We start from the raw sequence: 222,853 nt of genomic DNA, 5'->3' as shown, positions 1-222,853 counted from the left end.
CCGGCTTCCGCACCTTGACCACCGGGCTGCTTTTGGCGGCGGCGCTTTGGGCGCTCTATGCCCTCGACAGCCAGATACAGGTCTTCTCCTTCGGCGATGCCGGGCCGGACGCGCGCAGCTTTCCCCGCTTGGTGCTCTGGCTGCTGGCTGCGGTCGTTGCCCTGCGTCTGGTGCTGAGCTTGCGCCGCGAGGATGACGCCTTTCGCCTGCGGCCCCTGGGCCGGGTGCTGGCGGTGGTCGCGGTCACCATCCTGGCGCTGTGGTTGATGCCGTCGGTCGGGTTTTTCGCAGGCGCGGCGGGGGCGGGGATCGTCGTCTCCCTCGTACTGGGGGAGCGCAACCCCCTGATGCTCGGCCTGCCGCTGGTGGTGGCGGCCATCGTCGCCTTCGGCGGCCAGCATGGGCTGAACATCCCGCTGCCCTGACCTTCCTCTTCAAGACCTGAAGGAGCGCAAGCCGTGCTTGTCGATGCCTTTCTCGAACTTCTGAACCTCTGGGTGCTGGTCGCGGCCGTGGTCGGGATCGCCTCCGGTGTCATCATCGGCGCGATCCCCGGCCTCGGGCCCACCATGGCGATTGCCCTGCTGATCCCGGTCACCTTCTCGATGGACTCGATCCCGGCCATCATCCTGCTCCTGGGCGTCTACCAGGGCGCGATCTTCGGCGGCTCCATCTCCGCCGTGCTGCTGAACGTGCCGGGCACCCCTTCCTCGGCGGCGACGGCCATCGACGGTTTTGCCATGGCCCGGCGGGGCGAGGGGGGACGTGCGCTGCGCTTTGCCCTTTATGCCAGTGTCGCCGGAAATATCTTCAGCTGCCTCGTTCTGATGGCGCTGGCCGAGCCGCTGGCCCGCTTCGCACTGGACTTCGGCCCGGCGGAAATGGCGCTGCTTATGCTCTTCGCGCTGCTGGTGATCGTGCTTTTCGGCGGCGGTTCGAAACTCGATGCGCTGATCATGGTGCTGGTCGGCGCCTGCGCGGGCGTCGTGGGCCTCGACCCCATCAGCGGCACGCCGCGCTTCACCTTCGGCTCCTTCGCCTTCGACAACGGGTTCCAGCTGATCCCGGTGCTGATCGGCCTCTTCGCCATGTCCGAGGTCCTGTTGCAGGCCTTCGACCGTGACCATGACGTCAGCGATGCCGAGGTGCCGCCCCTGAAGGCCTCCGTCGTCCGCTTCGTCGAACTGTGGCGGATGCGGATCACGCTTCTGCTGTCCTCGGTCATCGGCACCTTCGTCGGCATCCTCCCGGGCATCGGCTCCACCGTGCCCGCTTTCATGAGCTACAACCTCGCCCGCTCGCGCTCTGCTGCGCCGGAGAGCTTCGGCAAGGGGGCGCCCGAGGGCGTGGCCGCGCCCGAGGCGGCCAACAATGCGGTCACCGGCGGGGCCCTGGTGCCGACGCTGGCGCTCGGGATTCCGGGCGATGCGGTGACTGCGGTGATCCTGGGTGCCTTCATGCTGCATGGGCTGGCCCCGGGGCCGTTCCTGTTCCGCGATCACGGGCTGGAGGTCTACGCCATCTTCGAGGCGCTGCTGCTCTCGTCGATCCCGACGGTGATCCTGGGGCTGTTGTTCTTCCGCGTGGCGATCCATGTGACCCGGATCCAGCCGCGCCACCTGTTGCCGGCGATCACCATCCTGGCGGTCTTCGGCGCCTTCTCGGTCAACAACAGCCTTTTTGACGTCTGGGTGATGCTGGGCGCGGGTGTGCTGGGCTTTCTCTTCCGGCGCAGCAGTTTCCCGCTGCCGCCGCTGCTGATCGGCCTGATCCTGGGCGCGCCCTTCGAGCAGAGCCTGCGGCAGGCGCTGCTGACCTCGGGCGGCGGCTACGACATCTTCTTCGGATCGCCCATCACCATCGGGCTGGCCGGCCTGATTGCCCTGTCGCTGGCGATCAGCCTGGCCCTCAACCTCAGAAAGGCGCGCGCATGATTACCGATTGCCATATCCATTCCTTTGCCCGGACCACGGGGGGCGACGCGCCGCAAACCGGCGCCTATGTCCCCCCGGCGCGGGATGTGCGCGATTTCATGGAAGAGGCGGCGCCTCATGGTGTGGCCCGCGCGGTGGTGGTGCAGGCTTCGGTCGACGGCACCGACAACAGCCGGCTGGTGGAGACGCTGGCCACCGAGGGGCCCGTCGCCTTGCGCGGGGTTGCCGTGATCGGCGACGGCGCCGATCTGCCGGCCCTGCAGGCCGCCGGTGTCCGCGCCACCCGTATCCAGGACCGTGCCCGGCTGGGCGCCAGCGCGCTGGAGCAGCTGCCAGATCTGGCGGCGCGGGTGGCCGAGGTCGGCTGGCACATCGAGCTGAACTCCGAGCCGCGCAGCTTCGACCGCATCGCAGCCATGGTCCCGCGGATGCCCGAGGGGATGCGCCTGATCCTCGATCACGTGGGTCACGTGGACCCCGCCGCGCCCGACCCGGTCCTGCGGTTGCTGGAGCATGAGCGTGTCTGGGTGAAACTGTCACCCACGCGGATCAGCGCGGATATCGGGCGGTATGCGGATCTGGCGGGCATGGTTGAACGGATCGGCGCGGCCTTCCCCGAGCAGATCATCTGGGGCAGCGACTGGCCGCATGTGATGACGCCCGAGCCGGTGCCCGAGATCCCGCCGATGCTGGATCTGTGTCGTGAGGCCCTGGGCCCTGACGCCTTCCGGCGCTGCATGTGGGACAACCCTGAACGCCTTTACGGTTTCTGATGCTGCTGACCTTGGATGATTTCGAGCCCGCCGCGCACCGCCGCCTGCCGCGCCCTCTGTTCGGATACGTCTCCGGCGCGGCCGAGACCGGGGCGGCGCGTCAGGATAACCGCGATGCGCTGGATGCCTGGCGGCTGGTGCCGCAGGTCCTGCGCGGGGTCGAGGGACGCAGCACGGTTTGCACTCTGTTGGGCAAAGACTATGCCGCGCCTTTCGGCATCGCCCCCATGGGCCTGTCGGCCCTGATGGCGCGAGATGGCGACCGGGTGCTGGCCCGGGCGGCAGCGGCGGCGGGCATTCCCTTCGTGCTGTCGGGCTCTTCCCTGACGCCGATGGAAGATGTCTGGCGGGCCAATCCCGATGCCTGGTTCCAGGCCTATCTGCCCGGCGAGGAGGACCGCATCCGCGCCCTGATCGACCGGGTGCAGGCCGCGGGTTTCGGCACGCTGGTCCTGACCGCCGACACCGCCGTTCTGGCGAACAGGGAAAACAACCTCCGTGCCGGGTTCTCCACGCCCCTGCGGATCCGGCCCCGGCTGATCTGGGATTTCGCCGTGAAGCCCCGCTGGCTGCTAGGGACCTTCCTGCCCACGCTGCGGCGGGGAATGCCGCATTTCGAGAACTCCTTCGCCACGCGGGGCGCCCCGATCATCTCGAAACAGGCAGCGCGGGATTTTGGGCGCAAGGATCACCTGAACTGGGATCATTTGGCGCTGATGCGCGACCTCTGGCCCGGCAAGCTGGTGCTGAAAGGGGTGATTCACCCCGGGGACGTGGCTCGGGCGCGGGCGCTTGGCTGCGACGCGGTGATCCTGTCGAACCATGGCGGGCGACAGCTTGACCATGCGATCTCGCCCCTGCGGTTGTTGCCCGAGGCCCGAGCGCAGGCGGGGGACATGGCGTTGTTGATCGACGGCGGCATCCGGCGCGGGACCGATGTGATCAAGGCCCTGGCCCTTGGCGCCGACATGGTGCTGATCGGGCGGCCCTTCCTCTACGCCGCGACACTGGGCGGGCAGGGGAGGGCGGAAGACGCCGCCGCGATCCTGAAGGCGGAGGTGCATCGCAACCTCGGCCTTCTGGGATTGCGGGACCTGTCAGAGGTCGGCCCCGCAATCCTGCACCCCGTTGCGGGCGTCAGCCCGGGCTGAGCGCGCCGGAGAACATCGGCGCCCCGGCAATGCCCAGCTCCTCGGGGAATTCCACCCGCAGAATGCTGCCGCTGTCGCTTTCGGTGATGTAGAGGGTCCGGCCCCCCGGGCCGCCGAAGGCGCAGTTGGTGGTCCCCAGCCCGCGCGGGGAACGGACCACGGCCACCGGGCGCCCCAGCACGTCATGCACCCAGACCAGGCCCATGCCGGTCTGACAGACCACGACACCGCCCGCGTCGGTCAGCGCCAGCCCGTCCGGCCCCGCGCGCCCGCCCGAGAACTGGATGAAGAGCCCGGCCTTGTTGACCCGCCCCGAGGGCGACATGGGCAGGCGCCAGACCGCATTGGCGCGGGTCACGGCCAGGAACAGCACGTGTTCGGCCAGATCCAGCACCAGACCGTTGGGGCTGGGCACCTTGTCGATCAGGCAGGTCAGTGCGCCGGTCTCCATCTGCCATTTCCACACCCGGCCCGAGGGATCCTGCAGGCCGGTCTGGCCCTGGTCTGTGAAGTAGAGCGCGCCGTCGCGGGCGAAGTGCAGATCGTTGCATCCCTTGAAGCTTTCGGTGTCGGCATCGGCCAACGCCTTGGTCACGCTGCCGGTTGCCGGGTCCAGCTGCATGATGCCGTTCTGGTAATCGGCCAGGAAGATCCGCCCGTCACGGTGGATCTTCAGCCCGTTGGGCTGGCCGTCATATTCGGCGATCTGGCTGATCTCGCCCTGGGGCGTGGCGCGGAACACCCGCCCGAAGGGGATGTCGACGAACCACAGGTTGCCCTCGCGGTCGAAGGACGGCCCTTCGAGGAAGCTGTCGGCGGGCGACCCGCGCCGGTTCTTCTCGGCCCAGTAGGACGGCTGCCCGGTGCGGCGCAACGCGCCGGGTAGTTCGGTGAAGACCTCGGCGTCGAGGACGACCGGGTCGGGGAAGGGGTAGGTGGGTGTCATCCGAATGTGACCTCCGGCAGGAAGAGCGCGATCTGCGGCGAGGCAATCAGCAGCAGCATGAAGGCGACGATGATCAGGAAGAAGGGCAGGGTGCCCAGGATCACGTCCTCGACCTTCACCTCCTTCGAGGAACTGGCGACAACGAAGAGGATCACGCCGAGCGGCGGCGTCAGCTGGCCCAGTTCCACCAGGATCACCACGAAGACCCCGAACCAGATCGGATCGACCCCAAGCGCCAGCAGCGCGGGGAAGATCACCGGCACGATGATCGCGATCATCCCCAGCCCTTCCATGAAGCAGCCCAGGATGGCGAAAACCACCATGATGACCAGCAGGAAGGTCAGCCTCGAGACATTGGCATCCTCCAGCATCCCCACCAGGTCCTCGCCGATCCCTGACAGGGCCGTGGCATAGGCGAAGATCATCGAGGTGAAGACGATGAAGAGGATGTTGCCGCTCATGGATGCGGTACGTGCAAGCGCGTTTTTCAGCAGGCTTAGCGACAGCTTGCGATAGAGCGCGGCAATGAGGATGGCGCCGACGGTGCCGACGGCACCGGCCTCGGTCGGGGTGGCGAAGCCACCGTAGATGCTGCCCAGAACGATGACGATCAGCATCAGGAAGGGCAGGATGTCCAGCAGGGCGCGGCCCAGGTCACCGGCGGTGGCCTTTGTCTCCGCCTTCGGAGCCAGCTTCGGGTTCAGCAGGACCCGGGCGATGATGAAACCCATGTAGCACAGCGCCAGCAGAATCCCCGGCAGCAGCCCGGCGGCGAAGAGCCGCGCGATCGAGGTTTCGGTGAAGGTGGCGTAGATGATCATGGTGATCGACGGCGGGATCAGGATGCCCAGCGTTCCCCCTGCCGCGAGGGAGCCGGCCACCAGCCGCTTGTTGTAACCGCGTGCCGACAGTTCCGGCAGGGCCACGGTGGACATGGCCGCCGCCGTGGGGGCCGAGCCGCCGGAGATCGCGGCGAAGATGCCGCTGCCGGCGATATTCGTGTGGAGAAGGCCCCCGGGCAGACGCCGCATGAAGGGCGCGACCCCGTTGTAGAGCCGCGTCGACAGGCCCGAGCCAAGCAGGATTTCGGCCATTAGAACGAAGAGCGGGATGGCGGCGAGGGTGAAGCTGTTGGCGGCGCCCCAGCTGACCAGGCCAAGGGCCTTCCAACCGCCGAAGCCCTTCAACAGCCAGATATAGGTCAGCCCGGCGCCGGCCACGGCGAATTGCACCCACATGCCACCGATGATCAGGCCGATCAGCAGGCCGAAGGCAAGGATCGCTTCCATTTACTCGTCCTCGGTTTTGCGGAAGGTCAGCAGCAGCTGCTCGACCAGGAAGAAGGCCAGCACGGCGAAACCGGCGGGCAGGATGATCTGCGGGATCCACAGGGGCGTCCGCAAGACGGTGGGTGCGAACTTGCCGCGGGCGAAGGACGACAGTGTCAGGTCCTTCGTCTTCCACGCCAGGATCGCGCAGAGGATCAGTGCGATGACGACGAAACCGCGCACCAGCCAGCGGCGCGTGGCGTCGGGCCAGGCGTCCAGCAGGAAGTGCACCTGGAACATGGTGCCGCCGCGCAACGACAGGGCGGCGCCGAAGAAGGTCATGAAGACCACGCCGTAGCCGGTCAGCTCTTCGGCGAAGCCCAGGGAATAGTTGAAGGCGCCGCGCAGGAGCGCTTCCAGGCAGACCAGCGAGACCAGCCCGGTCAGCACGGTGCCGGTGGCCACGGCCGTGGCACGAGCCGCCAGATCGAAGAGGGGGCCGGCGCTGGCCGGCCCCGTGTTGCTTTCGGACTGCATGTTACTTGCCGATGGCAGCGCGCACGGTCGCCAGGGCGGCCTCGTATTCCGGGCCGTTCTCTGCCGCCCAGCTTTCCCAGAAGGGTGCCAGCTTCTCGTTGGCCATGGCGGCATCACCCTCTGCGGCATCCACAAGGGTCATCCCGGCTTCGGACTGGGACGCCTTCTGGTCCTCTTCGTCCACGAGGAAGTCCGCGGTGGTCTTCGGCCCCTCTTCGGCGACGATCTCGCGCAGGCGGGCCTGGGTGTCTTCGGACAGGGCGTCGAAGCTATCGGCGTTGGCGATGATCATCGAGTTCCCGTAGTTCACGGAGAACCGGTAGTTGTAGGGCAGGAATTCATGCCAGTTCTTCGCGCCACCGGCGGAGGCGGTGAGAACGCCCTCAATCACGCCGCGTTCCAGAGAGGTCGGCACCTCGGAACCCGACAGGGTGATCGGCGCGCCGCCGAATTCCTCGATGAACCGCCCCTGTTCGGGCGAGGTCACGCGGATCTTGTGCCCCTCCAGGTCTGCCAGGCTGTTGATCTCGAAGGTGGTGAAGATCGTCTGCTCGGGGTAGCGGTAGCCGCCCAGAAGGACGACGCCCTGCTCGGCGAAGGCCTCGACCAGCGTGGGTTCCATCGCGTCATAGGCGGCGGCCCATTCCTCGTCGTTCTCGATGAGCATCGGCAGGTTCAGCACCCGCGCCAGCGGCACGCTGCCCGAGAAGAAGAAATCGGCGGCCATGTCGATGATGCCGTCACCCACGGCCTGGGTGATGTCGGCCGAGGCGATCTGCAGGGTCTTGCCCAGGTGCAGGTCGATGGACAGGTCCGTATCGGCGGCGACGCGCTCGACGATGCGGTTCATGCCTTTCACGGCCGAGGTCGTGGAGACGGACGAATAGGTGTAGGCGGTCCAGTCGTCGGCATGGGAAACCGTCGCGGTGGCGGCTATGAGCGCAGCTGCGCCAAGTGTCTTGAGTGTCATGATCTTCCTCCAGTGATTGGTTGCGCGAAATGCCTGAGCGTTGCGCCAGGCGAAAAAGGAGCGCTCCGCTCGGTGCCGTCTTCGGCCCCAAGCGGTGCGGATAGGGTCATTCAACCGGCGGCGTCGCCTCCGGCGCGAAGCTTGCAAGCTGGGCTGCCACGCAGTGACGCATGGCGCCCATTGCCCGCGCGACACCATCAACGCCGATGACGAAGGGATGCGCCTGACCTGCGTCACGCGCCTTCAAGTCGCCCATGTGGGCCAGCGTGTTGTCGAGACGCGGGTGGTTCGAGAGGAAGACGTCGATGTTCTCTTCCTCTGCCAGCGCGGCGATGCGCGCCTGGGAGTCCATCATGGCGTTGAAGCGCTCCGGATTCTTGCCGAAATTCAGGCCATTGCCACCCCAGAAGACGGCTCGGTGGATGTCATCGCCGTCCCTCACGTCCACGACCGGGGAAATCGTGCCCGGTGTATGGCCCGGGGTCACGAGGATCTTCACCGTCGTGTCGCCCAAGGTCACCGTATCGCCATCGGTCACGGTCACATCCCGTTCGGGTGCTGGCCCCCACAGTTCGTTGTCGAACTGCAGTGTGGGCTTCTCGAGCTCCTTCCAGTCGGTGTCCGACATGATGATCTCGGCATCGTACTTCTCGGACAGGTAGACCGCTGCGCCGTAATGGTCGCCATGCGCGTGGGTCACGAGGATCTTCCTGATCTCGGCCGGGTCAAGACCCAGCTCGACCATGCTGTCCTCGATGTAGGTCTTGGCCTCGTCGGAGTTGTTCAGCGCGTCGAAGAGGATGATCCCGTCCGAAGTCTGCAGCGCCCAGGCCGACACCCATTCGGTGCCGAGGAAATACAGGTTATCGAAAATGCCATAAGGGCGGGGCGGGCCTTTCGCAATTAGCGCGGCCAGCATGTTCTCGCCCGGCTTCTCTACGATGGTGAAGGATTTGCCGATGCGGGCGCAGTGGCCCAGCACGTTTTGCAGGTCTTCGCCCGCGAGGGCCTCTGCCGCGGCAACATGGGCTGCCGACAGCTCTGCGTCGCTGCTCTCGGCCAGCGCCGGCAGCGCGGTGCTCATCGCCCCGAGCGCAACTGCGCCCAGCACTGTTTGCATGAAACCAGAAGTGGTCATGGTGTTCTCCTCCGAACGTGTCGTCTCATCATCCGCCGCCCTCCTGTTCGCGGCGGATGACCCTATTGGGGCGCGGCCAGTGTCAGCCCGCCGCGTCGTCGTCCACCTTCTTCTTGTCGATGAAGCGTTTTTTCAGCGACGGGCCGACGATCACCGCGACGGTCAGGGCCACCAGGATCAGGCTTGTGGTGTTCTGGAACAGCACCATCGGGTCGCCGCGACCGATCCGCAATGCGAGGCGCAGGTTCTCCTCGGCGAAACCGCCCAGGATCAGGCCCAGGACAACCGGGGGCAGGGGGAACTTCAGCCGGTCCATGACCCAGCCGACGGCGCCGAAGCCCAGCATCAGGTAAACGTCGAACATGCGACCATGGATCGAGTAGACCCCGATCAGCATCAGCACGATGATCACCGATCCCAGCAGCGGGCGCGGCAGGTTCAGCAGGCGGGCGAAGCTGTTGGTCGCCAGCGAGCCGCCCAGGATGATCAGCAGGATCGCCCCGAAGAGGAACTGCCACATGAAGCCGAAGACGATATCGGGGTTGTCGCGGAACAGCATGGGCCCCGGTTGCAGGCCGTGCACCAGCAACCCGCCCAGCATGACCGCCGCCACGGCGGTGCCCGGAATGCCCAGCGTCAGGGCCGGGATCAGGGCCGAGGCGGTATCGGCATTGTTGGCGACCTCGGCGGCGGCGACACCCTCGGGCTCGCCCTCGCCCCAGGTCTCGGGGGTCTTCGAGGTGCGGCGCGCCTCATTGTAGGACATGAAGGCCGCCATGGAGCCACCAGCGCCCGGCAGGATGCCGATCCAGATGCCGATGAAGGAGCCGCGCAGCCAGGTCGTCCAGTAGGTTTTCATCCGCGGCAGGGCCTTCCAGATCGGCTCGGTCCCCAGTTTCGAGCTCTGCACGCCGCTGGTCTTCAGCGGTGTTTCCAGCAGGTCGATCACCGGCGGCAGCGCGTAGAGGCCGACCAGAAGGATCACGATGTTGATGCCGTCCAGCATCTCCAGCTGGCCGAAGGTGAAACGGTCGTTGCCGTAGATCGGGTCGGAGCCGACGACCGAGACGAAGACGCCGAAGCAGGCCGAGATCAGGCCCTTCACCGGGTTGCCGCCCAGCAGGAAGATGATCGAGGCGAGGCCGAAGATGGCGACCCAGAAGACCTCGGACGGGCCGAAGAGCAGGGTGACCTTCGACAGCGGCGGGGCCAGCAGCATCAGGGCGAAGGCCGAGGCGATGCCACCGAAGGCCGAGGAGACCACCGCGACCTGCAGCGCGAAGCCGCCTTCGCCCTTCTGCGCCATCGGGTAGCCGTCGAAGGTGGTGGCGACGGCGGCCGGCGTGCCGGGGATGCGCAGCAGCACCGCCGGGATCGCGCCGCCGTACATGGCGCCGTTGTAGATGCCCGCCATCAGGCCGAGGGCCACCAGCGGCTCCAGCCCGAAGGTGAAGGGCACGAGGACGGAGATGGCCATGGTGGCCGACAGGCCCGGCATGGCGCCGACCACGATGCCCGAGATCACACCGATCACCACGGCGGCAAAATTGGCCAGGGAAAAGACGTCCGGCAGGGCGTGCAGAAGATCGCTATACATGGCTCAGCGCTCCCATAGGCGGCCGGCAGGGAAGTCCTGCGACATGCCGAAATCGAAGATGGCCCAGATCGTGCCGGTGACGATCAGGGTGGCGATCAGCAGGCCCAGTGGGTTGCGGTAGCCGAAGATCCAGGCGACCAGCGGAATGGTCACGGCGGTGCTGACGTAGAAACCGATGAAGTCGGTGGCCAGCGCGTAGGCGACGATCAGACCGAAGGCGCCGATCACCCGTTTGGGTGACTTGGTCATCGGCTGGGCATCCTCGCCCGCGGCGGCCTTGCGCTGATCCGAGACCAGCAGCAACACCGACAGGACGATCAGCCCGATCAGCATGGTGGCCGGCAGCAGCGCGGAGATGGCGCGCTGCTCGAAGGTCGGGATCAGGAACCCGGCGGCGACCAGGATGATGCCGAGCGCGGTCAGGGTCTCTGGCCGTGCCAAGCGGGGTGTCTTGCTTGCGGGCATGGGTCTGCTCTTGATGTCAGGGGTGGGGGTGGCGTGAGGGGGATTGCCCCCTCACGCACGAGGTCTTGGAGCCTGGGTCCCCGGGTCCGGGGACACAGCTCGCGCTGGACCTCAGTTCCAGGGAGTGGTGTCCCAGACGTCCTTGGCGAGGTCGTAGAGGTCCGAGGTCAGCGCCTTGAACTCCTCGCCCGTCACCACTTCGACCGGGTTGGCGGTCGCGGCCATGGCGTCGAGGAACTCCTGGTCATTGGCCATCTGGGTGAAGGCGTCGATCAGCTTGCCCTGCACGTCTTCGGGCAGGCCGGCAGGCGCGATGAAGCCGCGCATCGAGCCGTTCACGAGGTCGAGCCCCTGTTCCTTGAAGGTCGGCAGATCAGGGGCGAACTCGGAACGCTCGTTGGTGGCGACGCCCAGCACGTTCAGCTGGTCCTGGAACTCGGCCACTTCCGAGATGTTCAGGATGCCCATGGCGACATGGCCGCCCAGAAGCGCGGTCCGGGCCGGGGCGGAGCCCTTGAAGGGAACGATCGTGAACTCGGTCTCGGTGGCGTTCTGCAGCTTGATCAGGGCGAAGTGGTCATCGCCGCCAAGGCTCGACATGCCGACGGTGATCGCCAGCGGGTTCTCGGTGGCCTCGGCGATCAGCTTGTCCAGCGTATCCAACCCGCTTTTCTTGGAGGTGACGATCACGTTGGGATCGTTCACCACGTTGGCCAGATAGGTGAAGCTGTCGCGATCGTAGTCCGCCTCGCGGTCGATGGTGCGGGCCATCATGCCCGGCAGGTTGAAGGTGCCCAGGGTGTAGCCATCGGGATCGGCATTCGCCGCCTCCGTCACCCCGATCTGACCGGAGGCCCCGGGCATGTTCTTGACGACGAGGCTGGCCCCTTCGCCCAGGTACTTCTCGATGAAGGGCGCAGCGGTGCGCGCCATGACATCCGTGCCGCCGCCGGCGGAATAGCCCACGATCACCTCGATGGGCTTTTCGGGGTACTGGGCCAGGGCCGCCCCGGCGGACAGGATGAGAGCGCCTGCGAGGGCGGTCTTCTTGACGATATTGAGCATGTTTCTCCTCCTATACATGCGTGTGTTTCAGTCTTCCGGCAGGGTACAGCCTCGCTCCTTCAGAGCGCGGTCGACCCAGCTGCGGTCGTTGGTGCCTGCCTCGATATCGGCCATCTGCTTGATCTCGGCGGCGGATTTCGCCTGCGTGGCCTTCAGGATCGTCTCCGCCCCGTCGATCGGCACGCAAAGGACGCCGTCGCTGTCGCCGATCATGATGTCGCCGGGATGGATCACCATGCCGTCGATGGCGATCGGCACGTTCAACTCGCCGGGGCCGTCCTTGTAGGGACCCCGGTGGGTGACGCCGGCGGCCCAGGTCGGCAGGTTGGTTTCGCGGAAGTTGTCCAGGTCGCGGATCGCGCCGTTGATGACGAAGCCGACAACCCCTTTCTTGATGGCATAGGCCAGCATCAGCTCGCCCATCAGGGCATTGTCCAATGCGCCACCGGCATCCACGACGATCACGTCGCCGGGCACGGCACGGTCGATGGCGGCGTGCAGCAGCAGGTTGTCTCCGGGGCGTGCCTTCACGGTCAGCGCGACGCCGGCCATGCCGCCGGAGCTGTGCATCGGGCGCAGGGTCGGGCCGGCGGCGGTCATGCGTGACATGCTGTCGGAGACATTGGCGACGGGCAGCTTGGCGAATTCGGCCACAAGCTCTGCGGGGGCGACGCGGTCACGGTTCAGGATGCGGAAGCCGAGGGTCATGGTCACTTCTCCATGTTGGCCGGCTCCGCCTGTGCGGCGGCCAGCAGTTTGCGATTGATGATGCGTTCGGGGGCGACGGGTTCGCCGTCGAGGATCTGAAAGATGCCGCGCACGGCATCGACGCCGACGCGGGCGCCGGCCTGGGCGGTCACGCCGCCGATATGCGGGGTCAGCACGATTTCGGGCACGGCGAAGAACGGATGGTCGGCGGCCGGCGGTTCGACGGCGAAGGTGTCGAGACCCGCGCCTGCCAGGTGTCCCGCGCGGATCGCGGCAACCAGGGCCGGCTCGTCGATCAGCCCGCCGCGCGCGGTGTTGACGACATAGGCCCCCTTGGGCATCAGCGCGATGGTTTCGGCGTTCAGAAGGCCCCGGGTCTGATCGTTCAGGGGACAGTGCAGCGACAGGATGTTCGCGCGGCCGAGCATGTCTTCCAGGGTGTCGCACCGGGTCGCGCCAAGGCTGTCGAAGGCGCTGTCCGGGGCGTAGGGATCAAAGCCCACCAAGGTCAGGCCCAGGCCCTTGGCGATGCGCCCTGTTGCCTGGGCGATCGAGCCCATGCCCATCAGGCCCATGGTTGACCCGGCGATCTCCTGCCCTGCAAAGCCGGGTTTCTCCCAGCGTCCGGCGCGCAGCCCGGCATCGAGCGGCAGGACCCGCTTTACCGTGGCCAGCAGCAGCGCGATGGCGTGTTCGGCCACGGAAACCGCGTTTGCCCCCGTCGCGACCAGCACCGGAATGCCCCGCTCGGCAGCGGCCTGGATGTCGATGTTGTCGACCCCCACACCGTGCTTCGAGATCACTTTGAGCTGCGGTGCCGCATCCATCACGGCCGCGTCCACGCGGCCCATGCGGGAGACGATGCCCACGGCGCCGGTCCGCTGGAGATACTCCGAGATCACCGCGCTGTCGGCATAGGCCGGGGTGTGGACCGTCTGATAGCCGTGGTCGGCCACAAGGCGGCTGGCCGCCGGATCGAGGTCGGGCCCCGTTACGAGGATAGTCTTGCTCATCGCGCGTGTCTCCGTGGCGTCCCGAACCGTCGGGGCGCGCCGTTTCGCTTCTTTGTCTGTCGATTGGCCCGCATCGGTCTCCCGAACCGTCTGCAGGGCTCCTCCTTGGTCGGAAACGGTAACGCCAAGAATGTCTTCACAAAAGCGCGTAATTCTGGTTATTAAGTTTAGAAAAACTGGATTAGACGATGGAAACGCGGCAGCTGAAGACCCTCCTGGCCATTCAATCTCATGGGACTTTCGCCCAGGCAGCGGAGGTCGTGGGGCTGACACCGTCGGCCGTCAGCCAACAGGTTCATGCGCTGGAAGAGGAACTGCGGGTGACCATCTTCGACCGAAGCACACGTCCGCCGCGCATCACACCCGAAGGGTTGCAGGTCATTGATATGGCGAGAGATATCCTGCGCCGTGCCGAAGATACAAAGGCCAGCCTGCGGGGGGATCAGATCGCCGGAACGTTGATGCTTGGCTCCGTCCGCTCCAGCGCGCTCAACCTGCTGCCGCGTGCTCTGGTACAGATGCGGCACCGTTATCCGGCACTGAAACCGAGCCTGCGGGTCTCGCTCTCGTCGACGCTGATCGCGGACGTGGCCGCCGGCCGTCTCGACGCCGCGATCGTCGCGGAACACCTGGGGTTCCCCAGTGCGCTACGCTGGAGTCCCTTCCTGCGGGAGCCGCTTTGGCTGATCGCCCCACGCGAGATGGAATCGAGTGACCCGATACAGTTGCTCAACACCCGTCCGTACATCCGTTTCCGCAGTGCGGTGCCGTTGGCCAATCTGATCGACACCGAATTGTCCCGCCTGGGCGTGGTGACCAACGACGTGGCCGAGATAGATACCATCGGTTCCATCGTCACCGGCGTGCGGCAGGGACTGGGCATCTCGGTGGTGCCGCATGTGGCCTTGCAGGAACCCGAGGACCTTGGCCTGATGCGTCTTCCGTTCGGCACGCCGCAGGTGAACCGTCAGATCGGGATTGTCGAAAGAACGACATCCCCCCGTGCCGAAATAATTGCCCTGCTGCACGGGGCGCTGTCGGAGCTCTGCGGTGACTACGGCGTGGACCGCGCGTCGCCCTCCTGAGGGCCGTCGGATCGCAGTGGCGCCAGCCTGTCCGGTGCCCGGGCGGACCTGTTAATCTTCCCAAGGTAAGGGTGGGGCCAGCAGCAGATGCCGCTGATCCCGGAAGTGGCTAGAACTTTGCGCGTTCGGAAAGTTGCCGGCACACCGGCATATTGCGTCCGGTCCTGGCTGCGTGGTGCGGCCGAGGGAGGCTTCTGCCGCGAAGATGTCTGTCCGCGAAATGGCTCATCAGCTTGTCCATTGATTCAACGCTTGGGCGCCGGTCGCGCTTAGCAGATTTCGCGATCAAGCCAATGCGACGCGCGACGATCGTCGCGTCCTGCATGGCTTGGCGGTCGAGCGGCAAGCCCCAGGCAGGCCGAGCAATGGCGAAGATTGCCGACAGGTGAGAGAGGTAGTTCCCAACTGTTGGAGGCTTGCGGCCGTCCGAGAGCTCCTGTGCGAACTGAACGAGGGTGTCGCTTGTGATCTCAGCACAAGGCCGGGAAGCAAGATCGACCCCTTTTATCGTCTCCAGAACCTGCGCCTTGGTCTTGTCGACTGCAGCAAGGATTTCGCTCAGGTATCGGTCAACTGCATCGCCAAGCGTCACTGTGGGTGTGACCGCGCGTTCGACACCGCCGGGCGCGGAGAGCTCTCTCTTTCTTTGCGATCCACTGCTTTGCCGCCTGCGCGCGATCGAAAGTAAACGTGTGGCGCTTGCCATCTCGATGGATGACGACCGCGGCGCGATATGCTATCGAGCCGTTTCCTCGGCGCCTATCGGTGATGCTTCCCATGTGGTGTACACCATGAGCTGATCCTGCACACCAAGCGGAAAATGGCGCCGAACAGGGATTAATGATGCTCGATCGTGCGTTGGTGAAGGTGCCGTAAGTGGCTGAAGAAGAAAAGAATATAGACCTTTCAGTGGCTTCGCGCCTCTCCGTCGCCCCGATGATGGATGGTGCCGAGGAGTCCTGAGCGGCCTTATTTTATTGGCCAAATCGCTGCCGGGCGAAATCTGTTGCACTCGTTGTTGCACCTTGCTTAGCGTATTAGGCCGTGACTGCAGGTTCACCGTAGCATGGGTCGTATTGTCGATGCGCTTGCTGCGGCGTGACAGGGTGACCTTCGCCGCAGATCCGTTTCGCGCTTGAACCGGTAGAAGTCTTGGGCTTCGCATCACCCGGCCCGAGGGGCGGCGAGAATGACCGTCGCACCGATCAGGCACAGGCCCGCGCCCGCGAGGTCCCACAGGTCCGGCCGCTGCCCCTCCGCGCCCCACATCCAGAGGAGAGAGGCGGCGATGTAGACGCCTCCATATGCGGCGAAGGCCCGGCCGGCGAACCCGGCCTCGACCTGCGCGAGCAGCCAGCCGAAAAGCGCAAGGCTTGCCAAGCCCGGCAGTAGCCAGAGGCCCGACGCGCCGCGCCACCAGGCCCAGATGGCGAAGCAGCCGGCGATCTCAGCCAGTGCAGCGAGCGGATAGACGATCGCCGCCGGCATCAGGCGCCGGGGCCCCCGTGGTCGGCCAGGCATTCCTCGTGGTCACGCAGCACCTCGAGGATCCGGCAGTCGGCTACTCGGTCCGCGCTGCACTCGCTGATCATTCGCTGCAACTCGATCCGGAGCACCTCGAGCCGGGCGATCCGGGCCTCGACCTCCTTCAGTTGCCTCTGCGCCACCGCGTCGACTTGCGCGCAGGAGCGTTCCGGGCTGTCCGACAGGTCCAGCAGCTCCCTTATCGCCTCCAGGGAGAACCCGAGTTCGCGGGAGTGGCGGATGAAGGCGAGCCGGTCGAGCTCGGCATCCCCGTAGCGGCGTTGGCCGCCTTCGGTCCGGCCGGGCTCGGGCATCAGGCCGATCTGCTCGTAGTAGCGGATCGTCTGCACCTTGGTGCCGGTCCGCTTTCCCAGGGCACCGATGGAGAGCATGCGTTTTCCTTCCAATCTCTACAGTCGATGTAGATTCATGCCCCCGGTCGGGCAAGGGGTGACTGACTGCAGCACGACCCGCCCGGCCTCTGGCCAATTCAGCAGAAAATGCGAAAAAGCGCTTGAACCTACAGTTGCTGTAGCTCGTATATCGAAACCCGATCGAGAATTACGACGGAGAACCACCGTGGCGGACGGAAGCGTAGCACAACGGGAATGGCGCGTGACGGGCATGGATTGCGGGTCATGCGCCGCGAAGGTGCGCGGCGCGGTCGAGCGACTGCCCGGCGTCGCGGATGTCGATGTCGCGCTCATGGCCGAGCGGCTGCGGTTGACGCTCGACGAGACACAGACACCGCCCGAGCGCATCGAGACGGCGGTGCGCGGCGTCGGATTCGGCATCGCACCAAAGGGTGCGCGGCCGGAGAAGCCCAAGGGCGGCTTCGTCCTGCCAGACGGAGCGTTTCCAGATGCTGCGGAGGGCGCGGAGACCGGCAGCGAGCCAGAAGACAACAACGAGCCGGCCGAACATGCGCCCACCTCGTGGATGAAAACGTCCAAGGGCCGACTGGTGATCGGCACCGGCGCGCTGCTCGCCGCGGCCTGGGCGTGCCGCCTCGTCCTTTCGGCAGAGGTCGCCCACTGGGCGTTCGTCCTGGCAACGCTCGTCGGGATTGCCCCCGTGGCGCAGCGCGCCTTCGCCATGGTGCGGGCGAGGATGCCCTTCACCATCGAGATGCTGATGACGATCGCCGCCGGCGGTGCGTTGGTGATCGGCGAACTGGAAGAGGCCGCGCTGGTCGTTTTCCTCTTCGCCGTGGGCGAGCTTCTGGAAGGTGTCTCGGCCGGCAAGGCACGCGACAGCATCCGGGCGCTCTCGAAGCTGGTGCCGAAGACGGCGCGGCTGGAAGTGGGCAGCAGGACACGGGAGATTGCGGCCGAGAGGCTCCAGGTGGGCCAGGTCGTGCAGGTCCGCCCCGGTGACCGCGTGCCCTGCGACGGCGAGGTGATCGAGGGAACCTCGGGCGTCGACGAGAGTCCGGTGACCGGCGAAAGCGTCCCGAGCCTCAAGGAGCCGGGCGCGGAGGTCTTCGCCGGCTCGATCAACGCCGAGGCGCTCCTGCGCGTGCGGGTCACCAAGGCGGCCGAGGATAACACCATCGCCCGCATCGTGCGGCTGGTTGAGGAGGCCGAGAGCGCCCGCGCACCGACCGAACGCTTCATCGACCGGTTCAGCCGGGTCTACATGCCCGCAGTGGTCGCGGCCGCTGTTCTCGTCGCCGTTGTCCCGCCGCTAACCTTCGGGCTGGCTTGGGGCGAATGGATCTACCGCGCGCTGGCGCTTCTGCTGATCGGCTGCCCCTGTGCGCTGGTGATCTCGGTGCCGGCGTCGATCACCTCGGCGCTCTCCACGGGGGCCCGCAACGGCCTCTTGATGAAGGGCGGAGCCGTGATCGAGGCGGCGGCGCGGACGACCCACGTCGCCTTCGACAAGACCGGAACGCTGACACACGGCAAGCCGCGGGTGACGGACGTGACCGTGCTGAGCGGCACCGAGGGCGACCTCCTGGCCCTCGCCGCCGGCGTCGAGAGCGGCGCGAGCCACCCTCTCGGACAGGCGATCTCCGCCGAGGCCGAAAGGCGGGGCGTGGACGCGGCGGCGGCGACCGGCGGCCGCGCGCTTCCCGGCAAGGGGGCGGAAGCATCCATCGACGGCGTGACCGTCAGCGTGGGCTCACCGCGGCTGGCAAACGAGCGCGGCGCACTCACGGACGACCTGCGGACCCGCGTGGCGGCGCTGGAAGCCGAAGGCAAGACGGTGGTCATCGTGCTCTGCAATGACGTGCCTCAGGGCCTCATCGCGCTCAGGGACGAGCCGCGCGCCGATGCGGCGGATGCTGTCACAGAGCTGCGCGACCTTGGCATCTCTTCGATCATGCTGACCGGGGACAACCCGCGCACGGCACAGGCCATCGCCGATGGGCTCGGGATCGCGCATCGCTCCGAACTCATGCCGGAGGACAAGGTCGCGGCCATTCACGAACTGACGACGGACGCCCGCGTGATGATGATCGGCGACGGAATCAACGATGCGCCCGCGCTCGCTGCCGCGCATGTCGGCGTCGCCATGGGATCGGGCACCGACGTGGCGCTGGAGACGGCCGACGCCGCGATCCTGCGCAACCGCGTGACCGATGTGGCGGGCAAGATCCGCCTTGCCCGGGCCACCATGTCGAACATCCGTCAGAACATCGCCATCGCGCTCGGGCTCAAGGCGGTCTTCCTCGTGACCACCGTGCTCGGGATCACTGGCCTCTGGATCGCGATCCTGGCCGACACAGGCGCCACGGTGCTGGTCACGATGAACGCCCTCCGTCTGCTGTTCTTCCGCCCGTCTGGCGCGCGACCCGTGGCAGAAATCGCCTCAAGACATACATCGGATGCAACGCCAGAGAGCGCATCCGCGACCACCTGAAAGGAAACACCGATGACCATGACCCGCCGCGCCATGATGGCAGTCATCGCAGGCTTCGCCGCGACCGTTCCGCTCGCGGGAGCAGCGCAGGGCGGCCCAGCGATCCATGTCCTGAAGGATCCCAATTGCGGATGCTGCACCGCCTGGATTGAGATCCTGCGCAAAGATGGCTTCTCCGTCACGACCGAGCGCAGTTTCGGCACGCTGCTGATCCAGCACAAGCTCGAGAACGGCATCCCGCACAACATGACGTCGTGCCATACCGGTGAAATCGAGGGCTACATGATCGAAGGACATGTTCCTGTGGCCGACATCCGAAGGCTGCTTTCCGAGCGCCCAGATGCCGTCGGCCTTGCCGTGCCAGGCATGCCCTACGGCTCGCCAGGCATGGGTCCTGAAGTCGAGCGTGAAGCGTATGACGTCTTTCTCATCCGGCAAGATGGCAGCGCGGAGGTGTTTTCCAGCTACCAGTCCGCATAATGCGTCCCGACGCGACGGGCGATGCAAGCTGTCGGAACATGAAGCTCCCCGCGAAGTCGGAGTGAATCATCCACCGGAGGGAGGGAGATTCGAACCTTGAGTACGGTGATGGATGGTGCCGAGGAGTCCTGAGCGGCCTTATTTTATTGGCCAAATCGCTGCCGGGCGAAATCTGTTGCACCGATTGTTGCACTTGAAACTCGTATCTGACCTCACTTTCACACCGAACGTAGCACCGAGTTCACTTGGAAGCACTCTCCTCGGACCCGTTCCGGTCGTCAGAAAGGGCGGGAAGCAGTCTTTCGCTGCGTGATCCGCAAAAGGCGGCTACATGCAGAAAGCCGAAAGTGCGCATTACGCTGGAGACGCATGGAAGGCCGCCTCCGACGCAAATGCAGCACAGGTTTCGGCAGGATGTTGATGAAGTGTAAGGGTTGCGATTAACTGCCGTCGGATGATTTGTGAGGTGCCTACGTGCCAAGTAAGACGATACAAAAAACCTTGCTTTCAAAAGGATATTTCCCGAAGGAACTGCCTCCCGTTTTCACAACAGAAGATTTCGGAAGCCTGTCGCAAGATGTATTGATTAGATGGAAGTCCGGCGGCGTCTTCAAAATTGATACAAAATCACTTGGCAAGACGCCATGCAAAAAGAAGCGTCGAGACGCATACACCTATTTCCTCGAAAGCGCTGAGGCTGAAATTCTCTCAAAGCCCAAAAGGGGATACGAGCGAAGGAACCTGCATATCACGCATCCTATACCTCAAGCTTTGTTGGTAAAGGAGATTTCTGATAATTGGAAAGCAATTCAAAAATGGCTATCCAAACAGGCATTCTCTTTGGATGAAATAAAGGCCTCCAAAGAATACGAGCGCGGAATAAAAGAGATAAACTTTGGCGCCCACCGGGAGAAATCGTTCTACCTCGAGGCGACAGCGGACTGGCTTGTAAAGACTGACATCACCAGGTTTTACCCTTCCATATACACTCATTCCATCCCTTGGGCTGCCTACGGCAAGGAAAGAGTAAAAGGTCAACTGAGCTACTACAAGGGATCATTCGCCGATCGCATCGATGTGTTGGTTCGTGCATGCAACCGAAATCAAACTGTAGGCATACCGATTGGACCTGAAACTTCCAGAATTATTGCGGAAGTAATCTCCTCTCGCATTGATGCAGATTTTCAGGGTCACGAACTCGATCTGGCCCCTCATAGCGTCGATCGGCTGCAAGACGACTGGAGTGTTGGGGCGAAGACCCTTGAACAAGCCGAAGACGTCATCACATGCATAAGCTCAATATACCGAAGCTACGGCCTTGAAATAAATGGCAGCAAGACCTCTGTTGATCATATAGTTGGATCGAGACGCAAGACATGGGTTTCTGAGATGGGAGCTTTCCTCTCTCATCGAAGCGGCTCTCTCCGCGGCGCAAGGCTGAGAGAATTCATTGTTCTATCGCTCAGGCTACAGTCTGAGTTCCAATCCGAGCCAGTCATAAGTTACGCACTTTCGGTGATTGAGCGGACTGGTCTTTTGAATCCAGATATTCGTGAGATCGAAAGCTTTCTCTTGAAAGCGGCGGTCGTTGCACCGAGCTCTATGGACAAAGTCTGCAGAATTATCCTCAATCTTGATCACAGTTCAGGTGTGTCAGCGAAAAGGATCGGGCAACGTTTTGTGCTGCTGGCCGAGCGAAATCTTGAAAAGGGTCATCACTTTGAGGCTATATGGCTTCTCTATACCCTGCGGGGTCTGAAAAGGCCGTTCAAGTCGGAAAAGCTCTGTGAACTTTCAGAGACAGCATGTTCCAGCGCCTTGTCTTTGATTTTGCTTGATATGAAGCGAATGCGAATGGGGATCGGTACGCTGCCCACAAATGAATGGGAATCACAAATCTCTTCCGATAGCGTCCTTCGAGATTGGTCGTGGCTTCTTGCCTACGAGGCTTTCCGTAAAGGCTGGCTGAACGACAAACATGGACTTCTGAAAGAGCCCTTCTTTGCCGCCATGGATGTCAATAATATCGTATTCTACGATCCAAAGCGGAATGTTCCTACATCTCGCAGCGCTGTTCGCAAGGCTATCAACTTGAGGAAGAGGCAGTCCTACGAAATGAGGGCTTTCTTCGCGGCAGTCAGAGGCGACAACTTCGAAGAATACTGATTGAGATGTCGCGATTGACAGCGGCCATGCAGCTCTGCCACTGCGCTGTGTGTGGGGGGGATTTGCGGGCCGGACTTGAGTGGTTCATCCTGACGAACCATAGGGTAATTGTCTGGGAGAACCTTGAGATGGCCGGGCCAGAGGGAAGGCAACGCCGCGAACCTAAACGGGGCCGCTACGTAGTGCGGCCCCGTGGCTGGAAGGTTGGAGAACGCAATAGAGCCTCAGCAGGTTGTCAAGAGGCGCGAGCCTGTGCTGCCAATGACCGCCGCATCTCGATGAAATCCGTCAGCCAGGTCATTGGAATGCCACCGCGCGAAATCTGGCTGATGTCGAGGTCGCCGCGGGGGATCGCCCCAGATTTCAGGGCCTTCAGAAAGTCTTTCTGAGACATCTTGAAGTAGTCGTGGGCCACGATACCGGTCGGAATCGATGAGGCGTCACCGAACCTCGCGATGAGCATCATCATAGTCGTAGTCATGCTGACCTCATTTGCCGCGGGCCGCACCGCGGCGCTTTTCAGTGTATTCCGCGAGATCCAGAATGTGGACGCCGCGAGGACTCTTCTGACTATCGCACATGCTCATGACGGGCAGGTCGATTTCCCCGAGGGCGACCTTCTCATGGAATTTGCTTTTGCCGAGGTTGAAAAAGTCTCGTGCGACGATCTCCGACGGGATCATGATCTCGTGTCCATACTTTCCCAGCAGGATGTAGAAGGCGTTCATTTGCTTTCCTCTCTTGGTTAGCGACGACCGATCGGCCGCCTGCACGGGAAATGCGGACGATCTGGAGAGGTCGGCCGGAACTTTGACCAGGGTTCGATATCTCCATGGGACCGCGGCCTGCATCGGGAAAAGAGCCCGCGCCGGAGTATGCCGACGCAGGATTTAGAACGGTCACATGTACCGGGCTGCCTGCGCGAGATCGCGAAGACGCGCGGCATACCAGCGGAGACCGGCGTCGATGTTGAGACGCTTACCGACGTCCACAGGCAGCGGGTGGAATTCCTCGGCCTGCAGCGACAGGAGCGTGTCGCAAGCCTCCTCCAGAGCGATCTGGAGCTCCGGAGTGGTCTCGCGCGGCTCGAGGCAGCGCTCGATTGCGTGCCGAAACGCCGGCCCCGGGACCTGCGGAAAACGTCGGAGGAGGTCGTCGAGGCCCGACCCGTGACGGGCGAGGAATCTGCGCGTCAGGCGATGAGCCGTGGCGCGCGGCACGCCGGTCTTGGGATCGATGGTGATGAGTTCTTGTCTACCCATTCGGGTCTCCCCGGCATCCGATGGGCTGCCCAATGCAGCCCGGAACCTGTCGGTGCCGTTCTTCAAGACCCCGCCGTCAGGAGGTTCGGCGGGGTTGATCACCCGCGATGAATTCGCAAGTGATCCGGAGCGACATGCGCGGATGTTCCGGTCCGCATTTCGCATGCCGTCGTTCTGTATTTTCTCTGTCAAGCCGCGGCTTGCGAAGCCGGTCTCGCCCCCCGAGGCCGGCTACGGAAACCGCGGCGCTGCGTCTGGACGTCATTCCATGAGACCGATGTCGAGAAAGTATCGGACTGCGGCGAGCCGTTCATGGGCCGTCATGTCGGCGGCAAAAACGACGATACCGGGCGATGTCCATTTCGCGCCGGCTGTGCTCGTGAAATAACCAAGGGCGCCGAGTCCACGTTCGGCGGTCTTAACGACCGAGGTGTCATCGAAGGGATGCTCGATCTCCGCTACACTGACTTCCATCGCGATGCCAAGCGCCTCGAAGAATTTCACGGCTGCCACGAGCGTGTAGCCCGGTAGGTCGCGATGTTTGTGCTCGCACCACGCCATCACCCGACCGAGATCGCGCGATAGCTCCGCGCGCATCAGTGTCAGTCGCGGATCCCATGTCATTCGGGTCTCCCTTGTCGTCGCGTCTCACCGAGAGGGCGCGGCGACAAGGAGATACCCGGCGACCCTTTCGCCAGCATCACCGATAATCCAGTCCTCACGCTCATGTCTGCGAAACGGGAGAGGTCCAGGAGAGGGTCCCCCTCTCCTCGGCTGGCGCGGGGAGCGCGAGCAGGAAGGGGTGTCGGGGAAGGAGTGCGGAACGACCTTCCCCGACCCGTCGGAGACGCCAGGGGTGCCGGGGAGTGGCGAACGACGCCCGGCCGCTCTCCGCGCAGGAGGCCCCGCGGCGAGCGGCCCTCGGAGAGCCGATGATGTGTATGGAGCAAGCGCAGCGCGGCGCAATACACATAGTCGGTCCCTATGTGTACAGATTGCCTGGTTTTTTTTCCTCTTTCGACCGTTTCAGGGAACCGGTCTCGCGTCCCTATTTCCGCTTCGATCAATCGCCAGAACAAGGAGAAGACGCGATGTTCGAAGGTTATCAATTTGGTCACATCGAGCTGTGGTCGAACAAGGGCAGGAGCGGCGATGGGCCCGAGCCGCATGCGGTTCGAAGGAACGGTCAGCGCAAGTGGACGGCACAGGAGATCCTCGACGAGGCGGAGAGGCTGGCCAGCGCGTCCGCACATGTCATTCCGGGGCGGCCGGGCCCGCAGATCCTGCCCCGCGCTGTCGCGTCCTTCCGTGACATCCGGAAGGCGCAGGAGGAGGCGTCTCAGGTCCAGGAGTCCTACATCCAGCGGGGGAAGGGCAAGAAGACGGTCCCGGTGAGGCGGAAGCTCCGGAGGGACGCGGCCACGCTCTACGCGAGCGTCTTTTCCTTGCCAGTCATGACTGAGGACGCCCTGGCCGATGCCGAGCTCAAGCGGGAGGCCCTGGACGTTCTGGAGCAGGCCTTGGAGTGGGAGTGCGAGAGAATTTCCAAGGCAGGCGGTGTGGTCTTGGCAGGTGTCGTTCACTGGGACGAAGAGCATCTGCACCTCCACGTCTTCGCCGTCGATCCCGTTCGCGGCCGTGTCGATCACCTTCATCCCGGCCGTGTGGCCAAAGAGGCGGTGAACCAGTCCGGTGAGAAGAAGTCGAAGGACCGCGGAAAGCGGGCGAATGTCGCATACTGCGACGCCATGAGGGCATGGCAAGACGAGCTGCACCGGGAGGTCTTCGCATCGGCCGGGCTGCTGCGCTTCGGTCCCGGCCGGGGCCGGTGGACTCGCAAGGAGTATGGCCGGGCCAAAGCTCTCCAGAAGGACATCGCATCACGGGAAGCGCGGCTCGCCGATCTTGAAGCGTGGGAGGGCGCGCAGGAGGATCGGCAGGCCGAGCTCGACGCCCGCGAGAAGGCTCTTGACGGACGCGATGCGAAAATCGCTCAGCGAGAGGCCGAGGTTGCCGAGAAAGCGCGCGCGGCCGAGGCTGTCAGGGCCGATGCGGTTGCACTGCGCACGGCGCTGGACCTTGGAAGTCGGGCCGTGGCCTATCGTGAGCTCGACTACCGGCAGGCCTCGGAGGAGCGCGAGGAAGGGTTGGAGTTCGGACCTGGGGCACCCAGGTCGAAGACGAAGCGAGAGCGGCTCATAAAGGCCGTCCGACCGGCCTATGATTTCGTGGTCGACCTCGCGAAGAAGGCGTTCAATCTTCGGCGGAGAGAAGCGCAGGCCGCGAAGGCCGAGGCTCAGAACCGAAAGGCCGCGATGTCGATAGCCGATGAGCGTGAACGGACTGGGCAGGTTGTCCCGTCGATTCTGACGCAGATCGTGAACGGCGAGGCGTTGCCGCTCGATCGCGATGCATTTCCGGGTGCCTTGTTCCTCGCACGCGGATCCGATCCGGTGGCACTCCAGAATGAGCTGGACGAGATGCCCAACGTCTCTGTCCGCCGAACTTGGGTCGCGACATGGCAATCGATGAAGATATGCGACGAGAGGCCGGATCTGGCCGAAGACCTCGCTCGCGGCGCTGCGGCCTTGGAAGAGGTCGCACGTCAGCGCGGCTACGATCTCGAGAGCGGCAAGCACCATCCGGAGAAGGCGACGGATACGAAGCGGGCGCGGCTTCATGTCGATGCCGAGCCTGCTCCGATCCGGATCATCAGGAGAAACACACAACGCGTGCTGACGCGGGGTTGATCGGCGGTGCATCCGGCAGGCAATCATGCCAGTCCGGATGCGCCGGAATTTCTTCGGGGACGGGCTCACTCCGCGGCGATGGGCTCGAAGTCGTCGGGCTTCTTTTTGCTGAGCTTGCCTTTGGAAAACATGTCCAATTGCATGTCGTCCTCGGTTGCGGGCGGATTCTCGTCGTCCTCGATCTTCGGCTCCGCGGAAACTTCATCGTCAGACACTGCCTCGGAGGCATCGGCTACGCGGGCCTCCGCGAGCCTGCTTTCGATGTACGTCTCGCGTTCGTCGAGTTGCCCGTTCAGGCGGGCAATCTCGAACTTCGCGTCGAGCAGAGCCGTCTCCGCTTCAGCCAGCAGCTTCGCCGTGGAATCCGCGCGTTTTTCTGCCTCGTCGCGTTCGTCCTCCACGAGGCCGCAGTTTGACAGGGCTTCGTCGGCCTCGGCTCGCAAGCGTTCGAGTTCGGCTGCGTGCGCATGCCGTTCCGACGCGGCAATCTCGTCGGCCAGCTGCCACGCGGTCTGCCACATCGCGGCTGCCGCATCATGGAAGTCCTCCGGCATCTCGGGCGCTGCCCGCTCAGCCTGCTCTTTGGCGGCCATTTCGGCCTTGATCTGTTTCACGACGGGGCCAATGTCGCGAAACGATCCGCCGCCGATGGCATCCCGCACCGTCTGATTGGTGACCTGCTCGCCCTTATCAGTCAGCTTGCGGATCGCGTCCCTGACCTGCTTTTCCAGCGACGTGCTGCTCTTCTTCTGGGCCATATCCGGCTCCTCCTGGTAATGGTAAGCGCCGGTAATACCGTTACCTCACGCTACCACCCCGACGGGGTGGTGCAGAGAAAATGGTTCTTTCGACGTAGGCAAAAAAATCTGGAACGGAAAAAGGCGGCCCGGAGACCACCTTTTCTCGTGCTGGCACCTCGAGGGGAGATGATGGCAACGAAGCTTGTTTCAGGACCCACCCGAAGCAACGAGGTTCTTCCGCAGGTTCGCCTCCACCAGCGCCGGGTCCTCACCCGTGATGGCGTAGTTCTCGAAGTTCTCCCCATCGATCTCGATAATCTCGGTCGGCGAGACCCGGAAGACCCGGGCGTTGAATGCCCAGAATCGGATCTTGGCGGGATACCAAGTCGTGCCTTCGTGGCGAAGGCGCACGAGGAGACGTTGAGAACCTTCGCCGCGTCGGACCAATTCGAGCCCGACGAAGGCTGTGGTGTTCTCCAGGGTCACGACTTGCTGCATGGCGCAAAGGAAGTTCACCCGATGATCGCACCATCGCCCTTCGAGCGGCATTTCGAACTCTGGGATACGGCTCTTCCTGAGGTTCCGCACCCTGCAGTAGAGGTCAAGCGTGGTTGGTGACCTGCATGCCCGGACTTTCTCGATATCGAGGAGCGCGAAATTCTCGCCCGACCACCGAAGCGCCATCATCTCGTGGACGGTTTTGCTGAAGCGCCAGGAAAGCCGGCTGTTTCTGTCGGTCAGGGTGATCTCGTCGAAGAGGCCGCGACCAGCGACCTCATCGACCAGCTTCTTTAGCGATCGTGCGTTGTTTGAACCGGCTGGTCCGACCAGGGCTCGGAGCTCAGTGCCGAAGGCCCAAGTCGCGGCCTCTTCCGGATTCTGGATGTAGAGGTCGTCCGAGCGCCACAGGTCGGCGCGATCCTGCATGTAGATCATGGCGATAAGGAGCCGCGTTGTCGTGATGCTGAGCTTGGCGGCGAGGATCTGCTCCAGGAGATTGAAGGTGATGCTGATGTGCGTGTTCTGGGTGGTCATGGTGCCTCTCTGATCAGGTGTGATCAGGAGGTGGGATCGATAGGTGGGTTCGCGGAAAATCGTTCCCAGCGCTTTTCCTGGCGGACCTACACTACTGGCGCATCACCCAGCATTTATTCCAGTCGGCCTGCTTTGTCCCGGACGGCCCCTGCCTGTAGCGATCGCCAACCTGCAAAAACAGTGCACGAATTCCCGCAAGCAATAGAAACGGAAAGGAATTTTCGAAGCAGGCAATTAGGCACATAGGCAGATATTCACTTCACCCATTTTGACCCATTGCTTTGGCAGGCCCCAGCACAGCCCGGCTTGACGGCCGACAGCCAGTGAATTTTCCGATCACGCTGCAGGCGTCGGTCGGCGCTTCCCTCATGGACGATCTGCGTTATCCCAGTCAGAATAGGCGAAAACGGCGAGGGCAGAGATGATTACCGGTGAACTGAGGTCGAAGGTCGACGCGATCTGGAACGCGATGTGGACGGGCGGGCTGTCGAACCCGCAGACGGTCATGGAGCAGTTGACCCTCCTGCTTTTCCTCAAGGGTCTCGATGACGCGCAGACACTCGCGGAACGGCAGGCCCGGGCACGCGGCACGGAGATCGAGAGGGATCTGTTCCCGGACGAATCGGACGGCATCCCCGTCGTCGACGACGCCGGCAACAAGATCGCCGACGGCCGTTCCATGGCCGACCTGCGTTGGCCGAGGTTCACCAACCTGCCGCCCGCGGAGATGCAGGAGGCGGCCGAGAACCACCTGATCCCCTTCCTCCGTCGTCTGGGGTCCGACGGCGCGCCTCTGCGCAAGCACATGGCCAGCGCCCGCTACGAGATCCCCACGGGCCGTCTCCTGGCCAAGGTCGTCGATCTCGTCTCGGACCTGCCGATGAAGAGCCGGGACACCAAGGGCGACCTCTACGAATACATGCTGTCGAAGGTGGCCGCGGCGGGCCAGAACGGCCAGTTCCGGACGCCCCGCCATATCATCGAGCTCATGGTCGCCATGACCGAACCTCGGCGGGATGACGTGATCTGCGATCCGGCCTGCGGTACGGCCGGGTTCCTGGTCGGCGCTGCGGAACACCTGCGTCGCCACGACCCCGATGCCTGGACTGATCCCGACTCCCGCCTCCACATCGAGACCGGCATGTTCCACGGTCACGACTTCGACGGCACCATGCTCCGCCTCGGCGCGATGAACATGGCCCTGCACGGGTTCGAAGACGCCTCCATCGTCTACCGCGACAGCCTCACGCAGGAGCACGGCGACGAAGCCGAAGCCTATTCCCTGATCTTGGCCAACCCGCCCTTCGCCGGCTCTCTGGACGCTGAGGCGGTGGCCAAGGACCTCACCCGCATCGTCAACACCCGGAAGACCGAGCTGCTTTTCCTGGCCCTCTTCCTGCGCCTCCTGAAGCGTGGCGGCCGAGCGGCGGTGGTCGTCCCCGACGGCGTCCTCTTCGGCTCGAACAAGGCCCACAAGGAGGTGCGGCGCATGCTGGTCGAGGATCAGCAGCTCCAGGGCGTCGTCAAGCTCCCGGCCGGCGTCTTCCGTCCCTATGCCGGGGTCTCGACCGCCATCCTGCTCTTCCAGCGCACCGATTCCGGCGGCACGGACGGCGTGTGGTTCTACGACATGCACGCCGACGGCCTCAGCCTCGACGACAAGCGCAACCTGCTCGTGCCTGAGGACAAGATCGGCCCCTGGGCTGAGTTGACCGAGGACGAGGCGAAGCTCAACGACCTTCCTGATGCGCTCGCCCGATGGCAGGAGCGCGAGGGGGCGGAGAAGGACAATCCCCGCACGGCCCGCAGTTTCGTCGTGCCGAAGGCCGAGATCGCCGCCGCAGGCTACGACCTCAGCCTCAACCGATACCGCGAGATCGAGCACGACGCGGTCGAGCACGAGCCGCCCGCCGAGATCCTGTCGCGCCTGCGCGAGATGGAGCGTGACATCTTCGACGGCCTCGAAGAGCTCGAGAAGATGCTCGGAGACGGCACCGTGAAAGAGGCCGCCGAATGACCAATGGCGAGACCTACGGTCGCACGATCCAGCTCTTCCTGGTCGACGGCAAACCCACCGGCCTGCGCAAGGCGACCATCCACGGCTGGACGGGGCTCCTCTTCGTCTCCGGCGCCTCCGCCTTCGGTGACCTCACGGCGCGGGACGAGGTGGACCGCACGGGCGTCTACATCCTCGCCGGTCCCGATCCCGTCGCGGCCGGGACGACCCGGGTCTACATCGGATCGGGCAATTCCGTTGCCGAGCGGATCAAGCAGAGCTCAGTGAAGCGCGATTTCTGGGAGACGGCGATCACCGTCACGACCAGCGACGACGACATGTCGAAGGGCCATGCCGAATACCTCGAGGCACGGCTGATCGAGCAGACGGCCAAGGCCGGGCGCGTGACGCTCGACAACGGCACGAACCCGGATATCGGCCGCCGGCGCCTGCCGGAGGCCGACATCGCCAACATGGAGCAGTTCCTGGCGAACCTCCGGATCATCCTGCCGGTAATCGGGCTCGACATGTTGAAGCCGCAGCCAAAGGCCGTCAGCGCCAAGGCCAACCCGACCTCGCCCTCCGTGTCGGACGAGGTGCAATTCGAGATCCGGCACAAGAGCGGGGTCTCGGCCACGGCGGTGGAGGAGGATGGCGAGTTCGTCGTGCTGGAAGGCTCCGAGGCCCTGAAGGACACAGGCTATGTCCAGCAGAGCTATGGCGGTCTGAAGGAGAAGCTCATCGCCGACGGCGTGCTGGTGCCGCAGGAGGTGCCCCCGGGCACCGGCAAGCTACGCTTCGCCAAGCCCTGGTCCTTCTCCAGCCCCTCGGCGGCGGCCGCGGTCGTGCTGGACCGCAACAGCAACGGGCGGCTGGAATGGAAGGTCAAGGGCGCGAGCCAGACCTACCACGACTGGCAGCAGGCGCAGGCGGCGAAGCAGGAGGCGGCGGAATGAGCTGGCAATCTGTTCCTCTTGGGGAGGTGTTCGAGATCGCTCGCGGAGGATCGCCTCGGCCAATCGACAAATTCATCACCGACGATCCGGACGGATTGAACTGGGTGAAAATTGGTGACGCGACAGCGAGCGGAAAATACATTCTCTCGACCAAGGAAAAGATCAGGAAGGAAGGCTTGTCGAAAACCAGGGCCGTCGAGCCAGGAGATTTCCTCCTGACAAATTCAATGAGCTTCGGTCGCCCATATATCATGGGAACGCATGGGTGCATCCACGACGGTTGGCTTGTCCTGAAACCGCGCCGGGATGACACGGTTTCTCAGGACTACATGTATCACGTCCTTGGAAGCGACGAGATCAAGGCGAGGTTCGCATCGAGAGCGCCAGGTTCTACGGTGAAGAACCTGAATTCTGCGATGGTTGCCGAAACGAGCATCCCCCTCCCGCCCCTCGAGGAGCAGCGGCGGATTGCGGGGATACTGGATGCGGCCGACGCCCTGCGCCGCCGCCGCCGCGAGGCCCTCGCCCTGCTCGACACCCTCCCGGGCGCGATCTTCGCGGAGATGTTCCTGTCCTCCAGACCTGGAGATCCGGAACGCCCCACTCAGCCCCTCGGAGATCTTGTCAACGCTGTCAGCGGATCAACTCCTTCGAAAAGCAACAAGGCTTTCTGGAACGGCGATATTCCGTGGATCAGCCCGAAGGACATGAAAACAGACGATCTTGATCGAGCAATTCTCAATATTACCCAAGAAGCCACGAAAACCGGGAAAGCCAAACTTGTCGGCCCTGATGTCACTCTGATTGTAATCCGGGGAATGATCTTGGCCCATTCGGTTCCGGTTTGCGACTTGCGCGTTCCAGCCTCATTCAATCAGGATGTGAAAGCGCTGGTCCCCAGAAAGGGCATCAGCAACATATTCATATCTGCTGCACTTCGTGCATCGAAAAACCGCCTTCTCAGCATGGTGTCCAACGCCGCCCATGGAACAAAGAGGATCGAAATGGGGGACTTGATGAAATTCCCGATCCCCTTTGCGACCGAGGCAGAACAAGAAATATTCGTGGACGCTATCGCGGCTGTTGCAGCACAGAGAGCGCGCTTCGAAGGTGCATCTCACGATGGCGAAACTCTCTTCGCCTCCCTCCAATCCCGCGCCTTCGCCGGAGAGCTCTGACCTCGGGACATCGCCATGACCGCCAGCAACTTTGCCCATCTCGAACCCGACTTCCCTGCCGTCCACGCCGCGGCGAGTTCGGCCGAGCGGCTGGCGATGTCGGAGCCCGAGGCGGCGGCGATCCTGGCGGGCAAGGCGGTGGAGCTGGCGCTCGGATGGGCCTTCGCCCATGACGCGGGACTGACGCCCCCGGCCCAGACCGGCGCGAGCCGGATGATCAACGACCCGGACCTGCGCACAATCATGGGTCAGAAGGTCCACGCCAAGGCGCGCTTCATCAACCTCGTCCGCAACAAGTCCGCCCACGAGGGCGCAAACCTGAAGTCCGAGGGTGCGCGCCAGGTGGTCGAGGAGCTGCACCACGTCCTGCACTGGTTCGGCCGCACCTACGCCTGCCGCCAGAAGCCCCCCGAGCCGAATTATTTCGACCCAGCCCCGCTGACCGCCCGGCTCGACCTGATCCGCGAGGCCCGGGGGCGCATCCAGAGCACCGAGAAGGCCCTGGAGGCGCGCACCGAGGAACTCGAGGACCTCCGCGCCCGCTACGCCAGCCTCGACGACGAGTTGAAGGCAAAGCGCGCTGAGGTGGCCAAGGCCCGGGCCGATCAATCCGCCGACCCGCACGACTACAACGAGGCCACCACTCGCCTGCGCCTGATCGACCTGCTGCTGGCCGAGTCCGGATGGACCGACCTCAAGGAAGGCCGGGATCTGGAATACCGGGTGGAGCCTATGCCCAACGAGCAGAGCCATGGCTTTGCCGACTACGTCCTCTGGGGCGCGGACGGCCTGCCTCTGGCCGTGGTCGAGGCCAAGCGCACCCGCCGCTCGCCCTCAGAGGGGCAGCAGCAGGCGAAGCTCTACGCCGACGCGCTGGAGCAGATGCACGGCCGCCGGCCGGTGATCTTCTACACCAACGGTTACGAGCACTGGATCTGGGACGACGCCCGGGGCATCCCGCCCCGACGCCTGGGCGGCTTCAAGACCGCGCAGGAGCTGGGCGAGATGATCGCCCGCCGGAGCGAGGCGAAAGCCTTGGTCGACCAGAAGCCCAAGGCCGCCATCGCGGGCCGCCCCTACCAGACCCGCGCCCTGACGCGGATCGCCGAGCATTTCGATGCCGGTTCCCGGAAGGCCCTGCTGGTCATGGCGACGGGCACAGGCAAGACGCGGACGGTGATCGCCCTTGTGGACATGATGGTGCGCGCAGGGCTGGTGAAGCGGGCCCTGTTCCTCTGCGATCGTATCAGCCTTGTCCGGCAGGCGCGCAACGCCTTCGCCCAGCAGATGCCCGACAGCTCTCCGGTGAACCTGGTGACCGATCCATCGGGCACGGGCCGGGTCTACGTCTCCACCTATCCAACGATGATGAACCTAATCGACCGTGGCGATCATTCCGGCCGACGCTTCGGACCCGGGCATTTCGACCTGGTGATCATCGACGAGGCGCACCGGTCCATCTACAAGCGCTATCGGGCGATCTTCGAGTGGTTCGACAGCTACCTCGTGGGCCTCACGGCCACGCCCCGCGACGAGGTGGACCGGGATACCTACCGGCTGTTCGACCTCGACCCCGGGCATCCCACGGATTTTTACGGCCTTGAGGAGGCGATCGAGGACGGGTTCCTGGTGCCCTTTGAGCCGATCTCGTTGCCGACCAGGTTCATGCGCGAGGGCATCCGCTACGACGACCTGTCGGACGAGGAGAAAGACCAGTGGGATGAGCTCGACTGGGGCGAGACCGGGCGGCGCGAGGAGGTCACGGCTGGGGAACTCAACAGGTATCTGTTCAACGCCGATACGGTCGACAAGGTGCTGGCGCATGTCATGGAGCACGGCATCCGCGTCGCCGGCGGCGACAAGATCGGCAAGACGATCATCTTCGCCGCGAACAAGCCCCATGCGAAGTTCATCGAAGAGCGCTTCAACGCCGGGTGGCCGAACTACGGCGGGACCTTCGCTCGGCGGATCGTTCACGGCGAGAGCTATGCCCAGAGCCTGATCGAGGCCTTCGAGATCCCCGGTAGGGAGCCGCAGATCGCTATCTCTGTCGACATGATGGACACGGGCGTGGACGTGCCTGAGGTAGTGAACCTGGTTTTCTTCAAGCTCGTTCGCTCGAAGACGAAATTCTGGCAGATGGTCGGCCGGGGGACACGCCTGCGGCCGAACCTGTTCGGCCCTGGCGCGGACAAGACCGCATTCCGGATCTTCGATGTCTGCGGCAACCTCGAATTCTTCGGATCGAACCCGGAACTCAAGGATCCGTCAGTCCCGAAGTCGCTGACTGAGCGGCTGATCGAGGCAAGGTTGAAGGTGGCGCAGGGCATCGACGACACGCTGGCTTCACCATTCCACGAGCAGCAGGATGACGACGCGGAAGACCTCAAGGGTGTCCGCGCGGAGATCGTATCAGACGTGCGCCGGTTCGTGATGGGCCTCGATATCTCGTCCTTCGTCGTCCGCGGCCACCTGCGCTCTGTCGAGACGTGGCAGGCAGACGATGCGCCATGGTCCGCGTTGTCCGAGGAGGCCACCGAGGAGCTGACAGGCCTGGCAGCCTTGCCGAGCAATGCCGATCTGGGCGGGGAAGAGGCGAAGCGCTTCGACCTCGTGATGTTCGAGCTCCAAATCAGCCTGATGGGTCGGTCGACGAAGATGGAGTCCTGCCGCCGGAAGGTAATGGAGATTGCGACGGCACTCTCCGCGAAGCTGGAGATTCCCGCAGTTGCCCGGCAAGCGGAGCTCATCGAGGAAATCCTGACCGAATCTTGGTGGGAGGGCCTGACGGTGCCTATCGCCGAGCGGGCGCGCCTGAGACTGCGCGATATCGTGCATCTCATCGATCAGGCGTCCCGAAGCATCCTCTACACCGATTTCGAAGATGACCTCGGGGCTGCAACTCCCGTCCCCCTCAACCCGGCTGCAGATTTTGCCGCATTCAAGAAGAAGGCCCGCGAGTTCCTCTCCAAGCACGGAGAACATGTCGCTCTCCGCCGCCTGCGATCCGGACGACCGCTTACACGCGTAGACATTGAAGAACTCGAGCGGATGTTGCTGGAGGCGGGTGTGGGATCGGATGCCGACATCGAGATCGCCAGGAAAACCGAAGCCGCACAGGTTGGCGGGTTCGGGGTTTTTCTGAGGTCGATCGTCGGCCTCGATCGCTCGGCGGCCCAGGGGTTTTTCGCCGAATTCATCGCTGATGGTGCCTCGGCAGATCAGATCGAGTTCGTCGGGATGGTCATCGAGCACCTGACCCGGAACGGCGTGATCGACCCGGGCCTGCTCTACGATAGCCCCTTTTCTGATCTCACGCCCGATGGCCCCGATAGTGTGTTCGACGAGCAGGACGTGGACCGCTTCTTGGGGCGACTCCGAAGTCTCAATCAGACTGCCGTCGTGTCTGATGCATCTGCCGACGTCGGCTAAACGCCATCATCCACGCCGGGGAGCCGCCGCAGTCGGCGTGGGACAGGGACAAGAGGAGGTGGGACCCGTCTGACGTCAGCCTTTCGCGGCGAAGCGGACGACACTACCTACTCTGTTGGCAGCCAAATCCCTGCGGCCCAGGTGCAGGTCAAACTGGTGCCGAAGGTCTCGCCCTGGTCTCCGGGAAAGCTCTTTCCCCGTGACGGGCAGGAGTCGCCGTGGTGATCTACGGCAACAGCGAAACGCTCTCTCGGCCTGAACTGCGAACCTGGCGAGACTGGCGCCGGGCGGATCGGCCGTAAGGCTGCTCGGCAAGGAGGCTGACCATTATCGGTTATTGAGCAGGGGGCGTCCAGGAACTCTGGAGGCACCCTTCGCGATCTCTACAACGGGGCAAACAAGATCGGCCACCATTCCCAGTCGGCATATTTGTCGCCGATCTGTTCCACATGAATATAGCGGGACAGGCTGCCATCCGGAGAGTGCCCTGTATACTTCATGACGACATCGCGACTTCCACCGCCGAGTCCGGTCTCGAAGAACCTGGAAATCGCCTCGTGGCGTAAATCGTGGAAGTGGAGGTCCTCGATGCCGAGGATCTGGCATGCTTCCGTGAAGAGGCGACTGATGGTGTCCGGGCTATAGGGAAAGACCCGGTCCTTCTTGCGAGGCATCGACAAAACGAGTTTCATGCCCTCTGCCGTGACCCACGTTTCGATGTCGTTGCCCTGGGTCTGGCGCGGGTGTTTCATGTTCCGGATCATAAGGCGGGCCTTCTCTTCATCAAGGTCCCTCCAGGGAATGGAGCACAACGCCTCCTGACGATGGCCGAGGGTGATCGCGCCGCCGATCACCTTGTGCATCGGCACGCTTCGGCGATTGGCCAGGTAGCGGTTGTGGAAATGGGTCAAAAGCCTGTCGAGCTCATCCAGCGTAGGCCGGCGATTCCGAACCGCCGACCGAGCGACCATTCGCTGGTGCTTCAGCGTGCGCATGGCGCTTTCGAAGTCGCCGATCGGCATCTGGACCTTGCTGATCGGACCTCCGTAGGACACGACAGTGCGAAGGGTCGCCATGTAGCTGTTGACTGTCTGGGGCATGCGAGGCTTCAGGGCGTAATGCTCTGGACAGTCCGCGGCAGGGTTCGCCGGCGGGGCTTGCACGCCCCGCAGAAGATCCTGAGCCAGGCGGAAGAAGTCGTGTTCCCCGGTCTCCTCGACAATCATCTTACCGAAATCGAGTCGCTGGAGATACGCGAGATTCGCGGTCTTTGTCTTGCCGAACGCATCCGGCGAGGCGTCGCTGTATTCCTGGATGACGCCTGACCAAGTCTTTCGGTGCCGAGCCGCGACGGCCCGGTCGAGAGCGCCTTTGCCCTTCAGATCACGCTCGGTCTTCTTCATCCATCGTTCCGCCGCCTGGCGGCTCGGGAACGTGTCGCTGAGAGTGAGGACGACCTTGCCGCCTTTCTTCTTGCGGATCACTGCGGTGAAGCTCTTCGCGCCGTCTTTCTTCTGGCGCGCCATGATGGTACCCATCCGGGTCTCCTTTCGGGAAATCGTTGCCGATGGTCGGGAGATCGAACCGGGCGGCGCGCGCCGGTCGGAACTTTGTCCAGGGTTCGATATCTCGCCGGCGCACCCGGCGGAGACCTCGCCTTCGCAGCGACGAGGCGAGGCTCCGAAGGAGCTGGAGGGTGGTGTAACAATTCGGGTTTCGGTGCAACATTTGTTGCACCACCCCCGAAAACGGGGGCAAAAGGCCCACAAATCGAGGAAGACCGGTCAGGTGAACATGAGCGCAGAGCCAGTAAAACAAGGGGTTTCGGACATCCGACGGGCCGCGCGGCTGAGCGTGGCCCCGATGATGGATTGGAGCAACGCTTCGTAGGTCATTGATCTTAATTGAATAATACGCCTCGCAGAGTCAAGTAGCAGAAAAATAGCAACAACATTTGGCCGTCGTCGGCGATTGTCGTTGATCGAGAAATGCCGACACATCATGTCGCGCGCGGGACCTGACCGAGGGAAAAGGTTCTCGGTTTCGTCGATGCCCGATTTGGCCAAGCTCCATTGCATGGAGCAAGAGGAGCGACATGCGCTCGCATACAGGATACCCGCCTGATCGCTTGGGCTGGTCCCAGAATGCCTTGCGGGCTGCCAACCGCGACCTGCCGCACCTGCGCATTTACGCGCAGGCGCATGTCGGCCCGCCGAACCGCATCGCGTTCGTCGTGGTTCACGGGGTCGGCGAGGACCGCGACCGGCGCCGCCGGGTCCGCGCCGAGGCAAGGCTCCGCCAGTCGGCGGGTGCCTCGATCCGTCGGGACTTTTGCGTGACGATGGCGTGGGTCGGCGGCGGGGCGGTTTGCAGCGACACCGCCGGCTCGATGAGAGCGGCGGTCTCGGGAAGGTCCGGCAACGTTGCGCAGTCGGCCAGAACAAGCGGCACCGTGGCCGCAATTCGGAATATCATGGAATGCTTCCTGGGATGAGTGTCGCGCGTGCCGGCGGAGCCGGCATGGGACACTCAGCCCTTGGGCGATTTCCTCGGGCCTTTGGGATCGACGAGGTTCGCGCCGATCTCACTCATCCCGTGATGCCGTGCGATGATGAGGGTGGACTCAGTCCGGTCCACATGCGGCAAAAGGTTCATGGCAAGACCGCACATGCCGATGCAACATATGCCGGGCGCCGATTGCGTGTCAGACGTGTCTGTCTGCTCTGCCGCCGCGTGATCGGCGTGGAGCCGGTGCGTCTCATGCACATCCTGCATGACGGTGACGGTGGGGGCGGTCCTCGATACGCAGTCCAGCGCCGCGGCCCGCGCCATCACGGTTTCCCCCCCGAGCACCAGAAGGGCCAGGACGAGCACGTATCTTGTCATGAGCGCGCGGAGCTTTTTCATCGTGCGGCGAAGAATGCCGCGTCCAAAGGAACAGGCAAGAGGTATCTTCACGCAGCTTTCACTGCCAGTCACACGCGCGTGATGAGGGGGGGCGTCAAAGCTTCACCCGGCGCAGGCGCAGCGCGTTGGTGATGACCGAGACGGAGGACAGGCTCATCGCCGCCGCCGCGATCATGGGCGACAAAAGCAATCCGATGAAGGGATAGAGGATCCCGGCCGCGACGGGCACGCCGGCGGCGTTGTAGGCAAAGGCGAAGAAGAGGTTCTCCTTGATGTTGCGCAGCGTCGCGGTGGCCAGCTTGCGGGCGCGGACGATGCCGACGAGATCACCGCCCAGCAGGGTGATCCCGGCGCTCTCGACCGCGACGTCCGCGCCGGTGCCCATGGCGATGCCGACGTCCGCCGCGGCGAGGGCAGGGGCGTCGTTCACGCCGTCGCCCGCCATGGCGATATAGGCGCCCTGCGCGCGCAGCTCCTCGACCAGCGCCTTCTTGTCCTGGGGCAGGACGCCGGCGCGCACATCGTCGATGCCGAGATGGCGCGCGACGGCCTCGGCGGTGCGCTGGTTGTCGCCGGTCGCCATGATGACCCGCAGCCCGAGCGCGTGCAGGTCGCGGATCGCGCCCTCGGTCGTCTCCTTGATCGGGTCGGCCACGGCCACGAGGCCGACGAGGGTGCCGTCCACCGCCACATACATCGCCGTCTTGCCGTCCGCGCGCAGGGCGTCGGCGCTGTCCTCGGCGGAGGCGGCGTCGATCTTCAGCGCCTCCATCAGCGCGCGGTTGCCGAGGGCCACGTCCCGGCCGGAAACGCGGCCCGTGACGCCCTTGCCGGTGACCGCGTCGAAGTCGGTGACGTCGCGCCGTTCCGCGTTGCGCTCCCGCGCGCCCTGCACGATCGCTTCGGCCAAGGGATGTTCCGAGCCGCGCTCGAGGGCCGCGGCAAGGGCGAGCACTTCGGCCTCGTCGGTCTGCCCGAGCGCGACCACGTCGGTCAGACTGGGCTTGCCCATGGTCAGCGTGCCGGTCTTGTCGACGATCACGGTGTCGACCCGCGCCATGCGCTCGAGCGCCTCGGCGTCCTTGATGAGCACGCCCGCCTGCGCGCCGCGCCCGGCGGCGGTGGTGATCGAAATCGGCGTCGCGAGCCCGAGCGCGCAGGGACAGGCGATGATGAGAACCGAGACCGCCGAGGCGATGGCGAAGGCGAGGGCCGGCTCCGGACCGAAAGCCAACCAGGTGAAGAAGGCGAGCACCGCGATGCCGACCACCGTGGGCACGAAGATCGCGGACACGCGGTCGGCGAGGCCCTGGATCGGCGCGCGCGACCGGCGGGCGCCCGCGACCATGTCGACGATCTGGGCCAGCACGGTGTCGGCGCCCACCTGCGTCGCGCGGATCGCCAGCGTGCCGTTCCTGTTGATCGTGCCGCCGGTGACGCGGTCGCCTTCGGTCTTCTCGACCGGGACCGGCTCGCCGGTGATCATACTTTCGTCGACCGAAGAGCGGCCCTCGACCACCTCGGCATCCACGGGGATGCTGTCGCCGGGGCGGACGCGCAGCATGTCGCCTGCGACCACGTTCTCGAGCGGGGCATCGTATTCGGTCCCGTCCGGCAGGATGCGCCGCGCGGTCTTGGGGGCGAGGTCCAGCAGCGCGCGGATCGCGTCGCCGGTGCGCTCGCGGGCGCGCAGCTCGAGCACCTGGCCCACGAAGATCAGCGCGACGATCACGACCGCCGCCTCGAAATAGGTCCCGACGCCTTCGCCCATCCGGTATTCCATCGGGAAGACCCCCGGCAGGAAGGTCGCGAAGAGCGAGTAGACATAGGCCGCGCCGACACCGAGCGAGATCAGCGTCCACATGTTGGGCGACATGTTACGGAAGGAATCGAGGCCGCGTTTGAAGAACGGCAGTGCAGCCCAGAGCACGATTGGCGTTGCGAGGAGGAATTCGACGTAGGTGGCGACGCGGTGGCCGATCCAGTCGCGCACCGGCAGGCCCACCAGCTCGCCCATGGTCAGGATGATGAGAGGCACGGCGGCAGCCGCGCTGATCCACATGCGGCGGGTGAAATCGGTGAGTTCCTCGGAGGGCTCGTCGCTGGGCACCATGGGCTCCAGTGCCATGCCGCAGATCGGGCATGCGCCGGGTTCGTCGCGCACGATCTCGGGGTGCATCGGGCAGGTCCATTGCGTGCCGGGCTGTGCCTGCTGATCGGCCTTGTCGGCGTTTCCCGAGGCATAGAACCACGGGTCCGCCCTGAACTTCTCCTCGCAGCCCTCCGAGCAGAAATGATAGGTCTCGCCGCCGAAATCCTGATTGCGGGTATCGCCCTTGACCTCGACGGTCATGCCGCAGACCGGGTCTTTCGCGGTTTCGGCCCCGTCGGGGGCAGGGGCGCCGTGATCGTGGTGGTGCTGGTGTTTCGCGTGTTCGGACATGACCGACTCCCTTTCACATCGTCTTGATGGGGCATCCGGTAACTGGAAGGTCAAGCGCCATGTCGATGGTGATGCCGCGGCGGTGGGCGCAGTCGCAGGAAAACGTGCTCGAAGAGGAAGACCACCGCCATCGCGGTGACGGCGATCAGCACGATCGACGGGTCTGCCTGCCATTTCATCGCCGCGAAAGCAGCAAGCACCACGGCGTCGAGCCCGATGGCCGTCAGCAGGATCCAGCCGCGGGCGCCGACTTCGTCGCGCAGGTTCCGGAAGACGCCCCAGTGGATGAGGATGTCCATGACCAGGTAGAAGAACGCCCCGAGCGAGGCGATGCGGCTGAGGTCGAAGAAGACGGTCAGCAGGGAGGCGATCACCACCGTGTAGACCAGCGTGTGGTCGCGGATCACGCCGGGCATCCCGAAATGGCTGTGCGGGATCATCTTCATGTCGGTGAGCATCGCCAGCATCCGCGACACGGCAAAGACGCTCGCAATCAGGCCCGAAGCCGTGGCAACCAGTGCAAGCGCGACTGTGAGGTAGAAGCCGGTGCGCCCGAGCGCGGGTTCGGCGGCCTCGGCCAAGGCATAGTCCTTGGCAGCCACGATCCGGTCGAGCGGCAGACTGCTGCCGACGGCAAAGGCGACCAGCAGGTAGACCAGCGTGCAGACCGCGATGGAGATGACGATGGCGCGGCCGACGTTGCGGTGCGGCTTGGTGATCTCGGCGCCGCTGTTGGTGATGGTGGTGAAGCCCTTGAAGGCGAGGATGGCCAGCGCCATCGAGGCGACGAAGCCGGCTGCACCCGTCGTTTCGCCGCCGCGGCCCGTGGCCTCGAAGCTGAACCCGCCGGCCCAGAGCGCCGCCGCGCCGAAGAGCGTGATGCCCCCGACCTTGAGGGCAGCCATGAGGACCGACAGCCACCCGACCGAACGGTTCCCCGAGATGTTGACCAGCCACGCGAAAAAGATCACGCCGACACTGATCGCGGGCACCAGCCAGGTGTCGCGGGGCATGTCGAGACCGCGCAGCAGGTAGTTGGCGAAGGTCCGCGCCACGAGGCTTTCATTGATCACCATCGAAAGCGCCATCAGCAGCGCGGCGCCGGCGGCGACGGTGGTGGGCCCATAAGCCTTCTGCAGGATCATCCCGATCCCGCCCGCCGAGGGGTAGGCGTTCGACATCTTGATGTAGGTATAGGCGCTGAAGGCGGTCACGACCGCGCCGGCGATGAAGGCGAAGGGAAAGAGCGGGCCGGCCAGGTCGGCGATCTGCCCTGTCAGCGCGAGGATGCCGGCGCCGATCATCACGCCGGTGCCCATTGCGATGGCGTCGAGAAGCGTGATGCTGTCTTTCCGATAGTCGGAGCTCATCCGATGTGTTCCTTGTGTTGTGTCTGTTCGGTCTGCCGTTGGCTCGCTCCCGTTCCGCCGCGCAGGGCCATCAGCACGAGCGGCACCGCGGTCAGCAGCCCGAGGCCGAGGATGATCCATTCCGCCGTGCCGAAATCGCCCTCCACGGCCACGCTGCCGAAGTGCGCGAGCACGAAGCTTGCCGGCAGGATCCCGGCCAGGGTGGCCAGCGCGAAGCGCCAGAAGTGCAGGCGGCTCAGCCCGGCGGCGTAGCTCATCGCGTCGAAGGACACGAAGGGCAGCAGGCGGCTGACGAAGACGGTCAGCGTCAGCGCGTTCTGCGAGCCGAGCAGGCCGTAGTCGCGCTTGTCCCCGAGCATGCGCTCGACCACGCCGCGGCCGGCCCCGCGCGCGATGAGAAAGGCCGAGACCGCGCCGAGCTCGGAGCCGAGCGCGACATAGGCCGCACCCGCGTAATGTCCGTAGGCCGCCCCGGCGGCGAGCGCGATCGGCGCACTGGGCAGCGGGCTGGCCACGACCGCCGCCGTCATCAGGCCGATCACGGCAAGTGGCCCCCACGGTCCGGCGCCCGCGACCCAGCGGGCGACGGTCTCACGGTCGAGGCCATCGGGCGGCCAGCCGGTCAGCCAGGCCACGACCAACGCGGCCAGCAGCAGGACCCCGGCGCCCGCCGCGACGATCCTGAGTGTCCGCTTCCCCGTGGCTTTTGTCATTCGTTCTCGGCGCGTCGCCAGTTCCTCTGGCACACGGTGAAGAGGTAGGTGGCCGACCATGTCAGGATCATGAAGCCGCCCAAGGATTGAAGCATGGTCACGATCCTGATGTCACCGGCCAGCTCGATCTGCGTGTAGCCCAGCGTGGTGAAGTTCACCCCGGTCAGGTAGATGAGGTCGGCCCAGGACAGCGGGGCGGAGGCGGGTCCGCCCAAGCCGTCCCAGCCCAGCAGCCACCGGTTCGCCGCGGCGAGGCCCAGGATCTCGGCGACGTGGAGAAGCAGCAGACCAATGAAGGTCGACTGTATCGCCAGCGTCGAGCTGGAATCCGGCCGCGGCGCCGCGCGTCCCAGGGAGTAGAGGGCGTAGTGGTGGACAAGGCCCACGAGGGCGACGAGGCCCACTCCTATGGCAATCGCGGCAAGTGTCATGACCGGACGGGATCAGGCGGCATCGACGGCACCGACCAGCATGTCGCGGACCTGGCCGGCGACGGTGTGCAGGTCGTCGTTGTCGATGGCCGTCATCGAGGCGACGGGGTCGATCGCGCTGATCTCGGTCCCGCCATCGGTCTCGCGCAGGATCACGTTGCAGGGCAGCATGGCGCCGACGCGGGGCTCGATCCCGATCGCCTCGTAGGCCATCTTCGGGTTGCAGGCGCCGAGGATGCGGTAGCCGTCCATTTCGGCGCCGATCTTCTTCTTCATCGTCTCCCGGACGTCGATCTGGGTCAGCACGCCGAAGCCGGCATCCGAGAGTGACGCGCGGAGGCGCGCCTCGGCATCGTCGATGGAGACGCCTTTCAGCAGGCGGTCGTGCGTGTAGCTCATGGAACTGCTCCTTTCCGAAGGGTCGGGCCCGGTCGGGCGGACCGGGCCATGGGTCAACGCAGTGCAGCCGATTCAGTTCTGGTCCGGCATGCCCTGCATCATCGGGCGGTCGCCCGTGTCATCGCCCTGCATCATCGGCCGCCTGTCCGGGTCGCCGCCGCGCATCCGGGCCACGCGGCCGGCAAGGGCCTTCATTTCCCCCGAGGTGATCGTGCTGTCACCGTCCGCGTCAAGATGCTGGAAGCGGTCGACCATGGTCTCGCGCAGCATCGCGGCGTGCCACTCGGCGAACTCGTCGAGGTCCAGCGCGCCGTCGCCATCCGCGTCGTAGTCCTCGAGGCGCGACTGCATCATCCGGCCGGGCATGCTCCCGGGCATGTCGTTCATCATGTCCGGGAGCATCATCATCTGCATCATGTCGCGGTCCATCATGGACATTCCGCCCATGCCGGGGCCGCCCATGAAGCCCATGCCCGGGCCCATCGCATCCGAGCCGTGCATCTGCATCATCATGCGCATCATGTGCTCCATCATCTCTTGCCCGTCGCCGCCCATCGGCATGGCGCCGCGGCCCATGCGCGGCTCGTCGGCGCCCATGCGAGGCCCCGAGCCATCGCGATCGTGGTGGCCGCTGTCGGCCAGGGCCGCTCCGGCGATCAGCACGGTGATCGCGGCAATGCTTGCTGTTCTTGCGAGTGTCGGCATGGAATCCTCCTGTTCTCTGGGTCGATGCCCATGACGTGGGAATGATTGCGCAAAATTGAATGTGAGTGCATCAGCGGAATTGTAACGGTCTGTCGCAGAGCGGGTGCCTGATACAATCCGCTACAAATCCATTGATGAAACCCGGTCCTCCATTCCGGTAAAATCAAGGGCATGGGCCAGCCTCCGCATATTCTTGTCGTGGACGATCACGCGCAGATCCGCGAGAGCGTGACGCGCTATCTCGCGAAGAACGGGATGCGCGCGACCGCGGCGAAGGACGCCGCCGACATGGATGCGAAGCTCGCGGCCGGTCATTTCGATCTCGTCGTTTTGGACGTGATGATGCCCGGCGAAGACGGGCTCTCGGCTTGCCGCAGGCTGGCCGCCGAGGGCGCGGTGCCGGTCATCATGCTGACCGCTCTCGGAGAAGAGCCGGACCGTATCGCAGGGCTCGAGATTGGGGCCGACGACTACCTCGCCAAGCCGTTCAACCCGCGCGAACTGCTGGCTCGGATCAGGTCTGTCCTGCGGCGGAGCAGCCGGGGTGAGCCCCTCGCCGGCAAGCTGGCCGGGCGGAAGGTGCGGTTCGAGCATCTCGTGCTCGACACCGACCGGCAGATCCTCATCGACGACGATCAGGGCGAGATCCCTCTCACCGACTCCGAGTTCCGGCTGCTGGTCGTCATGCTCGAGCGCGCGCGGATGGTGCTGAGCCGCGACCAGCTGCTCGACCTGACGGCGGGCCGCACGGCGGGACCGCTCGACCGGACGATCGACAACCAGATCAGCCGCCTGCGCCGCAAGATCGAGCCGGATGTCCTGCGTCCGAGGATCATCAGGACGGTGCGCAACGGCGGCTATTGCCTGGCCACGGACGTGGAGGAGCAGGCGTGATCTCGCGACATATCAGTTCACTGCGGGTCCAGTTGATTCTGCTCGTCGTCGCGGCACTTGTCGCGGGCCAACTGGTCAGCCTGTTTCTCTTTGCCGATGAGCGAAGCCTTGCGATCCGCGCCGCCCTGGGGTTCGAGGCGGCAGGCCGGGCGGCGAACGTGGCGCGGCTGATCGAGGAGGCGCCGTCCGACCTTCACCCTTCGATCGTCAGGGCCGCGAATTCGCCGCTCGTGCGCTTCGATCTGTCCGGAATCGCATCGGTTCAGCATTCGGATCATTCCGACGGCGGTCTTGTCGAAACCCGGATCCGGACCCTGCTCGACGACAGCTACAGCCGCGATATCCGTGTCGAACTGCACGAGGTCGAAGGCCAACTGATGCCGTTGCCGAACCTGTCGCGTGAAATGACCGACATGCACATGGCGATGATGCGGGGCGAATTGACGGCGGTCGAGATGAACCTCTCCATCGCGATCCGGGGCGGACAGTGGCTGAACGTCGGAACCCGGTTCGAGCGTCCGCCGATCCAGTGGCCGCTTTACTCGATGCTGACCTTCGCCATGTCGGCGGGGCTTCTGCTCGTCGTGGTGATCTGGTTCGTCATGACGCGCCTGACCGGCCCGTTGCGGCGGCTGGCCCGCGCGGCCGACAGCCTTGGTCGCGGCGAGGACGTGGCCGAGCTTCCCGTGGCGGGACCGACCGAAGTGCGCGACCTGACCGGGGCCTTCAACCGCATGCAGGACCGCCTGACCCGCTTCGTGGGCGACCGGACGCGGATGCTGGCCGCGCTGGGGCATGACCTGCGCTCGCCGCTGACCGCGATGCGCGTGCAGGCCGAGATGGTCGACGACACCGAAACGCGCGACAGCCTCGTCGCCTCGGTCGAGGAAATGCAGGGCATGGTCGATGCGACGCTGACCTTCGCGCGCGGGCTGACCGGGTCCGAGCAGCCCGAGACCGTCGATCTGCACGATTTCCTCGAGGCTCTGTGCGCGGACATGCCCGGCGGGTTCGTCATCGACGCGGGCCCCCGGATCGAAGCGCGCCTGCGGCCGAACGCCATGCGGCGGGCGCTGCGCAACGTGATCGAAAACGCCGACCGCTACGGGGGCGGCGCCACGGTCGGTTGGAAACGCCAGGGCGATACCCTCGTGGTGACGGTCGAGGACGATGGCCCCGGCATTCCCCGGGACAAGATCGAGAAGGTCTTCGACCCCTTCTACCGGATCGAGGAGTCGCGTTCGCGCGAAACCGGGGGACACGGCCTGGGTCTGTCGATCGCGCGGACAATCGTCCAGGCGCATGGCGGTGACATCACCCTTGGAAACCGGGAAACCGGCGGGCTGCGCGCGGCGGTCTCGATCCCGCTCGCCCCGAAACCACCTGAAGAAAGGAGAGAACGATGACCTTCAAACTCTGGAGCATGACCGCCCTTGCGAGCCTTGCCGCCTCGACGGCCCTGGCCGATCCCGACGGCTCATGGGACGGGCACATGATGTGGGGCGGCGGCTACGGCGTCTTCGGCGGCCTGATGATGCTGGTCTTCTGGGGCGTGATCATCGCCCTGATCGTGCTGGCTGTTCACTGGCTGCGTGACAACAGCGGCACCGGCGGCAAGTCCTCGGACGCGCTCGAAATCCTGCGTCAGCGTCTGGCGAAAGGCGAGATCGACGAAGAGGAGTTCCGGCGGCGGAAGGCCGCGCTCGAGGAGTGAGGCGCGAGGCGTGACGCATCAGGACCAGTGAAAGACAGACAGAGGGACAGACATCATGATACCTGAAATCGGGCATTTCGCCCTCGCGTTGGCCTTGTCTCTCGCTGTGGTCCAGAGCGTCCTGCCAATCCTCGGGGCCTCACGCGGCAACGTGCGGTGGATGCAGTCTGCCCGGTCTTCCGCGATCGGGCAGGTGTTTTTCGTTGGAGTGGCCTTCGCGGCGCTGATGCGGTCATTCGTGGTCAGCGACTTCACCGTCAGGAACGTGGCGGAGAACTCGCATTCCCTGAAGCCACTGCTGTTCAAGATCGCGGGGACCTGGGGCAGTCACGAAGGCTCGTTGCTTCTTTGGGTGCTGATCCTGACGGTATTCGGTGCCGGCGTGGCCGTGCTGGGATCGAACATCCCGGCAGCCACGAAGGCGCGCACGCTGTCCGTGCAGGCCTGGATCAGCGTCGGGTTCCTGTCTTTCCTGCTGTTCACCTCCAATCCGTTCGACCGCGTATTCCCGCCTCCCGCGGACGGCAGCGACCTCAATCCCCTGCTGCAGGACGTGGGGCTCGCGATGCATCCGCCCTTGCTCTATTTCGGCTATGTCGGGTTCTCGATCGTGTTTTCCTTCGCCGTCGCGGCCCTGATCGAGGGACGCATCGATGCCGCCTGGGCGCGATGGGTCCGGCCCTGGACCCTGGCCGCATGGATGAGCCTGACCGCGGGGATCGCCCTTGGGTCGTGGTGGGCCTATTACGAGCTGGGCTGGGGCGGCTGGTGGTTCTGGGATCCGGTCGAGAACGTCAGCTTTATGCCCTGGTTGCTCGGCACGGCACTCCTGCATTCGGCCATCGTGACCGAGAAACGCGATGCATTCAAAAGCTGGACCATTCTCCTGGCCATCCTGACGTTCTCGCTGTCGCTTCTGGGCACCTTCATCGTGCGCTCGGGGCTGCTAACCTCGGTCCATGCCTTCGCCGTGGATCCGGAGCGGGGAATCTACATCCTCGGACTCCTGGCTCTTTCCATCGGCGGCTCGCTGACGCTCTACGCCTGGCGCGCGCCGGTCATGGAGGGCGGCGGATTGTTCCGTCCAATCAGCCGCGAGGCCGGGCTTTTGGTCAATAATCTGATCCTGGCGGCCGCAACCGGAACCGTCCTGTTCGGAACCTTGTATCCCTTGCTCCTCGAGGCCCTCACGGGCGACAAGATCTCCGTCGGACCGCCCTTCTTCAACGCGGCGTTCGTGCCCATGATGCTCGTGCTCGGCCTTTTCATGGGTGCCGGCCCCTTCCTGTCATGGAAGCGCGCGGATCTTGCCGGCGTTCTTCAACGGGTCCGGTTCGTCGCCGGGCTGGCGGTTCTTGTCACTCTCGCCGTCTGGTACCTGATCAGCGGCGGTCCTTTCCTGGCCTATGTTTCCATTCTGATCGCGGTATGGCTGCTTCTGGCGACTCTCCGGGAATGGGCGTTGCGGATCAAATTCATGGAAGCTCCTCTGAGCGAGACGCTGCGCCGGGCGCGCAATCTGCCGCGTGCATCGCAGGGCATGACGCTGGCGCACGTCGGCCTCGCCGTGGCAATGATCGGCATGATCGGATCAAGCGCTTGGAAGAGCGAAGAGATCGTCTTCGTCACGCCGGGGACCGACGTAACGATCGCCGGATTCGACGTGACCTTTACCGGTGCCGAGCGTCTGCGCGGCCCGAATTACATCGCGGATCGCGGCAGGCTCGAGGTCCGGCGAGACGGCGAGCCGGTGACAACGCTCTACCCGGAGCGGCGGAGCTATCCCGTGGCGCAAAGCACGACCACGGAATCTGCGATCCGGTCGACACTTGCGGGCGATCTTTATGCTTCGATCAGTGAGCCCGCCTCGGAAGATGCGGCCAGCGGCGAAGCCTGGACGCTGCGTATTCTCTACGAACCGCTGGTCAATTTCATCTGGCTCGGTGCCTTGATGCTGGTGGCAGGCGGCGCGCTCTCGCTATCGGATCGGAGGCTGCGCGTGGGGGTGCCGCGCCGAACCCGCCCCCATGGCGACCTGCGCCTGCCTGCAGAATAGGAGACCCCATGAAACGCCTGTTTGCAGTGGTGCCGTTGGCTGTCGCCGTAGTGCTCGGAGGATTTTTCCTCTGGGGGCTGAATCCCGAACGCGACCCGAGCGAAATTCCGTCGGTCCTGATTTCGCAGCCCGCACCGGAATTCGATCTGCCTTCCGTTCCCGGTGTCGATGTGCCGGGCCTGGGGCGCGCAGACCTGACGGACACCCCGGGCCCCGTGGTCATCAACGTCTTCGCCTCGTGGTGCGTCCCGTGCAAGGCCGAGCATGCCGTGCTGACGCGGTTCGTCGAGCGTTACGGCCTGCGTCTCTTCGGGATCAATTACAAGGACGAACCCAAGGACGCCGCGACCTGGCTCTCGGATCTGGGCAACCCCTACGCGCGGATCGGCTCGGATCGTTCAGGACGCGCGGGCATCGAATGGGGCATATCCGGCGTCCCCGAAACCTTCATCGTCGGCCGCGATGGGACGGTGCTCTACCGCTATGTCGGCCCCATCGTGGGGGAGGAGGCTGTCGCGAAGTTCACCACCGCACTGACCCAGGCCGGGGCCCTTGATCGGGAGTTGGGCTCATGATCCGGGCCCTGTTTCTGATCATCATGCTGGGGTTGCCTGGGCTGGCGAATGCCGTGGAGCCGGACGAGATGCTGGCTGACCCGAACCTCGAAGCGCGGGCCCGCGAGATATCGAGGGAGCTGCGCTGCGTCGTCTGTCAGAACCAGGATATAGACAGTTCGAATGCAGGCGTGGCGCGCGACCTTCGCCTTCTGGTGCGAGAGCGGTTGACGGCGGGCGACAGCGACACGGAGGTCATCGACTTCGTCCGCGCCCGCTATGGCGATTTCGTCCTGTTCAAACCTCCGTTCAAACCGCAGACCTACGCGCTCTGGATCGCGCCGTTCGCTCTGCCCGCTGCCGCATTCGTGATTGGCGGAATACTCCTCTGGAGAGCACGGCGACGCGCTTCGGTCGAGGCCCTCAGCGATGAGGAAGAGGCGCTCGTCGCCGAGGTCCTCGCACGACATGGTAGGAGAGACGAAAAATGATCTGGGTTGCTTTCCTTGTGATGGCTCTTGTCGCGTCAGCTTTCGCGCTCTTGCCGATCTTCAGGCCGGATACGGCGGCCGTCATTCGCTCCGACGCGGTCCCGGCGGTGCTCGCCGATCAGCTGGAAGAAGTCCGGCGTGATCTGGACCGTGGTCTTATTTCCGCCGCCGAAGCCAAGGCTGCGGAGCTGGAGATCAAGAAACGCATTCTGTCTGTCGTTCGCAGAACAACGAGTGAAGAACATGGTCCCGGCGCAGGCGGCGGACGGGCCGGCGCGATCCTTGCCGCGCTTTTCGTCCCGCTCATGGCCTTTGGATACTACACCGTGAACGGGGCTCCTGACGTCCCGGCCCTGGCGTTCGGGGAGAGGGCCCCCGAGCGCGCGGAGGAGGCCCGGATCGTGGACTTGGCGCAGCAACTCCATGATCGCTTGCAGAACGATCCGAATGGCGGCGCGAGCGAAGGCTGGATGCTTCTCGGTCAGACCTACATGCGGATGCAGCGCTTCGAGGACGCCGTGAGGGCCTTCGAGACGGTCGCGGATCGCTCGGATGCAACCTCGGCGACCTGGTCGATGCTGGCAGAAGCCTTGATCGGGGCCAACGCCGGGACGGTGGTTCCGCGCGCCGAGGCGGCAATCGAACGTGCCCTGGAGATCGACGCAATGAACCCGGCGGCCACATTCTACGCCGCGCTGGCCGAAAGTCAGGGAGGCGACGATGCCAAGGCCTACGATCTGCTCACGACCCGCCTGACGGAAGCAAACGGATATGCGGCCTGGATGGATAGCTACGTGGCCCGGATCAATCGGCTCGCACAGGCGACAGGCAAGCCGCGCGTCGCGGTTTCGGACTACGCGTCCGAAGCTCCGCGCGGTCCCAGTGCCGCAGACGTTGCGGCGGCGCGCGACATGTCCGAGGGCGACAGAGCCGACTTTATCAGGTCTATGGTCGATCGTCTTGCATCCCGGCTGGAAGCGGAACCGGACGACCTGGACGGGTGGATGAGGCTTGGCAATGCCTACAAGGTCCTGAACGAGCGCAAGAACGCCATCGAGGCCTACAGCCGTGCGCAGGAACTGCTGGAAGCCGCGGCTCAAGACGACCCTCGAAGACAGATCGTCGAGAAAGCTCTCCGGGATCTCCAGGGGTGACGTAGTGCCGAAGGGGCCTGAGATGGCCTTTTCAAGGATCTGCCGCGGTCATCTGCCGGACAAGGCGGCCGCCCGCTGGATCGATGGTGAAGGACACGGCAAGGAGGAGAGAGCGATGAGTTCGCATGGCAACCCGCACGCCGGCCACATGCCTTCGGGCGGTCGGGGCATGGCAATTTCGGCCTGGCTGACGGGCGTGTATTTCGTGATCGAGATGGGCATCGGCTTATGGACCGGGTCGATCGCGGTGACCTCGGACGCGTTCCATACCTTTTCGGCTGTCGGCGGCGTGCTGGTCGCAATTGCCGCGGCTCGGCTTGCCAAGCGCCCGGCAGACGAATCCTTCAGTTTCGGCTGGTATCGCTCGGAGATCATCGGTGCGCTGGTCAACGGTGGCTTTCTGCTCGGCATGGCACTGGTCGTCATCTACATGGCTGCGATGCGCCTCGGGTCGCCGATAGACCTGCCGACCGGGCCGATGCTGATCGCGGCTGCGGGCGGGCTCTTCACCGAGGTGATCTCGCTCTGGCTGATCTGGCAGCAGAGCAAGACCGACCTCAACGTGCGTGGCGCTCTCTGGCACATCATCCAGACCTTCGTCGGGAGCCTTCTGATCATCGTAACGGCACTGGTCATCAAGTTTACTGGATTCTTACTGATCGACCCGATCCTCGGCATGGCATTCGGGGTCGTGCTGCTATGGGCGAGCTGGGGCATCCTGCGCGACGCGGCGCGGCTGCTGATGGAGGGCACGCCCGACGAGGTGGATTTGCGAGGGGTGATCGAGGCGCTGGAGGAAATGGACGGAGTGCAGGATGCCCATCATGTCCACGCCTGGACTCTGACCAGCGGGCGCAACGTGTTTTCCGGACATCTGAGGGTTTCTCAAGACGCCGATACGCCGGCACTGCTGAAAGATGCGAATACGATGTTGAAATCGGATTTCGGTTTCTTCTTCGTCACTCTTCAGATCGAAACCAGGTGCCTGGATGAGAGCGGCGCCGAGAAGATCGACGTGACCAGTGGCCCTGCCGAGACAGTAGACGAACCATGACGGCAAGAGTCCGAGGATCGCAGCCGTCACTTCGGCTTCGTGTCACGCGACAAGTCATCCGGCAGACTGTCAGACGTGCAGTGCGCAGCGGCATTGCCAACCGGCAGATGACGGACACGCAAGGCCACCCGATTCGCTGGCTCGGTCCTGAGATCCAGTCCTACCTGGCCGCAATGGATGCGGAAGCGGTTGCTCTTCGCCGGCACGCGCGGTTGGACGAACTTGACCGCTTCGGGAACCGCCTGATGGTCGAAATGGCGATCTGGACCGTCGCCGCCGACCGCGCATTGAGGAAATCCGGCATTTCGCCCGAGACCGCGCGACAGGTGGTGGCCGACCTCGGCTGGGAAATCTACAGCAGGATGCTGAGCCTCAGCTCTCTGCCCGTGCGGCTCGTGGCGAGGGATCCCGGACAGCGCCTGAGGTGGACCATCCGAATGCTGCTGGTCTTTCCCTTCAGCGCCCCCGCAGCGCCCGGATACGAGGTGAAAGCGTGGCGTGAGGGCGATGACATCCTGACCCATTTCACCTGCTGTCCGCCCCAGAGTTTCGTTCGCCGGGTGGCCGAGACGGAGGGCGATCCCGACGCGCTGGAGACCTTCCGCCGGAGCTGGTGCACCTACGATTGGCCGGGCGCCGACCTGATTGCAAGCGATGCTTCGCGGGGCCATTACCGTCGTCCGCACACGCTGTCGCACGGCGACTCCGTCTGCGACATGTGCTGGGCAGCGCGGGCACGGTCTGCTTAGGCTGGAGGTTTCATGCGCACGCTACTGCTGCTGGCCCTGATCACCGTCTCCGAGGCGACGATCGGCATATTCGTCAAGCTCACCGGCGGACTGATTCCCATCCACACCTTGAACTTCTACGCGTTGCTGACGGCGACATTGTTCCTCATGCTGACGATGCCCGTCCTGAATGGTGAGCCTTTGCGGCTGCCTTGGGGAAACATGACCGACACCGTGATCATCGGCGTGCTCATTGCGACGCAGATCAGCGTCTTCAACCTGGCGATGACGCTTGTTCCCATCGCGAACGCCGTGATTTTCTGGAGCGTTGCACCGTTCTTTACCTTCATCTTGTCGGCCATTTTCCTGAAAGAAAGAGCGACCCTCGGGAACGTCCTGACCTTCGGGATCGCGATCGTCGGCATCGTTCTTGCCAAGCCGCTGTCCGGCGGACACATGCTCGGCAATCTCGTGGCGCTGGCTGATGGAGCCGTCCATGCCGCGATGGTCACCTACATGCGGCACGAGGGAAAATCCGAGACCGGAAACGACATTGCCTGGTCGATGCTGGTGGCCGCGCTGATCCTTGCCCCTTCGGTGCTGATCTTTGGGCCCGGACAGGTCTTTTCACCAACGCCAGGCATGGGGGAGGGCGGGGTCCCGGTCGGCATCTGGGCTCTGGCGCTGGGACTCGTCTCAACGGGCTTCGCCTATTTCGGGATCTCCCTGGTCCTCAAGACGCTGAACGCCAATGTCTATTCGCTGATCGACATTATCGTCTCGCCGGTCGTGGCGACCCTGCTTGGTTTCCTGATCCTGGCGGAAATCCCGGCGGCGAGCACCGTTTATGGTGGTGCGCTCCTGCTGTTCGCCGGGTTCCTGCTCACCTGGCAGACCACGCGGGACACCCCGAATATCGCGGTTCACCCGTGCCAATGCCAGGCAGCGTCCGCGTAGCGTCGGTGGTCACCAGTCCTGATCAAAAAGGCCAGACGTGGTCGCCCGGCCGCCCGAGGCGGAGCGCAGCGCGTTGATCACCGCCTCACCCGACAGGATTTCCGACAGCACGATACCGTCAGGGGCGCCCGGGCCGTAGACGGCGTTGAACGGGATGCCGTAGCGATCGAATCTTTCGAGATAGCGAGAAATGGTCTCGTCCGGTCGCGTCCAGTCGGCCTGCATCGGAATTGTGCCCTCGGCGCGCAGCGCGGTCAGCACGGGATCGCGCTCGATGACCAGTGCCTTGTTGGCCTTGCAGGTGAGGCACCAGTCGGCCGTGACATCGACGAAGACGACCTCTCCGCGCGACACGCGCCGCGCGATTTCCGCCCGGTCGAAGGGCATCCAGCTGAGCGAAGAGACCGCGACTTCGGTCGCTTCCGTTTTGGTCAACTGGGGAACTGCGATCAGGGGCAGCCCGGCGCATGCGGCGACGATCGGCCAGCGGGCGGCCGAGGGCAGACGTGGGACGGAGAGAGTGACCGCCAGCGCCAGCGCCAGCCCGCCTACGGCAGCTGCCGCGGCTGTCCCGGCCACACCTGCCATCACCCAGAGAAGCCACGCCACCGTGGCCATGAGCAGGCCCCCGAGGAGAAACCTCAACGCCACCATCCAGCGCCCGGGCTTCGGCAGGAGCGAAATGGCGCCCGGCACGGCTGCGACCAGGAGGTACGGCACGGCCAGCCCGATCCCGAGGCTGGTGAAGACGATGAAGATATCGATACCTCGCCCGGCCAGTGCGAAGGCGATGGCCGTCCCGAGGAACGGGGCCGAACATGGCGTCGCCATGACAGCGCCGAACATGCCGGTCAGGAAATCCGCGGCATGCACGTGTCCGCGTCCGGAATTCGCCAGCCGCGTCTGCAGGCCGGAGGGCAGGCTGAACTCGAAACCGCCCAGCATGTTGGCAGAGAAAACCGACAGCAGCAGCACCATCGCCGCAAGGAACAGCGGGTTCTGGAATTGCAGCCCCCAGCCGACCACGACACCGGCCCGCTGCAACAGGAAGAGGATCAGCGCCAGCCCCCACATGAATGTCAGGGCGCCCCCGGCGGCGGCGAGGAAGCCCGCGCGCACCGTGCGCCTATCCTGCTCGCCGTGTTTCATGACCGTCGAGAGCTTTATCGAGAGGACCGGCAGCACGCAGGGCATGACGTTCAGGATCAGTCCCCCGAGGAAAGCGACCAGTGCGATCCAGATCAGGGTTTCGATGCCGGGGGCGGCGGTCGCGATGCTGAAAGGTGGGGCAGGGGCTTCGGCAGCACGGTCCGGCGTGACGGTGAAGGCTCGGTCCGGGCCGTCTGTCACCGTGAGGACCGGATCGTGAAGCGTCGCGTCGTCGGTCGAAAGGACCGGCAGCGTGGCCCACATTCTGCGCCCGCCGTCGCCAAGCCGGACATCGGGTTTGCCGAGAGCGTTGTCTGCGCCGAGTTCCGGGAAGACGTCCGGGTCCTTGAACGGTGTGGCGCTGCGAAGCGAGATGGTGAGCGCGGTCGTCTGGTTGTCGAGATGGAAAAGCGCCTGATCGACGCCGATGCCGTCCCCCTCAGCTGGAACGCGCGCCAGAAAGCCGGCGATACGGTCGGCGACCGGCTGATCGATTCCGTTACTGGCCGGCAGATCGAGGCTCAGGTGGAAATCCCGCGGCACGCAGACGTCTGAACAGACGAGCAGCGAGACTTGCGCCTCAAGCTTTGCCGGCTCTCCCGGTCGTGCGAGTTCGATCCGGAGCGGGAAGACGACTTCGCCGTGGTAGCCGAAGTTCTCGATACCGAAGGCCGTGAAGCGCTCAGGGGCGGGCCAGAGGAATTCCACCTCCGCGATGTTCTCCGATCCCGCCCAATCCACCGATGGTGAGATGCCGACTTCACCTGGTGACCGCCAGTAGGTCTTCCAACCGTCGCCAAGGTCCAGGTCCAGCCCCCCTGATAGGGTTCGGCCGCTGTCGGGCACTCCGTCCTGGGCAGAGATCAACCGCGCCGTGACGGCGGGGGACTCATATGGCTGCGAGGACGCGGCATGGACGGCTGGGGCAGTGCCGAGCGCCGCGGCCGCAATGACCATGACGAAACGAAATGTCGTCAGCATGTTATGGAGCATCTTTCGGGATTTCGTAAGTGGCGGGAAAGGATCGGCGATCTCCCGGACAAGCGGACATGCCGTGAAGCTCGTTGCAACGCCACCGGCAGAACAGGACCCGTAGTCGCGTGATCGCTGTCGTCTTCGACAGGGGGGATCATGACCCAAACACGAAGCCCTGGCGGCCGTCATCGCATTCGAGCCTTCGCAAGTCCGTGCCCGTTCTGTCCGTCACGCGACACCCCCGGGGAAGAGCGACACCCTCTTCCCGGGTCGACAGCGCGCCGGTATCGCGAAAGCACTCGGCAAGAGAGGCCGAGCATCCGCCGAGCGCAAGCAGCAATGCGCTAACCTTCAAGACTTGTGGCGTGGACACCCGGGCTCCCCGTCCGACTTTCGTTCCCTGGCCGATCGTCGGCAACCGGTATGGGCTCAGCGATGAGCTTGGGAGCTGTTTCACCGTCCCCATGGCAGGACTTGCCCATCATCCTGTGCATGACAACATGGCCCCCGGCGCACAGGATCAACGGGGCGAAAATCCCGGCATTGGCCCAGAGACCTGAAACGCTACCTCCCGTAACGAAGAATGCGCCGACGGGGATCAGCATGACCGCGCAGCAGGCCATCATGCCGTATCGCATGAGCTTGTTGCCTTGGGGGTTGCCAGGTCGATTTGCGTGTATCATGGTCGCCTCATCCTTCAGAAATTGTCGCTTCATTTGCCGCCCTCCCGGAGTGGAAGGTCAAGGATACAAACCGATACATTTCTCGCAGGCTTGTCAGGTTGTCGCACGCACCTTCTCGGGTATTCATCTTCTTGGAACAGGCAAGGAAGAAGGACACAGGCAGATGAAGGCAGATCGTTCGATCAACTTGAACCGGCGCGGACTGATCGGCGGTGCTCTCGCCCTGATAGCCACGCCGGGTATCGTTCACGCCGCCGCCGATAAGGCGCGGCGCAACATTTCGTCGTTCCGCACGCACGACTGGCGCGATCACTTCGACCGGATCGGAAACGGCATCATCATCGCCGACACCACGTCGAGGATGCTCCAGCACTGGACGGTAGACGGCGAGATGCGCATCTACCCGACCTCCGTCCCGCTGACCGAGGACCTCACCCGCCGCGGCTACACCGAGGTTGTCGAAAAACGCGAGAACCCGGGCTGGGGCCCCACGGCGTCGATGCGGGAGCGCGATCCGACCTTGCCCGCTTACGTCGAAGGCGGCGACCCGCGCAATCCGCTCGGCACGCGCGCGCTTTATCTCTCGTGGCAGTACTACCGGATCCACGGCACGCAGGACACGCGCAAGATCGGGCGCCGCTCCTCGAGCGGTTGTATCGGCCTCTACAACCGGCAGATCGAGGAGGTCTATGAAAGGGCGCCCGTAGGAACCCAGGTCAAGCTCATCTGAGTTTCGGAAAGAGAAAGAAAGACAGGTACATGGACAAGCTGACCGTGATGGTGGCCGTCGTTCTGGCCGGGGGGTTCGGAATTGCGGGCTGGCAGTTCCTGCAGCCCGCGGCCGCGCCGACGGGGCATTCGATGACACCGCCTGACATCAGTGAGGTTGCCGAAGGCGCTCCGATTGCGGAGGTCAGCCTGCCGGAAGAGCTTTCCGGCAACGCCCAACTGGGGAAGAAGATCTTCGAGGCCAAGTGTTCCAGTTGCCACGGTCAGAGCGCAGCCGGACAGAATGGAGTCGCGCCGCCACTGGTTCATAAGATCTACGAGCCGAGCCATCATTCCGACATGGCGTTTGTCGCGGCGGCTCAGAACGGGGTGCGGTCGCATCATTGGGATTTCGGCAACATGCCCCCGGTCGAAGGCGTGACGCCGGGCGACGTCAAGATGGTCGTGGCCTATGTCCGCGAACTGCAGCGGGCAAACGGGATCGAGTGATGATCCTGCGGCGTGCGAACGGATTGCTGAACGCCCTGGTTCTGCTTGCCGTGATGTTCGTGGCGGGCGTGCCCGATACCGCGTCGGCTCACGCGGACGATCACGCGCCGTCCCGCTCGGCGGCCCTGCATGAGGCACATGACTCACCGGTCCACCAGTCGGACGAGGAGGGCGCGGGGCATTGCCATCCCGGGCTCGACTGCTTCACGGCCGCCGTTTTCATCCTGGCGGTGGACATCACGCCGCCTGAATTCGTCACCACGACGGCATACCTCACGCCGTTCCACATGGTTGACGACGTTCGCCCCGACATGGACCTCCCGCCGCCGCGCCGGCATTCCTGAACAACCCATGAACCGGAATTCAGGACGACGGAGTAACGATACGATGAAGAGAACGACCATTCTGGCAGCAATCGCCGTGACTGGAACGGCGGCGGCCGCCCTCGCACACAGCGGCGCGACGGGCATCGTCAAGGAACGCATGGAAGCAATGAAGGCCATGGGCAACGCCGTGAAGACGGTCACCCCGATGATGCAGGGCGAGGCCGAGTATGACGCCGATGTCATGCGCGACGCCGCGCGCACCTTCCAGGAGCATTCGGGCGAGGCCCTGACCGAGCTGTTCCCGGAAGGCTCCGACGGGGCACCCTCCGAAGCCAAGGACGTGATCTGGTCGGACTGGGAGCGGTTCGAGGAGCTTGCGAGGTTGCTCGACGTCTACGGCGAGGGCCTGGAAGGCGCCGCCGGCAACGGCATGGCGGGTGGCGGCAACATGGGCGCAGGATCCATGATGGGAGGCAGCTCCGGCATGGGGTCCGGCTCCATGATGGGAAGCGGGTCCATGATGGGCTCTGGCTCGGGCATGATGGGCGATGACGCGTCCGACATGATGAGCGCGGAGGACATCGCCGAAATGCCGGCCGATGCGGCGTTCAACATGACGACGCAGGTCTGCTCGGCCTGCCATTCGCGGTTCCGGGCGGAAGACGACTGACCATGCGTCGGATAATCTATTGGTCGGTCGGGGCGGCGGCGCTTGGCGGCGCCGCCCTGGCCGCGGTGATCGCATGGCCGGTCGGCAGCGCACCCGCGCCGATCGAGCTGGAGGGTAACGTCGACAGGGGTGCCTACCTGGCGCGCGCCAGCGGCTGCATCGCCTGTCATTCGAATTTCGAGGCAGGAGGCGCTCCCCTGGCGGGCGGCGCTCCGCTCGAGACGGATTTCGGCACCTTCTACCCGTCGAACCTGACCCCGGACCCGGAGCACGGGATCGGAGACTGGACGGCAGAGAGCTTTGCCAAGGCGGTTCGCCAGGGCATAGGCCCGGACGGCGAACCTTATTTCCCGGCCTTCCCCTATCCGTTCTACGCGGAGTTCTCGGACCAGGACATCGCCGATCTCTGGGCAGCGTTCCAGACCGTGGCGCCGGTGGCCGAGCCCGCGCCCTATCATGACGTGAGCTTTCCCTTCGACCAGCGGTGGGGGTTGAAACTCTGGCGCGCCGCGTTTTTCTACGAGCCTAAGTCAGAGCCTGTGCCGGATCGCAGCGACGCGTGGAACCGGGGCCGCGAACTCGTGCGCGGCGCGGCGCATTGCGGGGCCTGCCACACGCCGCGGAACCTGGCGGGCGGCCGCGACCTTGGCGCCGTCTTCGCCGGCAATGCCGAGCTTCCGGGCGGCAGCAAGGCGCCGTCCATCCGGGCCGAAGACCTCGAACAGAACGGATGGACGGTCTCGTCGCTGGCCTATGCGCTGCAATCGGGCCTCACGCCCTCGGGCGACGCCTTTGGCGGCAGCATGGCCGAGGTCGTCCGCGAAGGCACGCGGTTCCTGTCTCCACAGGATCGCGAGGCGATGGCGATCTACCTGTTCGACGCGGAGGTAGGCGGGGCAGACGACATCGTGAAGGAAGAAGGGGGGTCCGCAGAGCGGAAGACCCGGATCGACTGAGAAAACGGCGGGGCCATCGGCCCCGCTCTGAAAGGAATGAACCGATGACACCCACAAGGCGTGATGCCCTGAAACTGGCCGGACTTGCTGGGCTTGGCGCGGGCCTCCCGCGGGGGCTCTTCGCCGCCGAGGAGATCCCCGAACTCGCGGCTCAGGTCGCTCGGCTTCAATTGCTGCCCGACAGTTACCCGCAGACCGAGGTCTGGGGCTATGGCGGCACCATCCCGGGACGCGAGATCCGGGTGGGGCAGGGCCAGCGCCTGCGCCGGCGCTTTGTCAACGACCTGCCGCAGGCCAGTTCGATCCACTGGCACGGGATCCGCATCGACAATGCGATGGACGGGGTATCAGGCCTGACGCAGGACGCCGTCGCGCCAGGCGGCACCTTCGACTACGATTTCGTGACGCCGGATGCCGGGACCTACTGGTATCACGCGCACAACAGGTCCTGGGAACAGGTGGCACGCGGGCTGCATGGCCCGCTGATCGTCGAGGAGGCCGGGGCGCCGGATGTCGATCGTGAAGAGGTGCTCGTTCTCGACGACTGGTTGCTGAACCCCGAGACAGGCCAGATCGACGACAGTTTCGACCATCCCATGATGATGAGCCACGGCGGACGCACCGGGAATTACGTCACCACCAACGGGCGTTACAACCTGTCGCTGCCCGTGCGACGGCACGAGCGGCTGCGCCTGCGACTGATCAACGCATCGAACGCCCGGATTTTCCCGCTGAAGCTGTCGGGGCTGGAGGGCTGGATCGTGGCCCTGGACGGGATGCCGCTCGCCACGCCAGCCCCGGTGGAGCATGTCCTTGTCCTTGGCCCGGCACAGCGGACGGACCTGATCGTCGACGTTTTGGCAGAAGAAGGGGAAACGGCAGACCTGGTCCATGTCGGCGATGCCGAGAATTTTTCGCAGGTCGTTTTCACTGTGTCGGGCACGGCCAGCCAGACGCGGCGCGCGGCGCCCGTGGCCCTGCCGCCGAACCCGAAGATGGATCTGCCGGACCTGGCCGGGGCGACTCCGCTGCGGCTCGTCATGTCGGGCGGCGCGATGGGGCGCATGGACTCCGCCATCCTGAACGGCGAACGCATGGCTTTCCGCGAATTGGCGGCCGCGGGTCGGTTCTGGGCATTCAACGGCGTGGCAGAGATGACAGATACGCCGCTGGCCGACTTGGGGCTGGGCGAGACCGTGCTGCTGGAGATCGTCAACGACACCGTTTTTCCCCACGCCATGCACCTGCACGGCATGCATTTCCGAGAGGTGTCCGAGGACGGCGCGTTGGGACCGCTTCGGGACACGATCCTTGTTGGCGGCAGGGAGACGCGCGAGATCGCCTTCACCGTCGACAATCCCGGCGACTGGCTGTTCCACTGCCACATGCTCGGTCACGCGGCCTCGGGCATGACGACATGGGTGCGGGTCACATGAGGGGCGTTGTCATCGGGACAGTCTTCGCGGTTCTTGCGGCTGCGGGCTTCTGGTTCGTCCTCGGGCAGGGGACGACCGAGAATGCCTCTGCGGCGCCGGTGGACATCGCCGAAGGCAAGGCGCTCTACGCCGAGAACTGCGCCTCCTGCCACGGAGCCGAGCTTGAGGGCCAGCCCGACTGGCGCTCACCCGGCCCCGATGGGCGTCTGCCGGCGCCGCCGCATGACGAGACGGGTCATACCTGGCATCACCCGGACAGCGTCCTGTTCGACTATACCAAGCTGGGCGGAGAGGCCCTGATGGCGCAACGTGGCATGGAATTCGGCAGTGGCATGCCGGGTTTCGGTGACAGCCTGACGGATCAACAGATCCGAAACATTCTGGGTTACATCCGCTCGACCTGGCCCGAAGACGTGAAACAAGCCCAGGCAGAACGAACGAAAGCGGACAATGGAGCGAACTGAAATGACGCTGAAGAAACCGATCCTTGCGCTGGCGATGGCAGCCCTGCTGCCGATGCCTGCGCTCTCCCAGGAGCTTGACGAGGCGCGGGTCAAGGAACTGGTCCTCGAGGCGATACGCGAGAACCCCGAGATCATCATGGAGGCGGTCGCGCTGCTCGAACAGCGGCAGGCGGATGCCCAGGCCCAGAACCAGTCGGACGTGCTGCGCAACCAGCGTGACCTGATCGAGCATGATCCGAACGCGCCCGTGCTCGGCAACCCGGACGGCGATGTGACCGTGGTGGAGTTCTTCGACTACAACTGCCGCTATTGCCGCCGCGCAAAACCGGAGATCCGGGCCCTGATCGAGGAAGACCCGAACGTCCGGCTCGTCTACCGCGAATGGCCCATCCTCGGCGAAGGATCCGTCTTTGCCGCCAAGGCGGCGCTCGCGGCCCGTGCGCAAGGCAAGTACGAAGACTTTCACTGGGCGATGATGGCGATTGATGGCCGCGCGAACGAAGCCTCAGTCATGCGTGTCGCCGAAGACGTCGGGCTGGACCTGGATCAACTGAGACAGGACATGGAGGCCCAGGAAGTTGCCGAGCACATTGAAACCTCGATGCGCCTGACGCAGGCGCTCGGGTTCAATGGGACGCCGTCCTTCGTCATCGGCGACGCGCTCGTGCCCGGCTTCGTCGAGAAAGAGCGTCTCTCCGATCTGGTGAGCGAGGCACGCGATTCTTCGCAGTGACGGTAAGCTCTGCGCCAGCGATGACCGGCGCGGGCCATGGTCAGGCGCTGACCTGCTGTGCGTCGTAGCCCGCGTCCTTGATCGCCGCGCTCACCTGCTCCGGCGCGAGGACGCTGTTGATGCTGACCCGGTGCGTGTCCAGGTCGCAGGCGACATCGGCGCCGGGGTCGGCGGCCTTGACCGATTTCTCGATGGCAGCCGTGCAGTGGCCGCAGCGCATGTCGGGCACATTGAATTGCATTGCGACGTCTCCTTGCGTTTGCTTCGCCGCAGATATGAGGATTCCAGCGGGTGGAAGGTCAAGAGGGCCGGTCACCGCGAAGAAAATTCATCCGCACGCTTGACCTTCCAGTGACTGGAGGCCCCACATGAGGGGCAGCCAAGAGGAATGAAGGAGGCCGTCATGCCCGAACCAACGCCCGTCACTCTCTCCGTCGAGGGTATGTCCTGCGCCTCCTGCGTGGGGCGCGTGGATCGTGGCCTGGCGGCGCTGGAGGGGGTCCATGACGTCTCGGTCAACCTCGCCTCGGAAACCGCCCGCATGACCGTCGACGATCCCGCGCGTGTAGGCGCAGCGGTCGAGGCGCTCGACGACCTGGGCTACCCGGCGCGCCGGGCGAAGGTGACGCTGAACGTCGAGTCGATGTCCTGCGCCTCCTGCGTGGGTCGCGTCGACAAGGCGCTCGAGGCCGTGCCGGGCGTGCTCGAAGTGAACGTGAACCTCGCCTCGGAAACCGCGACGGTGACCTACGCCGAGGGCGCGGTCACGCCCTCTGACCTGACCGCCGCCAGCGCCGAGATGGGCTACCCCGCCACGGTGGCCGAGGCCTCCGGCGGCGAGGACCGCGGCGCCCGCAAGGAAGAGGAGGCGCGCGGCCTCCTGCGCCAGACGGCGCTCGCCGCCGCGCTCGCCCTGCCGGTCTTCCTGGTCGAGATGGGCGGGCACGTCCTTCCCGCCGTGCACCACTGGATCGACGCGACCATCGGCCAGCAGACCAGCTGGGTGCTGCAGTTCGTGCTGACCACGCTGGTCCTCGCGGGCCCCGGGCGCATGTTCTACCGCAAGGGCATCCCGGCGCTGCTCAAGGGCGCGCCCGACATGAACAGCCTCGTCGCCGTGGGCACCGGGGCGGCCTACCTCTACTCGGTCGTGGCGACCTTCCTTCCGGCGCTGCTCCCCGAGGCGGTGCGCGCCGTCTACTTCGAGGCCGCCGCCGTCATCGTCGTGCTGATCCTGCTCGGGCGCTTCCTCGAGGCGCGCGCCAAGGGCCGCACCGGCGCGGCGATCCGCAAGCTGCTGGGCCTGCAGGTCCGCACCGCCCGCGTCCTGCGCGACGGCGAAAGCGTCGAGGTCTCGGTCGATGACCTCGCGACCGGCGACATGGTCCTCGTGCGGCCGGGCGAGCGCATCGCCGTGGACGGCGAGGTCACCGAGGGCTCCAGCCACGTCGACGAAAGCATGCTCACCGGCGAGCCGGTCCCGGCCGAGAAGGGCCCGGGCGATGCCATCACCGGCGGCACCGTGAACGGCGCGGGCAGCCTGACCTTCCGCGCCACCCGCGTCGGCGCCGACACCACGCTGTCGCAGATCATCCGCATGGTCGAGGAGGCGCAGGGCGCCAAGCTGCCGATCCAGGGGCTGGTCGACCGCATCACCCTGTGGTTCGTGCCCGCCGTCATGTCGGCGGCGCTGCTGACCGTGCTGGTCTGGCTGGTCTTCGGCCCGTCGCCCGCGGTGACGCTGGCGCTGGTGGCCGGGGTCTCGGTTCTCATCATCGCATGCCCCTGCGCCATGGGCCTCGCGACGCCGACCTCGATCATGGTCGGCACCGGCCGCGCCGCCGAGATGGGCGTCCTCTTCCGCAAGGGTAACGCGCTGCAGCAGCTCGCCTCCGTGGGCGTCGTGGCGCTCGACAAGACCGGCACCGTGACCGAGGGACGGCCCGAGATGACCGACCTCGTGCTGGCCGAGGGGGTCGACCGGGCCGACGTGCTGTCGAAGGTCGCGGCGGTCGAGTCGCGCTCCGAGCACCCCATCGCCGAGGCCGTCGTCCGCGCCGCCCGGGCAGAGGGCGCCCCGCGCGCCGAGGCCACGGATTTCACCTCCGTCACCGGCCACGGCGTCCGCGCCACGGTGGACGGCGCCGAGGTGCTGGTCGGCGCCGACCGCCTGATGGCCCGCGAGGGCATCGAGACCGGCGCGCTCGCGGCGCGCGAGACCGAGCTTGCCAGCCGCGGCCGCACCGCGCTCTTTGCCGCCATCGACGGCCGCATCGCCGCGGTCATCGGCGTGGCCGACCCCGTGAAGCCCGCCAGCCGCGCCGCCATCGCCGCGCTGCATGACAAGGGCCTGACCGTCGCGATGATCACCGGCGACAAACGCGAGACGGCAGAGGCCATCGCGCGCGAGACTGGCATCGACCATGTCATCGCGGGCGTCCTGCCCGACGGCAAGGTCGCCGCGCTCGATGAGCTGCGCGAGGGGCACCGCCAGGTCGCCTTCGTCGGCGACGGCATCAACGACGCGCCCGCGCTGGCGCATGCCGACGTCGGCATCGCCATCGGCACCGGCACGGACGTGGCGATCGAGTCCGCCGACGTGGTGCTCATGTCCGGCGACCTGCGCGGCGTGGTCAACGCCTTCGAGGTCTCGACCCGCACCATGCGCAACATCCGCGAGAACCTGTTCTGGGCCTTCGGCTACAACACCGCGCTGATCCCGGTCGCGGCAGGCGTGCTCTACCCGGCCTTCGGCCTGCTGCTCTCGCCGATGCTGGCCGCCGGGGCCATGGCGCTTTCGTCGGTCTTCGTGCTGACCAACGCGCTGCGCCTGCGCCGCATCGCGCCCGCCATGGACGAGCGCGCCATAGCACGCCCGGCCGCCCACGCGGCGCACGCGCCCGCAGAGTGAAAGGAGGACTGCCATGAACATCGGAGACGTCGCCCAACGCTCGGGCCTGCCCGCCAAGACGATCCGCTACTACGAGGAGATCGGCCTGATCCGCCCGCAGCGCGGCGAGAACGGCTATCGCCGGTTCCGCGAACAGGACCTGCACAAGCTGGCCTTCCTCGGCCGCGCCCGCGCGCTGGGCTTCACCATCGAGGACTGCCGCACCCTGATCGCCCTCTACGAGGACGAGAGCCGCGAGAGCGGGCAGGTCAAGCGCGTCGCGGAAGAGCACCTGCACCAGATCGACGACAAGATCGCGCAACTCCAGTCGATGCGCACGACGCTTGGTCACCTGATCCATGCCTGCGCGGGCGACCACCGCCCGGATTGCCCGATTCTGGAGGACCTGGCGAAGGATGTTCCGGAAGAGGCGGCCAGTGCATCAGAGGGAGTCCGCTGACGGGAACCGGGGACAGAGCGCACTGGGATGCGGTCTACGAGTCGCGCGAAGAAGAGGCCGTGTCCTGGTTCCAGGCGGTGCCGCAGCCAAGCCTTGATCTGATAGAGCGCCACGGCGGCGGCAACGCGGCATCGGTCATCGACATCGGCGGCGGGGCTTCGCGCCTTGCGGATGCGCTCTTGGCGTCAGGCTATCGCGACCTGTCGATCCTGGATATCTCCGAATCGGCGCTCGCGCGGACGAGAAAGCGCCTCGCCTCCTTGGCGGATCGGGTCGGTTTCATCGTGGCCGACGTCACTACTTGGAAGCCGGCCCGTCACTGGGATGTCTGGCATGATCGGGCGGTGATGCACTTCCTCGTGTCGGAGTCCGGCCAGGAGGCCTATCGCCGGGCGATGCTGGCGGCCACCGTGCCCGGATCCGTGGCGATCATAGGCACCTTCGCGCCAGACGGCCCCGAGCGGTGCAGCGGCCTGCCGGTGAGGCGCTGGTCCGCGGACGATCTGTCGGACTTCTTCGCACCTGAGTTCTCGCTCCTGGACACGCGAAGGCACCGGCACGAGACGCCGGGAGGGGTAACCCAAAACTTCGAGTTCGCTGTGCTCCGACGGGTTTGAGCCGTCGGTCCCAGACCCGGCCCGAGGTTCGACAAGGGGAACCCTCCAGCGCGGGAGTGTTGTTTCACACTCAATTAAAGGCAATTGAGGAGGCGACATGTCCTATATTCGGTTTGGTCTGATGATCGCGACTTCGACGATCATCATGTTCGTCCTGATGTATCTGAACACCTACGCGTGGGAGCATCTCTTCTTTTCCGAGACGCGCGCCTACATGGCCATCCTGATGGGGACAACGATGGCCATCGTGATGCTGTCCTTCATGCTGGCAATGTATTCGAGCAAAGCGCTGAACATCGCCATCTTTCTTGGCGCGGCGGTCGTCTTTGCCGGATCTCTCTGGCTGGTGCGCAGCCAGGTCACCGTCAGCGGGCCCAGCTACATGCGTGCGATGATCCCGCACCATTCCATCGCGGTCATGACGTCGGAGCGGGCCGGGATCGAGGACGCGCGCGTGCGCAAGCTCGCCGACGAGATCATCGCCGCGCAGCGCAAGGAGATCGCACAGATGCGCCATCTGATCGCGGATGTCTCCGGCGGCAACCTGGTCAACGACATCTACGAAGACCCCGCCGCCGAACCGGGCAGCGTCGAGGACGCCCTGAACAACACCCTGATTTCCAAACTTGACCTTTCGCCGCTCCCCGAGGAGGAGGCGAGCCGGGTCATCGACGCGCCGGGCGCATGCCGCTTCAACCGCAGTCCCGAGGCCGACCCCATCCTGTGGTCCGGACCGGACGGCGAAGCCGTGACCAAGCTCAATGGTGTCCTTGTCGGTCTGCAATCGTCCGATGGCAAGGCCGGCTTTGCCTCCGATGGCATGGAGATTGAGGTTCGGCCGCTCGGAGACGACGCGGACTGGCGGGGGAACGCGGAACTGACCTTCGCCCTCGATGCGGGGCTGACTGCAGGCTACCGGGGTTTCTGGTCGTGCGGCTGACGGCGAGCGTGACGGCACCCGGACTGTCTCGTCTACAATCTGCGTTGCGGTATCGCGCGGAGTCTCCACGTCATCCATTGTAGGCATCGAAGATGTCGTCGATCTCCTTTCCGGCGGCTGCGAGGGAGGCCTGTTTGGCGCGGTCGCCGGTGTATTTCTTCCGCGCCTGCTGCGAGGTGTGGTCATTCATCAACATGCCGGCCAGCGTCGCGTCCTCGCTGATGGCGAACACCACGTCGTAGACGATGGACCTGCAAATGTGAGCGCCGGTTCCGAACTCCGAGGACCAGACCTGCGACACGTAATTCTCGGCAACGGGCGTGCCGTCGGGATGGACGAATAGCGGCCATTCGTGCTGCTCGGCGATCTCGCGAAAGGTATCGAGATATTTCGGGTCATCATCCTGAAGCAGGCGGGCGTCGACGAAATGACATACGCTCGGATGCACCGAACCGGGGTATTCCTCTCGGCCGGGACGATGCCGGGTCTTGCGGAGCTTGTAGTCCCGGAGGCGGTAACGGCCCTCGGTCCAGACCAGGTCCCGGCCGAACCTGAGATCATGCCATTCGCGGCGGAGCGGGGTCAGCGGCGGCACCGCGATTGCCATGGCTCTATTGCGCTTGATGGCTCGCCTTGCCGGGTTGGTTTGCTTTACGATCTCTGCGAGGACTGCTTCGGCGCGCGGATGAATCGTCGTGATATCGATCGCGGCGAGGGCTGCGAACTTCTGCGCCGTCTCGACGCTGGCCCGGTCCCGCAGCTTCTGGAGAAGCTTGTCGATTTGCTTGATCAGGGGCTTCGGGTAGGCCTTCGAGAGCCGGAGGAAGTCCCTGAGATCGGCGAATGTCGCGATGATGGTTGAGGTGCTCAGTGGCGCGCCCCGGGCGGAAATTCTCGTCGTCTCATAGGTATAGAATTTTCGGAGCGAGGCTATTTCGAAGTCCTGCGCCAGCCCGCTTTCCCGCAGATACCAGCCGTATTGGCAGAGCTTCCGGGTCATGCGGTCGTAGAGATCCGGCACCAGCTTGATTTCGCCATCTTCTCTGCGGTCCCGGATCCGGGCGAGGTGCTGTTGCCATTCCGCCGGAAGGTCTTCTGGATAGAGTGAGATGGTCCGTTCATAGTCGCGACGCGGCTCACGCGAGATTCCGGCGAAGCGCGTGCAAGCGGTCAGGGACTGTTCTGCCGCACGCAGGGACGCAAGCGGCAGGGCTTCGGGACCGTCGGTCTTGATCATTGCCGCGACGGCATTGCCGATGGCGGCGGCGCCGTCATTGAGGCGAGCCCAGACCCGGCAGTCGGACGGCGTGAGTTCCGCGCAGCCATGTTCGATCATGAACTCGACCAGGCTGTCGAGCGCCTGCAGCTCGGCGAGCGGCATGCCGAGAAGAATCGGCGACGCGGCGTTGGGCTGCCAGTGTGGTTTGGCCAGGATCACATGGCGGCTCATTTTCCGGCCAGAGCCTCTGCCAGGAGATCCTGCACCTCCTCGAGTTTCTGCCGCTTGTCGATCCAGCCGTAATAGGTGTCGAGCACGCCGACCGAGCAGCCGAGATAGGCGGCTGCCCGCCCCCGGTTGCTCCAGGACCGCGCCAACAGGAGCGTCGCGAACCCGTGCCGGAAATTGTGCGGGAACATCGGCAGGCCAATCTCCGCACTGCTGCGTGTGAGCCACTTGTAGAGCATTGACCCGGACAGAGGTCGGGCGGATCGCTCCGAAAGGAAGAGATGCGTGGCCCTCGCGCATTTATTCTCCTCGCAGAACTCCGGGTTTGCAAAGTCGAAGAGCGGTCGACCTGTGGTCAGATACCAGTCAATCACCTCGTAGCCGCAATACTTGTCATCCCGGATGTGGATCGGCGGCAGCTCGACATACTCGCCCTTCATGTCCTTCTTGGCGACCCGGAGCTCGAAAAACTTCTTTTCGCCCATCGTCTTCCGGAAGAGGTTCTGGCTCACGCCACCACATTCCGCGGCCAGGGCACTGCCTTTCCGCAGGCCTGCGCCGCGTATTTCCAGCGCGGCAAAGGCGGCGCAGGTCGAAAGGCGCCGGGCAGCGCGCAGTTGCGATGCGGTGAGGGGTTTGTCGGTGGCGAGGATATCTTTCGCCCGGTCCTGGTAGAGCACGTGCTGCCGGAGGAATGTCCGGACATCGCCGGGATTGTGAATGAGACCTTCGCAGAAGGTCCGGTTCTTGGGGGACATTTTCTGCCCTGTCGCATGTCCCTCCTGCAGGTGGGGATTGTTCTTCAGGTTCTTCCGCCACTTCTTGGTCTTGAGGCCGTTGGCCTTGCCGACCTGTGCGACGATGCGGACGTAATCCGCGGCGGTCCTGAGACTGAACCCCACATCCGTTTCGGACTGGTCGATCCAGTGGCGGATGGTGGCAATGCGAACCGGGGTCTCGAACAGCGAGTCGAGACAGTTCAACGACGCCAGGTCTGCTTTGCCGGTTTCCTGCGCGGCCCGGGCCACTGCGACCAAGGCGGCGCAATAAGTCTTGGCCGTCTCCTGATTGAAATTCTCGCTGCAACTCTGCGAGACATCATCGTAGGTTTTTTTGTTGTAGCGTGCCGCCTCGACCATCTCGGCGATCATCTTGCGCACGGTCTCGGGCACGGGCGTGCGGGCCGTCGGAACAAGATAGGTTGGGTCGAAGTCGGGTGGCAGATGTGCTGCGATCTGCGGAAAGACGCGATGGCGCGCAAGCGCCCTGAGGGCTGTCGCGGATGCATCGCTCTCGTGGGTGGACATCGCGTCGAGGAATGGCGGAACAGTGTCAGGGGTCAGATCCATCGGGTCGAGGCCGGCCGACCGTGCCCGGTCTGAGAAGGTCCGAACCGCGCCGAGAGTCCCCGGATGCACGGGACCATGGTCTTTTGAGAGCTCTTCCAGGAGGGCCAGGAACGGGGTCCAGCCGTCAATGCGCTCCCGCAATGCTTTCTTCGCAGCGACGAGACCAAGGGTGGTCCGGATCCTGCGGCGGACGACCTCGCGCCACTTTGCATAGCTGCTCTTCGACTGCCAGAAACTCCGACCTGAGCCGGGCAGCGGTCCAGCCCCGATCTGTTTGAGTGCCGGGAAGTTCGCGTCGAACCAGGTCAGGAGGTCGACCTCACCCCCATCGAGGGTTGAGAGCGGGGCGTCAAAATACTCGGCGACCCGGGAAATGCGGGTGCGTTCGGTTTCGTTGACGGTCTCGTCGAACACCGTCTGCATGGTTTTTGAGGCTGGCACTGCAACGCCCGTGGCGACCTGCGCGGCACTGGAGAAAAAACCCATTCGGTATTCCTTGTCGGGTTGTCAGGAGGCGGCTGCCGTTCCGGACGGCCGCGCGATTTCGGGGCTCAGTCGGACTTAGGTGCGGCTGCGGTTTTGCGGAAATTCGCGTAATGGGCCCTGGTGCGCTTGACGCCAGTGGGCCCGAGAAGCTGGCCTGCCGGGATCGGGGAGTGGGGGTGCGCATTCGTCCGGGAGAGAAGGCTCGCCTGGACGTGACGGATCCGCATGACGGACGTGCCTAACGCGAGGACGTGCCGCCGGATGGCGCGGCGGACGGCGTTGCGCCAAGCTTGGTAGGCTTGGGCACGGGTCCAGGGCGCCTTGGCACCGTCGAAGCCGCCGCGCGGAAAGTGCGCATCGAACCAGGCGATGTCCGCGGGAATCTTCTCGAGGGGCCTGTCGAGGAGGGTCTCGAGCCGGCGCAGGGCGGACTGTAGGCGCCGATCGGGTTCGTGCTCGAACACTTCCCGAAGCGTGAATGGCGCCTGGGCGAGCGGGTTCGCAACGATGCGGCTTTGGTGTTTGGTCTTGGGAACCATTGGATTTCCTTTCATCTGGTTCAATGAGAAGATTGGTCGCTTGGCGTGCACACGAAGCGAAAATGTGCAGTCGAGTCGAAATATCCGGGAACTAAGCTACCCCTTATGTTCCCGACAGTTTCGCCTCGACCGGCGCACCGTGCAGGCCATCGCCTCGGCGTGCATTTGCGCCGGATCCTGTGCAGGAGAGCTGCGTTTCGGCTTGGGCGGCAGCGCGGGCCGTGGTCTCCGCGAACAGGCCGTCAGGCGCGCCGACGGTGGCGCCAGGCGCGACTTCCGAGCCGTCTTCGATTGTCTCCTCGGCCCGGGGGTCTTCCTCCGTGACGCGGTCCTCACCTGAGGACGCGAGCCTGTGCGCCACGTCCGAGAGGATGTAGCGGACGCGTCCCCGGCTGATGATGCGCGCGGGCAGAACGTCCTTGTCCGCGAGCATCGCGTCGATCCGGGCTTGCGGAACCCCGAGGGTCCGCGCCAGGCGCGAGGCGGGCAGAGCATGTCCAGGGATCGGGTCCAGGCCATGAAATGCGTTTCTGGGGCTCGCCAGAAGCTGCTCGACCTGCGCCCTCAGCATCAGATTTCGCTTCGGCCCCAACGCGTAGAGCGGGGGGTATGAATTGCCGGGCGCGCGGAGCTGGTCCAGGAGAACGTCGCCGGAGACACCGAACCACTCCGCTGCCTTCGTTGCTCGCACCAGGCCCCGGCCGAGCATGTCGTCTTCGAGGGGATCCGATGGGGTTACGCCGAGCAGTTGCTCATAAACTCTCAGCATCGGGAATTTTCGACCGAGCGGTTCAATGGCGAACCGGGCAAGGAAGGGGCGCACCTCGTTGCGCGAAAGCGTCGACCAAGTGTGCAGGTCGAGGAGCGTCGCGGCGTGAAATCGCGTGAAGGGAAGCATGGGCATCTCCTGTTTTGCAGGAGATGGTTCCGATCGCAGAGTGACAAAAAGAACCGGGGGTATCCGCAGATCGTGTCGATCGGCTCTGCGGACCTTCCTGTAGTTGGCTGCGCATGCTTCGCAGCCGCCGCGACAGCGCATGCCATCGCAAGAGTGGGCGGGGAGCGGTCATTCGCTGCGGACAGGTCGAACGGTAAATCTGCGGGACAAAGGGTGCATTCGCTGCGGATGCGCAGATGGCTGCTTCAGGTTTGGCGCACCGATAGGACATTGCAGCAGGTCGCGCCGGTTAGTCCGTATAGCTTTGGCAGGCATCAACTCCGTTGGCTGTCGAGGCAAGTAGCTGATCTGCATCACGGATGAGATCGGCGACCCGCCTGTCCGCCAGACGATACCGAACGAAGCGGCCTTTGCTGCGGCGACTGACCAGCCCGCATTCCAGCAGACAGCGCAGATGGTTCGAGACGTTGGGCTGACCCAAACCCGTATGCCCGACGATTTCCTGCACGTTGCGTTCGTCCGACACCAGCGCATCGAGGATCGTCAGACGGCTGGGATCGCTTAGGCCCCGGAAGAGCTTTGCCCGCAGTTCCAGTGTATCGGGTGCCGAAAGATCGTCTTGAATGTTTTGCGCTGTCATATCATTATCCACTGATACGTTAGCAGCGTACCTTTTCGCCCGCCACCACAAAAAGGATCGCACATGAGCCAGCCCGATAACAGCAAGTTGGCGACAGCCTCCTCCCCGATCCGAATGCGGGTGCAAGGCATGGACTGCGCGAAAGATGCCGCCGAGATCGAGCGCGCGGCCCGGTCTGCGGGCGTGGCCGAAGGCGACGTGAAAGTGTCCGCCGCCACCCACATCATGACATTGCGGATCGCGGACGGCGATCTGCCGAAAGTGCGGCCCGCGCTCGACGCGACCGGCTACGGTTTCGAGAAGATCGAGGACGGCGATACATCGTCCGATCCGGCCTACAAGGACCCGAGCTATCGCCGCGCGCTCTGGATCGTGGTCGCGCTCAATCTCGGATACGGCGTGGTCGAAATGTTCGGCGGGTTCTTGTCCGGTTCGCAGGCGCTGAAGGCAGACGCGCTCGATTTTCTGGGCGATGGTGCGATCACGTTTCTGGGCCTGCTCGCCATCGGCTGGAGCCTGACATGGCGGGCGCGGTCGGCGATGATCCAAGGCGTGTTTCTGGGCCTTCTGGGCCTTGGCGTTGTCGGCAGCACGCTCTGGCGTGTCCTCAACCAGACCACGCCAGAAGCCGGGTTGATGGGAGCCTTCGCGGTAGGTGCGCTGATCGTAAACATCCTCGCGGTGCTGCCGCTGCTAAAGCACCGCAAGGGTGATGCCAATATGCGAGCCGTCTGGCTGTTCTCTCGCAACGACGCCATCGGCAACCTCGCCGTGGTCATCGCCGCCGGGCTGGTCGCGTGGCTTGGCAGTGCATGGCCCGACCTGATCGTCGCGTTCGCGATCGCGGGGCTTTTCCTGCATTCGTCGTGGATGATCATCCGCGATGCCCGGAGTGACTTGGTGGAAGCTGACTAACTCCATCATGGTGCGACGCGCCGGACGAAAGCCGACATTCGCGCGCCCCGCAGCATCGGTGAGTCGGGCTCGAAGCCGACCTTCGCCGCACCCTGGTCAAATGCCCGCTCTGGGCCGGAAGTAACATCGTGCCTGAGGGCGACCCTGTGTGTGTGCGGCTGCCGCGCCGCATGACCGGTTCGAGCTCTTGGCCGACATTCGCATGACCTCAATACCAGGCATGGAGCGCAGTTCGCTTTGAAGGCGAAACGACTTCACGGCACGTAGGAACTTCGCATGCTGCGACCAACGCCATCTTTGGATCGCCTTCCAACCAGTCATTGAATTGGCCGGGGCACGCCGTCAGAAGGGCTTTCTACGACCCGGCGCTCGCGAATCTCCACGGATCGGATTCCATGAGCTACTGACGGTAGGAAAGGTGCGGGTGTCAGAATGGTCATGTCGGCACGCTCAGTTTGTCACTTTCTTGCGTCGTGGCGTGTGGCTTGTGGCTTGTGGCTTGCGCCAAACAAATTGCCTCAATATTTGCGGGTCAAGTATACTGCGATGACGATGACACAGAGTGTATTCTCAGAACTCGAAGCGCCAGAAAGCCTTCAGCAACACCTCGCCGCGATCGTCGAGGGGTCAGATGACGCCATCATCACGAAGGGGCTCGACAGTGTCATTCGGAGCTGGAACCCGGGGGCGGAACGACTTTTCGGCTACTCGGCCCAGGAGGCCATCGGGCGGCCGATAACATTGATCTTTCCTGATGATCGTATGGACGAAGAAGCCGGCTTCATCGCGCGGCTGAGCCGAGGCGAGCGGATCTCCAACTTGGAGACCATCCGGAAGCGCAAGGACGGAAGCCTCGTGCCAATCTCGCTCACTGTTTCGCCGGTGCGCAATGCCGACGGGAAAATCATCGGGGCATCGAAGATCGCACGGGATATCACGCTGCAACGCCAAGCTGCAGAGAGGCAGCAGCTCCTTCTCTCCGAAATGCGCCATCGGGTCGGAAACTCCTTCGCGGTGGCCAGTGGTCTCCTATCCATTGCCGCGCGGCAGGCGGACAGTGTCCAGGAGCTTGTCACGGTAATGCGCCAGCGCCTCCTCGCGTTGGCCTCGGTCCATGCGCGCGCCGTTGATGATCCCGCTGGAGCACGGCCGGAGGGCACAGCTCTGGCCCAACTCATCAACTCGATCCTGGAACCCTTCAGCGGGGGCGCTTCCGTAACACTGGATGTGCCGGAGCTCAAAGTCTGCCCGGCCGCCATCACGCCCCTATCACTGGTCATTTTTGAGCTGGCGACCAATGCCGTCAAATACGGAGGCCTCTCCGAAGCAGGACACGGCATCGCGATATATGCGCATGAGCATGACGATCGGCTGATTGTTCAGTGGACGGAAGACTGCGCCACCAAGCCCGCGTCTGGCGAACCAGGTCACGAGGGTTTCGGAACGCGCATGTGCCAGAGCACGGTTGGCTCTTCGCTCGCAGGGAGATTCTCCAGGGACTTCAGCCCGGACGGCATGTCAGCGACGCTGGACCTCGACCTGAGAGCCGTGACGGGCTTGCAGACATAGGAGCCCCATCTGGCCCCGATGGAGAAGTGCGCCGAAGTATCTTGAGGCTGTCAGGGCTTGGTGACGCGCGTCACAACTCGAGAGGCCTCGTTCGAATGTGCGCAACGGGCCGGTCGCGTCATCGTGTCATGCCTTAGAGGTCGCGCCTTCTGCCGCAGCGCCGCTTCAGGCCTTTTGGAAACATTCAAGAACGATGCCGCAAGCCGCTTCTGATTGCGGATGCCGCATAGGATCCCCGTTTCCGTAATTGTTGACACGACCGATTCACGACAATCCCTGATGACATCACTCCCATCCTGAGCGAGATCGTCCAGTCTAAAACGCTCCTGGGCGGCTTTCGCGCCAGTCGCGGATCCGCGCGACGTGAAGGCGGGCCGACGCGGGCGTCATAAAGGGCTGCTCGCGTATGATCCGCTCAAGGACTTCGTCTGACACAAGCATACCTGTCGAAGGATCGTCCCCGCACGAATGGTCCCCGAACTCTCGCAAGCAGCGCCAGACGAAATGCGCGGCTTCCAGAACCTGCTTGGTCTCGCCTTGGAGCGCGGCCTCGAACCTGCGCGGCAGCGGAAAATGAGCATTTTTCAGCCTGTTTCCGGTCTTGGGCATCGGCCCGAGTTTTTCAGACGGCAGAAGATTGTCTGCGGCAATGTTCGACACGGTCCGCAAGGCGTCGAAGTTGTCTACAGCCCGGACCCACTTCCGGCGTAGGTCAGGCCGCAGCGACCGTTCGTGGATCCATGCCCATTCGCGGTCGAGCTGCCAAGGCTCGAGCCCCGATTTCCCTGCCACCTCCATTATTGTGTCGACGGGGTTCTCGGCGCGCGGGATGCCGGCTTCCACGAGTCTGGCTTGCAGGTTTTGCCATCCGGGCATCCATACGCGGCTGACCCGATCGGCCAGACGCTGCAATGGTGCGCGGTAATGGAGCATTTCCCGTGGATGACTCCCGGCAGCCGCCGCGATCAGGTTACGCCATGGAATGATGTCGATCTGGGCTTCGAAGACCGTTTTGTCGGACGTCAGATCAACCAGGGTCCGCGCCGCGGTGATCAGCTCCTTCACACCAAATGCGCCGTATCCCGCCGCTTCGGCGATCGACCGCAAGGAGTTCTCCAGGGCTGTGGGCATGTCACCGGGGCGATGGCGGAGCCAGTCGTGCTGGTCGCCGATCGCCGGCCCCGGCAAGAGCTCGGGATACTCCTTGCGCAAGACATCGAGCGCCGCGAGCCCGGCGAGGCATTTCGGGACATCTCGGACCGCTTGAGCCTTCAAGAGGAAATCCCGCGCGACATCCACGTCGATCTTGTCGGGCGGTATTGGTGGCTTGGCACATTCGGCATATTTCCTGACCAACAGCAGGCCCTGCATGTCGTTGCCACTCGCAATCGTGCCCTTGGCGCGGGAGATTATACCCTCCCAAAAAGAAAGCCGGTGCGTATGCGCCAAGAAGGTGCGAAGGACGGTCCTGTAGTGGCGGAGCGTGAGGTCCGCGCGTTCCTCCACCCTGGTCTCGAAAAAGGCCACGGAGTCCTGCAGACAGGTGGGGCTGTCGATGTCGATGCCGGCGTCCAGAAGGTCGCGCAGGACCCGGCGCAAGTCCTTCACGCGCCGGGAGCTTGCGGAGCGGTCTTTCGCAAAGGCTTCAACTTCTGCTTCGAGCGCGGATGGCAACACGACCGGTTTTCTGTCTGTCTTTCGTTTCCGGGGCTCAGCGGGCGCGTTATGGCGTTCGGGTCGACGCACCCGGTCCGGAGTAATATCTTCGGACACAGCCGCGGGCTCGGCGCATCGAAGCAAAGAGAGCAGCGTCCGGAGATAGAGAGCCGCGGTGTTCGCAGAGATCTGCTGGCTTACCGCGACATGGTATCTCGTCGCATCCTCGAGGCTCAGCGACCAGCCGGGCTTCGGCCCGTCTTCCGTAAGTAATCCGAAATCCACGGCAAGTTCGAATGCGCGCCGGGCGTGAAGGGCATGACCGACGGGAAGGCGTCTTCGAACCGCCGCGAGCACGGCCGGCAATTCGATGCGGTGTTTGTCGCCATCGCGATAGGCCGGGAAGGGGCCAGCTTTTTCAGGGCGAAGGATCCCGGCCGCGACCACGCGCGGGTCATTTCTCAGCTTGTCGATTGTCGAAAACGAATTCCGGAAGGCATTCCTCTTCCTATCACGAAGATCGCGGTCGGCTGCGATGGCCAGTTCACGCGTCACATCTCGCAAGGTCGTTCCCGGGAATATCTCTTCCATCAGTTTCCGGTTCACGCTGGGCAGGCGGCGTTCCCGCGCGAGCTGGTTCAGGAGCGTGTAGGGGTCTTCGTGGGGCCATACCCCGGCCAGCCGGGCGTGCCGCAGGAGGCTTTCCCGGCAGCGACCGTATAGGGCGGCGTCGCCGAAGGCCGTTGCAAGATCGTCGTCGGGAAAGGGAGGAAAGGAGACCGAAAATGACGCGTGCGAAGCGAGCACCCCGGGGTCATGAAATGTCTCTGGTCCCATCGCGCTGCGCGCGAGGTCGAGAAACGCCAGGATGGAGGCACTGCCGGTCGAGGGTAGGGTGCCGTTTTCGATGCGCATCCGCAGGTCGGCAAGGCTCAGAGTGGGTTGAGAATGTGTCATGCTGAGCAGATGGGATCATCCTGGAGATCGAAAAAATGCTCTTGGCGACCAATCCGGCCGCCAAGGAGAAACAGGTCATTCGGCCAGAGCGCTCTCGAATGCTCGGATCGCCTCGGAGAGCAGGTCGGCAATCACGTGCAGGACGGCGCCACGCCCTGTGATCCTCCACTCCGCACGGTAGGGATCGGCCGGCCGCTCCACTGCGAATTTCGCTTGCGCTGCCAGTTCCTCGACAGCCCTTTGACGATCGACGCAGAGGAGCATCGTCCGGCAGCTCGACAGACGCTCGGCGTCCGACGAAGCCGCGCCGAGAAGGACATGGTAGTGTGACGTACTCGTCGAAAACGACGGAGCGGCTGCATGCGCGCGGAAACGGATCAGGACGAGCCATTGTGCCGCACGGCGCGAAAACTCCTGTGCGCGCATAAGGCGACCCGACTTGTCCTCCTTGTTCTTGGTGTTGGCCGCCCCGCTGGCTTGGCCGATGCTGATGTCCTCCGTGAGATCGCTGGCGATGACGGACATGCGAGAAGTCTGGTGATGCATGATTTTTCCCTTGAGTTGGTTAGATTGCGGCGATCTGCCGCTTCAAGGTCTCGGTCCGTCCTTCTGACCGGGTCGTGGTGGTCTTCGCATCGGTGACTGTGAGATTGGCCAGAGCCCGATCAGACGAAGAACGTTTCCAAGATTTTTTGAGCAGAGGAAGAAAACGCAGCCATCATCACCCAACCATGACAGCAGGGAGGACCCGTTATGTCCGGGATTTTCAGAACCCGGACATGAAGTCTCGGTGGTCATGACATCCCTCGCTACGGGTGCGATGTCATGCGCCCGCGAACACGCATAGCCGCCACCGCGTCCTGTCCGAGACAAAATTTTGCTCGGAGCATCGAGGGGATCGGGCTCCTGGGTCAAACTTTGGTGCTGGCATGAATTTCTCCTCCCGGAGAAAACTCGTCATCTCGCGGGGATTCTGCGACAAGACGCGGGGAAATCTCGTCATCCCGCGGGTTTTCTGCGTCAGGACGCAGGGAAATTGCGACAGAAGGGTTTCTAAGTTCTTGAAACGCCGCTGAGAATTGGCCCCTGAATCAAGAGAAAGAGGGAATCCCCCTTGAAAGAGCCGCGGAGCGGCTGATTTGGTGGTGTGTTGCGGGCACCGGACGGCCACTTGAAGAAAAATCAACCGGATCCTTTTTCCTCGCTGGCGAACGATCCATTTCTTCTTCGTGTCGGGTGCACCTCGACAGGGACTGGAACAGACGAGGCTCTGCGGCGCGCAGCAGGGTCTGCGGCTGGAACAGGACCTGGCAAGATCGGTCCGGCACTGGCTCGCAGACGTGCGAGCGAACACTCCCGCTATCCTTGGGCGGGAGTTGAGATGGTTGCTGTCTCGGGGGTGTCGAGATGTGAGGTCTGCTGCGGCGCGCAGCCGTAGGCTGATCAGATCGGCATCTTCCGGGGCAGCGGCTGCCAATTTTGGTGCTACGGCTCGTATTACGATAGCATTCTGCAACTCGGACGACCCGAAGGGGATGGGATGGTGGGCCATATCTTGTCTGAGAGGGGCTCTCAGAGGCACATATGGCGGGTTTCGCGCGTCCCGAAATTTCATGGGGGCGGAAAACTGGTCCCAAGGGACTATCAGGGCGTGTGGCGAAGATGCGCGTCAGGCCCGTCCGAGGGAAGCTCTGAGAGACGTTTTTTCCGTGTGGGGAAAGTTGCTTACGAGGAGGCGGCAAGGCGTCTCGAAGGTACTCCCAAGGGTAAGTGAAGACCGTTGGGGGCCGAATCAGCCCTTCCGAGGGGGTTCACAGAGGCTCCGATTCGTCCGTTGTGGAGAGCCGAGGGGGCTCGGAAGGCGAGGAGCCGGGCCTTGGGATTATCCCCTGCGGCCGAACATCATCCTCAGCAGCAGGCCGGCGTCATGTTCGGGGCCGGCGGCCTACGGCACATCGGGCGCTGACTCTGTCACCGCAGGAGTGGAGCGGGATCCGGACTGCTATGGTCTCGCAGCTCCGAAAGAGCCTGTCGTGTTACAGTTGCTGCCCCCTGGATCGCCAGCACGGCCATGATGGTAGCCACGATGAGGTCTGGCCAGCCGGTACCGGTGCCGAAGACACCGAGCGCCGCGGCCAGCACCGCGAGATTGGCGATGACGTCGTTGCGGGAGCAGATCCAGACGGACCGCATGTTCGCATCGCCGTCGCGCCAGGCATAGAGCAAGCCGAGGCAGGCAGCGTTGGCAGCCAGAGCCACGGCCCCGACGACGCCCATCGTGCCCCATCCCGGCACCGTGCCATGCACCGCGTGCCAGATGACGCTTCCGATCACCCACAGCCCGAAGAGTCCCATCGAGGCGCCCTTGACGAGAGCGGCGCTGGCGCGCCAGCGGATACCCAGACCAAGAACGAAAAGGCTGATGCCGTAGTTCGCGGCGTCAGCGAAGAAGTCGAGGGCGTCGGCCTGCAGGGCGGCCGATCCCGCCGCGAGACCGGCGATGATCTCGACCAGGAACATCACCGCGTTGATCGCCAGCACAATCCAGAGAACCGCGCGGTAGCCGCCGCTTGCGGCAGCGCTGGAGGAACAGGTGTCGTCGGAACAGCAGGGCATCAGGTGGTCTCGCATTCATCGGCGTTGTCACCTACCTACGGTCTATAGCAACTATAGGGTCAAGTCATGCCGCGCGATGATCTGAAGATTGGCGACCTCGGGCGGGCAACGGGGACGAAGGTCGTGACAATCCGTTACTACGAGAAGATCGGATTGCTGCCGGCGCCGGACAGGAGTGTCGGCAACTATCGGACCTACGATGCTGCGGCACTCGAGCGCCTCCGATTCATCCGTCGTTGCCGAGACCTGGGCTTCTCACTGGATCAGGTTCGCGAGCTTCTGAGCCTTGCGTCGGATGTGGCTCGCCCGTGCGCGGAGGTGGACAAGATCACCGCCACCCATCTGGCTGATGTCGAGCGCAAGATCACCGACCTGCAATCCTTGGCACAGGAGCTCCGCCGGATCTCCGCGACCTGTAATGGCGGTGGCACGATATCGAACTGCCGCATCCTCGACGCGATCGCACCGGACTAAGCTGTCATTGCGGTTCTACCGCAGCCGACGTTGCAGCAGACCAATTTGCAGACCAAGCCTGTGGCGGAGCATGTACGCGATCGTTTGGTTCGAGGATGCGCGGATGCTCTCCATCATCATACTGGTCGCCGCAGGCTTGCTCGCCGGCATGATCAATGCCATTGCCGGTGGTGGCACGCTGCTCAGCTTCCCGGCGCTGGTCTGGCTGGGCGTGCCGCCGATCATGGCCAATGCCACGGCGACGCTGACCGCCCTGCCGGGCTATTTCGGCAGCGCCTGGGCCTACCGGCACGACATCCGCGCCGAGGGGAGCCTTGGCCTGGGCAGCATCATTGCGATCGCGGCGCTTGGCGGGCTGGCGGGGGCGGGCCTTCTGTTGGTCACGCCGGGCGAGGCCTTCGTCGGCATCGTTCCCTGGCTTCTGCTCACCGCCACGCTGCTCTTTGCCATCGGGCCGCGTCTGGTGGCAATGGTGCGCGCGAGGGGAGTGAGGATCGGACCCGTTCTCTCGGCCTGCGCGATCTTCCTGGTGGCCGGATATGGCGGCTACTTCAACGGCGGACTGGGAATCATGCTGCTGGCGGTGTTCAGCCTGATCGGCTTCCAGAATCTGCACGGCATGAATGGCCTGAAGAATCTCCTCTCCGCCGTGCTCTCGCTGGTCTCGGTCACCACCTATGCGACTGCCGGCTTGATAGCCTGGGAATCCGCCGCCGTTCTGGCGGTCGCGACGACGGTAGGGGGCTACATTGGAGCCCGGCAGGCACGCCGGATTCAGCACACCGAATACTTGCGGGCCCTGATCGTCGGCATCGGTGCCGCGCTGACGCTGGTGTTCTTTCTGTTGTAAGGCGCGGGGGTGCCGAGGGCCTATCGCTCCAGATGCGTCCCGTCGGACAGGAGAGCTTCGCTCATCGGCACGTCCCAGGGCATCGGGTAGATGGTCGGCAGGCGGCAAGCGGAGAACCCCACGCCGACGATCCGCGGTTGCGGGTCAAGCCGTGCCAGCGTCCGGTCATAATAGCCCCCGCCATTGCCGAGACGATAGAGCTCTTCGTCGACGCCGACGAGCGGCGCGATGACGATGTCGGGCACGCGCACCTCGCCATCGGCGGGCACCAGGATGTTCCAGAAGCCCCGTGTCATGCGGCATCCCGGTGACCAGGTCTGAAACTCGAGCGGCGTGTGCTCTTCGACCACGACCGGAAGCAGGACCTGCGCACCGGCCGCATGGGCCGCGCCCATCCACGGCCGCAGATCCGGCTCGCCCCGGATCGGCCAGTAGACAGCAATGGTCATTCCGGCTCTGGGCGCGACGACCCGGTCGAGAGCATCGATCAGGTTGGCCGTCGCCCTCTGGCGCTCTTCCGAAGGGAGCGCACGCGCGGCGACCAGCCGTGCCCGTTCCGCGCGCCTGAACCGCGCGACGTCCCGCGCCGTTTCGGGGTCGACCGGATGCCCGTCCACAAGGTGGTGTGCAAAGCAGGGGGCAGTGCCTGCGTCGGTTTCGTCTTCCATCATGCGGTCGTCCGTCCGGTGCGTTGCGGCGGGAACAGGGTATCGTAGCCCCAGGTGAAGACGAAGGCATAGACCATGTAGAATGCCGCGAAGGAGATTTCCATCAGCAGCACCGTGACCAGCGAGGCATCCAGCCACCACGCGAAGATGGGCAGGAGCAGCAGCAGCAGCGTTGCCTCGAAGAGCGCGGCATGGACGATCCGGAGCGGCAGCGTCTTGCGGACATCGCCCCGGCGCCAGTTCAGCACATGATCGAAGATCAGGTTGAAGAGGTAGTTCCAGGCCGTCGCGGCCGTGGCACCCAGCACGACCAGAACGCCCATGTCGCCCATGGGGTGATCAAAAACCCAGGCGAAGAGCGGGGTGACGATCAGGATGCCGATGAGTTCGAAACTGACGGCCTGGCGAATACGATCTGCGGTGCTGCGCATGGAAATGGCTCCGATTGTTCCTCGGGCCGTCCCGCGTGCTGACCGTCTGGCCGGGCGAGGTCGTCCTCGCTTGCCCGGAGGATGTGTTCCGGATGCCGGCAGTTCAAGCGGCTCTTACGCCGCAGGACGCTCCTCCGCCCCATGAAGAAGCAGCCGCACGATGTCGGAGCGGGTCAGGATTCCGACGAGTCGTCCCTCCCTGGCAACCGGAACGACTTCACTGCCTTGGGCTGCCAGACGGTTGAGAAGTGCGCCGACGGGCAGGTCGTGCGACACCGCGCGGTCGGCGTTTCGCATCACGTCTGATACGGTGCGACGCGGGGACCGCTGCCGCCAGGCTACTCGGCGGTCCTGCGCCGCCACCGTCTCGAGGAGATCCGCCTGGAGCACCAGGCCGCGCAGCTTCATGTCACCGTCGACGACGGGAAGGCTCTTGATGGCATGGCTGCGGAACAGGCGCGCCGCCTCCGGGAGTGTGGTGCCGGGCCGCACCGTGATGAGACCGGTGGTCATGATGTCGGCGCAGGTCGTGCCGTCGAAACGGTGCTGAGCCGCCTCGGCTTCGGCAGCCGCCAGCAAGCGGCCGAGGTCCGCCACACCAAGGTTGGTCGCCTGGTTGAACCGGTCGAGCAGCTGGCCCAGTTGCTCGGTCGATAATCCCAGCCGCAGCGCGGGATCTCCGATGTCATCCGTCTCGGGCTGGCGGAACGGATAAACCCGCCCCGTAACCCTGTTGTAGGCGATGGCGGCAAGAACCAGCACGGCAGTGGTCACCCCGACCGGCACCAGGGCGAAGAGCGGTCCCACTTCCAGAGCCGGTGCCGGATCGAGGGCGGTCAGCAAGGCCACGGCGCCGCCCGGCGGGTGCAGAGCCCGAACGAACATCATGGCGATGATCGCGGCGCCGACCGCGATGCCGGCCGACCAGGGGCCGGGAACGACCTGGAGCACCAGGAGTGCGACGAGTGCCGACGTCGCATTGCCGACGACAGCCGACCATGGCTGGGCAAGGGGCGAGTTCGGGACACAGAAGACCAGCACCGCCGTCGCTCCGAGTGGCGCGATCAGATAGATGGAAGACAGTTCAAGGCTGGCCGCCAGGCTCACCAGGAGGGCGCACAGGCTGATCCCGAGCAGCGCGCCCATGCCGGCCCGCAGCTGCTCGCGGCCGTGAAATGCCGGCAGAGCCGGATAGAGATGATGCCATGCCCGCATGTCGTATGCCTCCTAAGTCGCCCGCAAAGCGGGCGACTGTCGGGCCATATGCCTCATATGGCGGCAGAATGTGAACGATCCTGATTATGAAAAGAACGTTGGTCCTGTCTCTGGCTGGATGCCGGGAACGGGATATTGCGGAGAAGCTCAAGATCGAAACGGCTGATTGCACAGAGTCTGCCGCTTGCCTTCAGTGAGACGCGGTCTGAATGTTGGTCCGATCAGGAGAATGGCATGCAAACAGACAAGGAGACGGCGCGGGCGCGGCTTTGGCACGTTCTCGAGGAGCGTGCGCCTGCGTCGGGAGATCGCCTGCCGCCGGAGAGGGTGCTGAAGGACCTCGTCGGATGCAGTCGCGAAACTCTTCGCGCAGCATTCGCGACACTCGAGGCGCAGGGCGAAATCTGGCGCCACGTCGGACAAGGGACCTTTCGGGGTCGAGCGCCCCTTGGGCAGCCGGTGAAGGACACGCTGCTTCTCGAGGCGACGACGCCGGCCGACCTGATGGATGCACGACGCCTGCTCGAACCTCAGGTCGCGGCGGCCGCCGCAGGGCGGCGGGTGCCGGGCGACATCGCCCTTCTGCGCCAGCGCGTTGCCGAGGGAGGGCGCGAGATCGCGCGGCGTGCGAGCGTGCGGATGACGCGTTTCACCAGTCGATCGCTCAGGTCGCGCGCAACCCGCTCCTGATTGCCCTCTTGCGCCACTTTTCGGGCGCCCGCTGCCGTGCCGTCTGGCAGAGGGAGTGGGATCGCACCTACCGTCGGATCGGCGTGGAAAAGTTCACCAGGGTGCATGGCGATCAGCACGAACAGGTCGTCGACGCGATCGCGGCCAGCGACGGTCCGGCAGCGCATCGCGCCATGGCCCATCATCTCGAAGTCGTCAGTATCGACATGGGCGTTCTCGGTTCGGAACCAAGCACGTCCTGATGGTCACCTTGGTCACCGGGGCCGGATCCGGCGGCTCCTGTGCCGTGTTGGTTCCAGGGTCGCTGGCGCGCGCGACCGCTCGCGATAGACGACGTAAAGACCCGATGCGAGGATGACCGCGATCCCGACCCAGGTCATCCCGTCCGGAAACTCCCCGAAGACCAAGTAGCCGGCGGCGGTGGCACCGATGATCTCGAGATACTGGAACGGCGCCAGGAGACCGGCTTCGGCGTGGCGAAAGGCTTCGGCGATCAGGACGTAGCTCGCCGCGGCAAAAAAGCCGCTCCCGAGGATCAGAGCCCATCCAGAGGCAGGCAGGGCGCCAGGGTCCGAAGAAACATAGCCCGCCTCCTGAAGACCGAAGCTGAGGACCACCATGCCGATGCAGGCATAGATTGTGGCGCCGCACTGGATGGTCAGCCCCGAACGGGTGCGCGCGGCGCGGCGCAGAACGATCATGTTGAGCGCATAGGAGGCGGCCGCGAGGAGTGGCAGGAGTGCGGCGATCTCGAACTCGGCACCCGGCCGGATGACGATCAGCGCGCCCACGAGACCGATGCCGACGGCCGCGAGGCGTCGCGGACCCACAGCCTCGCCCAGGAGCGGACCTGCCAGCACAGTCAGGATCAACGGCTCCACGAAGAAGATGGCGATCGCGGTGGCGATCGGCATGACCGCGAAAGCGCCGATCAGACAGATGAGCGTGATCATCACCAGAAGACCGGACAGCGCGACAACCGGCGAGAACATGGCGCCCCTGAGACGTTTCCGCAGCACCACCGCCGCCGGCAGGAGGAAGGCCGCCTGGGCGAGAACGCGCACGGTCGCGACCTCGATCGGGTTCAGCGTCTCCGTCAGCAGCTTCGACAGCGTGTCACCCAATGGCAGCAGAACCATTGCCGCGGCCATGCAGGCCATCCCTGCGAAAGAACCTGTCCACATGGTCCGCGACGTATAGGGCAGAGCAAGGGTCATGACACCACCTCATCACTTCAGAACCCGCATGAGATGTGCGGGAGGAAGTCCGGGCGTTCAGGACATTCGTTGCGATTATCGGAATTGCGGCAGCCAGCGCGACGCCATCGCGGGTTGCCTTGCATTGCCGATATAATGATCTCGGAAAGACATGTCCAATCCGAACAGGGAGACGGGCTTCGGTCCGATTGTCAGGTGAGCGCGTCAAGAATGAAGTCGGCCCGCGCTTCGACATCGAGCTTTGGCAGAAGGACCGGATCATATCCGAGCCGGTCGAAAGTCTCGATCAGCCGGTGATACTCGGTGACGCCTTTCCTCAGGTCCTGCTGGCGTTCGCTGTCCCTGTGGTAGATGTCGGGCCAGGGCGGGGTCAGGAACACCTGGTGATGGAAGCGGTCATGTCCGGACAAAGTGTCGGACACCGCCACGCTCGCTGCGTGTTCCAGCGCGGCGGCTGCATCGAGAAGTCCGCGATCGAAGAAGACCCATCCTTCCGCAGCTCTCATGCGTTCTCGGTCCCCGGCTGCCATGCCGATGGCCCGCCTCGCGAACGCCTCGAGATCGACCCAGGGGAGAGCCTTCCCGTCCCCGCGCAGTTCCTCCTCCACGATCCTCCTGCCGGGCTCCTCGACGGTCTCGAAGCCTCGCGAGCGCAGTTCAGCCAGCAGCGTCGACTTGCCGCCACCCGAGCAGCCGGAGAGGACGACGTGCCGACTGGCGATGCGGTTCTGCATCGGGGTCTCCTTCATGTTTTCCAGGCTCGTCACGCTTCGAGATGTTCTCGTTCGGGTGGCGCAGCGAATACCCGCGCAACCTCCGCGTCATGCGCGAGAGGGTCGATTTTTGCGCTTCGGGGCCGGCTTAACTCGATCTGCATGCGTGGGGCCGGAATGTTTGCGCCCCGTATCGCGCGGTCGATCAGGGCCAGAACCTCGTCGCGGCAGTCGACATCCCGCTCGAAACGCGACAGCCAGAAGCGAACGGCGTAGCTGTTGCCGTCGCTGCCCAACTCCTGCACCCGCACGTCCGGAGCCGGGTCGGTCTGGATGAGACGTGCTTCGCGCAGGGTTTTCAGGATCAGGGCCTTCGCGGTATCGACGGGAAGTTCATGCGTGAGCTTCAGCGAGAGCTGCGCGCGATACTGCGGCTTCGGCGCCGAGTAGTTGGTGATGCGCCGGCGGGCGATCTGACTGTTCGGCAGGATCATGTAGGTCGAGTCCTGAGTCAGCACCCGTGTCGTGCGCCAGCCGATCTCGATGACGCGGCCGCGGGCGACCTGCTCGATATCGACCCAGTCCCCGATCCGGTAGGGTGCCTCGACGCCGAGCGCGATGCCAGACAAAGTGTCGGCCACGACGTTCCGGATCGCGAAGCCCAGCATCGCGAGTATCAGGCTCGATCCCGCCAGCGCGCCGAGAAGACCTTGGCCCAGCAGAAGTGCGGCCGAGGCAACGACCGCGGCGAAGAACAGCAGAACGGCCACGAGATCCCGGAACAGGCGCGGATAGGGACGGTTGTGGCGCCTCCGGCGATCGGCGAACAAGCCGAACAGCCGGCTTCCCAGCCAGGCCGCGGCAAGGCACCCGACAACGCCGCCAGCCATGCGGAGAGACAGCCCGATCCGCTGCTCGACCTCCCGGTCAAGGATCACCAGGCCGACGGCGACAAGAAGCAGGACCGAAGGCCAGATCAGCCGTCGGAGATGAGAGACCAGTTTCATGTCAGCAGCCCTGTCGCGCGAGCCGTGATGGCCGACGAGACCGGCACCGGAGACAGGTCACGGTGGCGCCGGCGTGTCGCTCGACAGCGGAGCCGCAACGACGGCAGGAAATTCGGATAATAGGGATCGCGCCGCCAAGACTGTGCCGACAGGTGGGGCAGCGATGAGCGGCTGCGCGAGGAAGCGATGCTTTGCAGGAGGGGCAAGCAAGGGGAAGGTGACGGTTCATGAGACCCTCTTTCGACGGGAAGGGAAGGACGCCGAAGCGGCGATTGCCGATATCCCGGAAGGAGAGTCATGGCTTTGTCAGCGCATCGAACGGCTCCTTCCGGGTAGGTCATGGGCCTCGGCAAGGCTCCGGGAACAGCGGATCATCCGGCCTCCAGCCCTTCAGAGGCATCCTGGACGGCAACGTGGAGCACGGTCAGCACCCGCCGCTCTCCATCTCTGGTATCCCAGTGGAGCGATGCGCCCTCGGCCAGGCCGATCAGGGCGACCCCGATCGGCGTCAGGATCGAGATCCTGCCGCGTGCGATGTCTGCGTCCTCGGGAAAGACCGGCGCTACCGTCTTCTCCTGGCCGGTCGACTCATCGCGATAGGTGACCGCGCGGCCGATCGCCACCACGTTCGGCGGGAGCTTCGCCGCCGGAACGATGCGGGCCCGGCCGATCTCGCCGAGCAGCCGGTCGGCGAGGTCAGGGTTTCGCTGGATCGCGCCCTCCGCGAGCGCTTCGAGCCTGTCCAGGCTTTCGGCATCGATGACGACCTTGGGCCGCCGGCCGGTGCCGCGTGAGGTGGAGCGTTGTGCAGTCATCGAATTGTCCTTTCCGCCCTCTGGTGGCGTGGATGCATTGTGGGTAGCCAAATTTTCAGACCCGCCAGAGACGGATCAGACCATCAGGCCGCGTCGTGGTCCGGAGCCGGGCTCACATCCAGCACGACGACTGTCTCGATCTGGCCGTCGTCCCGCAGCAGCGGTACCTTCTGCAGTTTTCGCATCCCGATGAGGGTTGCCCCAAGCAAGGATGCGACGAGAACATGACCCGGGATCGGCACCGGGCTCATGGAAAGCGCGCCCGAGCGCGCGCCCTCTCCACTGATCATGTAGGTGACATGGCATCCGGCCACGACGAGTCCGGGCGGGGCCGGCTCCGGAGCGCCGCGCGAGATCCGCAGCTTGTGGCGCAGGAGCCCGTTCAAAAGCGGGGGGTTGGGCGCATTCTTGGTTCCGCGATGGCGGAGCAGGCGCTCGATGCCGAGCCGGTCCTCGACAGTGAGGAGAAATCCCGTCTCGACAGCGGAGCGCTCGAACAGCGATCGAAAGTCACTGCCCGCAGGCAGATTGCTGATCCTGGTGATGGTCATGATGTGTCTCCCGGGGCGGCGAAGCCCGCGTTCTCAATTCAAGGATGTGAGAAAGCCCCGGGTGGTCGAAGACGCAGCTATGCGCAGACCGCCCGGGGACCCGGGCGGTTCAGAAGCAGAAACCGGAAAAGGTTCTCGTGCGTGACCATGAGGTGAGCTTAGCCGCTTGGCCCAGTCTGTCAATCTTGGTGACCGGAACCGGCCTGGAACAGCACAAGACGGACAGATGTTGAGAACGTGACGGAGGTGAAGCGAATGGCGAAGTTTTCGAAAGGCGATCACGTGAGCTGGAATTCCGAGGCTGGCCGGGTCAGCGGCCGCATCGTGAAGGTCCACGAGGCGGATTTCGACTACAAGGGCCATCGCCGCCGCGCGTCGAAGGAAGAGCCCCAATACGAGATCGAGAGCGACAAGACCGATCATATCGCGGCGCACAAGGAGGACGCGCTGACCAAGCACGACTCGTGAGCGGCGGTTTCGCGACCATCGGACATTCGAACCGGTCGCCGCAGACGGTCATCGACATGCTGCGCGAGGCCGGGGTTCGGCTCCTGATCGATGTGCGGTCATTCCCGAAATCACGCAGCAATCCCGACTTCAACGACGACACGTTTCCGCAAAGCCTGGCCGATTATCAGATCGGCTATCGACACATGCTGGCGCTTGGCGGGCGACGCCCGAAACAGCCGGATGTCGCTAACGATCTGAACGCTTTCTGGAGGGTGCGGAGCTTTCACAACTACGCGGACTACGCCCTCGGCTCAGACTTCCGGAACGCCTTCACCGAGTTGCTCGATCTCGGCCAGAGCCAATCCGTCGCGATGATGTGTTCGGAAGCCGTCTGGTGGCGATGTCATCGCAGGATCATCACCGACTGGCTACTGCTCCATGGCCAGGAAGTGCGGCATCTGATGGCACCGGGTCGGATCGATGTGGCCGAGCTGACCGAAGGAGCGCAGCTTCGGGAGGATGGTGCCGTCATCTATCCCGCCCCCGAGTGACGGCCCGGTGTCGCGGGGTGCGACACCGGGGAGAGCAGATCAGGTATCAGGCACCTCGATTCCGCGCGCCTCGAGCCAGGTGCGCATTGCGTCGATCTCCTGCTGTTGCTCGGCGATGATGTGCCGGGCCAGCTCCATGTTCTCGGGGTCGGAGCCGGCGGCGAGCTGGATGCGGGCCATGTCGATGGCGCCCTGGTGGTGCGGGATCATCCCGAGCACGAAGGCGACATCGGGATCCTCGTGCTGGAGGCCGGCCATCATCTCGTCATGCATCCCCATCATCGACTGTGCGTAGGCGTCGGCGACGGAGGTGTCGCCGAGTTCGGCCGGCGCGATAGACGGGAGATTGTCACCCTCGCGCAGGCTCTCCATCGCCTGCGGCCCGTGCGGATGCTCCAGCGAATAGGAATGCGTCGCCATCTCCCCCTCCTGGGCCAGGATCTCGGCCATGGTCCGGGTGTCGGTGCCGTAGAAGGTCGCGTGCAGGCCCCAATAGGCCGTCGCGAAGATCACCAGCGCCCCGGTCAGTCCGATCGGTACACCAACGAGGGCGCGCCTGATCCAGGACCAGAAGTGCAACTCCCGGGTATGGTCGACCGCGATCACGACAATAATTGCCATGATCAGTGCGTGACCGATCAGGTCGACCCGGCCAAACGGGTAAACTGCGGCATTGAAGATCACGAAGAGCGCGATCGCGGATAGGCGCCGCACCAGTGGCGTGGCAAGCAGGCCGAAGCCCATGGTGAACTCCGCGACACCCGCCATCGGGATGAACATGTCGCGCGGAATACCGAAGGTCAGGAACGGTTTCTCCTCGACGAGTGGATAGAACCATTCAGGGTAGGCGAATTTCTCCAAGCTCGACCACATTAGCGCGATGGCGACACCCCAGCGGAGCACCTCGAAGCGGTGCTTGCGCCAGTCCTCCCGGCCCGAGGACTCGAGGACCAGGTAGGCCGCCACGGCGACGCCGAGCGCCAGGTAATCGAGCAGGTGGAACGGGTCGTAATCGCGCAGGGCGAGCACCCAGAGGAAGATGATCCCGGCCGCCGAAAGCGGCATGGTCTTGCGCGAGACAATCCCGGCGGCGATCAGGAGCTGAAGCCAGCTCACCCATTCGGCCGGGGTCTTGAGGTCGGGCGTCAGGTATACGCCGCCAACCGAGAAGATCGCGACGAAGAAGCCCGCGACCACGATACGGACGAAGTCATCGAGCCTGAACCAGAGCGGGTTCGTGACGCGATCCATCGCGTCGAGCGCCGTCTCTCCGGCGGCAGTGCGCTCAACGAGACGAGTGGCGATGAAGAATACCAGAACCAGAACGATGCCGCTCCAGAACCAGGGATCGGTCAGGGTCCGGGTGATTGGCGCCGGCGCCGCGTCGACGATGTAGGGCGCGAACCACTTCACATGAGCCGAGGCCGCAGCCGGCGCCAGCGCGCCGGTGAACGCGAGGGCGATGCCGAGGCCTGGTTTGCGGGGGAGGGAGGACAGCATGATAGATACCCCTTTCTTGTGAGGGATTGCGGTCAGGTTTTTGCGCTCATGGTCGCGAGGTCGATCGGACCTGCGGCGGGCGCATGAGCAGGGAAGGTGGCACGCGACAGGATCGTGCCGCTCTCGTCGACGACCAGGCGCAGGGCGCGGCCGCCGGAATAGAAGGTCATGCGCCAACGGCCGGCGTCCTCGTCGACTCCGGTCTCGCAGCGGCTGGTGATATCTCCGGCACGCAGCTTCGCGGGTACCTCGGCAGGTGGAAGTCCGAAGGCGGCCCCCACGATCTCCGCGTCGACCACGAAGCCGTCGGCGGTAAAGGATACGCTGCTCATCGCACTTTCCTTTCAGGCTACGGCCGGAGCGGGCGCCGGCAAAGCGATGTCGGCAAGCGTCGATCTGTCGAGTTCGGCCAGAAATGCGGTTTCGGCGGCGTGAAGCTTTCCCTTCAGCAGGCAGACCGGCGTGACGCAGCAGGCGCCTTGGGAGGAGAAGCATTCGACCAGTGCCTGGTCCTTCTCGAGGAGCCGCACGAGATTGCCGAGGCCGATCTCGTCCGCTGGTCGGGCGAGCATTGCGCCGCCGCCCGCGCCACGTCGCGTGGCGACAAAGCCATGCCTGGCGAGGCGCTGAATGACCTTGTTGAGGTGATTGCGGGAGATGCCGAATTCGTCAGCGATCTCGGCCGTCGAAAATGCGCGCTCCGGGGCGCTGGCCATCCGCATGAGCGCGCGTAGACCGTAATCGGTGAAGCTGGTTAGGCGCATCTGGCGGCCTCACTATGAATAGGCATTTACAATACCTATTATAGGTCCTAACCCGCTCTCGCAACAACCGCTCAGGCCAGTTCAGCCATGACCCAGACGCAATCCTTTCTCCCGCCGATCCGCTCCGCGCGCCCCGCGATGACCTTGGAAATGATGCAGAGGACCGGTCTCAGCGAAGCCGTACTCACCGACCTGGTGCACAGCTTCTACGGCAAGATCCGCGTCGACCCGGTGCTCGGTCCGATCTTCGCGGCACGGATCGCAGATTGGGGGCCGCATCTCGATAAAATGGTCGACTTCTGGTCATCCGTGGCGCTGATGACCGGCCGCTACCACGGTGCCCCGGTCCCCAAACATGCGGGCTTGCCCGTGACGTGGGCGCACTTCCATCGCTGGCTCGAGATTTTTCGCGAGACGGCGGGTGAGGTCTGCACGCGGGCGGGGGCCGCGCACGTGATCGAGCGGGCGGAACGGATCGCCCGCTCGCTGCATATGGCCAGCCAGGATGCGCACCGCGCAGAGGGAAGCGTCCCCAACCTGAAGTGACGGAGAAAGGTTGGCAGATGCCAACACGGGAATGACAAGGTCCGCTATCCAGAAGCGGCAGCTTCCGGCGCTGGCTTCGGGCAGAGACCTTTCCGCCGAGCAGGAGCAGGACTGCTGCTTCCACACGTCAGTCTTGACACCTCACCCTGGCGGGCTCGCTCATGATGGCAGTGCGCCATTGCGCTTACGAAGCCTTACGATTGTTGACTTACGGAGGCTAACGACATATCTTTGCGTCAAGGAGAGGCCCTATGCACTTCATGACGCTCAAGGAAGACGCGCGGTCCGGTTTGCCCCATGGGGCGAAAAGAGACCTCGACCTGATCGACGAGGCCCTCGCGAACCGGGGCAAGAGAGCCCTGGCCGAGGCCGCATTGCACATCGCCGCCCGCATGGTCGAGCAGGCGCAGGAGATTTCGGGCCAGGAGGCGCCTCTCAGCCAGCCCGAGGAGGATGCGCTTGGACGCCTTGGTGTCGATGCGACCGCCCCCATGTCCGATGCAGAGTTCTACCGGTCCGATCCCCTGTTGGAGGGCATGACCCGTCAGGCTCTACTGACGGCCGATGCCGTTCCACTCGCCGAGGCGGCGCGGCGCATCGGCGTGAGTGATGCCCGTCTCCGGCAGCGCATCGCTGCCGGCACCATGATGGCCATTCATCGTCCCCACGGGCGAGGTTGGCTCATTCCGGCATTCCAGCTCGAAGCCGAGGGGGAAATCCCGCATCTCGGCCGCGTTCTTTTGGCCGCCGGTCGTCCGGTCTCCGCTCAGGCCATGGACCGGTTCTTCAGGATTCCGCGCGAAGACCTTGGCGGGGCCTCGCCCCGAGACTGGCTCATCGCGGGCCATGATCCATCAATCGTCGAGCGCATCGTCGCCGGCCTCTGATCGAACGCCGTCCGCTGATGGACCATTTGCCACGATCTCCGGGGAAAGCATCCCTGTCGGCGATTCCGCCTGCCGTATTCAGGTTGGGCGCAGGCAGCGAGATCCTGCGTATATGGTTTTCCGCAAGCAGGCATGCCTCCGGATTTGCGCATTTTCGAGATTTCGGGCCGACAGAGTCGCGGTTCGATCATCATCTGCCGGATGCCGCGGGACGGCCGACGATCGGAGCACGCGCCATTCTCTATGCCATTGATGTGGAAGCGGACCCCCATGCGTTTACCTCGGCTCTGGCTGAGGTTTTCCAGGACACCCGGACGATCGACCTGACGACGGGCGGCCCTCGTTTGGCCGTGGTCCGGCCAACCCGCGATCTTTCCCTTCTCGACCTGACGGGACACTGGACAACGCGGGCAGGAGCATCGGCCGGCCTGTCCAGTGGACCGAGGGCAATCACGAAGGAATGGAGCCGGGATTTCTACGACGCTTATCCTGCCTTGGACGGGCTTCGATATCGTTCCGCGATGTCGGGAGGGAGCAGCCTGTCGCTGGCGCTCTACGAGAGAAGCAGGTCCGCGATGCCGGCCGCGCCGCATGTGGACATGCCCTTGTCTCACATGGCGCTGAGAACGAGTTTGGTTCGTGCCGCACGGACCCTGGGATATGTCGTCCAGACCTGATTGGCCCAGAGCCCGACATCGGGCGCCGCCCTCCGAAAGACCAGAGAGTTCAATGCCTAACCTTTCTCGCTTGGGTCGATCACCTTGATTCCGGTGCCCTCCAGGAGGTGATACGGGGCATTTCGGACCAGGGCGTCAATGTCGACCTTGGGCCGATCGTCCTTTGGTTCGCGCATCATGAGAAAGCCCATGATCATCACCAGCAGACTGTTCCCGACGATGGCGCTGGTGAGAATGACTTCAGTGCTGAATATCTCGGTCATGCAGTCCTCCTTTCGAGCTCCAGAGATGCCCGATGCTGGCTCGCCCTGAGCCACCCCCGCGCAAGCCGTGCAGCGTCCGGGCCGGCGCGATGAGGGGCAGGGCGCCGCTCTACCGTCTCGTAGAGCAGATCCAGAGCGTATCCGTCGAACATCGCGAAGGATGCGCCGTCGAAATCTTCGACCGAAGGGTTCTCAGGGCGCCCGGCAGCTCGGAGCAGGCGGTCCAGCCATCGAGTCTCGAACTCAGGGGCATCAGAGACAAGCCTACGGCCTCCGATAACCCTGAACAAGGTCTCGGCCACTTCTGTTGCCGAGGGCGCATCCATGAGCTCTGACAGGGAAATGCCGTGAACCGATGCGCTCTGCGGTGACCAGTCGTCTATCGCCCAATCGGGTGCCGGGCGAATGAGGGAAGACCAGGTGCGCACTTCTCCGTGATCGAGCCACGAGAGTCCGATCTCGATGGGCCAGCTTGCCTCCGACAGACTCGACGCCTCGAAGTCCAGGATCGCGATTTTCTCTACGGTCGCATCCATGGTCTCACCCTTGGCGCACCGTTGAAGGACGATAGCTGGTGCTGGCCTGCTTCACCGCTCGACGAACACGGGCGATATCGGCCAAGCGAGCATGGGAGGATTGAGCTTGCGACGGGCGATGGAAGGTTGAGCGGACATCGCGCCCTTCCGGCTTGAGGAACCATCCGAGTGCCGTGAGCGCCTCTTCCGCGGCATCGCGGGCTTCATGCCGCCGGGGGCGATCAGTCACGCCTGGTTCAACATGGGCTATCTCGTTGTCTTCGCAGCTATAATGTCGCTGCACCTCCATGCTTATGACCAGTCCCGGGAATTCTGCATCAAGCCAGCACACGACAGCGCGTGCATCATCATCAAGCCGCCGCGCGGCCTCGCGGGTCCGCTGCATCGCCAGCAGGTCCTCGGGCGACCTCTGGATTGGCGATGCTGTTGGTATTGTTTCCCTGTCGCCTGGCATGATCGGATCTCCGGATATTTCGCCCCTGTTCAGTCTTCTGCGAGCGGTTCGTTCAGGTCGATCTCCATGCCGTCGACGAGCTTTTGCGCGCGGCGTGTCCATTCACTCCCGAACGGCTTTAGGCGCATGGGGTCGGAAACGATCTCCTTTTCGAGGAAGCCGAGAAACGCCTGGGTGGTAGATTCTCCCTTCAAGGTCTTACCCTCCAAATCTTAGTCAGGCAGCAACCGAGATGCGCGTTCGAGGTGTCTCGATAGCCAGACGTCCCGGTCCGGCAGTATCCTTCGCCTTGATCACGATGTCGATGTCGCAACCAAGCTTCACCAGCATGCGCAGAATCCTGTCGGCGGTGATGCCCTCAAGCTTCCCGTTCATGATCTTGGAGACATGAGACTGAGGGATTCCAAGAGCCTCTCCGGCATCGCTTTGGGTCAGGTGACTATACCGGATGGTCGACGACAACTGGATTGCAAGAGCGGCTTTCAAGCTCATCTCTTGAGCGTCTTCGAGACCAAGATCGTCGAATACATTGCCTGATACGTCGGTGATTTCTTCGTGCATGGCGGCCTCTTTCTCGGCTCAACCGCGACAATCACGGCAGACCTGCATTTTTTATACTCATTTAAGTATATCGCGTCGATCTTCAATGCACCCGCCATGCAAAGTTGGCAGCTGCCAACCGTAATCGGCTTGGATGCATGAGTTTCCCAGCGTTAGATCCTCACCAGCGGCAGTGAGGACAACGATGCAGGACGAAGACCGCCTGAAGGCGGCATGGAACCAGAAGACAATCCCTGTCGCGCTTCGCCGTGACGGCAAGGGTGAGCGGGTCAGGGTCCGCCTTCCTTATGCGGACGACAACTATACCTGGCTCAGGAATGGCCGGCGCATCCGCCCAAGCTGGAACCCGGCACTGGGATGCTGGGAAATTCCCAAGGCTTGGTTCAATGACCTCGTGAACCGCTGTCTTCGTCGCTGGGGGCTGATCTATGTCATCCAACCCTACCAGGAGCAGGAGATCTGCGCTCCGGCCTGCATGAACGCCATCGGCCATGAGTGCCAGTGTTCTTGTATGGGGGCCAACCACGGTCAGGGCGACGATGGCGGCTGGTTCTCGACGAGCGAGGCCTTCGCGGCCCGATGGGGCGACCGTCAGCTCGCCTGTCGTCTCATGACGGTCAGCTCCGAAAAGTAGGGGCCCGGCCGATACGGCCAGGCCCTGCGATAGGTGCGCGGATGATGCTGTCGGTCAGATAGGATGCCGGTCGCGGACAAATCACAGATTGGGGCGATCCTGTTCCGGAACCTCCCACGGGTCCTCCAGGGTGACGATGCCGTAGCGGTCGCCGTCGTGGCCAGCCTTCGGGAGAAAGGTGATCATCCCGATATCCAGGATCATCCCCTTGTCGTGCATATGCTGCTGTCGAAAGTGACCGAAGTGCGTGAGATGACCGAGGCCTTCCAGCTCGAGGCACAGCGCGGAGATCGCTGCCGAATACTCGAGTCTCTGGCCGGCGCTGCTCATATCCCAGATCCCGTCCAGGTCAGTCATCCAGTCCGAGATCGCAGCAGTCAGTTCGAGGGCATCGTCGGCTTCCACCGCTCCGGCATTGATCAGGAGCCCGTGCCATTCGCGGTTACGGGAATAGAAGTCGTTGGGCTTCCTGATGGGGGATGTCGGCACGAGCAACGTCTTTTTCAGGGCGCGCTCCATTTCCTCCTGCTGGCGCTTCTCCTGCTCGGGTGTCGGCTTGGAGAAGACCGTGATGTTGAACCCGAGGCCGCGCGCGAGGCTTCGCAAGGTCTGCACCTCGGGCACCGGGCACGTGCCGACCGCTTTCCACCTTCTGGATCGTGCGGACCGTCAACCCGGAGGCGTCCGCCAGGTTCTCCTGGGTTAGAGAGAACATCTTGCGGATATACTTGCACTGGCTCGCGATATACTTGGCGTCTCGTTCCATCGTCTCCATCAGATCACTCCATGTTGCTGACAGGAATAGCATGGCACGCCGGCTCCTTGGGCGTCCCCGAACGCAACCCGAACGCTGGCGGTCATCCCGACCCCGGACCGCTGTCCTTGCACCAGTCAATCCGCCCCTGCCGGATCCAGAAGTGACACCGGCACTCGTTCGTCTGGCGGACTGACGGCGAGATGGTCGGGCGCCTCAGCCAGTCTGACATGGCCGTCCACCTGGGCCTCCGGTTCTTGCTGAGGGACAGCTTGATGGTTTCGCCGCAGCCACCTGGGCAGTGGAAGCAGGCCCATTTGTCGACGCCATCGCGCACGATGGTCATCTCACCCGGCACGATCTGATCCGGCGTCGGGTGTGTGGGTGTTACCCTGGCGACCAGGGCACTTCGCGGAATGAGGCGGAAGAGCTCGAGGCTCTTCCGCAGAATGTCGATCATCATGCCACTCACCCGATACGATCCAGGAACGGCTCGATGTCGCCGAGGCCCCAGTATTCCTCGCTGCCGCAGACCGGGCAGTCCGGCCGGGGCTGCGCCGCCTGCGAACGCTCGAAACCCTTGTCGAGCTTGCGATAGCGTTGCCATGTCCATCCGCCGCCGCCGCGGAAGTCGACGAGACCGGCAAGAAGTTCGTTCACTGCCATGGTGGCGGCCTCGGAGGTGAAGGTCACGACGGCCGGCGCGGGATTACCTCCGCCGCGGACGTAGGCTTCGGTCTTCTGCCGTTCATATTCGGCGGGGTCCGATCGCTGGAGGTCCTCTTCGCGAGCCCTGACGCGATCGACTGTGCCGCGGCAGCCGTGGCACGCCGTCGTGGGAAACAGCACGCTGACCCGCGCGGCCATCTCGAGGAGGCCGGGCTCACCATCGTCACGGGGCATGAGGACCAGCCCGACATCGATGACCGGGATCAGGTAGAAGTGCGCCACGCGGTTCAGGTAGAGGCGCCCGGCGTGATCGTCCGTGCATCCGAAGATGACGTCGCAGGATTTCAGCGCGTCACGGATATGCGGCGCATCCACCCAGCTGTTCATCGACCGGATCTCGACGTCGAGACCCATCATCGTCACCTCGCGCGCCATGACGTCGACCTTGGGCACCGCGTTTTCGGCATCCTTTCGGGTCGCGCCATACAGACGGTTCAGGTTGGAATGCTCGACCACGTCATCGTCGATGACCACGATGCGCCCCACGCCGAGGCGAGCGAGAAGATGGACCACCGGGCTTCCGGTGCCGCCGCAGCCGACCACGGCAACGGAGAGCTGCTTGAGGAGTCCGTTGACCTCCGGCCCGAAGGCCAGTGCCTGCCGGGCCAAGGCTTCCGACGGGGTCGGCACGTCGGTCGACTGGATCTCGAGCCGAGTGCCGATGACGGTCACCCGGTGACAGGGCAGGGGTGTCATGTCGTCTTCCCAGACCCGTGCCCGGTAGAGGCCGTCACCGACCTGCACGACGCTCACCAGGCGTGTCCCCTCGCCGTTACGGTTCCAAGCCATGGTGAAGAGGTCGCGCTCGTTGCGATCGTCCTGGTCCGAGAAACCGTCGAAGCCTCCCGGGTGACTATGAACGATCGCCGGCACCAGGCCTTCCTCCTTGGCCTGGCGACAGAGCTGGGCGAAAGAGTTGGTGTTCCAGGTGACATGCTTGTCGCTGGCATCGACGCGGTCTTCCTGCGGGATCGCGATGACCTCGTAGGAGGTGTAACGGGTCCGCGGCTCGAGGTCCCAGGGGTCCTGCGCGATCTCGCTTTTGCCGAGCAGCATGTAGGCGGCGCCCTCGTGCCCACGGGGGTGCGCGAGCAGCGCCTGCAGCTTGTCGCGGTGACGGGCGTGGAGGGTGATGTCGCTGCGCTTCATGCCGCCACCTCCAGGGCCTCTTCGACCCGCTTCAGCATGGTCCAGATGCCGTCGGTGCCGGGACGCCACTGGTTGTTGTGGCGAGACCAGCGCTGCCAGTTCTGGCCATCGAAGGCCTGGCGTGCCTGCGTGCAGCGGGGCTCACGCTGGCCGGCAAGGAGCTTCAGATGCGGCACGGCGTAGAACATGTCGGGGGCGACCTCGGGATACGAGGGCGGCAGCAGGATCAGGATATCCGCCTGGGCGACCTGATACTTGCCTTCCGGCAGCGTGATCCCGGTGAGGATCACGCCCTTCTTTCCGCCTTCGATGACCTCGCGAACGGTGAGGCCGCGACCCTCGAGGTAGCGGCGATCCTGACGGGGGAGGAGGCTCATGCCGCACCGCCTTCCGTGGTCTGGGGCACGCCGGTGAAGAAGTGCTCCAGGCCCGCATCCGCGAGACAGATCAGATCGGTGTCGCCGATCAGGATGTCATCCTTGCCGGGGATCACCTGCCAAACGGCGAACTTGGCGGGATCGACCCCGGCCAGCTTCTTGAGCACGCGCCCGCTGATGACCTTGTGGCCCCACTCGAGACGCTTGCCATCGATGTCGAAGCGGAAGGATTCCGCGCTCGGGAAGACCAGGAAGCGCTCGACCTGGCCGGGGCGCAGGTCCGTGGTTTCCTCGAGGCGCAGTTCCTCGAGTTCACCGTTGCGCAGCACCTGGAACACGAGATGTTCCTCGGCCTTGCGGAAGCCGGCCCCCTCGATGATCTGGCGGCCGGTGGGCGTCGGATCGTCGATGACGGCGTCGGTGAACTTCAGGTCGTGGTCGCCGACCTGGACCTTGTAGGGCCCGTGGTCGCGGGGCTTGCGGCCGGCCTCCAGGGCGGCCAGGAGATCTTCGATTTCGATCGGTTCGGTAGACATGGCAGCAAATCCTTTTCTTGTCTGCTCGACGCCCGCAGCAGGCGCCTTATGCCCCCTATGCTCCCGACAGGCGGCCCATCGGACGCTGCCGCCAGAAAATTCTCAAAAATGTTTCGCGTCGCCTGATACCGGGCCTATAGCGGCACGGCGAGGCCTGCGCTTCTACCAGATATTGACGGTGAATTTTGGGGCACAACTTGGTATGGTGTGCTCTCCGTCGGCGCTCCCGAAAATCGAAGCCCTCGGAAAAATTCCGAAGACGATGTCCGATGGGCAGCTTCTCGGGAGCATATACGAGTGACAGGCAATCGAGCGGCTCATGAAAGACGACAAAGACGTAGACAAGTTCTACACCCCCGAAGACGCCACCGAGGCAATTCGAAACCTGTCAGCCGAACAGAAGCGAAGGCTCGCGGCAGTAGCCAAAAGGCGCGCCTGGTTTGCGGGAGACCCTGAGGGGTTGCTGCATGAAGCCATCGCAAGCACAGCAATGGGGAGGAGACGATGGAACCGTTCCGTCGATATCGTGCGCCATCTGGACAAGGTGATGCAGAGCATCACGTCCAATGCCGCGAAGCGGAGAAAGGTCGCCGCCGACAAACGCGAAGAGCTCTCGATACGAGAAGAATGGCGGGATGAAGAACCATCGACCGAAGCCGCGCTCGAGGCCCGCGAGTTCCGTGAGGAGCAACACGCGAAGGCCATCGAACTGTGCGGTGACGATTGGGAAGTGCAACTTCTCGTAGAAGGTCTGCTCAACAACAGCACGCCGGAAGAGCTGGTCGAGCTCTTCGGAAGCAAGACCTCATATGAAACGGTCCGAAGAAGAATGAATCGAAAAATCGAGAACTACCGGGCCCAAGGTGATAACCGATGACGAAAAAGAAGGACCCCGGATTGACCCGTCTCGAAGACGAGATGGTGGAGGATGTCTTTGCCATGAGCGACGCCGAGATCGAGGCGGAGCTTCGGGAAGAGGGCGTCGATATCAACGCGTTCGACAAGGAAATGGACGATCTCTTCGCATCTGCCCTCGCAGAGGGTGGCCAGCGGCGCCTGCAGGGCGCTCGCAAGGCGGTCGACCTGCATAATGAACGCCAGAAGCGGAAAGAGCAGCAAAAATCCCAGGACGAGCTTCGCGCGCAGATCGCAGCGATCGTTGCCGGCAACCCTGACCTGACGATGGCCGCCCGAAACTTCGAGAAGGAGCATGACGGCGATCTGGAGGGGGTCCTTGAGGACCTGCAGGAGCTCACGGGTGACGATTGGGATGACGATGAGTGATGCGCACCATCCGTGATCCAGAGGAGTTGCTAAGGGAATTTGGGATCTCGCGCCCCGAGCAGATCGACTTGGAGGCCATCGCCTGGACGCAGAACGCGCGCGTTCAATACCGCCACCTGCACGGGTGCGAGGCCCGGATTATTGGTGCGGGGAACCGTGCGAAGATCTCCCTGAAGCCGGATGGAAACCCTCGTCGGAGGCGTTTCTCGCTGGCACACGAGATCGGCCATTGGCAATGCCATCGGGGTCAGACCCTGATGTGCCAGTCTGACGATATCGAGACAGGCAGCACGATCGGGAAACTTCCAGAGCGTGCTGCCGACCGCTTTGCCGCGCAACTCTTGATGCCCGAGTTCCTGATCCGTGAGAGCCTCCGTGGCTACAACAACCGGTTCGACATGGGAACCATCAGGGCGATGGCCGAGGACTTCGACATGAGCCTGACGGCCGCGGCGATCCGGCTGGTTGAGCGCAACACGCTGCCAAGCTTTCTCGTCTGTCATACGCCGAAGGGGCGAAAGTGGTTCACGCGCTCGCCGAAGGTGGACCAGCGATGGTTCCCCATGGACCACTTGGACAAAGACAGTCTCGCGTTCGACGTTCTGTTCGGAGGAGGGCCAGAAGACAGAATGCTGCGCGCGAGCGGAGCGGATGCCTGGTTCGACAAGCCATGGGCGGACGAGATACCGATCAAGGAACAGACTGTGCGCATCTATGACGATGTGGTCCTGACGCTGCTGGTCGTGCAGGACGAGCGCATGCTTGCGGACTGATGTTGGCAGCTGCCAACTCGGAGGAGGGGACGTTGCGCAGACTGTCACAGCGCGGTTCTTTGTTGATTTCTTTGCTTTCACCCTATATGTGGATGACAGGGCGACAGACCGGCTGAAACAGCGCCCACCCACCTTTACGGTTTTCGCGCGAGCGGATGGCAAGTGGTAAGTCGGATCCCAGGGCTGCCTTCGGGCAGCCCTCTAACTTTTCAGGCACCCTCTTTGAGACGTCTCAACGGGTGGCGAAGACCAGCGGTCGTCCCATGAACACGTTCTGGATCAGCATGGCGAACCGGACGGCATTCGGCCTGTTGGGCGGGGCGTAGGGCGAATCCTCCCTGCGATAAGCGCTCTCGACGCGGAGTTCGATGTGCTTGTCGCGCTTCCTGTTGATCTTCTTGACCTCGAAGAACAGGTGATACCGGTCGTCTCTCTGCGGTGTCTCGACCGCGAGAAAAACGTAGTTACGCTTCTCCCAGGTCTGGAACACCCGAGCCCCTGGCAGCCCCGCCAGGATCGGCTGAAGGTTGTGACTATCGGCGTAGCGGTCCGGGCAGAAGATCCGTTGATCGAAACACATCTCGTCCGGATGGTCTCCCTCGACATGCGCCCTGGTGAAAACGTGCGATTTGTAGACTACCCGCACACGCCGGTTGTTGCCGTCCGGCGTAGGGCAGAAGAACTCGAACGGATCGAGATGCGCCAGGGCAATTTCCTGGCCAGCGACGAAGAAAGGGTCCCAGTAAATGCTCTGTGGCGGTGGCGGATTTGTCATTCAGCGCGATCGGTAAGAAGAGAAAAGACGGGCGTTCTACCCAGTTCAAATAGGAAGAGGCAACGGCCGTCGTGAAATCTGCGGGCTCCTGTCATGCCGAGGGCTTGCTCAGGACGGATCGGAATCCTTGTAATCCTGATCGGTTGGCATCTGCCAACTCTGGCTCCCCTTGGTCGCCTGCCGGATCCCCCACATCATGGCTTGAAAGGAGCTGGTATCCGCCCGGAAGGGGATGTTCACATACATCCTGCCGTCCTCCTGCGGGGTGACCTCCACGCCGCGGTCTGCGAGCATTTCGAGCCAGATATCAGCGATCGTCTCGAACTCCGTCAGGCTTTCCCACTGCCCGTAGCGCTCCCAGAGAACGCGATGAGCGTCGCGCAGACGCTGGAAGAACGGAGAGAACCAGTGCCCCTCGAGGGCCTCCGATATCTCTCGAAGGTCGGCTTCAATGTCCTGACCGAGTCCATCGGCGGTGCCCAGCACGTAGGAGGCATATTTTACGAGGTTACCGGTGTTCCGCTGCGCTTCGATCATGAGCGCGTCGTAATCGGCATCGTGCCGACACTTCAGGATCGCCTCCCGCACATTCGGTCCCGCTTCGCCAAGGATGTTCAGGAAGACGCTCTGATAGTTCTCGGACGGGTCTTTACCGAAGCCTGCAGAGATACGGCAGGCGGCATACTCATCCCACGAGGCCTCGATGACCTCCAGGCGGAGCGCTTCATACCAGGTTTCCGCCCTGTAACGGAGGATCATGCCTGGAAATTGCCGATCCTTGATGGCGTTGATTTCGACATGCGCACATTCGTGGGCGATGGTGTGAACTGCCTCCTGGCAGGCCTCGCTGTCGGGCTCCTCCATGAGGCCTTCCAAGAAGGCCGCATTGAACAGGATGTGCGATTTCAGAACGCCCTCACGAAGAACCGCCGGGGTCATCGCGATGCCGATGCCCCACTCCTTGCTGAACGACAGCTCAGAGGATGTCTCGACTCCGCGATCCAGTTCTCTCAGGGCTTCCCCATAGTCGTAGGCCAGTGTCACGCCATCCAGGGTCTCGAGGTTTATGTGCTGACCGAAGATATTGATCAGCCCGAGGACGTTCGATCCGATGGCGCGAGCATCTTCCTCGCGAGCGTAGTTCCTGGCTGAGGCCGAGAGGTCTGTCGGCGTGGATGTCTGCGGTTCTTCCGACACTTGATCGTCCTTGCTCTGCCTGCACATCGAAGGTGAGGTCTCCTCGTGGTGCCGCAAATCGCGGTCACAGCCTGCTCCGCACCTCCCGGAACAGCGCCTTGATCTCCCCCCACGGCCTTTGAGCTCGGCCGGTCGAATTCCGTGATCGCCTGGCCCGAAATCAGCGCCTGCATGAACGCCTTTCTCTGGCCGAGCCGCGCCTTGGCTACCGGCACGTCCGGATAGAGCTCCTGCAGCACCGCCGCAGTGTCGTCGCCCTCGGGCCCGACGGAAGCCACCTGACTCAGGACGAAGATCCCCGGCCGGCCGGTCTGCTTCATGATCTCGACCATGCCCGCGGCCGCGTTGATGTCAAAGGGGCCCGGACGAATGGGAATGACCACCAGGTCCGCTGCACGGATCGCCGCGTCGATCGTGCCGCCGGCATGGGGCGGCGTGTCGATCACCACGTAGTCGGCGTCATCTTCCTCGGCTTGGGAGAGATAGGCGATCTGCCCTGCCACCGCGCCGGAATTGACACTCGAAGGTCCCTTGAGTGACCTCTCGGTTGGGGATCGAATTGAGAGCTTACGACCTGTCATTTGTTCGCTTCAGCCTCCTCTATTCGCATAGCATGTCAGCCGTCTTCTTCACCATCGTCTTGCCATTTTTTTTCAAAGTTGGCGCGCGCTGCACGATGGCGCTCCTCGATGATAGTGGCAATGTCTGTAAGCATCATGAGACGAGCTGCCTTTTGACGTTCGTCGAGCCGAAAGTAGGGTACTCGGACTTCCCCACTGTCGACTTTCCTGGCCAATGTGTCTGCCTCATAGCCCCAGTATTGAGCCGCCACCTCAAGAGGAATTAAGGGTGTGCCGCCGAAGTGGGCCAGGAGCATATCAAGTGTTGTCATCATTACCTCCGCATGGTTGCTGCGTAGGAATTGAGATCGAACTGCAGGACGCGGAAAAGTTCCTTTGCGGAAGTCTGCGATGCATGACGAGCGTGGTCGTGTCGCGACGGTGGTCGGAGATCGAGAGTGGCGTCATTTCGGCGTGATGCAACACCCCACCCAACTGGAGACGGCGACCACCAGGCAGATCACGCCATGACGGAGATTGCCAAGACCGTGCCGATGCTGCTCTGGGCTGTTCGCGTCTTGCCAGATCCAGTCGAGGAAGATTGACGATCGGGAAACCCTGCCTTAGCCCATTACACTTGTTCTCCTTGCCTTAGGCGCCGAACCTCCAGTTGGTCAGAGCACGCCGCCAAGGAATTCCCCAACAGACCTGAGTCACGACCCAGATGTGGCCCTGTCGCCAGAAAACGCGCCGAAGTCACGGATTCGGCAGGTGATCAGATGCTGGCCCAGTATTCCAGAACCCAGTCCAGCCAGTGCCAATTCTTGAATTTATCACCCTTCTTTTCGACGTTCACATACCGATCCAAGCAGCTTCGAGACTGATGCCCTGAGGTCTTCATCACGAAATGGTCACGCTTTCCCTTCTCGAACAGGCGGCTGATACCTTCGTGCCGAAGATCGTGAAAACGCAGATCGTCAATCTTGACGCGCTGTCGGTGGCGTCGAAAAGCGGTGCCCACTGAACGCGGATTGTATGGGAAAATAAACTCTGACGTCCTGGGCATGGAAAGAATGATTTTCATGGCCTGAGGGGTAAGTTTCACCCAAACGTCGTTAGTTTTCTTTTTGCGGGGGTGCTTCATCTCCCGGACCAGAATCTTTCGATCAGTCACGTTTAGGTCACTCCAGCGAAGACGACAGATTTCACTGAGGCGGCGACAGGAGAAGATGGCGAACACACTTATCGTGATAATAGGTATCTTTTGCCTTTTGTTCGCAAGCACTGCGTCAAAGATCAGGTCGAGCTCATCGAGAGTGGGGCGCCGTTCACGCTCCTCGGACCGTGCCAAGATTTCATCGTGCCACAATACTTTCATGGCGCGAACGACGACATCGTATGGAACATCCTCGTCGCGTTCAGCTGCCCACTTCAAAGATGAAGCAAGCATTGTCATGTAGGTCGCCGCGGTTTGCGGCATCATTTCCAACTTGAGCAGGTCCTCTGCCGCGTTTTGGAACCACTTCAGGTCTATGGTAGACGCTGGCTCCTGACAGCGTGGGTGATTGATCCAAAATTCGAGATTTTGGGTTGCGGTCTTCTCGACGCTCCGCCCCTTGTCTTTCCTTTTTTGAATTAGATCGCAGACACGCGGTGCCGTTTTTGAGCCTTCTTCTTGCTTGGGAGCAAGTAAACCCAGTTGTATCTGGGCCAACGTGTCATCTCGCCACTTCTTGGCGTCCTTGAGGCTGGTGAACGTCTTGCTTATATTGATTGGACCACTGTCGGTCCTGCGACGGATTTGCACGCAGTATCTCGGGAGGCCGTCTTTCGGAGCGCGTGCCGAAATGAAGGGTTCGTCCGAACAGTCTTCTACTGTGGGCAAGTTATCCGCTTTGGTCGAAACTTGCGTCCGCTTGGTCTGTTTCGGCTTTCGCGAAGAGACGTTCTGGCTGGTCCCGGAGCTTTCGGTAGGTCGCGGCTGGGCGGGCAGTTCTGCGCGGAAGGCAAATGGAGAACCCGCTGCGCGGTCACGCGAGATTTGCTGGAGTAGATTCTTGGAGCTAACTTGGGTCGTGTGAGACATGACCGTCCCTTTCTTGTTGATCGTCGAGAACGTGGTGTCACTTCGATCTGGCCGGAAACCCTCCGAATGGGGTAAGTCGAGGCGCAGCCAGAATCAGGTGGTTCGCCTGACCCTGGCGGAGCTCTGGCTCGGACATGATTGACGGGATGGATGTTGCTACTCGGTAGCAAGCTGTCTTGGAAAACCCACGGAAACCGGAGAAAATCCCCGGGAATCACGAGAAATCTCGTTAGGTGGCCGCCTGCGCAGGTGGCGGTTAAGTATATGAAAATAAATGCAAAATATGCGTCAAGGCTTGCCGTGGCACCCATGATGGATTGGACGGACCGTCATTGCCGCTACCTGCACCGGCTGCTGTCGGCGCGGACCCTGCTTTATACCGAGATGGTGACCGCCCCCGCGCTGGTGCGCGGCGGGGCGCTGCACCTGCTGGAGTTCAACCCGGAGGAACACCCCGTGGCGCTGCAACTGGGCGGGTCGGAGCCGGAGGAACTGGCGCAGGCGGCGAAGCTGGGGGCCGAGGCGGGCTATGACGAGATCAACCTGAATTGCGGCTGCCCATCGGATCGGGTGCAGTCCGGCACCTTCGGCGCGGTGCTGATGCAGCACCCCGAACTGGTGGCTGATTGCGTTGCCGCCATGGCCGAGGCCCAGCCCGCCGAGGTGACGGTGAAATGCCGCATCGGCGTGGATGATCAGGACCCGGAGGCGGTGTTGCCCGACTTCCTGGAAAAGATCCGCGCCGCCGGCGTGCGCCGGGTGACGATCCATGCGCGCAAGGCCTGGCTTCAGGGCCTCAGCCCGAAGGAAAACCGGGACATCCCGCCGCTGGACTATGACCTGGTGCTGCGCATGCGCGCGGCTTTCCCCGATCTGCATGTCTCGATCAATGGCGGCATCGGCACGCTGGCGCAGGCCGAGGATCTGCTGGCCCAAGGGCTGGACGGGGTGATGATCGGCCGGGCGGCCTATCATGAGCCGGCCAATATCCTGTGCGAGGCCGACCGTCGTATCTATGGCGACGATCGGCCGCCCCTGACCCCCGAGGCGGCGGTGCGCGCCATGCTGCCCTACATCGAATGCCACGTCGCGGCCGGGGGCAAGCTGGCGCAGGTGACACGGCACATGCTGGGTCTCTTCCAGGGGCGCCCCGGGGCCCGTGCCTGGCGGCGGCACCTGTCGGAACACGGCCACCGCGCGGGGGCAGGCCCGGAAGTGGTCGAGGCGGCCATGGCGATGGTCGCGCCAGAAGGCGCGCAGGCATAGGGCGGCCGGACGGCGCGCAGGCCTGAGTGGGCGCAACTGCACAGGGGGCGCGGGCGGCTCTCAGGCCGCCGCGCGCTTCCTCAGTTTTCCGCGAAGAAGGCGATGGTGCGGGCGATCAAGGCGTCCAGTGCCTCGGTCTCCGTAAAGATGTTGAAACTGTGGTCCATCTCGTCGGTGTACTTCGCCTCCGGCCCGTCGTGGGCCTCCAGCAGCCGGTCGGCGGAGGCCGGGGTGACCAGCGTATCCTGGCTGCCCTGTGCGACCAGCAGCGGGCCGGGGTAGGCCGCGATTTCCGCCAGCGGGTCGTAGCTTCGGACCCCCTCGAAGAAGGCCGGTTTCAGGGCCACCTCGGCCCCCCAGGGGAGAGCGGTGGTGACCGGCGCGTCGGGGTCTTCGGCGGCCAAGGCGGTGTTGAACATGGTCTGGCCCAGCAGGCCGGTGTAGGTCGGCAGCGGATCGGCCACCGCGTTCCACAGCGCGACGGCGGCGACTCCTTCGCTGCGCCCGGCGGCGCCGGTGGCGACCAGGCCGCCCTGGCTCCAGCCCAGGAGGTAGATGGGCGCGAACCCCTCCTGCCGCAGCCAGGTCAGCGCGGTCTGCGCATCCTCGATCTGTCTCTCGAAGGTGGTGTCGGCATAGCTCATGGCGCCCACGCTATCGCCCGAGCCGCGAAAATCGATGCGCAGGCTGGCAAGGCCCGCCTCGGCCATCAGGCGGGCGCTGCGCGCAAAGACGCCCTCGTCGGTGCCGGGAATGGCCAGCTCGTCCCGGGTGCCGGTGAACCCGTGCAGCATCAGCACGGCGGGCAGGCTGCCCGTGGTCTCCTCGGGCGTCTCCAGCGTGGCGGCGATGTCCTGCACCGGGGCAGGCAGGGTCAGGGTGCGTTCCATGGCGAGACCGGGCTGGGCGAGCCCGAGCAGGGCAGCGTAGGACAGGGCGAGGGGGCGGATCATGACAGGTCTCCGTTCGGGGGCAAGGGCCGGCAGGGCCGGGACGCTTTCACCCTAGGGACGGGTCGAGACGGGGCAAGCCCGCCGGGCGCTGGCGGGGCCGCCAAAAGCCCCCGATGCCTGTCGCGCAGGCGAAGTGGCCGGTTCCCGCGCAGCCGGGGAAAAGGCGTGCAACAGGGCGCATTTTTGCCATTTTTGCCCCTATACGCCCTCCCTACATGCTGCGGCGCTGCCCCCTGGGCGTCGCAAGAGATAGCAGATGAGCGCTGTTCGGCGCGCGATTGTCATAGATTATAGACGGCTGTGGCGACAATTAATTTGAAAAGGCAAAATCGTTTCCTTTCGGCGGATTCTATGCCTGCGGCCCTAGGGTGGCCATATTCCCCTGCTTCTATGGTGCCAGCAAAGGGATCAAACCATGTTGGAGCTCATTTCGGTTGTCGCCCTGGCCGCCATCGGTGTGGCCTTCACCTCCTATCAGGGGGACCGCGAAAGCACGTCCATCGCCCGACGCTCGGCGGTGCAGGATGCGGAGGATCAGGCAGAGCCCGTGGGCATCTTCGGTCACGACGTGGGCCGACGCCTGCGCGACAGCATGCGGTTCTGGAACCGCAGCGAGGAAGATCAGCAGGCGCTGGATGAAGCCGAGGCCCTGGCCGCGCGCCTGTCTGCCACGCTGGAGCAGGATGATGAGACCGGCGATGAGGCGGAGGCCGCGCAGGAAGAGGTGCCGGCGGACCCCGACCGGACTGGCGCGCGGATCGAGGATGTCGTGCATCAGCAGGGCTGGGATAATGATGTGACCGACGGCGAGGTCGACGCGGTACTGGCGGCCGAACCGGACCTGACGGATGACGGCTACGAGGCGCCGCTGGAAGAGGCCTGGGCCTCCTCCCTCGGCACGTTGGTTGCGGAGATGGAGACGGGTGAGGAAGACGGTGCGCCGGTCGCCGGCGCGCAGGATGATCTGTTGCCGGAGGACCCGGAGCCGGAGGCCACGCCGGAGCCCCCCACCGAAGCCGCGGCGCGGGCGCCGCTGAACGCGCCGGTGATCCGCGACTTCGATCCCGAGCGTGACCAGATCGTGCTGGAATATCGCCCCGAGGACGCCGGCAATGGTCGTGTCGGCATCACCAGTGATGATCGCCACCCGGGGGCCGCGCTGATCACCCTGGGCGGCAAGGTCGTGGCCATCGTCGAGGGCGGCGAAGGGCAGGTGACCGCGGCCCATGTGGAACTCGTCCAGGAAAACACGCAGGACACCGCTGCGGCCTGACAGGCGGGATCGGATTTCAAGGCAGTTTAATCAACGACCGTGCGGATCCCGCGCGGTCGTTGTGCTGTCGGAGGTCAGGTCTCGCCCTGATCCGGCTTGCCTCGGCTTGCACCACGGCCCAGACGTCCCTGCCGTCCGCCGCGGCGCGAGGACACCAGGGGCCCACGCGCCGGAAGCTTGGCCATGATCGCCAGGCGCTCTTCCTCCGTCAGCCGCGACCAGGCGGCAATCTCCTCCCCCGTTCGCAGGCAGCCGGTGCAGAGCCGGGCCTCGGGGTGCATCACGCAGATGTTCACGCAGGGCGACGACACCGCCTCGCGCCGCCAGACGTTGCGGCCCCGGGGATCGTCGGCGCCGCCCGCCATCAGCCGTTCGCCTTCAGGTGGCGCAGCCGGTCCAGCGCCCCTTGCAGGATGTAGGAAGCGGCGACGTGGTCGATCACCTCGGCCCGGCGGCGGCGCGAGGTATCGGCCTCCAGCAGGGCGCGTTCGGCGGCCACGGTGGACAGGCGTTCGTCCCAGAAGCTGATCGGCAGCTCGGTCAGCCGGGTCAGGTTGCGCGCGAAGGCGCGGGTCGACTGGCAACGTGGCCCCTCGGTGCCGTCCATGTTGCGCGGCAGGCCCAGGACCAGCCCGCCGATGCCGCGCTTGGCGATGATCGCCAGCAGCGCCTCGGCATCGACGCCGAACTTCTTGCGCCGGATCGTCTCCAGCGGCGTGGCCACCGACAGGAAGCTGTCGGAGACGGCGACGCCGATGGTCTTGTCGCCCAGGTCCAGCCCGGCCAGGGCCTGCATCTGCGGCAGGGCCTCGGCAAACTCCGCGATATCCTCGTAGATCATTCAGCTGCTCCTGCGCTGCGGGCTGCCATCGCCAGGATCTGCAACGCCTCGGGGTCGGCGGCGAAGACCTGCTGCGCCTCCGCGTAGATTTCGGTGGCCTGGGCGGTTTCGCCCAGCACGCCGAGGGAGGAAATCAGCCGCGCCCATTCCTGGGCCGAACCGCCCTCGTTGGCCAGCCGCTCGCTGAGGCGCCCGACCATGCCGCGCACCATTTCCTGCCGACCTTCGTCGGACAGTTCGGCGGCGTTGTCGATGTCTTCCTGGGACGGGCCGGCCAGCGGCGCCAGGGGCGCGGCGGCGGGGGGGAGGCGATAGTCGTCCTCGCCTGCCAGGCTGGCGACGCGGGGCATCTGGGCGCGGATCAGCGGCACCCAGGGCGCATCGGCGGGCGAACTGCTCAGCAGACGATCCCAGAGGCGGAAGGCGATGTCGGGCCGCCCCGTGCGCGCCATCATCAGGCCGGAATAGTAGCTGGCGGTGCCGTTGCGCGGATCCAGCCGCAGCGCTTGCTGCAGGGCGGTGCCGGCCTCGGCGGAGATCTGGCCGCCGGCGGCGAGGATCAGCATGTCGGCGTAGTCGGCATAGTCCTGGCCGCTGGCCGAGGGGCCCGACAGGCGCAACAGTTCCGCCTGGGCGCGGGCGGCGGCGGCGAAGTTGCCCAGGGCGGCCTCGTTGCGCGCCAGAAGACGCTGACCACGTGGATCGTCGGGGCGCTCGGCCACGGCACTGCGCAGCTGCTCCATCAGCTGGACGAACTCCTCGGAGGGTTGCGCGGGCTCCATGTCGAGGGGCGTGGCATTCGCCTCCAGCTCCGCCTGGGCGGGCAGATCGCGCAGCATCTCCTGGGCGTCGGCGATGCGGCCCGCACGCGGCATGTCGCCGTAGCCCGGCGCGCCCAGGTCGTAATAGAGCCAGAGCGCCCCAAGGGTCACTGCCAGCGCAAGGCCAGCGGCGGCCAGGCGCGGCCCCTGGCCGCTGGTCCCGGCGCGGCCGGAGGCGCGGGCGGCCGCATCGGCGGCCAGCAGGCGGCGCGACACCTCGGTCCGGACCCGGTCGGCCTCTTCGGCGGGCAGGGCGCCGCGGGCTAGGTCGCGGTCCACCTCGGCCAGTTGGTCGCGGTAGATGCCAACGTCATAGGCCTCGGCCGGTTCTCCCTCGGGGCCACCCGCGAACATCCGGCGCGCCAGAAGCGCGGCGACGGCGAGGGAGATCAGGGTGGCAATGGTCCAGAAAAGCATCGGTTTCACCTGTGATGCGGCGCGTGTCGCCCCGGTCTATCGTGGCCGGCTGCGGCACAAAAGTCCCTTTCCGACCCGTTGTGCGCCCATGTCGCAAGCGTGGCGTATTGTGGCGGATTATGGCGGGGTTCTCCTGCGGAAGGCTCTAGGGTCTGGCCAAGGTACCCCCAGGGGTGCTGACCTGCGATTCACCTTAGATGAAAGTTGCGAGAGGCCGATGAGACGCTATTCCGCCTTTGCCATTGCCCGCGAAGCCGCCCGTTATCACACCGGCTGGGAACGCGCCTGGACCTCTCCGGTGCCGAAGAAGAAATACGACGTCATCATCGTCGGCGCCGGTGGCCACGGGCTGGCCACGGCCTATTACCTCGGCAAGAACTTCGGCATCACCAATGTCGCGGTGATCGAGAAGGGCTGGCTGGGCGGCGGCAACACCGGCCGCAACACCACCATCATCCGCTCCAACTACCTCGAAGACGACAGCGCGGCGCTTTTCGAGAAGGCCCGCTCGCTTTACGAGACCCTCAGCCAGGACCTGAATTACAACGTGATGTTCAGCCCCCGTGGCGTGCTGATGCTGGCCCAGACCGAGCATGAGGTGCGCGGCTGGAAACGCACTGCCCAGGCCAATGCCTATCAGGGCGTGGAGACCGAGTATGTCGATGCCAAGCGCGTCAAGGAACTCTGCCCGATCATGAACATCGACGGGCCGCGTTACCCGGTGCTGGGTGCCCTGTGGCAGGCCCGGGGCGGCACGGCGCGCCACGATGCCGTCGCCTGGGGCTATGCCCGGGCCTGTTCCGACATGGGCATGGACATCATCCAGAAATGCGAAGTGACCGGTGTCACCTCCGAAGGGGGCAAGGTTACGGGCGTGGAGACCACCAAGGGCGCCATCGGCTGTGACAAGCTGGGCATCGTGGTGGCGGGCCACTCGGGCGTGCTGGCCGAGATGGCGGGCTTCCGTCTGCCGGTCGAGTCGATGGCGCTGCAGGCCCTGGTCAGCGAGCCGATCAAGCCCTGCATGGACGTGGTCGTGATGGCCAATACCGTGCACGGCTACATGAGCCAGTCCGACAAGGGCGAGATGGTGATCGGCGGCGGCACCGACGGCTTCCTGAACTACACGCAGCGCGGGTCGTTCCACCATATCGAGGAAACCATCCGCGCGCTGATCGAAACCTTCCCGATGGTGTCGCGTCTGAAGATGCTGCGCCAGTGGGGCGGCATCGTGGACATGACCGGCGACCGTTCGCCTATCATCTCGCCCACGCCGCTTGGCAACTGCTTCATCAACTGTGGCTGGGGTACCGGCGGCTTCAAGGCGATCCCCGGTTCCGGCTGGGCCATGGCCGACATGATGGCCAAGGGCACCCCCGGGCCGCTAGCCAAGGGCTTTGGCATGGAACGCTTCCGCGAAGGCCGTTTCATCGACGAAAGCGTCGCCGCAGGCGTGGCGCACTGAGGCCCCCGATGCAGCGTCGTCTTTCTCCCTTCACGGCCCTGTCCGGTCGCCTATTCGGCGGCGACCGGCGCGGGGCTGGCGGTCAGCCGGGCCGCCTCGATCGCGCGCAGCGCGGCATGGCGGGTGTTGATCGGCGCGCCCATGGTCTCGCCCAGGGTGCAGGCCAGCTCGGGGCCGTTCACGCCCGCGGGCAGGGGGGCGATGCCGACGCAATGCAGACCGTCCTGAAGGGCCAGGGCGAAATCCGCGCCCAGGGGCAGACGGTTCAGGCGCTCGGCATGGCCGAACCCCAGCGGGCGCAGGCCGCCCAGCGGGTCACGTCCCATCAGGACGTAGAGGCCGGGGCTGTCGGGCAGATCCTCGATCTGGTCGAGAAGGGTGAAACCGACACGCGCCGGGGCCGCGAGGGCTGCCCCGCCGGTCGGGTCGAGCGGGAAGTCGATCGTCTCGGTCATGCTGCTCTGTCTCCGTCGCAGGTTGAACGTTCGCGGCGTTGTCCGACCAGCCTAGCACAAGGTCTTGTGGCTGCGTTAACGCCATCACGCTCTGAATGGTGGGGGACCGGGGATGCGCCCGATTCTGTGGCAGAACGCCGGGAATGCCGTTGCGGTTCCGTGGCTTCCGCGGGGGCGTCGCGTGGTGCGGCGGCGTGCGATCCGGACCACCACCGGGCAGATTGTCGCGGATCGGTCGTTTTTTCTCTCGGGTTTGTCTTCGGGGCACCCTTCGCCGGCGTCGGGAACCGCCGGGCCGCATGGGGCGTTCCTTCTTCGATAAACAGAAGAAGAAAGGACATCCCATGGCAGAGAAATCCGGTAAAAGCGGCCTCGCCTTCATCCTGGGCGCCGTCGTCGTCGTGCTGGCGGGCGTCGTCTGGTACATCTCGACTGGTGGCGAAGTCCCCGCGGCTGACGAACCCGAAATCCAGATCGACCTGCCTGACGGCGGCTGAGACCCCCGTTGCAGGTGACATGAACCGTGGCTGGACGCGCCCCGCGTCCGGCTGCCTGACCGCAGGCCGGCCGCATCATGCGCCCGGCCTTTTTGTCTGCGCGACCCCGGGGCTGCCCGCCCCGGATCTGAAAACTGGAGGCTGCGATGCTGCTGCTTGAATGTCCCTGTTGCGGCCAGCGGGGCGAAGAGACCGAGTTCCACTGCGGTGGCGAGGCCCATATCACCCGCGAAGGTCCCGGCGCCGATGATGCCGCCTTCGAGAACTACATGTTCGAGCGGGTGAACCCCAAGGGCGTGCATTTCGAACGCTGGCGCCATGTCCACGGCTGCGGCAAGTGGTTCCACGCCGCCCGCGACAGCGCCACGCTGGAAGTCTTCGGCACCTATGCGGCCGCCACGCACCGGCCGCCCGAAGAGCTGTTGGAAACCATCCGGGCCAAGCGCCCGGGTTTCAAGTGGCGCGAACTGGCATGAGCCGGACCGGAATTTCGACGAGCAAAGGAGCAGGGGCGCGATGAGCAGCAGGCTTGCACAGGGCGGTCGCCTGATCGACCGCGGCGCGATGCGCGAGTTCACCTTCAATGGCAAGCGCCTGAAGGGCTATGAAGGCGATACGCTCGCCTCGGCCCTGCTGGCCAACGACCAGGTGATGATGGGGCGCAGCTTCAAGTATCACCGGCCGCGCGGTGTCGTGGCCTCGGGCTCGGAAGAGCCCAATGCCCTGATGGGCATCGGCACGGGTGGCCGGTTCGAACCGAACCAGCGCGCCACCATGCAGGAGCTGTTCGACGGGTTGCAGGCCGAAAGCCAGAACCACTGGCCTAGCCTCGAATTCGACGTGGGGGCGATCAACGCGAAGATGTCGCGCTTCTTCCCCGCGGGCTTCTACTACAAGACCTTCCTCTGGCCGCGCAGCTTCTGGGAAAAGGTCTATGAGCCGATCGTGCGCCAGGCCGCGGGCCTGGGCAAGGCGCCGAAGGACAAGGACGCGGACAGCTACGAACACCTTTATGCCTTCGCGGACGTGCTGGTGGTCGGTGGCGGCGTCGCAGGCCTGACCGCCGCGCTGGAAGCGGGTCGGGCCGGGGCCAAGGTCCTGCTGCTGGAACAGACCGCGCATTGGGGCGGGCGGGCGCCCGTCGACGGCGGCAAGATCGCCGGCGAAGAGGCCGAAACCCACGTGGCCAACCTGGTCGCGGAGCTGGAGGCGATGCCCAATGTCACCCTGCGTCTGCGCTGCATGGGGGCCGGTGTCTATGACCACGGTTACGTCCTGGGCTATGAACGCCTGACGGACCACCTCAGCGACAAGTCGGGCCCCCGTCACCGGCTGTGGCGCATCCGCGCCTCGCAGATCGTGGTCGCAGGCGGCGCCATCGAACGGCCGCTGTCCTTCGCGGGCAACGACGTCCCCGGCGTCATGCTGGCCTCGGCCGTGCGCGACTACGCGGTGAACTACGGCGTGGCTCCGGGCGACCGGGTGGTCGTGGTCACCAACAACGACGACGCCTATCGCACCGCCCTGGCGATGAAGGCCGAAGGGCTGGAAGTGCCGGTGATCCTGGACGCCCGTGCCGCCGGCGGCGGTGCCCTGGCGGAACAGGCCCGCGCCGCGGGCATACGTGTCGAGGCCGGCAAGGCCGTGGCCAAGGTGCTGGGCTCCAAGCGCGTCACCGGGGTCGAGGTCTGCGCCCAGAACGGCAGCGGGTCCACCATCGAGACGGTGGCCTGTGACGTGGTCGCCATGTCGGGCGGCTGGTCGCCGATCGTGCACCTGTGGTCCCACTGCGGGGGCAAGCTGACCTGGGACGAGACGAACGCCATGTTCCGCCCCGATCCCGACAAGGCCCCCACGGGCGCTGATGGCAAGGGCTTCGTGCTCTGCGCCGGCAGCTCCAACGGGGCGCTGCTGCTGTCGGAGGTGATCGCCGATGCCGGGCGCGCCGGTCTGGCGGCTGCCGAGGCCGCGGGCTTCGAGGCGCCGGTGGCGCAAAGCTGGCAGGTGGACGAACTGTCCGAGATCCCGCTGGCCGCCGTCTGGCTGATGCCCGCGGGCGCGAGCTATGACAAACGCTCCAAAACCTGGCTCGACTACCAGAACGACGTGAAGGTCTCCGACATCCAGCTGGCCGCCCAGGAGGGCTATGAAAGCGTCGAACATGCGAAGCGCTATACCACGCTGGGCATGGCGACCGACCAGGGGAAACTTAGCAACATCAACGGCCTGGCGATCCTCTCGGCCAGCCTGGGGGAGGCGATCCCGCAGGTCGGCACCACCACCTTCCGTCCGCCTTACACGCCCGTCTCGATGGGCGCGCTGGCCGGGCAGGGCCGGGGCGAGACCTTCCAGCCGCTGCGCCGCACCCCGATCCACGACTGGCACGAAAGCCATGGCGTGCAGTGGGAGCCGGTCGGCCACTGGCGCCGTCCCTTCTGCTTCCCCAAAGCGGGTGAAAGCACCCACGACGCGGTGAACCGCGAGGTGCTGACGGTGCGCGAAAAGGTCGGGCTGCTGGACGCCTCGACCCTGGGCAAGCTGGTGGTGAAGGGGCCGGATGCGGGCAAGTTCCTGGATCTGCTCTACACCAACATGATGTCCAACCTGAAACCGGGCCGCTGCCGTTACGGGCTGATGTGCAACGAGAACGGGTTCCTGATCGACGACGGCGTGGTCGCCCGGATCGACGAGAACACCTTCCTGTGCCACACCACCACCGGCGGCGCCGACACCATCCATGCCCACATGGAGGAATGGCTGCAGACCGAATGGTGGGACCTGCAGGTGCATGTGGCCAACGTGACCGAGCAATACGGCCAGATCGCCGTGGTCGGCCCGATGGCGCGGCAACTGCTGGAGGTGCTGGGCACGCCCGAGATCTCCAAGGAAGAGCTGCCCTTCATGGCCTGGGCCGACCGGGTCGTGGGCGGCATCCCCTGCCGGATCTACCGGATCAGCTTCTCTGGCGAGCTCAGCTACGAGATCTCCGTGCCCGCCGGTCAGGCCCGCGCCCTGTGGGAGGCCCTCTATGAGGCCGGCCACGGCTTTGGCGTGGCGCCCTATGGCACCGAGGCGCTGCACATCCTGCGCGCCGAGAAGGGCTTCATCATGATCGGGGATGAAACCGACGGGACGGTGATCCCGCAGGACCTGAACCTCGACTGGGCGATCTCGAAGAAGAAGGACGACTTCATCGGCAAGCGGGGCCAGCAGCGGCAGCATCTGGCGCTGAACCCCGACCGCTGGAAGCTCGTCGGGCTGGAGGTCGCTGATGGCGCGGTGCTGGAGGACGGCGCCTACATCCTGGACGCGGGCGACAACGACAAGGGTCAGCGCAACATGCAGGGGCGGATCACCTCCACCTACTATTCGCCGACGCTGAAGAAGGGCATCGCCATGGCGTTGCTGAAGGGCGGCATGAGCCGCGCCGGAGAGACCGTCGAGGTCACGCGCCTGGGCACCACCCCGGTGGCGGCCAAGGTCGTCGAGCCGGTGTTCTACGACAAGGACGGGGAGAAGCAGAATGTCTGATCTTTCGGGACCCACGCCGGTTCTGGCGCTTGGCGGCGCGGCCTTCGACGGCTACGTCCGCGTGGCGGAGGAACCCCTGCGCGCCATGTTCACCCTGCGCGGCGACCTGTCGGCCAAGGCGTTGAAGAACGCCGCCACGGGGCTGGCGGCGGTCGACATGCCGGGGCAGGGGCAGGTGGCGCTGAACGGCGAGCACTGCATCGCCTGGATGTCGCCGGACGAGCTGCTGGTGATGACCCCCTGGGACGAACACGCCAAGGCGCTTGGCCAGCTCGATGCGACGCTGACCGACCCGGCGTTGAACTACACCGATGTCAGCCAGGCGCGCGCGCTCTTCTCGCTTTCGGGCCCCGATGGGCTGGTGCGTGAGGTGGCGGCAAAACTGGCCCCGGTGGACCTGTCGCCCGCGGCCTTCCCGGCGGGCAGCTTCCGCCGGTCGCGCATCGGGCAGGTCTCGGCGGCGATTTGGATGCCGGCGCCCGGCCGGATCGAGGTGGTCTGCTTCCGCTCGGTGGCCGATTACGTCTTCACCCTGCTGCGCGACGCGGCGCGGCCCGGCAGCGAGGTCGGTCTTTTCGGCTGATTTTCGTGCCGTTCGCGGGCGCATGGAATTTCGAAGGGGCGGCGCGACCGCCCCTTTTTTCGTGCTCTCAAAGGGTTATTCGGCGCCGCCCATGTTTCCAAACAGGCCGATGTGCGCGAAAGCACCGGGATAATCCCTTGACGTTCCGCCCCTTCGGATAACATCTAGGCGCAGAAGTTAAACCAATTCCAGGAAAGGGGGCCCTCCCATGGCTTTTGAACTTCCCGATCTTCCCTATGCCCACGACGCGCTTGAATCGCTCGGCATGTCCAAGGAGACGCTGGAGTACCACCACGACATCCACCACAAGGCCTATGTCGACAACGGCAACAAGGCCATTGCCGGCACCGAGTGGGAAGGCAAGTCCGTCGAAGAGATCATCAAGGGCACCTACGACGCCAATGCCGTCGCCCAGAATGGCATCTTCAACAACGCCTCGCAGTTCTGGAACCACAACCAGTTCTGGGAAATGATGGGCCCGGAACAGACCGGCATGCCCGGCGAGCTGGAGAAGGCCATCGTCGAGAGCTTCGGTTCGGTCGACAAGTTCAAGGAAGATTTCTCCGCCGCAGGCGCGGGCCAGTTCGGCTCCGGCTGGTGCTGGCTGGTAAAGGACACCGACGGTTCGCTGAAGGTCACCAAGACCGAGAACGGCGTGAACCCGCTGTGCTTCGGCCAGACCGCCCTGCTGGGCTGCGACGTGTGGGAACACTCCTACTACATCGACTTCCGCAACAAGCGCCCCGCCTACCTGTCGAACTTCCTCGACAAGCTGGTGAACTGGGAAAACGTCGCCTCGCGCATGTAATCGCGTGACGCGGCGCGGGCCCTGCGCGGCCCGCCCTTTCAGACGCCCCCGGCCGGAAACGGTGCGGGGGCGTCTTGCGTTTCGGACCTCTGCGCCGGCGGGCCTGAGCTTGCCGCGTTGCGGCAAGGAACCTCTTCTAATCTCATGCGTTTTTCTCGTGAACCCGCCCGGTCGACGGGCGGACTACCGAAGGAGGACATCATGGCAGAGCGTGCAAGATCCAAGGATATGAGCCGCGACACCGAAGAGGTTCTGGGCGTCGCCCCGGAAGAGATGGAAGAGGCCCCCGAGGCCCAGGGTCGCAAGGGCGGCGAGATCCAGCGCAAGGTCGGCACCCGGGACGAGGAAAAGCGCGTCAGCGGCAATGCCACCGGCGCAACCCGTCCCCTGGCCCAGGATCAGGATGGCAGCGGCGACAAGGAGAAGGTGTGATGACCACAGCCGAGGTGAGCGAACTTCCCCATGACGCCTGGGTCCTGGTGGCCGATGGCGAAAAGGCCCTGTTCCTGCGCAACGTGACCGACGGCGAGGATCCCTTCCTCGAAGTGGTGCGCAAGAAGGAACAGGAAAACCCCAGCGACTACGACCAGTCCGCCAACCGTCCGGGCCGGATGCACGACACCGGCGTCGGCCAGCGGTCCGCGGTGGATGACACCGACTGGCATGAGCTGGCCAAGGAGCGCTTTGCCGATGAACTGGCCGAGATGCTCTACAAGCGGGCGCATCGCGGTGACTTCGGCAAGATCGTCCTGGTGGCACCGCCCAAGGTGCTTGGCGAGCTGCGCAAGAAGATCCACCAGGAGGTGGCAAAGAAGGTCATCGGCGAGGTGCCGAAGACCCTGACCAACCATCCTGTGGATGAGATCGAAGACCAGGTGAAGGCCGATCTGGCCGAGGCCTGACCTCCGCTCTCACGACTTTACGCCGCCGGCGCGCTGACGCGCCCGGCGGCGTTCTGCGTCGTTAAGGGGGTGTCAGACCTGATCGAAGTGACGCGCCAGGCTGTCGATGGCGCCATCGGCGTCCTCGACCACCCGGACCGAGTGCAGCATCGCCGGATCGGCGAACCCCTGGGCGGCCATTTGTTCCAGCATGGCGATCAGGGGCGACCAGTAGCCGCCGACGTTCAGCAGGACGATGGGTTTCTGGTGCAGCCCCAACTGGCGCCAGGTCAGCACCTCGAAGAACTCGTCCAGCGTGCCGGCGCCGCCGGGCATGACCACGGCGGCATCGCAATTCATAAACATGACCTTCTTGCGCTCGTGCATGGTCTGGGTGACCACCAGGCGCGACAGGTCGCTGCGTTCGCGTTCCACGCCCAGAAGGTGCTGGGGGATCACGCCGAACAAATCCGCCCCGTTCTCGCGCGCAGTGCGGGCCACTTCGCCCATCAGGCCGACGTCGCCGGCGCCGTAGACCAGGCGCCACTCCATCTCCGCCAGGCGGCGTCCCAGCTGCCCTGCCTGGTGCAGATAGGCAGGCTCCAGCCCCGGACGTGAGCCACAATAGACACAGATGGATGCTTTCGTCATGCCGGATCCTCCCGCGGGTGTTGTGCTTTTGACCGGTGTAGTCCGTGTTGATATATGGTCTCAACCTCTTCCTGAGAGGTAAACAAAGGTCATTTTCGGGGGGATTTGACGTGAAGTTGGGGAAATATGGTGGCACTTCCGCCCTGACGGGCGGCGCGGTGGTCGTGGTGGCCGTCGCCGTTGCCATCTGGCAGGGCTGGTTCGACCTGGACAGTGGGTCCGGTCCGCGCGCAGGCGATGTGACGGCGCCGGAGCAGGCTTCCGTCTCCGAAACGGCGGGGTCGGATACAGCATCCAAGCCCGAGGCCGGAACGCCGTCCACGCCGCCAGCCGAGACCGCCGAAGCCCTCGCGGAGACCCCGGATCCCACCACCCAGGACGATGCCGAGGCCGAGATCGCGCCACCGCGGTTCGACGTGGTGCGCGTCGATCCCGACGGCACGACGCTGGTGGCCGGCGTGGCCGCTCCCCTCTGGTCGGTGGCCGTGCTGGTCGATGGCACAGCCTTGGAAACGCTGGAGGCCGGCAATGACGGCCAGTTCGTGACCTTCCTCGACCTGGGCCGGTCCGACCTGCCCCGCGTGCTGAGCCTGCGCATGACCAGCCCGGAGGGCGACGCGGAAATCCTGTCCGACGCCGAGGTGATCCTGGCGCCCAGCCCGGCAGAGCCGGGGCCACAGGTGGCCGCGGCACAGCCCCTGGCCGAGGAGCCCGCCGGGGCCGGAGAGACGACAGTTTCCGCCACGCCCGAGGCGCTGGCCGCCGCGCCTGTTGCGGAGGGCGGCTCGATGGCCGCCGGCCCGTCCGGCACGCCTGACACCCCCGCTGCCCTGACCGCGACCGATGGCACCGCCAGCCCGGAGGCGCCGCAGACCGCGCCCGCCGGGGGCGCCGCGCCCTCTGCCGGAGATGTCGCGGCGGCCGTGGTCACGGGCGCCGTGGATGGGGCAGGGGAGGCCATGGCCTCTGTGGCAGATGCTGCCGGGACCCTGGCCGAGGGCGCCGCCGCAGCCCCCGCCGCCGCGCCGACCGTGCTGTTGTCGGATGCCGACGGCGTGCGCGTGCTGCAGAAACCGGGCGCGCCCGAGGTTCTGGACAATGTCGCGCTGGATTCCATTTCCTACAACGCCGGCGGCGACGTGGTCCTCTCGGGGCGCGGAACGCCCGGCGCCTTCGTGCGGATCTACCTGGACGATACGCCCATCACCTCCTCGCGCATCGCCGAGGATGGCAACTGGCGCAGCGAACTGCCCAACGTTGACACCGGGATCTACCGCCTGCGGGTGGATGAGGTCGACGAGGCCGGCACGGTCCTGAGCCGCGTGGAAACCCCCTTCAAGCGCGAGGCGTCGGAGACGGTGGCCGAGGCGCTTGAGGCCAGCCCGGTGACCCAGGTGACGGTGCAGCCAGGCAATACGCTCTGGGCGATCGCGCGGGAGAATTACGGCGACGGGATCCTCTACGTCCGGGTCTTCGAGGCCAACCGCGCCCTGATCCGGGATCCCGACCTGATCTACCCGGGCCAGGTCTTCACCGTGCCGCAATCCGACTGAGGCGCCTCAGGGCAGCTGCAACCCGGTGTCGCGGCTTTCGGTCGCGGCCTCGGCCCGGCGCTGGCAGCAGGCGCTGACCTGCGGGTCGCCCCGGCAGCAATCGTTCAGCAGATAATGGATCAACCCGCCCATGGCGGCGCGATCCACGGTATAGAGCACCTGGCGCCCGCGGCGCTCGGCGCGGATCAGCCCGGCCTGCTCCAGGGCGTTGAGGTGAAAGGACAATCTCGAGGCGGTGACCGACACGGCGCGGGCGATCTCCCCCGCCGGCACGCCGTCCGGCGTTGCGGCCGGCGCGGCCTCGGCCTGACGCTTGCACGCGGGCGTGCGCCCATGTTCGACCAACAGCCGCACGATCTGCAGCCGGGTTTCATTGGCAAGCGCCGAAAGCGCGTCGAGGGCCTGGGCCTGGAGCATCAATTCAATTACTCATGAAGTGTTGAACTATCCCGGAGGTAAGGTATATGACCGCGCGGGGCAAGCCCCCGTCGCGCCCGTCCGGATCGTCGGCGGCGCCTGTCCGACCGCCGAAACGTCAGTGAGATCCCCATGAGCCTGCGCAACAAGCCCACCACCTCCACGGAATTGCCCGACAACCCGGGGCGGATCCTGATGCGGGTGGCGCCCTACCTCTGGCCGCGCGAACACGCCTGGGTGAAACGCCGCGTCGTGGTGGCGCTGGTGGTGCTGGTCATCGCCAAGCTGGTGACCGTGGGCACGCCGTTTCTCTACAAGGCCGCCGTGGACAGCCTGGCGGGGGAGGGCGACAGCGCGGGCTGGCTGATGGCCTATGGCGCCATCGGTCTGACCGTGGCCTATGGCGTGGCGCGGGCCGGGGCCGTGGGGTTCCAGCAGCTGCGCGACGTGGTCTTCGCCCGGGTGGGCCAGCGGGCCCTGCGCCAACTGGCGCTGGAAACCTTCACCCATATCCACCGCCTGTCCATGCGCTATCACCTGACGCGCAAGACCGGCGGGCTGAGCCGGATCATGGAACGCGGGGTGAAGGGGGTCGAGTTCCTGCTGCGCTTCATGCTCTTTTCCATCGGGCCGCTGATCCTGGAGCTGATCATGGTCTCGGTCGTCCTCGCCGTGGTCTTCGACCTCAGCTACGTGGCGGTCGTGGCGGTGGTGATCGGCCTTTACATCCTCTTCACCTTCAAGGTGACGGAGTGGCGTGTGACCCTGCGCCGGCAGATGAACGAACAGGACACGGATGCCAACCAGAAGGCCATCGACAGCCTGCTGAACTTCGAGACGGTGAAATATTTCGGCGCCGAGGCGCGCGAGGCGCGGCGGTATGACGCCGCCATGGCGGGTTATGAGACAGCGGCGGTGAAGACGCAGAACTCGCTGGCCTTCCTGAACTTCGGCCAGTCCGTGCTGATCACTGCCGGGCTGATCGGGGTGATGGTCATGGCGGCCATCGGCGTCGAACAGGGCCGGCTGAGCGTGGGCGATTTCGTCATGGTCAACAGCTACATCATCCAGATCTCCATGCCGCTGAACATGCTGGGTACGGTCTATCGCGAGATCCGGCAGAGCCTGGTGGACATGGGCGAGATGTTCCAGCTGCTGGACCAGCCGGCGGAGGTGCAGGACGCCCGCGACGCGCGGCGGCTGGACGTGCAGGGCGGCGAGGTCGTCTTCGACGACGTGCGCTTCGCCTATGACCCCGAGCGGGAGATCCTGAAAGGCGTGTCGATCCGCGTGGCCCCGGGTCAGAAGGTGGCCCTTGTGGGCTCCTCCGGGTCGGGCAAATCGACCATCGGGCGGCTGCTGTTCCGGTTCTACGACGTCACCGGCGGGGCGATCCGCATCGACGGCCAGGACCTGCGCCATGTCACCCAGGACAGCCTGCATGACGCCATCGGCGTGGTGCCCCAGGACACGGTGCTGTTCAACGACACGGTGGGCTACAATATCGCCTATGGCCGCGACGGTGCCAGCTTCGAGGAGATCGTGCAGGCGGCGCGCGCCGCGCAGATCCACGACTTCATCATGTCCCTGCCCGAAGGCTACGAGACCAGGGTGGGCGAACGCGGGCTGAAGCTCTCGGGTGGCGAGAAACAGCGCGTGGGCATCGCCCGCACCCTGTTGAAGAACCCGCCGGTGCTGCTGCTGGACGAGGCAACCTCGGCCCTGGACACCGACACCGAACGCGAGATCCAGGCGGCGCTGAATCGCGCGGGCGAGGGGCGCACGGTGCTGACCATCGCGCACCGGCTGTCGACCATTGCCGACGCCGATCGCATCGTCGTGCTGGAAAAGGGCGAGGTCGTCGAGGAAGGCACCCATGCCGACCTGCTGGCCCGCCAGGGCCGCTACGCCGCGCTCTGGGCGCGCCAGTCCGCCGAGGCCGACGAGGCGGCCTGATCCCGGACGGGCGGGCAACGGCCTGGTGACCGATGCCTCCGGCGGGATATGTCTGGCAAAGAGAAGTCAGGGGCGTGGCGCACCGCCCCCCGGCGGCCCTCGCTGACACCCGGGCCACAAGGGCGCGCGCGGCGGCCTGCGCACTCTTCTTCATTCCATAGGTTGGCTGAAAATACTCCGGGGGAGGCTCCGGCACGGAGACGGGGGCAGCGCCCCCGCCACCGTCGCCCTCATTCCGCGGCGTTGAGCGGCGAGACCCGCGGCGCGGCCGGGGCCCTGGGATCGCTTTCCAGCGGCCAGAGGATCTCGGGTGCCTTCAGACGGCGCGCGGCGCGGTTCAGCGCCCAGTCGCGGGCGGCGCGGCTGGAACTGCCCTGGGACAGCTTCGCCAGCAGACGCGCGATCCAGGTGACATAGGTGGTGGCCCAGACCCGCAGCGCCAGCATCGAGGGGGTGAAGACCAGCGTCAGCATGGTGGCGATGCCGAGGCCGAAGACCACCGCTGTTGCCAGCTGTTTCCACCACAGCGCCGTCGGGCTGTCGATGGCATAGCCGCCGGCCCAGAAGTCCAGCGACAGGCCCAGCATCATCGGCGCCAGGCCCGCCATGGTGGTGACTGTGGTCAGCAGGACGGGGCGGATGCGGTCCTCGGCGGTGCGGATCACCGCCTCGATCCGGGGCATGTAGGCAGCATATTCCTGGTAGGTGTCGATCAGCACGATGTTGTTGTTCACCACGATCCCCGCCAGCGCCACGATGCCGGTGCCGGTCATGATGATCGAAAACGCCTGGTCCATGACCAGCATCCCGATCAGCACGCCCGCCGTCGACAGCACCACAGCCAGCAGCACCAGCACGGCGTTGTAGAAGGAATTGAACTGCGCCAGCAGGATGATGAACATCAGCGCCAGCGCCGCCGAGAAGGCGGTCATCAGGAAGGTCTGGCTTTCCTGCTGGTCCTCCTGGTCGCCGGTCCATTCGGTGCTGACCGAGGCGGGCAGGTCCGCGCCTTCATCGAGCCAGCTTTGCAGCGTCGCGATCCGCTCGGCCGGGGTCACGGGCACCTGGGTCGGCTCCCCCGTGCGAGGATCGGTACCGTCGGTCATCAGCCCCGGCGCCACGGCGGCCTTCACGTCGAAGTAGCGCGTGCCGTCCACCCGCTTGATCTGCGCCAGCTTGGCCACTGGCGTCCGGGTAATGAAATTCGTCAGCGGCACAAGCCCCTGGGCGGTGCGCACCTTCAGCGTGTCCAGCGTCGCCAGCACCCGGTCGGCCTCTGGCAGGCGGACACGGATCGAGATCTCCTCGTCCGAGCTGTCGACCGGCATCGTGTCCAGCTCCAGCCCCTGGGTGATCAGCTGCACCATGGCACCCACCGTGGCCACGTTGGCGCCATAGCGCCCGGCCTTTTCGACATCGACGTCGATCTGCCAGTCGATGCCGGGCAGAGGCAGGGTGTCCTCGACCAGGGTCAGGCCGCGCGTGTCCTCGAATTGCTCGCGCACGCGGGCGGTGGCCGTGCGCAGCTCGTCCCAGTTGTCGCCCATCAGGCGCAAGTGCACGGGCTTGGCCGAGGCAGGACCCATGTTGGCCGAGAGGATCTCGATCTTGATACCGGGGATGCGCTCGGTCGCCTCGGTCAGGTCGGCGATCACCAGGTCGCCGTCCAGATCCGGGCGGTCGCGGCGGTCTTCCCAGGGCACGATCTCCAGCTGGATCTGACCGATTGTGTCGAGCGGCGGTTCCGCACCGCCGGTGTTGGTCGACAGCCCGCCGTCCCCGGCGAAGGCGAAGGCGTTCAGCACGCCGGGATGGGCCAGCACGATCTCCTCCGCCTCCCGCACCAGGGCGTCCTTCTGCGCCAGCGACAGGTTGCCCCGGGCGCGGACATAGACGATGGCCTGCTCCGGCTCGCTTTCGGTGAAGAACTCCGTCCCGTTGTTGTTGGCGCCGTAGTAGCCGAAGACCGACACGACGAAGGCGATGACGGCGGCGATGGTGACCAGCGGCATGATCGGATTGGCGGTAATCGCCCAGATCACGTAGCCGAAGAGGCTGCGCCGGTTACCCGCCCGCAGGCGGCGCCGGCGGTGGATTCGGGCCGCGCCAAGGGTGATCGAGGCGGCGAAGCTGGCGGCGAGGAACAGCGCCGCGCCGGGCAGGGCCGCCGCTGCACCGGGTAGGGGGGCAGGCCCGAAATAGCCCGGGTTCAGCACCAGCATGGCGCCCAGGTACATCCCCAGGAGGGCGATCGGCACCAGGGCCGCACGCAGCACCCAGGGCAGCCGCGCCCGCAGCGCGTCCGAGCTGTTGGCGAAGACGCGGGAAATGCGCCCCGTGACGCCCCCCATCACCGGCAGGTAAATCAGCGCCACCACCAGCGAGGCGGCCAGCACGAAGATCAAGGTCACGGGCAGCATCCCCATGAACTCCCCCGGGACGCCGGGCCAGAAGAGCATGGGCAGGAAGGCGCAAAGCGTCGTGGCGGTGGAGCTGACCACGGGCCAGAACATCCGCTTGGCGGCCTCCACATAGGCGCGCATCGGCCCAACGCCGTCCGAAATTCGCTTGTCGGCATATTCCACCACCACGATGGCGCCGTCGACCAGCATCCCCACGGCCAGGATCAGGCCGAACATCACGATATTGGAAATGGTGATGTCCATCAGACCCAGCAGGACGAAGCACAGCAGGAAGGAGGTGGGGATGGCGAAACCGACCAACAGGGCGGGGCGGGGGCCGAGGGCTGCCAGCACCACGATCATCACCAGAGCGATGGCGGTCAGCACCGAGCCTTCGAGCTGATCCACCATCGAGCCCACCACGCGGCTCTGGTCGTTCGAGGTGCCCACGTTGACGGCGGCGCGCAGCTCGGGCGGCCAGTTGGCGGCGGCCTCGGCCACCACGGCCTTCACCTCCTCGGCGGTGTCGATGATGTTGAAGCCCTTCCGCTTCACCACCTGCAGGGCCACGGTCGTCTCGCCGTTGAACCGCGCCGTGCCCTCGCGATCCTCGAAGGTCATGCGGATCGTCGCCAGCTCGCCCAGGGTGACCACCCGGTCGCCGTTCATCTTCACCGGCAGGGCGTAGATGTCGCGCACGTCGTCGAAACTGCCGGGGATCTTGACCGAGAAGGTGCCCGCCTCGCTGTCGACTTCGCCGGCGGCGATCAGCTGGTTGTTGTTCTGCACGACCGAGATCAGCTCATCCGCCGTGACGTTGTAGCTTTCCAGGCGCAGCGGGTCGATCAGCACCTCGACCATCTCGTCGCGCTTGCCGGCGATGCCAGCCTCCAGCACTGCCTCGATGCCTTCCACCCGGTCCTGCAGGTCCTCGGCCACCCGGGCCATGGTGCGTTCGGGCACGTCGCCGGTCAGGTTGACGATGATGATCGGAAATTCGGAAAAGTTGATCTCGTTGACCGAGTAGCTGTCATAGCCCTCGGGAAACTTCGCCTCGGCCCGGCCCATGGCATCGCGGACCTCCGCCATGGTCTCGGTCTTGTTCCAGCCGAACTCGAACTCCAGCGCCAGGCCGGCATAGCCCTCGGCCGCCGTCGCCGTCATCTGCTTCAGCCCATCGAGGTCCGACAGCTCCGTCTCCATCGGCTTGACCAGCAGGGTCTCGCTGTCCTCGGCCGAGATGCCGCGGAAGGGGACGGAGACGAAGAGTGCCGGGATCTCGATGTCCGGCTCGCCTTCCTTGGGCAGGGAGACATAGGCGAACCCGCCCGACAGCAGCGACAGCGCGATGAAGGCCAGGATCATGCGGGCGCGCGCGGCGGCCCAGTCGACGATGCCGGTCATTGCGTGGCCTCCGCCGGGCTCTCGAAGCTGGCGATCACCGGCACGCCGGCGATGACGTATTCCTGGCCGATGACGATCACGTCGGCCTCCTCGGGCAGGCCGGTCAGCCAGATGCCCTCCACCTGGTCGCGCAGGACGGCCACGGGGGCGAACTCGGTCAGGCCCTCGGCACCTACCAGGCGCACGCCCAGGGTGCCCTCGTCGTTCAGGGTCAGCGCGGATTGCGGCAGGAAATGCGCCAGCACACCTTCGGCCTCGATGGCGATGGCGGCGGTCTGGCCCTCGCGGATGGCCAGTTCGGGGTTCGGCACCGAGATCTCGACCTTGAAGGTGCGGGTGGTGGCATCGGCCGACCGCGACAGGAAGGTGACCTGTCCCATGACCTCGCGCCCCGAGGCGGTCAGCCGGGCGCCGGCGGGTGCGCCGATCTCGACCCGTTCGACCTCCGTTTCCGGCAGGTAGCCGGTCAGCCGGATCGGATCAAGCGCGATCACCGTGGCGCAGTGACCGCCCACGGACAGGAAGGCGCCCAGCTCGGCGGTGTCATCCTCCAGGATCCCGGCGAAGGGGGCGTGGATCTGCAGCCGCTCGATCTCCTTCTCGGCGGCGGCGACGGCGGCCTGGGCCGATTGCAGCCCCGCATCGGTCGAGGTCAGCCCGGCTTCGGCGGCAGCCACGCCCGCCTCGGCGGCGCGCACGGCGGCGCGGCGCGCGGCCAGGGTGGTGGTGGAGGCAAAGCCCCCTTCCGACAGTTTCTCGGAGGCAGTCAGGTTGATCTGCGCCTCCTCCAGCCGGGCCTCGGCCTCGGCCAGGGTGGCGGCGGCGGTGGGTTTCGCGGCCTCGGCCTCCGCCAGGCGGGCGCGGGCCTCGGCCAGGGCGGTCTCACGCGTGCCGGGGTCCAGTTCGCACAGCAGCTGGCCCGCCTCAATCAGGCTGCCGCGGGGCAGGGGCGCGGACATCACGGTGGAGGCGGTTTCCGACAGCAGGGTCACCCGGCGCGCCGCCTCGGTCTGGCCGCGCAGGCGCACGGCGCTGTCGACCATCTGCGCGGTGGACTGGCGGGCCACCACGCGCACGGCCCGGGTCTCCGCGTCTGGGGCGACCGTTGGCGCGGCCTCTGCCTCATCGCTCGTGTCGGCGTCCTCGGGCGTCTCATCCACGGTGCCGAGGGCAACCTGCACCGCCTCCGACGGCTCGGCCTCGCCCCGCGCCACGGCCAGGGCCTGGTCGATCCCTTCGCCGTAGGCAAAGGTCAGCAGGGCGGGGCGTTGCAGCAGCACGAGGTAGAGGGCGCAAACCACCAGGATCGCGGAGAGGATGGACAGGAGGCGCATGATGATACCCGAGGCGTTGCGTTACACTGTGATACTCTATGATCGCCTTAGAGACGGCAGCGTATGATGCAAGAAAAACGCCCCTGCGGCGCCGACCTCTGCTGCAAGCCTGCTGCCATCGGGGATTCAAGGCAACATCTTTCCCAAGGGCCCTCACCTGAAGAGGGGTGCGGCATGGGCGCGCGCGGCGGCTGAAAGGCCCCGCGGCGGGAGCGGAGTGCGCAGCCCCGCGCCGTCCCCCATGCGCGCCCTTGGCACGCCCGGGGGGACGGGGTAAGGAGGGGCCAAATGCGCAAGGGGGGCCGAACGTGAGCGACGCCAACAGTTTCATCGATGAAGTCAATGACGAGGTCCGCCGCGACCGTCTCTATGGTCTGCTGCGCCGTTACGGCTGGATCGCCATCCTGGCGGTTGTGCTGATCGTCGGGGGCGCGGCCTGGAACGAATGGCGCAAGGCGCAGGAACGCGCCGAGGCAGAGGCCTTCGGGGATGCGATCCTCACGGCGCTGGATGCCGATGACACCGAGGCCCGCATCACGGGCCTGGAAGGGGTCGAGGCCGCCACGCCCGAGCAGCAGGCGCTGCTGGCCTTCCTGACCGCCTCCGAGGCGGCCGCCGGGGCCGAGGACCCGGCCCGTGCCGCCGCGGCTCTGGCCGATACGCCGGCTACCGGCATCTATGCCGACATCGCCCGGTTCAAGCGGCTGCTGCTGGAAAGCGGCCAGATGGAACCTGCGGCACGCCGCGATGCGCTGCTGGAACTGGCGGTGCCGGGCAACCCGCTGCGCCTGCTGGCCGAGGAGCAGATTGCGCTGACCCATGTGGCCGAAGGTGACAGCGAGGCCGCCCTGGGCGTGCTGCGCGAGATCCTCAACGACGCCGAGGTGACGGAAGGCTTGCGTCAGCGGGCAAGTCAGTTGATGGTGGCCCTGGGCGGCGACCCGGCCGAGGCGGGCTGAGCCTGCACGGCCTGACGGCAGTGACGAGAAAAGACGGGGCGGGACGGACAAGTCCCTGACCCGGAAGAAAAAGGCCCGGATGCAGGACGCGTCGGGGCCGGGACAGGCGGAAGGTGATGCGCGGCATGACGAAGCAGGGCAGCTCGGTCGGAAATCGGATCATGGCAGCGGAGGGTCCGCGCCGGCGCGCGGGACGCCTGCTGCCCCTGGGGCTGGCGACGCTGCTGGCGCTCTCGGCCTGCGCCGAACGGGAAGTGACGCTGCTCGGAGAGCGCGAGGACCTGCGTTCGGTCCTCAGTGACCAGGTGCCCGGCGACGTCGCCGAGGTGCCGGTGAACGAGGCCCGGCCGATCTCGCTGCCGGCGCAGACCACCAACGCGAATTGGACCCAGGGGTTCGGCACGCCCTCGACCCGGGTCGCCCATGCAGCGCTTTCGGGCGCGCCGCAGCTGATCTGGCAGACCAAGATCGGCGATGGCGACGGGCGCAAGGCCTTCATCACCTCCGACCCGGTGGTGGCGTCGGGCCGCATCTTCACCCTGGATTCCACCGGCCACGTGGCGGCGACCTCGCCCGCCGGGGCGCTGCTGTGGCAGACGGAAATGGTGCCCGCGCAGGATCGCATGGGGCAGGCCTCGGGCGGCGGCGTTGCCTATGGCGACGGCCGCGTCTTCGTCACCACCGGCTTCGGCGAGCTTTCGGCGCTGGACCCGGAGACCGGCGCGGTGCTGTGGCGCCAGAAACTGCTGGCCCCGGCGACCGGCGCGCCGACGGTCTACGATGGGCTGGTCTATGTGACCTCGGGCGAATCCCAGGCCTGGGCCGTGGACACCGAAACCGGTCGCGTCCGCTGGCAGCTGTCGGCCACGCCCGACGTGAACAACTTCGCCGGCGCGCCCAGCCCGGCCCTGACCGATCAATACGCGCTCTTCGGCTTCGGCTCGGGCGAGGTGCAGGCCGCCTTCCGCCAGGGCGGCATGTCCGTCTGGTCGACGATCATCACCGGCCGCCGCTCGGGCTTTGCACGGGCCAACGTCAATGACATCACCGGCGATCCGGTGGTGGTGGGCGATACCGTCTATGCCGGCAACCAGTCGGGCCGCATGGTCGCGCTGGAACTGGCGACCGGCACCCGCAAGTGGACCGCCGACGAGGGCCCCATGGGCCCCGCCTGGGTCACCGGCGGGTCGGTCTTCATCCTCAGCGATGGCAACGAACTGGTCCGCCTCGACGCCGAGACCGGCGCGCGGGTCTGGGGCGTCGACCTGCCGTTCTTCCAGAAATCCCGGCCGCGCCGCCAGGGTGCTGTCTTCGCTCATTACGGCCCGGTCCTGGCCGGCGGCCGCCTGGTCGTGGCCTCCTCCGACGGCTACCTGCGCTTCTTCGACCCGGTCTCGGGCGCGCTGGCCGGCACGGCGGAACTGCCCGCGGGCGCGGCCTCGGCGCCCGTCGTGGCGGGTGGCGTGCTCTACGTGCTGAACAAGAAGGGCCAGCTGCTGGCCTATCGCTAAGTCGGACCGGCCCCTGGCCGGTTGCCTCCGGCGGGAGTATTTGGGGCTGTCGGATGAACAGGGCGCGGCGCCTTTGTCATCCGGCAGCTGAAAATACTCCGGGGGAGTCTCCGGCACGGAGGCGGGGGCAGCGCCCCCCTAGCGCCACGTGCGCGGCCCGGGCGGTGCGATCAGCCTTTACGGCGGCCCCCATTCCGCGCTATGCGGCGCTTTCGCAACCCTGAGAGGCGTTCATGTCCTTCACCCTGGCCATCGTGGGCCGTCCCAATGTCGGCAAGTCGACGCTGTTCAACCGCCTGGTGGGCAAGAAGCTCGCCCTGGTGGATGACCAGCCCGGTGTCACGCGCGACCTGCGCGAGGGCGCGGCGCGCCTGGGCGACATCGACTTCACCGTCATCGACACCGCCGGGCTGGAGGATGCCAACGACGACAGCCTGCAGGGGCGCATGCGCCGCCTGACCGAACGCGCCGTGGAAATGGCCGACGTCTGCCTCTTCATGATCGATGCCCGCACCGGGGTGACGCCGACGGATGAGGTCTTCGCCGAGATCCTGCGCAAGAAGGCCGATCACGTCATCCTGGCCGCCAACAAGGGCGAAGGCTCCGCCGCCGATGCCGGCGTGCTGGAGGCCTGGAACCTCGGCTTGGGCGAGCCGGTCCGCATCTCCGCCGAGCATGGCGAGGGGATGGCTGACCTCTTCGGCGCCCTGCTGCCCCTGTCCGAGACTTTCGCCGAACGGACCGCCGTGGCCGTGGCCGCCGCGCCCGAGATGGACGTGAGCGTGCCGGAGGAAGACGGCGGCGAGGAAGAGGCCGAGGCCGCCTGGGCCCCCAGCGAAGAGCGCCCGCTGCAGATCGCCGTGGTGGGCCGCCCGAACGCCGGGAAATCCACCCTGATCAACAAGATCCTGGGCGAGGATCGCCTGCTGACGGGCCCCGAGGCCGGGATCACCCGCGACTCCATCTCGCTGCGGATCGACTGGGCGGGCACGCCCACGCGGATTTTCGACACCGCCGGCATGCGCAAGAAGGCCAAGGTGCAGGACAAGGTCGAGAAGCTGTCGGTCGCCGATGGTCTGCGCGCGGTGAAGTTCGCGGAAGTGGTGGTGGTCCTGCTCGACGCTGCCATTCCCTTTGAACAGCAGGACCTGCGCATCGCCGACCTGGCCGAGCGCGAGGGCCGCGCCGTCGTCGTCGCCGTCAACAAGTGGGACATCGAGGACGAGAAGCAGGAGAAGCTGAAGGCGCTGAAGGAAAGCTTCGAGCGTCTGCTGCCGCAGCTGCGTGGCGCGCCGCTGATCACCGTCTCTGCCAAGACGGGCCGCGGCCTCGATCGCCTGCACGACGCGATCCTGAAGGCTCATGCGGTCTGGAACCGTCGTATTTCCACCGGTCGCCTGAACCGCTGGCTGACTGCCATGTTGGAACAGCACCCGCCGCCCGCCCCGGGTGGCCGCCGTATCCGCCTGCGCTACATGACGCAGGCCAAGACGCGGCCGCCGGGCTTCGTGGTGATGTGCAGCCATCCCGACAAGATCCCCGACAGCTACTCGCGTTACCTGGTGAACGGGCTGCGGGCCGATTTCGACATGCCGGGCACGCCCATTCGCCTGACCATGCGGGGGCAGGGGGACAAGAACCCCTACAAGAACAAGACGAAGACGACGCCCTCGCGCCTGCGCAAGCACCTGGGCAAGGGCCGCGCCGACGAGAAGCCCAAGCGCGGCAGCCGTCCTTCGGGCGGCAAACCCCTGGGCCGCAAGCCGGTGAAGTGACAAGGACATGCAAAAGGGCGCCCGGCGGGCGCCCTTTTCGTCTCGTCGCGGCGACCGCGCTCAGGTCGCTGCGAAGCGCCGCAGGTGAGCTGCGAAGATCGGCAGCAGCACAACCAGCACCGCGGCGGCGATCCCGCCGAAGATCCACCGGCCCGCCACGGCATTGTCGATCACGATCCCCAGCACGGCCCAAAGCATGGCGCCCAGGTAGAAGGGCCGCGCGCCGGGCGACAGCCGCGCCACGGCCACGGCGATCCAGCTGGCCAGCAGCAGGAAGGCGCCATGCACCCACAGCACCGGCGCCGCGCCATAGCCGGTGGCCAGCACCCCCGTCCCCACGCAAGAGGCCGCCGTCAGCCAGCCCGCGTAAAGGCCGAGCGGCGCTTGCAGCCACAGCCGGTCGCGCCCCGGCACCCGCCACAGCGCCCAGAGGGCCATGGCCCACATGATCCAGATCAGCACCGTCGCCCAGATCGGCGTCAGGTTGGCCACCGGGATCCAGGCGGCCCCCACCACCAGCGAGGCGAAAAGCGGCCAGCGCCCCGCGTCCCAGCCCGCATCGTCGGCGCGCTTGAAAAGGCCGTAGATCGCCATGACGATCAGCCAGGCGTAGATCACCGTCCAGATCACCGCAAAGGTCAGCCCCATGGGCTGGATCGGCGGATCGACCTGCGGCACCGGGAACTGATCGGCGGTGAAGCCCGAGAAGCCGGGCGAGAGGACCGGGGACAGGGCAAAGGCGATCGTGGCGCAAAGCACGAGAATGGCTTTCATGCGGAACATGGGAGACCTCCGTTTGTCCTGTGACAAACGCATAAGGCCCCGGTGTGGTTCACCAGGGCCTCGCAGTTTGTCATTTTGTCGCAGGCGTTTGGCTGCCGCAGCTTAAGCGAGCACGCCCTCGGCGGTCAGGGTCAGCTTGCCGCCCAGGTAGGGCGCCAGCACCTCGGGCAGTTTTACCGAGCCGTCTTCCTGCTGGCCGTTTTCCAGCACGGCGATCAGGCAGCGGCCCACGGCCAGGCCAGAGCCGTTCAGCGTATGCACGAACTGCGGCTTGCCGCCATCGGCGGGCTTGAACCGCGCGTTCATCCGCCGCGCTTGGAAGTCGCCGCAGACGGAAACCGAGCTGATCTCGCGGTAGGTGTTCTGCCCGGGCAGCCAGACCTCGATATCATGGGTCCGCCGCGCGCCAAAGCCCATGTCGCCGGTGCAGAGCGCCACGGTGCGATAGGCCAGGCCCAGCTTCTCCAGGATCCCTTCGGCGCATTTGGTCATCCGGTCCAGCTCGTCGCGCGAGGCGTCGGGATGGGTGATCGAAACCATCTCGACCTTCTCGAACTGGTGCTGGCGCAGCATCCCGGCGGTGTCGCGCCCGGCGGAACCGGCTTCGGAGCGGAAGCACTGGGTGTGGGCCACGTAGCGGCGGGGCAGGTAGCCTTCCTCGACGGTCTCGCCGTTGACGATATTGGTCAGCGGCACCTCGGCGGTCGGCACCAGCCACCAGCCATTGGTCGTTTGGTAGCTGTCCTCGCCGAACTTCGGCAGCTGGCCGGTGCCCTGCATCATCTCTTCACGCACCAGAACGGGGGTCCAGGTCTCGGTCAGACCGTTCTCGTCCACATGGGTGTTGACCATGAACTGCGCCAGCGCCCGGTGTATCCGCGCCACGGCGCCCGACAGCACCACGAAGCGCGAGCCCGAGAGCTTCGCCGCCGTCTCGAAATCCATGCCCGGGACGACGCCCGCCAGCTCGTAATGCTCCTTCGGGGCGAAGGACAGCTCCGGCGGGGTGCCCCAGCGGTGGATCTCGACGTTGTCGTCCTCGTCCCTGCCGTCGGGGGTGTCGTCGAAGGGCAGGTTGGGGATGCCCATCAGGGCCTCGGTCAGCTGCGCGTCCAGCTCCTTGGCCTCGGCCTGCATGGCGGCGACGGCCTGTTTCTTCTCGGCCACCAGGGCGCGCAGCCGCTCGAACTCGGCCTCGTCACCCTTGGCCTTGGCGGCGCCGACCTGTTTGGAGGCGGCGTTCTGCTCGGCCTGGGCGGCCTCGGCGGCCTGGATCTTGGCGCGGCGCTCCTCGTCGAGGGCCAGCAAGGAGGACGACACGGGCGAGGCGCCACGGCGGGACAGGGCGGCGTCGAAGGCGGCCGGATTGTCGCGGATGGTGCGGATGTCATGCATGTCGTGCACTCCTGAAATGGGGCGGCGCGGGGCCGCGTTGAGTCGGGGGCCTTATGCCGCAAAAGCCCGCGAAAGGGTACAGGGGAGTGCGGGGGCAGGCGCGGAGTGTGGCGCGGGGGCTAGCGGAGGTGGTCGGGCAGGGTGTCCGGGTGGTGTTCGCGTTGCCAGGCGCGCCAGGCTCGGTTGAGGTCGCCAAACTCAAGAACGTCCCGACGGTCCTCGTAGGGCCACTTCGGCATGTCGCTGGTGATCACGCCGGGGAGGGTGATGGAGCCGTCGAAGAAGACCTGATCGGGGTCGAGATGCGCGTCGATCTGTGGGACGTTGGTAAAATCGACAAAGCGCAGCAGCGCACCTCGGAGAGTAGCGCTGCTGAGGTCTGTCGCGGCGTCGAACTCCGCGCCCATGAGGTTCGCCCCCTGCAACTCCGCGTCCCAGAGGTTCGCCCCCTGCAACTTCGCGCCCCCGAGGTCCGCCCCCTGCAACTTCGCGGCCCCGAGGTGCGCCCCCTGCAACTTCGCGCCCCCGAGGTGCGCCCCCTGCAACTCCGCGTCCCTTAGGTCCGCCCCCTTCAACTCCGCGTCCCCGAGGTGCGCCCCCTGCAACTTCGCGCGCCTGAGGTCCGCCCCCTGCAACTGCGCGAACCCAAGGTCCGCCCCCTGCAACTCCGCGCCCCGGAGAACCGCCTTTTCCAACGCCCGCCCTCGCAGGTCCAGCCCTGTTCCCGCGAGCCGTTCCAGCCCCAGCTGGAACGCCGGCTCCTGTGCGGCCTCTGCCGCCTTGCGACCCGCCCCGCGCCGTTCGATCACCTTCAGCGCCATGTCGATGTCGAGCCGGGGCACCGCCGCGAGGCCCGGTTTTCCCCATGCGCGCCACGACTGCGGCGTCCGATCCTCTGGTAGCGGCAGGATGGGCCGGTTGCCGATATTCTCCCGGATATAGGCGCAGAGGATTTCCATGATCTGGATATGGTCACGTGCGCTGTCTTGAGCGATCCGCTCCAGCGAGAGGATGGCGCCGATGCGCACCTCGAGATTCGGTTCGCTGCGGGAAAAGACCTGCCAGCGTGCCTTTTCGTGGATCTTAGCCAGCGCAGGCAGCTCCAGACCGGTGTTCTCCCATTCGATCAGCGCTTCCTGAGTGTCGTCGGCCTTGACGATCACCACCGGCCGCCCGATCTTGTCGACCTTCTTCTCCGCCCCCAGCCCCTCGACCGCCTTGTTGATCCGATCCGTGATCAGCCCTTCTTCGGTCGCTCGGGTTGTCCGTTCGTTGGTCCAGACCCGGATCAGAGAGAAGATCAGCGTGGCGGTTGCCGCCAGAACGCCGATCAGAACGGCGGCGGTGTAGCCGATGTTGCGGAGGTCTTCGTAGCTGGCGAAGGTGATCTGGCCGGTTTCGGCGTCGGTATAGTCGGCACGCTCTAGCGCCGCGCGTTCGCGCAGCAGGTCCACGAGGTCATGAATCGATAGGCCGACCTCGAACAGGTAGAACCAGAGCGCTCCGGCAAAGAGGGTCAGGGCGGCTGCGGTCAGGAAAGAGACGTAGTGGCGCCGCAGGTGGTTGATCGGGGACGTGCGGTTGGCCTTGCGCTGTGTGCCATCCTTGGTCGAGTTCACCCCCTGGATCAGGAAGATCAGCACGGTGAACCCCGCCGCGATCCATAGAAACGGATGCGTCACCACTTGCAGATAGCTGTCCATCTTTCGCCTGTTCCCCAAGTCCCAAGATCCCCAACCGAATGGTTAACGCCCTGACGCCAGAGCGCAACAGCGGCGACGGGATCCCCGGGGCGTTTCGCCGGGGCAGGGCGCGGGAGTGCCCGAAAGACGGTGGGGTGCCCTCCACCCTCGGGGCGTCCAACCTCGGGCCAAGCCCCCGCACCCCGGCGCTCGAAATCCCCGACCCGCCCGAAACCCCGCCGCACCGCCCGCGCGCCCCCGCGAATGTGTGCGCCCGGCACCCGCCCGGGCCCCTTCTCACCTTGCAATCCCCCAGCACCGCACATAGGTTCCGGCCAAATTCCGCGGGGCAGTCTCGCGGGTGGCCAAAAGAGGGGAGCCCCATGGAAGGCAACGCTATCGCGCAGTTCCTGCCGCTGATCCTGATCTTCGCGATCATGTATTTCCTGCTGATCCGTCCGCAGCAGAAGAAGATGAAGGAACATCGTGCCATGGTCGATGGCGTGCGCCGGGGCGACCAGGTGATCACCCAGGGGGGCATCATGGGCAAGGTCTCCAAGGTCAAGGACGACGGCGAGGTCGAGGTCGAGATCGCCGAGGGCGTGAAGGTCCGCGTGGTGAAATCCACCCTCGCGAACGTGGTCTCCAAGACCGAGCCCGCCGCAGAGGCGAAGTAAGGCCCGGGGTCCGGGCGGTCGGGGTGCGCCAGGCGCGCCCCGTCGCGTGATCCGGGCCCGGCGCCGGCACACGCCTTCAGGAAAGGGCCGACATGCTGCAAATCGAAACGTGGAAACGGGTCCTGATCTGGGGGCTTGTCGCCCTCGGTCTGCTGCTGGCCCTTCCCAATACCTTCTATTCCCGGGTCGAGGCCTACAACGACGAGGTGGCCGCCCAGGCGGGCGATGACACCGGCGTCAGCGGCTGGCCCTCCTTCCTGCCGTCCGGACTGGTGAACCTTGGCCTCGACCTGCGGGGCGGGGCGCATCTGCTGGCCGAAGTGCGGGTGGAAGAGGTCTACCAGACGCGGATGGAAGGGCTGTGGCCCGAGGTCCGCAACCTGCTGCGCGATCACCGCGACGAGGTCGGCACGATCCGCCTGCAACCCTCCGACGACGGCACCCTGGTGGTGCGCATCGGCGATCCGGCCGGTCTCGACCGCGCGGTTGAACTGGTGCGCGGCCTGTCGCAGCCCGTGACCTCGCTGACCGGCGCGGGCGCCAGCGACATCGTGGTCTCGTCGGGCGAGGGCGACACGATCACCGTGCAGCTGTCGGAGGCCGAGCGCCTGGCGACGGACGACCGTACGGTGCGCCAGAGCCTTGAGATCATCCGCCGCCGGATCGACGAGGTCGGCACCCGTGAGCCCACCATCCAGCGCCAGGGCAGCGACCGGATCCTGATCCAGGTGCCCGGCATCGGTTCCGCGGCCGAGCTGAAGGAGATCATCGGCACCACCGCGCAGCTGACCTTCCAGCCCGTCGTCACCTCCACCACCAACGGCGACACCCGCCCCTCCGCGGGGCAGGAGGTGCTGCCGTCACTGGATGATGACGGCCTCTTCTACGTGCTGGAAACCGCGCCCGTCGTCTCGGGCGAGGAACTGGTGGATGCGCAGCCCAGCTTCGATCAGAATGGGCGGCCCGCCGTGTCCTTCCGGTTCAACCCCTCGGGCGCACGCAAGTTCGGTGACTACACCGCCGAGAACATCGGAAACCCCTTCGCCATCGTCCTGGACAACGAGGTCATCTCGGCCCCGGTCATCCAGGCGCATATCGCCGGCGGCTCGGGCATCATCACCGGCAACTTCAGCGTCGAGGAAAGCACCCAGCTGGCCGTCCTGCTGCGCGCAGGCGCGCTGCCAGCTGGCCTCGACTTCCTCGAAGAGCGGACGATCGGCCCGGAACTGGGCGCCGACAGCATCCAGGCGGGCAAGATCGCCTGTATCGTGGCGGGCATCGCCGTGCTGGTCTTCATGTTCGCCAGCTACGGGCTCTTCGGTCTCTTCGCCAATATCGCGCTGATCCTGAACGTCGGGCTGATCTTCGGCCTGCTGTCGATGATCGGCGCCACGCTGACCCTGCCGGGCATCGCCGGGATCGTGCTGACCATCGGCATGGCGGTGGACGCCAACGTGCTGGTCTTCGAGCGGATCCGTGAGGAACTGAAGACGGCCAAGGGCCCGGCGCGGGCGATCGAGCTGGGCTATGACCGGGCGCTGTCGGCGATCATCGACGCCAACATCACCACCTTCATCGTGGCCGTGATCCTCTTCGTGCTGGGCTCGGGCCCCGTGCGCGGCTTCTCGGTGACGCTGGGGATCGGCATCCTCACCTCGGTCTTCACGGCCATCTACATCACGCGGCTGATCGTGGTCATGTGGTTCGAACGGGCGCGGCCCAAGACGCTGGAGATCTGATCATGCGGCTGAGACTTGTTCCCCAGGACACCCACATCGACTTCTTCAAGTACCGCTACCTGACCTTCGGGATCTCGGCGGTGGCCATGGTCGCCTCGGTGATCCTGTGGCTGGTGGTCGGGCTGAACTTCGGCATCGACTTCCGCGGTGGCACCACGCTGCGCACCGAAAGCACGAGCTCGGTCGACGTGGGCGCCTATCGCGACGCGCTGGACCCGCTGGGGCTGGGCGACGTGGTGATCTCCGAGGTGTTCGACCCCTCCTTCGGGGAGGACAAACACGTGGCCATGGTGCGCATCCAGGCGCAGGACGACCAGGAAGCCGTCGCCGCCGACACGGTGGCCACGGTGGAGGCCGCGCTGCAGGAGGTGGATCCCTCGATCCGCTTCACCAGCGTCGAAAGCGTCGGGCCGAAGGTGTCGGGCGAGCTGATCCGGACGGCCGTCCTGGCCGTTTCGGCGGCGCTGGCGGCGATCCTCTTCTACATCTGGCTGCGCTTTGAATGGCAGTTCTCGCTGGGAGCGGTCTTTGCGCTGTTCCACGACGTGATCCTGACCATCGGCGTGTTCAGCCTGCTGCAGATCCGCTTCGACCTGGCCACGATCGCGGCACTGCTGACGATCATCGGCTATTCGATCAACGACACGGTGGTGATTTTCGACCGGCTGCGGGAGAACCTTCGGAAGTTCAAGCAGAAGCCGCTGATCGACGTGATGAACATCTCGGTCAACGAGACGCTTAGCCGGACGATCATGACCTCGGGCACCACGCTTCTGGCGCTGATTGCGCTGCTGGTGCTGGGCGGCGACGTGATCCGCAGCTTCGTCTTCGCCATCACCTGGGGCGTGGTCATCGGCACCTATTCCTCGGTCTACGTGGCCAAGAACGTGGTGCTGTGGCTGGGCGTGAAACGCGACTGGTCGAAGAACTCGGGCGGCGGCGCGGGGACCAAGTTCGCCAATATCGACGCATGATCGGCGCGGCCGCAGAGACGGTGACGCAGGGATTGGCCGGGGCTTTCGCAAGCCCCGGCCTTTTCGTTCTGCTGGCCACCTGTCTGGCGGCGGGGGTGGTGCGCGGGTTCGCGGGTTTCGGCTCGGCCCTGATCATCATGCCGGTGGCAGGGATCTTCCTGCCCGTGCCCACGGCGATCGTCGTGGTCCTGTGCATGGGGATGCTGACCTGGCCGGTGATCGTGCCGCGCGCGGCGCGCGAGGCGGACCGGGGGCAGGTGGCCGTTCTGGCCGTGGCCGCCATCGCCTGTGCGCCGCTCGGCCTGTGGCTTCTGGGTTGGCTTTCGGGCGAGATGCTGCGCTGGTGCGTCAGCGGGGCGGCGGCGGTGACACTGCTGGCGCTGGTCTCTGGCTGGCGCTACAGCGGGCGGGTGCGCTGGCCGGGACTGGCGGGCGTGGGCGCCGCCGCCGGGGTGCTGGGTGGCACCACGGGCCTCAGCGGGCCGCCGGTGATCCTGTTCTACCTCGCCGGACCTTCGGGTGCGGCGGTCGTGCGGGCCAACACGATCCTCTTCCTGGCGTTGCTGGATATCGGGATCATCCTGGGCCTGCTGTGGCAGGGCCGGGTGACCGGCGCCGCGCTGTGGCTGGCCCTTCTGCTGGCGATCCCCTATGCTGTCGGCATCCTGGTGGGCCAGCGCCTTTTCGCGCCCGAACGTGAACGCGCCTACCGCTGGCTGGCCTATGGGGTGATCGCCCTGGCGATCGTCTCCGGCCTGCCGATCTTTCACCGCTGAGCTGACCCCAGAGACCGATCATTGACGGAGAGAACCCCATGGATCTTGTCGAAATTTCCTATGACGATGCCCGGCCCATCGACGGCTACGGACCCGGCTTCTTCCGCGTTGGCGGCGAGGTGGTCGACGCGCCGGTGCTGGTCCTGGCCAATTCCACCCGTCCCTGGGGCGGGCTGGAGGACGCCGCCACGCTGGAGGCGCTGGCGGGCCATGTGGACGTGATCCTGCTGGGCACGGGCGACACTATGGCCCCGGTGCCCGCGACCCTGCGCGAGGCGCTGGACGAGGTGGGCGTGGGCATCGAACCCATGGCCTCGCCCTCGGCCTGCCGCAGCTTCAACATCCTGCTGTCCGAAGGCCGCCGGGTTGCCGCGGCGCTTCTGTCGGTCTGAGCGGGGAAGGGGCTTTGCCCCCTCCGTCGCTGGAGGGCGACAAATGGAAGGAAAGAGGGGGCGCTGCCCCCCTTTCGCTTTCGGCTCAATTCCCCCCGGGATATCTTTTGCCAACAAATAGAGAGTTTGAGGGCCTTCGGGGGAGGGGCGCGGGCGTGCCTGTTGAACGCGGCTGGCGGGGGGCCTGTTGCCAAAGTGGGGTAAGCTGACGCTGCCGCTTCCTCTCATTCGATGGTTTGAAATTCGCTCGCCCAGGGCGTCGCCGCAGCACTCACCTGACCCATGTCAAGGACGGGGCGGCGCGGATCGGTTCTTTTGCCCTTCGCGTGAACGGGTTATGGATTTCCCATGGAGATGAAAGTGACCGATCTGGCTGTCGCCCGTGGGGGCGTGCCGTTGCTGGCAGGGGTGAGTTTCACCCTGGCGCCGGGGCGCGCGCTGATCCTGCGCGGACCGAACGGATCGGGCAAGACGACGCTGCTGCGGGCGCTCGCGGGATTGCAGCCGCCGCTGGCCGGCGAGATGTCGTTTGATCGCGAGGCCGTGGCCTATGGCGGCCATGCAGACGGGTTGAAGGCGCAGATGACGGTGACCGAGAACCTGGCCTTCTGGGCTGCGGTCCATGGGCTGCGCGAGATCGGCCCGGCGCTGGCCGCCTTCGACCTGGAAGGGCTGCGCGACCGGCTGGCGGGCACGCTGTCCGCCGGGCAGAAGCGCCGGCTGGGCCTGGCGCGGCTGATGGTGACGGGGCGGCCCCTGTGGCTGCTGGACGAACCCACGGTGTCGTTGGATACGGCATCGGTCGCCTTGTTCGCCGAGGCCGTGCGCGGTCACCTGGCACGCGGCGGCATGGCGGTCATCGCCACCCATATCGAGCTGGGCCTGCCCGAGGCAGAGGTGCTGGACGTCGGCCCGCTGAAGGCCGCGCTGCCCGCCGCGCAGCTTGATGATTTCGACGAGGCCTTCCTGTGATCGCGCTGCTGACCCGGGACCTGAAACTGGCGGTGCGCGCCGGGGGCGGCTTTGGCCTCGGCCTCGCCTTCTTCCTGATCCTGGTGGCGCTGGTGGCCTTCGGCGTCGGCCCCGAGAGTGCGCTCTTGGCGCGGATCGCGCCCGGTATCCTGTGGGTCGGCGCGCTGCTGGCCTGCCTGCTGTCGCTGGACCGGATCTTCGCGCTGGACCGCGAGGACGGCAGTCTGGATCTGCTGGCCACGGCGCCCCTGCCGATGGAGGGGATCGTCACGGTCAAGGCCCTGGCGCACTGGATCACCACCGGGCTGCCGCTGGTGGTGGCCGCCCCCCTGCTGGGGCTGATGCTGAGCCTGCCCGGCCCAGGCTACCTGTGGCTGTTCCTGTCGCTTCTGCTGGGCACACCCGCGCTGTCGGTGCTGGGCACCTTCGGCGCGGCGCTGACCGTGGGGCTGAAACGGGGCGGGCTGCTGATGTCGCTGATCGTGCTGCCGCTCTACGTGCCGACGCTGATCTTCGGGGCCGAGGTGGCCCGGCGCGGGGCCGGGGGGCTGTCGGTCGAGGTGCCACTGCTGCTGCTGGCCGGGATCACCTGCGCCACGCTGGCGCTGCTGCCCTTTGCCAGCGCGGCGGTCCTGCGGGTGAACCTGCGTTGATGGCGGGCTGTCTTTAAGTTTACTGTCCCGAACGGGCGAAAGGGGATAGGCGAAAGCCATGAAATCGATCTGGGAATATGCCAATCCGAAGAAGTTCATCGAGACCTCCCAGGCGCTTTTGCCCTGGGTGACCGGGTTGACCGTGGTCTGCATGGTGGTGGGGCTGGTCTGGGGGTTCTTCTTCACCCCCGATGACTATCGCCAGGGATCGACGGTGAAGATCATCTACCTGCATGTGCCCGCCGCGCTGATGGCGATCAATGCCTGGTTCATGATGCTGCTGGCCTCGCTGATCTGGCTGATCCGGCGCCACCACGTCAGCGCCCTGGCGGCCCGTGCCGCGGCGCCCATCGGGGCGGTGATGACGATCATCGCCCTGGCCACCGGCGCCATCTGGGGCCAGCCGATGTGGGGCACCTGGTGGGTCTGGGACCCGCGGCTGACCAGCTTCCTGATCCTCTTCCTCTTCTACCTGGGCTACATCGCGCTCTGGGCCGCGGTGGAGGATGACGACACGGCGGCGGACCTGACCTCGATCCTGTGCATCGTCGGATCCGTCTTTGCGGTGCTCAGCCGCTACGCGGTGCATTTCTGGAACCAGGGCCTGCATCAGGGCGCCAGCGTGATGCGTGCGGGCGCCCTGGCGGGCGACACCGAGGAGCGGGTCAGCAATGTCTTTGCGGTGCCGCTGTTCATTTCGATGGCGGGCTTCGTGCTGTTCTTCGTGGCGCTGGTGCTGCTGCGCACCCAGACGGAGATCCGCGCGCGGCGGATGCGGGCGCTGATGGCGCGTGAAAGGAGGGGCTGAGGATGATGCCGGAACTTGGGAAATACGCCGATACGGTGCTGTCGGCCTACGCGGTGTCGCTGCTGCTTCTGGTGGTGCTGGCGGTCTGGTCGATCTGGCGCGCGCGGAAGGTGCGGGCCGAGCTGGAGACGGTCGAGGCACGGCGCAAGCGGCCGCAATAACGGCGCGGGCGCAGGACGCGCCGGAAAGGACTTGGGATGAAGATCAAACCCCTGATGATATTGCCGCCGCTGGTCTTTGCTGGCCTGGCTGCGCTCTTTTACATCGGCATGCAGCGCGAGGACCCGGATCAGCTGCCGACGGCGCTGGCGGGTGCGCCGGCCCCGGCGGTGCAGGTGACAGAGCTGGAGGGGCTGACGCCCTTCGATGATGCCACGCTGCGCGACGGCGAGGTGAAGCTGGTGAATTTCTGGGCCAGTTGGTGCGCGCCCTGCCGGGTGGAACATCCCAACCTGTTGGCCCTGGGGCTGGAGGGGATCTCGATCTACGGCGTGAACTACAAGGACAAACCCGACGCGGCGCGCGGCTTCCTGGCCGAACTGGGCGATCCCTATACCGCCGTCGGTGCCGACGCCCAGGGGCGCATGGGCCTGAACTGGGGCCTCTACGGCGTGCCGGAAACCTACGTGATCGACGGCGACGGGGTGATCATCACCCGCTTTGCCGGGCCGATCACCGAGCGGGTTCTGGAAAGCACCATCCGACCGGCCATTGCCGAGGCGCGGGGGGAGTAATCTCTCCGCCCACTGCCGGGTCCCAGCGGCGAGTTTGAGACTGAGAAACGCGCGCCGGTGCTGTCCAAGCCCGGCGCGTTTTCCGTTTACCGGCAGCGGTCACCCGGGCCGGGCGCGCGGACCTGTCAGCCCTGCGCGGCCTGTCCGTGTTGCGCATGCTCGTCATGACCATGCCCGTGGTGGTCGGTCATGCGCGGGTCCATCATGCCTTCCTTCACGCCACGGCGGATCAGCCAGTAGTTCACCGGCCAGGCGGCCAGCAAGCCGCAGGTCAGCGAGACAACCAGAGACAGCCAGAAGAGCGCATCGCCCATGCCCGCGTCCCCGGCCAGCAGCAGGTCGACGCTGATCGCCACCAGCTCCATCACCACGATCGAGGGCGTCTCGGCCTTCAGCGCATCCATGACGGCAGTACGCGGGGCTGTGCCGCCCTGGATTTCCGGCCCGACAGTCAGGGCGAAGCCGAAGAGATAGGCAAAGGTGAAGGTGATTGCCGCCGTCCAGGCATTCCCGAGCGCCAGCAGGCCGACGGCCAGGGTCAGGCCGATGATCTCGCCCATGCCGCAGCCCGAGTAGCAATGCGCGACGGAGCGGAAGGCGCGGCGCCAGTCGCCGTCATCGGGGATGCTCTTGCGCCCGGTGCGCCAGTAGATCAGCAGACCCAGGGGGCCGGAGTAGAAGACCGTCAGTGCCCAGACCACCTGCATCAGCGGCATCAGGTGGCTGTTGTGGCGGCGCAGGTCATGGAGGACGAGGGCCAGCGAGGGCAGCATCACCACCGCCCAGGCGCCCAGAAGCCAGGGAGAGAGTTCTGTCAGGGTCATATGGGGCCAACGGATGCAGTCGGCATCGGTTCCTCAGAGTCTGAACCCGCGCGACACCGGCAGGATGACCCCGGTCACGCCGGGCGCCGCGATCAGGTAGCGCACGGCCTGGGCGATGTCCTCGGGCGTAGCCAGGGTGCCCAGGGCGGTCTCGTTCAGGAAGGCCTGTTGCAGGGCCTCGGGACGCGGCGCATGGGTGCGTTCCACCGCCCCCGGCGCCACGGCGTTGACGCGAATGCCCCTGGGCCCGAACGCCTTGGCAAAGCCACGGGTGTAGTTCTCCAGCGCGGCCTTGGAGGCGGCATAGGTCACCGCGCCGGCGGGCGGGAAGGTGGCGTTGATGCTGGTCACGTTCACCACCGTGCCGCCCTCGCGCATCAGCCCGCCCGCGGCGGAGATCAGCGTGGCGGGCGCCAGCGCGTTGATCCGCATCTGACGCTCGGCGGAGGCCATGTCGAAGGTGAGCGCGTCCTCTTCCTCCACCGTGCCGGCCGCATTCACCAGAACATCCAGACGCCCGATGGCCGCCATCACCTCCTGGATCAGCGCCTCGGGCGCTGCGGGATCGGCGAAATCCGCGGCCAGGGCCAGGGCCAGGCTGCCAGGCAGCTCGGCGGCAAGGGCCTGCGCCTCGGCTGCGGCGCCACGATAGGTGAAGACAACGCGGTGGTCGCGCGCCAGGTCGCGGGTGATTGCCGCGCCGATGCCGCGCGCGCCGCCGGTGACGAGGGCAACGGGTCGGTCGGTTGAGGAGACGGGCTGTGTCATGCGGCCAGAGAACGCCGGTCGCCACCGAGAGGCAAGCCCCCTCTGGTCGCAGGTGATACTTCGGAGCAGGCGCGCGGCACCGGCGCCCGGGGCCAAAAGAAAAGGGCGCCCGAAGGCGCCCTTTCCGTCAATCCATCGCAGCGGGGATCAGGACTTGGCCAGATCGCGCAGCACGTAGTGCAGAACGCCGCCGTGCTCGATGTATTCCTTTTCGATCGCGGTATCGATGCGGCACTTCAGGGTGATCTCCTTCTTGGAGCCATCGCCCATGGTGATGGTCGCGGGGACCTCCTGCAGCGGCTTCACGTCGCCCAGGCCCTCGATGTCCACGGTTTCGTCGCCCTTCAGACCCAGGGTCTTGCGGGTGTCGCCGCCGGTGAACTCGAAGGGGATCACGCCCATGCCGACCAGGTTCGAGCGGTGGATCCGCTCGAAGCTCTCGGCGATCACGGCCTTGACGCCCAGCAGGTTGGTGCCCTTGGCCGCCCAGTCGCGCGAGGAGCCCGCACCGTACTGTTCGCCACCGAAGACGACCAGCGGGATGCCTGCCTCCTGGTATTCCATCGAGGCGTCGTAGATCGAGGTCTGTTCGCCCGTGGGGCTCAGGGTGTAGCCGCCTTCGACACCGTCCAGCATCTCGTTCTTGATGCGGATGTTGGCGAAGGTGCCGCGCATCATGACCTCGTGGTTACCACGACGCGAGCCGTAGGAGTTGAACTCCCGCACGGGCACCTGACGTTCGATCAGGTACTTGCCGGCCGGGGTGGTGTCCTTGAAGGAGCCGGCGGGCGAGATGTGGTCGGTGGTGATCATGTCGCCCAGGATCGCCAGAACCTTGGCGCCGGTGATGTCGTTGACCGAGCCCGGCTCCGCGCCCATGCCCTGGAAGTAGGGCGGGTTCTGGATGTAGGTCGAGGAGGCCGGCCAGTCGTAGGTTTCGCCACCGGACACTTCCACGGCCTGCCACTTCTCGTCGCCCTTGAAGACGTCGGCATACTTGGACTGGAACGCCTCGCGGGTGACAACCTTCTCGACCAGTTCGGCGATCTCGGCGTCGGTCGGCCAGATGTCCTTCAGGTAGACATCCTTGCCGTCCGGGGTCTGGGCGATCGGGTCGTTGGCCAGGTCGATGTTCATGTCACCGGCCAGGGCATAAGCGACGACCAGCGGCGGCGAGGCCAGATAGTTGGCACGCACGTCCGGCGAGATCCGGCCCTCGAAGTTGCGGTTGCCCGACAGGACCGAGGTGGCGATCAGGTCGTTGTCGTTGATCGCCTTGGAGATCTCGGGCTGCAGCGGGCCGGAGTTGCCGATGCAGGTGGTGCAGCCGTAGCCCACCAGGTTGAAGCCCACGGCGTCCAGGTGCTCGGTCAGGCCGGCGGCATCCAGGTACTCGGTCACGACCTGCGAGCCGGGGGCCAGAGAGGTCTTCACCCAGGGCTTGCGGTTCAGGCCCATCTCATGCGCCTTCTTGGCCACCAGGCCCGCGCCGATCAGCACGTAGGGGTTCGAGGTGTTGGTGCACGACGTGATCGAGGCGATCACGACCGAGCCGTCCTTCAGCTCGTAGTCTTCGCCGTCGACCGATGCGGACTTCAGCGGCGATTTGGCCAGCACGGGGGCGGGGCCTTCGTCGGCCATTTCCTGCGCTTCGGCGGAGATGTCGATGCCGCGCATTTCGGCCACGGTCTTGGCGAAGGCCGGGGCGGCGGTGTTCAGCGCCAGGTAGTCCTGCGGACGTTTCGGGCCCGAGATGGCGGGGACGATGTCGCCCATGTCCAGCTCCAGCGTGGAGGTGTAGACGGGGTCGTAGTCCTCACCGCGCCAGAAGCCGTTCTCCTTGGCGTAGGCTTCGACCAGGGCGATGCGATCCTTGTCGCGGCCGGTCTGTTCCAGGTAGCGCAGAGTTTCCGCGTCGATCGGGAAGAAGCCGCAGGTGGCGCCGTATTCGGGCGCCATGTTGGCGATGGTGGCGCGCTGTGCCAGGGGCAGGTTGTCCAGGCCCGGGCCGTAGAATTCGACGAACTTGCCGACCACGCCGTGCTTGCGCAGCATTTCGACGACCTTCAGCACCAGGTCGGTGCCGGTGGTGCCTTCGACCATCGCGCCGGTCAGCTTGAAGCCGACGACCTCGGGGATCAGCATGGAGATCGGCTGACCCAGCATCGCGGCCTCGGCCTCGATGCCGCCCACGCCCCAGCCCAGGACGGCGGCGCCGTTGACCATGGTGGTGTGGCTGTCGGTGCCGACCAGCGTGTCGGGGTAGGCGACCTCGGTGCCGTCCTGGTCCTTGTCGGTCCAGACGGTCTGGGCGAGGTATTCCAGGTTCACCTGGTGGCAGATGCCGGTGCCTGGGGGAACGACGCGGAAGTTTTCAAACGCGGTCTGGCCCCACTTCAGGAACTGGTAGCGTTCCATGTTCCGTTCGTACTCGCGGTCCACGTTCATCTGGAAGGCGCGCGGGTTGCCGAATTCGTCGATCATGACCGAGTGGTCGATGACCAGGTCGACGGGGACCAGCGGGTTGATCTTCTTGGCGTCGCCGCCAAGCGCCTTGATGCCGTCACGCATGGCGGCCAGGTCGACCACCGCCGGAACGCCGGTGAAGTCCTGCATCAGGACGCGGGCCGGGCGATAGGCGATCTCGCGGGGGTTCTTGCCGCCCTTGGCGCCCCATTCCGCGAAGGCCTTGATGTCGTCGACGGAGACGGTCTTGCCGTCTTCGAAGCGCAGCATGTTCTCCAGCACCACCTTGAGGGCGGCGGGCAGTTTCGAAAACTCGCCGAGCCCGGCAGCTTCCGCCGCGGGGATCGAGTAATAGGCAATGCTCTTGTCACCGACCGTCAGCGTCTTGCGCGTCTTGGCGGTGTCCTGTCCGACTACGATGGGCATGGAGATGGCTCCCTTCCAATGAGAATGAGGGGTTCGTGCTGTGTTCAGCTTCTGCCCCATCGGGGGGGAGCGATCAAGGGGGCATCGGCATTTTTAGTATACCTTTGCACACAAATTGGCGGATCGGGCGGTTCACCGCTGGCCCAGAGGGGTCTCAAGCAGGGTGCGGCGGGGGGCGGGGCTGCATTTGCCCTGACCAAAGGGTCACAGATTGCGCCTGTCTTTCGGGCTCTCGCAAAACCTTGATTGGCAGTTGAGGGTCGTCTTGGCTAGGTATCTTGCAACGGGATTTTTGCAGACGAGAGTGTGAAGGATGGTCGCAAGCCGCAGGGACGCGATGGTGGCAGGGCTTCTGTCCGTCGGTGGCATGCTGGCCGCAGGGCCGGCCTGGGCGCAGACGGCCAGCGGAACGCCCGGGCAGGATGCGCCCGCCGAAACATCTCCGGTCGTGGTCGAGCTGTTCACCTCGCAGGGCTGTTCCTCCTGCCCGCCGGCGGACCGCATGCTGCAGGAGATGGTTCATCATCCCCAGGTCCTGCCGCTGTCGCTGCATGTCGATTACTGGGACTACCTGGGCTGGAAGGACGGCCTGGCCGACCCGATGTTCACCCGCCGCCAGAAGGCCTACGCCCGCGCCCAGGGCTCGCGCATGGTCTATACCCCGCAGATGGTCATCGACGGCCAGGGCTTCGTGAAGGGCGCCCATGAGGTCGAGGTGGCCGACGAGATCGCCCGGGCGCGACTGCGTCCGAAATCGGTGCGGGTCGAGGTGGGCAAGGCCGCCGGGGGCGGTTACCGCCTGGAGGTCCTGCCGACCGAAGGCCTGGCCGCAGGCCCGATGCAGGTCACCCTGGTCCACTACCTGCCGCACAAGCAGGTGGAGATTCTGCGCGGCGAGAATGCCGGCGCGCGGATCGACTACGTGAACGTGGTGACCTTCTGGCGCCCGGTGGCCGACTGGGACGGGCGCGCCCCGCTGAAACTGGCCTTCGATCCCGTCCAGGACCGCCCCGGTGCCGTGCTGGTGCAGCGCGCCGGCATGGGCCCGATCGAGGCGGCTGCCCGTCTGCCCTGATCCGATCCCGTTGCTTGCTGACGAAAAAGGCGCGTGCCGACCGGCAGGCGCCTTTTGCATGTCCGCGAACGTGGTGGGGCGCCGGTCGCTCAGCCGTCGCTACGGGTCTTGGGCTGTTTCGGCGTTTTCTGTTTCCAGCGCCGATGCACCCAGAACCATTGCTCGGGATGCGCCCGCGTCATCTCTTCCAGCGAGTCGTTCAGCGCCTGGGACATGGTTTCCGGATCGCTGTGGGGCAGGGGCGCCTCCACCCGGATGTGGAAGGACAGCCCGTCAGGCTGGCGGATGCCGTAGATCGGCAGGATCTCGGCGTCGTATTTCAGCGCCATCTCGGTGGCCGAGGTGGCGGTCTTCGCCGGGCGGCCAAAGAAGGTAAGGTCGGCGCCCTGGCCGAAATACTGGTCCGACAGCAGCGCCACGATATGGCCGCCGCGCAGGTATTTCACCATCTCTGCCAGCCCGCGGCGCCCGCGGGGGAACAGTGGCGTGGCGATGGATTCCATCGCCCGCACGTAGTGGCGGTTGAAGAAGAGGTTGTTCAGCGGCCTGTACAGGGCGCCGACATCACCATAGCGCGCGGCGATCTTGGCGCGGAAGGCGTCATAGTTGCCGAAGTGACCGGAGACCAGGATGACGGGCCGCCCGGCGGCGCGCGCGGCGTCCAGCGCGGCCAGGCCCGGCCCGTCGAGAGTGGCATCGGCCAGGCGCGCCTTGAACTCGGGGCCCGAGTAGATCTCGATCAGGGTGCGGCCGGCGTTGTCGGTGACGGCCCGTTCCATGCGCCGCACCTCCTCCGGCGACAGGTCCGGGCGCACCAGCGCCAGGTTGTCACGGATGCGGCGGTTGTAGCCCGCCAGCGGCGCCACAAGGCGCGACACCAGCCAGCCGACCAGGGGCACCCGGACCCGATAGGGCAGCGCCAAGCCAAGGCGCACCATGCCGCCGAGGCCGAGGTTGACCAGGTATTGGCCGAGGCGCTGTGCGGGGGGCAACTGGGCGGGGTCGGTGACGACGGGCTTGGCCATGGGGCGGGCGGTCTCTCGGGCTCTGTCTCGGGTCGGGACGGTCGCCGCGCCTAGTCCCGGGGATCCGCGCTGTCGGGCGGGACCGGGGTCTCCGGCGCCGGGGCCACCTTCACCTCTGCCAGCGCCGGCGCGCGGGCGGCGCGGGTTTCGCGGTGCCAGACATAGACCCCGGCGCTGACGATCACAAGCGCACCGATCACCGTCGCCCGGTCGGGGTATTCGCCGAAGACGACGATCCCCCAGAAGGTGGCCGAGATCAGCCCGGCGTAGGAGAAAGGCGCCAGCATCGCCGCCTCGCCCAGCGACAGCGAGCGGATCAGCAGCAGCTGCGCCGAGGTGCCCAGCCCGGCCAGCGCCAGCATCAGCAGGGCGACCTTCAGCGAGGGCAGATCCCAGTAGGCCGGCAGCAGCATCGATAGCACCAGCGAGCCCAGCAGGGCGGAGTAGAGCAGCGAGGTCCAGGGATCCTCGCGGTGGCCGATGTGGCGGGTGGCCAGGGCGAAGCCGGCATAGGCCAGGGCGGCGGTCAGCGGGAAGAGGGCCGCGGGCGAGAAGACGGCGCTTCCGGGCCGGATGATGATCATGGCCCCCACCAGGGCCGCGCCGATGGCCGCCAGGCGGCGCGGGCCCAGCCGTTCGCCGAGGAACAGCGCCGCGCCCAGGGTGATGAGCACAGGGTTCACGTCCATGATCGCCGTGCTTTCCGCCAGACCGAGGTGGTTCAGCCCCAGGAAGAAGGCCGAGGTTGCCGTCAGCTGACAGACCGAGCGGAAGATCTGCAGTTTCGGGAACTGGGTGCGCGCAACCTGCCGCAATCGCGGCGCGACGATGGCCAGCACCAGCACGACCTGGCCGGTGTAGCGCGCCCAGAGCGCCATGACCGTGTTGCTTTCGGCCGCGATGGCCTTGGCGCAGGCATCCATCGAGGTGAAGCAGAAGATCGCCATCAGCATCAGCAGGATGGCGCGGCCGGTGTGGGTGGGATCATTGGACATGGGGGCCTCGGGTCGCGGGTCCGGCGGACGGTAGGGGCCGCGTGCAGGCGTGTCCAGAGCGCGGCGGCTGCGGGGCCAGCGTAGAACGGAAGTGGGGGACCCTGTAGGCTGGTGTGAAACGACCGAGACGACAGGGGAAGACATCGCGCGGCATGCGGTCGGAGGGCGAAGGCATGGGCCCGGCTTTGCCGGCGTTTGTGGTGCCCCCTGCTTCTGCGATGCAAGCGGCCCGGCGTCGAACCTATGAGACCGACATTTCGAGGGTGTAAGCAGCAAAGCCGGGCTTCTGCCCTCTCTTGAGCCGTGCCGGCTCAACTCCAGCCCTCCTCCCTCTCCATCGCAGAGTTTATTCCTAGGAGACTGACGGGACGTGGCTCAGTCGCCGGGAGACTTGCGGCAAATAGAAGGCATGGTGTGGTCGAAGGTGATGGTCCCGGCCTCCTGTCCAGGAGGGCCGCAGGTGGGGTCATCGCACCTAGGCAAAGAGAGGACAGCTTGCGACGACGTTGCGCCCGGCCAAGAGTTGCAGGGGCGATGGCGATCTGGCGTCGATGGTCTGGCATGGGCGGAACGGCGCGCGCCCTGTCGAGGGCAGCCCCCCTGCGCTCAGCCCTCTTCGTCCTCGTCTCCCGCCAGCAGCAACAACTCGCCGGCCGCTTCAAGTTCGCGGATGGCCGACACCACGGAGTTCATCGCCTCTTCCGCGTCCTTCGCTTTCACCTTGCCGCGGTCGTTCACCTCTTCGCGCAGGCTGTCGGCCAGGCGGGCTGACATGTTGCCCAGCACGTAGTCCGCCGTGGCCGTTTCCTCCGCGCCGTTGCAGGCGGCGAGCGCCGTGACCAGCATGCCGGGATCCACCTGGCGCACCACCTTGGGGATGTCGCGCGGGGCCACGCGGGCGGGAATGTTGGTGAAGGTGAAGATCGCCTTGCGCACCCGCTCGGCAAAGTCGCTGTCGGTCTCGTCGAGACCTTCCAGCACGTCGTCGCGGGTGGCGGCGGTCGAGAAGTTGAGGATCGCGCCCACCCGTTCGACGGGATCCTTGTCGAAGACGCTGTCGGGCTGGGCGTCCAGCTGGCTGGCCAGCGACAGGCCGATCCGGTCCAGCGCCTCGGGCGAGATGCCCGACGTCAGTGAGATCGCATAGGCGATGCGCCGGGCCCTTGGCCCGGGCAGTTTCGACAGCAGTTCCGCCGCCTTGCCGGTATCGAGCTTCGAGAGCATCACGGCGGCGATCTCGATCGACTCGCCCTCCGCGATCGGTTGCAGCTTCTTCAGGTCCAGGGCGCGCACGCGGTCCCAGGGATCGCCGGTCTGGCGCACCCCGGCCTCCTTGCGCAGCCGCGCCGCCGTATGGGGGGAAATCTTGCCGTCCAGCACCGACAGCGCCCCGGCGACGCCGCGGGGGAAGGTCAGGCCCAGGGCCTCCAGCTCCTCGACGAACTCGTCGACCACGCCGGACAGCGTGCTTCGGTCGATGTGGCGCATGCTGCCCAGAAGCAGGGTCAGCTCCGCCTGCACCTCGTCCGGCAGTTCCTTCAGCGGCACGTCGAGCCCATGGCTGAGCAGCAGCCGGATGATCACCGCGGCCTTCTGTTTGCGAGTCATCTGCCCCGGCGAGGCCGGAGAGGGCGCAAACTGCGCCAGCGGTGCCAGATCGCCCATGATCCCCTCATTCAGCGTGCGGGTCGCACCTAATCAGGGAAGCATGAAGAAAGGCTGAAATCGCGGCGAAGCCTCGCCTCAGCCGGTGACGATCTTCTCGCAGCTTTGACTTTCGGCGTTCCACTTCAGGCCCTCGCCGCAGGTGCTGGCCTGCTGTTCATGCCAGCTGCAGGCGGCCTGCAGGGGCGCTGCGATGGTGAAGGTGAGAAGGGTGGTGACGAGCAGGGTCTTCATGGCAAATCCTCCGTCTAATGCCCCCAACGTAACACAGCTGTGCCGAATCCGGAAATCCCGGGCGCTCCGGCGCTGCCTGCGCCGTCCCTGCTCCCATAGGATGGCTGAAAATACTCCCGGGAGGCGCCGCGCCGCAGGCGGGGCGGGGGGCAGCGCCCCCTTTTGTCGGTCCCGCAAATGCAAACGGCGCCCCCGAGGAGGCGCCGCTGCAAATCACACCCTGTCGTGGCGATCAGCTCTCGCCGAAGACCCGGCGGAAGATCGTGTCGACGTGCTTGGTGTGGTAATCCATGTCGAACTTCTCGTTGATGCCGTCGACGCCCAAAGCCGCCACGACCTCCTCGTCGGCCAGCAGCAGCTCGCGGAAGTCCAGACGTTCTTCCCAGACCTTCAGCGCGTTGCGCTGCACCATGGAATAGGCGTCTTCGCGCGACACGCCGGCCTGCGTCAGGGCCAGCAGGACGCGCTGTGACATCACCAGGCCGGGGAACTTGTTCATGTTCGCCAGCATGTTCTCGGGATAGATGATCATCTTGTCGACGACGCCCGCCAGACGGTTCAGCGCGAAGTCCAGGGTCACGGTGGCGTCGGGGCCGATGCCGCGTTCGACTGAGGAATGCGAGATGTCCCGCTCGTGCCACAGCGCCACGTTCTCCATCGCCGGAATGACGGTCATGCGGACGAGGCGGGCGAGGCCCGTCAGGTTCTCGGTCAGCACCGGGTTCTTCTTGTGCGGCATCGCCGAGGAACCCTTCTGGCCCATCGAGAAGAACTCGGCGCCTTCCAGAACCTCGGTGCGCTGCATGTGGCGGATCTCGATCGCGACGTTCTCGATCGAGCTGGCGATGACGCCCAGGGTCGCGAAGAACATGGCGTGGCGGTCACGCGGGATCACCTGGGTGGAGATCGGCTCCGGCTTCAGGCCCAGCTTGGCGCAGACGTGCTCCTCTACCGCCGGGTCGATGTTGGCGAAGGTGCCGACCGCGCCGGAGATGGCGCCGGTGGCGACTTCTTCGCGGGCGGCCTGCAGGCGGGCCTTGTTGCGGTCCATCTCGGCGTAGAAACGGGCGAAGGTCAGGCCCATGGTGGTCGGCTCTGCGTGGATCCCGTGGGAGCGGCCGACGCGCACGGTCATCTTGTGCTCCATCGCGCGTTTCTTCAGTGCGGCCAGCACCTTGTCCATGTCGGCCAGCAGCAGGTCGGCGGCGCGCACCAGCTGCACGTTCAGGCAGGTGTCCAGCACGTCGGAGGAGGTCATGCCCTGGTGGACGAAACGCGCCTCTTCGGAGCCGACGTGCTCGGCCAGGTGGGTCAGGAAGGCGATGACGTCATGCTTGGTGACGGCCTCGATCTCGTCGATGCGGGCCACGTCGAATTCCACGTCCTTGGCCTTCCACACGGCGTCGGCATTCTCGCGCGGGATGACGCCCAGATCGGCCTGGGCGTCGCAGGCATGGGCCTCGATCTCGTACCAGATCTTGAACTTGGTGGCGGGCTCCCAGATGTCGGTCATCTCTTTGCGGGCATAACGGGGGATCATCGGCAGCATCCTTCTGGCCAGGCAAGGTTTGGGGGCCTCATAAGCGAGGCCGGGCGTCGGGACAAGCGCCGTGGGGTCATGCGGGCGTGCGGCGCTTCTTTTCTCGGGTTGGTGGTCGGGATAGAGAGGGCGGGGCAGCAGAAGGAGCGGGCCATGACCGTGCGGAACATCGATGCCTTCGCGGGGGGCTGGCGGATCTCGCGGATCATCACCGACCGGCGGGCGGGCACCACCGGTCGGTTCGACGGCCGGGCGGACCTGCGCCCCGATCCCGCGGGGGGGCTGATCTGGGAGGAGACCGGCCAGCTGCGCCTGGGCGACGGGCCGGCGTTGAGCGCGACGCGGCGCTACCTCTGGCAGGGGCTGGGCGCGCGGATCACGGTCCTCTTCGAGGATGGCCGCTATTTCCATGACTTCGATCCTTCCGGCGCCGCGGCAGAGGCGCATCACGATTGTCCGCCGGATGTCTACGACGTGGTTTACGATTTCGCCGACTGGCCCCGCTGGCGCTGCACCTGGGAGGTGCGCGGTCCGCGCAAGGACTACCGGATGGAGAGCCTGCATCAGCGCGGCTGAAAGATCCTGGGGGCAGGGCGGGCGCTGTTCCAGGCCATGCAAACTTTGCAGACTTTGCAGTTCCGTGCGGGCTTGCCCGGACGGCTTTGCAATTTGCAGCCGCTCCGATGCTGCTCAAAACTTGCGCTGCGCTGCGGCTTCGGGCATCAGTGAAGTGATGACACTGGAGGCAATGGAGAGGACGAACCCATGTCCCACGCTATGAATGAACAGGTGCTGAGCGAAACCTTCGGCCCGACCGAAGGCACCGCGCTGCGTCTGAAACAGGCCGTTCTGGTCGTCATGGGCATCGCCCTGCTGACGATCATGGCCAAGATCCAGGTGCCGGTGCCTGGCTCCCCCGTCGCCATCGGCATGGGCACCTTTGCCGTGCTGGGCCTCGGCGCGGCCTATGGCGCACGCCTCGGCCTGGTGACGATCATGGGCTACATGCTGATCGGCATGCTGGGCTTCGACGTATTCCAAAGCTCGACCGCCGACCTGAACGGCGTCAGCTACATGATGGGCTCCACCGGCGGCTACCTGCTGGGCTACGTGATGGCCACCGTCGTGCTGGGCGTGCTGGCGCGCCGCGGCTGGGACCGGTCGGTCCTGTGGATGGCTCTGGCAATGCTGATCGGCAATGTCGTGCTCTACATCCCCGGCCTGGCCTGGCTGGGCGCGCTCTACGGCTGGGACCAGCCGATCGTCGCCTGGGGCCTGACGCCCTTCATCTTCGGCGACGCGCTGAAGCTGGCGCTGGCCGCCCTGGTGCTGCCGCTGGCCTGGAAACTGGTGGGCCGCGCCCGCGGCTGATCCGGACCAGATCGCAAGATCATGGGGGGCGTCCTGCGGGGCGCCCCTTTTGCTTGGGCGCCTCGGGCAAACAGCCGGTGTGCTCAGGCGGTGTCGAGGCGGTATTTCAGGAAGGTCTCGCCGTCATAGCGGACCGGTCCCAGCTCGCGCGCGCCCAGTCGGGCCAGCGCGCCGAGGCTCCGCCGGCTGGGCGGCAGCAGGAAGGTGACGAAGGGAATGCGCGGATCGGCCCGGGCAAAGGCCAGCGCCTGATGGGCGATCCGCAGCCCGGAGCCGAAATGCTCCGGTGTCAGGACCAGCCCGAAATCCCATTCCGTGCCCTCCTTCTGGAACCCGCCCCAACCAAGGTACTGACCGTCGCCCAGAAAGGCCCAATGTCCCAAACCGTCGCGGGCCCAGCAGGCTTCCTTCGCTGCGACGAAGCGGCGCGTGGTCGCTTCGTCCCATGTCCCTTGCAGAAGCGGCATGTGAACCCCGACGCGAGGATCGTTCATCTGCGCCGTGATCTCGGCCAGAGGGACCTCGGGCAGGCGGGCGAAGGTGATCTGTGGGGCCATGGGGCAGGGTCCGGTTCGGGGGCGATATGGCGCAGACCTTTTGCGCCGGGCGCGCGCCGGTCAAGCCACGGGACCGAGAGGGCGATCAGAAGCGCGTGATGCTGTCGGGCCTCTCCCCGCCGTCGGCAATGGCAGTCCCGCATCGCGGCGCTGCGTCACCGGTGCCTTTCGCCCTGCACGTCTGGTCTGTCGATGGTGGAGCGCATAGCCTCGGCGCCAGATGACCAACGAGTGGAGTGTCAGGGATGAGCGGTGAGATCAGGGAGCGACAGGGCAACCTGACGACATGGGAGATCCTGCAATCCAGCCTGCCCTTCGAGGTGCCCACGCGCCTACCTGGCGCGGCCCCCATGGATCCCGCCGACTGGATCCTGGTGGATGAGGCCTTCGGCGCCCAGATGGCCGAGCGCGAGGCCCTCCTGACGACCTTTCCCGACAAGGTGCTGGCCTGCGACCTCGCCGCCCGCCCTGCGGCCGAGGAGCTTCTGGCCGAGGTGCTGGAGGCGCTGCGCGCGCGGCCCGATTACGAGGTCGGGGACAGCCATGTCACCCGTCCTGATGGTGCTCGCGTTTCACTGGCACCGGGCACGGATCCCGCGCCCGAGGCGCTACTGGCCCTGATCGGGCGGCTGGTGCAGCAGGACTTCTGCCTGATGGAGAAACGCGGCGAGGAACACGTGCTGACCGGCGCCGTGCTGTGCTTTCCCGCCAGCTGGACCCTGTCCGAGAAATTTCTTCAGCCCCTGCTGCGCATCCATGTGCCGGTGCCGGTCTATGACGAGATGCTGGCGCGGCGCGTGCAGCGCCTCTTTGACGGGATCCAGCCCGGGCGCCCGCTGTGGCGGGCCAACCACCTGCGCTACGCGGCGCCCACGCTTTTTGCGCCGGTGTCGGAAAGCGCGCCGCCCGCGCAGCGCCACCCCGAGGACGGCGCCTATATCCGCAGCGAGCGCCAGAGCCTGTGGCGCCTGCCCGAGAGCCGCGCGGTGGCCTTCGGCATCCATACCTTCATGATCCGCGCCTGACCGCCGGGCTCCACTGAGCGCCGAACAAGAAAAAACCGCCTGCCGAGGCAGGCGGTGTCCGAGGGGGCGGAGAAGGGAAATCGAGAGCGGCCCCATCGGGGGCCACCGGCTGCCTCAGATCAGGGGCAGCCAGGCCAGGGTTTCAGCCATCGCCTGTGTCGCGCCGGTGCCCACGACGGCGAAGACGGCCGAGAGGGTCATGGCATGGGTCGAGATGCGGAAATCTTCGCCCTTGATCAAGTTGTAGGCCAGCAGGGCCCCGGCGACGGGCGGGTTCACCAGCGCCACAGCGGCATTAACCGTATAGGTGGCGACCTTGTGTTCCAGGCGCTTGGGATCGTCTTCCTCGTCCAGTTCCAGGTCGGCGCGGAAGACCTCGCGCAGCTCGTCCTCGGAGGACATGGAGCGGCTGGTGACGCCGGCGGGGTCGGTGCCGACCCAGGTGTTCTGGCGCCGCGCCTTCAGCTCTTCGCGGAGCGCGTCGAAGCGTTCGTCCAGGTGCCCGGTTTCCGACTGGATCTCGGGGAAGACCGATGCCGCCAGGGTCGGCCGCACCGGGGTCGAGGCCATGGCGCTGGCCGTGCCGCCGGCGCGGCTGGGATGCATCGGGTGCTGCAGCGGGCTGACATCGGTGTCGCGCATCGAGATCGGCGTGAAGGCCGACTGGAAGCGGGCGGAGGTCAGCACGGTCTCGCGGTCCAGCCACTGCACGAAGGGCGCGCCGGTCTCGGCGATCAGACGATGCACGAGCTCGGCCAGCAGGGCCTTGGAGGCCTCGGGATGGCGGTCGTCATCGTAGGAGGTGTCGCAGACAGAGACGTGGATCCAGAACGTCGGGCTTTCCAGAGCCTGACGCGAGGCGTCGCTGAGGTGGGTGCGCGGACCGGAGGACAGCACGCGCAGGGTATCGGGATCCGCTTCGGGCGCGTCGAAGATCTGAAGCTCGACCAGCACCGATTGCGAGGCGATGGCGGCCTGGTCGAAATCGACCTGCACGACATCACCCTGCTGCCCGAAGGCGCTGAGGACGAATTTCACCGGGTCCAGCAGATGTTCGACCGTCACGTCACTGTCGTCGGTGAAGATCAGGCCGGCTTGGTGGCATTGGGCGGTATGAGACATGGAACTGTCTTTCCGTGGTTTGCTCTCGATTGTTTGCACTTTGGCGGCCGAATCGGGAGGAAGTTGGACGGAAAGGCGAGAAATTCACAGTTGGTTAGGAATTTTCGTGGCGATCGGCCCGGTTCGCGCCACAGTGCGGCATGGGTGTGGCGGTGTTGCCGTCTTCGCGCCGCAATTGGGCCGGTTGGCCCTGTATACAGCGACTTGGGCCATTGATGCGCTTCAGGGTCAGGATAGCAGACAGAATCGGATACACGCCTCGCGTGTAAAATGCGGACGAAACTGCGGCAAAGGCGCGCTTTCGATCCCGCTTCGTGCCGCAATATGGCGGGAATGTGGCGGTAGAATTAACCCTTTTGCCGTGATTAGGGCCCGCCGCGGCGAGTTTGGCGTCAATGACGCGCAGGCTCATCCCAAGGGTCCTTTGGTAGGATCGGCCTATCCCAATGGATAGGTTCGAGGCGGGCGGGTGGTGCGCGTCACGATGCCCCGCATGCCCGTCCCGGCGCCGCGGCGCGTGCCCCTGGGGCCTCAGATCGGCTGCAGTATGGGGCAGGGCACGCCGCAGCGCTCCGCACAGGGCAGGGGTGCAACGCAAAAGGGGCGCCCTGTCGGGCGCCCCTTCCGTCACTGTCCCTGTGATGGGGATCAGCAGGAGTAGTACAGAGCGTATTCCACGGGGTGCGGGGTGTGCTCGTACATTTCCAGCTCTTCCATCTTCAGGCCGATGTAGCCTTCGATCTGGTCCTTGGTGAAGACGTCGCCGGCCAGCAGGAAGTCCATGTCGGCTTCCAGCTCGGTCAGGGCTTCGCGCAGCGAGCCGCAGACGGTCGGGATGTCGGCCAGCTCTTCGGGCGGCAGGTCGTACAGGTTCTTGTCCATCGCGTCGCCGGGATGGATCTTGTTCTTGATGCCGTCGAGGCCAGCCATCAGCAGGGCCGCGAAGCACAGGTAGGGGTTGGCCGAGGGGTCGGGGAAGCGAGCTTCGACGCGCTTGGCCTTGGGGGATTCCGCCCACGGAATACGGACGCAGCCGGAACGGTTGCGGGCCGAGTAGGCGCGCAGAACCGGGGCTTCGAAGCCGGGAATCAGGCGCTTGTAGGAGTTGGTGGACGGGTTGGTGAAGGCGTTCAGGGCCTTCGCGTGCTTCAGGATGCCGCCGATGAAGAACAGGGCTTCGTCGGACAGGTCGGCATACTTGTCACCTGCGAAGAGCGGCTTGCCGTCCTTCCAGATCGACATGTTCACGTGCATGCCGGTGCCGTTGTCGCCGGCGATCGGCTTCGGCATGAAGGTGGCCGACTTGCCGTAGGCCTGGGCCACGTTGTGGATGACGTACTTGTACTTCTGCAGTTCGTCGGCCTGCTTGGTCAGGCTGTCGAAGATCAGGCCCAGCTCGTGCTGGCAGGACGCCACTTCGTGGTGGTGCTTGTCGACCTTCATGCCCAGACGCTTCATGGTCGAGAGCATCTCGGCACGGATGTCCTGGCCATCGTCGATCGGGTTGACCGGGAAGTAGCCGCCCTTGACGCCGGGACGGTGGCCGGTGTTGCCCATCTCGTAGTCGGTGTCGGTGTTCCAGGCGGCGTCCAGCGCGTCGACCTCGTAGGACACCTTGTTCATGGCGACCGAGTACTTGACGTTGTCGAACAGGAAGAATTCAGCTTCCGGGCCCATGAAGGCGGCATCGCCGATACCGGAGGATTTCAGGTAGGCTTCGGCCTTCTGAGCGGTGCCGCGCGGATCACGCTCGTAGGGCTCCATGGTGTCGGGCTCGACGACCGTGCAGTGAACGCACAGGGTCTTCTCGGCATAGAAGGGGTCGATGTAGACCGACTCGGTGTCGGGCATCAGTTTCATGTCGGATGCTTCGATCGACTTCCAGCCGGCGATGGACGACCCGTCGAACATGAAGCCTTCGTCGAGGAAGTCTTCGTCGACCTGATCTGCCATCACGGTGACGTGCTGCAGCTTGCCGCGCGTGTCGGTGAAGCGGATGTCGACGTAGGCGATATCCTCGTCAGCGATCAGCTTCAGAACCTTGTCCTTGCTCATTCCCTTTTCCCTTCGGTTTTGAGTCTCTTAAAGTGCGTCCGTACCGGTCTCGCCGGTGCGGATGCGAATGGCTTGTTCGATCGGCGACACGAAGATCTTGCCGTCGCCGATTTTCTCGGTCTTGGCGGCGTCGATGATCGCCTGGATCGCACCATCCACCTGGTCGTCGTCGAGGACGGCTTCGATTTTCACCTTCGGAAGGAAATCGACGACATATTCAGCCCCGCGATAAAGTTCGGTGTGGCCCTTCTGGCGACCGAAGCCCTTGACCTCGATCACGGAGAGGCCTTGCACGCCCACGTCCTGAAGCGCCTCCTTCACCTCATCAAGCTTGAACGGCTTGATGATCGCTTCGATCTTCTTCATGGGATACTCCTCACAGTAACGTCGCATCGGTCAGACCACTTTCGCAGCGCCCTCACAATTGGCTAGAGGGAAACCGGCGGAGAGGCCAGAGATGGCGCGAAAATGCCGCGCGAAAAAGTGGCGATGAGCGTAAAATTTGTGCAGTTTGGGAAAGTTATGTCAAATCTCCTGACCGGAACACAGATGCGGGCCGTGGAAGAGGCGGCCATGGCCGCCGGAGAATGCCGGGGGCTGGACCTCATGGAGACCGCCGGCAGTTCGGTGGTGTCGGAGATTTATCGTTATTGGCCAGAGCTTTGCGAGGCGTCCCGCCCGCGTGCGGCGATTCTCTGCGGGCCAGGCAACAACGGTGGCGATGGTTTTGTCGTGGCAAGACATCTTGTCGACTGCGGCTGGCAGGTGGAGCTCGGCCTGCTGGGCGATCCTGCCCGCCTTTCAGGCGATGCGGCCGAGATGCATGCGCAATGGGCAGAGCGGGGCGCCGTGCTGGAGCTGGACAGCGTGCTGGGGCGTCTCGATGCCGCGCCGGTGGACCTGGCGGTGGATGCGCTTTTCGGCACCGGTCTGGCGCGGCCCCTGTCGGCGGATCTGGCCTCAGCTCTGCGGCAGGTCCTGGCGGCGGCGCAGCGGCGCGTGGCGGTCGACATCCTTTCCGGTCTGGATGCCGACAGCGGTCGGATGCTGGGTGGCGTCGATGCAGGTGCCGTGGATCTGACGGTGACCTTCCATACCGCCAAGCCGGGGCACGTGCTGGGGCAGGGCGCGGCGCTGAGCCCCGCGTTGGTGGTGGCCGACATCGGCCTGGACGGGGACCGGGACGCGGAGCGGGCCGGCGGGCCCGTCGCGCAGCTGGTCGAGGGGGAGGCGTGCCGCCGGGTCGCGCACAAGGACCCGGCGGGGCACAAGTTCACATCCGGTCATGCGCTGGTACTGACGGGCGGGGCGGGGCGCACCGGTGCCGCCCGTCTGTCGGCCCGCGCGGCGCTGCGCATGGGCGCCGGCCTGGTGACCCTGGGCGTCCCGCCTGCCGCGCAGATGGAGGTGGCATCGCAGATCACCGCGCTGATGCTGGCTCGGATCCCGGACGCCGACGCGCTCGGCACGCTGCTGGCGGACGACCCGCGCTATACGTCCATCTGCCTCGGCCCCGGGCTGGGTACGGACGACCGCGCGCGTGCGCTGGTCCTGACGGCCCTGGCCGCCGGACGGCGCACGGTGCTGGACGCCGATGCCCTCAGCCTGTTTGCCGAGAATCCGGAGGCGCTTCTGGCCGAGACACGCGGGCAGGCGGTGGTTCTGACGCCCCATTGGGGCGAGTTTGCCCGTCTTTTCCCGGACCTGGCGGAGGCCGCCAAGGCGCCCGCGGATCGCGGCCCGGCCCTGTCGAAGCTGGATGTGGTGCGGCAGGCGGCGGACCGGGCCGGCTGCGTTGTCCTGCTGAAGGGGGCCGACACGGTGATCGCCGCGCCGGATGGCACGGCGCGCGTCAACGCGGCGCAGCGCGAGCGGGCCTGTCCCTGGCTGGCTACGGCCGGGGCCGGGGACGTTCTGTCGGGGATCATTTGCGGCCTTCTGGCCCGCGGGTTCGCCCCGCTGGAGGCCGCCGCGACCGGCGCCTGGCTGCATGCCGACTGCGCCCGCCGTTTCGGCCCCGGCCTGATCGCGGAAGACCTGCCGGAGATGCTGCCACAGGTCCTGCGCGCATTGCAGGGTGACTGATGCGGCAAGGCAGGCGGCGCCCGGCCGTTTCATTCCGTCGGGATTGTTCCCATTTCGTGGTAACGGGGCCACGTCAGGCCAGTGCAAGATGCCTTTTCGGTTGCGTTGCGGTCCGATCCCGACAATTCATAGAAGAGCTGTCCCAAAGTGTCGGAAACTTGGTGTTGGGACCCTACCGTTAACGCGAGAGACTTTTGGCTGTCATCGACCTCAGTAAACGCGACGCGCCTGCGAATGATCTCAGGCAGTTTCTGGATACCGTGTGTGACACGCATGAGCTCGATTACGCGGCCTATGCCGGGGTGAACCCGATTGCGCAGACGGTGCATGGTTTCGTCAATTATCCCGACGAATGGCAGCAGCTTTATGTCGATCAGAATTTCCAGCACAGGGATCCGACGTTGCTGGCCGCCAGCCGAAGTATCGCCCCGGTGGATTGGAAACGCCTGCATCGGGAAGAGTCCTTCGACACGATCTTTCATGCGGCGCATGATTTCGGAATTTCCAAGCAGGGGCTGACCATCCCGGTGCGCGGGCCCTACGGCGACATTGGGCTGTTCAGCGTCACCCGGGACTGTTCCGAACGGGAATGGCAGCTGCTGAAATCCAGCATCCTGTCAGAGCTTCAGGCGGCGGCGGTGCACCTGCACGATCATGTTGTGCAATCCCACGACATGGTGCGCCGGCTGACCCATCCGGCCCTGTCGCAGCGCGAAACCGATGTGCTGCAATGGATCGCGGCGGGAAAGACCCAGCAGGATGTCGGGGATATCCTCGCGATTTCCAGCCGGACGGTGGAGGTGCATCTGCGCTCCAGCCGAACCAAGCTGGGGGCGCTGACCACCGCCCAGGCTGTGGGCCGCGCGATCAGCCTCGGACTGATTCATCCCGGCTGATGCCCTTTGTTTCCTAGCTCTGGGGCAGGGTAAGGGATTTCCCTAATAGAATGGCTGCGGCGATCCGCATACTCCTTCATTCATGGGAATGAATTGGAGGGGTCAGAATGATCCTAATTGTCGACGGACTCAATCGGCATCGCTACAGCAACCTGATTGACGAGATGTTCGCGCTGCGTGCGCGTGTTTTCAAGGACCGCCTAGGATGGGACGTGGTGGTCAAGGATGGCAAGGAGATCGATGAATTCGATTCCCTTGATCCGGCCTACGTGCTGGGCCTGGACGATGACGGGCATGTGGTGGCCTGTGTCCGGGCGCTGCAGACAACCGGCCCGCATATGCTGTCGGATGTCTTCTCGGACATCCTGGACGGTGAGCCGCCGCTGCGCAGCCCCACGCTCTGGGAATCGACGCGGTTCTGCGTGGATACCGACCGGCTGAGCGGCGGGAAATCCCGCAACTCCGTCAGCTACGCCACCTGTGAACTGATGGCCGGCTCGCTGGAGTTTGCACGGGAGTCGGGCATCACCGACATCGTCACCGTGATCGACCCGATCATGAACCGGGTGCTGAAACGCTCCGACTGCGTGCCCTATGGCTATGTCGGTTCGACCAAGCCCATGGGCAAGACCTCCGCCATGGCGGCGCTGCTGGACTGCACCGAAGAGCGCATCAACCGCATCCGGGCCTTCGCCGGGATCGAGGGCGATATCTTCGTCGATGATGCGACCGCACGGGCGCTCGAAGACGGGGCAGAAACCCCTTCGACCGCCACCATGGCCTCGGAGCCGGCGCAGTTCGCTCCGGAGGACGCGAAGGCCACGCCCTCCGCGCTTCAGGCCTGGTGCCAGGAGCAACTGGGCGCAGCCTCTTCAACGAGTGAGCGGACCGCGGCTCTGGACCTGGTTGCAACCCTTCAGGACGCAGGGATGATCCCTGAAGGAACGTTGAGCCTGAACAAGGTCTGATACTGGGCCTGAAGTTGGGCCTCTATCCGGGACCGAGTAACTCCGGCCCCTGATCCAATCGGGTGTGACGACGGCATGTGGGGTGCCTGCGCCAGACCCAGATCCACCATCCCCGACCGCAGGGCCGGGGAAGGTAGTTGTTACACGTTCCCTATCTGCCGGCTCCCGGGTGTTTCCCTTGCGCCCTGGGGACCGGTGGATGTGTTTCCCGTCGCACGCGCAGCAGCTCTGGGCATGTCCGGAGACTATCGCGCGCTGCACCTCGGTCAGCCGACCGACCCGGGGAAGAGCCCCGGCGGAGCCCTTCCCGTGCTGTCACGCTCTCAGACGAGCCTGATCCTGGTGCCCCAGTCGTCCTCGAAGAGGCCGCCTGTCGCGGCGTCGCGGCTTTGCAGTTCCACGAAATCCAGCCCGGTCTCATGTTCCGACCGGCGCCCGGCCCCGGCGCTGACCCATTCGTTGACCGCCACGTGGTGGTGGTAGCCGCCGGTCGACAGGAAGACGGCGTCGTCACGGGTGCTGACCGCGTCGAATCCCATGGTGTCACGCCACCACCGGCCCGCCCGTGTGGCATCGCCCACCTTCAGGTGCACATGGCCAATGCAGGTGCCAGCCGGGGCGCCGCGCCAGAGCGGCGGCAGCAGGCCAAGCGCGCCCATGATACCGTCCACGTCCAGCGCATAGGTGCCCATCTGCACCTCCCCGTCGACCCAGGTCCAGGTCTCCTGCGGGCGGTCGGCGTAGATCTCGACCCCGTTTCCTTCCGGATCGGTCAGGTAGATCGCCTCGCTGACGCGGTGGTCGGCGGTGCCGCTGACCGGCAGGCGCTGGTCGATGGCCATGGCGATCCATTGGGCCAGGTCCCGGCGGGAGGGCAGCAGGAAGGCGGTGTGGAAGAGCCCCGCCTCCTGCGGGCCGGCCAGGGCCAGCCCGTCGACCTCGGTCAGGGCCAGCAGGGGCGTGCCGCCGGCGCCCAGCCAGATCGTGGCACCGTCCCGGCTGATCTCCTGCAGACCCACGGCGGCGTTGTACCAGGCGGCCAGCGCCTCGGCGTCGCGGCTGCGCAGTCCGACCGCGCCGACATGCACCGGCGCCTCGACCGGCAGGCTGTTGGCCGCCGAGGCGCCCCGGGGCAGGGTGGAGGCAAGCGCCGCAGCGCCCGCCCCCGTCAGCATCTCGCGCCGCCGCATCACAGCTCGCGCCCGATCAGGCGATCAACGGAGTAGCGCCCGCCGCCCTTCGCCAGGAAGGTCAGGGTCACCGCCGACCAGATCAGCGACAGCTCCGCCCCGCTATAGCCCTGTTCCAGGACGACCCAGTGGAAGTAGACCGTGACCAGCAGGATCACGGTGGTGCCGCCCGCTGCCAGGCGGGTCAGCAGGCCGAGGGCCAGCAGCAGCCCGCCGGTGAACTCGGTCACCGACAGCAGGATCGACCAGAACCAGCCGGGCGCGAAGCCCAGGCCGGAGACCATGTCGGCGGCGCCCGTCGGGTTCTGGATCTTGGGCCAGCCATGGACCATCAGCGCCACGCCACTGATCACGCGCAGCCAGAGCTCGGTCAGCGGCGCCGTTTGGCGATAGAGCGGGCCCAGGAAAGGCAAAAGCAGGGTCGGTTTTCCGGTAGTGGAAGTCATCTTGTCATATCTCCATTGGGTGCGATCGCCCTGAGGCGTCGCGAAAATCTGGGCACCGGTGGTGCCGCGAAAAGGGAATGGAGATCAGGCGCGCGGTGGTTTGCGATCCGGTCGGATGACCCGCCCAGGCGCAAGCGGTGCGTCGGTGGAGACCTGCATCGGGGCCATCGTTCGGGGCATCTCAGGAAGAGCGGCGACTGAGGGCAGGGCGCAGTTGAAACAGGGGTTCTTGGCCGGCGCCCGCGGCGAAGGGGGCACCCCCGGCGCCAGGCAGACGTCCGTCTCTGCCACCGAGGGACTGCTTGCACAGCCCGACGCGGATTGCGCCTGAAGCGGCGCGAGGGCCGTCAGGAGCAGGGCCACAAGGGCGGCACAGAGGGTGACGTAACGCAGCATGCGCACTCCGTGAGGGGCTACGCGGCGGTTTTCCCCGACGGCGCCGCCCAGGGCAAGCCGCGCGCTCATGGGTAACGCAAATGTCACCACGAGGGGGGGCATGATTGGTTTCAGCACCGGCCTGGCGCGGCCATCGGCTAGGTCGATTTCTATTCGCACCCGCTTGGATTGCGGTTGCAACCGATCGCTACATTTAAGGGAGGCGAATGCCATGCTGCTGCACGTTGAGCCGCGTTGCTGAGACGGTGGATTTGGGCAGGCCGCGAAAAGGTGTGGGAACTGCGAGACAAACTGCCAATGAGTCAGCTGCCGCTTTGTCTCAGAGCAGAATGCCGTTTAAAGAATCTTAAAATCAAAGTGGTGCGGGTGAAGGGACTCGAACCCCCACGCCAAAGGCGCCAGAACCTAAATCTGGTGCGTCTACCAATTCCGCCACACCCGCAACCGGCCACGGCCCTCGGGCCATCGCGTGACGTGGTCTGTAGCAAAGCGCCCCGCCGGTTTGAAGCGGAAATCGCATCGCGGGCCTCAGGCGACGCTCCGTTTCGCGGCGGCGGCGTCCGCCATACGCCGCTGCCTGCGCTCCGCGCTTTGCCTGGACGCGGGCATGCGCTATCTGGCGGGAATGGCGATCAAGCTCACATCCCTTAGCGATCTTTTTGATCACGGTTTCGACGACATCATCGACGTGCGGGCGCCGGCGGAATACGCCGACGACCACGTGCCCGGTGCGCTCAGCATGCCGGTGCTGGACGACGAGGAGCGTGCCCGGGTCGGGACGATCTACAAGCAGGTCTCGCCATTTGATGCGCGCAAGATCGGCGGCGCGCTGGTGGCACGCAATGCCGCGCGGCATATCGAGGAGAAGCTGCAGGATCGCGACGGCGGCTGGCAGCCGCTGATCTACTGCTGGCGCGGCGGGCAGCGCTCCGGCTCCTTCGCCACGATCCTGCGCCAGATCGGCTGGCGGGTGGAGACGATCGAGGGAGGCTACAAGGCCTTTCGCGGGCTGGTGGTGCAGGCGCTTTACGACGATCCCTTCCCGGCGCCGGTGGTTCTGCTGGACGGCAATACCGGATCGGCCAAGACCGAACTTCTGAACATGCTGCCAGATCAGGGCCTGCAAGTGCTGGACCTGGAAGGGCTGGCGAACCATCGTGGATCGCTGTTCGGCGCCATGGGCCCGCAGCCGCAGCAGCGCGGCTTTGAGACGGCGCTGGCCATGCAGGTGGCCCGGCTGGATCCGACGCGGCCCGTGGTGGTGGAGGCCGAAAGCTCCAAGGTCGGCGAATGCCGCCTGCCGCCCTCCCTCTGGACCGCGATGAAGGCCGCGCCGCGCATCGTGCTGGAGGCGCCGCTGGACGAACGTGCCGCCTACCTGGCGCGTGCCTATGCCGATGTCACCGAGGACAAGGCCCGGCTGCACCAGATCCTCGACACCCTTCGCCCCTACGTGGCCGCCGAGCAGATCGAGGCCTGGCACGCCGAGGCCCGCGCGGGCGCCTTCGCCGCGCTGGCCCGCAGCCTGATGGAGCTGCGCTATGATCCCAGCTATGCCCGTCACCGTGCGCGGATGGACCCGACGACGGTGACCCCGCTGACCGCCCCGCGCCTGGATCCGCAGGCTTTGCCCGAGCTGGCCGCCCGGATCGCGGCGCAGGTCGCCGACCTGGCCGCAACGCCCGCTAGAGGAGACACCGAATGACCGATCCCGTGAAGACCCCCCGCCTGACCTCCCTCAGCCACGGCGGCGGCTGCGGCTGCAAGATCGCGCCCGGCGTGCTGTCGGACCTGCTGAAGGGCACCAAGGCCCTGCCGGTGCCGCCGGAGTTGCTGGTGGGCATCGGCAGCGCGGATGACGCGGCGGTCTACAAGATCTCCGAGACCCAGGCGATCGTCGCCACCACCGATTTCTTCATGCCTATCGTCGACGACCCGGAGGATTTCGGCCGTATCGCCGCGACCAACGCCATTTCCGATGTCTACGCCATGGGCGGGCGGCCGCTGTTCGCCCTGGCGGTGGTTGGCATGCCGGTCAACGCCCTGCCGGGCGAGACCATCGGCAAGATCCTGGAGGGCGGCGCCAAGGCGGCTGCCGAGGCAGGCATTCCCGTCGCCGGCGGCCATACCATCGACTCGGTCGAGCCGATCTACGGCCTTGTTGCCATCGGCCTCGTCGATCTGGCGCAGATGAAACAGAACGACCAGGCGCAGGAGGGCGACGTGCTGATCCTCGGCAAGCCGCTGGGTGTCGGCATCTATTCGGCGGCCTTCAAGAAGGAACTGCTGTCGGACGACCAGTACGCCGAGATGATCGCCACGATGACCCGGCTGAACACGCCGGGCCCCGACCTGGCGGCGCTGTCCGGCGTCCATGCGATGACCGACGTGACCGGTTTCGGTCTTGCGGGTCACGGGCTGGAAATGGCGCGTGGCTCCGGCGTGCAGGCTCAGATCGACTGGGCCCGGGTGCCGCTCTTGTCCTCGGCGCGCGATCTGGCGGATGCGGGCAACATCACCGGCGCCTCGGGGCGCAACTGGGCCAGCTACGGCGCGCAAGTCACCCTCGACGGGCTGTCGGATCTCGACCGCGCGCTGGTCTGCGATCCGCAGACCTCGGGGGGGCTGCTGGTGTCGTGCGCGCCCGAGGCGGTCGAAGAGGTGCTGGCCACCTTCCGCCAGCATGGGTTCGACGCCGCCGCCCCCGTGGGCCGCATGGCCGCGGGCCAGGGCATCCGCTTTGCCTGAGCCCGCGGGCCGGGACAGAACGCGCCTCGGCAAGGGGCCTTCCACCTTCGCGGGGCATGGCGCCCCAAATGCAACCCAAGTGATGAGTTTTCCCGATGAAACGTCTTGCCTTCCTGCTGATGACCGCCGCCGCGACGCCGGCGGCTGCCGATACGCTCTATTTCTCCGCCATCCCCGATGACGATGAAAGCCGCCTGGTCGAACGTTTCGGCGCCGTGGCCGATTACCTCTCCGACGAGCTGGGGGTCGAGGTGCAATACGTGCCGGTGAAATCCTACGCCGCCGCGGTCACCGCCTTCCGCAACGACCAGATCCAGCTGGGCTGGTTCGGCGGCCTGTCGGGCGTGCAGGCCCGCGCCCTGGTGCCCGGCTCCACCGCCATCGCGCAAGGCGCCGAGGATGCGGAGTTCGTCACCTATTTCATCGCCAACGATGCCACCGGGCTGCAGCCGTCGGAAGACTTCCCCGACATCGCCGGGCGCAGCTTCACCTTCGGCGCGCAGGGCTCGACCTCGGGCCGCCTGATGCCCGAATATTATATCCGCGAGGAGACCGGCGAGGCGCCGGAGGATCTCTTCTCCGACGTGGGCTTTTCCGGTGACCACGGCCAGACCCTGCGACTGGTGGGCTCGGGCGCCTATGAGGTCGGCGCGCTGAATTACTCGGTGTACGGACTGGCCGAGAGCGAGGGCGCGCCGGAGGTCGACCAGACCACCGTGATCTGGCAGACCCCGCCGTACCCCGATTACAACTGGACCATCCGCGGCGATGTCGATGGCCGCTTCGGCGCGGGTTTCACCGCCAAGGTGCAGGAGGCGCTGCTGTCGCTGACCGACGAGGATCTGCTGGCGACCTTCCCACGGTCCGCGTTCATCGAGGCCGACAACGGTCTTTACCAGCCGATCGAGGACACGGCCCGCGCGCTCGACATCATCGACTGATGGCGGCGCTCGTCTCCCTCTCGGGGGAGCGTCTGGGATGGGGGGAGACCCCCGTTCTCAGCGATGTGACCCTGACGATAGAGCCCGGAGAGCGGATCGCGCTTCTGGGGCGCAGCGGCGTGGGGAAATCCACCCTGCTGGCGGCGCTGGCGCAGCGGCTGACGGCGCGGCGCGTGGCCCTGGTGCCGCAGGATCACGGGCTGGTCGGGCCGCTGTCGGTCTTTCACAACGTCTGGATGGGACGGCTGGACGACGCCGGCACGGCCCGAAACCTGCGTATCCTGCTGCGCCCCTCCGCCGATGAGCGGGCGCAGGTGGAGCAGGTGCTGACCCGCGTGGGCCTGACCGGCATGGGCCGACGTCGGGTCGCGCAGCTGTCGGGCGGGCAGCGGCAGCGCGTTGCGCTGGCGCGGGCGCTCTTGCGCGGCGGCGAGGTGGTGCTGGGGGATGAACCCGTCTCCGCCTTGGATCCGTCCCAGGCCGCGGCCCTGCTGGAGGACCTGGCGGCAAGTTTCCCCACCTCCGTGCTGGCGCTGCATGACGTGACCCTGGCGCGGCAGACCGCCACGCGCATCCTCGGCCTGAAAGGGGGGCGGATCGTGCTGGATGCGCCCGTGGCCGACTGTCCGCGTGACCGGCTGATGGATCTTTACGCGTGAGCGTGGCGCGGCGCATCTCGCTGGGCTTCCTGGCGGCCACGGTGCTGGCGCTGGTGCTGGCGGATCTGTCGGCGCCGCGTCCCGATCCCTGGATGACGCTGGCGGCGATCGGGCAGGGGATCCTGCACCCCGACCTGTCGGACCCGCTGTCGCTGCTCAATGGGGCCGTTCTGACCCTGGCCTTCGCGCTGTGCGGCGTGGGGCTGGGCGCGGTGGCGGGACTGGTTCTGGCGCCGCTTTACCACCTCGGGCCGGTGCGGTTCCTCTGCGTCGCCATTCGCGCCTTGCATGAGCTGTTCTGGGCGCTTTTGCTGATGAACATCACCGGCCTGTCGCCGCTGACCGGCGTGCTGGCCATCGGGCTGCCCTACGCGGGCATCTTCGCCAAGGTCCTCTCCGAATATCTCGACGAGGCCGGGCGGGGCGGCGAACAGGCGCTGCCTGCGGGGCTGGGGGCGGTCACCCGGCTGGTCTGGGTCCGCTACCCCGCCGTGCTGCCGCAGATGGCGGCCTATACGCTTTACCGGCTGGAATGCGGCATGCGCAGCTCCGCCGTGCTGGGCTTCATCGGCCTGCCGACGCTGGGGTTCCAGCTGGAAACCTGGTTCCGCCAGGCTGAATACGACCGCGCCGTGGTGGTGCTGGCGGTCTTCTTCTTGTTAATCCTGCCGATCCGCCACTGGGCGCGCTGGCGGCTGATGCCGGTCTATCTGCTGGCCTCGGTCTGGGCGCTGCTGCGGGTCGAGGTGCCGCCGATGGGATCGGGGGCGCTGGCACGGTTCCTGTCGGACATCGTGCCGGCCCCGCTGCGCTCCGGGGCGGACTGGACCGGCTGGCTCGACCGGGTGTTCGTGCAACAGGCCTGGCCGGGCGTGGTGGACACGTTGGTGCTGGGCCAGCTGGCGCTGGTGCTGGCGGGCGGGCTGGCGGCCCTGGCCTTCCCGATGATCGTGCCGCGGGTGGCGGGCCGTCTGGGCGCGATTCTGGGCCACGGGGCGCTGGTGCTGCTGCGCTCCACCCCGGAATACATGCTGGCCTTCGTCTTCCTGCAGATCCTCGGCCCCTCGATGTTGCCGGCCGTGCTGGCGCTTGGCCTGCACAACGGGGCGATCATCGCCCACCTGATGGGCCGCCAGGCCGCCACGCTGCCGCTGCGCCCGGATGCCCCGCGCGGCCTCACCCTCTGGGGGTGGGAGCTGTTCCCGCGCCTGATGGGCAACTTTCGCGCGCTCTGTCTCTACCGGTGGGAGATCATCCTGCGCGAAAGCGCCATCATGGGCGTGCTGGGCCTCGGCACCCTGGGATTCTACGTGCAGACCAACGTGGCAGAGCTGCGGCTGGATCGCGTCATGGCGCTGCTGTTGGTCACCGTGGCGCTGACCCTGGCGGTGGATGCCCTGTCACGCCGGTTGCGCGGGCGGTTGCAGCCCGACAGCCGTTTGCGGATCGAAGGGACGCGCGGTCAGGGCTGATCGGGGAACGGAACCCGTTCGGGGGCGTTGGTCTGCCCCATGCAAAGACGGACGGGAGACCCATGGACTGGCTGAAGGAATACAGCTCGGCGCTGAACGTGCTTACCAATGTCGGGATGCTGGGGGTCTGGCTGATCTATCTCCAGATCTTCGTGGGTAGTTACATGCGGGCGCGCAAACCGCGTGTCATCATCAACCGGGGCGCCGGATCGGATCTGGATGCGCTGATCCTGATGTCGAACATGAGCCAGGAACCGATCTACGGGCAGGGGGTCTACTGCACCCTGCGGATGACCGATGGCAGCGAATACACCGCCACCGTCACCGACCGGGACATCCTGCAGAAATCCGGCGACGACGAGGAGCGCCCCGAGGGGATCACCAGCCAGGGCCCGCTGAACCGCGGTGATTTCATGGGGCTGGGCACCTTCCGCAACATCCTCGACATCACGGTGGAGCGGAACGAGGACCTGCCCGATGACCTGTCGGAGCTGCGCGACCGGATCCGCGATTTCGAGATCATGGTCACCTGCGCCTTCGGCGGGGACGACCTGGAAATCGCGGCCCGCCGCCGCTTCCGCCTGAAGGTCGATCAGGATCCCTGGGACGTGGTCCCGGTCTACCCGCAGACCGAGCAGGTGTCGGGCCGGCGCGAGCGCAAGCGCATTCGCAAGATGCTGAAGCAGGAACTTCAGGACAGCTGAGCGTCGCGGCACGGGCCGCGCGCCCGGCGCCGTCGCACAGCCTGGCGGGGCCCGGGCTTTGGTCGCGGGCGGGGCGATTTGCTTTGCCACAGGGGCCCGACTGCCCCTAGGCTTCCCACATCGGGCCGGGCGCATTTTCCGGCCCGCACGCCCGTCGGCAATTTCCGCCGGCCGGGATCCTTTACGTTCAAGACCTTTTTCAACCTGCATTGCGAGGGCCTTTTCATGGCTATCAAGAACCATCGTTTTGAAGAATTCTGGTACGGCACCAGTTCCAACCTCAGCCGCTCCGTGCGGATCGATCCCACCCTCATCGTCATGCACTACACCACCGGCTGGAGCGGCGCAGGCGCGCGCGACTGGCTGATGGGCCGCGCGGGTGGGACCGGCAACACCGGCACTTCTGCGCATCTGGTGGTCGACCGTGACGGCACCACCTGGCAGATCGCGCCCTTCAACCGCCGGGCCTGGCATGCCGGTCCGTCGCACCACGGCGGTCTGTCGGGGCTGAACAGCCATGCCGTCGGGATCGAGATCCTGAACCCCGGCTACCTGAAACCCCTGGGGCCGGACCTCTGGGTCGACGGCTACGGGCACAGGCGCACCACGGCAGAGCTGGAGGACTACGGCGGCTTCCTGACCGCGCCCCATGGCCGCATCGGTCCGGGCAGCTTCGCCTGGCCGCTTTACACCCCAGAACAGTTGACGGTGCTGCGCCGGATCACCAGCGCGCTGATCGACAGCTACGCCATCACCGACATCGTCAGCCATGAGGAGATTGACACCCGTGGCTGGAAGACCGACCCCGGCCCGGCCTTCCCGCTGGAGACCTTCCGCGACCTTCTGGGCCAGGCGGACGAGGGCGAGGAGGACGCCGTCTGGGAGACCACGGCCTCGCGGCTGAATTTCCGTGGGGAGGGGCGGATCGGGGCCGAACTGGTCGATCCACCGGGGCAACTTCTGCGCGGGACGCGGGTCAAGGTGCTGTCGCGCGTGCCGGACTGGGCCTTCGTCGAGGTGCTGGCGGTGCCCGAGGGAGCGGAGGCCGGCGGCGCCCTGGGCGTGACCGGCTGGATCAGCACGCGCTACATGCTGCGCATCGCCTGAGCCTCGGTGGCGGCAGCGCCGCGCGGGGCGTCAGTGGAAATCCCGACTGGGAAACAGCCGCTTGGCCTGTTCGCGGGGGTGGTTGGCCGTGGGTTTGGTGCGGGCCGGGCGGGGCACGTCGGGGCGGCGCGGCGCGTCGTCGGCCTCCGGCCGGGTCACGCCCACCTGGTCGCTCAGCGGGTGGCCCAGCTCGCCCAGGCGCGGCGACAGGTCCTCGATCCGCTGGGCGATCACATGCACCACGATCCCCTCGCGCTGGATATACCCGCTCACCCGCAGCAGACGCCCGCCCATCACCGCGCGGCGGTAGGCCTCGTAAAGCTTGGGCCAGACCACCACGTTGGCGACCCCGCTTTCATCCTCCAGCGTCAGGAAGATGACGCCCGAGGCGGTGCCGGGCCGCTGCCGGGTGATGACCAGCCCGCAGATCGTCACGCGGCCCGGAGGCGTGGTGGCCAGCTCTCCATGGGGCAGGGTGTCGGGCAGCGAGGGGCGCAGCAGCTCCATCGGGTGGGCGCGGAGCGAAAGGCGCATGGAAACGTAATCTTCCACCACTTCCTCGCCCAGGTGCATCGCGGGCAGCTCCACCTTCGGCTCCACCCCGCCTTCGCCATCCAGCGCATCGTCAAACAGCGGCAGGGGTTTCGGCGCGCGGATCGCCTTCACCTCCCACAGGGCATCGCGGCGGGTCAGCCCCTGGCCGGCGAAGGCGTCGGCCTCGGCCAGTTTCTCCAGCACCGAAGGGGCGAGGCCGGCGCGCAGCCACAGGCTTTCGGGATCGGGGTAGCCGTTGCCGCGCGCCGCCACGATCCAGCCTGCGTCCTCCTCGCGGAAACCCTTGATCTGGCGGAACCCCAGCCGCAGGGCCAGCGCGCCGTCGGTGCGCCGTTCCAGCCTGTTGTCCCAGTGGGAGGCGTTGACGCAGATGGGCCGCACCTCGATCCCGTGCTCGCGGGCGTCGCGCACGATCTGCGCGGGGGCGTAGAACCCCATGGGCTGTGAGTTCAGCAGGGCGCAGGCGAAGACCGCCGGGTGGTGGCGTTTCAGCCAGGAGGACACGTAGGTCAGCATGGCAAAGGCCGCCGCGTGACTTTCGGGAAAGCCGTAGTCGGCGAAGCCCTCGATCTGGCTGAAACACAGCGCGGCGATCTCCGGGTCATAGCCATTGGCCAGCATGCCGCCCACGAACTTGTCGCGGAAGACGCCGATGGTGCCCATGCGGCGGAAGGTGGACAGCGACCGGCGCAGCCGGTCGGCCTCCTCGGGGGTGAAACCGGCGCCCACCACGGCGATCTGCATCGCCTGTTCCTGGAACAGAGGCACGCCCAGGGTCTTGGCCGTCACCTCCGCCAGGGCGGGGCCGAAGGGTTCGGGCGCCTCCAGCCCCTGACGGCGGCGGATATAGGGCTGCACCATGCCGCCCTGGATCGGCCCGGGGCGCACGATGGCCACCTCGATCACCAGGTCATAGAAGGTGCGGGGCTGCATTCGCGGCAGGAAGTTCATCTGCGCCCGGCTTTCCACCTGGAAGACCCCGATCGCATCGGCGCGGCACAGCATGCCGTAGGTCTCGGGGTCCTCCTGCGGGACGGTATCCAGGGTCAGCTGGCGCTTTTCATGTTCCGACAGCAGATCGAAGCTCTTGCGCAGGCAGGTCAGCATGCCGAGGCTCAGGACATCGACCTTCAGGATGCCGAGGGCGTCGATATCGTCCTTGTCCCATTCGATCACGGTGCGGTTTTCCATCGCCGCGTTCTCGATCGGGCAGAGCGCGTCGAGCCGGCCCCGGGTGATGATGAAGCCACCCACGTGCTGCGACAGATGGCGGGGGAAGCCGATGATCTCGCCGATCAGGCGGATGGTCTGCGCCAGCCTGCGGTCGGAGGGATCAAGGCCCAGTTCTCGCATGCGGTCCGGGTCGGCGCCCTTGCCCGACATGCCCCAGATCTGGCCCGCCAGCGCCGCCGTCACATCCTGCGAAAGGCCCATGACCTTGCCCACCTCGCGGATCGCGGCGCGCGAGCGGAAGTGGATCACCGTGGCGCAGAGCCCGGCACGGTCCCGCCCGTAGCGGTCGTAGATCCACTGGATCACCTCCTCGCGGCGTTCATGTTCGAAATCCACGTCGATGTCCGGCGGCTCGCCCCGGTGGCGCGAGACGAAGCGTTCGAAGACCATGCCGATCATGTCCGGGCTGACATCGGTGATGCCAAGCGCCCAGCACAGGATCGAGTTGGCCGCTGAGCCGCGCCCCTGGCAGAGGATCCCGACGGAGCGGGCATAGGCGACGATGTCGTGCACGGTCAGGAAATAGGCGGCAAAGCCCAGCTCCTCGACCACCGACAGCTCTTTCTCCGCCAGGGCGTGATAGCGGTCGGGGATGCCATCGGGGCAGCGCCGGCGCAGGCCCGCGCGCACCAGCCGGTCGAGCCGGTCCTGGGGCGCCTCGCCGCCCTCGGACACCTCATCGGGGTATTCGTAACTGAGATCGGAGAGGTCGAAGGCACAGCGCGCGGCGATCTCGGTGGTGCGACGCAGGGCGGCGGGGTGGCGGCGGTAGAGGCGCGCCATGTCGGCGGGTGCCTTCAGACGGCGTTCGGCATTGGGCTGGGCGCGGGTGCCGATGTGGTCGATGGTTAGCCCCTCGCGCAGGCAGGTCAGCACATCGGCCAGCTGCCGCCGCGCCCCGTGGTGCATCAGCACGTCGCCCACGGCCACCATCGGCGCCGAGGTCGCCAGGGCGGCCTGGGCGCAGGCGTCGAACCACCCCTGGTCGGAGCCGTCGTAGCGCGGCGCCGCGCCCAGGAAGACATGGCCCGGAAAGCGCCGCTGCACCTGGGCCACGGGGCGGCGGGCGGCCGCCAGATCGCGTGGCGGCAGGGCGATCAGGATCATCCCCTGGCCGTGGGTCAGCAGGTCATCCAGCCCCAGCAGGCAGTCGCCCTTTTCGGCCCGCCGCTTGCCCAGGGTCAGCAGTTGCGACAGCCGTTCATAGGCGGCGCGGTCACGCGGCAGGGCGATCCAGTCGACGGGGCAGTCGCGCAGCACCAGCCGGCAGCCGGTGATCAGCCGCGGCAGGCGCGGCACCTGCGGGCGCGCAAGCGCCGGTTTGGCGGGTAGGGCGGTGCGCGAGGACGGATCGACGCGGGTGTGCGACCGCACCTGCGGGCCGGTGGCGGGGCTGTCGTCGGCGGCCTCTGCTGCCTCCTCGGCGGCGCGTTTCAGCTCCTTCAGCGCCGACCAGGCGCGCACCACCCCGGCCAGCGAGTTGCGGTCGGTGATGGCGAGGGCCGACAGCCCCAGTTCGGCGGCCCGTGTCACCAGCTCTTCGGGGTGGGAGGCCCCGGTGAGGAAGGTGAAGTTGGAGGTGGTACAGAGCTCCGCATAGGCCGGGGGCGCGTCGCCATGGCCGCCCGGGCCGGGATGGGGCGCAGAGGTGACCTCGGCGCGTGGCGCGCTGCCGCCCGGCGCGGCGGGATCCGGGGTGGCCTCGGTGGCGGCACGGGCGCTGTCGGGCCAGGGGCTGTCCTCCGGATCGCGCTCGGCGGGAGCCTCGGGTGCAGCTTCGGGCGGCCCGGCCCCCTCCCGTTCAGGCCCCGGACAGGAGTTGTCCGAGGGGCAGGGCGCTATGTCCCCTGGCCTGGAGGGTGCGGCGGCATCGGCTTCGGCGGGGGCGCAGGGGGCGCCCGGCTTCCGTGGGGCGGGCGGCGCGGCATGGGGCGTGGCGGTCATGCGAACTCCCCTTCGACGAACCAGGCGGGATCCTGCGGCGTGTGGAACAGCCACAGCCGGCGTCCTTCGCGGGTGTCCACCGTCCAGTAATCGCGCAGGCCGCGGCGCCAGCCGGGCAGGTCGAACCACCATTCCGGCGCGATCCGTTCCGGCCCGGTGACCCGCACCGGGGTCAGGGACATGCGCCGCCAGCGCAGCGGGACGGGCGGGCGTGGCCCGTGGCCCGCGATGGGTTCGGGCGGGAAAAGGCGCAGCGGACGCGGGCGCGGGGCGGCCCAGGCCCCGGCGCGGTTGGCGGTGTGGGGCTCGGCCTCCGCCCCCATTTCTGGCCCCATCTCGGGCCCCGCTTCCGGCCCGGCGAAGGCCGCCGGCACCACCTGGAAGGCGCGTTCGGGGATATGGCTGTCGGCGGGGCGGAACCGCTGCACGTTCTCCAGCCCGATACGGGTGCCGATACGGGTGATCAGATCCTCGACGCGCGCCCGGTCGCCCCCCGTGGCACGGGGCGACAGCTGGCGTGCGGGCAGCGGCTCCACCAGCGTGGCCTCCAGCCGCATCTGGTCGATGCCATAGCCCGCATCCACCTCCTCCAGCCCGCGGCGGAACAGGGGCAGGATGCGCACCGGATCGCGCATCGGCGCGGCCAGCCGCAGCTCCACCTGGCGGCTGTCGCGGTCGACCCGGCGCAGGGTCAGGCAGAGCGTGCGCGCGCCGGTTTCCTGATGGTCGAGCTTTTCGCAGAGCCGCTCCAGCAGCCGTCGGGTGCCCTCCATCACGTCGGCCTCCAGCCCGATGGGTTCGGGCAGCGTCAGGCGGGTGGCGTAATGCGGTGCCTCGCCGGCGGGGCTGACGGCCTCGCCCTGGCGGCCCATGGCCTGATCGAGCCGCACCAGAAGGCCGGGGCCGAAGCGGCGGGCGAGGGGCGCGCGGGCCGCAGCCTCCAGCGCGCCCACGGTGCGCAGGCCCAGCCGTTCGAGGCCCGCGATCTCCGCCGGATCCAGCCGCAGGGCGGTGACGGGCAGGGGGGCCAGGGCCTGGGCGGTCTCGCCCGGGGCGGCGCGGGCGGTGGCGCCGCGCGCGTGATGGGCCAGGGCCCAGGCGGCGCCGCGCGTGTCGGCGAGGCCTGCGCGCAGGGTCAGGCCCGAGCGGGCCGCCCGGGTCGCCATGTCGTCCAGCATTGCCTCTTCGCCGCCCATCAGATGGGCCGAGCCGGTCACGTCCAGCACCAGCCCGTCCGCGCCGTCGGTGCCCACCCAGGGGCAATAGCGCATGGCCCAGCGTCGCAGCACCTCCAGGAAGCGCGCCTCGCGATCGGGGCGGGCGGGGTCGGTCATCAGCGCGGGGCAGAAGGCCCGGGCATCGGCCAGCCCCATGCCGCGGGCCAGCCCGGCGGCCTCGGCAGCCGGGTTCAGGCAGTGGATCCGCTCGGTGTTGCCCTCGCGCAGGGTCAGCGCGAAGGGCCCCTCCAGCGGAGTGGCGCGCAGTACCCGGTCACTCGGCAGCCGGGGAAACCACATCGAGGCGATACGTCGTCCGGTTCCAGCAGACATCCCAGGCTCCAAGTGTTCCCGATTTGTTCTTGATAAGCTGCCAGCGCAGCAGAGTCGAGTCCGAGCGGGGCGCGGCGCCGCGGCCTTCGGGCGGGGCGGCCCAATGCGGCTGCACCCGCCAGCGGGTCTCGGCGGCGTTCGATCCCATGCCCTCGGGGATCAGGCAGAGCCCCGTGCTGCCTCCCGTCTTGGCCGCCAGCTGCAGCCGCCGCCCCTCGCGCAGGTCCAGGGGGCGGGTGACCTCCAGCAGGACGAGGGCGACGGCGCTGTCGCGCAGCGCCTCCTCGGCCACGGCCAGGGCGTCGACGGCATCGGGGGCGCGGGCCAGGATCAGCCGCGACGGGTCGAAGAAATCCGCCAGGCCGAGGGGGTTCAGCTGGTCGCGCATCCAGGTCTCGCGGATCCAGATCAGCGCGCCGGCCCGGGCGCGGGCACAGGTCAGTGCGGCAAAGGCGGTGGCGCCGGCGCCGCAGACCTCGTGCACCCGGGCGGGGCGCAGGGGAAAGGCGCTGGCGAAGACCGGGGCGGGGCCGCGGTGCGCGGCGGGCTTGGCAGGCAGGGACGGCGGCAGCGAGGACATGGGCGGGATGCGACGGAACAGGGTGAACGGGGCGCGAAGACAGGCGGACGGGTAACGGACAGGCAGAACGGGCCGGGTGCAGGCGCAGGGGGCGCAGGCCCGGGGGATCCCCTTGGACCGGCGACTCGCTGCATCGGGCGTTCCTTATTTGTTCTAGATCATGTCTCCCCTTCGGCCAACCCCCTTCGCTGGTCCCATCTGGCTTCGGCGAAGGGGGAAAAGGGGGCTAGAGGCGCGTGACCGCGCGGGCGCTGGCCGGGATCAGGAGCAGCACTAGGGCCAGCGCGCCGAAGGTGGTGGCCAGGCTGGTGGCCTCGGCGGCGAAGCCCAGCACGGCCGGTCCCATCAGGACCCCGGCATAGCCGGTGGTACTGATCGAGGCGATGGCCAGGGCGGGCGGCATCACCCGTTGCCGTCCGGCGGCGCTGAAGAAGATGGGCACCATGTTGGCCACGCCGAAACCGGTCAGCGCATAGCCCGCCAGCGCCAGGGGCGACCAGGGCGCAGCGATCAGCAGGGCGATGCCCGCGACGGCCAGCAGGCTGCCGCCCAGCAGGACGGGCATCTGGCCCAGCCGGGAAATCACCCGGTCGCCGATCAGCCGTGCGGTGACCATGGCGGCGGCGAAGACCATGTAGCCCAGCCCGGCGCCTTCGACCGGCAGCAGCTGCCGTTCGATCGCCAGCAGCGCGCCCCAGTCCAGCATCGCACCCTCCACCAGGAAGGAGATCCCCGACAGGGCCGCCAGCAGCAGGACGACGCCGCGCGGCCAGGCGAAGGCCGGGGTGTCCGTGCCGCCGCGTGCACGCAAGAGGCCCCGCAGCGCCAGCAGCAGCGCCGCGGCGGCCGCAGCAGCGCCCAGGGTCGCGGCCAGCGACGGGGCCAGCCCCGCCAGCAGCATCAGCGCCATGGCCCCCGCGCCGGAGAAGGAGCCGACGCTGTAAAGCGCATGCAGCCCCGACATGATCGGGCGCGCGGCGCGGCGTTCGACCTCCACCGCGTGGATGTTCATCGCCACGTCGACGCTGTTGAGGAAGGCCCCGAAGAGGCCCAGGGCCACGCCCAGCAGGAGCACGCTCGGCATGAGGGTCAGCAGCGGCAGCATGGGGATCATCGCCAGTCCGGCGGCGGCGATCACCGCCCGCGCGCCCAGCTTCGCCGCCAGGGCCCCCGCCAGCGGCATCGCCAGCAGCGCCCCGCCGCCCAGGCACAGTAACAGCAGGCCGAAGGTGCTTTCATCCGCGCCGACGCGGGTCTTCACGAAGGGGATCAGCGGCGCCCAGCAGGAGGTGATGAAGCCAGTGGCGAAGAAGACCGCCCGTGTCGCCCAGGCGGCCCGGGTGATCTGCGGATCGGGGCCCCTGGTCTCGGCGGAACCCGGGGGAGAGGAAGGAGAGGACGCCGGAGAGCGTTGCGCGGTATCGTTCATGGGATCGGACCTGGCTGTCGGACCGCCGCGCCGGGCGGGCCGTGAAACGGAGGAGAGGGGCGCCGCCAAGAGGCGCCCGCCGCGTCAAGATCATGGCGGTGCCGCAGGCGCAACCGGTCCTGCCGTCAAAATGTGGTCCCCGCCGCCGCAAGTCCGGCCTGGGCACGTCTCCGGCGCGCCAGTGACGATTGGAAAGGCAGCCGGACGACATCGCGTCCGGCGCCCCAGGTGGCCAATCGTCAGCTTTCCAGCCGCTGATAGAGCGGGTTGTTCGGGTCGCGGGGATGGAAGCTGCTGTTGCGCTGCCGCCGTGCGGCGAGAGGCGAATAGCCTTCGGTCAGGGCCCGGCAGTCGTGACAGGGGTGGGTGCGCCCGCATTTCTCTTCCCAGCAGTTCACCTCCTCGCGGAAGGCCAGGGCGGCGCGTTCCAGATGCAGGTTGCCCGATGCCTTCAGCAGGATCAGCTCGTCCGGGCGGGCCGTTTCCTTGAGGTAGTGCGTCAGCGACGTCACATCCGGGAAGCTGCGGAAGCGACCGGCGGCGATGTCCTCCTCGGAGGCGCGGGCATGTTTGGCGCGATCCCCGAGGATGATGACCTCGTCCGCGACCTCGCGGGCCGCGCTGTAGATCCGCGAGTATTGCTGGCGGTTGTTGCCGCCGAAATCCGAAACGCCGTAGAGAATGAAGCGTTTGAAGGGGGCGCGGGCGTTGCGCAGCATGTCGAGGGTCAGCGACAGGGTGCGGGCCGGGGCCTTGGCCGTGTCGAGGATGAAATTCGGCCCGCCGTCTATCTGCAGCGTGTCGCAGCGATTTTGCAGCGGTTTCACCCCGGCGATCCGTTCGGCCACGACCGCGGGCGGGACGCCCAGCTCCAGCGCGGCGGCGGCGGCCGCGGTAACGGGCAGCCAGAAATGGCTGCCGACGAACTGCGTCTTCAGGTCAAGCGTGCCACCCGCCCATTCGAGCGATAGGCTCAGCCGGTCCGGCCAGGCGGCGTGGATCCGGGTGGCGCGATAGCCCACTTCGTCTCCCTGGCCGAAAGTCACCACGCGGGCCTGCCGTCCTTCGGCGGTTTCGGCCATGGTCATTGCCTGGGGGTCATCCCCGTTCAGCAGGGCGATGCCGCCCGGGCGCAGGGCCTCGACCAGCTGGGCCTTTTCCCGGGTGATGTTGTCCTCCGTCTTGTAGATTGATCGATGTTCCATGCTGATCATCGTGACGATGGCAAGATCAGGACCGATCATCTGGGCGGCCGCGCCGAAACCCTCCGTGCCCGCGCCCAGCTCGTTGACGGAGAAGGCTTCGTCTCCCTTCAGTTGCAGCATGGATTCCAGCACCGGGAAGTAGCTGTTGTAGAAGACCTGCATCCGGGTCGGCCCCTGCGAGGCGAGGACATGGGACAGGAGGGTCACGGTGGTCGATTTGGCCGAACTGCCAGTGACACCGACGAACTTTGCCGGGCTGCGCCGCCGCCGACGCAGGGCTATGCGACGCTTCAGCGCGCGCTTCACTTTGCGGACCGCGACACGCAGTGCCGCGTCCCGGTTCTTGTCAGATCTCGCCACGGAATGGTCCTCCCCCCATGCGGTCGAAATGGACCGCCTGTCTTGATCGGGGTGCCTAGTGCCGGGAAAGACAGGAGGGGGTCAAGTTGGAAGTGATCTCAATACCGGGCATGTCTCGGCTGTAGTGACCGATGAGGTCGGGGCGTCGCGGGCCTGACTTTGCGCAAACGGGACGACCCGGCCCCCGGCGCGGGGATATGCCGGGGTTGGGCCGCCGAGCGGGCGGCCCGTCCCGTCGCGTCAGACCACCCGGATCAGACCACCTGGGTCGGCGCGGTCTGGGTCAGCGGGCGACCGGGGCGCGCGCCGGTCTTCTGGCCGAAGGCGAAGACCTCCGTGCCATTGACGAAGACCCGGTCGATCCCCGTCGCCGGCTGTATCGGGTTGTCGAAGGTGGCCCCCTCGCGGATCGTGGCGGCGTCGAAGATCACCAGGTCGGCGAAAGCGCCCACGGCGATCCGCCCGCGCCCGCCCAGGCCGAACCGGTCGGCGGGCATCGAGGTCATGCGTTTCACCGCCGTCTCCAGGCTGAACAGGCCGACATCGCGGGCGTAGTGGCCCAGGACACGGGGGAAGGTGCCCCAGACCCGGGGGTGCGGGTGCTTGCCCGTGGGAATGCCGTCGGAACAGATGATTGTGCGGTCATAGCTGAGGATGCGCTGCACGTCCTCCTCGGCCATGATGAAGAAGATGCCGGTGGCGGGCAGCAGCCGTTCCATGGCGCCGTCCAGATCGGTGTTCCATTCCCGGGCGATGTCATCGAGATCACGGCCAGCCATTTCGGGGTAGGGTTCGCTTTCGGCGACGATGACGCGGGTCGCCTGCTTGTGCCGGCCCGAGTTGAGGATGGTCGACGAGGCCACCCAGGGGGTGGTGTCCAGACCGCCGTCGTGATCCGCGATGAAATCGTCGATCATCTTCAGTGTCGTCTCGGACATGCCGTGATTGGCCAGCCCGGCGCATTTGTGATGCGAGACATGTACGCCGCAGCAGCTTTGCCGCCCCACCTCGAAGGTTTCCTCCAGCGCCTCGACCACCCGGTCGCCCTCGTCGCGCATATGGGTGACGTAAAGCTTGCCATGGCGCTGGGCGACGCGGCCCAGCTCGATCAGCTCCTCGGTGGTGGAGGCGCGGGACGGCGGGTAGAACGGCCCGGTGGAGACGCCGATGGCGCCTTCGCCCAGGGCCTCGTCCAGAAGGGCGGCCATGACATGCAGCTCGGCCCGGGTGGCGGGTTTGGTCAGGTCGTCCAGGGCATTGGCGCGCAGGGTGGACTGGCCGATCAGGCAGGCGGCGTTGACCGCCGGCGGCTCGGTGGCGATGCGGGCGTGGTATTCGCCGTAGGTGCCGAAGACCAGATCGGGGCGTTCGGCGATCATCCGCAGCTGTTCGGGCAGGTTCTCGGGCCGTTTCACCGGCGCGATGGAAAAGCCGCAGTTGCCGTTGATGACGGTGGTCACCCCCTGGTTGGTCATGAATTCCATGTCGGGCTGGGTGAACAGCGCGGCGTCATGGTGCACGTGGGGATCGATGAAGCCCGGTGCGACGATACGGCCATGGGCCTCGATCTCGCGGCCGGCGGTCCAGTGGTCCAGGGGGCCCGTGGCGACGATCCGGTCGTCGGTGATCGCGACATCGCCGCGGCGGCGCGGGGCGCCGGTGCCGTCGATGATCTCTGCCCCGCGGATGATCTGATCTGCGTGCATGGAGAAACTCCTTGAAAGGATTGGGGAATTACGTCGCGTCGTTGTCCGGCTGCGGCGGCCCATCCTCGCCGCACCAGCGTGCGACAAGGTGGAACAGGGTGAAGAGGATCATCAGCGGCACGGCCACGGCGACCCAGACGGTGGAGAAGGGCAGGGCATCGGCCATCGACCGGCTGTGGCGCAGCAGGAAACCGCGCGCGGGGTTCATGCCGGGGCCGTAGAATACGTGCCACAGGATCGGCAGCAGGTAGATCAACACCACCGCCGATTTCATGATCTCGGCGGCGACGGCCAGCAGGCCCTTCGTCGTGGTGGTGCCGTTGAACAGGGCCGGGTCGAACCGCCGCTTGAAGCTCATGGTGGCGCCCAGCAGGCCCGCCCAGATCATCGCGTAGCGCGCCAGTTCCTCGGTCCAGGCGGGGGGCTGCTGGAAGATGTAGCGCGCCACCACCTGCAACATGACGGCCCCCACGAGCACGACGATGGCGATCCCCGACAGGACCGTGGCGACACGGTCCAGCCCGTTGGAGATCCCGATCATGACACGCGCCGTTTTCTGCATGGGAGCCGTCCTCTTTCGTTGTCGCTTACTCGGTGACCGTGGCCTTGGCGTCTTTCCAGGCCGCCAGGTCCTCAGCCGTCATGGTGCTTTCCCAGACGGTTTCCGACAGGTCGGCCATCTTCTCGCGCTCGCCCTCGGCCAGCTCGGTGTAGGTCACGCCCAGGCCTTCGTGCTTTTCGCGCACCGACACGGACCAGTCGGCGACCCAGGCGCGGTTGGCCTCGATGCCCGCGTCGATGGCGGCGTCGATCTCGGTCTTCTCCTCTTCCGACAGGCTGGCGTACCAATCTTCGGAGATCAGCGCGACGCGGGTCGAGGGGGAGATGCCGGCGGGGGTGAAATGGGTCAGGAAATCGGTGTGGCCCGTGCGGATGGCGCTGTTGGGCGCGTTGAAGTAGCCGTCGGCGACGCCGGTCTGGATGGCATTGGCCACTTCCGACCAGGCGACGATGGTGCCGGTGGCGCCCAGAGCTTCCTGGAAGGCCAGCTGTTCCTTGTTCAGAGCGCGGAAGCGAAGGTCGCTCATGTCCTCGACCGTGGCGATGGGCTTCTTGGCGTTGTGGATCCCGATGGAGGAGCCGATGTAGTTGAAGCCGACGATGCGCACGCCGTTCTCGACCAGCGGTGCGTTCATCTCCTCCAGGATGGCGGTGTCGTTGATGATCGCGTCGAATTCCTCGTTGTCGGCGAAGAAGAAGGGCAGGGCCACGCCCTTGACCAGAGGCGACATGCCGTAGGTGGTGGACACCGTCGCCAGGTTCACCTCCACCAGGCCCTGGGCCACCTGGTCGAAGCGTTCATCCTCGGAGCCCAGGGTGCCCGAGGGGAAGATAGAGACGTCGAACTCACTGCCCTCCAGCGCATCGGCGAAGCCATGGGCGAAGGCCGCCTCGGCATTGGTTTCGGGATCGTCGACGCCGTTCATGGCGATCTTCACTTCGCTGGCCTGGGCAGTGGCGGCGATCAGGGCCAGGACGCTGGCGCCGAGAGTGGCTTTGAAAAAGGTCATTGTAGGCTCCTCTGTTGGTCTTTGGTTTGTTGCGATGTTGGGAGATCGGTTTTTCAGGCTTATTGGGCCAGCCCCAGGGCGCGGGGCAGGGCCAGGGTCAGATCGGGCATGTAGGTCAGCACGATCAGCAACACGACCTCGGCCAGGAAGAAGGGGAAGGTGGCACGCATCAGGCGCCAGTAGTCCATCTTTACCGTGGTCGCGAGGATCAGCAGGACACCGCCAAGGGGCGGCGAAAGCAGCCCGATGGTGATGTTGAAACAGATGACGATGCCGAGGTGGACGGGATCCACGCCCATGGCCAGGGCCACGGGAACGAAGATCGGAGCGAAAAGGGCGACGGCGGCCTTCACGTCCATCACCATGCCGGCGCAGAGGAAGATCACGTTGATCAGGATCAGGTACTGGATCGGGCCCAGGCCCCAGCCCTCGATCACAGCCTGAATCGCCTGCGGCCATTGCAGCAGGGCGGCCAGGTAGCTGAAGGTCGAGATGGCGCAGAGGATGATGAAAAGCCCGCCCAGCATCACCCCGGTCCGTTCCAGGCTGGCACCGATGTCGCGCCAGCCCAGCTTGCCGTAGCCCAGGCCGATGACCAGCGCCGCGATCACCGCCACCGCTGCCGCCTCGGCCGGGGTCATGAAGCCGAAGAGCGTGCCGCCCAGGATGATCACCGGCAGAAGCATCGCCGGAAGCGCACGGATCAGCGAGGGGAAGAAGCGCGGCACCTCGGCATCGCGACCGCCGGGATGGTCGTCGCGCCAGGCGTAGAAGGCGTTCATCGCCATCAGCATCGCCGCCAGCAAGAGGCCCGGCACGATCCCGGCGGCAAAGAGCGTGGTGACATTGGTTTCCATCAGGGCGCCGTAGAAGATCAGGATCGAGCTGGGCGGGATGATCGGCCCGATGATCGAGGAGGCCCCGGTGATGGCGGCGGCATAGTCGAGCGAATAGCCCCGGCGGCGCATCTCCGGCACCAGCGAGTTGCCAAGTGCCGCGGCGTCGCTGACCGCCGACCCCGAGACCCCCGCGAAGAAGACTGAAGTTGCCACGTTCACATGGCCCAGGCCCCCCTTCAGGCGCCCGAGGAAGCTCATGCAGAAGTCGATCAGCGCCGAGGCCAGCCCGCCCCGGTTCATCAGGTCGCCCGCGAAGATGAAGAGCGGCATGGCGAGAAAGGCGAAGCTGTCCAGCTGGCTGAACAGGCGCTGGGGCAGCACCGCCATGAAGCTCTCGCGCCCGGCGGCGATGAAGGTCAGGATCGCCGAGGCGCCAATGACATAGGCGATGGCCGATCCCGCAAGCAGCGCAAGCGTGGTGAAGGCGAGTATGATGGCGGCTGGCACGTCGCGTCCCTGTCGTTCCCTGGCCCCGGTGATTGCGGGGCGCGTTTCGGGCGCTCTGCCGGCGCCCTCTGTCTGGACCATACGCTTGCCCAGCAATGCCGCCCGGAAAATAGAAAAGATTTGGAGCACCCATAGTGTTCTTCTATAGGTTTTTGGAAAAACATCTTTAGGAGGCGCCAGGGTATGCGGCCTATCACCTTGCAAAGGTTGCAGGTTTTCTGCGCGGTCTATGAAAACGACTCCATCTCGGCGGCCGCCCGGTCGTTGCGTTTGTCGCAGCCCACGGTGTCGCGCCACCTGCGCGATTTCGAGGCGGCGCTGGGGTTGTCGCTGTTCGTCCTGGACAAGGGGCGGGTGATGCCCACGGCGGAGGCCGACGCGATCTACGGCGAGAGCCGCTTTCTCTTCGATGGCGTCACCCGGTTGGAGAATCGCATCGAGGCCCTGCGCCAGGGGGAGGGGCAGACCCTGTCGCTGATGACGGTGAACATGCTGACCCCGCATTTCGTGCCCCGCGCCGTGGCCCACGCGCTGGAAGCGCTGCCAGGGCTGGCGATGACGCTGGACGTGGGCACCCTGGCGCAACAACTGGCGGCGCTGCGCGCGGGGCAGGTGGACCTGTGCATCGTCGCGGGCCGCGTGCAGGCGGAGGATGTGCGGTTGGAACGGCTGGGGCAGGGGCGGCTGCGCCTGCTGGTACCGCCGGGCAGCCCGCTGGCCGGGCCGGGGCCGGTCCCGGTGGAGGACCTGTCGGGCGTCACTTTGCTGGGGTCGACCCTGCGCGGTCCGGTGGGCAAGGTGCTGGCCCAGGCGCTGGCGGGCCATGACGTGGATTTCTCCGCCCAGGTGACGGTCAATTCCCTCAGCCTGGTGCCGCCGCTGTGCCAGGCGCTGGAAACCGCGTCGCTGGCGGATGAGTTCACCATCCACTTCCAGAACACCTCCGGCTTCGAGGTGCTGGACCTGGCGCCCGAGGTGATCTTCGACATCTACGCCATGACCCTGGGGCCGGTGCAGGCGGGGTCCGCCGCGCGGATCTTCCTGCGGGAAGTGCGCCGGCTGCTGGCCGATTGGGAGGCCGGGGACCGGCCGGCGCCGGGGTGACGCAAGGCGGGGGAGTGGCTGAACTGCGCGGTTCGGAAATCTGCCCCTGCGACCCCCTGCGCGGTTGAATGCTGCAATGCAGAGGCGCTAGGCTGAGGCTACCTCGCGCTGCAAAGGATCTCCCCCATGGCGAAGTCTTCCTCGAAATTCCTGATCCCCGGCCTTGTCGTCGTCGCGGCGGTCGTGGCCTACGTCCTGTGGACCGATCTGAACGGCGCCGATGCCACGCCCGGCATCGCCCAGGGCAACGGTCGGCTGGAGGCGGTGGAGATCGACGTGGCCGCCAAGGCCCCGGGACGTATCGCGGAAATCCTGGTGAACGAGGGCGAACTGGTCAGCGAGGGGCAGCTGCTGGCGCGTCTCGACAGCCGCCAGCTGGAGGCCTCATTGAAACAGGCCGAGGCGCAGCTGACCCGCACCGAACTGAGCGTCGACAGCGCCCGCATCCGGGTGCGTCAGGCCGAAGCCGAAAAGCGCGCGGCGGATGCCCAGATCGAGGAGGCGCAGGCCTCCTACGACGCAGCGCAGAAACAATACGAACGCACCGAGGTCCTGGCACAGAACGCGACCGTCTCGGATGCGACGCTGGACAGTGCCCGTGCCGCGGCGCTGAGCGCCAAGGCCGCCATTGCCGCCTCCGAGGCCCAGTCCGCCGCTGCCGAGGCGGGAATCAACTCCGCCCAGGCCGCTGTCGTCGATGCCCAGGCCGCCGTCGAGGCCGCGCAGGCGCAGATCGACCTGATACAGGTGCAGATCGAGGACAATGATCTGGTCGCCCCGCGTGACGGGCGCGTGCAGTACCTGGTGGCGCGCGAGGGGGAGATCGTGGCCGCCGGGGGGCGCGTCATCAACATGGTGGATCTGAGCGACGTCTACATGTCCTTCTTCCTGCCCACGGCGCAGGCGGGCCGGATCGGCCTGGATACGGAGGCACGGATCCTGCTGGATGCGGTGCCGAACTACTCCGTTCCGGCCACCATTTCCTTCGTCGCGGACGTGGCGCAGTTCACCCCGAAAACGGTCGAGACCGAGATCGAGCGCGAGAAGCTGATGTTCCGCGTGCGCGCTAAGGTCGACGTGGATCTGCTGAACGAATACAGCGAGTTCGTGAAGACTGGCCTGCCGGGCGTGACCTATGTGCGTGTCGATCCGCAGGCCGACTGGCCCGCCGACCTGCCGCCCCTGGTGCCCGACCACCGCCCCGATGATGTCACCGGCCTGGCCGACGGGGACGGGCAATGACCCAGACCCCGGCGGAGGGCGCGGGGACGTCGCCCCCGGTGGTGCAACTGCAGGGCGTCAGCCTGGCCTACGGGCGGACGGAGGCGCTGCGCGACATCACCCTGGATATTCCCGCGGGCGTCATGGCCGGGCTGATCGGGCCCGATGGCGTGGGCAAATCCAGCCTGCTGTCGCTGGTCGCCGGCGCCCGCCGGATGCAGGACGGCCAGCTGCGGGTGCTGGAGGGCGACATGCGCAAGCGGTCCCATCGCAGCCGCTCTTGCCCGCGGATTGCCTATATGCCTCAAGGGCTTGGCCGGAACCTTTACGCCACGCTGTCGGTCTTCGAGAACGTGGATTTCTTCGGCCGTCTCTTCGGTCATGACCGCGCCGAACGCGAGGCGCGCATCGACGAGCTGTTGCGCGCCACTGGCCTTGCGCCCTTCCGCGATCGCCCGGCGGGCAAGCTCTCGGGCGGGATGAAGCAGAAGCTGGGCCTGTGCTGTGCCCTGATCCACGACCCGGACCTGTTGATCCTGGATGAGCCGACCACGGGCGTCGATCCGCTGTCCCGCCGCCAGTTCTGGGACCTGATCGACGTGATCCGCGCCCGCCGCCCGGGGATGAGCGTCATCGTCGCCACCGCCTACATGGAGGAGGCCGCGCGTTTTGACTGGCTCTGTGCCATGCATGACGGCCGGGTGCTGGCCACCGGCACGCCCCAGGCCCTGCTGGAGCGGACCGGCGAGGCGGATCTGGACGGCGCCTTCATCGCCCTGCTGCCGGAGGCGCTGCGGGGCGCGCATCACGCGGTGACGATCCCGCCGCGCGAGGGCGACGAGGCGGGCTATGCCATCGAGGCCGAACACCTGACCATGCGCTTTGGCGATTTCACCGCCGTCGAGGATGTCAGCTTTCGCATTCCCAAGGGCGAGATCTTCGGCTTCCTCGGCTCCAACGGCTGCGGCAAGACCACGACGATGAAGATGCTGACCGGCCTGCTGGACCCCAGCGAGGGCCGGGCCGAGCTGTTTGGTGAGCCGCTGGAGGCGGGCGATCTGACCACCCGGCGGCGCATCGGCTACATGAGCCAGGCCTTTTCGCTCTACCGCGAGCTGACGGTGCGGCAGAACCTGGAACTGCACGGCAAGCTCTACGCCCTGCCGCCCGAGGAAATCCCGGCGCGAGTCGAAGAGATGCTGCAGCGGTTTGATCTGCAAAGCGTGGGCGACAGCTATCCCCATGGGCTGCCCCTCGGGATCCGTCAACGCATGTCGCTGGCAACCGCTATGATCCATGCCCCCGACATCCTGATCCTCGATGAGCCGACCTCGGGCGTGGACCCGGTGGCACGGGATCATTTCTGGCAGATCCTGTCGGACCTGTCGCGCGGCGACGGGGTGACGATCTTCATCTCGACCCACTTCATGAACGAGGCGGAGCGCTGTGACCGGATCTCGCTGATGCACGCAGGGCGCGTGCTGGTCAGCGATACGCCCGAGGGGATCCGGCAGGGGGCGGGCGCCGAAACGCTGGAGGAGGCCTTCATCGGCCATCTGACCACCGCCAGTGGCGCCGATCCCGCGCCGCAGGACGCCTCCGAGGCTTTGCCGCTGCATGCCGCGAGGGGCGGGGCGCAGCGCCATTTCAGCCTGCGTCGGATGTTCTCCTACGCGCGGCGCGAGGCGCTGGAACTGGCCCGCGACCGCATCCGCGCCGCCATGGCCGTGCTCGGCTCCGTCCTGCTGATGTTCGTGGTGGGCTATGGCATCAACATGGATGTGGAGGATCTGACCTTCGCCGTGCTGGACCGGGACAATACCGTCACCAGCCGTGACTACGTCCAGCAGATCGCCGGCTCGCGCTATTTCCTTCAGCAGCCCGACCTGACCAGCTACGCGGACATGGACCAGCGGATGCGCACGGGCGAGATCAGCCTGGCGATCGAGGTGCCCCCCGGGTTTGCCGCGGACCTGGAACGCGGCCGTGACGTGGCCGTGGCCGCCTGGATCGATGGCGCCATGCCCATGCGCGCCGAGACGGTCAGCGGCTATGTTCAGGGCATCCACGCCTGGTATCTTCAGGAAAAGGCGCGGGAGGTCTACGGCGATGCCGCCGTGGCCAGCGCCTTCGACCTGGAAATGCGCTATCGCTACAATCCCGACATGCGCAGTCTTTCGGCCATGGTGCCGGCGGTCATCCCGCTGCTGCTGATGCTGATCCCGGCGATGCTGGCTGCCCTCAGCGTGGTGCGGGAGAAGGAGATGGGCTCCATCGTCAATCTCTACGTCACCCCGGTGACCCGGCTGGAGTTCATCCTGGGCAAGCAGCTGCCCTACGTGATCGTGGCGATGCTCAACTACCTGGTGCTGGTGGTGGCGGCGATCACCGTCTTCGGCGTGCCGATCTCCGGCTCCTTTGCGACGCTGACGCTGGCGGCGCTGCTGTTCACCCTGGCCTCCACCGGCTTCGGCCTTGTGATGTCCAGCTTCATGCGCAGCCAGATCGCCGCGATCTTCGCCACGGCGCTGCTGACCATGATCCCCTCGGTGCAGTACTCCGGCATGATCGACCCGGTGTCCTCGCTGGAAGGGGGCGGGGCGGTGATCGCCCAGGTCTTCCCGGCCTCCTATTTCGTCACCATCGCGCGCGGCGTCTTCGCCAAGGCGCTGGACCTGACGTCACTGGGGCCGGACGTTCTGGCGCTGGCGGTGATCGGCCCGGCGATGATCCTGCTCAGCACCCTGCTGCTGCGCAAACAGGAGAAATAGGCGATGCGGCTGGCCAATGTCTGGAATCTCGGCATCAAGGAATTGCGCGGTCTGCTGCGCGATCCGATCCTGCTGATCCTGATCGTCTATTCGTTTTCGCTGTCGATCTATACCTCGGCCAAGGCGATGCCCGAGACGCTGAACAAGGCGGCCATCGCCATCGTCGACGAGGACGGGTCACAACTGTCGGCGCGGATCGCCGGGGCCTTCTATCCGCCCTATTTCACCGCCCCCAACATGATCTCCACCGCCGAGATGGACGCCCGCATGGACGCCGGGCTGGAAACTTTCGCCCTGACCATCCCGGCGGATTTCCAGCGTGATCTGCTGGCCGGGCGGCAGCCGGTGATCCAGCTGAACGTCGATGCCACGCGGATGACCCAGGCCTTCACCGGCACCGGCTACGTGCAAAGCATCGTCACCTACGAGGTGAACGAGTTTCTCAGCCGCCACCGCGACGCGCCGCAGATGACCGCCGATCTGGTGCTGCGCGCGCGCTTCAACCCGAATCTCAGCCAAAGCTGGTTCGGCGCGATTTCTGACGTGATCACCTCGATCACGATGCTGGGGATCGTCCTGACCGGCGCGGCGCTGATCCGCGAACGGGAATACGGCACGGTGGAACACCTGCTGGTCATGCCGGTGACCGCGACCGAGATCATGGTGGCCAAGATCTGGTCGATGGGGGCAGTGGTGCTGCTGGCCTCGGCCTTGGCGATCTGGGTGGTGGTGGAGGGGCTGCTGGCGGTGCCGATCCCCGGGTCGCTGCCGCTGTTCATCTTTGGCACGGCGCTGCAGCTTTACGCGATCACGGCGCTCGGGATCTTCCTGGCCACCGTGGCGGGATCGATGCCGCAGTTCGGGCTGCTGCTGGTGCTGGTCTTCCTGCCGATGCAGGTGCTGTCGGGCACCATGACCCCGCGCGAGTCGATGCCGGAGGTGATCCAGACGATCATGCTGGCCGCCCCCAACACCCATTTCGCGATCCTTGCCCAGGCGATCCTGTTCCGCGGTGCGGGGCTGTCGGTGGTCTGGCCACAGCTTCTGGCGCTGGCCGGCATCGGCACAGGGCTTTTCGCCTTCGCCCTGGTCCGCTTCCGCGCCTTCCTGCGCTAGGGGCCGGCGCGGCTTAACGAAATCTCCACCCGGCTGGGGTTCTCTGCCGGCATCCTGCCGCAGCCGAGGGAATGAGGATGCCAACCCTGCCGTTCCGACGCCTTTGCGCCGTCCTGTCTGCCCTCTGCCTGGCCCTGGGGGCCGTGGTGCTGCCGCCCGCGCCGTCGGCGCAGGCGGAAACGCTGATCGGGGCGGAGGCCGCGAAGCGCAAGATCAACCTCGCCGGGCGCCAACGCATGCTGTCGCAGCGCATGGCGATGCTGGCCTGCATGGCCGATTCCGATGTGCAGACCGAAAACGCCCTGGCCCGGGCCGAGGCCGCCCATGGCCTGTTCGACCGTACCCTGCGGGGCCTCCGGTTCGGAGATGAGGAGCTCGGCCTGCCGGTGGAGACGCGACCCGAGGTACTGGACAGCCTCGCCCTGGTGGATGAGCTTTGGGGCGGCTACGGGCAGGCGGTGTCGCTCTACGTCGATCGCGGCCGCAGCGCCACGTTGCGGGCCATTCATGCGCGCAACCCGGCCGTCCTGGCAAAGATGAATGCCTCGGTCGGGGTGATGGAACGTCTTTATGGTGAGGGTCTGATCGCCCCGGAACTTGCGACGGCGCTGAATATCGCCGGTCGTCAGCGGATGCTGATCATGAAGGCCCTGAAGGAGGCCTGCATGGTCGGGCGGGGCATCGCGCCCGAGGAGGACCGCAAGGCGCTGCTGTCCACCGTCGCCCTGTTCAGCTCCAGCCTCTACAAGCTGCGCGCGGGCAATGCCTGGGACGGGATCATCCCCCCACCCACCTTCGAGGTCGACATGCAGCTGGAGCTGGTCCAGGCGATCTGGGACTGGATGGACCCGATCCTGCGTGAGATCGCCGAGGGCGGGCCGGTGGAGACGGAGCAGCTGTCGCGGCTGCTCTACCACGGAGAGGTCGCCCTGCGGGAGATGAACCAGGCGGTCACGCTTTACGAAAGCGGCTGATCGGTCCCGCCACCCCGGCATTTGCCCCGGATCATTCGCCTTGGCGGCCCCTGTTCCAGCCGCCCGGGCCGCTGCGGCCACGGTGCTGGGCGGCTGCCAGGGCCGCGCACCAGGCCCCGTACCATCGAAGCCAGGCCCAAAAGGTCCGATCCAGCGCAGAAAGGCGCCGGGAGAGGCGGATTCCGCTGCCTTATACCTTGCAACGGCGCAGGCCTGCTCATAGAAGGGCGTCTGATTTCGATGGCCGTGCGAGAGACGCGGCCCCCGGTATGGAAGGACAAGCGACGATGCAGGTCACCGAGACCCTGAATGAGGGGCTGAAACGCGGCTACACGATCACCCTCACGGCCGATGAGCTGGATGCCAAGGTCAACGAGAAGCTGGCTGAAGCACAGCCGGAAGTCGAAATGAAGGGCTTCCGCAAGGGCAAGGTGCCCATGGCTCTGCTGAAGAAGCAGTTCGGCCAGCGGGTTCTGGGCGAAGCGATGCAGGAAAGCGTCGACGGCGCCATGAACGCCCACTTCGAAGAGACCGGCGACAAGCCCGCCATGCAGCCCGCGGTCAACATGGTTGACGGCGAGACCTGGAAAGAGGGCGACGATGTCGTCGTCGAGATGTCCTACGAAAAGCTGCCGGAGATCCCCGAGGTCGACCTGAAGTCCATCAAGCTGGAAAAGATGGTTGCCAAGGCCGGTGACGACGCCGTGGAAGAGGCCCTGGCCAACCTGGCCGAGACCGCGCAGGACTTCGAAGCCAAGGACGGCGCAGCCGAAGATGGCGACCAGGTCGTCATCGACTTCCTGGGCAAGATCGACGGCGAAGCCTTCGATGGCGGTGCCGCCGAGGACTACCCGCTGGTCCTGGGCTCCAACAGCTTCATCCCCGGTTTCGAGGAACAGCTGGTCGGCGTGAAGGCCGGCGACGAGAAGAACGTCGAAGTGTCCTTCCCCGAGGAATACGGCGCCGAGAACCTGGCCGGCAAGGCCGCGGTCTTCGAGTGCAAGATCAAGGAAGTGAAGGCCCCCAAGGCCGCCGAGATCGACGACGAACTGGCCAAGAAGTTCGGCGCTGAAGACCTCGCCGCGCTGAAGGCTCAGATCGCCGAGCGCCTGGAAGCCGAATACGCCGGCGCCGCCCGCGCCGTCATGAAGCGCAAGCTGCTGGACGTTCTGGACGAGACCGTGACCTTCGAACTGCCGCCGAGCCTGGTGGAAGCCGAAGCCGGCCAGATCGCGCACCAGCTGTGGCACGAGGAACACCCGGATCACCAGGGCCACGACCACGACAAGATCGAGCCGACGGATGAGCACAACAAGCTCGCCGAGCGCCGCGTGAAACTGGGCCTGCTGCTGGCCGAGCTGGGGCAGAAGGCCGAGGTCGAAGTGACCGATCAGGAAATGACCCAGGCGGTCATGAACCAGGCGCGCCAGTACCCGGGCCAGGAACGTCAGTTCTTCGAATTCGTTCAGCAGAACCCGCAGATGCAACAGCAGCTGCGCGCGCCGATCTTCGAGGACAAGGTCGTCGACTATGTCTTCGAGCTGGCCGAGGTGTCCGAGGTGGAAACCACCAAGGAAGACCTGCAGAAAGCCGTGGAAGAACTCGAAGACGAGTGATCCCCGGTCCTCCCGGATTACGGAAGCCGCCCCTCGGGGCGGCTTTTTGCGTTCCGGGACAGGCTTGGATTAGCGCCCCCCCGCTGCAGGCTGGTTTTATGCCGGACAGGTCAAACCGCCGCCGCGCCAGGCGATGGACCCTGGCGTACCTATGTCTACGTTCGGGTCACTTGATGGGGTCGGGCAAATGATGCCTAATAACGTCAGTCTGTCCGGCGCCTGGTCAGACACCTTGGGGACAGGGTGAGGCGCCGCCGGGCGCGCCGTGGGACAAATCAGATCTGGGACGGATCCGATGCTGCGATTTGTGCAGATGCGCTATTCTTATTTCGGGACATCGGCCTGGCGGTCCAAGGCCAGCAGGGACAAGGCAATCCTGTTTGACCCCGACCGTCTTGCCGAGCGGTTCAGAATGTTCCGCCAGATCGCTCTGGCCTCCCTGCGGGACCAGGAGGAGAAGGATTTCGTCCTGGGCATTCTGACCAGCGACGATCTGCCGAAGGAGCACCTGAAGCTTTTGCGCGAAGCGGCCTGTGATGTGCTGGGTGATCGGGCGCGCGTCTACCCCAGGCCCCCGGCCAAGGCCGGCGAGGTGTTTCGCGAGATCCAGCAGGAACTGGTGGCGGGCCATGGCCACGATCATGTGGCGCAGATCGTTCTGGATGATGATGACGCGCTCTCGGCCGATTTCATGACCGAACTGCGCCGCGACGCCGAACTGGCCATTCCGCGCGTGCCGCCGCATCGGCCCTATTGCTTCCTGTCCTTCTCTCGCGGGGTCTCTCTGGTCAGCGAGAAGGGGGGCGGTTATGGCTACTACACCCGGGATGTGCCCTACACCAACCTTGGGCTGACCCTGCTGGCCCGCCCCGACAGCCCGCGCAATGTCTATCTGGTGTCGCATAGCAAACTGGCCATCCATCACCCCAGCCGGGTGGTGAATGACATGCGCTTCTACTACCTGCGCTCGATCCATGGCAGCAACGACAGCCGGGGGATCTTCAAGCCCGAGAAGCCGCTGAAATCCTTCCAGATGCGCCTGCTGAGAGCGCGGTTCCCCCTGCTGGCCGATCTAGATCCTCTGCGGCATGAGGCGGCGCTGGCGGCCGAGTAGGATTCAGTCCTCCACCTCGGTCAGGCAGAAGGCGGGCAGGGTGTTCTCGTTCTTGAAGGATCGCAGCAGGAAGTTCGTCCTGTAGGAGGCGACCGAGGGCCATTCGCCGAACACCTCCTGGGCGAAGTCGTGGTAGGCGTCGATCGAGCGTTCCTGCACGATCAGCAGGAAGTCGAATTCCCCCGTGACCGCGTGCACCTGGGTGACCTGTTCGCAGGCGGTGATCCGGCGGGCGAAGTCCTGGCTGACCGAGGCCTTGGGCGCGGTCAGCGTGACCAGCACCGCGGCCGAGACGGGTTTGCGGAACCGGCGGCGGTCGATCAGCGCCACCGCCCGGGCCAGGTAACCCTCCGACCAGAGCCGCGCCACGCGCTTGGCGCAGGCCGACAGCGACAGCCCCACCTCCTCGGCCAGATCGGCATTGGTGCGGCGCGCGTCGCGTTGCAGGGCCAGCAGCAGCCGCTTGTCTCTGGGGTCGAGCATTTCTCTCTCCAGCTTCGTCAGATAGGCACATTTTTATCTCATCGGTGGGCCGGGGGATATATTTTCCTGTCACTCGCCTCGTTTTCGGGATCAGCGCGCCGGCGGGATGGCTAGTCTTTCGCCAGGCGCCCCGCGCCGGTTTCAACCTGAGGAGAGGCCCATGACCCGCCCCAATTTCCTGGCCCGCGCCGATGCCAGCCTGCTGCGCTACGGCGCGCATTTCTTCGAAAGCGAGATCGTCTCGGCCCATGATGCCTATGTGGTGACCGCCGAGGGGCGGCAGATCCTGGATTTCACCTCCGGCCAGATGTCGGCGGTGCTGGGCCATTCCCACCCGGAGATCCGCGCGGTGATGCACGAATGGGTCGACAAGGTGTGTCACCTGCATTCCGGCATGCTGTCGGCGCCGGTGCTGGACCTGGCCGAGGGGCTGATCGGGGTCACCCCCCAGGGGTTGGATCGCGCGCTGTTGCTGACCACCGGCGGAGAGGCCAACGACGCCGCCATCCGCATGGCCAAGCTGGTGACCGGCGGGCATGAGATCGTCAGCTTTGCCCAGAGCTGGCACGGGGTGACGGGCAGTGCCTCGGCGGCGACCTATTCCGCGGGCCGCAAGGGCTATGGCCCCGTCACCCCCGGCAACTTCGCCATCCCGGTGCCCAACAGCTATCGCCCGCGCTTTGCCGGGGTGGCGCTGGACTGGCAGGCGGAGCTGGATGACGCCTTTGCCCAGGTCGATGCCATGTCGACCGGCAACCTGGCGGCCTTCATTGCCGAGCCGATCCTGTCGACGGGGGGCATCATCGACCTGCCTCAGGGCTATCTCGCAGCGCTGAAGCGCAAGTGCGAGGAGCGCGGCATGCTGTTGATCCTCGACGAGGCGCAGACGGGCGTGGGGCGGACCGGCACGATGTTCGCCTTTGAACGCGACGGCGTGGTGCCCGACGTGCTGACCCTGTCGAAGACCCTGGGGGCGGGGTTGCCGCTGTCCGCCGTGATGACCTCGGCGGAGATCGAGGCCCGGGCCCATGAGCGCGGCTTCCTCTTCTACACCACCCACGTGGCGGACCCGCTGCCCGCCGCCGTCGGTTGCAAGGTGCTGGAGATCGTCACGCGCGATAACCTGCCCGCCCGGGCGGTACACCTGGGCGCGCATTTCCGCGCCGGGCTGGAGCGGCTGCGCGACCGGCACGAGAAGGTGGGCGACGTGCGCGGCCGGGGCCTGCTTCTGGGCGTGGACGTGGTGGAGGACAAGGCCAGCAAGCGGCCCGATGACGCCTATGGCCTGCGGGTGATGGAGATCTGCGCGCGCGAGGGGCTGTCGATGAACATCGCGGGTCTGCCGGGGCTGGCCTCTGTCTTCCGTATCGCGCCGCCGCTGACGGTCACAGAAGCGCAACTGGAAGAGGCGCTGGAGATCTTTGGCGCCGCGCTGGCAGAGGCGGAATAGAGCCGGCGGTCCCCCACAAACAGGCGCAAGGCCGCCCTGCTCGTGGCCGACTTTTCCACCAGGGGCGTGCAGCCTCGGCGCTTGGACCACAGGTTGCCCTCTGACCGCGATCTTCCATCTTCACCTCGGAGAAAATACTCGCAGGGGGTGAATTGAGCCGCAGGCTCAAGAGGGGGGCAAGGCCCCCCTTCCTCCCTGGCCTGGTGGCACGACGGAAAAGGCCTGCCCGGTTTCCCGGACAGGCCCTTGTCATGCACCAAGGCGGTGATGCCTCAGATGGCCCGGATCACTCCGGCAGGGCGTAGGCGATCACGTAGTCGCCGCGGTCGGGCGACTGGCGCGCGCCACCGGCGGAGATCACGATGTACTGCTTGCCGGTCTCGGGCGAGACATAGGACATCGGCGTGCCCTGGCTGCCCACGGGCAGGCGCGCCTTCCAGACCTGTTCCCCGGTCGCGCTGTCGAAGGCGCGCAGCCAGTAGTCCTGGGTGGCGGCAAAGAAGACCAGGCCGCCCTGGGTGGTCAGCGAGCCGCCGATCGTGGGCATGCCCACGGGCATCGGCAGGTGCATCTTGGTGCCGAAGAGGACGGTGTCCTGCACGGTGCCGAGCGGCACTTCCCAGTTCACCTGCTGGGTGTCCATGTTGATGGAGGTCAGCGTGCCGAAGGGCGGCTCCTGGCAGGGAATGCCGAGCGGAGACAGGAAGCGGTCCTTGATCACCGAGTAGGGCGTTCCCATGAGCGGCACGGCCCCCATGACGGTGTTCACGTCTTCGTTGCCGTCCGACGCTTCGGCATTGGCGTCACGTTCTTCCATATGGACATAAAGGCCCAGGCGCATGTCGTTGACATACAGCGTATTGGCCGTCGGGTCGTAGGACAGGCCGCCCCAGTTCATGCCACCCAGGGAGCCCGGGAAGGACAGCGAGTAATCGGTGTCCGGCGCGGTGAAGAGACCCTCGTAGCGATAGCCCTTGAAGATCACGCGGCACATCAGCTGGTCAAAGGGCGTGGCGCCCCACATGTCGCGTTCTTCCAGCGTCTGCGCGCCAATCTGCGGCATGCCGACCGATAGCGGCTGCTTCAGGGCATAGGGCTCTCCGGGGATCGTGGCGGGCTGCACGTCGATCTCCTCGACCTCGGTCAATGGCTGGCCGGTCAGGCGGTCCAGCACGAAGATCTGGCCGGCCTTGGTGCCGAAGGTCAGCGCGGGCGTGCCGTCGAAGTCGATCAGCGTCGGCTGCATCGGCACGTCGAAGTCCCACAGGTCGTGGTGCACGGTCTGGTAGACCCACTTCTCGTTCCCGGTGGTGGCGTCCAGGGCCAGCATCGAGGCGCCGTACCGTTCGTCCTCCGGCGTGCGATCAACGCCCCAGAGGTCGATGGCCGCGCCGCCCACGGGCATGAAGACGGTGTTCGACCAGGCGTCATAGGTCATCGGCGCCCAGACATTGGGGGTCGAGCGGGTGAAGATCTCGCCCTCTGCCGGGGCATCGCGATCCTCGGGGTTGCCGGGGTCGAAGGCCCATTTCATCTCGCCGGTCATCACGTCGAAGCCGCGCATCACGCCGCCGGGCATGTCGAGGGCCACGTTGTCGGCGACACGGCCGCCGACGACGACGGTGGTGCCTGCCACCAGCGGCGCGGAGGTCAGCGAGTAGAGCGGCGCCTCGGCATCGCCCAGCCCCTCTTTCAGGTCGATCATGCCTGCATCGCCGAAGTCTTCGCAGAGCACGCCGGTTTCGGCATCCAGCGCCACCAGAACGGCGTCGATGGTGTTCATGAAGATGCGCTGTTCACAGGTGGCCGGATCGGTGGCCAGGGGCGTGACAGGACTGCTGTCGGGCGCTTCGGGTTCCGGCAGCGGCGCGGAGGCGTCGAAATAGGCCAGCCCGCGGCAGCGCACCCAGGTGCGGGTGTCGGTGGGGAACTCGTGGCGCCATTTCTCGACCCCGGTGCCGCTTTCCAGCGCGATCACGGTGTTGGCCGCGGTGCAGAGGTAGAGCGTATCGCCGACCTGCATCGGGGTATTCTGGTCTTCCAACCCGCCGCCGGTGGATTCGGGGATCTCGCCGGTCCGGAAGGTCCAGGCGACTTCCAGCTGCTCGACGGTGTCGCGGTTGATCTGGTCGGCGGCGACGAACCGGTCTTCGTTCGGGGTGCCGCCGTAGTTGGACCAGTCGCCGGGCATGTCGGGGGCCGAGGTCTGACCCGTGGGGGCCTCGGCGTAGTGCTTGCCGTGCGGCAGGAACATGCCGTAGCCCATGCCAAGGATGGCGACCAGCGCCACCACTGCGGCGCCGTACCAGGTGCCGCTGCGCGCGCGCAGACCGGCGCGGCGTTCGATGATCGGCTCGATCAGGAACAGTACGAAAAGCGCGCAGAGGAAGGTGAAGATCCGCGCATGCAGCGGCCAGAAGTCGAGGCCCGCTTCCCAGAAGGCCCAGATGACGGTGGCCACGAAGGCGACCAGGTAGATGGCGGCGCCGGAGGTCTTGCCGCGGATCAGTTCGATCCCGGTGGCCAGGACGGCCAGACCCATCAGCAGGTAGTACCAGCTGCCGCCGCGCGCGATCAGCATCCCGCCGCCCACGGCCAGGCCCAGCCCGGCCAGGGCGAAGAGCGCGCCGATTATGATTGTGAATATGACCCCGGCGCGCGAGGCGCGGGGGAGCTCTGGTTCGGACATGAAATACTCCGTCGGTAGGGGCGAGGGAAAATGGCCCCGGTTGCACAAAACCCGTCGCAGGTCAGGCCTGGAATGCGGCCCGAGACTGTGCGTGTCCTGCGCAGGGAGTTGCGCCGTTTGTTGTCAGTGTCAAATGTTGCGTTAAACAAGTCATATCTATAGTGCACTGAAATTGCACAATAAAAAATGTGATTTGCACAGGCGTGCAGGTTTGTGTGCCGCTGCGCACTGAAAATCAATACGCGTCGATAGGGGAAGGGGCCAGGCTGGCTGTTGCCTCTCGCCCATGAAAAAACCGCGCCCCCGGGGGGACGCGGTCTGGATGATTGCCCGGTGACGGGCCGAACGGGCGAGGATCAGTCCTCGTCCTCCGAGGTCGTTGCGGCGGGGGCGTCGCCCTCGTCGTCGTCGGAGGCGGCGGAGCCGAGGTCGTCGAAGAGTTCGGAGATCTCGAACTCTGCGGCGGCTTCTTCCTCGGCAGCCAGTTCCTGGATGGACTTGCCCTGTGCCTGGATCTCGGCTTCCTCGGGGGAACGCGCGACGTTCAGGATCACTTCGACTTCCACTTCCGGGTGCAGGTGCACGACGGCGGTGTGCAGGCCCAGTTCCTTGATGGGATCGGGGATGATGACCTGCTTGCGCTCGACGGTGTAGCCGTTCTCGGTGGCGACGTTTGCCACGTCACGCGGAGACACGGAGCCGTAGAGGTTGCCGCCGTCGGAGGCTGCGCGAATCACGACGAACTTCTGACCGTCGAGTTTCTCGCCCAGGGCTTCGGCTTCTTTCTTGGTCTCCAGGTTGTTCGCTTCGAGCTGCGCTTTCTGCGCTTCGAAGTGAGCAATGTTTTCCTTGGAGGCGGTCAGCGCCTTGCCCTGCAGCAGCAGGTAGTTGCGGGCGTAGCCGGGCTTGACGGAGACGACGTCGCCCATCTGGCCGAGCTTGGCGACGCGTTCGAGAAGGATGACTTCCATTGGTATCGCTCCTTACTTCACGGCGTAGGGCAGCAGGGCGAGGAAGCGGGCACGCTTGATGGCACGGGCCAGTTCACGCTGCTTCTTTGCCGAGACGGCGGTGATGCGGGAGGGCACGATCTTGCCACGCTCGGAGATGTAGCGCTGCAGCAGACGGGTGTCCTTGTAGTCGATCTTGGGCGCGTTCTCACCGGAGAACGGGCAGACCTTCCGGCGACGGAAAAACGGTTTTGCGGCCATGGTTTATGTCCTTTCTGTCAGGCTGATCAGCGGCGACCGCGGCGCTCTTCGCGCTCGTCGCGTTTCTGCATCTGGACCGAGGGGCCCTCGGCGTGCTCGTCGACCTTGATGGTCAGGACGCGCATCACGTCGTCATGCAGACGCATCAGGCGTTCCATTTCCTGAATGGCCGCCGACGGGGCGTCCGACTTCAGGAAGGCGTAGTGGCCCTTGCGGTTCTTGTTGATCTTGTAGGCCATCGTCTTGACGCCCCAGTATTCCTGATCAACCAGCTTACCGCCGTTGTCGGAAAGGACGGCGCCGAAATGTTCGATGAGACCTTCGGCCTGCGCGTTGGAAAGGTCCTGGCGCGCGATGAAGACATGCTCGTAAAGCGGCATGTGCACTCCTGTTTCTGTCGAGGCGCATTTCAAAGGGCGGGTCCCATGTCCTTCCGCGACCCGTCCACGAGAGACTGCGCGGTTCATATATCCTGCGGAAGGAGGCCTCCCCTTACAGCCCTTCCACCCAAAGGGCAAGCGCCGTGACCTGCGGCAGCCGGATCGCTGGCGCTGGCGCGATGTCTCCTCTTTTGCCGGAAGTATTCCGGGGGCGCGGGCGCTGGCCCCGCCCGGTTCGTCCCGTCAGCCTACAACCGTGGCAAGCGGCGCACGAATAGGCGGCATTCCGCGTCACGATGTTCACAGATCCACAGACCCTGTGGGGTTCTGTGGAATTGCGATTACGCGGCATCGCAGCAACCTTGGCCCCATCGAAAAACGCATCCCCCGAAGGAGGATAGGACCCCATGAAGAAACTGCTGCTCGGCTCCGCCCTGACGCTTGCCGCCGCGACCGCCGCCGTTGCGGAGCCGGTGGAATACACGCTGGACAACACCCACACCCAGATCGTGTTCCACTACAACCACCTGGGCTTCTCCACCGGTTTCGGCATGTTCTCGGGCTTCGACGGCACGATCATGTTCGACGCCGAAGATCCCGCTGCCTCCTCCGTCGAAGTGGCCTTCCCGGCCTCCTCGCTGCTGACCGGCATCGACGCCCGCACCGAGCACTTCCTGACCGGTGACTTCTTCGGCGCCGACGAAAACGACAACGTGTCCTTCACCTCGACCTCGATCGAAGTGACGGGTGAGGACACCGGCCTGATCACCGGCGACCTGACCATCAATGGCGTGACCAACGAAGTCGTGCTGGACGCCAAGCTGAACCAGCTGGGCGAGCACCCGATGGAAGGCAAGCAGTGGGCCGGCTTCGACGCCACCACCACCGTCCTGCGCTCCGACTATGACATGGGCATGTTCGCCCCCTACGTCAGCGACGAGGTGGAAATCGAGATCTCCATCGAGGCCATGCAGGCCGAGTGATCCCCTGACATCAGGGTCCGGCGGTCGGGAGTGCATCCCCACTGCTGGCCGCCGGAGAGGGCCGTCCCGAAAGGGGCGGCCCTTTTGGTTTGAGGACAAGGGCGTCGAGGGCGCCTTGCCGAGAGTGGACCGGCGCCAGGTCCTGGATTGCTGCTGGCTCGGCCTGGGTAAGCTGGGCGCGCTGACCTCGCTCACAGATCCCAGGGTTGCCCGGACGCCGCGGCCGTCGTTGGGCGGGCCGCGGAATGTCTCATGATTGCATGGCGGTGACGGGGGGCAGGGGCAGCGCACCAGCACGCCCGTGCCGCGTTGTTGCCATGGCTTTTGCGCGTGACGCGTCCGTACGGCAGGGTCCGCCGGCGCCGACACTGGAACGACTTTGCCATGACCCTGACCGACAGGAAAAAGGGCGACCCGAAGGCCGCCCTTTCCATCGCAGGCTGAGAAGGGGGAGGGAGGCCCCGGTCAGTCGCGGATCGCGGTCAGCTCGAACCCGCCGGAGACGGCAAAGGCGACCGAGCTTTCGTCGGTCATCCCCGCGCCCACGCCAAAGTCGCGGCGGTCGAGGGTGAAGTCGGCCGAGGCGGTGGCGGTGTCGCCGTCGATCGCCAGGTTGAAGGGGAAGGCGAGGGGCGCGGTTTCGCCGCGCAGGGCCAGGGTGCCCTCGGCGCGCTGGCCGCCGTCCTCCAGCTTCACCAGGTCGGCGTCGAAGATGGCCGTGGGGTACTCTTCAGCGGCCAGGAAGTCGCCGCCAAGCGCCTGGGAGGTGACGGAGCCAAGCGTCAGCGAGGGGATCGAGACGGTCACCGTGACATGGCCCGCGACGCCGGGGGCCGCGTCCTCGTCCCATTCGATCTCGGCGGTCCAGTCGGCGAACTGGCCTTCGACGACATTGCCGAACTGGGTGACCGCCAGCGACAGGGCGCCTTCGGTCACCTGCCAGTCGCCGCCCTCGGCTTGCTGAAGCGCGGGGGCAGGGGTGCTGCCGGCGGCCTCGGGGGCGGAGGGGCGCAGGGCGATGCCGGCGCCGGCCACGGCCAGCAGCAGCACCAGGGCCGCCCCGGCGGGCAGGGCGTGGCCGGGCTGGGCCGCGCTGCCTTCCACGGCGGCGCCGCGCAGCATGCGGCGCAGGGTGGCGTCCCGGTCGATCACATGGTGTTTCAGCGCGCCGGCGATATGCAGCACCAGCACCACCGCCAGGGCCCAGGCCAACGCCCAGTGCAGCGTGGTGAACAGGGCCGCGACGGTCTCGCTTTGCGGCACGAAGGGCAGGGATTGGCCGAAGGGCCACAGGATCGGCGCGAAGCCTGCGGTCGCGGCATGGTGGATCCAGCCCGTCACCGGCACGGCGATCAGCAGCGCGTAGAGGAGGTAGTGCACGGTTTCCGCCGCCAGGGCCTCGGCCTTGTGGTCGCCGTTGACCAGCCCGGGGCGCGGCTGGACCCAAGCCCAGAGCAGGCGCAGGACCGACACCAGCACCACGGCCACGCCCATGGTCTTGTGCACAGAGAACAGCGTGGCGGTCAGCGTCACCCGCGCAGCCTGTTCGGCGCCGGTCAGATGCGGGATCTCCTCGGCCAGGGCGTGGGCGTAAAGGCCTAGGGGCCAGGCCAGCAGGATCAGCAGCGCGGTCAGCCAGTGGATGGCACGGGTGACCGCGCCGTAGTGAGCGGGGGAATCTGAAAGGGGCATCGGCTGTCCTCGGTCTCGATCTCGATCCGGCGGCGGCAGGGGCGGCACGGATGGCAATGATGGTTCAGCCCGAATTTATCTGCAGTGCAGCATGGCACAATTCCCATGGCCCGCGCAGCTGTTGTGCATCCATGCCGGTTCGCCTGCTGCCAACGTGACTGGGGCGTGAGCAACACGTGACCCGCGGAAGGGCGCAGCCACGGCAGGCCCCTACGTCAACGGGTGCCCCGGCGCAGGCCCGCCTTCGCCGCTCTGCGGCACCGCTTTCGATTGCCATGCAGGGCCGCAGCGGCTATCTGGCGGCGCAACTGAACGCGAGAGAATACCGTAAACACGGAAGAAGGAGGCGGTCATGAGCCGTGCATTTGTCTTCCCCGGGCAGGGGGCACAGACCATCGGGATGGGCCAGGCCCTGGCGGAGAGCTATCCCCAGGCGCAGGCCGTTTTCGACGATGTGAACGAGGCCCTGGGCCAGGACCTGTCAGCGCTGATCTGGTCCGGTGAGGCCGAGGAGCTGACCCTGACCGAGAACGCCCAGCCGGCGTTGATGGCGACCTCGCTGGCCGCCTTCCGCGCGCTGGAGGCCGAGGGGCTGACGCTGGACAGCGCGGCCTTCGTCGCGGGCCATTCGCTGGGCGAATATTCCGCCCTGGCCGCTGCCGGCAGCCTCTCCGTCGCAGATGCCGCGCGTCTGCTGCGCATCCGGGGCCGCGCCATGCAGGCCGCCGTGCCCGTGGGCGAAGGCGCCATGGCCGCGCTTCTGGGCCTCGATTTCGACACCGCCGCTGCGGTTGCGGCAGAAGCGGCCCAGGGCGAGGTTTGCCAGGCTGCGAACGACAACGATCCCAGCCAGGTCGTGATCTCCGGCAACAAGGCCGCCGTTGAACGTGCGGTGGAGATCGCCAAGGGCCGCGGCGCCAAGCGCGCCGTGCTGTTGCCCGTCTCCGCCCCCTTCCACTGCGCCCTGATGCAGCCTGCCGCCGAGGCGATGCAGGAGGCTCTGGCCGGCGTGGAATTCAACGCCCCCGCCGTGCCCCTGGTCGCCAACGTGCGCGCCGAGGCCGTCACCGACCCCGCCGAGATCAAGGCGCTGCTGGTCGAGCAGGTCACCGGGTCGGTCCGCTGGCGCGAAAGCGTGGCCTGGATGGCCGGGCAGGGCGTGACCGAGATCTGGGAGATCGGCGCGGGCAAGGCCCTGTCGGGCATGATCCGCCGCATCGAGAAGTCCATCGCCTGCAAGCAGGTCGGTACCCCCGACGAGGTACGCGCGGTGATGACCCCCGCCGAGTGAGTTGACCGGCCCGGGGGCATCAGTCGCCGGGCCGCAGAGTATATTTCAGCCAGCAATGGGCAGGGTGGCACGCCCCGTGCCAACGCCCTGTGGTAAAGGAGTTTGAAGAATGTTTGATCTGACGGGCAAGGTGGCGCTGGTGACCGGCGCAAGCGGTGGTATCGGCGGCGCGATTGCCAAGGCGCTGCATGGTGCAGGCGCAACGGTCGGCCTGAGCGGCACGCGCGAGGCCCCCCTGCAGGAGCTGGCGGCGGAACTGGGCGAGCGCGCCCATGTGCTGCCCTGCAACCTCTCTGACGCCGAAGCCGTGGACAACCTGCCCAAGGCGGCCATCGCCGCCATGGGTGGCCTCGACATTCTGGTCAACAACGCCGGGATCACCCGCGATCAGATCTTCATGCGGATGAGCGACGAGGACTGGCAGTCGGTGATCGACATCAACCTGACCGCCACCATGCGCCTGTGCCGTGGTGTGATGCGCCCGATGATGAAGTCCCGCTGGGGCCGCATCGTCAACATCAGCTCGATCGTCGGCGCCACCGGCAACCCGGGCCAGGTGAACTATGCCGCCGCCAAGGCCGGCATGGTCGGCATGACCAAGTCCATCGCCTATGAGGTCGCCAGTCGAGGCATCACCGCCAACTGCGTGGCGCCCGGTTTCATCGCCACCGCGATGACCGAGAAACTGAATGACGACCAGAAGGCCAAGATCGACGCGCAGATTCCCGCCGGCCGCATGGGCACGCCCGAGGAGATCGCGGCCGCCGTTCTCTACCTGGCCAGCCCCGAGGCGGGCTACGTCACCGGCAGCACGCTGCATGTCAACGGCGGCATGGCCATGCTGTGATCCGGCCCCGCGCCGCGTGATCGAGCCCCGGGCCGCGTGCCCGGGGTTTTCTTTTGCGTGGTGAGGAGTTGTGTGGGAGTGTGCCTTGAACCTGGCGCTGAAATTCCGGGCGCATGGGAGGCGAAGCGACGCATTTGCAGGGGCCTCACGTCTTGCGGAGCCGGGCGTGAGGTCCCAGCTGGGGAATACGCCCCGAAAGCGTTTGCGTTACCGAAACCATGTGCTATAGGCGGCGCAGATTTTGCGGGTAAGGGTCCTTCGGGGCCATGGCCCCGCGCCTCGCGATGCGGGGCGGAAGAGCCCGCAAGGGCATTGGAAGCTGCCCCGCCGGGGCGAGGCAAGAAACGGGCCGTTGGCCCATGTGACGTGAGGGGAAGACCTATGAGCGATGTCGCAGAGCGCGTGAAGAAAATCGTTGTCGAGCATCTCGGCGTGGAAGAAGAAAAAGTGACCGAGAACGCCTCGTTCATCGACGACCTGGGCGCAGACAGCCTGGATACCGTCGAACTGGTCATGGCCTTCGAAGAAGAGTTCGGCATCGAGATCCCCGATGACGCCGCCGAGAACATCCAGACCTTCGGCGACGCAGTGAAATTCATCTCCGACGCGGCCTGAGGCCAGTGACGGGGGCGACGTGCATTCCGCCGTCGCAGCAAGATCGAAAGGGGCTCCTGCCGATGGTGGGGGCCCCTTTTGCATGAGCAGGACCAAAAGGTCTGCCAACAGGTTTGAAGGAGGGCGGGATCATGCGGCTTGAGCTGTCTGACCCGATCTGGACCCGGCTTTACGGCCCCTACGGGGTGCGCGATGTGCCTGGGCAACTGGGCCGTCTGGCGGCCCGATGGGACGCGGAAGAGGCGCAGCATCTCTTCTGGGAAGAGCTGCACCACCAGGAGGAGCTCTATCCCGTCAGCTACGCGGCGCTGCCCTGGCTGGTGGAGATCGCCCCGCAGAGCGAGCCGGTTCTGGAGTTCTACGCCCAGGCGCTGTTCTGCGCGCAACGCCAGAGCGACGCGGGCGCGCGGTTCCGCGGGCTGTCGCTGGAGGCGGCGGATCACGCTCACCCCTGGTTGCCGGCGGACCGGCGGCTGCGGGACGAGGACATGGCGGCGCTGGCGGCCATGGGGGCCTGGCTGGACGGTGCGGGCGACGGTCTGGCCCGCCTCTGCCTGGACCGTGTGCCGGCCGAGCGGCCCTTCGTGGCGGTGCAACTGGCCGGCGGCCATGCCGGCTGGCACGGGGCCCGGGATCTGCCGCATGCGATGCAGATGTGGGCCGACGGCGAAAGCCTGACCGCGATCCGGGCGGAGGGCGCCCCCGACGCGACCGACCGCCGCCTGGCCGGTGAGATCGCCCTGGCCATCGGCGACCGCCAGCCCGCCCTGGCCGCCTTCCTGCGCGACTACGTGGCCGAAGCTCCGCCGGCCTGATCTTCTCCTTGCCCCAAGGATCCCGGGGAGGGGCGGCCCCGGCCGGGACGGGAGCAGCGCCCCCCGCCACGCCGGATCCAGGGCGCAATCCCCTGCTTTTGCCTGCCCAAAACCGTCAGGGTAAACGCGGAAGTCTTGCCCCGGGGGCGCGCCCTCGGGTAAGAGCGGGCGGAGAGCAAATCAAAGGGGCAGAATACATGCGTCGTGTCGTTGTTACCGGTCTGGGCCTGGTGACCCCGCTGGCCTGCGGAGTCGAGGAAAGCTGGAGCCGGATCCTGGAAGGCAAATCGGGCGCCGGTCCGATCACCCAGTTTGATACCGAAGGCCTGGCCACCACCTATGCCTGCGAGGTCCCGCGCGGGGATGGCACCGACGGCACCTTCAACGCCGACCAGTGGCTGGCCCCGAAGGAACAGCGCAAGATCGACACCTTCATCCTGTTCGGCCTGGCGGCCGCGCAGATGGCCGTCGAGGACGCCGGCTGGACCCCCGAAGACACCGAGGCCCTGGAACGCACCGGCGTCCTGATCGGCTCTGGCATCGGTGGTCTGAACTCCATCGCCAACACCGCCGTGATGATGGAAGAAAAGGGCCCGCGCCGCGTGTCGCCCTTCTTTGTCCCCGGCGCGCTGATCAACCTGATCTCCGGTCAGGTGTCGATCAAGTACGGCTTCAGGGGCCCGAACCATTCGGTCGTGACCGCCTGTTCGACGGGCGCCCATGCCATCGGTGACGCCGCCCGGCTGATCCAGTGGGGCGACGCGGACGTGATGGTTGCCGGTGGCGCCGAGGCCGCGATCTGCAAGATCGGCATCGCGGGCTTCAACGCCTGCAAGGCCCTGTCCACCAAGCGCCCGGACGAGCCCGAGAAGGCCAGCCGCCCCTATGACGCCGACCGTGACGGATTCGTCATGGGCGAGGGCGCGGGCATCGTCGTGCTGGAAGAATACGAACACGCCGTGGCCCGTGGCGCGAAGATCTACGGTGAATACCTGGGCTACGGCCTGTCGGGCGACGCCTACCACATCACCGCGCCCTCCGAGGACGGCGACGGCGCGCGGCGCTGCATGGAAATGGCGCTAAAGCGCGCAGGCCTGACCGCCGCCGACGTGGATTACGTCAACGCGCATGGCACCTCGACCATGGCCGACACCATCGAGTTGGGCGCGGTGGAGCGCCTGATGGGTGATCACGCCTCCGAAGTCACCATGTCCTCGACGAAATCCGCCACCGGCCACCTTCTGGGGGCGGCTGGCGCGATCGAGGCGATCTTCTCGATCCTGGCGATCCGTGACCAGGTGGCGCCGCCGACCATCAACCTCGAAAACCTCGCGGTCGAGACCAAGATGGACCTGGCGCCCAATGCGAAGGTGGAACGCAAGATCGACGTGGCCCTGTCCAACAGCTTCGGCTTCGGCGGCACCAACGCCTCGCTGGTCTTCGGCAAGGTGCGCTGATCATGTGGAAATCCGTGGCCTCCAACGGCTTCACCCTGCTGATCGTGGGCGTCTTCCTGCTGGCGGGCGCCCTGATCTGGGGGCAGCGGCAATACGTGGAGCCGGGTCCGCTGGCGGAGGCGATTTGCCTTCAGGTGGATCGCGGCTCCAACATGCGCGTTGTCAGTGCCAACCTGGAAGAGCAGGGCGCGGTGACCCATGCCTCGATCTTCCGGATCGGCGCCGACTATGCCGAGAAGGCCGATGACCTGAAGGCGGGGGCCTTCCTCGTGCCCGCCGGTGCCTCGATGGAAGAGATCGTCGACATCGTGACCCGGGGCGGTGCCTCCACCTGTGGCACCGAGATCGTCTATCGCGTCGGCGTCCGCCAGTCGGACGTCCTGGTGCGCGAGCTGGATCCGGCCACCACCCGTTTCGTCGAGCGCGCCCGTTTCGTGCCCGGCGAAGTGGAAGAGGTGCCCGCGGCCTTCACCGAGGTTCAGGCCTCTGCCGACACGCGGTTCCGCCTGCAGATGGCCGAGGGCGTGACCTCCTGGCAGGTTGTGCAGCTTCTGAACTCCATCGAGGAGCTGCAGGGCACCATCGAGGAGATCCCGGCCGAGGGCAGTCTGGCACCCGACAGTTACGAGTTCTCGCGTGGCGAGCCGGTGGCCGAGGTTGTCGAGGAGATGCAGGCGCGTCAGAGCACGATCCTGGCCGAAGCCTGGTCGAACCGGGTGGAGGACCTGCCGCTGGCGACGCCGCAGGAGGTGCTGATCATGGCCTCGATCATCGAGAAGGAGACCGCCGTGCCGGACGAGCGCCGGGCCGTCGCCTCCGTCTTCGAGAACCGGCTGAAGCGTGGCATGCGCCTGCAGACGGACCCGACGGTGATCTACGGCGTGACCAACGGGCAGGGCATCCTGGACCGGGGCCTGCGCCAGAGCGAACTGCGCGGCGAGACGCCCTACAACACCTATGTCATCGACGGCCTGCCGCCGACGCCGATCGCCAACCCGGGGCGCGCCTCGATCGAGGCGGCGGTGAACCCCGAGGCCACCGACTACGTCTACTTCGTGGCCGATGGCACCGGTGGTCACGCCTTTGCAGAGACCCTGGACGAGCATAACCGCAACGTCGCGCGCTGGCGTGAGATCGAGGCGGAACGGGCCAACCAGTAGGTCCGGACCGCTGCGGCGATAGGTGAAGAGCTGTGCGCAACCCGTTGCAATTGCAGCGGGTTGTCGCGTTTTCAGGGCCGCGTCTTAACGGATCCTTGCAGCCTGCGCCCGTTGTCCCGGTTTGACACAGCGTACGGTCTCGCCTATAGGTTGTGACATGCTGGAACAAGTGAGCGAACGGCCCGGGGTCATCCCCAGGGCCGTTTTTTCGTGCGGCTCGTGTCGGGGGGACAACGATAATGCGCGAGGCAAAGAACAGACGATGGACAATATCGCAAAACAAGAAGCTCGGCTGCGGGACGCTGTCGAGACGGTCGAACGGCAAATGCGCGACATCTCGGCAGATCTGGAACGTGTGCAGGACAGGGTGCGCGCGGGAGAGGTCGACGGCGTCAAGGACGCCACCCGGATGTGTACGGAAATCCGGAGCTGGGTCCGGTTTGTATTGGAGATGGAGGCAAAGCTCGATGGAGTACGACAGCGGAATGGGACAGGGAGCGGGGGAGACGAGATCGACCTCGATGCCGCAAGGGCTTCGATCGGGTGCCGCCTGGATCGCCTCCGCAGATGCGGATGTACAGAAACGGTTCCTGGATGACCTTGATGAGGGAGAGCTTCGTGCTCTCCCTTTTTTGTTCGAGTTCTGGGCGATGCCGCACCAGCTGCCGCCTGAGGGGGCCTGGCGGTCCTGGGTGATCCTGGGCGGGCGCGGGGCCGGCAAGTCGCGCGCCGGGTCGGAATGGGTGCGCGCTCAGGTCGAGGGGGCGCGTCCCGGCGATCCGGGGCGCTGCAGCCGGTTGGCTCTGGTGGGGGAAACCTACGACCAGGTGCGCGACGTGATGATTTTCGGCGAAAGCGGTATCCTGGCCTGCTCGCCACCTGACCGCCGGCCCGAGTGGCAGGCCAGCCGCCGCCGGCTGGTCTGGCCCAACGGGGCGGAGGCCATGGCCTTTTCCGCCGGTGATCCCGAGGCCCTGCGCGGGCCGCAGTTCGATGGCGCCTGGGTTGATGAGCTGGCCAAGTGGAAGCGGGCGGAGGCCACCTGGGACATGCTGCAGTTCGCCCTGCGCCTGGGAGAGGATCCCCGCGTGTGCGTCACGACCACGCCGCGCAACGTGGGCGTGCTGAAGCGGCTGCTGGACAGCCCGTCAACGGTCACGACCCATGCGCCGACGGAGGCCAACCGAGCCAACCTGGCTGAGAGTTTCCTGGAGGAGGTGCGCGCGCGCTACGCGGGGACCCGCATGGGGCGGCAAGAGCTGGACGGGTTGATGATCGGCGAGGCAGAGGGGGCGCTCTGGACCGGGGCGATGCTGGCCGCGGCCAAGGTTGATGCGGTGCCCGAGTTGGACCGGGTGGTCGTGGCGGTCGATCCGCCGGTGACGGGACACGCCGGGTCAGACGAATGCGGGATCGTGGTGGCCGGCCTTCGGGCACGGGGGCCGGTGCAGGATTGGCGGGCCTATGTTCTGGAAGATGCCAGCCTGCGGGCCGCCAGTCCGGTGCAATGGGCCGAGGCGGCGATTGCCGCGATGGAACGCCATGGCGCGGATCGCATCGTGGCCGAGGTAAACCAGGGTGGCGATCTGGTGGAGGCCGTGGTGCGCCAGGTCGATCCGTTGGTGCCGCTGAAGCAGGTCCGTGCCGTGCGGGGCAAGGCCGCCCGGGCAGAGCCCGTGGCGGCGCTTTACGAGCAGGGGCGCGTCTTGCACGTCCGTGGTCTGGGCGCGCTGGAGGACCAGCTGGCGCAGATGACGCGGCAGGGCTGGGAAGGGCTGGGCAGCCCGGACCGGCTGGATGCCCTGGTCTGGGCGCTGCATGAGCTGATGCTGAGCGCCGCACCGCGAAAGAAGCCGCAGTTGCGTGTACTTTAGGGTGATTTGCAAAGCCTCCGTGGCTTTGCAGCAAAGTGCGAAAGGGGCGTCGATCCGGCAGGGTCGGCGCCCTTTTTCGTTTTCGGAACAGCGTGTTGAGAGGTGAGGGCCGGGGCAGCGCACGGTGACCGAGGCGCTTCTTAAGAAATTGATCAGAGATTTCTTCGCAACGGAGCGCCGACATGCGGTGCCCGGCAGGCAACGGCCGCAAGGCAATGAAGGAGAGACGCATGGGGGTCATCGACTATTTCCGTCGCGACAGCGCAGGCCCGGTCGCCGCACCGGAGCGTAAGGCTTCGGCCACGGGACGGGTGATCGCCTATCATTCCGCCGGGCGGGTCGCCTGGAGCCCGCGGGATGCGGCCTCGCTGACCCGCACCGGGTTCGCCGGTAACCCGGTGGGGTTCCGCGCGGTGAAGATGATCGCCGAGGCCGCCGCTGCCCTGCCGCTGGTCCTGCAGGATGCAGAGCGCCGCTATGCGGAACATCCCGTGTTGCGGCTCTTGCGTGCGCCGAACCCGGCGCAGGGGCGGGCCGAGCTGCTGGAAAGCCTCTACGGTCAGATCCTACTGTCGGGCAACGGCTATCTGGAGGCGGTCGCGGCAGAGGAGGGCGCTCCGGTGGAACTGCATGTTCTGCGTTCCGACCGGATGAGCCTTGTGCCCGGGGCCGATGGCTGGCCGGTGGCCTTTGAGTACCAGGTGGGCGGGCGCAAGCACCGGTTCGACGTGACCGGGCCGCGGTCGCCGATCTGCCACCTGAAGAGCTTTCACCCGCAGGACGACCACTACGGCCTGTCGCCGATGCAGGCGGCGGCCCAGGCGGTCGACGTGCACAACAGCGCCTCGCGCTGGTCCAAGGCGCTGCTGGACAATGCCGCGCGTCCTTCGGGGGCGATCGTCTACAGCGGCGTCGATGGCGAGGGCGTCATGAGTGCAGACCAGTACGACCGCCTGGTCAGCGAGATGGAGATGCACCATCAGGGCGCCGCCAATGCCGGCCGGCCGATGCTGCTGGAAGGCGGTCTGGACTGGAAGCCCATGGGGTTCAGCCCCTCCGACATGGAGTTCCAGAAGACCAAGGAGGCCGCCGCGCGGGAGATCGCCCTGGCCTTCGGTGTGCCGCCCATGCTGATGGGGATCCCCGGCGAGGCGACCTATGCCAACTATCAGGAGGCGCATCGGGCCTTCTACCGGCTGACGGTGCTGCCCTTGGCAACCCGCGTCACCGCCGCGATCGGCGAGTGGCTGGAGCGGTTCAGCGGGGAGGATCTGCGGCTGGGTCCCGATCTGGACCACGTCCCGGCCCTGGCGGCCGAGCGGGATGCGCAATGGAACCGGGTGGCCAATGCCGACTTCCTGACGCGGGCCGAAAAACGCGCCCTGCTTGGGCTGCCGGTCGAGGACGCTGGCGATGAGTGAGGCCCGCGATCCGCGGCGTGCGGGCGGCTACGAGGCCTTCGAGTGTGGTCCCTCGCTGCGGCTGGAGGCGCATGAACGCCTGTCGCGGATGCAGATCGAGGGGCTCCACGGCCGGATCGAACGGTTGGAGCAATTGCTGGAACGGCTGGAAAAACGCCTGTGGCTGACCGTCTTCGGCATCGTCGGCGTGATCCTGGCTCAGGCCTTCCAGTCAATCATCGAACAGCTGCCGTGATGCGGCGCGGGATGGAGAGAGTGATGGATATTCAGGAGCTTACTGGGCTGGAGTGCAAGTTCCACCGTTTCGACGCCGAGCTGGTGGTGGATGCGGACGGGCTGCAGATCGAGGGCTACGCCTCGCGGTTCGGCACCTGTGACCAGGGCGGTGACGTGGTGGCCAAGGGCGCCTATGCGGGCTCTCTGTCACGGATCGCGGCAGAGGGGCGGCGGGTGAAGATGCTGTGGCAGCACGACCCGGCCCAGCCGATCGGCGTCTGGGACGAAATCCGCGAGGACGAAACCGGCCTGTGGGTGAAGGGACGTCTTCTGGACAGCGTGGCGAAGGGCCGGGAGGCCGCCGCCCTGGTGCGCGCCGGTGCCATCGACGGGTTGTCCATCGGCTATCGCACCAAGCGGGCCGCGAAGGACGAGGGGGGCCGCAGGCTCCTGACGGAACTGGAGCTTTGGGAGGTGTCCCTGGTGACCTTCCCGATGCTGCCCAGTGCGCGGGTCGCGGCCAAGGGGGACACCCCGACCGACAATGCCCTGCGTGAAGTGGCGGCGGCCTTCCGGGCCGCGGGCACCGAATTGGGCGAGTGCTGAGGCGCTCTCCCACGATCCATCGGAGGAGATGATGATGGGGAATACCGAGACCAGTCCTCGGACCGGGGAGTGCCTCTCCCCGGTGGCTGAGGTGAAATCCGCAGTTTCGGATTTCATGCGGGAGTTCAAGGGCTTCCGTTCCGATATTGATGCACGACTTCAACAACAGGAAAGCCGACTGACCATGCTTGATCGCAAATCCCTGACCGCGGCGCGTCCGGCGCTTGCCTCTGCTGCCGAGACCGAGGCCCCGCATCAGAAGGCCATCGGTGCCTACCTGCGGACCGGCGACGACGACGGCCTGCGCGGCCTGGAACTCGAGGGCAAGGCGCTGGCCGTCACCGGTGACGGTGGCTACCTGCTGGATCCGCAGACCTCGGACAAGATCAGCTCGTCCCTGCTGGGCGCGGCGTCGATCCGCCAAGTCGCCAACGTGGTGCATGTGAATGCCACCTCCTACGATGTTCTGGTCGACACCACGGACATGGGCGCCGGCTGGAACGACGAAACCAGCGTGACCGAGACCACGACGCCGGGCGTCGATCGCATTTCGATCGAGCTGTTCGAGCTGTCGGCCCTGCCTAAGGCAAGTCAGCGGCTGCTGGATGACAGCGCCTTCGACGTCGAAGGCTGGCTGGCCGAGCGCATCAGCGACAAGTTCGCCCGCGCCGAGGCCGACGCCTTCATCAACGGCGATGGCACCGACAAGCCGACCGGCTTCCTGACCCAGACGAAGGTGGCCGAGGACAGCTGGTCCTGGGGCAACCTGGGCTACGTGGTCACCGGTACCTCGGGTGATTTCGACGCGACCAACCCGGCCGATGCGATCGTTGACCTGGTCTATTCCCTGGGCGCCCGCTACCGCGCCAACGGGACCTTCGTGATGAACTCGAAGACCGCGGGCGCTGTGCGCAAGCTGAAGGATCTCGACGGTCGCTTCCTATGGTCGGACGGGCTGTCGGCCGGGGAACCCGCGCGCCTGATGGGCTATCCGGTGCTGATCGCTGAGGACATGCCCGACATCGCCGGCGGCAGCTATTCCATCGCCTTTGGGGACTTCCGCGCCGGCTACACCGTGGCGGAGCGCCCCGACCTGCGTGTGCTGCGCGACCCGTTCAGCGCCAAGCCCCACGTGCTGTTCTATGCGACCAAGCGCGTCGGCGGGGACGTCAGTGACTTCGCCGCGATCAAGCTGCTGAAGTTCGCCACTTCCTGAGGCGTGACGGATCGGCAGGGCCGGGTGACCGGCCCTGTCGGGCGCGTGTCTCTTTCGGCGCTGTCCAGCAGCTCCCTCCGTCCGAGCAGCGTTCGGAGGCACGCGTCGAGGGTATCAGCCCCGCCGTGAACGGCTGGGGCGCAGGTTCCGGGTATCGGAGTACGACCATGATCTTGATTGAAGTCAGCCAGGTGGATGCGGATCTGCTTCCGATCACGCCGCTGAAACAGCATCTGCATCTGGGCAGCGGGTTCGCCGAGGACACCGCGCAGGACGGTATCCTGGAGGGGTATCTGCGCGCGGCGCTGTCGGCGATCGAGGGACGCACCGGGCAGGTGATCTTCCAGCGCCAGTTTCGCTGGATCGTCCACGCCTGGAGCCATCCCGACGGACAGCCGTTCCCGATCGCGCCGGTGGTCTCGGTGGATAGCGTCACGCTAATCGACGCGGCAGGGGGCGAGACGGTGGAGGCGCAGGAGGATTACGATCTGCAGCCGGATCCTTTGCAACCTCGCCTGCGTGCCGTGACTGGCGCCTTGCCCAAGCTGTCCGAGGGCGGGCGCGCGGAAGTTCTTGTCACTGCTGGGGCCGCACGCAGCTGGAGCACGGTCCCGCCGGACATGGCGCAGGCGGTGCTGTTGATGGCGGCGCATTACTATGAGTACCGGCATGATGTGGCGCTTGGCAAAGGCTGTACACCCTTCGGGGTCACTGCGCTGCTGGAGCGGTACCGACCGATCCGGATCGGCCTGGGAGGTGGCGCATGAGCCCGCGTCTGACCCGCCCCCTGGTGCTGGAACATGAGGTACGCCAGCCCGATGGCAGCGGCGGCTACACCGGCAGCTGGGAAGCCCTGGGCACGCTGTGGGCCGAGGTGCGGCCGGGATCGGGCGCAGCCCGGGATCGGGCCGGACTGGCCAGCCATCAGCAGCGCCTGAAGATCACAGTGCGGGGCGCGGCCCAGGGGGCCGAAAGCCGTCCGCAGCCGGGTCAGCGATTTCGCGACGACGCCCGGATCTACCTGATCGATGGGGTGCAGGAAAGCGATGCCTCGGGCCGCTACCTGCTGTGCCGTGCCCGCGAGGAGGTTCTGGCATGAGCTATGCGATGGCCGCTGCGCTGCAGGAAGCGATCTACAGCCGGCTGACGGCGGACCCCGGTCTCTCGACCCTTGTAGGCAACGCGATCTTCGACGCGCCGCCCGCCGGCCCGGCCCCCGAAACCTATGTGGCCCTGGGGCCCGAGCAGGCGCGCGACTGGTCCACCATGTGTGGCGGCGGCGCACAGCATGACCTGGTGATCTCGGTCGTCACCTCGGAGGCGGGGTTTCAGACGGCCAAGGCGGTGGCGGCGGCGGTCAGCGATGCGCTGGATCAGCCGTTGCCGGCGCTGTCGCGCGGCGTCCTGGCGGGCCTGCATTTCCTGAAGGCCCGCGCACGACGCGACGAAGCGGGGCAGTTGCGCCGCATCGACCTGCGCTATCGCGCGCGGGTCCACGATACCTGACCCTTTCGACGGAGTGACGATGATGGTGGCGCAGAATGGCAAGGACCTTCTGATCAAGGTGGACATGACCGACGCCGGTCTGTTCGAGACGCTGGCGGGGCTGCGCGCCTCGCGGCTGAGTTTCAACGCGGAAACGGTCGATGTGACCAGCCTGGAAAGTCAGGGCGGCTGGCGCGAGTTGCTGGCCGGAGCTGGCGTGCGGTCTGCGAGCCTGAGCGGATCCGGTGTCTTCCGGGACGCGGGCAGTGACGAACGTGCGCGGCAGATCTTCTTCGACGGGGAGACGCCGAACTTTCAGGTGGTGATCCCCGATTTCGGCATCATCGAGGGGCCTTTCCAGGTGACCTCAATCGAATACGCCGGCGCCCATAATGGCGAGGCGACCTACGAGCTGTCGATGGCCTCGGCTGGCGCGCTGAACTTTAAGGCGCTCTGATATGGCCAATCCTCATGCCGGAGAAGTGGCGCTGATCCTGGACGGGCAGCGCCACGTGATGAAGCTGACCCTGGGCGCGCTGGCGGAGCTGGAAACGCTGTTGGAGGCCGGCGGTCTGGTCGAGCTGGCGGAGCGGTTCGAG

222 protein-coding genes and 1 tRNA gene (2 of these 223 running past the window's edge) are annotated in these 222,853 nt (G+C 65.9%); 116 read left to right on the top strand and 107 right to left on the bottom strand.

Annotated elements, in window-relative coordinates; translation table 11 throughout:
- The 4 genes in view from LC066_RS04490 to LC066_RS04475 are tightly spaced (at most 33 nt apart) and all read left to right on the top strand, a layout consistent with a single transcriptional unit that may run on beyond the window.
- A protein-coding gene (locus LC066_RS04490; protein WP_224896691.1) for a tripartite tricarboxylate transporter TctB family protein crosses the window boundary here: on the top strand, window positions 1–425 show its 3' portion. 31 nt of this gene lie to the left of the window's left edge; 425 of the gene's 456 nt are visible here — the last part of the coding sequence; its start codon lies beyond the left edge, outside the window; the stop codon is at window positions 423–425.
- 33 nt (window positions 426–458) lie between these two features.
- Complete coding sequence (locus LC066_RS04485) at window positions 459–1,934, top strand: tripartite tricarboxylate transporter permease (protein WP_224896689.1); 1,476 nt, start codon at window positions 459–461, stop codon at window positions 1,932–1,934.
- Window positions 1,931–2,707: an amidohydrolase family protein gene (locus LC066_RS04480; RefSeq protein WP_224896687.1), complete on the top strand. Its 777-nt coding sequence runs from the start codon at window positions 1,931–1,933 to the stop codon at window positions 2,705–2,707. Before LC066_RS04485 ends, LC066_RS04480 begins: the two co-directional genes overlap by 4 nt.
- Window positions 2,707–3,858, top strand: a complete 1,152-nt coding sequence (locus LC066_RS04475) for an alpha-hydroxy acid oxidase (RefSeq protein WP_224896685.1) — start codon at window positions 2,707–2,709, stop codon at window positions 3,856–3,858. The genes LC066_RS04480 and LC066_RS04475 overlap by 1 nt, the downstream gene beginning before the upstream one ends.
- On the opposite strand, the gene LC066_RS04470 is transcribed toward LC066_RS04475, so the two are convergent.
- From LC066_RS04470 to LC066_RS04425, 10 genes are all read right to left on the bottom strand, one after another.
- Window positions 3,845–4,804: an SMP-30/gluconolactonase/LRE family protein gene (locus LC066_RS04470; protein ID WP_224896683.1), complete on the bottom strand. Its 960-nt coding sequence runs from the start codon at window positions 4,802–4,804 to the stop codon at window positions 3,845–3,847. The two genes, LC066_RS04475 and LC066_RS04470, sit on opposite strands and share 14 nt — an antisense overlap.
- Complete coding sequence (locus tag LC066_RS04465) at window positions 4,801–6,093, bottom strand: TRAP transporter large permease (RefSeq protein ID WP_224896681.1); 1,293 nt, start codon at window positions 6,091–6,093, stop codon at window positions 4,801–4,803. Before LC066_RS04465 ends, LC066_RS04470 begins: the two co-directional genes overlap by 4 nt.
- Window positions 6,094–6,609, bottom strand: coding sequence for a TRAP transporter small permease (locus tag LC066_RS04460; protein ID WP_224896679.1), 516 nt, complete (start codon window positions 6,607–6,609; stop codon window positions 6,094–6,096). It abuts the gene before it with no gap.
- A gap of 1 nt (window position 6,610) precedes the next feature.
- Window positions 6,611–7,579 carry a TRAP transporter substrate-binding protein DctP gene (gene dctP, locus LC066_RS04455; RefSeq protein WP_224896677.1) on the bottom strand — a complete coding sequence of 323 codons (969 nt, stop codon included), beginning with the start codon at window positions 7,577–7,579 and terminating at the stop codon, window positions 6,611–6,613.
- 106 nt (window positions 7,580–7,685) lie between these two features.
- Window positions 7,686–8,717, bottom strand: a complete 1,032-nt coding sequence (locus LC066_RS04450; RefSeq protein ID WP_224896675.1) for an MBL fold metallo-hydrolase — start codon at window positions 8,715–8,717, stop codon at window positions 7,686–7,688.
- An 82-nt stretch (window positions 8,718–8,799) separates the two neighbouring features.
- Window positions 8,800–10,314, bottom strand: a complete 1,515-nt coding sequence (locus tag LC066_RS04445) for a tripartite tricarboxylate transporter permease (protein WP_224896672.1) — start codon at window positions 10,312–10,314, stop codon at window positions 8,800–8,802.
- Between the two features lie 3 nt (window positions 10,315–10,317).
- On the bottom strand, window positions 10,318–10,755 hold the full coding sequence (locus LC066_RS04440) for a tripartite tricarboxylate transporter TctB family protein (protein ID WP_224896670.1): 438 nt from the start codon (window positions 10,753–10,755) through the stop codon (window positions 10,318–10,320).
- A 135-nt stretch (window positions 10,756–10,890) separates the two neighbouring features.
- Entirely contained in the window at window positions 10,891–11,844 is a 954-nt protein-coding gene (locus LC066_RS04435; RefSeq protein ID WP_224896668.1) for a Bug family tripartite tricarboxylate transporter substrate binding protein, read from the bottom strand.
- A gap of 27 nt (window positions 11,845–11,871) precedes the next feature.
- The gene (locus LC066_RS04430; protein ID WP_224896666.1) at window positions 11,872–12,552 is read right to left on the bottom strand and encodes an RraA family protein; all 681 of its coding nucleotides are present in this window, start codon (window positions 12,550–12,552) and stop codon (window positions 11,872–11,874) included.
- Window positions 12,553–12,554: 2 nt separating this feature from the next.
- A complete protein-coding gene (locus LC066_RS04425; protein ID WP_224896664.1) occupies window positions 12,555–13,565 on the bottom strand; it encodes a hydroxyacid dehydrogenase in 1,011 nt (336 codons plus the stop codon).
- 188 nt (window positions 13,566–13,753) lie between these two features.
- On the opposite strand from LC066_RS04425, the gene LC066_RS04420 reads away from it, so the two are divergent.
- Complete coding sequence (locus LC066_RS04420; RefSeq protein ID WP_224896662.1) at window positions 13,754–14,650, top strand: LysR family transcriptional regulator; 897 nt, start codon at window positions 13,754–13,756, stop codon at window positions 14,648–14,650.
- A gap of 109 nt (window positions 14,651–14,759) precedes the next feature.
- Here the strand turns inward: LC066_RS04420 and LC066_RS04415 are convergent, their stop codons facing one another.
- From LC066_RS04415 to LC066_RS04405, 3 genes are all read right to left on the bottom strand, one after another.
- Window positions 14,760–15,356, bottom strand: a complete 597-nt coding sequence (locus LC066_RS04415; protein ID WP_224896660.1) for a hypothetical protein — start codon at window positions 15,354–15,356, stop codon at window positions 14,760–14,762.
- Window positions 15,357–15,814: 458 nt separating this feature from the next.
- Entirely contained in the window at window positions 15,815–16,138 is a 324-nt protein-coding gene (locus tag LC066_RS04410) for a YnfA family protein (protein ID WP_224896658.1), read from the bottom strand.
- Window positions 16,138–16,566 carry a MerR family transcriptional regulator gene (locus LC066_RS04405; RefSeq protein ID WP_224896741.1) on the bottom strand — a complete coding sequence of 143 codons (429 nt, stop codon included), beginning with the start codon at window positions 16,564–16,566 and terminating at the stop codon, window positions 16,138–16,140. The genes LC066_RS04410 and LC066_RS04405 overlap by 1 nt, the downstream gene beginning before the upstream one ends.
- A gap of 232 nt (window positions 16,567–16,798) precedes the next feature.
- On the opposite strand from LC066_RS04405, the gene LC066_RS04400 reads away from it, so the two are divergent.
- From LC066_RS04400 to LC066_RS04390, 3 genes are all read left to right on the top strand, one after another.
- Window positions 16,799–19,042, top strand: coding sequence for a heavy metal translocating P-type ATPase (locus tag LC066_RS04400; protein WP_224896739.1), 2,244 nt, complete (start codon window positions 16,799–16,801; stop codon window positions 19,040–19,042).
- Window positions 19,043–19,054: 12 nt separating this feature from the next.
- Entirely contained in the window at window positions 19,055–19,522 is a 468-nt protein-coding gene (locus LC066_RS04395) for a DUF411 domain-containing protein (protein ID WP_224896656.1), read from the top strand.
- Between the two features lie 474 nt (window positions 19,523–19,996).
- Window positions 19,997–21,688, top strand: a complete 1,692-nt coding sequence (locus tag LC066_RS04390; protein ID WP_224896655.1) for an RNA-directed DNA polymerase — start codon at window positions 19,997–19,999, stop codon at window positions 21,686–21,688.
- Between the two features lie 235 nt (window positions 21,689–21,923).
- On the opposite strand, the gene LC066_RS04385 is transcribed toward LC066_RS04390, so the two are convergent.
- The 4 genes from LC066_RS04385 to LC066_RS04370 form a co-directional block, all read right to left on the bottom strand.
- Window positions 21,924–22,157, bottom strand: coding sequence for a hypothetical protein (locus tag LC066_RS04385; RefSeq protein WP_224896654.1), 234 nt, complete (start codon window positions 22,155–22,157; stop codon window positions 21,924–21,926).
- A 19-nt stretch (window positions 22,158–22,176) separates the two neighbouring features.
- Window positions 22,177–22,416, bottom strand: coding sequence for a pyocin activator PrtN family protein (locus LC066_RS04380; RefSeq protein WP_224896653.1), 240 nt, complete (start codon window positions 22,414–22,416; stop codon window positions 22,177–22,179).
- Window positions 22,417–22,587: 171 nt separating this feature from the next.
- Window positions 22,588–22,950, bottom strand: coding sequence for a hypothetical protein (locus LC066_RS04375; protein WP_224896652.1), 363 nt, complete (start codon window positions 22,948–22,950; stop codon window positions 22,588–22,590).
- A 261-nt stretch (window positions 22,951–23,211) separates the two neighbouring features.
- Complete coding sequence (locus LC066_RS04370; RefSeq protein WP_224896651.1) at window positions 23,212–23,574, bottom strand: hypothetical protein; 363 nt, start codon at window positions 23,572–23,574, stop codon at window positions 23,212–23,214.
- A 242-nt stretch (window positions 23,575–23,816) separates the two neighbouring features.
- Here LC066_RS04370 and LC066_RS04365 point away from each other — a divergent pair, with 242 nt between their 5' ends.
- Window positions 23,817–25,700, top strand: coding sequence for a hypothetical protein (locus tag LC066_RS04365; RefSeq protein ID WP_224896650.1), 1,884 nt, complete (start codon window positions 23,817–23,819; stop codon window positions 25,698–25,700).
- A 65-nt stretch (window positions 25,701–25,765) separates the two neighbouring features.
- Here LC066_RS04365 and LC066_RS04360 read toward each other — a convergent pair whose 3' ends face one another.
- On the bottom strand, window positions 25,766–26,458 hold the full coding sequence (locus LC066_RS04360; RefSeq protein ID WP_224896649.1) for a DNA-binding protein: 693 nt from the start codon (window positions 26,456–26,458) through the stop codon (window positions 25,766–25,768).
- Between the two features lie 189 nt (window positions 26,459–26,647).
- Complete coding sequence (locus LC066_RS04355) at window positions 26,648–27,475, bottom strand: hypothetical protein (protein ID WP_224896648.1); 828 nt, start codon at window positions 27,473–27,475, stop codon at window positions 26,648–26,650.
- 421 nt (window positions 27,476–27,896) lie between these two features.
- Here LC066_RS04355 and LC066_RS04350 point away from each other — a divergent pair, with 421 nt between their 5' ends.
- The 4 genes from LC066_RS04350 to LC066_RS04335 are packed head-to-tail and all read left to right on the top strand — an operon-like array spanning window position 27,897 to window position 35,037.
- Complete coding sequence (locus LC066_RS04350; RefSeq protein WP_224896647.1) at window positions 27,897–29,492, top strand: class I SAM-dependent DNA methyltransferase; 1,596 nt, start codon at window positions 27,897–27,899, stop codon at window positions 29,490–29,492.
- The gene (locus tag LC066_RS04345; protein WP_224896646.1) at window positions 29,489–30,427 is read left to right on the top strand and encodes a GIY-YIG nuclease family protein; all 939 of its coding nucleotides are present in this window, start codon (window positions 29,489–29,491) and stop codon (window positions 30,425–30,427) included. Before LC066_RS04350 ends, LC066_RS04345 begins: the two co-directional genes overlap by 4 nt.
- Complete coding sequence (locus tag LC066_RS04340; RefSeq protein WP_224896645.1) at window positions 30,424–31,605, top strand: restriction endonuclease subunit S; 1,182 nt, start codon at window positions 30,424–30,426, stop codon at window positions 31,603–31,605. Before LC066_RS04345 ends, LC066_RS04340 begins: the two co-directional genes overlap by 4 nt.
- A 15-nt stretch (window positions 31,606–31,620) precedes the next feature.
- Complete coding sequence (locus LC066_RS04335) at window positions 31,621–35,037, top strand: DEAD/DEAH box helicase family protein (protein WP_224896644.1); 3,417 nt, start codon at window positions 31,621–31,623, stop codon at window positions 35,035–35,037.
- Window positions 35,038–35,420: 383 nt separating this feature from the next.
- On the opposite strand, the gene LC066_RS04330 is transcribed toward LC066_RS04335, so the two are convergent.
- A complete protein-coding gene (locus LC066_RS04330; protein WP_224896643.1) occupies window positions 35,421–36,575 on the bottom strand; it encodes a tyrosine-type recombinase/integrase in 1,155 nt (384 codons plus the stop codon).
- A 590-nt stretch (window positions 36,576–37,165) separates the two neighbouring features.
- Here LC066_RS04330 and LC066_RS04325 point away from each other — a divergent pair.
- Window positions 37,166–37,531 carry a hypothetical protein gene (locus tag LC066_RS04325; RefSeq protein ID WP_224896642.1) on the top strand — a complete coding sequence of 122 codons (366 nt, stop codon included), beginning with the start codon at window positions 37,166–37,168 and terminating at the stop codon, window positions 37,529–37,531.
- 35 nt (window positions 37,532–37,566) lie between these two features.
- On the opposite strand, the gene LC066_RS04320 is transcribed toward LC066_RS04325, so the two are convergent.
- From LC066_RS04320 to LC066_RS04290, 7 genes are all read right to left on the bottom strand, one after another.
- The gene (locus LC066_RS04320; protein ID WP_224896641.1) at window positions 37,567–37,923 is read right to left on the bottom strand and encodes a hypothetical protein; all 357 of its coding nucleotides are present in this window, start codon (window positions 37,921–37,923) and stop codon (window positions 37,567–37,569) included.
- Between the two features lie 115 nt (window positions 37,924–38,038).
- Complete coding sequence (locus LC066_RS04315; RefSeq protein WP_149755588.1) at window positions 38,039–40,387, bottom strand: heavy metal translocating P-type ATPase; 2,349 nt, start codon at window positions 40,385–40,387, stop codon at window positions 38,039–38,041.
- A gap of 50 nt (window positions 40,388–40,437) precedes the next feature.
- Complete coding sequence (locus LC066_RS04310) at window positions 40,438–41,757, bottom strand: APC family permease (RefSeq protein ID WP_149755587.1); 1,320 nt, start codon at window positions 41,755–41,757, stop codon at window positions 40,438–40,440.
- Window positions 41,754–42,470 (bottom strand): TVP38/TMEM64 family protein, encoded by a 717-nt coding sequence (locus LC066_RS04305; RefSeq protein WP_224896640.1) that lies wholly within the window; start codon window positions 42,468–42,470, stop codon window positions 41,754–41,756. Before LC066_RS04305 ends, LC066_RS04310 begins: the two co-directional genes overlap by 4 nt.
- Window positions 42,467–42,856, bottom strand: coding sequence for an ion channel (locus LC066_RS04300; protein WP_224896639.1), 390 nt, complete (start codon window positions 42,854–42,856; stop codon window positions 42,467–42,469). The genes LC066_RS04305 and LC066_RS04300 overlap by 4 nt, the downstream gene beginning before the upstream one ends.
- Before the next feature lie 57 nt (window positions 42,857–42,913).
- The gene (locus tag LC066_RS04295; protein ID WP_149755584.1) at window positions 42,914–43,300 is read right to left on the bottom strand and encodes a DUF302 domain-containing protein; all 387 of its coding nucleotides are present in this window, start codon (window positions 43,298–43,300) and stop codon (window positions 42,914–42,916) included.
- Between the two features lie 72 nt (window positions 43,301–43,372).
- Window positions 43,373–44,005 (bottom strand): calcium-binding protein, encoded by a 633-nt coding sequence (locus LC066_RS04290; protein ID WP_224896638.1) that lies wholly within the window; start codon window positions 44,003–44,005, stop codon window positions 43,373–43,375.
- Window positions 44,006–44,176: 171 nt separating this feature from the next.
- Between LC066_RS04290 and LC066_RS04285 the strand changes: the two genes are divergently transcribed.
- The 10 genes from LC066_RS04285 to LC066_RS04240 all read left to right on the top strand — a co-directional run bounded on the left by LC066_RS04285 (window position 44,177) and on the right by LC066_RS04240 (window position 53,607).
- On the top strand, window positions 44,177–44,899 hold the full coding sequence (locus tag LC066_RS04285) for a response regulator (protein WP_149755583.1): 723 nt from the start codon (window positions 44,177–44,179) through the stop codon (window positions 44,897–44,899).
- 32 nt (window positions 44,900–44,931) lie between these two features.
- The gene (locus LC066_RS04280) at window positions 44,932–46,305 is read left to right on the top strand and encodes an ATP-binding protein (RefSeq protein WP_224896637.1); all 1,374 of its coding nucleotides are present in this window, start codon (window positions 44,932–44,934) and stop codon (window positions 46,303–46,305) included.
- The gene (locus LC066_RS04275; protein WP_223163023.1) at window positions 46,302–46,613 is read left to right on the top strand and encodes an SHOCT domain-containing protein; all 312 of its coding nucleotides are present in this window, start codon (window positions 46,302–46,304) and stop codon (window positions 46,611–46,613) included. The genes LC066_RS04280 and LC066_RS04275 overlap by 4 nt, the downstream gene beginning before the upstream one ends.
- 55 nt (window positions 46,614–46,668) lie before the next feature.
- Window positions 46,669–48,669 (top strand): heme lyase CcmF/NrfE family subunit, encoded by a 2,001-nt coding sequence (locus LC066_RS04270; protein WP_224896636.1) that lies wholly within the window; start codon window positions 46,669–46,671, stop codon window positions 48,667–48,669.
- Between the two features lie 8 nt (window positions 48,670–48,677).
- Complete coding sequence (locus LC066_RS04265; RefSeq protein WP_149755581.1) at window positions 48,678–49,244, top strand: DsbE family thiol:disulfide interchange protein; 567 nt, start codon at window positions 48,678–48,680, stop codon at window positions 49,242–49,244.
- Window positions 49,244–49,714, top strand: a complete 471-nt coding sequence (locus tag LC066_RS04260; RefSeq protein WP_412103227.1) for a cytochrome c-type biogenesis protein CcmH — start codon at window positions 49,244–49,246, stop codon at window positions 49,712–49,714. The genes LC066_RS04265 and LC066_RS04260 overlap by 1 nt, the downstream gene beginning before the upstream one ends.
- Window positions 49,711–50,868 (top strand): c-type cytochrome biogenesis protein CcmI, encoded by a 1,158-nt coding sequence (ccmI, locus tag LC066_RS04255; protein ID WP_224896634.1) that lies wholly within the window; start codon window positions 49,711–49,713, stop codon window positions 50,866–50,868. The genes LC066_RS04260 and ccmI (LC066_RS04255) overlap by 4 nt, the downstream gene beginning before the upstream one ends.
- Window positions 50,869–50,983: 115 nt before the next feature.
- Window positions 50,984–51,922: a cation diffusion facilitator family transporter gene (locus LC066_RS04250; protein ID WP_224896737.1), complete on the top strand. Its 939-nt coding sequence runs from the start codon at window positions 50,984–50,986 to the stop codon at window positions 51,920–51,922.
- A gap of 107 nt (window positions 51,923–52,029) precedes the next feature.
- On the top strand, window positions 52,030–52,671 hold the full coding sequence (locus tag LC066_RS04245; RefSeq protein WP_224896633.1) for a hypothetical protein: 642 nt from the start codon (window positions 52,030–52,032) through the stop codon (window positions 52,669–52,671).
- A gap of 12 nt (window positions 52,672–52,683) precedes the next feature.
- Entirely contained in the window at window positions 52,684–53,607 is a 924-nt protein-coding gene (locus tag LC066_RS04240; RefSeq protein ID WP_224896632.1) for an EamA family transporter, read from the top strand.
- A 9-nt stretch (window positions 53,608–53,616) separates the two neighbouring features.
- Here the strand turns inward: LC066_RS04240 and LC066_RS04235 are convergent, their stop codons facing one another.
- Both LC066_RS04235 and LC066_RS04230 read right to left on the bottom strand, forming a co-directional pair.
- On the bottom strand, window positions 53,617–55,749 hold the full coding sequence (locus LC066_RS04235) for a protein-disulfide reductase DsbD family protein (protein ID WP_224896631.1): 2,133 nt from the start codon (window positions 55,747–55,749) through the stop codon (window positions 53,617–53,619).
- Between the two features lie 326 nt (window positions 55,750–56,075).
- Entirely contained in the window at window positions 56,076–56,336 is a 261-nt protein-coding gene (locus LC066_RS04230) for a DUF2933 domain-containing protein (protein ID WP_224896735.1), read from the bottom strand.
- A 241-nt stretch (window positions 56,337–56,577) separates the two neighbouring features.
- Here LC066_RS04230 and LC066_RS04225 point away from each other — a divergent pair, with 241 nt between their 5' ends.
- The 8 genes from LC066_RS04225 to LC066_RS04190 are packed head-to-tail and all read left to right on the top strand — an operon-like array spanning window position 56,578 to window position 62,217.
- Window positions 56,578–57,144, top strand: coding sequence for a L,D-transpeptidase (locus LC066_RS04225; protein WP_224896630.1), 567 nt, complete (start codon window positions 56,578–56,580; stop codon window positions 57,142–57,144).
- Window positions 57,145–57,173: 29 nt separating this feature from the next.
- Window positions 57,174–57,632, top strand: coding sequence for a c-type cytochrome (locus tag LC066_RS04220; protein ID WP_149755579.1), 459 nt, complete (start codon window positions 57,174–57,176; stop codon window positions 57,630–57,632).
- Window positions 57,632–57,976 carry a hypothetical protein gene (locus LC066_RS04215; RefSeq protein WP_107978284.1) on the top strand — a complete coding sequence of 115 codons (345 nt, stop codon included), beginning with the start codon at window positions 57,632–57,634 and terminating at the stop codon, window positions 57,974–57,976. Before LC066_RS04220 ends, LC066_RS04215 begins: the two co-directional genes overlap by 1 nt.
- A 43-nt stretch (window positions 57,977–58,019) precedes the next feature.
- Window positions 58,020–58,628, top strand: coding sequence for a c-type cytochrome (locus LC066_RS04210; protein WP_149755578.1), 609 nt, complete (start codon window positions 58,020–58,022; stop codon window positions 58,626–58,628).
- Window positions 58,629–58,630: 2 nt separating this feature from the next.
- The gene (locus LC066_RS04205) at window positions 58,631–59,584 is read left to right on the top strand and encodes a c-type cytochrome (protein WP_149755577.1); all 954 of its coding nucleotides are present in this window, start codon (window positions 58,631–58,633) and stop codon (window positions 59,582–59,584) included.
- Between the two features lie 44 nt (window positions 59,585–59,628).
- The gene (locus tag LC066_RS04200) at window positions 59,629–61,020 is read left to right on the top strand and encodes a multicopper oxidase family protein (protein ID WP_076695390.1); all 1,392 of its coding nucleotides are present in this window, start codon (window positions 59,629–59,631) and stop codon (window positions 61,018–61,020) included.
- Window positions 61,017–61,484 carry a c-type cytochrome gene (locus LC066_RS04195; protein WP_076695389.1) on the top strand — a complete coding sequence of 156 codons (468 nt, stop codon included), beginning with the start codon at window positions 61,017–61,019 and terminating at the stop codon, window positions 61,482–61,484. The genes LC066_RS04200 and LC066_RS04195 overlap by 4 nt, the downstream gene beginning before the upstream one ends.
- Window position 61,485: 1 nt before the next feature.
- On the top strand, window positions 61,486–62,217 hold the full coding sequence (locus LC066_RS04190) for a DsbA family protein (RefSeq protein ID WP_224896629.1): 732 nt from the start codon (window positions 61,486–61,488) through the stop codon (window positions 62,215–62,217).
- A 40-nt stretch (window positions 62,218–62,257) separates the two neighbouring features.
- On the opposite strand, the gene LC066_RS04185 is transcribed toward LC066_RS04190, so the two are convergent.
- Window positions 62,258–62,458, bottom strand: a complete 201-nt coding sequence (locus LC066_RS04185) for a heavy-metal-associated domain-containing protein (RefSeq protein ID WP_149755576.1) — start codon at window positions 62,456–62,458, stop codon at window positions 62,258–62,260.
- 162 nt (window positions 62,459–62,620) lie between these two features.
- Between LC066_RS04185 and LC066_RS04180 the strand changes: the two genes are divergently transcribed.
- From LC066_RS04180 to LC066_RS04165, 4 genes are all read left to right on the top strand, one after another.
- Window positions 62,621–65,128, top strand: coding sequence for a heavy metal translocating P-type ATPase (locus LC066_RS04180; RefSeq protein ID WP_149755575.1), 2,508 nt, complete (start codon window positions 62,621–62,623; stop codon window positions 65,126–65,128).
- Between the two features lie 13 nt (window positions 65,129–65,141).
- Entirely contained in the window at window positions 65,142–65,567 is a 426-nt protein-coding gene (cueR, locus tag LC066_RS04175; RefSeq protein WP_149755574.1) for a Cu(I)-responsive transcriptional regulator, read from the top strand.
- 59 nt (window positions 65,568–65,626) lie between these two features.
- Window positions 65,627–66,184 carry a class I SAM-dependent methyltransferase gene (locus LC066_RS04170; protein ID WP_223163021.1) on the top strand — a complete coding sequence of 186 codons (558 nt, stop codon included), beginning with the start codon at window positions 65,627–65,629 and terminating at the stop codon, window positions 66,182–66,184.
- 97 nt (window positions 66,185–66,281) lie between these two features.
- Window positions 66,282–67,124, top strand: coding sequence for a DUF305 domain-containing protein (locus LC066_RS04165; RefSeq protein WP_149755573.1), 843 nt, complete (start codon window positions 66,282–66,284; stop codon window positions 67,122–67,124).
- 70 nt (window positions 67,125–67,194) lie between these two features.
- Here LC066_RS04165 and LC066_RS04160 read toward each other — a convergent pair whose 3' ends face one another.
- The 5 genes from LC066_RS04160 to LC066_RS04140 form a co-directional block, all read right to left on the bottom strand.
- Window positions 67,195–68,562 carry a hypothetical protein gene (locus tag LC066_RS04160; protein WP_224896628.1) on the bottom strand — a complete coding sequence of 456 codons (1,368 nt, stop codon included), beginning with the start codon at window positions 68,560–68,562 and terminating at the stop codon, window positions 67,195–67,197.
- An 8-nt stretch (window positions 68,563–68,570) separates the two neighbouring features.
- A complete protein-coding gene (locus tag LC066_RS04155; protein ID WP_224896627.1) occupies window positions 68,571–70,406 on the bottom strand; it encodes a hypothetical protein in 1,836 nt (611 codons plus the stop codon).
- Window positions 70,407–70,471: 65 nt separating this feature from the next.
- Entirely contained in the window at window positions 70,472–70,945 is a 474-nt protein-coding gene (locus LC066_RS04150) for a hypothetical protein (RefSeq protein ID WP_224896626.1), read from the bottom strand.
- A 103-nt stretch (window positions 70,946–71,048) separates the two neighbouring features.
- The gene (locus tag LC066_RS04145) at window positions 71,049–71,843 is read right to left on the bottom strand and encodes a hypothetical protein (protein WP_149755569.1); all 795 of its coding nucleotides are present in this window, start codon (window positions 71,841–71,843) and stop codon (window positions 71,049–71,051) included.
- 289 nt (window positions 71,844–72,132) lie between these two features.
- Window positions 72,133–72,483, bottom strand: a complete 351-nt coding sequence (locus tag LC066_RS04140) for an ArsR/SmtB family transcription factor (protein ID WP_007803330.1) — start codon at window positions 72,481–72,483, stop codon at window positions 72,133–72,135.
- 63 nt (window positions 72,484–72,546) lie between these two features.
- On the opposite strand from LC066_RS04140, the gene LC066_RS04135 reads away from it, so the two are divergent.
- Both LC066_RS04135 and LC066_RS04130 read left to right on the top strand, forming a co-directional pair.
- On the top strand, window positions 72,547–73,398 hold the full coding sequence (locus tag LC066_RS04135; protein WP_007803328.1) for a cation diffusion facilitator family transporter: 852 nt from the start codon (window positions 72,547–72,549) through the stop codon (window positions 73,396–73,398).
- Between the two features lie 546 nt (window positions 73,399–73,944).
- A complete protein-coding gene (locus LC066_RS04130) occupies window positions 73,945–74,967 on the top strand; it encodes a sensor histidine kinase (protein ID WP_188129775.1) in 1,023 nt (340 codons plus the stop codon).
- A gap of 315 nt (window positions 74,968–75,282) precedes the next feature.
- Here LC066_RS04130 and LC066_RS04125 read toward each other — a convergent pair whose 3' ends face one another.
- The 3 genes from LC066_RS04125 to LC066_RS04115 all read right to left on the bottom strand — a co-directional run bounded on the left by LC066_RS04125 (window position 75,283) and on the right by LC066_RS04115 (window position 80,211).
- The gene (locus LC066_RS04125; protein WP_149758421.1) at window positions 75,283–77,580 is read right to left on the bottom strand and encodes a hypothetical protein; all 2,298 of its coding nucleotides are present in this window, start codon (window positions 77,578–77,580) and stop codon (window positions 75,283–75,285) included.
- 75 nt (window positions 77,581–77,655) lie between these two features.
- Entirely contained in the window at window positions 77,656–78,105 is a 450-nt protein-coding gene (locus LC066_RS04120) for a hypothetical protein (protein ID WP_149758420.1), read from the bottom strand.
- Window positions 78,106–79,551: 1,446 nt separating this feature from the next.
- Complete coding sequence (locus tag LC066_RS04115; RefSeq protein ID WP_318246702.1) at window positions 79,552–80,211, bottom strand: cation transporter; 660 nt, start codon at window positions 80,209–80,211, stop codon at window positions 79,552–79,554.
- 51 nt (window positions 80,212–80,262) lie between these two features.
- Between LC066_RS04115 and LC066_RS04110 the strand changes: the two genes are divergently transcribed.
- Both LC066_RS04110 and LC066_RS04105 read left to right on the top strand, forming a co-directional pair.
- A complete protein-coding gene (locus LC066_RS04110; RefSeq protein ID WP_149758416.1) occupies window positions 80,263–80,670 on the top strand; it encodes a MerR family transcriptional regulator in 408 nt (135 codons plus the stop codon).
- A gap of 103 nt (window positions 80,671–80,773) precedes the next feature.
- Window positions 80,774–81,520, top strand: coding sequence for a sulfite exporter TauE/SafE family protein (locus tag LC066_RS04105; protein WP_149758414.1), 747 nt, complete (start codon window positions 80,774–80,776; stop codon window positions 81,518–81,520).
- 20 nt (window positions 81,521–81,540) lie between these two features.
- On the opposite strand, the gene LC066_RS04100 is transcribed toward LC066_RS04105, so the two are convergent.
- From LC066_RS04100 to LC066_RS04090, 3 genes are all read right to left on the bottom strand, one after another.
- Complete coding sequence (locus tag LC066_RS04100) at window positions 81,541–82,191, bottom strand: 5-formyltetrahydrofolate cyclo-ligase (protein ID WP_149758412.1); 651 nt, start codon at window positions 82,189–82,191, stop codon at window positions 81,541–81,543.
- On the bottom strand, window positions 82,188–82,619 hold the full coding sequence (locus tag LC066_RS04095; protein WP_149758410.1) for a PACE efflux transporter: 432 nt from the start codon (window positions 82,617–82,619) through the stop codon (window positions 82,188–82,190). The genes LC066_RS04100 and LC066_RS04095 overlap by 4 nt, the downstream gene beginning before the upstream one ends.
- A 114-nt stretch (window positions 82,620–82,733) precedes the next feature.
- On the bottom strand, window positions 82,734–83,834 hold the full coding sequence (locus LC066_RS04090) for an HPP family protein (RefSeq protein ID WP_224896625.1): 1,101 nt from the start codon (window positions 83,832–83,834) through the stop codon (window positions 82,734–82,736).
- A 234-nt stretch (window positions 83,835–84,068) separates the two neighbouring features.
- Between LC066_RS04090 and LC066_RS21505 the strand changes: the two genes are divergently transcribed.
- Together LC066_RS21505 and LC066_RS21500 are read left to right on the top strand one after the other, a co-directional pair.
- Window positions 84,069–84,524 (top strand): FadR/GntR family transcriptional regulator, encoded by a 456-nt coding sequence (locus tag LC066_RS21505; RefSeq protein ID WP_224896624.1) that lies wholly within the window; start codon window positions 84,069–84,071, stop codon window positions 84,522–84,524.
- Window positions 84,494–84,766: an FCD domain-containing protein gene (locus tag LC066_RS21500; protein ID WP_224896733.1), complete on the top strand. Its 273-nt coding sequence runs from the start codon at window positions 84,494–84,496 to the stop codon at window positions 84,764–84,766. The genes LC066_RS21505 and LC066_RS21500 overlap by 31 nt, the downstream gene beginning before the upstream one ends.
- A 12-nt stretch (window positions 84,767–84,778) precedes the next feature.
- Here the strand turns inward: LC066_RS21500 and LC066_RS04075 are convergent, their stop codons facing one another.
- From LC066_RS04075 to LC066_RS04055, 5 genes are all read right to left on the bottom strand, one after another.
- Window positions 84,779–85,741, bottom strand: coding sequence for a DMT family transporter (locus LC066_RS04075; RefSeq protein WP_224896623.1), 963 nt, complete (start codon window positions 85,739–85,741; stop codon window positions 84,779–84,781).
- 191 nt (window positions 85,742–85,932) lie between these two features.
- Window positions 85,933–86,475 (bottom strand): AAA family ATPase, encoded by a 543-nt coding sequence (locus LC066_RS04070; RefSeq protein WP_149758402.1) that lies wholly within the window; start codon window positions 86,473–86,475, stop codon window positions 85,933–85,935.
- A 29-nt stretch (window positions 86,476–86,504) separates the two neighbouring features.
- Window positions 86,505–87,461, bottom strand: coding sequence for a mechanosensitive ion channel family protein (locus tag LC066_RS04065; RefSeq protein WP_149758401.1), 957 nt, complete (start codon window positions 87,459–87,461; stop codon window positions 86,505–86,507).
- 371 nt (window positions 87,462–87,832) lie between these two features.
- A complete protein-coding gene (rnk, locus tag LC066_RS04060) occupies window positions 87,833–88,276 on the bottom strand; it encodes a nucleoside diphosphate kinase regulator (protein WP_149758399.1) in 444 nt (147 codons plus the stop codon).
- An 83-nt stretch (window positions 88,277–88,359) separates the two neighbouring features.
- Entirely contained in the window at window positions 88,360–88,827 is a 468-nt protein-coding gene (locus LC066_RS04055; RefSeq protein ID WP_149758397.1) for a hypothetical protein, read from the bottom strand.
- 255 nt (window positions 88,828–89,082) lie between these two features.
- Here LC066_RS04055 and LC066_RS04050 point away from each other — a divergent pair, with 255 nt between their 5' ends.
- Window positions 89,083–89,295: a DUF2945 domain-containing protein gene (locus LC066_RS04050; RefSeq protein WP_224896622.1), complete on the top strand. Its 213-nt coding sequence runs from the start codon at window positions 89,083–89,085 to the stop codon at window positions 89,293–89,295.
- Complete coding sequence (locus LC066_RS04045) at window positions 89,292–89,828, top strand: DUF488 family protein (protein WP_149758389.1); 537 nt, start codon at window positions 89,292–89,294, stop codon at window positions 89,826–89,828. The genes LC066_RS04050 and LC066_RS04045 overlap by 4 nt, the downstream gene beginning before the upstream one ends.
- A gap of 39 nt (window positions 89,829–89,867) precedes the next feature.
- Here the strand turns inward: LC066_RS04045 and LC066_RS04040 are convergent, their stop codons facing one another.
- Genes LC066_RS04040 through LC066_RS04030 form a run of 3 tightly spaced genes read right to left on the bottom strand, consistent with a single transcriptional unit; the run spans window position 89,868 to window position 92,092 of the window.
- Entirely contained in the window at window positions 89,868–91,328 is a 1,461-nt protein-coding gene (locus LC066_RS04040; RefSeq protein ID WP_149758388.1) for a DUF305 domain-containing protein, read from the bottom strand.
- Between the two features lie 32 nt (window positions 91,329–91,360).
- On the bottom strand, window positions 91,361–91,660 hold the full coding sequence (locus LC066_RS04035) for a DUF6522 family protein (protein ID WP_149758386.1): 300 nt from the start codon (window positions 91,658–91,660) through the stop codon (window positions 91,361–91,363).
- Between the two features lie 12 nt (window positions 91,661–91,672).
- Window positions 91,673–92,092, bottom strand: coding sequence for an Rrf2 family transcriptional regulator (locus tag LC066_RS04030; protein ID WP_149758384.1), 420 nt, complete (start codon window positions 92,090–92,092; stop codon window positions 91,673–91,675).
- 87 nt (window positions 92,093–92,179) lie between these two features.
- Here LC066_RS04030 and LC066_RS04025 point away from each other — a divergent pair, with 87 nt between their 5' ends.
- The 3 genes from LC066_RS04025 to LC066_RS04015 all read left to right on the top strand — a co-directional run bounded on the left by LC066_RS04025 (window position 92,180) and on the right by LC066_RS04015 (window position 94,202).
- Window positions 92,180–92,638, top strand: coding sequence for a group III truncated hemoglobin (locus LC066_RS04025; protein WP_223163171.1), 459 nt, complete (start codon window positions 92,180–92,182; stop codon window positions 92,636–92,638).
- A 251-nt stretch (window positions 92,639–92,889) separates the two neighbouring features.
- On the top strand, window positions 92,890–93,525 hold the full coding sequence (locus LC066_RS04020) for a hypothetical protein (protein ID WP_149758382.1): 636 nt from the start codon (window positions 92,890–92,892) through the stop codon (window positions 93,523–93,525).
- 17 nt (window positions 93,526–93,542) lie between these two features.
- Window positions 93,543–94,202, top strand: coding sequence for an RES domain-containing protein (locus tag LC066_RS04015; protein ID WP_149758380.1), 660 nt, complete (start codon window positions 93,543–93,545; stop codon window positions 94,200–94,202).
- 56 nt (window positions 94,203–94,258) lie between these two features.
- On the opposite strand, the gene LC066_RS04010 is transcribed toward LC066_RS04015, so the two are convergent.
- From LC066_RS04010 to LC066_RS03990, 5 genes are all read right to left on the bottom strand, one after another.
- Window positions 94,259–94,465: a hypothetical protein gene (locus LC066_RS04010; protein WP_149758378.1), complete on the bottom strand. Its 207-nt coding sequence runs from the start codon at window positions 94,463–94,465 to the stop codon at window positions 94,259–94,261.
- Window positions 94,462–95,001 (bottom strand): exonuclease domain-containing protein, encoded by a 540-nt coding sequence (locus LC066_RS04005; protein ID WP_149758376.1) that lies wholly within the window; start codon window positions 94,999–95,001, stop codon window positions 94,462–94,464. Before LC066_RS04005 ends, LC066_RS04010 begins: the two co-directional genes overlap by 4 nt.
- A 4-nt stretch (window positions 95,002–95,005) precedes the next feature.
- Window positions 95,006–95,386, bottom strand: a complete 381-nt coding sequence (locus LC066_RS04000) for a hypothetical protein (protein WP_224896621.1) — start codon at window positions 95,384–95,386, stop codon at window positions 95,006–95,008.
- Between the two features lie 98 nt (window positions 95,387–95,484).
- Window positions 95,485–95,649, bottom strand: coding sequence for a type II toxin-antitoxin system PrlF family antitoxin (locus LC066_RS03995; protein WP_188129773.1), 165 nt, complete (start codon window positions 95,647–95,649; stop codon window positions 95,485–95,487).
- Between the two features lie 22 nt (window positions 95,650–95,671).
- Window positions 95,672–96,016 carry a helix-turn-helix domain-containing protein gene (locus tag LC066_RS03990; protein WP_149758370.1) on the bottom strand — a complete coding sequence of 115 codons (345 nt, stop codon included), beginning with the start codon at window positions 96,014–96,016 and terminating at the stop codon, window positions 95,672–95,674.
- Between the two features lie 184 nt (window positions 96,017–96,200).
- On the opposite strand from LC066_RS03990, the gene LC066_RS03985 reads away from it, so the two are divergent.
- Complete coding sequence (locus tag LC066_RS03985) at window positions 96,201–96,650, top strand: hypothetical protein (protein ID WP_149758368.1); 450 nt, start codon at window positions 96,201–96,203, stop codon at window positions 96,648–96,650.
- 81 nt (window positions 96,651–96,731) lie between these two features.
- Here the strand turns inward: LC066_RS03985 and LC066_RS03980 are convergent, their stop codons facing one another.
- The 5 genes from LC066_RS03980 to LC066_RS03955 form a co-directional block, all read right to left on the bottom strand.
- Entirely contained in the window at window positions 96,732–97,274 is a 543-nt protein-coding gene (locus LC066_RS03980) for an XRE family transcriptional regulator (RefSeq protein ID WP_224896745.1), read from the bottom strand.
- Between the two features lie 233 nt (window positions 97,275–97,507).
- The gene (locus tag LC066_RS03970) at window positions 97,508–97,867 is read right to left on the bottom strand and encodes a DUF6527 family protein (protein ID WP_224896620.1); all 360 of its coding nucleotides are present in this window, start codon (window positions 97,865–97,867) and stop codon (window positions 97,508–97,510) included.
- A 5-nt stretch (window positions 97,868–97,872) separates the two neighbouring features.
- Window positions 97,873–99,282: a ThiF family adenylyltransferase gene (locus LC066_RS03965; RefSeq protein ID WP_224896619.1), complete on the bottom strand. Its 1,410-nt coding sequence runs from the start codon at window positions 99,280–99,282 to the stop codon at window positions 97,873–97,875.
- Window positions 99,279–99,659, bottom strand: a complete 381-nt coding sequence (locus LC066_RS03960) for an E2/UBC family protein (RefSeq protein ID WP_224896618.1) — start codon at window positions 99,657–99,659, stop codon at window positions 99,279–99,281. The genes LC066_RS03965 and LC066_RS03960 overlap by 4 nt, the downstream gene beginning before the upstream one ends.
- Window positions 99,656–100,195 (bottom strand): multiubiquitin domain-containing protein, encoded by a 540-nt coding sequence (locus LC066_RS03955; protein WP_224896617.1) that lies wholly within the window; start codon window positions 100,193–100,195, stop codon window positions 99,656–99,658. Before LC066_RS03955 ends, LC066_RS03960 begins: the two co-directional genes overlap by 4 nt.
- 319 nt (window positions 100,196–100,514) lie before the next feature.
- Between LC066_RS03955 and LC066_RS03950 the strand changes: the two genes are divergently transcribed.
- Genes LC066_RS03950 through LC066_RS03940 form a run of 3 tightly spaced genes read left to right on the top strand, consistent with a single transcriptional unit; the run spans window position 100,515 to window position 102,252 of the window.
- Complete coding sequence (locus tag LC066_RS03950) at window positions 100,515–101,072, top strand: hypothetical protein (RefSeq protein WP_149758351.1); 558 nt, start codon at window positions 100,515–100,517, stop codon at window positions 101,070–101,072.
- Complete coding sequence (locus tag LC066_RS03945) at window positions 101,069–101,479, top strand: hypothetical protein (protein WP_224896616.1); 411 nt, start codon at window positions 101,069–101,071, stop codon at window positions 101,477–101,479. The genes LC066_RS03950 and LC066_RS03945 overlap by 4 nt, the downstream gene beginning before the upstream one ends.
- Window positions 101,479–102,252: an ImmA/IrrE family metallo-endopeptidase gene (locus LC066_RS03940; RefSeq protein WP_149758430.1), complete on the top strand. Its 774-nt coding sequence runs from the start codon at window positions 101,479–101,481 to the stop codon at window positions 102,250–102,252. Before LC066_RS03945 ends, LC066_RS03940 begins: the two co-directional genes overlap by 1 nt.
- 232 nt (window positions 102,253–102,484) lie before the next feature.
- Here LC066_RS03940 and LC066_RS03935 read toward each other — a convergent pair whose 3' ends face one another.
- From LC066_RS03935 to LC066_RS03915, 5 genes are all read right to left on the bottom strand, one after another.
- A complete protein-coding gene (locus LC066_RS03935; protein WP_224896615.1) occupies window positions 102,485–103,027 on the bottom strand; it encodes a hypothetical protein in 543 nt (180 codons plus the stop codon).
- A gap of 108 nt (window positions 103,028–103,135) precedes the next feature.
- Complete coding sequence (locus LC066_RS03930) at window positions 103,136–104,224, bottom strand: hypothetical protein (protein WP_224896614.1); 1,089 nt, start codon at window positions 104,222–104,224, stop codon at window positions 103,136–103,138.
- Entirely contained in the window at window positions 104,116–104,727 is a 612-nt protein-coding gene (locus tag LC066_RS03925) for an AAA family ATPase (RefSeq protein WP_224896613.1), read from the bottom strand. The genes LC066_RS03930 and LC066_RS03925 overlap by 109 nt, the downstream gene beginning before the upstream one ends.
- Before the next feature lie 113 nt (window positions 104,728–104,840).
- Window positions 104,841–105,116, bottom strand: a complete 276-nt coding sequence (locus LC066_RS03920; protein WP_188129772.1) for a pyocin activator PrtN family protein — start codon at window positions 105,114–105,116, stop codon at window positions 104,841–104,843.
- A 443-nt stretch (window positions 105,117–105,559) separates the two neighbouring features.
- Window positions 105,560–106,870 carry a site-specific integrase gene (locus tag LC066_RS03915; protein WP_224896612.1) on the bottom strand — a complete coding sequence of 437 codons (1,311 nt, stop codon included), beginning with the start codon at window positions 106,868–106,870 and terminating at the stop codon, window positions 105,560–105,562.
- A gap of 264 nt (window positions 106,871–107,134) precedes the next feature.
- On the opposite strand from LC066_RS03915, the gene dusA reads away from it, so the two are divergent.
- Window positions 107,135–108,136, top strand: coding sequence for a tRNA dihydrouridine(20/20a) synthase DusA (dusA, locus tag LC066_RS03910; protein WP_224896611.1), 1,002 nt, complete (start codon window positions 107,135–107,137; stop codon window positions 108,134–108,136).
- Between the two features lie 80 nt (window positions 108,137–108,216).
- On the opposite strand, the gene LC066_RS03905 is transcribed toward dusA, so the two are convergent.
- Window positions 108,217–109,089 carry an alpha/beta hydrolase family protein gene (locus tag LC066_RS03905; RefSeq protein WP_224896610.1) on the bottom strand — a complete coding sequence of 291 codons (873 nt, stop codon included), beginning with the start codon at window positions 109,087–109,089 and terminating at the stop codon, window positions 108,217–108,219.
- A 415-nt stretch (window positions 109,090–109,504) separates the two neighbouring features.
- Here LC066_RS03905 and LC066_RS03900 point away from each other — a divergent pair, with 415 nt between their 5' ends.
- Window positions 109,505–110,362 carry a hypothetical protein gene (locus LC066_RS03900; protein ID WP_224896609.1) on the top strand — a complete coding sequence of 286 codons (858 nt, stop codon included), beginning with the start codon at window positions 109,505–109,507 and terminating at the stop codon, window positions 110,360–110,362.
- A gap of 74 nt (window positions 110,363–110,436) precedes the next feature.
- Here the strand turns inward: LC066_RS03900 and LC066_RS03895 are convergent, their stop codons facing one another.
- Genes LC066_RS03895 through ccmI (LC066_RS03885) form a run of 3 tightly spaced genes read right to left on the bottom strand, consistent with a single transcriptional unit; the run spans window position 110,437 to window position 112,441 of the window.
- Window positions 110,437–110,727, bottom strand: a complete 291-nt coding sequence (locus LC066_RS03895; protein ID WP_224896608.1) for a DUF1289 domain-containing protein — start codon at window positions 110,725–110,727, stop codon at window positions 110,437–110,439.
- Window positions 110,727–111,203, bottom strand: a complete 477-nt coding sequence (gene ruvX / locus LC066_RS03890) for a Holliday junction resolvase RuvX (RefSeq protein ID WP_224896607.1) — start codon at window positions 111,201–111,203, stop codon at window positions 110,727–110,729. The genes LC066_RS03895 and ruvX overlap by 1 nt, the downstream gene beginning before the upstream one ends.
- On the bottom strand, window positions 111,200–112,441 hold the full coding sequence (gene ccmI / locus LC066_RS03885) for a c-type cytochrome biogenesis protein CcmI (RefSeq protein WP_224896731.1): 1,242 nt from the start codon (window positions 112,439–112,441) through the stop codon (window positions 111,200–111,202). Before ccmI (LC066_RS03885) ends, ruvX begins: the two co-directional genes overlap by 4 nt.
- A gap of 217 nt (window positions 112,442–112,658) precedes the next feature.
- Between ccmI (LC066_RS03885) and LC066_RS03880 the strand changes: the two genes are divergently transcribed.
- Complete coding sequence (locus LC066_RS03880; RefSeq protein ID WP_222474773.1) at window positions 112,659–113,906, top strand: sarcosine oxidase subunit beta family protein; 1,248 nt, start codon at window positions 112,659–112,661, stop codon at window positions 113,904–113,906.
- A 50-nt stretch (window positions 113,907–113,956) separates the two neighbouring features.
- On the opposite strand, the gene LC066_RS03875 is transcribed toward LC066_RS03880, so the two are convergent.
- Window positions 113,957–114,361 carry a hypothetical protein gene (locus tag LC066_RS03875; protein ID WP_222474772.1) on the bottom strand — a complete coding sequence of 135 codons (405 nt, stop codon included), beginning with the start codon at window positions 114,359–114,361 and terminating at the stop codon, window positions 113,957–113,959.
- Window positions 114,362–114,705: 344 nt separating this feature from the next.
- Between LC066_RS03875 and LC066_RS03870 the strand changes: the two genes are divergently transcribed.
- The 7 genes from LC066_RS03870 (at window position 114,706) to LC066_RS03840 (ending at window position 120,682) form a co-directional block, all read left to right on the top strand.
- Window positions 114,706–114,858: a hypothetical protein gene (locus LC066_RS03870; protein ID WP_198431949.1), complete on the top strand. Its 153-nt coding sequence runs from the start codon at window positions 114,706–114,708 to the stop codon at window positions 114,856–114,858.
- Between the two features lie 146 nt (window positions 114,859–115,004).
- Window positions 115,005–115,334 carry a sarcosine oxidase subunit delta gene (locus LC066_RS03865; RefSeq protein WP_222474771.1) on the top strand — a complete coding sequence of 110 codons (330 nt, stop codon included), beginning with the start codon at window positions 115,005–115,007 and terminating at the stop codon, window positions 115,332–115,334.
- Window positions 115,335–115,374: 40 nt separating this feature from the next.
- A complete protein-coding gene (locus tag LC066_RS03860; protein ID WP_224896606.1) occupies window positions 115,375–118,389 on the top strand; it encodes a sarcosine oxidase subunit alpha family protein in 3,015 nt (1,004 codons plus the stop codon).
- The gene (locus LC066_RS03855) at window positions 118,382–118,972 is read left to right on the top strand and encodes a sarcosine oxidase subunit gamma (RefSeq protein ID WP_224896605.1); all 591 of its coding nucleotides are present in this window, start codon (window positions 118,382–118,384) and stop codon (window positions 118,970–118,972) included. Before LC066_RS03860 ends, LC066_RS03855 begins: the two co-directional genes overlap by 8 nt.
- A gap of 208 nt (window positions 118,973–119,180) precedes the next feature.
- Window positions 119,181–119,780, top strand: coding sequence for a superoxide dismutase (locus tag LC066_RS03850; protein WP_222474769.1), 600 nt, complete (start codon window positions 119,181–119,183; stop codon window positions 119,778–119,780).
- 201 nt (window positions 119,781–119,981) lie between these two features.
- The gene (locus LC066_RS03845; protein WP_222474768.1) at window positions 119,982–120,212 is read left to right on the top strand and encodes a hypothetical protein; all 231 of its coding nucleotides are present in this window, start codon (window positions 119,982–119,984) and stop codon (window positions 120,210–120,212) included.
- Window positions 120,212–120,682 carry a host attachment family protein gene (locus LC066_RS03840; protein ID WP_263624951.1) on the top strand — a complete coding sequence of 157 codons (471 nt, stop codon included), beginning with the start codon at window positions 120,212–120,214 and terminating at the stop codon, window positions 120,680–120,682. Before LC066_RS03845 ends, LC066_RS03840 begins: the two co-directional genes overlap by 1 nt.
- Before the next feature lie 72 nt (window positions 120,683–120,754).
- Here the strand turns inward: LC066_RS03840 and LC066_RS03835 are convergent, their stop codons facing one another.
- The gene (locus LC066_RS03835; protein ID WP_222474766.1) at window positions 120,755–121,312 is read right to left on the bottom strand and encodes a TIGR00730 family Rossman fold protein; all 558 of its coding nucleotides are present in this window, start codon (window positions 121,310–121,312) and stop codon (window positions 120,755–120,757) included.
- A 110-nt stretch (window positions 121,313–121,422) separates the two neighbouring features.
- Here LC066_RS03835 and LC066_RS03830 point away from each other — a divergent pair, with 110 nt between their 5' ends.
- The gene (locus tag LC066_RS03830) at window positions 121,423–122,865 is read left to right on the top strand and encodes a LysM peptidoglycan-binding domain-containing protein (RefSeq protein ID WP_224896604.1); all 1,443 of its coding nucleotides are present in this window, start codon (window positions 121,423–121,425) and stop codon (window positions 122,863–122,865) included.
- A gap of 6 nt (window positions 122,866–122,871) precedes the next feature.
- Here LC066_RS03830 and LC066_RS03825 read toward each other — a convergent pair whose 3' ends face one another.
- Window positions 122,872–123,282, bottom strand: coding sequence for an ArsR/SmtB family transcription factor (locus tag LC066_RS03825; protein ID WP_224896603.1), 411 nt, complete (start codon window positions 123,280–123,282; stop codon window positions 122,872–122,874).
- A gap of 132 nt (window positions 123,283–123,414) precedes the next feature.
- Here LC066_RS03825 and LC066_RS03820 point away from each other — a divergent pair, with 132 nt between their 5' ends.
- Entirely contained in the window at window positions 123,415–125,238 is a 1,824-nt protein-coding gene (locus LC066_RS03820; RefSeq protein ID WP_222474763.1) for an ABCB family ABC transporter ATP-binding protein/permease, read from the top strand.
- Window positions 125,239–125,468: 230 nt separating this feature from the next.
- Here the strand turns inward: LC066_RS03820 and LC066_RS03815 are convergent, their stop codons facing one another.
- Together LC066_RS03815 and LC066_RS03810 are read right to left on the bottom strand one after the other, a co-directional pair.
- A complete protein-coding gene (locus tag LC066_RS03815) occupies window positions 125,469–129,044 on the bottom strand; it encodes an efflux RND transporter permease subunit (RefSeq protein WP_224896602.1) in 3,576 nt (1,191 codons plus the stop codon).
- The gene (locus LC066_RS03810; RefSeq protein ID WP_224896601.1) at window positions 129,041–130,378 is read right to left on the bottom strand and encodes an efflux RND transporter periplasmic adaptor subunit; all 1,338 of its coding nucleotides are present in this window, start codon (window positions 130,376–130,378) and stop codon (window positions 129,041–129,043) included. The genes LC066_RS03815 and LC066_RS03810 overlap by 4 nt, the downstream gene beginning before the upstream one ends.
- 308 nt (window positions 130,379–130,686) lie before the next feature.
- Between LC066_RS03810 and LC066_RS03805 the strand changes: the two genes are divergently transcribed.
- The 3 genes from LC066_RS03805 to der all read left to right on the top strand — a co-directional run bounded on the left by LC066_RS03805 (window position 130,687) and on the right by der (window position 134,623).
- A complete protein-coding gene (locus LC066_RS03805) occupies window positions 130,687–131,337 on the top strand; it encodes a tetratricopeptide repeat protein (RefSeq protein WP_224896600.1) in 651 nt (216 codons plus the stop codon).
- Window positions 131,338–131,462: 125 nt separating this feature from the next.
- Entirely contained in the window at window positions 131,463–132,848 is a 1,386-nt protein-coding gene (locus LC066_RS03800; RefSeq protein WP_224896599.1) for a PQQ-like beta-propeller repeat protein, read from the top strand.
- A gap of 233 nt (window positions 132,849–133,081) precedes the next feature.
- Window positions 133,082–134,623, top strand: coding sequence for a ribosome biogenesis GTPase Der (gene der / locus LC066_RS03795; protein WP_222474758.1), 1,542 nt, complete (start codon window positions 133,082–133,084; stop codon window positions 134,621–134,623).
- A 60-nt stretch (window positions 134,624–134,683) separates the two neighbouring features.
- On the opposite strand, the gene LC066_RS03790 is transcribed toward der, so the two are convergent.
- From LC066_RS03790 to LC066_RS03780, 3 genes are all read right to left on the bottom strand, one after another.
- On the bottom strand, window positions 134,684–135,406 hold the full coding sequence (locus LC066_RS03790; RefSeq protein ID WP_224896598.1) for a DUF3488 domain-containing protein: 723 nt from the start codon (window positions 135,404–135,406) through the stop codon (window positions 134,684–134,686).
- Between the two features lie 102 nt (window positions 135,407–135,508).
- Window positions 135,509–136,801 carry a serine--tRNA ligase gene (gene serS / locus LC066_RS03785; protein WP_224896597.1) on the bottom strand — a complete coding sequence of 431 codons (1,293 nt, stop codon included), beginning with the start codon at window positions 136,799–136,801 and terminating at the stop codon, window positions 135,509–135,511.
- A 119-nt stretch (window positions 136,802–136,920) separates the two neighbouring features.
- On the bottom strand, window positions 136,921–138,504 hold the full coding sequence (locus tag LC066_RS03780) for a pentapeptide repeat-containing protein (RefSeq protein ID WP_224896596.1): 1,584 nt from the start codon (window positions 138,502–138,504) through the stop codon (window positions 136,921–136,923).
- A 362-nt stretch (window positions 138,505–138,866) separates the two neighbouring features.
- Here LC066_RS03780 and yajC point away from each other — a divergent pair, with 362 nt between their 5' ends.
- From yajC to LC066_RS03730, 10 genes are all read left to right on the top strand, one after another.
- Entirely contained in the window at window positions 138,867–139,160 is a 294-nt protein-coding gene (gene yajC, locus LC066_RS03775; RefSeq protein WP_085887073.1) for a preprotein translocase subunit YajC, read from the top strand.
- A gap of 92 nt (window positions 139,161–139,252) precedes the next feature.
- Complete coding sequence (gene secD / locus LC066_RS03770) at window positions 139,253–140,899, top strand: protein translocase subunit SecD (protein ID WP_224896595.1); 1,647 nt, start codon at window positions 139,253–139,255, stop codon at window positions 140,897–140,899.
- Between the two features lie 2 nt (window positions 140,900–140,901).
- On the top strand, window positions 140,902–141,873 hold the full coding sequence (secF, locus tag LC066_RS03765; RefSeq protein ID WP_222474752.1) for a protein translocase subunit SecF: 972 nt from the start codon (window positions 140,902–140,904) through the stop codon (window positions 141,871–141,873).
- On the top strand, window positions 141,870–142,649 hold the full coding sequence (locus tag LC066_RS03760) for a TSUP family transporter (RefSeq protein WP_224896594.1): 780 nt from the start codon (window positions 141,870–141,872) through the stop codon (window positions 142,647–142,649). Before secF ends, LC066_RS03760 begins: the two co-directional genes overlap by 4 nt.
- Before the next feature lie 38 nt (window positions 142,650–142,687).
- Window positions 142,688–143,041, top strand: coding sequence for an Mth938-like domain-containing protein (locus LC066_RS03755; protein WP_222474750.1), 354 nt, complete (start codon window positions 142,688–142,690; stop codon window positions 143,039–143,041).
- 348 nt (window positions 143,042–143,389) lie between these two features.
- Window positions 143,390–144,013, top strand: a complete 624-nt coding sequence (ccmA, locus tag LC066_RS03750; protein WP_224896593.1) for a heme ABC exporter ATP-binding protein CcmA — start codon at window positions 143,390–143,392, stop codon at window positions 144,011–144,013.
- A complete protein-coding gene (ccmB, locus tag LC066_RS03745) occupies window positions 144,010–144,666 on the top strand; it encodes a heme exporter protein CcmB (RefSeq protein WP_222474748.1) in 657 nt (218 codons plus the stop codon). The genes ccmA and ccmB overlap by 4 nt, the downstream gene beginning before the upstream one ends.
- A gap of 58 nt (window positions 144,667–144,724) precedes the next feature.
- Complete coding sequence (locus tag LC066_RS03740; RefSeq protein WP_222474747.1) at window positions 144,725–145,474, top strand: heme ABC transporter permease; 750 nt, start codon at window positions 144,725–144,727, stop codon at window positions 145,472–145,474.
- A gap of 5 nt (window positions 145,475–145,479) precedes the next feature.
- A complete protein-coding gene (gene ccmD / locus LC066_RS03735) occupies window positions 145,480–145,635 on the top strand; it encodes a heme exporter protein CcmD (RefSeq protein ID WP_412103226.1) in 156 nt (51 codons plus the stop codon).
- 36 nt (window positions 145,636–145,671) lie between these two features.
- Window positions 145,672–146,208, top strand: coding sequence for a DsbE family thiol:disulfide interchange protein (locus LC066_RS03730; RefSeq protein ID WP_224896592.1), 537 nt, complete (start codon window positions 145,672–145,674; stop codon window positions 146,206–146,208).
- 125 nt (window positions 146,209–146,333) lie between these two features.
- Here the strand turns inward: LC066_RS03730 and LC066_RS03725 are convergent, their stop codons facing one another.
- The 3 genes from LC066_RS03725 to acnA form a co-directional block, all read right to left on the bottom strand.
- Window positions 146,334–147,032, bottom strand: a complete 699-nt coding sequence (locus LC066_RS03725) for a DUF4396 domain-containing protein (protein WP_224896591.1) — start codon at window positions 147,030–147,032, stop codon at window positions 146,334–146,336.
- A 33-nt stretch (window positions 147,033–147,065) separates the two neighbouring features.
- Window positions 147,066–147,800 carry an SDR family NAD(P)-dependent oxidoreductase gene (locus tag LC066_RS03720; protein ID WP_224896590.1) on the bottom strand — a complete coding sequence of 245 codons (735 nt, stop codon included), beginning with the start codon at window positions 147,798–147,800 and terminating at the stop codon, window positions 147,066–147,068.
- Between the two features lie 147 nt (window positions 147,801–147,947).
- The gene (gene acnA / locus LC066_RS03715; protein ID WP_224896589.1) at window positions 147,948–150,692 is read right to left on the bottom strand and encodes an aconitate hydratase AcnA; all 2,745 of its coding nucleotides are present in this window, start codon (window positions 150,690–150,692) and stop codon (window positions 147,948–147,950) included.
- A 340-nt stretch (window positions 150,693–151,032) separates the two neighbouring features.
- Here acnA and LC066_RS03710 point away from each other — a divergent pair, with 340 nt between their 5' ends.
- Window positions 151,033–151,767: a DUF1223 domain-containing protein gene (locus LC066_RS03710; protein ID WP_224896588.1), complete on the top strand. Its 735-nt coding sequence runs from the start codon at window positions 151,033–151,035 to the stop codon at window positions 151,765–151,767.
- 89 nt (window positions 151,768–151,856) lie between these two features.
- Here the strand turns inward: LC066_RS03710 and LC066_RS03705 are convergent, their stop codons facing one another.
- From LC066_RS03705 to purB, 5 genes are all read right to left on the bottom strand, one after another.
- Window positions 151,857–152,792, bottom strand: a complete 936-nt coding sequence (locus tag LC066_RS03705; RefSeq protein WP_224896587.1) for a lysophospholipid acyltransferase family protein — start codon at window positions 152,790–152,792, stop codon at window positions 151,857–151,859.
- 50 nt (window positions 152,793–152,842) lie between these two features.
- Entirely contained in the window at window positions 152,843–153,787 is a 945-nt protein-coding gene (locus LC066_RS03700) for a DMT family transporter (RefSeq protein ID WP_224896586.1), read from the bottom strand.
- Between the two features lie 606 nt (window positions 153,788–154,393).
- Window positions 154,394–155,452, bottom strand: a complete 1,059-nt coding sequence (locus LC066_RS03695) for a flagellar motor switch protein FliG (RefSeq protein ID WP_222474739.1) — start codon at window positions 155,450–155,452, stop codon at window positions 154,394–154,396.
- 78 nt (window positions 155,453–155,530) lie between these two features.
- A complete protein-coding gene (locus LC066_RS03690; RefSeq protein WP_224896585.1) occupies window positions 155,531–155,686 on the bottom strand; it encodes a chitin-binding domain-containing protein in 156 nt (51 codons plus the stop codon).
- Window positions 155,687–155,918: 232 nt separating this feature from the next.
- Complete coding sequence (gene purB, locus LC066_RS03685) at window positions 155,919–157,226, bottom strand: adenylosuccinate lyase (RefSeq protein ID WP_224896584.1); 1,308 nt, start codon at window positions 157,224–157,226, stop codon at window positions 155,919–155,921.
- 153 nt (window positions 157,227–157,379) lie between these two features.
- On the opposite strand from purB, the gene LC066_RS03680 reads away from it, so the two are divergent.
- Window positions 157,380–157,802: a DUF6314 family protein gene (locus tag LC066_RS03680; RefSeq protein WP_224896583.1), complete on the top strand. Its 423-nt coding sequence runs from the start codon at window positions 157,380–157,382 to the stop codon at window positions 157,800–157,802.
- Window positions 157,803–157,991: 189 nt separating this feature from the next.
- Window positions 157,992–158,597: a biotin transporter BioY gene (locus tag LC066_RS03675; RefSeq protein WP_222474735.1), complete on the top strand. Its 606-nt coding sequence runs from the start codon at window positions 157,992–157,994 to the stop codon at window positions 158,595–158,597.
- Window positions 158,598–158,680: 83 nt separating this feature from the next.
- Here LC066_RS03675 and LC066_RS03670 read toward each other — a convergent pair whose 3' ends face one another.
- Window positions 158,681–159,154, bottom strand: a complete 474-nt coding sequence (locus LC066_RS03670) for a GNAT family N-acetyltransferase (protein ID WP_224896582.1) — start codon at window positions 159,152–159,154, stop codon at window positions 158,681–158,683.
- Window positions 159,155–159,399: 245 nt separating this feature from the next.
- On the opposite strand from LC066_RS03670, the gene LC066_RS03665 reads away from it, so the two are divergent.
- A complete protein-coding gene (locus LC066_RS03665; protein ID WP_224896581.1) occupies window positions 159,400–160,179 on the top strand; it encodes a heme-dependent oxidative N-demethylase family protein in 780 nt (259 codons plus the stop codon).
- 114 nt (window positions 160,180–160,293) lie between these two features.
- Here LC066_RS03665 and LC066_RS03660 read toward each other — a convergent pair whose 3' ends face one another.
- From LC066_RS03660 to LC066_RS03645, 4 genes are all read right to left on the bottom strand, one after another.
- Window positions 160,294–161,301: a hypothetical protein gene (locus tag LC066_RS03660; RefSeq protein ID WP_224896580.1), complete on the bottom strand. Its 1,008-nt coding sequence runs from the start codon at window positions 161,299–161,301 to the stop codon at window positions 160,294–160,296.
- A 94-nt stretch (window positions 161,302–161,395) separates the two neighbouring features.
- On the bottom strand, window positions 161,396–161,713 hold the full coding sequence (locus LC066_RS03655) for a hypothetical protein (RefSeq protein WP_224896579.1): 318 nt from the start codon (window positions 161,711–161,713) through the stop codon (window positions 161,396–161,398).
- 236 nt (window positions 161,714–161,949) lie between these two features.
- Window positions 161,950–163,356, bottom strand: coding sequence for a type I glutamate--ammonia ligase (gene glnA, locus LC066_RS03650; protein ID WP_222474731.1), 1,407 nt, complete (start codon window positions 163,354–163,356; stop codon window positions 161,950–161,952).
- A 27-nt stretch (window positions 163,357–163,383) separates the two neighbouring features.
- Window positions 163,384–163,722 (bottom strand): P-II family nitrogen regulator, encoded by a 339-nt coding sequence (locus tag LC066_RS03645; RefSeq protein ID WP_085887052.1) that lies wholly within the window; start codon window positions 163,720–163,722, stop codon window positions 163,384–163,386.
- 156 nt (window positions 163,723–163,878) lie between these two features.
- On the opposite strand from LC066_RS03645, the gene LC066_RS03640 reads away from it, so the two are divergent.
- The 3 genes from LC066_RS03640 (at window position 163,879) to LC066_RS03630 (ending at window position 167,305) form a co-directional block, all read left to right on the top strand.
- Window positions 163,879–165,441, top strand: a complete 1,563-nt coding sequence (locus tag LC066_RS03640; RefSeq protein ID WP_224896578.1) for an NAD(P)H-hydrate dehydratase — start codon at window positions 163,879–163,881, stop codon at window positions 165,439–165,441.
- Window positions 165,442–165,635: 194 nt separating this feature from the next.
- The gene (locus LC066_RS03635) at window positions 165,636–166,337 is read left to right on the top strand and encodes an autoinducer binding domain-containing protein (protein ID WP_224896577.1); all 702 of its coding nucleotides are present in this window, start codon (window positions 165,636–165,638) and stop codon (window positions 166,335–166,337) included.
- A 107-nt stretch (window positions 166,338–166,444) separates the two neighbouring features.
- Window positions 166,445–167,305 (top strand): acyl-homoserine-lactone synthase, encoded by an 861-nt coding sequence (locus tag LC066_RS03630; RefSeq protein ID WP_222474728.1) that lies wholly within the window; start codon window positions 166,445–166,447, stop codon window positions 167,303–167,305.
- A 323-nt stretch (window positions 167,306–167,628) separates the two neighbouring features.
- Here the strand turns inward: LC066_RS03630 and LC066_RS03625 are convergent, their stop codons facing one another.
- From LC066_RS03625 to LC066_RS03615, 3 genes are all read right to left on the bottom strand, one after another.
- Entirely contained in the window at window positions 167,629–168,480 is an 852-nt protein-coding gene (locus LC066_RS03625; protein WP_224896576.1) for a VOC family protein, read from the bottom strand.
- Between the two features lie 14 nt (window positions 168,481–168,494).
- A complete protein-coding gene (locus tag LC066_RS03620; RefSeq protein WP_224896575.1) occupies window positions 168,495–168,941 on the bottom strand; it encodes a DoxX family protein in 447 nt (148 codons plus the stop codon).
- Window positions 168,942–169,695: 754 nt separating this feature from the next.
- Window positions 169,696–169,779: transfer RNA gene (locus tag LC066_RS03615), tRNA-Leu, on the bottom strand.
- Window positions 169,780–169,962: 183 nt separating this feature from the next.
- On the opposite strand from LC066_RS03615, the gene mnmH reads away from it, so the two are divergent.
- The 7 genes from mnmH (at window position 169,963) to LC066_RS03580 (ending at window position 176,968) form a co-directional block, all read left to right on the top strand.
- Entirely contained in the window at window positions 169,963–171,042 is a 1,080-nt protein-coding gene (mnmH, locus tag LC066_RS03610; protein WP_224896574.1) for a tRNA 2-selenouridine(34) synthase MnmH, read from the top strand.
- On the top strand, window positions 171,039–172,085 hold the full coding sequence (selD, locus tag LC066_RS03605; RefSeq protein ID WP_224896573.1) for a selenide, water dikinase SelD: 1,047 nt from the start codon (window positions 171,039–171,041) through the stop codon (window positions 172,083–172,085). Before mnmH ends, selD begins: the two co-directional genes overlap by 4 nt.
- A 95-nt stretch (window positions 172,086–172,180) precedes the next feature.
- Complete coding sequence (locus LC066_RS03600; RefSeq protein ID WP_224896572.1) at window positions 172,181–173,026, top strand: putative selenate ABC transporter substrate-binding protein; 846 nt, start codon at window positions 172,181–172,183, stop codon at window positions 173,024–173,026.
- The gene (locus LC066_RS03595) at window positions 173,026–173,685 is read left to right on the top strand and encodes an ATP-binding cassette domain-containing protein (protein WP_224896571.1); all 660 of its coding nucleotides are present in this window, start codon (window positions 173,026–173,028) and stop codon (window positions 173,683–173,685) included. Before LC066_RS03600 ends, LC066_RS03595 begins: the two co-directional genes overlap by 1 nt.
- On the top strand, window positions 173,682–175,157 hold the full coding sequence (locus LC066_RS03590; RefSeq protein ID WP_224896570.1) for a PhnE/PtxC family ABC transporter permease: 1,476 nt from the start codon (window positions 173,682–173,684) through the stop codon (window positions 175,155–175,157). The genes LC066_RS03595 and LC066_RS03590 overlap by 4 nt, the downstream gene beginning before the upstream one ends.
- Before the next feature lie 62 nt (window positions 175,158–175,219).
- Window positions 175,220–175,861: a hypothetical protein gene (locus LC066_RS03585; RefSeq protein WP_224896569.1), complete on the top strand. Its 642-nt coding sequence runs from the start codon at window positions 175,220–175,222 to the stop codon at window positions 175,859–175,861.
- A 225-nt stretch (window positions 175,862–176,086) separates the two neighbouring features.
- Entirely contained in the window at window positions 176,087–176,968 is an 882-nt protein-coding gene (locus LC066_RS03580; protein ID WP_224896568.1) for an N-acetylmuramoyl-L-alanine amidase, read from the top strand.
- 30 nt (window positions 176,969–176,998) lie between these two features.
- On the opposite strand, the gene LC066_RS03575 is transcribed toward LC066_RS03580, so the two are convergent.
- From LC066_RS03575 to LC066_RS03535, 9 genes are all read right to left on the bottom strand, one after another.
- Window positions 176,999–180,700, bottom strand: a complete 3,702-nt coding sequence (locus LC066_RS03575) for an error-prone DNA polymerase (RefSeq protein ID WP_224896567.1) — start codon at window positions 180,698–180,700, stop codon at window positions 176,999–177,001.
- On the bottom strand, window positions 180,697–182,250 hold the full coding sequence (locus tag LC066_RS03570; RefSeq protein WP_224896566.1) for a Y-family DNA polymerase: 1,554 nt from the start codon (window positions 182,248–182,250) through the stop codon (window positions 180,697–180,699). The genes LC066_RS03575 and LC066_RS03570 overlap by 4 nt, the downstream gene beginning before the upstream one ends.
- The gene (locus LC066_RS03565; RefSeq protein WP_224896565.1) at window positions 182,192–182,830 is read right to left on the bottom strand and encodes an ImuA family protein; all 639 of its coding nucleotides are present in this window, start codon (window positions 182,828–182,830) and stop codon (window positions 182,192–182,194) included. The genes LC066_RS03570 and LC066_RS03565 overlap by 59 nt, the downstream gene beginning before the upstream one ends.
- A 226-nt stretch (window positions 182,831–183,056) precedes the next feature.
- Window positions 183,057–184,259, bottom strand: a complete 1,203-nt coding sequence (locus LC066_RS03560) for an MFS transporter (protein WP_224896564.1) — start codon at window positions 184,257–184,259, stop codon at window positions 183,057–183,059.
- 239 nt (window positions 184,260–184,498) lie between these two features.
- Window positions 184,499–185,824 (bottom strand): Mur ligase family protein, encoded by a 1,326-nt coding sequence (locus LC066_RS03555; protein WP_224896563.1) that lies wholly within the window; start codon window positions 185,822–185,824, stop codon window positions 184,499–184,501.
- A 254-nt stretch (window positions 185,825–186,078) separates the two neighbouring features.
- Window positions 186,079–187,530 (bottom strand): N-acyl-D-amino-acid deacylase family protein, encoded by a 1,452-nt coding sequence (locus tag LC066_RS03550; RefSeq protein WP_224896562.1) that lies wholly within the window; start codon window positions 187,528–187,530, stop codon window positions 186,079–186,081.
- Window positions 187,531–187,558: 28 nt separating this feature from the next.
- Window positions 187,559–188,092, bottom strand: a complete 534-nt coding sequence (locus LC066_RS03545) for a TRAP transporter small permease (protein WP_222474705.1) — start codon at window positions 188,090–188,092, stop codon at window positions 187,559–187,561.
- Between the two features lie 25 nt (window positions 188,093–188,117).
- The gene (locus LC066_RS03540; RefSeq protein ID WP_224896561.1) at window positions 188,118–189,101 is read right to left on the bottom strand and encodes a TRAP transporter substrate-binding protein; all 984 of its coding nucleotides are present in this window, start codon (window positions 189,099–189,101) and stop codon (window positions 188,118–188,120) included.
- Window positions 189,102–189,160: 59 nt separating this feature from the next.
- Window positions 189,161–190,447 (bottom strand): TRAP transporter large permease, encoded by a 1,287-nt coding sequence (locus LC066_RS03535; RefSeq protein WP_224896560.1) that lies wholly within the window; start codon window positions 190,445–190,447, stop codon window positions 189,161–189,163.
- Window positions 190,448–190,630: 183 nt separating this feature from the next.
- Between LC066_RS03535 and LC066_RS03530 the strand changes: the two genes are divergently transcribed.
- The 7 genes from LC066_RS03530 (at window position 190,631) to LC066_RS03500 (ending at window position 200,363) form a co-directional block, all read left to right on the top strand.
- Complete coding sequence (locus LC066_RS03530; RefSeq protein WP_224896559.1) at window positions 190,631–191,551, top strand: LysR family transcriptional regulator; 921 nt, start codon at window positions 190,631–190,633, stop codon at window positions 191,549–191,551.
- Window positions 191,552–191,677: 126 nt separating this feature from the next.
- Window positions 191,678–192,793, top strand: coding sequence for an HlyD family secretion protein (locus LC066_RS03525; protein WP_224896558.1), 1,116 nt, complete (start codon window positions 191,678–191,680; stop codon window positions 192,791–192,793).
- Window positions 192,790–195,543 carry a ribosome-associated ATPase/putative transporter RbbA gene (gene rbbA / locus LC066_RS03520; RefSeq protein ID WP_224896557.1) on the top strand — a complete coding sequence of 918 codons (2,754 nt, stop codon included), beginning with the start codon at window positions 192,790–192,792 and terminating at the stop codon, window positions 195,541–195,543. Before LC066_RS03525 ends, rbbA begins: the two co-directional genes overlap by 4 nt.
- Before the next feature lie 3 nt (window positions 195,544–195,546).
- The gene (locus LC066_RS03515) at window positions 195,547–196,659 is read left to right on the top strand and encodes an ABC transporter permease (RefSeq protein WP_224896556.1); all 1,113 of its coding nucleotides are present in this window, start codon (window positions 195,547–195,549) and stop codon (window positions 196,657–196,659) included.
- Between the two features lie 77 nt (window positions 196,660–196,736).
- Window positions 196,737–197,633 carry a type IV pili methyl-accepting chemotaxis transducer N-terminal domain-containing protein gene (locus tag LC066_RS03510; RefSeq protein ID WP_224896555.1) on the top strand — a complete coding sequence of 299 codons (897 nt, stop codon included), beginning with the start codon at window positions 196,737–196,739 and terminating at the stop codon, window positions 197,631–197,633.
- A gap of 287 nt (window positions 197,634–197,920) precedes the next feature.
- Window positions 197,921–199,249, top strand: a complete 1,329-nt coding sequence (tig, locus tag LC066_RS03505; protein ID WP_224896554.1) for a trigger factor — start codon at window positions 197,921–197,923, stop codon at window positions 199,247–199,249.
- A 295-nt stretch (window positions 199,250–199,544) separates the two neighbouring features.
- The gene (locus LC066_RS03500; protein WP_318246701.1) at window positions 199,545–200,363 is read left to right on the top strand and encodes a glycosyltransferase; all 819 of its coding nucleotides are present in this window, start codon (window positions 199,545–199,547) and stop codon (window positions 200,361–200,363) included.
- Window positions 200,364–200,366: 3 nt separating this feature from the next.
- On the opposite strand, the gene LC066_RS03495 is transcribed toward LC066_RS03500, so the two are convergent.
- Window positions 200,367–200,846: an Lrp/AsnC family transcriptional regulator gene (locus tag LC066_RS03495; protein ID WP_224896552.1), complete on the bottom strand. Its 480-nt coding sequence runs from the start codon at window positions 200,844–200,846 to the stop codon at window positions 200,367–200,369.
- A 160-nt stretch (window positions 200,847–201,006) separates the two neighbouring features.
- On the opposite strand from LC066_RS03495, the gene LC066_RS03490 reads away from it, so the two are divergent.
- A complete protein-coding gene (locus LC066_RS03490; RefSeq protein WP_224896551.1) occupies window positions 201,007–202,296 on the top strand; it encodes an aspartate aminotransferase family protein in 1,290 nt (429 codons plus the stop codon).
- A 286-nt stretch (window positions 202,297–202,582) separates the two neighbouring features.
- On the opposite strand, the gene LC066_RS03485 is transcribed toward LC066_RS03490, so the two are convergent.
- The 4 genes from LC066_RS03485 to rpsF form a co-directional block, all read right to left on the bottom strand.
- Complete coding sequence (locus LC066_RS03485; RefSeq protein ID WP_224896550.1) at window positions 202,583–204,985, bottom strand: membrane-bound PQQ-dependent dehydrogenase, glucose/quinate/shikimate family; 2,403 nt, start codon at window positions 204,983–204,985, stop codon at window positions 202,583–202,585.
- A gap of 356 nt (window positions 204,986–205,341) precedes the next feature.
- Window positions 205,342–205,956, bottom strand: a complete 615-nt coding sequence (rplI, locus tag LC066_RS03480) for a 50S ribosomal protein L9 (RefSeq protein ID WP_224896549.1) — start codon at window positions 205,954–205,956, stop codon at window positions 205,342–205,344.
- 12 nt (window positions 205,957–205,968) lie between these two features.
- Entirely contained in the window at window positions 205,969–206,196 is a 228-nt protein-coding gene (gene rpsR / locus LC066_RS03475; RefSeq protein ID WP_005608650.1) for a 30S ribosomal protein S18, read from the bottom strand.
- Window positions 206,197–206,222: 26 nt separating this feature from the next.
- Window positions 206,223–206,576, bottom strand: a complete 354-nt coding sequence (gene rpsF / locus LC066_RS03470; RefSeq protein ID WP_222474692.1) for a 30S ribosomal protein S6 — start codon at window positions 206,574–206,576, stop codon at window positions 206,223–206,225.
- Between the two features lie 407 nt (window positions 206,577–206,983).
- On the opposite strand from rpsF, the gene LC066_RS03465 reads away from it, so the two are divergent.
- Window positions 206,984–207,559: a YceI family protein gene (locus LC066_RS03465; RefSeq protein WP_222474691.1), complete on the top strand. Its 576-nt coding sequence runs from the start codon at window positions 206,984–206,986 to the stop codon at window positions 207,557–207,559.
- A 465-nt stretch (window positions 207,560–208,024) separates the two neighbouring features.
- On the opposite strand, the gene LC066_RS03460 is transcribed toward LC066_RS03465, so the two are convergent.
- Window positions 208,025–209,251: a cytochrome b/b6 domain-containing protein gene (locus LC066_RS03460; RefSeq protein ID WP_224896548.1), complete on the bottom strand. Its 1,227-nt coding sequence runs from the start codon at window positions 209,249–209,251 to the stop codon at window positions 208,025–208,027.
- A gap of 352 nt (window positions 209,252–209,603) precedes the next feature.
- Here LC066_RS03460 and fabD point away from each other — a divergent pair, with 352 nt between their 5' ends.
- The 17 genes from fabD to LC066_RS03375 form a co-directional block, all read left to right on the top strand.
- The gene (gene fabD / locus LC066_RS03455; RefSeq protein WP_224896547.1) at window positions 209,604–210,542 is read left to right on the top strand and encodes an ACP S-malonyltransferase; all 939 of its coding nucleotides are present in this window, start codon (window positions 209,604–209,606) and stop codon (window positions 210,540–210,542) included.
- Between the two features lie 109 nt (window positions 210,543–210,651).
- Window positions 210,652–211,389 (top strand): 3-oxoacyl-ACP reductase FabG, encoded by a 738-nt coding sequence (gene fabG / locus LC066_RS03450; protein WP_224896546.1) that lies wholly within the window; start codon window positions 210,652–210,654, stop codon window positions 211,387–211,389.
- 381 nt (window positions 211,390–211,770) lie between these two features.
- Window positions 211,771–212,004, top strand: coding sequence for an acyl carrier protein (locus LC066_RS03445; RefSeq protein WP_085886991.1), 234 nt, complete (start codon window positions 211,771–211,773; stop codon window positions 212,002–212,004).
- Between the two features lie 131 nt (window positions 212,005–212,135).
- Window positions 212,136–212,819 carry a hypothetical protein gene (locus LC066_RS03440; RefSeq protein ID WP_224896545.1) on the top strand — a complete coding sequence of 228 codons (684 nt, stop codon included), beginning with the start codon at window positions 212,136–212,138 and terminating at the stop codon, window positions 212,817–212,819.
- 197 nt (window positions 212,820–213,016) lie between these two features.
- The gene (gene fabF, locus LC066_RS03435) at window positions 213,017–214,276 is read left to right on the top strand and encodes a beta-ketoacyl-ACP synthase II (protein WP_085886989.1); all 1,260 of its coding nucleotides are present in this window, start codon (window positions 213,017–213,019) and stop codon (window positions 214,274–214,276) included.
- A gap of 2 nt (window positions 214,277–214,278) precedes the next feature.
- Window positions 214,279–215,436: an endolytic transglycosylase MltG gene (gene mltG / locus LC066_RS03430; protein WP_224896544.1), complete on the top strand. Its 1,158-nt coding sequence runs from the start codon at window positions 214,279–214,281 to the stop codon at window positions 215,434–215,436.
- A 262-nt stretch (window positions 215,437–215,698) separates the two neighbouring features.
- Window positions 215,699–216,034, top strand: coding sequence for a hypothetical protein (locus LC066_RS03425; RefSeq protein ID WP_224896743.1), 336 nt, complete (start codon window positions 215,699–215,701; stop codon window positions 216,032–216,034).
- Complete coding sequence (locus LC066_RS03420; protein ID WP_224896543.1) at window positions 215,958–217,310, top strand: DNA-packaging protein; 1,353 nt, start codon at window positions 215,958–215,960, stop codon at window positions 217,308–217,310. The genes LC066_RS03425 and LC066_RS03420 overlap by 77 nt, the downstream gene beginning before the upstream one ends.
- Before the next feature lie 230 nt (window positions 217,311–217,540).
- On the top strand, window positions 217,541–218,731 hold the full coding sequence (locus LC066_RS03415) for a phage portal protein (RefSeq protein ID WP_224896542.1): 1,191 nt from the start codon (window positions 217,541–217,543) through the stop codon (window positions 218,729–218,731).
- Complete coding sequence (locus LC066_RS03410; protein ID WP_224896541.1) at window positions 218,724–218,966, top strand: hypothetical protein; 243 nt, start codon at window positions 218,724–218,726, stop codon at window positions 218,964–218,966. The genes LC066_RS03415 and LC066_RS03410 overlap by 8 nt, the downstream gene beginning before the upstream one ends.
- Window positions 218,967–218,989: 23 nt before the next feature.
- Window positions 218,990–219,553, top strand: a complete 564-nt coding sequence (locus tag LC066_RS03405; protein WP_224896540.1) for an HK97 family phage prohead protease — start codon at window positions 218,990–218,992, stop codon at window positions 219,551–219,553.
- A gap of 34 nt (window positions 219,554–219,587) precedes the next feature.
- A complete protein-coding gene (locus tag LC066_RS03400) occupies window positions 219,588–220,769 on the top strand; it encodes a phage major capsid protein (protein ID WP_224896539.1) in 1,182 nt (393 codons plus the stop codon).
- A gap of 167 nt (window positions 220,770–220,936) precedes the next feature.
- On the top strand, window positions 220,937–221,536 hold the full coding sequence (locus LC066_RS03395; protein ID WP_224896538.1) for a hypothetical protein: 600 nt from the start codon (window positions 220,937–220,939) through the stop codon (window positions 221,534–221,536).
- Window positions 221,533–221,868: a head-tail adaptor protein gene (locus LC066_RS03390; protein ID WP_224896537.1), complete on the top strand. Its 336-nt coding sequence runs from the start codon at window positions 221,533–221,535 to the stop codon at window positions 221,866–221,868. The genes LC066_RS03395 and LC066_RS03390 overlap by 4 nt, the downstream gene beginning before the upstream one ends.
- Window positions 221,865–222,275: a DUF3168 domain-containing protein gene (locus tag LC066_RS03385; protein ID WP_224896536.1), complete on the top strand. Its 411-nt coding sequence runs from the start codon at window positions 221,865–221,867 to the stop codon at window positions 222,273–222,275. The genes LC066_RS03390 and LC066_RS03385 overlap by 4 nt, the downstream gene beginning before the upstream one ends.
- 22 nt (window positions 222,276–222,297) lie before the next feature.
- Window positions 222,298–222,711, top strand: a complete 414-nt coding sequence (locus LC066_RS03380) for a phage major tail protein, TP901-1 family (RefSeq protein ID WP_224896728.1) — start codon at window positions 222,298–222,300, stop codon at window positions 222,709–222,711.
- A gap of 1 nt (window position 222,712) precedes the next feature.
- Window positions 222,713–222,853 carry the start of a gene transfer agent family protein gene (locus LC066_RS03375; RefSeq protein ID WP_222474677.1) on the top strand. Its footprint extends 183 nt past the window's final position, so 141 of the gene's 324 nt are visible here — the first part of the coding sequence; its start codon is at window positions 222,713–222,715; its stop codon lies off the right edge, out of view.

The sequence above is a fragment of the Pseudooceanicola marinus genome, from assembly GCF_020177265.1.
Lineage (GTDB): Bacteria > Pseudomonadota > Alphaproteobacteria > Rhodobacterales > Rhodobacteraceae > Pseudooceanicola > Pseudooceanicola marinus_A.
Note: the sequence above shows the minus strand (reverse complement) of the source record. Positions and strands in the feature narration are given on the sequence as shown.

Excerpts from the sequence above, each read along its gene's own strand:
- LC066_RS03990 (WP_149758370.1), bottom strand. The coding sequence starts at position 96,016 with ATGCACGAAGAAATCACCGACGTATCAGGCAATGTATTCGACGATCTT.
- LC066_RS04250 (WP_224896737.1), top strand. The coding sequence starts at position 50,984 with ATGAGTTCGCATGGCAACCCGCACGCCGGCCACATGCCTTCGGGCGGT.
- LC066_RS03985 (WP_149758368.1), top strand. The coding sequence starts at position 96,201 with ATGCAGGACGAAGACCGCCTGAAGGCGGCATGGAACCAGAAGACAATC.
- ccmI (WP_224896634.1), top strand. The coding sequence starts at position 49,711 with ATGATCTGGGTTGCTTTCCTTGTGATGGCTCTTGTCGCGTCAGCTTTC.
- LC066_RS04165 (WP_149755573.1), top strand. The coding sequence starts at position 66,282 with ATGTCCTATATTCGGTTTGGTCTGATGATCGCGACTTCGACGATCATC.
- LC066_RS03665 (WP_224896581.1), top strand. The coding sequence starts at position 159,400 with ATGAGCGGTGAGATCAGGGAGCGACAGGGCAACCTGACGACATGGGAG.
- fabG (WP_224896546.1), top strand. The coding sequence starts at position 210,652 with ATGTTTGATCTGACGGGCAAGGTGGCGCTGGTGACCGGCGCAAGCGGT.
- LC066_RS03660 (WP_224896580.1), bottom strand. The coding sequence starts at position 161,301 with ATGTCTCATACCGCCCAATGCCACCAAGCCGGCCTGATCTTCACCGAC.
- LC066_RS03425 (WP_224896743.1), top strand. The coding sequence starts at position 215,699 with ATGGACAATATCGCAAAACAAGAAGCTCGGCTGCGGGACGCTGTCGAG.
- LC066_RS03730 (WP_224896592.1), top strand. The coding sequence starts at position 145,672 with ATGAAGATCAAACCCCTGATGATATTGCCGCCGCTGGTCTTTGCTGGC.
- LC066_RS03850 (WP_222474769.1), top strand. The coding sequence starts at position 119,181 with ATGGCTTTTGAACTTCCCGATCTTCCCTATGCCCACGACGCGCTTGAA.
- LC066_RS04415 (WP_224896660.1), bottom strand. The coding sequence starts at position 15,356 with ATGGCAAGCGCCACACGTTTACTTTCGATCGCGCGCAGGCGGCAAAGC.
- tig (WP_224896554.1), top strand. The coding sequence starts at position 197,921 with ATGCAGGTCACCGAGACCCTGAATGAGGGGCTGAAACGCGGCTACACG.
- rpsF (WP_222474692.1), bottom strand. The coding sequence starts at position 206,576 with ATGCCGCTTTACGAGCATGTCTTCATCGCGCGCCAGGACCTTTCCAAC.
- LC066_RS04380 (WP_224896653.1), bottom strand. The coding sequence starts at position 22,416 with ATGAACGCCTTCTACATCCTGCTGGGAAAGTATGGACACGAGATCATG.
- LC066_RS04285 (WP_149755583.1), top strand. The coding sequence starts at position 44,177 with ATGGGCCAGCCTCCGCATATTCTTGTCGTGGACGATCACGCGCAGATC.
- serS (WP_224896597.1), bottom strand. The coding sequence starts at position 136,801 with ATGCATGACATCCGCACCATCCGCGACAATCCGGCCGCCTTCGACGCC.
- LC066_RS03560 (WP_224896564.1), bottom strand. The coding sequence starts at position 184,259 with ATGAACGATACCGCGCAACGCTCTCCGGCGTCCTCTCCTTCCTCTCCC.
- LC066_RS03415 (WP_224896542.1), top strand. The coding sequence starts at position 217,541 with ATGGGGGTCATCGACTATTTCCGTCGCGACAGCGCAGGCCCGGTCGCC.
- LC066_RS04315 (WP_149755588.1), bottom strand. The coding sequence starts at position 40,387 with ATGTCCGAACACGCGAAACACCAGCACCACCACGATCACGGCGCCCCT.
- LC066_RS03935 (WP_224896615.1), bottom strand. The coding sequence starts at position 103,027 with ATGACAAATCCGCCACCGCCACAGAGCATTTACTGGGACCCTTTCTTC.
- LC066_RS04055 (WP_149758397.1), bottom strand. The coding sequence starts at position 88,827 with ATGACCATCACCAGGATCAGCAATCTGCCTGCGGGCAGTGACTTTCGA.
- LC066_RS04140 (WP_007803330.1), bottom strand. The coding sequence starts at position 72,483 with ATGACAGCGCAAAACATTCAAGACGATCTTTCGGCACCCGATACACTG.
- LC066_RS03680 (WP_224896583.1), top strand. The coding sequence starts at position 157,380 with ATGACCGTGCGGAACATCGATGCCTTCGCGGGGGGCTGGCGGATCTCG.
- LC066_RS03395 (WP_224896538.1), top strand. The coding sequence starts at position 220,937 with ATGATCTTGATTGAAGTCAGCCAGGTGGATGCGGATCTGCTTCCGATC.
- LC066_RS04470 (WP_224896683.1), bottom strand. The coding sequence starts at position 4,804 with ATGACACCCACCTACCCCTTCCCCGACCCGGTCGTCCTCGACGCCGAG.
- LC066_RS04395 (WP_224896656.1), top strand. The coding sequence starts at position 19,055 with ATGACCATGACCCGCCGCGCCATGATGGCAGTCATCGCAGGCTTCGCC.
- LC066_RS03420 (WP_224896543.1), top strand. The coding sequence starts at position 215,958 with ATGCCGCAAGGGCTTCGATCGGGTGCCGCCTGGATCGCCTCCGCAGAT.
- LC066_RS04420 (WP_224896662.1), top strand. The coding sequence starts at position 13,754 with ATGGAAACGCGGCAGCTGAAGACCCTCCTGGCCATTCAATCTCATGGG.
- LC066_RS04145 (WP_149755569.1), bottom strand. The coding sequence starts at position 71,843 with ATGCTTCCCTTCACGCGATTTCACGCCGCGACGCTCCTCGACCTGCAC.
- LC066_RS03400 (WP_224896539.1), top strand. The coding sequence starts at position 219,588 with ATGGGGAATACCGAGACCAGTCCTCGGACCGGGGAGTGCCTCTCCCCG.
- LC066_RS03740 (WP_222474747.1), top strand. The coding sequence starts at position 144,725 with ATGAAATCGATCTGGGAATATGCCAATCCGAAGAAGTTCATCGAGACC.
- LC066_RS03625 (WP_224896576.1), bottom strand. The coding sequence starts at position 168,480 with ATGCTGACGGGGGCGGGCGCTGCGGCGCTTGCCTCCACCCTGCCCCGG.
- LC066_RS03570 (WP_224896566.1), bottom strand. The coding sequence starts at position 182,250 with ATGTCTGCTGGAACCGGACGACGTATCGCCTCGATGTGGTTTCCCCGG.
- LC066_RS03790 (WP_224896598.1), bottom strand. The coding sequence starts at position 135,406 with ATGTTCCGCATGAAAGCCATTCTCGTGCTTTGCGCCACGATCGCCTTT.
- LC066_RS03585 (WP_224896569.1), top strand. The coding sequence starts at position 175,220 with ATGGACTGGCTGAAGGAATACAGCTCGGCGCTGAACGTGCTTACCAAT.
- LC066_RS04405 (WP_224896741.1), bottom strand. The coding sequence starts at position 16,566 with ATGCTCTCCATCGGTGCCCTGGGAAAGCGGACCGGCACCAAGGTGCAG.
- LC066_RS03780 (WP_224896596.1), bottom strand. The coding sequence starts at position 138,504 with ATGGACAGCTATCTGCAAGTGGTGACGCATCCGTTTCTATGGATCGCG.
- LC066_RS04125 (WP_149758421.1), bottom strand. The coding sequence starts at position 77,580 with ATGACACATTCTCAACCCACTCTGAGCCTTGCCGACCTGCGGATGCGC.
- LC066_RS03390 (WP_224896537.1), top strand. The coding sequence starts at position 221,533 with ATGAGCCCGCGTCTGACCCGCCCCCTGGTGCTGGAACATGAGGTACGC.
- LC066_RS03540 (WP_224896561.1), bottom strand. The coding sequence starts at position 189,101 with ATGACCTTTTTCAAAGCCACTCTCGGCGCCAGCGTCCTGGCCCTGATC.
- LC066_RS03410 (WP_224896541.1), top strand. The coding sequence starts at position 218,724 with ATGAGTGAGGCCCGCGATCCGCGGCGTGCGGGCGGCTACGAGGCCTTC.
- LC066_RS04205 (WP_149755577.1), top strand. The coding sequence starts at position 58,631 with ATGCGTCGGATAATCTATTGGTCGGTCGGGGCGGCGGCGCTTGGCGGC.
- LC066_RS03845 (WP_222474768.1), top strand. The coding sequence starts at position 119,982 with ATGGCAGAGCGTGCAAGATCCAAGGATATGAGCCGCGACACCGAAGAG.
- LC066_RS04460 (WP_224896679.1), bottom strand. The coding sequence starts at position 6,609 with ATGCAGTCCGAAAGCAACACGGGGCCGGCCAGCGCCGGCCCCCTCTTC.
- LC066_RS04345 (WP_224896646.1), top strand. The coding sequence starts at position 29,489 with ATGACCAATGGCGAGACCTACGGTCGCACGATCCAGCTCTTCCTGGTC.
- LC066_RS04400 (WP_224896739.1), top strand. The coding sequence starts at position 16,799 with ATGGATTGCGGGTCATGCGCCGCGAAGGTGCGCGGCGCGGTCGAGCGA.
- LC066_RS03600 (WP_224896572.1), top strand. The coding sequence starts at position 172,181 with ATGAAACGTCTTGCCTTCCTGCTGATGACCGCCGCCGCGACGCCGGCG.
- LC066_RS04065 (WP_149758401.1), bottom strand. The coding sequence starts at position 87,461 with ATGAAACTGGTCTCTCATCTCCGACGGCTGATCTGGCCTTCGGTCCTG.
- LC066_RS04370 (WP_224896651.1), bottom strand. The coding sequence starts at position 23,574 with ATGACATGGGATCCGCGACTGACACTGATGCGCGCGGAGCTATCGCGC.
- LC066_RS04305 (WP_224896640.1), bottom strand. The coding sequence starts at position 42,470 with ATGACAAAAGCCACGGGGAAGCGGACACTCAGGATCGTCGCGGCGGGC.
- LC066_RS04110 (WP_149758416.1), top strand. The coding sequence starts at position 80,263 with ATGCCGCGCGATGATCTGAAGATTGGCGACCTCGGGCGGGCAACGGGG.
- LC066_RS04310 (WP_149755587.1), bottom strand. The coding sequence starts at position 41,757 with ATGAGCTCCGACTATCGGAAAGACAGCATCACGCTTCTCGACGCCATC.
- LC066_RS04100 (WP_149758412.1), bottom strand. The coding sequence starts at position 82,191 with ATGATGGAAGACGAAACCGACGCAGGCACTGCCCCCTGCTTTGCACAC.
- LC066_RS04035 (WP_149758386.1), bottom strand. The coding sequence starts at position 91,660 with ATGAGCAGCGTATCCTTTACCGCCGACGGCTTCGTGGTCGACGCGGAG.
- LC066_RS03870 (WP_198431949.1), top strand. The coding sequence starts at position 114,706 with ATGGCAGAGAAATCCGGTAAAAGCGGCCTCGCCTTCATCCTGGGCGCC.
- LC066_RS03905 (WP_224896610.1), bottom strand. The coding sequence starts at position 109,089 with ATGATCCGCCCCCTCGCCCTGTCCTACGCTGCCCTGCTCGGGCTCGCC.
- LC066_RS04215 (WP_107978284.1), top strand. The coding sequence starts at position 57,632 with ATGATCCTGCGGCGTGCGAACGGATTGCTGAACGCCCTGGTTCTGCTT.
- LC066_RS03700 (WP_224896586.1), bottom strand. The coding sequence starts at position 153,787 with ATGTCCAATGATCCCACCCACACCGGCCGCGCCATCCTGCTGATGCTG.
- LC066_RS03465 (WP_222474691.1), top strand. The coding sequence starts at position 206,984 with ATGAAGAAACTGCTGCTCGGCTCCGCCCTGACGCTTGCCGCCGCGACC.
- LC066_RS04180 (WP_149755575.1), top strand. The coding sequence starts at position 62,621 with ATGCCCGAACCAACGCCCGTCACTCTCTCCGTCGAGGGTATGTCCTGC.
- LC066_RS21505 (WP_224896624.1), top strand. The coding sequence starts at position 84,069 with ATGCAAACAGACAAGGAGACGGCGCGGGCGCGGCTTTGGCACGTTCTC.
- LC066_RS03855 (WP_224896605.1), top strand. The coding sequence starts at position 118,382 with ATGTCTGATCTTTCGGGACCCACGCCGGTTCTGGCGCTTGGCGGCGCG.
- LC066_RS04410 (WP_224896658.1), bottom strand. The coding sequence starts at position 16,138 with ATGCCGGCGGCGATCGTCTATCCGCTCGCTGCACTGGCTGAGATCGCC.
- LC066_RS04275 (WP_223163023.1), top strand. The coding sequence starts at position 46,302 with ATGACCTTCAAACTCTGGAGCATGACCGCCCTTGCGAGCCTTGCCGCC.
- LC066_RS04445 (WP_224896672.1), bottom strand. The coding sequence starts at position 10,314 with ATGTATAGCGATCTTCTGCACGCCCTGCCGGACGTCTTTTCCCTGGCC.
- LC066_RS03760 (WP_224896594.1), top strand. The coding sequence starts at position 141,870 with ATGATCGGCGCGGCCGCAGAGACGGTGACGCAGGGATTGGCCGGGGCT.
- LC066_RS03815 (WP_224896602.1), bottom strand. The coding sequence starts at position 129,044 with ATGACCGGCATCGTCGACTGGGCCGCCGCGCGCGCCCGCATGATCCTG.
- LC066_RS04120 (WP_149758420.1), bottom strand. The coding sequence starts at position 78,105 with ATGTCCGTCATCGCCAGCGATCTCACGGAGGACATCAGCATCGGCCAA.
- LC066_RS03960 (WP_224896618.1), bottom strand. The coding sequence starts at position 99,659 with ATGAGCCTCCTCCCCCGTCAGGATCGCCGCTACCTCGAGGGTCGCGGC.
- LC066_RS04450 (WP_224896675.1), bottom strand. The coding sequence starts at position 8,717 with ATGACCACTTCTGGTTTCATGCAAACAGTGCTGGGCGCAGTTGCGCTC.
- LC066_RS04360 (WP_224896649.1), bottom strand. The coding sequence starts at position 26,458 with ATGGCCCAGAAGAAGAGCAGCACGTCGCTGGAAAAGCAGGTCAGGGAC.
- LC066_RS03705 (WP_224896587.1), bottom strand. The coding sequence starts at position 152,792 with ATGGCCAAGCCCGTCGTCACCGACCCCGCCCAGTTGCCCCCCGCACAG.
- LC066_RS03970 (WP_224896620.1), bottom strand. The coding sequence starts at position 97,867 with ATGATGATCGACATTCTGCGGAAGAGCCTCGAGCTCTTCCGCCTCATT.
- LC066_RS03645 (WP_085887052.1), bottom strand. The coding sequence starts at position 163,722 with ATGAAGAAGATCGAAGCGATCATCAAGCCGTTCAAGCTTGATGAGGTG.
- LC066_RS04430 (WP_224896666.1), bottom strand. The coding sequence starts at position 12,552 with ATGACCCTCGGCTTCCGCATCCTGAACCGTGACCGCGTCGCCCCCGCA.
- LC066_RS03565 (WP_224896565.1), bottom strand. The coding sequence starts at position 182,830 with ATGTCCTCGCTGCCGCCGTCCCTGCCTGCCAAGCCCGCCGCGCACCGC.
- LC066_RS04330 (WP_224896643.1), bottom strand. The coding sequence starts at position 36,575 with ATGGGTACCATCATGGCGCGCCAGAAGAAAGACGGCGCGAAGAGCTTC.
- LC066_RS03900 (WP_224896609.1), top strand. The coding sequence starts at position 109,505 with ATGTTGGAGCTCATTTCGGTTGTCGCCCTGGCCGCCATCGGTGTGGCC.
- LC066_RS03485 (WP_224896550.1), bottom strand. The coding sequence starts at position 204,985 with ATGTCCGAACCAGAGCTCCCCCGCGCCTCGCGCGCCGGGGTCATATTC.
- LC066_RS03675 (WP_222474735.1), top strand. The coding sequence starts at position 157,992 with ATGTCCCACGCTATGAATGAACAGGTGCTGAGCGAAACCTTCGGCCCG.
- ccmD (WP_412103226.1), top strand. The coding sequence starts at position 145,480 with ATGCCGGAACTTGGGAAATACGCCGATACGGTGCTGTCGGCCTACGCG.
- LC066_RS04090 (WP_224896625.1), bottom strand. The coding sequence starts at position 83,834 with ATGCGGGCATGGCATCATCTCTATCCGGCTCTGCCGGCATTTCACGGC.
- LC066_RS03695 (WP_222474739.1), bottom strand. The coding sequence starts at position 155,452 with ATGGGCGATCTGGCACCGCTGGCGCAGTTTGCGCCCTCTCCGGCCTCG.
- LC066_RS03880 (WP_222474773.1), top strand. The coding sequence starts at position 112,659 with ATGAGACGCTATTCCGCCTTTGCCATTGCCCGCGAAGCCGCCCGTTAT.
- LC066_RS03835 (WP_222474766.1), bottom strand. The coding sequence starts at position 121,312 with ATGACGAAAGCATCCATCTGTGTCTATTGTGGCTCACGTCCGGGGCTG.
- LC066_RS04015 (WP_149758380.1), top strand. The coding sequence starts at position 93,543 with ATGGACCATTTGCCACGATCTCCGGGGAAAGCATCCCTGTCGGCGATT.
- LC066_RS04295 (WP_149755584.1), bottom strand. The coding sequence starts at position 43,300 with ATGAGCTACACGCACGACCGCCTGCTGAAAGGCGTCTCCATCGACGAT.
- LC066_RS03440 (WP_224896545.1), top strand. The coding sequence starts at position 212,136 with ATGCGGCTTGAGCTGTCTGACCCGATCTGGACCCGGCTTTACGGCCCC.
- LC066_RS03515 (WP_224896556.1), top strand. The coding sequence starts at position 195,547 with ATGCGGCTGGCCAATGTCTGGAATCTCGGCATCAAGGAATTGCGCGGT.
- acnA (WP_224896589.1), bottom strand. The coding sequence starts at position 150,692 with ATGCCCATCGTAGTCGGACAGGACACCGCCAAGACGCGCAAGACGCTG.
- glnA (WP_222474731.1), bottom strand. The coding sequence starts at position 163,356 with ATGAGCAAGGACAAGGTTCTGAAGCTGATCGCTGACGAGGATATCGCC.
- LC066_RS04095 (WP_149758410.1), bottom strand. The coding sequence starts at position 82,619 with ATGCGCAGCACCGCAGATCGTATTCGCCAGGCCGTCAGTTTCGAACTC.
- cueR (WP_149755574.1), top strand. The coding sequence starts at position 65,142 with ATGAACATCGGAGACGTCGCCCAACGCTCGGGCCTGCCCGCCAAGACG.
- LC066_RS04070 (WP_149758402.1), bottom strand. The coding sequence starts at position 86,475 with ATGCAGAACCGCATCGCCAGTCGGCACGTCGTCCTCTCCGGCTGCTCG.
- LC066_RS04435 (WP_224896668.1), bottom strand. The coding sequence starts at position 11,844 with ATGCTCAATATCGTCAAGAAGACCGCCCTCGCAGGCGCTCTCATCCTG.
- LC066_RS03840 (WP_263624951.1), top strand. The coding sequence starts at position 120,212 with ATGACCACAGCCGAGGTGAGCGAACTTCCCCATGACGCCTGGGTCCTG.
- LC066_RS04230 (WP_224896735.1), bottom strand. The coding sequence starts at position 56,336 with ATGCTGATCCCCGTCGGCGCATTCTTCGTTACGGGAGGTAGCGTTTCA.
- LC066_RS04150 (WP_224896626.1), bottom strand. The coding sequence starts at position 70,945 with ATGGTTCCCAAGACCAAACACCAAAGCCGCATCGTTGCGAACCCGCTC.
- secF (WP_222474752.1), top strand. The coding sequence starts at position 140,902 with ATGCGGCTGAGACTTGTTCCCCAGGACACCCACATCGACTTCTTCAAG.
- rplI (WP_224896549.1), bottom strand. The coding sequence starts at position 205,956 with ATGGAAGTCATCCTTCTCGAACGCGTCGCCAAGCTCGGCCAGATGGGC.
- LC066_RS03875 (WP_222474772.1), bottom strand. The coding sequence starts at position 114,361 with ATGACCGAGACGATCGACTTCCCGCTCGACCCGACCGGCGGGGCAGCC.
- LC066_RS04195 (WP_076695389.1), top strand. The coding sequence starts at position 61,017 with ATGAGGGGCGTTGTCATCGGGACAGTCTTCGCGGTTCTTGCGGCTGCG.
- LC066_RS04340 (WP_224896645.1), top strand. The coding sequence starts at position 30,424 with ATGAGCTGGCAATCTGTTCCTCTTGGGGAGGTGTTCGAGATCGCTCGC.
- LC066_RS03720 (WP_224896590.1), bottom strand. The coding sequence starts at position 147,800 with ATGACACAGCCCGTCTCCTCAACCGACCGACCCGTTGCCCTCGTCACC.
- LC066_RS03460 (WP_224896548.1), bottom strand. The coding sequence starts at position 209,251 with ATGCCCCTTTCAGATTCCCCCGCTCACTACGGCGCGGTCACCCGTGCC.
- LC066_RS04375 (WP_224896652.1), bottom strand. The coding sequence starts at position 22,950 with ATGGGTAGACAAGAACTCATCACCATCGATCCCAAGACCGGCGTGCCG.
- LC066_RS04475 (WP_224896685.1), top strand. The coding sequence starts at position 2,707 with ATGCTGCTGACCTTGGATGATTTCGAGCCCGCCGCGCACCGCCGCCTG.
- LC066_RS04155 (WP_224896627.1), bottom strand. The coding sequence starts at position 70,406 with ATGGGTTTTTTCTCCAGTGCCGCGCAGGTCGCCACGGGCGTTGCAGTG.
- LC066_RS03525 (WP_224896558.1), top strand. The coding sequence starts at position 191,678 with ATGGCGAAGTCTTCCTCGAAATTCCTGATCCCCGGCCTTGTCGTCGTC.
- yajC (WP_085887073.1), top strand. The coding sequence starts at position 138,867 with ATGGAAGGCAACGCTATCGCGCAGTTCCTGCCGCTGATCCTGATCTTC.
- LC066_RS04220 (WP_149755579.1), top strand. The coding sequence starts at position 57,174 with ATGGACAAGCTGACCGTGATGGTGGCCGTCGTTCTGGCCGGGGGGTTC.
- secD (WP_224896595.1), top strand. The coding sequence starts at position 139,253 with ATGCTGCAAATCGAAACGTGGAAACGGGTCCTGATCTGGGGGCTTGTC.
- LC066_RS04480 (WP_224896687.1), top strand. The coding sequence starts at position 1,931 with ATGATTACCGATTGCCATATCCATTCCTTTGCCCGGACCACGGGGGGC.
- LC066_RS03755 (WP_222474750.1), top strand. The coding sequence starts at position 142,688 with ATGGATCTTGTCGAAATTTCCTATGACGATGCCCGGCCCATCGACGGC.
- LC066_RS04135 (WP_007803328.1), top strand. The coding sequence starts at position 72,547 with ATGAGCCAGCCCGATAACAGCAAGTTGGCGACAGCCTCCTCCCCGATC.
- LC066_RS03640 (WP_224896578.1), top strand. The coding sequence starts at position 163,879 with ATGTCAAATCTCCTGACCGGAACACAGATGCGGGCCGTGGAAGAGGCG.
- LC066_RS03580 (WP_224896568.1), top strand. The coding sequence starts at position 176,087 with ATGGCTATCAAGAACCATCGTTTTGAAGAATTCTGGTACGGCACCAGT.
- LC066_RS03530 (WP_224896559.1), top strand. The coding sequence starts at position 190,631 with ATGCGGCCTATCACCTTGCAAAGGTTGCAGGTTTTCTGCGCGGTCTAT.
- LC066_RS04115 (WP_318246702.1), bottom strand. The coding sequence starts at position 80,211 with ATGCGAGACCACCTGATGCCCTGCTGTTCCGACGACACCTGTTCCTCC.
- LC066_RS04465 (WP_224896681.1), bottom strand. The coding sequence starts at position 6,093 with ATGGAAGCGATCCTTGCCTTCGGCCTGCTGATCGGCCTGATCATCGGT.
- mnmH (WP_224896574.1), top strand. The coding sequence starts at position 169,963 with ATGGCGATCAAGCTCACATCCCTTAGCGATCTTTTTGATCACGGTTTC.
- LC066_RS04320 (WP_224896641.1), bottom strand. The coding sequence starts at position 37,923 with ATGACAAGATACGTGCTCGTCCTGGCCCTTCTGGTGCTCGGGGGGGAA.
- LC066_RS04105 (WP_149758414.1), top strand. The coding sequence starts at position 80,774 with ATGCTCTCCATCATCATACTGGTCGCCGCAGGCTTGCTCGCCGGCATG.
- LC066_RS03955 (WP_224896617.1), bottom strand. The coding sequence starts at position 100,195 with ATGTCTACCGAACCGATCGAAATCGAAGATCTCCTGGCCGCCCTGGAG.
- selD (WP_224896573.1), top strand. The coding sequence starts at position 171,039 with ATGACCGATCCCGTGAAGACCCCCCGCCTGACCTCCCTCAGCCACGGC.
- ruvX (WP_224896607.1), bottom strand. The coding sequence starts at position 111,203 with ATGATCTACGAGGATATCGCGGAGTTTGCCGAGGCCCTGCCGCAGATG.
- fabF (WP_085886989.1), top strand. The coding sequence starts at position 213,017 with ATGCGTCGTGTCGTTGTTACCGGTCTGGGCCTGGTGACCCCGCTGGCC.
- LC066_RS03810 (WP_224896601.1), bottom strand. The coding sequence starts at position 130,378 with ATGCGCCTCCTGTCCATCCTCTCCGCGATCCTGGTGGTTTGCGCCCTC.
- LC066_RS04040 (WP_149758388.1), bottom strand. The coding sequence starts at position 91,328 with ATGCTGTCCTCCCTCCCCCGCAAACCAGGCCTCGGCATCGCCCTCGCG.
- LC066_RS04350 (WP_224896647.1), top strand. The coding sequence starts at position 27,897 with ATGATTACCGGTGAACTGAGGTCGAAGGTCGACGCGATCTGGAACGCG.
- LC066_RS03895 (WP_224896608.1), bottom strand. The coding sequence starts at position 110,727 with ATGGCGGGCGGCGCCGACGATCCCCGGGGCCGCAACGTCTGGCGGCGC.
- LC066_RS04210 (WP_149755578.1), top strand. The coding sequence starts at position 58,020 with ATGAAGAGAACGACCATTCTGGCAGCAATCGCCGTGACTGGAACGGCG.
- LC066_RS03820 (WP_222474763.1), top strand. The coding sequence starts at position 123,415 with ATGAGCCTGCGCAACAAGCCCACCACCTCCACGGAATTGCCCGACAAC.
- LC066_RS04245 (WP_224896633.1), top strand. The coding sequence starts at position 52,030 with ATGACGGACACGCAAGGCCACCCGATTCGCTGGCTCGGTCCTGAGATC.
- rpsR (WP_005608650.1), bottom strand. The coding sequence starts at position 206,196 with ATGGCCGCAAAACCGTTTTTCCGTCGCCGGAAGGTCTGCCCGTTCTCC.
- rbbA (WP_224896557.1), top strand. The coding sequence starts at position 192,790 with ATGACCCAGACCCCGGCGGAGGGCGCGGGGACGTCGCCCCCGGTGGTG.
- fabD (WP_224896547.1), top strand. The coding sequence starts at position 209,604 with ATGAGCCGTGCATTTGTCTTCCCCGGGCAGGGGGCACAGACCATCGGG.
- LC066_RS03405 (WP_224896540.1), top strand. The coding sequence starts at position 218,990 with ATGGATATTCAGGAGCTTACTGGGCTGGAGTGCAAGTTCCACCGTTTC.
- purB (WP_224896584.1), bottom strand. The coding sequence starts at position 157,226 with ATGATCCCCCGTTATGCCCGCAAAGAGATGACCGACATCTGGGAGCCC.
- LC066_RS03950 (WP_149758351.1), top strand. The coding sequence starts at position 100,515 with ATGAAAGACGACAAAGACGTAGACAAGTTCTACACCCCCGAAGACGCC.
- LC066_RS03670 (WP_224896582.1), bottom strand. The coding sequence starts at position 159,154 with ATGGCCCCACAGATCACCTTCGCCCGCCTGCCCGAGGTCCCTCTGGCC.
- ccmI (WP_224896731.1), bottom strand. The coding sequence starts at position 112,441 with ATGCTTTTCTGGACCATTGCCACCCTGATCTCCCTCGCCGTCGCCGCG.
- dctP (WP_224896677.1), bottom strand. The coding sequence starts at position 7,579 with ATGACACTCAAGACACTTGGCGCAGCTGCGCTCATAGCCGCCACCGCG.
- LC066_RS03620 (WP_224896575.1), bottom strand. The coding sequence starts at position 168,941 with ATGACTTCCACTACCGGAAAACCGACCCTGCTTTTGCCTTTCCTGGGC.
- LC066_RS03510 (WP_224896555.1), top strand. The coding sequence starts at position 196,737 with ATGCCAACCCTGCCGTTCCGACGCCTTTGCGCCGTCCTGTCTGCCCTC.
- LC066_RS04425 (WP_224896664.1), bottom strand. The coding sequence starts at position 13,565 with ATGAGCAAGACTATCCTCGTAACGGGGCCCGACCTCGATCCGGCGGCC.
- LC066_RS04335 (WP_224896644.1), top strand. The coding sequence starts at position 31,621 with ATGACCGCCAGCAACTTTGCCCATCTCGAACCCGACTTCCCTGCCGTC.
- LC066_RS04050 (WP_224896622.1), top strand. The coding sequence starts at position 89,083 with ATGGCGAAGTTTTCGAAAGGCGATCACGTGAGCTGGAATTCCGAGGCT.
- LC066_RS04000 (WP_224896621.1), bottom strand. The coding sequence starts at position 95,386 with ATGCAGCGGACCCGCGAGGCCGCGCGGCGGCTTGATGATGATGCACGC.
- LC066_RS03630 (WP_222474728.1), top strand. The coding sequence starts at position 166,445 with ATGATCCTAATTGTCGACGGACTCAATCGGCATCGCTACAGCAACCTG.
- LC066_RS04010 (WP_149758378.1), bottom strand. The coding sequence starts at position 94,465 with ATGACCGAGATATTCAGCACTGAAGTCATTCTCACCAGCGCCATCGTC.
- LC066_RS04355 (WP_224896648.1), bottom strand. The coding sequence starts at position 27,475 with ATGACCACCCAGAACACGCACATCAGCATCACCTTCAATCTCCTGGAG.
- mltG (WP_224896544.1), top strand. The coding sequence starts at position 214,279 with ATGTGGAAATCCGTGGCCTCCAACGGCTTCACCCTGCTGATCGTGGGC.
- LC066_RS04185 (WP_149755576.1), bottom strand. The coding sequence starts at position 62,458 with ATGCAATTCAATGTGCCCGACATGCGCTGCGGCCACTGCACGGCTGCC.
- LC066_RS04020 (WP_149758382.1), top strand. The coding sequence starts at position 92,890 with ATGCACTTCATGACGCTCAAGGAAGACGCGCGGTCCGGTTTGCCCCAT.
- LC066_RS04005 (WP_149758376.1), bottom strand. The coding sequence starts at position 95,001 with ATGGATGCGACCGTAGAGAAAATCGCGATCCTGGACTTCGAGGCGTCG.
- LC066_RS03500 (WP_318246701.1), top strand. The coding sequence starts at position 199,545 with ATGCTGCGATTTGTGCAGATGCGCTATTCTTATTTCGGGACATCGGCC.
- LC066_RS04025 (WP_223163171.1), top strand. The coding sequence starts at position 92,180 with ATGACCCAGACGCAATCCTTTCTCCCGCCGATCCGCTCCGCGCGCCCC.
- LC066_RS04190 (WP_224896629.1), top strand. The coding sequence starts at position 61,486 with ATGACGCTGAAGAAACCGATCCTTGCGCTGGCGATGGCAGCCCTGCTG.
- LC066_RS04200 (WP_076695390.1), top strand. The coding sequence starts at position 59,629 with ATGACACCCACAAGGCGTGATGCCCTGAAACTGGCCGGACTTGCTGGG.
- LC066_RS03445 (WP_085886991.1), top strand. The coding sequence starts at position 211,771 with ATGAGCGATGTCGCAGAGCGCGTGAAGAAAATCGTTGTCGAGCATCTC.
- LC066_RS03915 (WP_224896612.1), bottom strand. The coding sequence starts at position 106,870 with ATGTCTCACACGACCCAAGTTAGCTCCAAGAATCTACTCCAGCAAATC.
- LC066_RS03860 (WP_224896606.1), top strand. The coding sequence starts at position 115,375 with ATGAGCAGCAGGCTTGCACAGGGCGGTCGCCTGATCGACCGCGGCGCG.
- LC066_RS03490 (WP_224896551.1), top strand. The coding sequence starts at position 201,007 with ATGACCCGCCCCAATTTCCTGGCCCGCGCCGATGCCAGCCTGCTGCGC.
- LC066_RS04385 (WP_224896654.1), bottom strand. The coding sequence starts at position 22,157 with ATGATGATGCTCATCGCGAGGTTCGGTGACGCCTCATCGATTCCGACC.
- LC066_RS04225 (WP_224896630.1), top strand. The coding sequence starts at position 56,578 with ATGAAGGCAGATCGTTCGATCAACTTGAACCGGCGCGGACTGATCGGC.
- LC066_RS03380 (WP_224896728.1), top strand. The coding sequence starts at position 222,298 with ATGGTGGCGCAGAATGGCAAGGACCTTCTGATCAAGGTGGACATGACC.
- LC066_RS04075 (WP_224896623.1), bottom strand. The coding sequence starts at position 85,741 with ATGACCCTTGCTCTGCCCTATACGTCGCGGACCATGTGGACAGGTTCT.
- LC066_RS03595 (WP_224896571.1), top strand. The coding sequence starts at position 173,026 with ATGGCGGCGCTCGTCTCCCTCTCGGGGGAGCGTCTGGGATGGGGGGAG.
- LC066_RS04290 (WP_224896638.1), bottom strand. The coding sequence starts at position 44,005 with ATGCCGACACTCGCAAGAACAGCAAGCATTGCCGCGATCACCGTGCTG.
- LC066_RS03865 (WP_222474771.1), top strand. The coding sequence starts at position 115,005 with ATGCTGCTGCTTGAATGTCCCTGTTGCGGCCAGCGGGGCGAAGAGACC.
- LC066_RS04235 (WP_224896631.1), bottom strand. The coding sequence starts at position 55,749 with ATGCTCCATAACATGCTGACGACATTTCGTTTCGTCATGGTCATTGCG.
- LC066_RS03655 (WP_224896579.1), bottom strand. The coding sequence starts at position 161,713 with ATGAGCCTGCGCGTCATTGACGCCAAACTCGCCGCGGCGGGCCCTAAT.
- LC066_RS04030 (WP_149758384.1), bottom strand. The coding sequence starts at position 92,092 with ATGCGCCTAACCAGCTTCACCGATTACGGTCTACGCGCGCTCATGCGG.
- LC066_RS03575 (WP_224896567.1), bottom strand. The coding sequence starts at position 180,700 with ATGACCGCCACGCCCCATGCCGCGCCGCCCGCCCCACGGAAGCCGGGC.
- LC066_RS03385 (WP_224896536.1), top strand. The coding sequence starts at position 221,865 with ATGAGCTATGCGATGGCCGCTGCGCTGCAGGAAGCGATCTACAGCCGG.
- LC066_RS04130 (WP_188129775.1), top strand. The coding sequence starts at position 73,945 with ATGACGATGACACAGAGTGTATTCTCAGAACTCGAAGCGCCAGAAAGC.
- LC066_RS03800 (WP_224896599.1), top strand. The coding sequence starts at position 131,463 with ATGACGAAGCAGGGCAGCTCGGTCGGAAATCGGATCATGGCAGCGGAG.
- LC066_RS04265 (WP_149755581.1), top strand. The coding sequence starts at position 48,678 with ATGAAACGCCTGTTTGCAGTGGTGCCGTTGGCTGTCGCCGTAGTGCTC.
- der (WP_222474758.1), top strand. The coding sequence starts at position 133,082 with ATGTCCTTCACCCTGGCCATCGTGGGCCGTCCCAATGTCGGCAAGTCG.
- LC066_RS03725 (WP_224896591.1), bottom strand. The coding sequence starts at position 147,032 with ATGACCCTGACAGAACTCTCTCCCTGGCTTCTGGGCGCCTGGGCGGTG.
- dusA (WP_224896611.1), top strand. The coding sequence starts at position 107,135 with ATGAAAATAAATGCAAAATATGCGTCAAGGCTTGCCGTGGCACCCATG.
- LC066_RS03940 (WP_149758430.1), top strand. The coding sequence starts at position 101,479 with ATGCGCACCATCCGTGATCCAGAGGAGTTGCTAAGGGAATTTGGGATC.
- LC066_RS03545 (WP_222474705.1), bottom strand. The coding sequence starts at position 188,092 with ATGCAGAAAACGGCGCGTGTCATGATCGGGATCTCCAACGGGCTGGAC.
- LC066_RS03690 (WP_224896585.1), bottom strand. The coding sequence starts at position 155,686 with ATGAAGACCCTGCTCGTCACCACCCTTCTCACCTTCACCATCGCAGCG.
- LC066_RS03550 (WP_224896562.1), bottom strand. The coding sequence starts at position 187,530 with ATGCACGCAGATCAGATCATCCGCGGGGCAGAGATCATCGACGGCACC.
- LC066_RS04270 (WP_224896636.1), top strand. The coding sequence starts at position 46,669 with ATGATACCTGAAATCGGGCATTTCGCCCTCGCGTTGGCCTTGTCTCTC.
- LC066_RS03965 (WP_224896619.1), bottom strand. The coding sequence starts at position 99,282 with ATGAAGCGCAGCGACATCACCCTCCACGCCCGTCACCGCGACAAGCTG.
- ccmA (WP_224896593.1), top strand. The coding sequence starts at position 143,390 with ATGGAGATGAAAGTGACCGATCTGGCTGTCGCCCGTGGGGGCGTGCCG.
- LC066_RS03825 (WP_224896603.1), bottom strand. The coding sequence starts at position 123,282 with ATGCTCCAGGCCCAGGCCCTCGACGCGCTTTCGGCGCTTGCCAATGAA.
- LC066_RS04240 (WP_224896632.1), top strand. The coding sequence starts at position 52,684 with ATGCGCACGCTACTGCTGCTGGCCCTGATCACCGTCTCCGAGGCGACG.
- rnk (WP_149758399.1), bottom strand. The coding sequence starts at position 88,276 with ATGACTGCACAACGCTCCACCTCACGCGGCACCGGCCGGCGGCCCAAG.
- LC066_RS03495 (WP_224896552.1), bottom strand. The coding sequence starts at position 200,846 with ATGCTCGACCCCAGAGACAAGCGGCTGCTGCTGGCCCTGCAACGCGAC.
- LC066_RS03920 (WP_188129772.1), bottom strand. The coding sequence starts at position 105,116 with ATGACAACACTTGATATGCTCCTGGCCCACTTCGGCGGCACACCCTTA.
- LC066_RS03945 (WP_224896616.1), top strand. The coding sequence starts at position 101,069 with ATGACGAAAAAGAAGGACCCCGGATTGACCCGTCTCGAAGACGAGATG.